This window comes from Thioalkalivibrio sp. ALJ15 (assembly GCF_000383695.1).
Lineage (GTDB): Bacteria > Pseudomonadota > Gammaproteobacteria > Ectothiorhodospirales > Ectothiorhodospiraceae > Thioalkalivibrio.
This window is the reverse complement of the sequence record NZ_KB912058.1, coordinates 340,226-547,002: the sequence shown is the minus strand read 5'-3', so window position 1 is coordinate 547,002 and position 206,777 is coordinate 340,226. Positions and strand designations below refer to the sequence as shown.

General features: G+C 65.6%; 173 protein-coding genes, 3 tRNA genes, 4 pseudogenes and 3 riboswitches. Of the genes and pseudogenes, 58 read left to right on the top strand and 122 right to left on the bottom strand.

The genetic code is table 11. The features are described 5' to 3' along the window. Positions 1-312, top strand: a 312-nt coding sequence (locus G015_RS0109325) for an integrase core domain-containing protein (RefSeq protein ID WP_020146567.1), incomplete at its 5' end; no start/stop codon positions are given. 3 nt (positions 313-315) lie between these two features. Here G015_RS0109325 and G015_RS0109320 read toward each other — a convergent pair. The 31 genes from G015_RS0109320 to G015_RS0109175 form a co-directional block, all read right to left on the bottom strand. Beyond that, on the bottom strand, positions 316-840 hold the full coding sequence (locus G015_RS0109320) for an ATP-binding protein (RefSeq protein ID WP_020146566.1): 525 nt from the start codon (positions 838-840) through the stop codon (positions 316-318). 363 nt (positions 841-1,203) lie between these two features. After that, positions 1,204-2,103: a DUF3800 domain-containing protein gene (locus tag G015_RS0109315; RefSeq protein ID WP_232196821.1), complete on the bottom strand. Its 900-nt coding sequence runs from the start codon at positions 2,101-2,103 to the stop codon at positions 1,204-1,206. Between the two features lie 451 nt (positions 2,104-2,554). After that, complete coding sequence (locus G015_RS0109310) at positions 2,555-3,508, bottom strand: SDR family oxidoreductase (RefSeq protein ID WP_083925125.1); 954 nt, start codon at positions 3,506-3,508, stop codon at positions 2,555-2,557. A gap of 14 nt (positions 3,509-3,522) precedes the next feature. Next, on the bottom strand, positions 3,523-4,359 hold the full coding sequence (locus tag G015_RS0109305; protein ID WP_020146562.1) for a glycosyltransferase family 2 protein: 837 nt from the start codon (positions 4,357-4,359) through the stop codon (positions 3,523-3,525). Between the two features lie 184 nt (positions 4,360-4,543). Beyond that, a complete protein-coding gene (gene wecB, locus G015_RS0109295) occupies positions 4,544-5,611 on the bottom strand; it encodes a non-hydrolyzing UDP-N-acetylglucosamine 2-epimerase (protein WP_020146560.1) in 1,068 nt (355 codons plus the stop codon). A 312-nt stretch (positions 5,612-5,923) separates the two neighbouring features. Next, entirely contained in the window at positions 5,924-6,421 is a 498-nt protein-coding gene (locus G015_RS0109290; protein WP_020146559.1) for an NUDIX hydrolase, read from the bottom strand. After that, entirely contained in the window at positions 6,418-7,380 is a 963-nt protein-coding gene (locus G015_RS0109285) for a hypothetical protein (protein ID WP_028490913.1), read from the bottom strand. The genes G015_RS0109290 and G015_RS0109285 overlap by 4 nt, the downstream gene beginning before the upstream one ends. Before the next feature lie 7 nt (positions 7,381-7,387). Then, positions 7,388-8,473 (bottom strand): glycosyltransferase family 4 protein, encoded by a 1,086-nt coding sequence (locus tag G015_RS0109280; protein ID WP_369773941.1) that lies wholly within the window; start codon positions 8,471-8,473, stop codon positions 7,388-7,390. Between the two features lie 80 nt (positions 8,474-8,553). Beyond that, positions 8,554-10,035, bottom strand: coding sequence for a hypothetical protein (locus tag G015_RS14235; RefSeq protein WP_156824691.1), 1,482 nt, complete (start codon positions 10,033-10,035; stop codon positions 8,554-8,556). A gap of 161 nt (positions 10,036-10,196) precedes the next feature. Continuing rightward, a complete protein-coding gene (locus tag G015_RS0109270; RefSeq protein WP_020146555.1) occupies positions 10,197-11,345 on the bottom strand; it encodes a glycosyltransferase in 1,149 nt (382 codons plus the stop codon). Further along, on the bottom strand, positions 11,338-12,768 hold the full coding sequence (locus G015_RS0109265) for a hypothetical protein (RefSeq protein ID WP_020146554.1): 1,431 nt from the start codon (positions 12,766-12,768) through the stop codon (positions 11,338-11,340). Before G015_RS0109265 ends, G015_RS0109270 begins: the two co-directional genes overlap by 8 nt. A 6-nt stretch (positions 12,769-12,774) precedes the next feature. Further along, on the bottom strand, positions 12,775-14,178 hold the full coding sequence (locus tag G015_RS0109260; RefSeq protein WP_020146553.1) for a polysaccharide deacetylase family protein: 1,404 nt from the start codon (positions 14,176-14,178) through the stop codon (positions 12,775-12,777). Further along, on the bottom strand, positions 14,162-16,165 hold the full coding sequence (locus G015_RS0109255) for an acyltransferase family protein (protein WP_020146552.1): 2,004 nt from the start codon (positions 16,163-16,165) through the stop codon (positions 14,162-14,164). The genes G015_RS0109260 and G015_RS0109255 overlap by 17 nt, the downstream gene beginning before the upstream one ends. After that, positions 16,162-17,406, bottom strand: a complete 1,245-nt coding sequence (locus tag G015_RS0109250; protein WP_232196820.1) for an ATP-grasp domain-containing protein — start codon at positions 17,404-17,406, stop codon at positions 16,162-16,164. The genes G015_RS0109255 and G015_RS0109250 overlap by 4 nt, the downstream gene beginning before the upstream one ends. 4 nt (positions 17,407-17,410) lie before the next feature. Next, positions 17,411-18,367 (bottom strand): sulfotransferase, encoded by a 957-nt coding sequence (locus G015_RS14050; protein WP_083925123.1) that lies wholly within the window; start codon positions 18,365-18,367, stop codon positions 17,411-17,413. A gap of 724 nt (positions 18,368-19,091) precedes the next feature. Then, positions 19,092-20,543: a lipopolysaccharide biosynthesis protein gene (locus G015_RS0109245; protein WP_020146550.1), complete on the bottom strand. Its 1,452-nt coding sequence runs from the start codon at positions 20,541-20,543 to the stop codon at positions 19,092-19,094. Between the two features lie 235 nt (positions 20,544-20,778). Next, positions 20,779-21,288 carry a hypothetical protein gene (locus G015_RS0109240; RefSeq protein WP_020146549.1) on the bottom strand — a complete coding sequence of 170 codons (510 nt, stop codon included), beginning with the start codon at positions 21,286-21,288 and terminating at the stop codon, positions 20,779-20,781. After that, on the bottom strand, positions 21,285-21,824 hold the full coding sequence (locus tag G015_RS0109235; protein ID WP_020146548.1) for a type II TA system antitoxin MqsA family protein: 540 nt from the start codon (positions 21,822-21,824) through the stop codon (positions 21,285-21,287). The genes G015_RS0109240 and G015_RS0109235 overlap by 4 nt, the downstream gene beginning before the upstream one ends. Before the next feature lie 5 nt (positions 21,825-21,829). Continuing rightward, complete coding sequence (locus G015_RS0109230) at positions 21,830-22,141, bottom strand: DUF4258 domain-containing protein (protein ID WP_232196819.1); 312 nt, start codon at positions 22,139-22,141, stop codon at positions 21,830-21,832. A 53-nt stretch (positions 22,142-22,194) separates the two neighbouring features. Then, positions 22,195-23,766, bottom strand: a complete 1,572-nt coding sequence (locus G015_RS0109225; protein WP_083925122.1) for a DegT/DnrJ/EryC1/StrS aminotransferase family protein — start codon at positions 23,764-23,766, stop codon at positions 22,195-22,197. After that, positions 23,759-24,079 (bottom strand): hypothetical protein, encoded by a 321-nt coding sequence (locus G015_RS0109220; protein WP_020146545.1) that lies wholly within the window; start codon positions 24,077-24,079, stop codon positions 23,759-23,761. Before G015_RS0109220 ends, G015_RS0109225 begins: the two co-directional genes overlap by 8 nt. A 27-nt stretch (positions 24,080-24,106) precedes the next feature. Further along, a complete protein-coding gene (locus G015_RS0109215; RefSeq protein ID WP_020146544.1) occupies positions 24,107-24,682 on the bottom strand; it encodes an acyltransferase in 576 nt (191 codons plus the stop codon). A gap of 68 nt (positions 24,683-24,750) precedes the next feature. After that, the gene (locus G015_RS0109210) at positions 24,751-25,140 is read right to left on the bottom strand and encodes a GxxExxY protein (RefSeq protein ID WP_020146543.1); all 390 of its coding nucleotides are present in this window, start codon (positions 25,138-25,140) and stop codon (positions 24,751-24,753) included. A 44-nt stretch (positions 25,141-25,184) separates the two neighbouring features. Next, positions 25,185-26,237, bottom strand: a complete 1,053-nt coding sequence (locus tag G015_RS0109205) for a Gfo/Idh/MocA family protein (RefSeq protein WP_020146542.1) — start codon at positions 26,235-26,237, stop codon at positions 25,185-25,187. 19 nt (positions 26,238-26,256) lie between these two features. After that, the gene (tviB, locus tag G015_RS0109200; RefSeq protein ID WP_020146541.1) at positions 26,257-27,546 is read right to left on the bottom strand and encodes a Vi polysaccharide biosynthesis UDP-N-acetylglucosamine C-6 dehydrogenase TviB; all 1,290 of its coding nucleotides are present in this window, start codon (positions 27,544-27,546) and stop codon (positions 26,257-26,259) included. Next, positions 27,533-28,015: a hypothetical protein gene (locus tag G015_RS0109195; RefSeq protein WP_020146540.1), complete on the bottom strand. Its 483-nt coding sequence runs from the start codon at positions 28,013-28,015 to the stop codon at positions 27,533-27,535. Before G015_RS0109195 ends, tviB begins: the two co-directional genes overlap by 14 nt. 446 nt (positions 28,016-28,461) lie before the next feature. After that, entirely contained in the window at positions 28,462-28,653 is a 192-nt protein-coding gene (locus tag G015_RS13655; RefSeq protein WP_020146539.1) for a DUF2283 domain-containing protein, read from the bottom strand. Between the two features lie 2 nt (positions 28,654-28,655). After that, complete coding sequence (locus G015_RS0109190; protein WP_020146538.1) at positions 28,656-28,910, bottom strand: DUF4258 domain-containing protein; 255 nt, start codon at positions 28,908-28,910, stop codon at positions 28,656-28,658. A 57-nt stretch (positions 28,911-28,967) separates the two neighbouring features. Next, a complete protein-coding gene (locus G015_RS0109185) occupies positions 28,968-30,683 on the bottom strand; it encodes a bifunctional sulfate adenylyltransferase/adenylylsulfate kinase (protein ID WP_020146537.1) in 1,716 nt (571 codons plus the stop codon). Positions 30,684-30,816: 133 nt separating this feature from the next. Further along, positions 30,817-31,230, bottom strand: a complete 414-nt coding sequence (locus G015_RS0109180; RefSeq protein WP_020146536.1) for a PIN domain-containing protein — start codon at positions 31,228-31,230, stop codon at positions 30,817-30,819. After that, positions 31,230-31,505, bottom strand: coding sequence for a type II toxin-antitoxin system Phd/YefM family antitoxin (locus G015_RS0109175; protein WP_020146535.1), 276 nt, complete (start codon positions 31,503-31,505; stop codon positions 31,230-31,232). The genes G015_RS0109180 and G015_RS0109175 overlap by 1 nt, the downstream gene beginning before the upstream one ends. 378 nt (positions 31,506-31,883) lie before the next feature. On the opposite strand from G015_RS0109175, the gene G015_RS0109170 reads away from it, so the two are divergent. Then, positions 31,884-32,981: a Wzz/FepE/Etk N-terminal domain-containing protein gene (locus tag G015_RS0109170; protein ID WP_020146534.1), complete on the top strand. Its 1,098-nt coding sequence runs from the start codon at positions 31,884-31,886 to the stop codon at positions 32,979-32,981. Positions 32,982-33,308: 327 nt separating this feature from the next. Here G015_RS0109170 and G015_RS0109165 read toward each other — a convergent pair whose 3' ends face one another. The 7 genes from G015_RS0109165 to smc form a co-directional block, all read right to left on the bottom strand. Next, positions 33,309-34,475: a nucleotide sugar dehydrogenase gene (locus G015_RS0109165; RefSeq protein WP_020146533.1), complete on the bottom strand. Its 1,167-nt coding sequence runs from the start codon at positions 34,473-34,475 to the stop codon at positions 33,309-33,311. Positions 34,476-34,781: 306 nt separating this feature from the next. After that, positions 34,782-35,114 (bottom strand): MarR family EPS-associated transcriptional regulator, encoded by a 333-nt coding sequence (locus G015_RS0109160; RefSeq protein WP_018994130.1) that lies wholly within the window; start codon positions 35,112-35,114, stop codon positions 34,782-34,784. 117 nt (positions 35,115-35,231) lie between these two features. Beyond that, on the bottom strand, positions 35,232-37,148 hold the full coding sequence (locus G015_RS0109155; protein ID WP_020146532.1) for a nucleoside-diphosphate sugar epimerase/dehydratase: 1,917 nt from the start codon (positions 37,146-37,148) through the stop codon (positions 35,232-35,234). Positions 37,149-37,456: 308 nt separating this feature from the next. After that, on the bottom strand, positions 37,457-37,909 hold the full coding sequence (locus G015_RS0109150) for a transposase (protein WP_018994132.1): 453 nt from the start codon (positions 37,907-37,909) through the stop codon (positions 37,457-37,459). 197 nt (positions 37,910-38,106) lie between these two features. Further along, positions 38,107-40,191, bottom strand: coding sequence for an NAD-dependent DNA ligase LigA (gene ligA, locus G015_RS0109145; RefSeq protein ID WP_020146531.1), 2,085 nt, complete (start codon positions 40,189-40,191; stop codon positions 38,107-38,109). Continuing rightward, positions 40,188-41,381 (bottom strand): cell division protein ZipA C-terminal FtsZ-binding domain-containing protein, encoded by a 1,194-nt coding sequence (locus G015_RS0109140; protein WP_020146530.1) that lies wholly within the window; start codon positions 41,379-41,381, stop codon positions 40,188-40,190. Before G015_RS0109140 ends, ligA begins: the two co-directional genes overlap by 4 nt. 66 nt (positions 41,382-41,447) lie before the next feature. Continuing rightward, positions 41,448-44,942, bottom strand: coding sequence for a chromosome segregation protein SMC (gene smc / locus G015_RS0109135; protein WP_020146529.1), 3,495 nt, complete (start codon positions 44,940-44,942; stop codon positions 41,448-41,450). Between the two features lie 114 nt (positions 44,943-45,056). Here smc and queF point away from each other — a divergent pair, with 114 nt between their 5' ends. The 4 genes from queF (at position 45,057) to cysZ (ending at position 48,114) form a co-directional block, all read left to right on the top strand. Then, positions 45,057-45,479 (top strand): preQ(1) synthase, encoded by a 423-nt coding sequence (gene queF, locus G015_RS0109130; RefSeq protein WP_018174047.1) that lies wholly within the window; start codon positions 45,057-45,059, stop codon positions 45,477-45,479. A gap of 9 nt (positions 45,480-45,488) precedes the next feature. Further along, entirely contained in the window at positions 45,489-46,787 is a 1,299-nt protein-coding gene (locus G015_RS0109125) for an FGGY-family carbohydrate kinase (protein WP_020146528.1), read from the top strand. Positions 46,788-47,173: 386 nt separating this feature from the next. Beyond that, positions 47,174-47,383: a DUF3185 family protein gene (locus G015_RS0109120; protein ID WP_018138546.1), complete on the top strand. Its 210-nt coding sequence runs from the start codon at positions 47,174-47,176 to the stop codon at positions 47,381-47,383. Between the two features lie 56 nt (positions 47,384-47,439). Continuing rightward, on the top strand, positions 47,440-48,114 hold the full coding sequence (cysZ, locus tag G015_RS0109115; protein WP_081601202.1) for a sulfate transporter CysZ: 675 nt from the start codon (positions 47,440-47,442) through the stop codon (positions 48,112-48,114). A gap of 16 nt (positions 48,115-48,130) precedes the next feature. On the opposite strand, the gene G015_RS0109110 is transcribed toward cysZ, so the two are convergent. Continuing rightward, positions 48,131-50,356 carry a TRIC cation channel family protein gene (locus G015_RS0109110; protein WP_020146527.1) on the bottom strand — a complete coding sequence of 742 codons (2,226 nt, stop codon included), beginning with the start codon at positions 50,354-50,356 and terminating at the stop codon, positions 48,131-48,133. A gap of 245 nt (positions 50,357-50,601) precedes the next feature. On the opposite strand from G015_RS0109110, the gene G015_RS0109105 reads away from it, so the two are divergent. Both G015_RS0109105 and G015_RS0109100 read left to right on the top strand, forming a co-directional pair. Next, on the top strand, positions 50,602-51,561 hold the full coding sequence (locus G015_RS0109105; protein WP_020146526.1) for an ABC transporter substrate-binding protein: 960 nt from the start codon (positions 50,602-50,604) through the stop codon (positions 51,559-51,561). Beyond that, positions 51,558-53,507: a SpoIIE family protein phosphatase gene (locus G015_RS0109100; RefSeq protein WP_012982962.1), complete on the top strand. Its 1,950-nt coding sequence runs from the start codon at positions 51,558-51,560 to the stop codon at positions 53,505-53,507. Before G015_RS0109105 ends, G015_RS0109100 begins: the two co-directional genes overlap by 4 nt. Positions 53,508-53,571: 64 nt before the next feature. On the opposite strand, the gene G015_RS0109095 is transcribed toward G015_RS0109100, so the two are convergent. The 3 genes from G015_RS0109095 to G015_RS0109085 all read right to left on the bottom strand — a co-directional run bounded on the left by G015_RS0109095 (position 53,572) and on the right by G015_RS0109085 (position 56,566). Then, a complete protein-coding gene (locus G015_RS0109095) occupies positions 53,572-55,671 on the bottom strand; it encodes a DUF1631 family protein (RefSeq protein WP_012982963.1) in 2,100 nt (699 codons plus the stop codon). A gap of 133 nt (positions 55,672-55,804) precedes the next feature. Then, the gene (locus G015_RS0109090) at positions 55,805-56,128 is read right to left on the bottom strand and encodes a non-heme iron oxygenase ferredoxin subunit (RefSeq protein ID WP_012982964.1); all 324 of its coding nucleotides are present in this window, start codon (positions 56,126-56,128) and stop codon (positions 55,805-55,807) included. 72 nt (positions 56,129-56,200) lie between these two features. Then, positions 56,201-56,566 carry a hypothetical protein gene (locus G015_RS0109085; RefSeq protein ID WP_012982965.1) on the bottom strand — a complete coding sequence of 122 codons (366 nt, stop codon included), beginning with the start codon at positions 56,564-56,566 and terminating at the stop codon, positions 56,201-56,203. A 98-nt stretch (positions 56,567-56,664) separates the two neighbouring features. Here G015_RS0109085 and G015_RS0109080 point away from each other — a divergent pair, with 98 nt between their 5' ends. Beyond that, positions 56,665-57,213, top strand: a complete 549-nt coding sequence (locus G015_RS0109080; protein WP_012982966.1) for a pyridoxamine 5'-phosphate oxidase family protein — start codon at positions 56,665-56,667, stop codon at positions 57,211-57,213. Positions 57,214-57,222: 9 nt separating this feature from the next. Here the strand turns inward: G015_RS0109080 and G015_RS0109075 are convergent, their stop codons facing one another. Continuing rightward, positions 57,223-57,678, bottom strand: coding sequence for a YaiI/YqxD family protein (locus tag G015_RS0109075; RefSeq protein WP_012982967.1), 456 nt, complete (start codon positions 57,676-57,678; stop codon positions 57,223-57,225). 153 nt (positions 57,679-57,831) lie between these two features. On the opposite strand from G015_RS0109075, the gene G015_RS14035 reads away from it, so the two are divergent. After that, a complete protein-coding gene (locus G015_RS14035) occupies positions 57,832-58,008 on the top strand; it encodes a PLDc N-terminal domain-containing protein (protein ID WP_012982968.1) in 177 nt (58 codons plus the stop codon). Here the strand turns inward: G015_RS14035 and G015_RS0109070 are convergent. Then, positions 57,934-59,493: a MinD/ParA family protein gene (locus G015_RS0109070; RefSeq protein ID WP_012982969.1), complete on the bottom strand. Its 1,560-nt coding sequence runs from the start codon at positions 59,491-59,493 to the stop codon at positions 57,934-57,936. The genes G015_RS14035 and G015_RS0109070 overlap by 75 nt on opposite strands. A 190-nt stretch (positions 59,494-59,683) precedes the next feature. On the opposite strand from G015_RS0109070, the gene G015_RS0109065 reads away from it, so the two are divergent. Continuing rightward, complete coding sequence (locus tag G015_RS0109065; protein WP_012982970.1) at positions 59,684-61,795, top strand: HDOD domain-containing protein; 2,112 nt, start codon at positions 59,684-59,686, stop codon at positions 61,793-61,795. Between the two features lie 37 nt (positions 61,796-61,832). Beyond that, on the top strand, positions 61,833-63,953 hold the full coding sequence (locus G015_RS0109060; protein ID WP_012982971.1) for an EAL domain-containing protein: 2,121 nt from the start codon (positions 61,833-61,835) through the stop codon (positions 63,951-63,953). Positions 63,954-63,989: 36 nt separating this feature from the next. Here G015_RS0109060 and G015_RS0109055 read toward each other — a convergent pair whose 3' ends face one another. From G015_RS0109055 to G015_RS0108995, 13 genes are all read right to left on the bottom strand, one after another. Continuing rightward, positions 63,990-66,518: an EAL domain-containing protein gene (locus tag G015_RS0109055; protein WP_012982972.1), complete on the bottom strand. Its 2,529-nt coding sequence runs from the start codon at positions 66,516-66,518 to the stop codon at positions 63,990-63,992. Between the two features lie 133 nt (positions 66,519-66,651). After that, the gene (locus G015_RS0109050; protein ID WP_012982973.1) at positions 66,652-67,782 is read right to left on the bottom strand and encodes a glycerate kinase; all 1,131 of its coding nucleotides are present in this window, start codon (positions 67,780-67,782) and stop codon (positions 66,652-66,654) included. A 13-nt stretch (positions 67,783-67,795) separates the two neighbouring features. Further along, a complete protein-coding gene (locus tag G015_RS0109045) occupies positions 67,796-69,157 on the bottom strand; it encodes a GntP family permease (RefSeq protein ID WP_018138533.1) in 1,362 nt (453 codons plus the stop codon). 158 nt (positions 69,158-69,315) lie between these two features. Continuing rightward, positions 69,316-69,389, bottom strand: a tRNA-Cys gene (locus tag G015_RS0109040). A gap of 98 nt (positions 69,390-69,487) precedes the next feature. Next, positions 69,488-69,563 (bottom strand) — tRNA-Gly (locus G015_RS0109035). 74 nt (positions 69,564-69,637) lie between these two features. After that, complete coding sequence (gene pgsA / locus G015_RS0109030) at positions 69,638-70,189, bottom strand: CDP-diacylglycerol--glycerol-3-phosphate 3-phosphatidyltransferase (protein ID WP_018138532.1); 552 nt, start codon at positions 70,187-70,189, stop codon at positions 69,638-69,640. A 7-nt stretch (positions 70,190-70,196) separates the two neighbouring features. Then, positions 70,197-72,026 (bottom strand): excinuclease ABC subunit UvrC, encoded by a 1,830-nt coding sequence (gene uvrC / locus G015_RS0109025; protein WP_020146525.1) that lies wholly within the window; start codon positions 72,024-72,026, stop codon positions 70,197-70,199. 162 nt (positions 72,027-72,188) lie between these two features. After that, complete coding sequence (locus tag G015_RS0109020; protein ID WP_020146524.1) at positions 72,189-72,827, bottom strand: uracil-DNA glycosylase; 639 nt, start codon at positions 72,825-72,827, stop codon at positions 72,189-72,191. Beyond that, entirely contained in the window at positions 72,817-73,293 is a 477-nt protein-coding gene (locus tag G015_RS0109015) for a CYTH domain-containing protein (protein ID WP_018138529.1), read from the bottom strand. Before G015_RS0109015 ends, G015_RS0109020 begins: the two co-directional genes overlap by 11 nt. A gap of 104 nt (positions 73,294-73,397) precedes the next feature. Continuing rightward, the gene (locus G015_RS0109010; RefSeq protein ID WP_018138528.1) at positions 73,398-74,360 is read right to left on the bottom strand and encodes a beta-ketoacyl-ACP synthase III; all 963 of its coding nucleotides are present in this window, start codon (positions 74,358-74,360) and stop codon (positions 73,398-73,400) included. Then, a complete protein-coding gene (gene plsX, locus G015_RS0109005; protein WP_018138527.1) occupies positions 74,357-75,385 on the bottom strand; it encodes a phosphate acyltransferase PlsX in 1,029 nt (342 codons plus the stop codon). The genes G015_RS0109010 and plsX overlap by 4 nt, the downstream gene beginning before the upstream one ends. Positions 75,386-75,484: 99 nt before the next feature. Next, positions 75,485-75,682 (bottom strand): 50S ribosomal protein L32, encoded by a 198-nt coding sequence (gene rpmF, locus G015_RS0109000; protein ID WP_012982981.1) that lies wholly within the window; start codon positions 75,680-75,682, stop codon positions 75,485-75,487. 106 nt (positions 75,683-75,788) lie between these two features. Next, a complete protein-coding gene (locus G015_RS0108995; RefSeq protein WP_026278827.1) occupies positions 75,789-76,310 on the bottom strand; it encodes a DUF177 domain-containing protein in 522 nt (173 codons plus the stop codon). 131 nt (positions 76,311-76,441) lie between these two features. Here G015_RS0108995 and G015_RS0108990 point away from each other — a divergent pair, with 131 nt between their 5' ends. From G015_RS0108990 to G015_RS0108980, 3 genes are read left to right on the top strand one after another with little or no spacing between them, the layout of a single operon-like run. After that, positions 76,442-77,860, top strand: a complete 1,419-nt coding sequence (locus G015_RS0108990) for an acetyl-CoA carboxylase biotin carboxylase subunit (protein ID WP_020146523.1) — start codon at positions 76,442-76,444, stop codon at positions 77,858-77,860. A gap of 34 nt (positions 77,861-77,894) precedes the next feature. Further along, entirely contained in the window at positions 77,895-79,727 is a 1,833-nt protein-coding gene (gene oadA / locus G015_RS0108985) for a sodium-extruding oxaloacetate decarboxylase subunit alpha (protein ID WP_020146522.1), read from the top strand. 5 nt (positions 79,728-79,732) lie between these two features. Then, the gene (locus tag G015_RS0108980) at positions 79,733-80,326 is read left to right on the top strand and encodes a nucleoside triphosphate pyrophosphatase (RefSeq protein WP_020146521.1); all 594 of its coding nucleotides are present in this window, start codon (positions 79,733-79,735) and stop codon (positions 80,324-80,326) included. Here G015_RS0108980 and G015_RS0108975 read toward each other — a convergent pair whose 3' ends face one another. The 10 genes from G015_RS0108975 to G015_RS0108930 all read right to left on the bottom strand — a co-directional run bounded on the left by G015_RS0108975 (position 80,327) and on the right by G015_RS0108930 (position 89,301). Further along, entirely contained in the window at positions 80,327-80,701 is a 375-nt protein-coding gene (locus tag G015_RS0108975) for a metalloregulator ArsR/SmtB family transcription factor (RefSeq protein WP_018138522.1), read from the bottom strand. A 541-nt stretch (positions 80,702-81,242) separates the two neighbouring features. After that, positions 81,243-81,333 (bottom strand) — tRNA-Ser (locus tag G015_RS0108970). Between the two features lie 84 nt (positions 81,334-81,417). After that, positions 81,418-81,666 carry a carbon storage regulator CsrA gene (gene csrA / locus G015_RS0108965; protein ID WP_012982990.1) on the bottom strand — a complete coding sequence of 83 codons (249 nt, stop codon included), beginning with the start codon at positions 81,664-81,666 and terminating at the stop codon, positions 81,418-81,420. Between the two features lie 68 nt (positions 81,667-81,734). Then, positions 81,735-82,979, bottom strand: a complete 1,245-nt coding sequence (locus G015_RS0108960; RefSeq protein ID WP_018138521.1) for an aspartate kinase — start codon at positions 82,977-82,979, stop codon at positions 81,735-81,737. Between the two features lie 151 nt (positions 82,980-83,130). Then, positions 83,131-85,740: an alanine--tRNA ligase gene (alaS, locus tag G015_RS0108955; RefSeq protein ID WP_018995168.1), complete on the bottom strand. Its 2,610-nt coding sequence runs from the start codon at positions 85,738-85,740 to the stop codon at positions 83,131-83,133. 390 nt (positions 85,741-86,130) lie between these two features. Then, complete coding sequence (locus G015_RS0108950; RefSeq protein WP_018138519.1) at positions 86,131-86,421, bottom strand: GIY-YIG nuclease family protein; 291 nt, start codon at positions 86,419-86,421, stop codon at positions 86,131-86,133. Positions 86,422-86,800: 379 nt separating this feature from the next. Beyond that, positions 86,801-87,289, bottom strand: coding sequence for a regulatory protein RecX (locus G015_RS0108945; protein ID WP_018862893.1), 489 nt, complete (start codon positions 87,287-87,289; stop codon positions 86,801-86,803). Beyond that, positions 87,264-88,310 carry a recombinase RecA gene (gene recA / locus G015_RS0108940; RefSeq protein ID WP_020146520.1) on the bottom strand — a complete coding sequence of 349 codons (1,047 nt, stop codon included), beginning with the start codon at positions 88,308-88,310 and terminating at the stop codon, positions 87,264-87,266. The genes G015_RS0108945 and recA overlap by 26 nt, the downstream gene beginning before the upstream one ends. A gap of 153 nt (positions 88,311-88,463) precedes the next feature. Continuing rightward, positions 88,464-88,994, bottom strand: coding sequence for a CinA family protein (locus G015_RS0108935; RefSeq protein ID WP_018648953.1), 531 nt, complete (start codon positions 88,992-88,994; stop codon positions 88,464-88,466). 7 nt (positions 88,995-89,001) lie between these two features. Then, entirely contained in the window at positions 89,002-89,301 is a 300-nt protein-coding gene (locus tag G015_RS0108930) for a PilZ domain-containing protein (protein WP_018138515.1), read from the bottom strand. A 389-nt stretch (positions 89,302-89,690) separates the two neighbouring features. Here G015_RS0108930 and mutS point away from each other — a divergent pair, with 389 nt between their 5' ends. Next, entirely contained in the window at positions 89,691-92,333 is a 2,643-nt protein-coding gene (gene mutS / locus G015_RS0108925) for a DNA mismatch repair protein MutS (protein ID WP_018648954.1), read from the top strand. Positions 92,334-92,345: 12 nt separating this feature from the next. On the opposite strand, the gene G015_RS0108920 is transcribed toward mutS, so the two are convergent. The 6 genes from G015_RS0108920 to recC form a co-directional block, all read right to left on the bottom strand. Further along, positions 92,346-93,818 (bottom strand): efflux transporter outer membrane subunit, encoded by a 1,473-nt coding sequence (locus G015_RS0108920; RefSeq protein WP_018138513.1) that lies wholly within the window; start codon positions 93,816-93,818, stop codon positions 92,346-92,348. 7 nt (positions 93,819-93,825) lie between these two features. Next, a complete protein-coding gene (locus G015_RS0108915) occupies positions 93,826-96,972 on the bottom strand; it encodes an efflux RND transporter permease subunit (protein WP_020146519.1) in 3,147 nt (1,048 codons plus the stop codon). Further along, the gene (locus G015_RS0108910; protein ID WP_020146518.1) at positions 96,972-98,276 is read right to left on the bottom strand and encodes an efflux RND transporter periplasmic adaptor subunit; all 1,305 of its coding nucleotides are present in this window, start codon (positions 98,274-98,276) and stop codon (positions 96,972-96,974) included. The genes G015_RS0108915 and G015_RS0108910 overlap by 1 nt, the downstream gene beginning before the upstream one ends. A gap of 227 nt (positions 98,277-98,503) precedes the next feature. Further along, positions 98,504-100,543: an exodeoxyribonuclease V subunit alpha gene (gene recD / locus G015_RS0108905; protein ID WP_020146517.1), complete on the bottom strand. Its 2,040-nt coding sequence runs from the start codon at positions 100,541-100,543 to the stop codon at positions 98,504-98,506. Next, positions 100,540-104,274, bottom strand: a complete 3,735-nt coding sequence (gene recB / locus G015_RS0108900; RefSeq protein WP_020146516.1) for an exodeoxyribonuclease V subunit beta — start codon at positions 104,272-104,274, stop codon at positions 100,540-100,542. The genes recD and recB overlap by 4 nt, the downstream gene beginning before the upstream one ends. Further along, positions 104,271-107,792, bottom strand: a complete 3,522-nt coding sequence (gene recC / locus G015_RS0108895) for an exodeoxyribonuclease V subunit gamma (RefSeq protein ID WP_028490909.1) — start codon at positions 107,790-107,792, stop codon at positions 104,271-104,273. Before recC ends, recB begins: the two co-directional genes overlap by 4 nt. A gap of 146 nt (positions 107,793-107,938) precedes the next feature. Here recC and G015_RS0108890 point away from each other — a divergent pair, with 146 nt between their 5' ends. The 7 genes from G015_RS0108890 (at position 107,939) to G015_RS14230 (ending at position 114,263) form a co-directional block, all read left to right on the top strand. Continuing rightward, on the top strand, positions 107,939-109,192 hold the full coding sequence (locus G015_RS0108890; protein WP_020146514.1) for a NupC/NupG family nucleoside CNT transporter: 1,254 nt from the start codon (positions 107,939-107,941) through the stop codon (positions 109,190-109,192). A gap of 260 nt (positions 109,193-109,452) precedes the next feature. Further along, positions 109,453-110,211 (top strand): molybdate ABC transporter substrate-binding protein, encoded by a 759-nt coding sequence (gene modA / locus G015_RS0108885; RefSeq protein WP_020146513.1) that lies wholly within the window; start codon positions 109,453-109,455, stop codon positions 110,209-110,211. A 3-nt stretch (positions 110,212-110,214) separates the two neighbouring features. Next, on the top strand, positions 110,215-110,907 hold the full coding sequence (gene modB / locus G015_RS0108880) for a molybdate ABC transporter permease subunit (protein ID WP_018174002.1): 693 nt from the start codon (positions 110,215-110,217) through the stop codon (positions 110,905-110,907). Further along, complete coding sequence (gene modC / locus G015_RS0108875; protein ID WP_020146512.1) at positions 110,904-112,010, top strand: molybdenum ABC transporter ATP-binding protein; 1,107 nt, start codon at positions 110,904-110,906, stop codon at positions 112,008-112,010. The genes modB and modC overlap by 4 nt, the downstream gene beginning before the upstream one ends. A gap of 291 nt (positions 112,011-112,301) precedes the next feature. After that, positions 112,302-113,045, top strand: a complete 744-nt coding sequence (locus tag G015_RS0108870; protein WP_020146511.1) for a hypothetical protein — start codon at positions 112,302-112,304, stop codon at positions 113,043-113,045. A gap of 81 nt (positions 113,046-113,126) precedes the next feature. Beyond that, a complete protein-coding gene (locus G015_RS13650; RefSeq protein ID WP_020146510.1) occupies positions 113,127-113,714 on the top strand; it encodes a hypothetical protein in 588 nt (195 codons plus the stop codon). A gap of 99 nt (positions 113,715-113,813) precedes the next feature. After that, on the top strand, positions 113,814-114,263 hold the full coding sequence (locus tag G015_RS14230) for a hypothetical protein (protein ID WP_156824690.1): 450 nt from the start codon (positions 113,814-113,816) through the stop codon (positions 114,261-114,263). A gap of 654 nt (positions 114,264-114,917) precedes the next feature. Here the strand turns inward: G015_RS14230 and G015_RS0108855 are convergent. Both G015_RS0108855 and G015_RS0108850 read right to left on the bottom strand, forming a co-directional pair. After that, positions 114,918-116,213 carry an NAD(P)/FAD-dependent oxidoreductase gene (locus G015_RS0108855; RefSeq protein ID WP_020146509.1) on the bottom strand — a complete coding sequence of 432 codons (1,296 nt, stop codon included), beginning with the start codon at positions 116,211-116,213 and terminating at the stop codon, positions 114,918-114,920. An 18-nt stretch (positions 116,214-116,231) separates the two neighbouring features. Next, entirely contained in the window at positions 116,232-116,546 is a 315-nt protein-coding gene (locus G015_RS0108850; RefSeq protein ID WP_020146508.1) for a c-type cytochrome, read from the bottom strand. Positions 116,547-116,903: 357 nt separating this feature from the next. Between G015_RS0108850 and G015_RS0108845 the strand changes: the two genes are divergently transcribed. Next, positions 116,904-117,398, top strand: coding sequence for a GFA family protein (locus tag G015_RS0108845; protein WP_020146507.1), 495 nt, complete (start codon positions 116,904-116,906; stop codon positions 117,396-117,398). 97 nt (positions 117,399-117,495) lie between these two features. Next, positions 117,496-117,726: pseudogene (locus G015_RS0108840) on the top strand (HigA family addiction module antitoxin); the annotation flags it as partial. Positions 117,727-117,819: 93 nt separating this feature from the next. On the opposite strand, the gene G015_RS0108835 reads toward G015_RS0108840, so the two are convergent. Together G015_RS0108835 and mltF are read right to left on the bottom strand one after the other, a co-directional pair. Beyond that, positions 117,820-118,329, bottom strand: coding sequence for a DsbC family protein (locus G015_RS0108835; protein ID WP_019025087.1), 510 nt, complete (start codon positions 118,327-118,329; stop codon positions 117,820-117,822). Positions 118,330-119,170: 841 nt separating this feature from the next. After that, on the bottom strand, positions 119,171-120,631 hold the full coding sequence (gene mltF, locus G015_RS0108825) for a membrane-bound lytic murein transglycosylase MltF (RefSeq protein ID WP_020146504.1): 1,461 nt from the start codon (positions 120,629-120,631) through the stop codon (positions 119,171-119,173). 367 nt (positions 120,632-120,998) lie between these two features. Between mltF and pyk the strand changes: the two genes are divergently transcribed. The 5 genes from pyk (at position 120,999) to G015_RS0108800 (ending at position 127,314) form a co-directional block, all read left to right on the top strand. Then, positions 120,999-122,456: a pyruvate kinase gene (gene pyk, locus G015_RS0108820; protein ID WP_020146503.1), complete on the top strand. Its 1,458-nt coding sequence runs from the start codon at positions 120,999-121,001 to the stop codon at positions 122,454-122,456. A 716-nt stretch (positions 122,457-123,172) separates the two neighbouring features. Next, positions 123,173-124,264 carry a tetratricopeptide repeat protein gene (locus G015_RS0108815; RefSeq protein ID WP_020146502.1) on the top strand — a complete coding sequence of 364 codons (1,092 nt, stop codon included), beginning with the start codon at positions 123,173-123,175 and terminating at the stop codon, positions 124,262-124,264. A gap of 564 nt (positions 124,265-124,828) precedes the next feature. Then, positions 124,829-125,308, top strand: coding sequence for a cupin domain-containing protein (locus tag G015_RS0108810; RefSeq protein WP_018994176.1), 480 nt, complete (start codon positions 124,829-124,831; stop codon positions 125,306-125,308). A 263-nt stretch (positions 125,309-125,571) separates the two neighbouring features. After that, positions 125,572-126,006: a DsrE family protein gene (locus G015_RS0108805; protein WP_018137879.1), complete on the top strand. Its 435-nt coding sequence runs from the start codon at positions 125,572-125,574 to the stop codon at positions 126,004-126,006. A 267-nt stretch (positions 126,007-126,273) separates the two neighbouring features. Next, positions 126,274-127,314 (top strand): diguanylate cyclase, encoded by a 1,041-nt coding sequence (locus G015_RS0108800; protein WP_018174830.1) that lies wholly within the window; start codon positions 126,274-126,276, stop codon positions 127,312-127,314. 223 nt (positions 127,315-127,537) lie between these two features. Here the strand turns inward: G015_RS0108800 and G015_RS0108795 are convergent, their stop codons facing one another. Both G015_RS0108795 and G015_RS0108790 read right to left on the bottom strand, forming a co-directional pair. Further along, positions 127,538-129,655: a S9 family peptidase gene (locus tag G015_RS0108795; RefSeq protein WP_020146501.1), complete on the bottom strand. Its 2,118-nt coding sequence runs from the start codon at positions 129,653-129,655 to the stop codon at positions 127,538-127,540. A 110-nt stretch (positions 129,656-129,765) separates the two neighbouring features. After that, positions 129,766-130,173 (bottom strand): rhodanese-like domain-containing protein, encoded by a 408-nt coding sequence (locus G015_RS0108790; RefSeq protein ID WP_018137876.1) that lies wholly within the window; start codon positions 130,171-130,173, stop codon positions 129,766-129,768. A gap of 237 nt (positions 130,174-130,410) precedes the next feature. On the opposite strand from G015_RS0108790, the gene G015_RS0108785 reads away from it, so the two are divergent. Both G015_RS0108785 and G015_RS0108780 read left to right on the top strand, forming a co-directional pair. Further along, positions 130,411-130,824: a GreA/GreB family elongation factor gene (locus G015_RS0108785; protein ID WP_020146500.1), complete on the top strand. Its 414-nt coding sequence runs from the start codon at positions 130,411-130,413 to the stop codon at positions 130,822-130,824. Between the two features lie 147 nt (positions 130,825-130,971). After that, entirely contained in the window at positions 130,972-131,241 is a 270-nt protein-coding gene (locus tag G015_RS0108780) for a hypothetical protein (RefSeq protein ID WP_020146499.1), read from the top strand. Between the two features lie 14 nt (positions 131,242-131,255). Here the strand turns inward: G015_RS0108780 and G015_RS0108775 are convergent, their stop codons facing one another. Continuing rightward, a complete protein-coding gene (locus tag G015_RS0108775; RefSeq protein WP_020146498.1) occupies positions 131,256-131,873 on the bottom strand; it encodes a class I SAM-dependent methyltransferase in 618 nt (205 codons plus the stop codon). Between the two features lie 126 nt (positions 131,874-131,999). On the opposite strand from G015_RS0108775, the gene G015_RS0108770 reads away from it, so the two are divergent. Beyond that, positions 132,000-132,314 carry a DUF3817 domain-containing protein gene (locus G015_RS0108770; protein ID WP_020146497.1) on the top strand — a complete coding sequence of 105 codons (315 nt, stop codon included), beginning with the start codon at positions 132,000-132,002 and terminating at the stop codon, positions 132,312-132,314. A gap of 52 nt (positions 132,315-132,366) precedes the next feature. Here G015_RS0108770 and G015_RS0108765 read toward each other — a convergent pair whose 3' ends face one another. Both G015_RS0108765 and G015_RS0108760 read right to left on the bottom strand, forming a co-directional pair. Further along, positions 132,367-133,485, bottom strand: coding sequence for a cytochrome-c peroxidase (locus G015_RS0108765; RefSeq protein WP_020146496.1), 1,119 nt, complete (start codon positions 133,483-133,485; stop codon positions 132,367-132,369). Between the two features lie 477 nt (positions 133,486-133,962). Beyond that, on the bottom strand, positions 133,963-135,294 hold the full coding sequence (locus G015_RS0108760; protein ID WP_020146495.1) for an ethylbenzene dehydrogenase-related protein: 1,332 nt from the start codon (positions 135,292-135,294) through the stop codon (positions 133,963-133,965). Between the two features lie 229 nt (positions 135,295-135,523). Between G015_RS0108760 and G015_RS0108755 the strand changes: the two genes are divergently transcribed. Both G015_RS0108755 and G015_RS0108750 read left to right on the top strand, forming a co-directional pair. Next, positions 135,524-135,889 (top strand): rhodanese-like domain-containing protein, encoded by a 366-nt coding sequence (locus G015_RS0108755; protein ID WP_020146494.1) that lies wholly within the window; start codon positions 135,524-135,526, stop codon positions 135,887-135,889. A gap of 158 nt (positions 135,890-136,047) precedes the next feature. Further along, positions 136,048-136,395, top strand: coding sequence for an antibiotic biosynthesis monooxygenase (locus G015_RS0108750; protein WP_020146493.1), 348 nt, complete (start codon positions 136,048-136,050; stop codon positions 136,393-136,395). A gap of 62 nt (positions 136,396-136,457) precedes the next feature. On the opposite strand, the gene G015_RS0108745 is transcribed toward G015_RS0108750, so the two are convergent. Next, positions 136,458-137,918: a plastocyanin/azurin family copper-binding protein gene (locus G015_RS0108745; RefSeq protein WP_020146492.1), complete on the bottom strand. Its 1,461-nt coding sequence runs from the start codon at positions 137,916-137,918 to the stop codon at positions 136,458-136,460. A gap of 239 nt (positions 137,919-138,157) precedes the next feature. Here G015_RS0108745 and mscL point away from each other — a divergent pair, with 239 nt between their 5' ends. Continuing rightward, the gene (mscL, locus tag G015_RS0108740; RefSeq protein WP_018137870.1) at positions 138,158-138,559 is read left to right on the top strand and encodes a large-conductance mechanosensitive channel protein MscL; all 402 of its coding nucleotides are present in this window, start codon (positions 138,158-138,160) and stop codon (positions 138,557-138,559) included. Between the two features lie 31 nt (positions 138,560-138,590). Here the strand turns inward: mscL and G015_RS0108735 are convergent, their stop codons facing one another. Then, positions 138,591-139,907: a rhodanese-like domain-containing protein gene (locus G015_RS0108735; RefSeq protein WP_020146491.1), complete on the bottom strand. Its 1,317-nt coding sequence runs from the start codon at positions 139,905-139,907 to the stop codon at positions 138,591-138,593. Between the two features lie 117 nt (positions 139,908-140,024). On the opposite strand from G015_RS0108735, the gene G015_RS0108730 reads away from it, so the two are divergent. Next, positions 140,025-140,375 (top strand): hypothetical protein, encoded by a 351-nt coding sequence (locus tag G015_RS0108730; RefSeq protein ID WP_018994182.1) that lies wholly within the window; start codon positions 140,025-140,027, stop codon positions 140,373-140,375. A 32-nt stretch (positions 140,376-140,407) separates the two neighbouring features. Here G015_RS0108730 and G015_RS0108725 read toward each other — a convergent pair whose 3' ends face one another. Continuing rightward, positions 140,408-140,980: an NUDIX hydrolase gene (locus G015_RS0108725; protein WP_018174822.1), complete on the bottom strand. Its 573-nt coding sequence runs from the start codon at positions 140,978-140,980 to the stop codon at positions 140,408-140,410. 1 nt (position 140,981) lies between these two features. Beyond that, positions 140,982-141,596 carry a microcompartments protein gene (locus G015_RS0108720; protein WP_012983033.1) on the bottom strand — a complete coding sequence of 205 codons (615 nt, stop codon included), beginning with the start codon at positions 141,594-141,596 and terminating at the stop codon, positions 140,982-140,984. Between the two features lie 294 nt (positions 141,597-141,890). Here G015_RS0108720 and G015_RS0108715 point away from each other — a divergent pair, with 294 nt between their 5' ends. Beyond that, positions 141,891-142,520 carry an alternative oxidase gene (locus G015_RS0108715; RefSeq protein ID WP_020146490.1) on the top strand — a complete coding sequence of 210 codons (630 nt, stop codon included), beginning with the start codon at positions 141,891-141,893 and terminating at the stop codon, positions 142,518-142,520. 89 nt (positions 142,521-142,609) lie between these two features. Here the strand turns inward: G015_RS0108715 and G015_RS0108710 are convergent, their stop codons facing one another. From G015_RS0108710 to G015_RS0108700, 3 genes are all read right to left on the bottom strand, one after another. Beyond that, on the bottom strand, positions 142,610-143,110 hold the full coding sequence (locus tag G015_RS0108710; protein WP_018137863.1) for a DsrE family protein: 501 nt from the start codon (positions 143,108-143,110) through the stop codon (positions 142,610-142,612). 71 nt (positions 143,111-143,181) lie between these two features. Then, positions 143,182-143,670, bottom strand: coding sequence for a DsrE family protein (locus G015_RS0108705; RefSeq protein WP_018137862.1), 489 nt, complete (start codon positions 143,668-143,670; stop codon positions 143,182-143,184). Positions 143,671-143,681: 11 nt separating this feature from the next. Next, the gene (locus G015_RS0108700) at positions 143,682-144,305 is read right to left on the bottom strand and encodes a TetR/AcrR family transcriptional regulator (protein ID WP_018174819.1); all 624 of its coding nucleotides are present in this window, start codon (positions 144,303-144,305) and stop codon (positions 143,682-143,684) included. Positions 144,306-144,491: 186 nt separating this feature from the next. Here G015_RS0108700 and G015_RS0108695 point away from each other — a divergent pair, with 186 nt between their 5' ends. After that, entirely contained in the window at positions 144,492-145,901 is a 1,410-nt protein-coding gene (locus tag G015_RS0108695; RefSeq protein WP_018137860.1) for a diguanylate cyclase, read from the top strand. Between the two features lie 89 nt (positions 145,902-145,990). Continuing rightward, positions 145,991-146,108: riboswitch (yybP-ykoY riboswitch) on the top strand. A 117-nt stretch (positions 146,109-146,225) separates the two neighbouring features. Next, positions 146,226-146,861, top strand: coding sequence for a TMEM165/GDT1 family protein (locus G015_RS0108690; protein ID WP_018137859.1), 636 nt, complete (start codon positions 146,226-146,228; stop codon positions 146,859-146,861). Positions 146,862-146,925: 64 nt separating this feature from the next. Here the strand turns inward: G015_RS0108690 and G015_RS0108685 are convergent, their stop codons facing one another. Continuing rightward, positions 146,926-148,098: a TlpA disulfide reductase family protein gene (locus G015_RS0108685; RefSeq protein WP_020146489.1), complete on the bottom strand. Its 1,173-nt coding sequence runs from the start codon at positions 148,096-148,098 to the stop codon at positions 146,926-146,928. Between the two features lie 355 nt (positions 148,099-148,453). Here G015_RS0108685 and G015_RS0108680 point away from each other — a divergent pair, with 355 nt between their 5' ends. The 4 genes from G015_RS0108680 (at position 148,454) to G015_RS0108665 (ending at position 154,689) form a co-directional block, all read left to right on the top strand. Further along, positions 148,454-150,475 (top strand): site-specific recombinase, encoded by a 2,022-nt coding sequence (locus G015_RS0108680; protein WP_020146488.1) that lies wholly within the window; start codon positions 148,454-148,456, stop codon positions 150,473-150,475. Positions 150,476-150,482: 7 nt separating this feature from the next. After that, on the top strand, positions 150,483-151,499 hold the full coding sequence (locus tag G015_RS0108675; RefSeq protein WP_020146487.1) for an alpha/beta fold hydrolase: 1,017 nt from the start codon (positions 150,483-150,485) through the stop codon (positions 151,497-151,499). A 133-nt stretch (positions 151,500-151,632) separates the two neighbouring features. Next, on the top strand, positions 151,633-154,233 hold the full coding sequence (locus G015_RS0108670) for a bifunctional diguanylate cyclase/phosphodiesterase (protein WP_020146486.1): 2,601 nt from the start codon (positions 151,633-151,635) through the stop codon (positions 154,231-154,233). Positions 154,234-154,311: 78 nt separating this feature from the next. Next, positions 154,312-154,689, top strand: a complete 378-nt coding sequence (locus tag G015_RS0108665) for a YajD family HNH nuclease (RefSeq protein WP_020146485.1) — start codon at positions 154,312-154,314, stop codon at positions 154,687-154,689. Positions 154,690-154,720: 31 nt separating this feature from the next. On the opposite strand, the gene G015_RS0108660 is transcribed toward G015_RS0108665, so the two are convergent. Continuing rightward, a complete protein-coding gene (locus G015_RS0108660; RefSeq protein WP_020146484.1) occupies positions 154,721-155,302 on the bottom strand; it encodes a GNAT family N-acetyltransferase in 582 nt (193 codons plus the stop codon). 212 nt (positions 155,303-155,514) lie between these two features. Between G015_RS0108660 and G015_RS0108655 the strand changes: the two genes are divergently transcribed. After that, a complete protein-coding gene (locus G015_RS0108655; RefSeq protein ID WP_018137852.1) occupies positions 155,515-155,964 on the top strand; it encodes a host attachment protein in 450 nt (149 codons plus the stop codon). 63 nt (positions 155,965-156,027) lie between these two features. Here the strand turns inward: G015_RS0108655 and G015_RS0108650 are convergent, their stop codons facing one another. The 3 genes from G015_RS0108650 to G015_RS0108640 form a co-directional block, all read right to left on the bottom strand. Further along, positions 156,028-156,735 (bottom strand): 2-keto-4-pentenoate hydratase, encoded by a 708-nt coding sequence (locus G015_RS0108650; RefSeq protein ID WP_020146483.1) that lies wholly within the window; start codon positions 156,733-156,735, stop codon positions 156,028-156,030. A 215-nt stretch (positions 156,736-156,950) separates the two neighbouring features. Next, positions 156,951-157,601, bottom strand: coding sequence for a histidine phosphatase family protein (locus G015_RS0108645; RefSeq protein ID WP_018137850.1), 651 nt, complete (start codon positions 157,599-157,601; stop codon positions 156,951-156,953). A 91-nt stretch (positions 157,602-157,692) separates the two neighbouring features. Next, on the bottom strand, positions 157,693-158,286 hold the full coding sequence (locus G015_RS0108640; RefSeq protein ID WP_018137849.1) for a histidine phosphatase family protein: 594 nt from the start codon (positions 158,284-158,286) through the stop codon (positions 157,693-157,695). Between the two features lie 143 nt (positions 158,287-158,429). Between G015_RS0108640 and G015_RS0108635 the strand changes: the two genes are divergently transcribed. After that, positions 158,430-159,278, top strand: coding sequence for a proteasome-type protease (locus G015_RS0108635; protein ID WP_018137848.1), 849 nt, complete (start codon positions 158,430-158,432; stop codon positions 159,276-159,278). Between the two features lie 97 nt (positions 159,279-159,375). On the opposite strand, the gene G015_RS0108630 is transcribed toward G015_RS0108635, so the two are convergent. Continuing rightward, a complete protein-coding gene (locus G015_RS0108630) occupies positions 159,376-160,323 on the bottom strand; it encodes an alpha-E domain-containing protein (protein WP_020146482.1) in 948 nt (315 codons plus the stop codon). A 1-nt stretch (position 160,324) separates the two neighbouring features. Beyond that, positions 160,325-161,773, bottom strand: a complete 1,449-nt coding sequence (locus G015_RS0108625; protein WP_012983050.1) for a circularly permuted type 2 ATP-grasp protein — start codon at positions 161,771-161,773, stop codon at positions 160,325-160,327. 122 nt (positions 161,774-161,895) lie between these two features. Here G015_RS0108625 and G015_RS0108620 point away from each other — a divergent pair, with 122 nt between their 5' ends. Beyond that, positions 161,896-162,180 carry a hypothetical protein gene (locus tag G015_RS0108620; protein ID WP_012983051.1) on the top strand — a complete coding sequence of 95 codons (285 nt, stop codon included), beginning with the start codon at positions 161,896-161,898 and terminating at the stop codon, positions 162,178-162,180. 103 nt (positions 162,181-162,283) lie between these two features. On the opposite strand, the gene G015_RS0108615 is transcribed toward G015_RS0108620, so the two are convergent. From G015_RS0108615 to msrP, 6 genes are all read right to left on the bottom strand, one after another. Then, on the bottom strand, positions 162,284-162,829 hold the full coding sequence (locus G015_RS0108615; protein WP_012983052.1) for a phosphatidylglycerophosphatase A: 546 nt from the start codon (positions 162,827-162,829) through the stop codon (positions 162,284-162,286). A gap of 40 nt (positions 162,830-162,869) precedes the next feature. After that, positions 162,870-163,844, bottom strand: a complete 975-nt coding sequence (gene thiL / locus G015_RS0108610) for a thiamine-phosphate kinase (RefSeq protein WP_012983053.1) — start codon at positions 163,842-163,844, stop codon at positions 162,870-162,872. A 22-nt stretch (positions 163,845-163,866) separates the two neighbouring features. Next, a complete protein-coding gene (gene nusB / locus G015_RS0108605) occupies positions 163,867-164,430 on the bottom strand; it encodes a transcription antitermination factor NusB (RefSeq protein WP_012983054.1) in 564 nt (187 codons plus the stop codon). A 266-nt stretch (positions 164,431-164,696) separates the two neighbouring features. After that, a complete protein-coding gene (ribE, locus tag G015_RS0108600; RefSeq protein WP_012983055.1) occupies positions 164,697-165,182 on the bottom strand; it encodes a 6,7-dimethyl-8-ribityllumazine synthase in 486 nt (161 codons plus the stop codon). A 97-nt stretch (positions 165,183-165,279) separates the two neighbouring features. After that, complete coding sequence (locus G015_RS0108595; RefSeq protein WP_020146480.1) at positions 165,280-165,873, bottom strand: sulfite oxidase heme-binding subunit YedZ; 594 nt, start codon at positions 165,871-165,873, stop codon at positions 165,280-165,282. 64 nt (positions 165,874-165,937) lie between these two features. Continuing rightward, positions 165,938-166,909, bottom strand: coding sequence for a protein-methionine-sulfoxide reductase catalytic subunit MsrP (msrP, locus tag G015_RS0108590; RefSeq protein WP_012983057.1), 972 nt, complete (start codon positions 166,907-166,909; stop codon positions 165,938-165,940). Positions 166,910-167,198: 289 nt separating this feature from the next. Here msrP and G015_RS0108585 point away from each other — a divergent pair, with 289 nt between their 5' ends. After that, on the top strand, positions 167,199-167,399 hold the full coding sequence (locus G015_RS0108585) for a PA3496 family putative envelope integrity protein (protein WP_012983058.1): 201 nt from the start codon (positions 167,199-167,201) through the stop codon (positions 167,397-167,399). Between the two features lie 126 nt (positions 167,400-167,525). Here the strand turns inward: G015_RS0108585 and G015_RS0108580 are convergent, their stop codons facing one another. The 4 genes from G015_RS0108580 to G015_RS0108565 form a co-directional block, all read right to left on the bottom strand. Then, a complete protein-coding gene (locus G015_RS0108580) occupies positions 167,526-168,080 on the bottom strand; it encodes a transposase (RefSeq protein ID WP_012983059.1) in 555 nt (184 codons plus the stop codon). Positions 168,081-168,238: 158 nt separating this feature from the next. Continuing rightward, a complete protein-coding gene (locus tag G015_RS0108575; RefSeq protein WP_020146479.1) occupies positions 168,239-169,384 on the bottom strand; it encodes a lipocalin-like domain-containing protein in 1,146 nt (381 codons plus the stop codon). Between the two features lie 140 nt (positions 169,385-169,524). Then, positions 169,525-172,065, bottom strand: a complete 2,541-nt coding sequence (locus G015_RS0108570) for an FtsX-like permease family protein (RefSeq protein ID WP_012983061.1) — start codon at positions 172,063-172,065, stop codon at positions 169,525-169,527. Next, positions 172,062-172,790, bottom strand: a complete 729-nt coding sequence (locus G015_RS0108565; protein WP_012983062.1) for an ABC transporter ATP-binding protein — start codon at positions 172,788-172,790, stop codon at positions 172,062-172,064. Before G015_RS0108565 ends, G015_RS0108570 begins: the two co-directional genes overlap by 4 nt. A 424-nt stretch (positions 172,791-173,214) precedes the next feature. On the opposite strand from G015_RS0108565, the gene mgtE (G015_RS0108560) reads away from it, so the two are divergent. The 5 genes and pseudogenes from mgtE (G015_RS0108560) (at position 173,215) to G015_RS13640 (ending at position 178,727) form a co-directional block, all read left to right on the top strand. Continuing rightward, positions 173,215-174,573, top strand: coding sequence for a magnesium transporter (mgtE, locus tag G015_RS0108560; protein WP_012983063.1), 1,359 nt, complete (start codon positions 173,215-173,217; stop codon positions 174,571-174,573). Positions 174,574-174,584: 11 nt separating this feature from the next. Further along, positions 174,585-175,943 (top strand): magnesium transporter, encoded by a 1,359-nt coding sequence (gene mgtE, locus G015_RS0108555; protein ID WP_012983064.1) that lies wholly within the window; start codon positions 174,585-174,587, stop codon positions 175,941-175,943. 702 nt (positions 175,944-176,645) lie between these two features. Next, positions 176,646-176,925 (top strand): annotated as a pseudogene (locus G015_RS13645) (BrnT family toxin). Next, positions 176,900-177,205 (top strand): BrnA antitoxin family protein, encoded by a 306-nt coding sequence (locus G015_RS14015; RefSeq protein WP_012983065.1) that lies wholly within the window; start codon positions 176,900-176,902, stop codon positions 177,203-177,205. Before G015_RS13645 ends, G015_RS14015 begins: the two are co-directional and overlap by 26 nt. A 534-nt stretch (positions 177,206-177,739) precedes the next feature. After that, positions 177,740-178,727, top strand: a pseudogene (locus tag G015_RS13640) (transposase). 542 nt (positions 178,728-179,269) lie between these two features. On the opposite strand, the gene G015_RS0108540 reads toward G015_RS13640, so the two are convergent. Further along, positions 179,270-179,869, bottom strand: coding sequence for a bifunctional 2-polyprenyl-6-hydroxyphenol methylase/3-demethylubiquinol 3-O-methyltransferase UbiG (locus G015_RS0108540; protein WP_012983066.1), 600 nt, complete (start codon positions 179,867-179,869; stop codon positions 179,270-179,272). Positions 179,870-180,127: 258 nt separating this feature from the next. Here G015_RS0108540 and G015_RS0108535 point away from each other — a divergent pair, with 258 nt between their 5' ends. Next, the gene (locus G015_RS0108535; protein WP_018137932.1) at positions 180,128-180,970 is read left to right on the top strand and encodes an ion transporter; all 843 of its coding nucleotides are present in this window, start codon (positions 180,128-180,130) and stop codon (positions 180,968-180,970) included. Positions 180,971-181,055: 85 nt separating this feature from the next. Here G015_RS0108535 and G015_RS0108530 read toward each other — a convergent pair whose 3' ends face one another. Further along, entirely contained in the window at positions 181,056-182,741 is a 1,686-nt protein-coding gene (locus tag G015_RS0108530) for a 2-isopropylmalate synthase (protein ID WP_028490907.1), read from the bottom strand. Between the two features lie 162 nt (positions 182,742-182,903). Here G015_RS0108530 and G015_RS0108525 point away from each other — a divergent pair, with 162 nt between their 5' ends. Continuing rightward, positions 182,904-183,395, top strand: a complete 492-nt coding sequence (locus G015_RS0108525; protein WP_018137934.1) for an Lrp/AsnC family transcriptional regulator — start codon at positions 182,904-182,906, stop codon at positions 183,393-183,395. A 52-nt stretch (positions 183,396-183,447) separates the two neighbouring features. Here G015_RS0108525 and znuB read toward each other — a convergent pair whose 3' ends face one another. Both znuB and znuC read right to left on the bottom strand, forming a co-directional pair. Next, positions 183,448-184,269 carry a zinc ABC transporter permease subunit ZnuB gene (gene znuB / locus G015_RS0108520; RefSeq protein WP_012983078.1) on the bottom strand — a complete coding sequence of 274 codons (822 nt, stop codon included), beginning with the start codon at positions 184,267-184,269 and terminating at the stop codon, positions 183,448-183,450. After that, positions 184,266-185,096, bottom strand: a complete 831-nt coding sequence (gene znuC, locus G015_RS0108515; RefSeq protein ID WP_012983079.1) for a zinc ABC transporter ATP-binding protein ZnuC — start codon at positions 185,094-185,096, stop codon at positions 184,266-184,268. Before znuC ends, znuB begins: the two co-directional genes overlap by 4 nt. Before the next feature lie 78 nt (positions 185,097-185,174). Here znuC and G015_RS0108510 point away from each other — a divergent pair, with 78 nt between their 5' ends. Next, positions 185,175-186,284, top strand: a complete 1,110-nt coding sequence (locus tag G015_RS0108510; protein WP_012983080.1) for a zinc ABC transporter substrate-binding protein ZnuA — start codon at positions 185,175-185,177, stop codon at positions 186,282-186,284. Between the two features lie 73 nt (positions 186,285-186,357). Here G015_RS0108510 and G015_RS0108500 read toward each other — a convergent pair. The 8 genes and pseudogenes from G015_RS0108500 to G015_RS0108465 all read right to left on the bottom strand — a co-directional run bounded on the left by G015_RS0108500 (position 186,358) and on the right by G015_RS0108465 (position 199,193). Further along, positions 186,358-189,904: pseudogene (locus G015_RS0108500) on the bottom strand (PAS domain S-box protein). Between the two features lie 40 nt (positions 189,905-189,944). Next, positions 189,945-192,320: a PAS domain S-box protein gene (locus G015_RS0108495; protein ID WP_012983082.1), complete on the bottom strand. Its 2,376-nt coding sequence runs from the start codon at positions 192,318-192,320 to the stop codon at positions 189,945-189,947. Positions 192,321-192,536: 216 nt separating this feature from the next. Beyond that, entirely contained in the window at positions 192,537-194,048 is a 1,512-nt protein-coding gene (gene gcvPB, locus G015_RS0108490) for an aminomethyl-transferring glycine dehydrogenase subunit GcvPB (RefSeq protein WP_012983083.1), read from the bottom strand. 76 nt (positions 194,049-194,124) lie between these two features. After that, entirely contained in the window at positions 194,125-194,652 is a 528-nt protein-coding gene (gene tpx / locus G015_RS0108485; RefSeq protein WP_012983084.1) for a thiol peroxidase, read from the bottom strand. Between the two features lie 50 nt (positions 194,653-194,702). Then, the gene (gene gcvPA / locus G015_RS0108480) at positions 194,703-196,061 is read right to left on the bottom strand and encodes an aminomethyl-transferring glycine dehydrogenase subunit GcvPA (protein ID WP_012983085.1); all 1,359 of its coding nucleotides are present in this window, start codon (positions 196,059-196,061) and stop codon (positions 194,703-194,705) included. Positions 196,062-196,179: 118 nt separating this feature from the next. Beyond that, positions 196,180-196,572 (bottom strand): glycine cleavage system protein GcvH, encoded by a 393-nt coding sequence (gene gcvH / locus G015_RS0108475; RefSeq protein WP_012983086.1) that lies wholly within the window; start codon positions 196,570-196,572, stop codon positions 196,180-196,182. 74 nt (positions 196,573-196,646) lie between these two features. Beyond that, on the bottom strand, positions 196,647-197,744 hold the full coding sequence (gene gcvT, locus G015_RS0108470) for a glycine cleavage system aminomethyltransferase GcvT (RefSeq protein ID WP_012983087.1): 1,098 nt from the start codon (positions 197,742-197,744) through the stop codon (positions 196,647-196,649). 122 nt (positions 197,745-197,866) lie between these two features. Continuing rightward, positions 197,867-197,976: riboswitch (glycine riboswitch) on the bottom strand. 1 nt (position 197,977) lies between these two features. After that, a riboswitch (glycine riboswitch) is annotated at positions 197,978-198,079 on the bottom strand. Positions 198,080-198,263: 184 nt separating this feature from the next. Then, positions 198,264-199,193, bottom strand: coding sequence for a ZIP family metal transporter (locus G015_RS0108465; protein WP_012983088.1), 930 nt, complete (start codon positions 199,191-199,193; stop codon positions 198,264-198,266). Between the two features lie 167 nt (positions 199,194-199,360). Here G015_RS0108465 and G015_RS0108460 point away from each other — a divergent pair, with 167 nt between their 5' ends. Both G015_RS0108460 and nadC read left to right on the top strand, forming a co-directional pair. Then, positions 199,361-200,752, top strand: coding sequence for a sodium:alanine symporter family protein (locus G015_RS0108460; RefSeq protein ID WP_018174794.1), 1,392 nt, complete (start codon positions 199,361-199,363; stop codon positions 200,750-200,752). Then, the gene (gene nadC, locus G015_RS0108455; protein WP_020146476.1) at positions 200,742-201,644 is read left to right on the top strand and encodes a carboxylating nicotinate-nucleotide diphosphorylase; all 903 of its coding nucleotides are present in this window, start codon (positions 200,742-200,744) and stop codon (positions 201,642-201,644) included. Before G015_RS0108460 ends, nadC begins: the two co-directional genes overlap by 11 nt. 903 nt (positions 201,645-202,547) lie before the next feature. Here nadC and scpB read toward each other — a convergent pair. Genes scpB through G015_RS0108435 form a run of 4 tightly spaced genes read right to left on the bottom strand, consistent with a single transcriptional unit; the run spans position 202,548 to position 206,747 of the window. Further along, positions 202,548-203,234: an SMC-Scp complex subunit ScpB gene (gene scpB, locus G015_RS0108450; protein ID WP_012983091.1), complete on the bottom strand. Its 687-nt coding sequence runs from the start codon at positions 203,232-203,234 to the stop codon at positions 202,548-202,550. Continuing rightward, positions 203,231-204,088, bottom strand: a complete 858-nt coding sequence (locus G015_RS0108445; RefSeq protein ID WP_012983092.1) for a ScpA family protein — start codon at positions 204,086-204,088, stop codon at positions 203,231-203,233. Before G015_RS0108445 ends, scpB begins: the two co-directional genes overlap by 4 nt. 32 nt (positions 204,089-204,120) lie before the next feature. Then, positions 204,121-205,341 carry a tryptophan--tRNA ligase gene (locus tag G015_RS0108440; RefSeq protein ID WP_018174099.1) on the bottom strand — a complete coding sequence of 407 codons (1,221 nt, stop codon included), beginning with the start codon at positions 205,339-205,341 and terminating at the stop codon, positions 204,121-204,123. A 44-nt stretch (positions 205,342-205,385) separates the two neighbouring features. Continuing rightward, a complete protein-coding gene (locus tag G015_RS0108435) occupies positions 205,386-206,747 on the bottom strand; it encodes a DUF945 family protein (RefSeq protein ID WP_020146475.1) in 1,362 nt (453 codons plus the stop codon). Positions 206,748-206,777 lie beyond the last annotated feature (30 nt).

Genomic DNA, 206,777 nt, shown 5'->3' with positions numbered 1-206,777 from the left:
CAGGGCTGTCAGTACACCAGCGACGCCTGGCGGCGTCTGCTGGTGCAGCACGGCGCCCGGGCCAGCATGAGCCGGCGGGGTAACTGCTGGGACAATGCGGTGGCCGAACGCTTCTTCCTAAACCTGAAGATGGAGCGCGTCTGGCGACGGGACTATGCCAATCACGGCGAGGCCACCCGGGACATCACCGACTACATCGTCGGCTTCTACAACGAGCGCCGAAGGCACTCGACCCTGGGCTACCTGTCGCCCAACGCCTACGAGCGAAAATGGACAGCCGAAACACCGATCGAGGTGTCCGAAATCACTTGACCACTACACATGCGCGCGCAGAATCTCCAGCACCGAGCCGATATCCAGATGTCCCAGCTCGAGCGTATCCGTAGCCCGGTTGAACAGCGGCGCCCGCCGATCATCCAGCAGCGCTGTCATCTCCGCATGCAGCGACCCCAGCACAATCAATCCGCCAGGAACCTGCCCCGCCCGGGCGCTCAGCCGGTCCACCTCCGCCTGCAGGAGCGAGCAGAAGTCGAACAGCGGCTTGCGATGGAAGTACTGGAACTCATCCAGCGCTACCACATACCCCGACTCCGCCAGACTCGCGATCAAGCGGGCCAGCTCGCCCAGGCTATGGACACGCTCCTCCAGCCCGAACGTCTCCAGGTAGCCGTTGCAAGCCGCCACCACCCCCGCTGGGTCCGAATCCGGAATCTGGATGTACAGCGTCTTCGAGACACCCGCCGCCTGCAGCGCCTGCTGAATCAAGGTCGTCTTGCCAATCCGGCGCCGCCCCGAAATCTGCAGAAAAAACCAGCGCCTCCGGGACAGAATCTCCTGCACTGGCCCAGCTCCGTCTGCCGACCGTAAAACGCCCACTCCCCGGATCCCGCCACACAGACACCTTAAGGTAAAAGTTATTACCTTAACCTACGCCGATCCTTTAGCCTCATCAACACAGTCACTTACGCGCCACCCCATCACACAGTTTAGTCCACCAGCAGGAGGCCAGCCCCTGGCCGATTGGATGTTGGACAGGCCCCATCGGCCAGAGGGCTGGCCTCCTACACCGACTGCCACCCCCTGTGGGAGCGGGCTCGCCCGCGAAGCCCCCGCCAAAGCCCCGACCAGACTTGTCATCGCCACCAGACTCATCCAAAATAATCAGTGGAGGCTTTGTTGGCGGCGACGCTGGCATTGCCTTTTTTATTGCCCGCTTATTGAATCGCGTTCTTCTCGCGGCCGCAGATCGTCGATGACCGCGAAACTCCACAGCGGGTAGCGCTGATCACCGTCTTCGCGCAGGGTTCTGAACCGCAAGTCACAAACCCTCTCCGCCAGCCCCGACAATTCGCTCCGTGCCGAACGCGCCATGGTACCGACGCGAACACCCCAGGCCACCAGGTACCCCACAATGTCCGCCAACTGAACCGCTGTCGTCAGATGGCTGTGAACAAAAAACGGCTCTGGTATCACTCGGGCCGCACGCATCCGCCCCTTGGCAGTCTCCCGGAAATACTGAGCCATTTGCCCTAGCAGGATATGGGCCTGCACCTTCTCGAGCTCATCGAACACCACCACACCCATCGCGCTCTCGGCCTGCTCTTCAAGAAAGTGGTAGTAGCGCTCGAACAGGTAAGCGTAATCTTTGCGCAGAAGCTGCCCCTCCGGCCGAGGAGCCTCGCAATCCACGATGCTCGCAAACGTACGCACGCGGTAACGCGCACAAATCTCCAGCAAGTGCCCCACGAAGGCGATCTTCGCCTGAGCCAAGGCCGTAAGCTCTTCCTTGGTGGGACCGGTTGCACCGGCATCCTCACGACGCTGCCTCGCCCCCTTTTCAAGACACGCACGCGCCAATGCGGCCCTTCGCTCCGGCGGGATCGATTCCATCTGTCCCGCCAAGCGGAACGTCTTTCGCTTCAGCAGTTTCTTGCCCTTGAGCTCCAGCTCATCCGGCGAGATCCGCTGCCCGAAGAAAGTCCTTTCCGCATCCTGTACTTCACAGACCAGGTTCCAGAGATCCCGATCCTCCACACACACGCCGGCCAACACTTCATATGGAGAATGCCTGCGGTCCTGGCCGCTTTCATCCATGAACAGCATAAAGCTCACGCCGCGTACCTCCTCTGTAACGGGGTCAGGTATCCATTCCTGCCCGCCTTGAGACCAACAATCCCCCGTGAATCTCCAGGTGAGCATCCATCACTTTGTCGATCGCGAACTCCCGCCCCGCCAGCGCCCGCCCGGCACGCCCCACGGCCTGTCACCATTCCGGGTCTTCCACAAGCGCCTGCACCGCCGCGGCCACAAACTCCTCCACACTCTTGTGCCTCAACGAACGCATTGCGACCACCACGATCGCCCCCCAATCTGCAACGACACACAAGGAGCGCAGCCCCCTGCGCGATCAACCTGTAGGAGGCCAGCCCCCTGGCCGATTGGATGTTGGACAGGCCCCAATCGGCCAGAGGGCTAGCCTCCTACGCCGAGTGCTACCCCCTGTGGGAGCGGGCTCGCCCGCGAAGCCCCCGCCAAAGCCGTACAACCACCAAACCTACCCAACCAACGACACAACCGCCCGCCTTAACCCCTCATCCACACTCACCGGAGGCTCCCACCCCAGCGTCTCCCGCGTATGCGAAATATCCACCTGCAACGAATCCAGCAACCGCCGCGCCATCTCCCCACGCCCCACCGCACGCGCCCCGGCACGCAACAGCACTGGCGGCACCGGCACCAACCGCGCCCGCCGCCCCATCGCCGCCGCCACCCGGCGCAACAGATCGGTGGTAGAAAGATCCTCCCCATCCCCCGCCAGAAACACCCGATTCGCCGCCGCCGGATGCTCCAGGCACGTCACCAGCAGATCCACCAGGTTATCCAGCCCCACCAGCGAACGCCGATTGTCCACCGCCCCCAGCGGCAGCGGCACTCCCCGCGCTATCCACTGCAGCATCCGTGCGAAATTCCCGCCAACACCCGGCCCGTACACCAGGGGCGGCCGCACCACCACAATCTCCATCCCCGTCTCACGGCCCAGTGCGAACAACCCCGCTTCCGCCTCCGCTTTGGAAACGCCGTACGGATCAACCGGCGCCGGCGCATCCGATGCGGAAAACACACTGCCGGACGCAGTCTGCTCGCCATTCACCTTGATGGAGCTGACGAACACAAACCGCCGCACACCCGCCTGCGCCGCCTGCCGCGCCAGCGCCAGCGTGCCCTCCACATTGTCGCGTCGATACTCCGCAAGAGGATCGGCCGCGTCCTCGTCCATCACATGCACGCGGGCCGCCGCATGCACCACGGCCTCTACGCCCTGCAGCGCGCCACTCCAGTCCGCTTCCGGCTCAAGCGACGGCGTCACCGCCAGCTCCGCACCCGCCGGCACCGAGACACTGCGCCGACACCCCGCGACGGGGACCCGACGGCCGTCCGCCGCCAGCCTTTGCACCACGGCACCGCCCACGAAGCCCGTCGCTCCTGTTACCAGAACCCGACCTACCATCACTCAAAATCCCGTCATTGCGAGGGCCCGCAGGGCCTGTGGCAATCCCCAGCCGCAGCCCCATCAACCGAATGTAGCCACCCCAGCCGGCGTGCTAACCCAGGCAACCGGTGCCGAACCGCCGCTCGCCCAGTCTGATGCGCAAAGAACCATGCACTACGCGCCAGAGAAAGCCCCTCAACTTCCCGATACATGCGCCATGTATACAGCGATGTGGAAGCCTTGTTGGACGAAATGGAACCAGACCGTACTCGATAGATACCCAATACCTCGTTCAGCCCCATCGCCGTCTCGCCATCGCGCAACAAGTCCAACCACAGGGCATAATCCTGCCGCCGGCGGATCAACGGCATATACCGCTTACCAAATACCTTCGTGTCATACATGGCCGTCAAACACCCAACGTAGCAGGTCTTCAGAAGTTCTCGATAATGCAATCGGTCAGGGACTCCCACTGGCGAGAGATACCGCCCATTCTCGTCAACCCGCTCATAGGCCCCATACGAGAATGCCGCCCCCGCCTCTCGCATAAATGCCAGCTGCCGAACCAGCTTGTGGGGCAACCACAAGTCATCCCCATCCAGAAACGCGATGTACTGACCACGCGCGGCCTCAATAGCAGTATTGCGAGCTACCGCGGCTCCTTCATTACGCTCAAGCCGGAACACCCTTATCCGCTCGTCATCGGCCGCCAGCGCCTCGACGATCTCAGCCGAATCGTCCTCGGAAGCGTCGTCCACAACAAGGAGTTCCCAATCGCCCCACGTCTGCGCCTGGACAGAGGTGATCGTCTCTCGAATAAACGCCGCCCCGTTGTGCACAGGCGTCACAACCGACACCACCGGCGTCATTCGAATACCTCCGCTAGAAGGGACATCCGCCGAGCCATGTCGTACGAACGCGCGCCACCCGCCATCCTGGGGGTATTGAAATACTGATGCAGATAGGTGATTCGCATTCGTGGGTCTGTTCCTTTCACTGTTGGCATGCGGGACCACCGCTCGCCCTGTGCCCGGCTTTAACCTGTGCCCGGCCTTAAGCGGTGCGGGTGTCGCGCAATGCCCGTGCGATGTGCTCCGCGGCCTGGCCGTCGCCATAGGGACGCCCCTCCTGTCCGGAAGTCCCCACTGCTTCACGGATCACGACGGCGATATCGACCTGGGTCGGCGGTGCCAGCCGATTCCAGCCCAGGTCGACCAGTTCGGTCCATTCGGTTTCGTCGCGCAAGGTAACGCAGGGGACGCCATGGAAATAGGCCTCCTTCTGCACGCCTCCGGAGTCCGTGGCTACCAGGGCCGCGTGGCGCTCCAGAGCCACCATGTCGAGGTAGCCCACGGGGTCGACGGCACGCACGCCCGACAGGGCAAGCCCATGACGTTCCAGCGCCGCGCGCGTCCTCGGGTGCAGCGGCAGGATCACCGGGCGCTCGCTCGCCACGGCCTCCAGCCCCTCCACAATCGCGCGCAGGCGGGCCGGGGCATCCGTGTTGTCGGCGCGATGGATGGTCGCGAGGATGTAGGTACCCGCCTCAAGGTCATGCTGTGCCAGTACCGCGCTGCGTTCAGCCGCGCGGTCGGCGTAGTACAGGGCCGCGTCGAACATCACGTCCCCCACCTGAACGATGCGCTCATCGGGGATGCCCTCCTCGCGCAGCCGCCGGGTGGCCCCATCGGTCGGAGTCAGCAGCAGATCGGAGAGGTGGTCGGTGACGATCCGGTTCTGCTCCTCCGGCATGCGGCGGTTGAACGAGCGCAGGCCCGCCTCGACATGGGCCACCGGGATATGCAGCTTGCTCGCAGCCAGCGCACCTGCCAAAGTCGAATTGGTGTCGCCATAGACCAGCACCCAATCCGGCGCCTCTGCCTCCATAAGCGGCTCCAACGCCTGCAGCATGGCCCCGGTCATCACGCCATGGCCACCTCCGGAAACGCCGAGATGGTGGGCGGGCTTGGGGATGCCCAGCTCCTCGAAGAAAACATCGGACATCCCCGCGTCGAAGTGCTGCCCGGTATGCACGATCTGCTCGCGCAGTCCGGCCGCCGCCAGCGCGCGCGACACCGGCGCGGCCTTGATGAACTGGGGGCGTGCCCCGACGATGGTCATTATCTCAGTCATGAATCATTCACTTATTGGATTGATGGGAGCCACGGACGAACACGGAAAGACATGGACAGGGCAATAGCGTGAAAACACGTACCCTTGCCAGTCTTGTCTCCCCTCCTACATTCCGTGCCCTTCCGTGTTGTTCCGTGGCTCCCGATGCTTTAGCCACGGAAAAACACGGAAGAACACGGACGGTGTGTTGGGCATGAACACGGCCGTTTTGGTCAGCCCCCTACCACAACATGCCGTATTGCTTCGTGGGTTCTGTGGCTTTAAGTCGGGCGCACCTGCCCCCAGACAGCCGGAGACGCCTCAGCTCAACAGCCCCCTGGCCCGAGCAACCGCAAGAGCCGAAAGCGTAAACCCGTCCTCCAGCACACCTCCGCTCACCACGGCATCGAGTTCCCCCAGCGGCACGACACGATAGGGCCGTTGATCGCCCTGACCCGGACAGAATTCGGCCGCATCCGGCACCCGTGCGACAAACAGCGCCACTCGGGAATCCAGGATCGCGGTGTTCGGACGCACATAGCCCAGATGCTGAATATCCTCCGGTCGCAGCCCGAAACCGGTCTCCTCACGCAGCTCCCGCAGGGCACACTGCAGTGCGTTTTCGCCCGGCTCACCGTACCCCCGCGGAATCTCCAATGTTGGCGTTGCGCCCTGAGCCGGGCGCGTCTGTTCGAGCAGCAAAACACCACCCCGCCACAACGGGAGTACCGCCGCCGCGTTTTCGGCCATCGGCTCTTCCACCCAGTGGTACTGCCCCTCGCGGCGCACGCGAAACCAGGGGTTCCAGTACTCGATCATGCCTTGCGCTCCACGCCCATGGCGGCTTCCAGCCGGGGGTACAGCCCGAACCAGTTCCGCCGAGTAGCCACCGCACCCCCACGCTTCACCGCCTGATCCCCCAGATAATCCAGGGCACGATCGGTCAACCACCTGGCGATTTCACCCGACCCCGCAGAGGCCACGAACTCGAACATGCGCACGGGATAGCGCACCCATCCGATCTCCTTTCGCAGCGCGCGAATCGACACGGCCGGCTCCAGCAAGGCCCCGGGTATGCGCTGCAGCCCCTGCATCCGGTCCATTACAAACGCCTCGCCGGACTCCAGAAACAAGCCGTTGTAGGCCGCGTCCACCACCTCCAGCTTGAACCGCTCACCCGCCTCGGCCGGCAGCGACCTCTCCACGTGTGCGTACCAGGCCGATCGTGACCCGCAGCCCTCACCGCCCGCTCGAAACCCGGCCCACGCCCCGTCGTCGTCCCCGTCATCGCCATCGAAATACCGCCTGGCCTCCTCACCCGCCAGTCGCGCATTGATGGCCTGTGTCAGACTGTCCGCCCGCAGCGGAACATCCCGCCACTCCACCTCGTACTCCCGCAGCGTACGGTCCAGGCGCTCCATCTCGCGATAGATCGCCTCGCGTCGTTCCGCACCAAGCTCCGCCTTGCGCGGCCGGCCCGGAAACCGGGAAAACAGATAGTCATCCGGCAAGTCCCGGAAATAATCCACCAGCGAGCAATCCACCCCCAGACCACGCCCGCGAACCGAAACCTGCCCGAGCCCTTCCTCGCGTAGATACTTGCCCACCATCCGTCCCCGCAGGAACTCGGCAACCCCCGGCGTATCCATCAGCATGTTCGGCGAAAGCACCAGACCCTGAGAGAACACGACGCCCAGCATCAGCCGCTGCCGGACCTCCGCGGCCCCCAGACCACGAACGGAATCGCAGTTCGCCAGAAACAGCTTGTCCCGGAACAACAAGGCCCTACCCCGCCCGACGGCCACTCATGAGCTGTTCGTATAGCGCAAGCAGCTTGTCCGCCTCGGGCGCCCAGTTGTACTGGCGCTCCACGGCGTCGCGGCCGCGGCGGCCCATGGCCTCGGCCTCATCGGGATGGGCCAGCAGCCAGGCCATGGCTTCGGCGATGGCATCCGGGTCCTGCGGATCCACCAGCAGGCCACAGCCGGCCCCATCGACGATCCCGCGCCATAGAGGAAAGTCGGAGGCGATCACCGGCAGGCCGGCCGCCATGTATTCAAACAGCTTGTTCGGTTGAGCATCCAGATGATTCGGCGCGGGATGGAACAACACCAGTCCCGCCCGGACATTGCCCAGGATCGCGGCGACCTGCGGTCGTGAGGCCCAGCCGTGGAACTCCACCCGCTGCCAACCACCTAGCGCGGCCAGCTCATCCCCATGGCCGGCGGGCGAGAAGCCACCGGCCAGTTGCAGCCGGCACTCGGGCTCGTCCACCCGTCCGATGGCCTCCACCATCTCCCGCGACCCGCGAATACCCGTAATGCCGCCCACATAGGCGAAGTGCGGCGGCCGCTGCGCATACGGTACCGGGTCCGGCGCCACCAACTCGGCCAGGATGGGAAAGTTCTGCACCGTCACGGTCTTGTGCGCCGGAAAGCGCCGCGCAATCGTCGGCGTCGCCGCCACGATGCCATCAAACGCGCGCCCGGCCAGCCACTCAAAGCCCGCCGCCGCCGAAGCCACCGGCCGCCGCAACCAGACGGGAATCCAGTGCTTGCCCAGAATCTGGCGCGGCACATCCTCGTGCACGTCATACACCACTTTGATACCCGAGAGCTTCAGCGCCAGCCCCACCGGAATAAGCTCCGGATCATGAAAGTGCGCCACCCGCGGCCGCCCCGCACGTACCGCACGGTACATCCGCCACGCACCAAACAACATGCGCCGCACCCGTCCGTGGGACGGTGGACCGGTATCCACGACCTCGACACCCGAGATCTCGTCGCGCTCGGGCCCCTGGCCGTCCTGTACGTACAGGAATACCTCCGCTCCACTGCCCACGGCAAGCGAGGCGGATTCCTTTACCCTGATGCGCGTATCAGCTCGTACGTGTACTGTCGTAGAGAGAATTATCAAAATCTGTCAGCCTTAAGTCGGACATCAAAAAGAATTTAGTGATGAAGCTTTCTGCGAAGCAGGTTGCCATAAAATTTTAAAAGAGAAGCCGCTGCGAACAGGACTGATGACGAGCGCAAATATGAACTCTTCGCCTTAATCGGAAAACTATGGAGAAAATCTGAATCTAGCTCTCTCACTATCTCTCGATGCAACAACCCCTTAACCCTCAACTCTCGCGGAATAGCGCAAAAACTCTTTATCAAATTTGTGCAGTTAAACAAATTAAGGGATAGAACCCCCGCCCTTCTATAAAAATTACCCGAAAGGGCGCCCCACTTTCCGCAGCGCACTTCCCAAGAATAAAAGTCGGAAATAGAGCCAGCTGAGTTTTCGAGTGACTCCAAGTATCTCTTTTCAAACCCCAACCCCGCACGACTGCAATAATGATTTTTTGCTCTTAAGATACGAGGGCCAAATAAGTTATTTTCGATGCACCCCCCTACTGAGCTCTTGCCAATTTGCCCAATAACGTTGCCATTTGGAACAGCCACCCCGCGGCCATATGTCTCGACAATTTTACATAGGTTTTTGATTGCGTGAGAATTTTTTGGATAATTTATTTCTCTGTCCCATTTATTTTCGTATACGTCTACTCGGCAACCCGCCCGCATCGAAATCATAGAATGAGACAGACCGAATTTTTCACTTACCTCAACGGGAATAACTACGTCTTTTGAATGATCGCCCAAGCGTTCATGCTTAAAGGTGAACACCTCATCCGTGTACCCAGAAGATAAAAAGGCAGACAATACAACGCGGCTGTCTAACCCTCCTGTCAAGGGACACCGCACAGAATACATCGAGCTAAAATAATCGGCAGCCTTCCTTATTATCGCAGCAGCATCTTTTGCCACAGACTCCAACGATTTATTTCGATCCTCTTCAATGTTTATGTCTCTTCGCACAGCATAGCCTCCAAACAACTTCAAATAGTGATTTGGGAGCAACACCCTAACCCCAGGGGTTGGACATAGATCATACGGGAGAACCTGCCCAGGAGAAGAAGAATTTAATATCCTTCTTATAATGGTGGACTCATTGCCATCGGACCCAATCGGATCAATCTGTGTTTCTATCGATGAAGCAAGGACGTCCGCTGTGTGAACTGGGTAATACACAGGAACGCTTGATGTTGCATCTGGAAAAACATAAACCCTGCCACGATCGTTCAACACCGCGACAAAATGCCCCAACATGCCATCAATGATTGCCCCGGCGCGCTCGATAAAATCCTTTTCTATCGCATGCTGAGCGCCTTCCTCGAACTCATATATCGACCTGCCATCAGAGAGGACGAAGTCACCGATTATGATTAATTCTGCACGGCCAATTAAAATCCTCTTAACTGGAGCATACGAGGAGAGTTTTAGATAGTAGCCGCCAAGATTGATTGTCTCAGACAGTTCCATCAAGTCGATTGGAGTCTTGGCCAAAATAAAATCATAAGCAAATTGATGGATGCTCTGCATAATCATATTCTTATATTCTGGAGGAGAACCACTAAAAACTGGTCGACTCAGGGTCCGAAACATCTGTAAGCGATTAATCAAGCTCAGATGCGCGGTCTTTCGAGTAAAGCATTAGAGGGTAATTTTGGGGAACCACTATTAGCAAATCGAATCGCCCAAAACACACATCACGTACTCACACTCAGTAATTTCCTATAGACACTAATGAGTGTGTTTTCCTCTGTCTGCCACCGTAGGTCCGCTACACGCTCGGGCAATTTCTTCCGCACCACTCGTCCCTCCTCGGAGCTCAGGCTGGCCAAACGCTCCGCGATCGAATCGGCTGTTGGCGACACCACCCAGCCCGCTTGGCGCTCCCGTACTATTGCCGCCTGATCCGGCAGATCAGAAACCACTACGGGAATACCGGCCAAAAGACTCTCGAACAGCTTGTTCGGCAGGCAGTAGCGATGGTTCAGACACGTATCCTCGTACAGACTGACACCAACATCCGCGCCAGCCACATGAGCCAATACCTCCGCCGGCGGGACAGGCTCGCGGTGATGAACCCGTGCGCAACGTTGCTCGGCTTCCTTGACCCGCGCGGCCAGCGGTCCCGCGCCCATGAACAGGATGTGGTGCGGCACTTCAGGGCGCTGGAATGCGTCAAGCGTCGCCTCGATGCCCCGCCCCTCGCTCAACCCGCCAAGGTGAAGGAAGAGTAAGGCGTTTTTGGGGACTGAAAACTGCTCTCGCAGGGGTACGATATTCGTCAACGAATCAGGCACTTTCGGAATATTGCGCACCAAGTGGATCGATTTTTTCGGATACCGTTTCTGATACCAGTCCTTGATAGAAGGACTCACGGTAATCATTGCATCGACACGAGGCATGAGGAACCGTTCGGCGCGTCGAGCCATTTTCTGGCGCAAACCACCATTGCCCACTGTTTCAGTCTGAAGTTCGTGGGCATCATAGATCAGCTTCGCGCCGGTGAGCCTTTTGAGTAATACACCGATAGAAAGCGGCCAGAGATTGTGGCAATGGATAACCCGGAGGGACTGGCGCCGATAGCGGCTCACGAGCCGGGCGTACCACTCCGCATACTTTACGGACTGGCTAAGCAGATCCTTCGGCAAAGGGCGGCTGGTTAGCCGCACACGGTGGATCGTACGCCCGTCGAGATCCTCGGCTTCGGCGAAGCCGGCTTCGTGGAAACCCGCGATTTCCAGCTTGTCGAAAAGACCGGACTCCCCTACGGCGCAGGTTTCCTTGAGGACTCGGGAGTCGTGGCTGACCGGGTTGCGGACGATGTGCAGGCAGGTGGCGTCATGCATAGTGGGGTGTACTCCTAACAGGTTCTGTTTTATAGCGCCCGCAAGCCTTGAAGCCAAAGGGTCTCGATATGAAACCGAGGGCAAACCAGAGCACTACCCATGAAACCCCGGTGGCCAGATTGGCGAAAAGGAACAGGTATAGAAGAATCAGGATCGAATAGATGGCAATAACACTAGAGCGGAAAGCCATCGCGCCTCCAGTAGGCCGCGCGCGGGATTCGCGGTGAAGTTGGGCGAACACCATCAGATACAGGACGAGGACCAACATTAGCCCGACCAAGCCGAGATTCGCCATGACATAAGGCAAGAAGCTATGCAGCGTGCTACCCGCATTGCCCGTCGTCAGATATGCCACGTTCATATTGCCGAACCACGGTGCGTAAGAAAGTTGCGCCACGCCATGCTCCAGCATGATATCCAAGCGCGACATTAATGAGGTCGCAGAGCCCGAACCGAAGCCAAGCACCCGCAGCCCTCGAACGTCGAGCTCTGTTACAACCACCAGCACGCCAAGCGCAACGGCCGTCACGACCCCGGCCGCAACAAGCCCGCCACCAAACCGCACGAGAAGCCGTCTCGACCACGGCAATGCGAGCTGGCCATGGATATACGCACGAAGCAGCCGCCTTCTTGGCGCCACTAGCGCCGTCGCGAGCGTGATCAGTGAAACGCCAGCGATCACCGCCGTGGCTGAATTGGAACCCATAACCTGACTCATCGCGAGCGATAGAAGGGTCCCACTCAGATAGAACACCCACCAGGACAGTTCCAATCCCCTACGCAAACACGAACCCAGCTCGACCAGGGCGCGCAGTACGAAGAGAAAGGAAAACACGATAAACGTGATCGAAAGGAAGTTACCGGGCCGCTGGTACCCGCCTTCGATTCCTGTCAGCAAAAACAACCTTGTGTGTAGACGCCCCGCAAACTCGACCGCCACCCACACCAGAAGAATGGCTACAAACGCCAGCAGCAGCACAACCATCCACCGAGCCTTATCCGCAACCAGTAAGCGCTGATAGCTTTCTCGAAGCGCAGCCCCCATTAGGTAAAACAGCAGCATGCCCCCGGTGGTGGCGATCGTAATCGCCTTGAGTCGTTCAACATCCCCAACGTCTGCCCACACTCGGAGTGCAACCCAAGCCACGAGAGCGAAGAACACAACCAGGTGCAGACGAAAATACACCTGGTTCCGCATCCATAGCTTGGCGACAATGGCGGCGGACAGCGTCACATACACGGCCAAGACAGGAAGGCCTACACCGCCCGCACCGATGTTGACGATATTGAGCGTCAGATAAAGAAACAGGACCGCCACATGAAAAAACACAAGAGCAAGCATCAGGCTGCTGCTTGTCGCGTCATTGTTGCCACGCAGGGCGCCAGCCCGATCCAAAGCGGTGTTTGAGGCATTCAGCACCATAAATCGCTAGGCTCTCCGCGCGTCAAGAAGATCTTGGTAAAACAAAGGATCGCTGGAATGCTGGAAGAACGAGTTATGCCAAAGCAGGACGAACTCCCCCCCAAAACGGTGGCACAACTCTTTATAACGATTCATTGCTGTGAGCGTGTCAGCGGTGTACTCAGAACCGCCATATAAGGCCGAAAGGACGGAGCATTCCATAAGCACGAGGGGGCGTTCCCGAAGTGATAGCGAGTGCCGCCCGAGTAGATCGAACAAAGCGTATGACTGGCTCGTTCCACAGCGGAACCCGGCCTGATCGGCAAACGAAAGCGTCGTATCGTAGCGGAAGCCCGCTGCGGATACATGACGGCTGGTCTGCGCACTGTCCCAGCGTAGATAGTGCTGGCGAATACCCACGCCATCCTGCACGCACCCTTCCTCATCCATGATTTGCCGCAGCCGCTCGGCCTCCTTCGCCATCTGATCAGCATCACGATATGTCCCGTAGCTGCCGTGCAGACCGATCTCGTGTCCTCGCGTGTGAATCCGGCGTATCAGTTCGCGGATACGCGGTTCATCAATGGAATAGTGGCCATCCATGCTCGGGACGCTTTTGTCGACCAAAAAGTAGAACGCCATGCGGTTACCAGCCGCCTCGTTCACATCCATCATCCAGTCGAAGGTATCGAACGGGTCATGCCGGTAGTCACCACGGCGGGTTGCGAGGGTGTTGCGCAGGGTACGGATGGCCTCGGGTACGCTGCGGCGCTTGAGGACATCGCCCCCCATCTTGCGCACTGTCGCGGCCATGGACTTAGTATAAGCCGCATACGGGTTGTCTACGTCGCAGGTAACAAAGGTGCACGGCTCACGCTGCTTCCGCTCCAACTGCGGCCACAGTCGCTGCATCGCCGCCCAGAGGATCTCCACGTACTCGTCCACGATAGGCCGTTCCAGAAAACCTTCCTGATACGCCAGCGAGGCCCAGGCTGGGAAGCGGTCGTGTTCGTCGCGGTCGTTCACCACCAGCTCTTCGTAGCGGGTGAGCATGAAGAAGGCGGAGCCGAAAATGTCGATTGGCAGACGAACCTCGTCCGGCATTGGCGTGACCCGCTCGGCCGAGTCGCCATAGATAACCGGTATGACGCGCTCCACCAGCGTGATGTCCTCTCCCAACTCCGCCGTGTCCCACTGATTGAGGGGTCGTGGAGGCAGGGAAGCAGGTTGAAGCCAATCGGGTTCCTGGGTTGATAGCAGCACATCGGGCAATCGGATTTCACCCGGCTGGCCCTCCAAGGTGATGCGAGTGTCCACCCGGTCCGCCGGCACCCGGCGCCAGGGCAAGCCGAGGAATTCGCCCAGCACCACGCCCAAGATGTAATCCCGCTCCGGCGCCCGAGTATCCGGAGTTTCAACGATCAGTGTCATGGGACTCTTCTGGTTGCACTGCCTCGCGCAGCAGCGGCACGAGGGCTCGGTTGCCGCGCTCGGACAGGTGATGTTCGTCGTAGTACAGAGGCAGACCGTCGCGTGTGCCGTAGCAGTAGCCGCCCTCGCACAGGGCGGGTTCGGGGTCCAGCAGGTGGACATTGTCGCATTGCCGCTCGGCGGTCCGCAGCGCCTCGGTGACCAGGGCATGGCGCGTCTCGTAGTCCTCCCGCGGCAGGCGCACGTCGAAGTCGAAGCCGGCGCGCAGCAGCGTCTGGCGGGCGTACCAGCGGGGCACGTCCACCATCATCTCCGGCGTTGGGCGCAGCCAGTATACCGGCCGACCCTCGCCCAGGCGGCAGGCCGAGTCGATAACTTCCTGGCGAAACTCCGCCAGAAACGCCGCATCGGGCTCCTGCACAGGTCGCTCGCCAAAGTAGACGGTGGGGATACCATATCGCGGCTCATGGGGAATGTGGCTGCCAAAGGCGGCGCTGCTCAGTCGGTTGCCCACTACGACCGGCACATCAGGAGGCAATTCCGCCAGGCGTTGCTCCACAAAGCGATTGAACTCGGCGCACTCCAGATCTTCCCTGGGCTTGCGGGCGCCGAACAGTGTCTGGCAACTGGTGTAAGTCGCCTGAATAATGCCCGCATCCGGGGTGTCGCTCACCGCCTCCAGCACCGCCGTGGCGATCGCCGATGCGTGGCTGTCACCAATCACTACCGCGCGCGGGGTCTCGCCCCCCAGATGGCACCAGGGAAAGGCATCCCAGCCGGGTCGGCCATGGCATTCGTCCCGGTGCGGGTTGGTGTTCTGCGCCTCGGCCATGATCGCGTCAAACCGGGGTGGCATTCGGTCGTCCACGCCGTCCGCGCTCTTTACCCACAGCGCAAAGGCCATCAGCAGTACGACCGGCACCACCAGCGCTGCCACCGCTACGCCATGCCCCGCATGGGTCAGCCAGCGTCGGCTGGGCTGCTCCACCAGCCGGTACGACAGTGCCGCCAACACCAGCGACACGCCCATGCCCAGCGCCACCGCCCAGGGCAGCCCACGCCAGTCCAAGAACACCAGCGCCACGAACACCGGCCAGTGCCAGAGATACAGCGAGTACGATACTTGCCCCAACCACTGCACCGGCACCGGCGTGGCCCAACCGGGTGTGTGGCGCATGGCCAACAGGATCAGCGCCGTGCCCACCACCGGCAGCAGCGCCGCCGCGCCCGGCCATGGCGTGTTCGCATCGAACACCACCAGCGCCGCCACGATCAGCCCCAGCCCGGCAAGCTCCAGCCCGCGACGCAACCGATCCGACCCGCTTAGCTGATCGCCGAGCAGATACACCAGCACCCCGGCCAGCAGCTCCCAGGCGCGCGTCGGCAACAGATAAAACGCCGCGGAGGGCGAACGCCCCGTCAGCCAGACCGACAGCCCCAGCGACACCACAAACGCCACCAGCACCGCCGCCGTCAACCATCCCCGGCTCCGGCGCCACCACCACACCAGCAGAAATCCGATGGGCAGCAACAGGTAGAACTGCCACTCCACCGACAGCGACCACGTATGTAGCAGCCACTTCTCGTGGGACGCCACATCAAAATAACCAGCCTCCTCCCAGAACCGATGGTTGGAGGCGAAGCCCAGCGCGTAGCGCGCATGGTTGGCAAGCTGTTCGTAATCCGCTGGCGACAGGGTCCACCACCCCGCCACCAGCAGCACTGCCACCAGCACCACCAGCGCCGGCACAATCCGCCGCGCTCGCGCTAGATAGAAGGACCACAGAATACCCCCCCCCGAAACAGGGTTATTCTCCAGCCCCCGCATCAGGATCGCCGCCATCAAAAAGCCGGAGATCACAAAGAAGATGTCCACTCCCAGATACCCGGCATCGAAACCCGGCACCTGAAAGTGAAACAGCACCACCGCGACCACCGCGATGGCGCGCAGGCCGTTGATGTCGTGGCGGAAGGGCCCTGGGCTCAAAATCGCTGGCCTTTCAGCACCCGCCGGGCGCGGCCCGCAAACTGTTTGGCGGCCTGCACCAGAGCGAACACAGCGATTGCCGGGTCGTCCTTGGCAAACTCCGCAAACACGCCCCGCTTGCCGCGAAACGTCGCCCACCATTGGCGCGGTGACAACACCCAGTCCCGCGCATCACTAAATCGATACCACAACAACGTGTTCTGCAGATCGGCCAGCATCTTCGCGTAATAGACGGTTTCGCCGTCCGCACAACCTAGCGCCACCTCTCCGACAGGTTCCTTGGACTGTATCCCTTGATACGCCAGCCAGGGGAGGTCCACCCCGGCTGGTAGACTCACTCCTATCCACCCCCAGCTTCGCGGGTTGATCTCGATAAGCTTACGCGCACCTGACTCTTGATCGATCATGACATCGAACTCAGCCAAGCCTGTGTACCGCGCACGCCCACAGGCTTCCTTAGCCATATCAATCGCCCATTCCGGTGGAGGTGCACTGAAACCTGTTACGCAATCACCAAACCCTGGTGGAAACCCACGCACCTTCCATCCGTAAACTAAACCCTCTACGTCACCGTCGCTCGCGTACACACCAATAGAATGCATTGCGCTCGACCGGCCTCTCACGATCTCCTGCCCAAACACCGGAACCCCAACCCGGGCTGCCTCGGCAAGCAGCTCGACCAATTCCTCCCGATCACCGCAGGTGCGAAACCGCAGGGCATCCGCCGCGCGCGCCCATTGACGCCCTTCCTCGCCCTGCCCCGGCTTTCTTCTCGCATTGGCCTTGATGGCAAGCGGAAACGGCAGCGCCGTGCTCGGATCCTCCAGTTCACTACGGGACCATACACGGGGAACGGCCAAGTCCTGCTCCATCGCCCACCGCCCAAACCGTTCCTTGTCCAGAAACAATTCCACCACCGCCCGATCCGCCACTACCAGATCGAACATGTCCTCAAGCTCTTCCCGATTGCGGGCGACAGACTCCGCCCAGTGATCGTTCGTCGGAAACAATACCGGCCGACCACCCGCTTTCGTACCCAATTCCTTCAGCTTGTCGACAAATCCCCGCTCATCAACCAAGGGGTCCGGCACATTCAGGTACCGCGCATACCGCGAGCGCGTCCCAATACCTCGCTTCGCATCCAATGCATATACTGGAATCCCACGCCGACCCAGCGACTGGATAACCGATAGCCCGTTGTAGTCGCAGTTAAAAACAAATGCACATTCCAAGTCTTTCACCAACTCACGCCCCCTCCCGAGAACCTACCCCACCAGACGTCGACTCACTTTCCGAGCTCACTATCTCCGACCATATCCTATTACCTAATTCACCCAGATCCGGGCCTGGCGAACAGTTGAACCCAACCGGCAGACGATTACTCAATTGCAAATCCGCATTCGACCAATCGTTGTACATTGCCGCAATATTATCAACAACACCATACGGCCCACCACAAAGATCTTCATACCGAACATGACAAAACCGACGATCATCTATGGACTGACAAAATCTCGCCACCTCCCCCCGAACATCCCGAATGTACCTCACTACATCCTTGACCCCATCTTCCACTTCGTGAAGATGGTAGCCGCTTGGCGAACGCGAAATTCCGAAGTCCAAACTCCCTTTGAGATCCAGGCGGCCCTTAGCGATGGAACGCGCCAACGGGAACGTATCACGATCCGTAAACACAAAGAACGCACTCGGCAAAGCCTGATTAAGTGCTTCCAAGTGAGCCACGAACCCCGGCCACTTCAGCGCCAACGGCCTCCCCAGCTGCGCTTCAAGCCCCCACAATACGCGCCGAAATTCCAAACTTCGCTGTTCCTCGAGAAGAACACCTGGACAGTTAACGTCAAACCACCGACCCCATATCGAGTGACATTGTGAAAGGCCCGCTGCCCCCTCTTCTTTACCATATTGACTGCAATATTCCACATTTTCGCGCTTCCTAACAAACCACCTGTATGCAAGCGCCCCTAAAACAGGGGCACCAGGAAAGCTGTCCAAGAATCTTGGTGTATACGACACGCCCAAACCAGAAGCTAAACTCTGATAAAGCAACGTGGTACCGGAACGAGCGGGACCCGTAACAATGATTGGAACAGGATGACATCCTCCCGCTTCACAAAAATATCGGTCGACCCAAGAAAGGCGATCCGAAATACGCGCCATCGCCGCCCTGCCAATGTGTTTCATTCCAAACCACTCCAATACAACCGATTGTCAGTTAACGTATGGCCCACGAGCATTCCCCGGAAACGAGCGGGACAAGAACCCATATGGACCCGGTCAGTCCATTCGAACCCACTTCCGTTCGCGGAACGGACCCACATACCAGACGCCCTTGTGGGGCCCATTTTTCACAACCGACAAGACGTTCCGGCCGCATATTTTGATCAGAATATTCCTTGTTTCGGTCTTGAAACGGCTACGTTGGGCTCGGATTGACGGTAGTCGGTGCGACTCGACCACTGCAGAAACCAGGCCGCATCGTGGGTCCAGCACGGCCATACGGAAGCGTGCATGCTGAAGCCATGAACCCAAACCAAACCCGCGGAACTCGGGGTCTACGTACAGCCCAACGAGTCTGCATTCGCCCTGCGCCATCGGCAGGTTGTCGTACCAGATACCCGCCGTGTCCGCACACATCAATGTGGCTGCACCGACGCGTCTCTTTGATTCTCGCTCCTCCACGGTGAGACACGTCATCCTCACACCAGGAATCTCTTTTTCTGTGATCACGCGAGGCAACCATTCTCGAAGATTATTTCTAGACCGTTCCGAACCCAGTACGTGCTCACTCAGGACGAACCCGGATACCGGAGCAGGATCCACCGGTTTTCTATCCGTTACGTAGCCATAAAACACAATCCTCGAGCGAAACCATTTCCTCTCGCGCCAATTAGACTTAAACGGGCCGTCATCTTTCATGCTGAGCCCCGACTGTGCGCTGCAAAATCCAGAGACGATACACAAGGATGGCTATACTTCCAACGATGGCGAACATCGTCAGACTGAGAACATCATCTGCCCATGAAATTACCAAAATTGGGCTAATCACAATAAATGCCCATCCCATCGCGGACGCCTGGTTAGTTAACAGCTCCACTAATGGCTGATTTGTCACCCAATGCGCCCACGAAAGAAATATGCCCCGTGCGATAAAAGTACCCAACGAGAATAGGATAACCGCTAATATTATATCGCCAAGAAGAGCGCCGACTACCAAGCCGGATAGCCGCATAACCAGAAGAAGAGACTGAAAGAACAGTGCATGAGCTTGCTTTTCAAGTACCGTTGTTAGTGTGGTGATCGGCGAGGTGATAAAATTAATGTAGATCATAGGTGCAAGCCACTGCGCATAAACACCCGCCTCGCGCCAACTTTCTCCGAATATGCCGGAAAAAAGGCTGGGTGCAAACAAGGAAAACAGAACGATGGGAGGGAGAGCAATTTGGGACAACGTCGCGGTGATGCGTGAAACTGCGGTCCCAAGCTGATCGTTACGGTGGTTGTCCGGCGCATCGCCAAAGAAGACGTCTGCGACGGCTTTTCCAATCAGTTGAGCTGGCATGGCCAGCACCCGGTGGGCGAGCATATACAAGCCGGCCACCGCCGGGCTGAAAAGGGCCGCGAATAGTAGTGGTGGCGTTTCTGTTCCCAGCGTATTGAATCCGCCGGCCCATGTTGAATAGATTGGAAATCGCCGGTAGCGTTTAGCAGCCCACATTACGTCACGGCCGCGCACCTCTCCGAGTAGGTGGCGTTTCGGTCTCACAACCAGGCGATACAAGGTGGCGATGCCAGCCGCCTGCCCCATAATCCGGCCTATCAACAACGCTACCGGCCCGAGCGCGAAGCCACCGATCTGTACCGCAGTCATCACGATGGACTGGGTGAGCTTGGTCCGGGCAATCGGCCCATACGCCCTTCGCCGAATGGCCCAGTAACTCAGAACCTGATAGACACCAAGGAGAAACAAACCCAATGGCAAGAGCCATAGGTAGGGAGCCAACTGGGGCACATTCAGTAGATGGCTGACTGGTTCGCCGAAGAACAACACCACCAAGGCGCTCAGACCAGCCATGCCGACGACCACCAGAACGCTCAGAATGGCGACCCGCGCCGCGTCGGCATCGTCTTCCGGTAGCGGGATGGCTAGCTGGTAACGCAAGCTGGCAATCACACCCAAGATCCCTAGCAGCGACGCGAATACCGCGAAAAGCCCAAAGTCCTCCGGGCTGTACAGCCGCGTGAGGATGGGCGATGCGGCGACAACGATAATCTGCCCGGCCGCCGTTCCGCCGGCGAGGACAGAGACACTGCGAGCGAAGCGGTTCTTCGGCAGGAGGCGCTTGATGCGTTCCTTCATCGCGCGACTACGCGGCCGCCGCTGGCCACAGAACCACACGGGACGGGCTTATGGTGTTCAAGACGATACGGCATGTGAGTTGTGGGTTCGGCCCTGTTTGTATGGATTGGGAGCATTGCGGTTGAAAGCCGTATCGGCGACGGACAGACACGGATCAACACAGACAAGGGTGATGCACGGGCAGTCGATCGGCTTGTGTCACATTGAAATCTGCTGATCTGCGTGCATCCACCGATTACCGATTGTCTTTCTGGTGGATGCTCGGCGGCGTGGCGGGGAGCAGTACACGCCCCGTGTGCGTTTGTGCCGTGACGATATCGGCCATGTGGCGCATCTGTAACCACACCTGTGGCACGACAACCTGATGGATGAACTGCTGGCGTTCCGCCTCCGGCGGAAGCTGGGCATCTTGCCCAAGTGTGTACTCCGCCCGGTAGATCAGGCGTGCATGGAACACGATCAGGTCATCGTCGGCCGACGCCGAGGTCTTTGCATCCGGGTGCAGGCCTCTCAGGTCGAGCTCCAGACGCACATGAATCAGCGGGCCCTCATTCTCGCCCCCGACGGCCATTCGCCCGGTGCTCTCATCGCTCGAATGCAGGCGGCTGTTCAGTATGCCGGGACGATCTCCCGGCATGGAGGCCGGGCCGCGTTCGTAGTCGATGCCATCCAGATAGGCATCGAGGAGTTGCGCATGAGTGGCCCACTCAGGTAGGGATGGGTGTTTCTGCGCCGCCCTGGTCATCGGGCCATCACCCAGGCGGCGTCGATGCCGCCAAAGCGGTGGTGAGTTTCGATCCAGTATTCGCCATCGGGACCGGTGGCGAGATCGATCTGCACCCGATCAATCCCGTCATGCGGCAGGTTCTGCATCAGGTGGTCGATGTCGCGCCAGGCGTAGCCGAGTGCCCCCAGGGTCCAGGTCCGTATCAGCCGGTCGGCCATCTGCTGCACGGACACATGCCCCTGCTCCCAGCGCGACACGGTCACCGGGCTCACCCCGATGCGCCGGGCCAACTCGTTCGCGGTCAGATTCAGTTCTCGCCGCAACAGCGCAAACTCGGCCCCCGTGAGGGTGCGGTTGAGGGCGCAGAGCCGGTCCCGGATCTGGCGAGCCACCTGGACATAACGCGGGATGTGGATGGCCTCGTCACCGCACTCGCGGCAACGCGTGCGCGGCGTGTTGAGAAACACGACGGAGTGCACGCCGAACTCTTCGGCGCGATGCGTAATGCAGTCGTGCTCGAGTTGGGTGGATCCGCAGATGATGCACTGGTCCATGCTGTTCACTCCGAACACGTAACGGTCACGATGACCAGGGTGTCGTGGTTGGGGATAGCCGTGACGACAGCCGTTCTCCCCCACTCGTCGACGAAGGCGACGCGGTACCGCCAGGTACCATTCTCATGCCGGGCTTCATCTACATGGCCTTCTCGCAGCACGTGGTCCACCCAGTCGGCATGGATCTGCCGCTCGCGCATTCTCTGGCGGGCGTGACCGCTGAAGGTGCGCGAGACTTGTGGATCCCGCGCCATTTCGTGAATCCGGCGCGTGGCCTGCTCCGCTGTGAGTGGATGATCGATGCCGTCCCTGGACATTCAGAAATTAACACAGTGTTAAGTTTGTTTCAGATGCCACGCGTACCATGTCCTTAACCAGCCAGCAGTGCGCGAGCAACCGCTTGCTGCTCGGCTTCGGTGATGTACGGGTGCATGGGCAGGCTGATGACCTGCTGGCTGGCCTGCTCGGCGTTCGGGAAGTCCTCGGGGGTATAGCCCAGCTCGGCGAAAGCCGGCTGGCGGTAGAGCGGAACCGGATAATGGATGGCGCTGGGGATGCCCCCCTCTTTCAGGCGCGCCTGCACCGCTTCGCGGTCCCCTGCGCGGATGGTGTACTGCGCGTACACGCTGGTGTTGCCGGCCGCTACATGGGGTGCGGCGATATCGCTCAGCTCCCCGGCATTCAGCAGTGCGGTGTAGCGTTCGCCCGCCTGGCGACGCAGTTCCACCTCCTCGGGGAAGATGTCCAGCTTGGCCAGCACGATGGCGGCCTGCAGGGTGTCCATGCGCCCATTCACGCCGATGACCGGGTGGTGATAGCGCCGGTCCTGACCGTGTACACGGATTTCGCGCATGGCCTTGGCCAGTTCGTCGTCGTCGGTGAACAGCGCGCCGCCGTCACCGTAGCCACCCAGCGGCTTGCTGGGGAAGAAGCTGGTGGAGCCGATGGTGGAGAGCGCGCAGCTCTTGCGGCCGTTGTACGTGGCCCCGAAGGACTGGGCGGCGTCCTCGATGACGGGCAGGCCGTGCTTTTCGGCAATGGCGTTGATGGCGTCGAAGTCCGCTGGCTGGCCGTACAAGCTGACCGGCATGATGGCTTTCGTTCTCGCGGTGATGGCGGCCTCGATCCGGCTCGGGTCGATGTTGTAGGTGGCCGGGTCAATATCGACGAACACCGGCTTCGCCCCCAGCAGGGCAATCATCTCGCCGGTGGCAATGAACGTGAACGGGGTGGTGATGACCTCGTCACCCGCGCCGATGCCCAGCGCCATCATGGCGATCAGGAGGCTGTCGGTACCGCTGCTGACGGTGATGCAGTGCTTGCTGTCGGTGTAGGCGGCGAGGCGTTCTTCCAGTTCGCCGACCTCGGGGCCCATGATGTACTGGCCGTGGCGCAGGACGCTTTCGACGCGGCGTTCGATTTCCGGACGGATCCGCCGCTGCTGGGCGGCCAGGTCGATGAAGGGGATTGCTGTCTGTTCCGTGCCGGCCCCGCGTTGCAGTCGGGCCAGTGCCTCGCTCGGTTGCAGCGTCTCGCATTCGCCAAGCGTGTCGAAGGTCGCGTCCAGTGTGACAATGGCCACTTCACCGCCGCGCAGGCTGCGTGCCCCGGCGGCGATCTGGGCATCCTCGAAATCATGCGCGTCGGCGTAGAGTTCGGCCTGTTCGTGCCCGCACAGGCTCAGCACCGCGACTTGTGCCAGCAGTTGCTGCATGAGTTGCTGCACCGTGGAGCGGGCGGTCTCGGGCTCCACTCCCAGCTCCTGCAGGCGCCGCACGGCGACAAATTCCAGGGTGCTGAGGGCGCTGGCCCCAACCCAGAGCATGCTGCCCGCTTCCACCGCCTCTTCGAGGAGCCGCGCCGTGGGGTTGTTTTCCACGTCCGCGTCCAGCCACATGTCGAGGATAGCGCTGACGTCGAGGATCCAGTGCCGATCAGCCACGGTGCTTGTCCTCCCAGGCTTGCGCCCGGCGCTCGCGGATTTCGCTCTTGCTCAGCGCGCGGTTCTCTGCCGATTGCAGGGCCTCCCGGATGGGGGCCTGGGTCGACTGAAGCCGGGCAATGAAATTGGCGCTCTTCGCGGTTCCGCTGTGGCCCGCGAGGGGGGGCTGTCCGCCGGTGGTGGCGCCTTCTTCCTCAGGTTCGATTTCTTCATCGGGCACCGTGACCTGAACGCGCACCCGCGGATGGCGGAGCTTGAGCGGACGGGCAAACTGCAGGTGGCCTTTGTCGTCGAGTGTGGCTTCGATTTTCATGATTTCACCTCGGAATGCTGGGGCAGCTCACTCTCTGCCAAGCGTTGTGCCACGGAGGACATAGAGGGTACCCGTGGCGGGGCACTGCGCTGTGGCATCGCCCTCCAGCGGCAGGTCGAGCTGTTCGCCGTGTTCGCTCATCCAGCCGATCTGTTTGGCCGGCACGCCGACCATCAGGGCGTAGGGCTTGACGTCCTTGTTGACCACCGCGCCGGCACCGATGAAGGCGTGCTCGCCCACGGTGACACCGCAGATGATGGTGCAGTTGGCACCGAGGGTGGCGCCACGCTTGACCAGGGTGGTGCGGTATTCATCCTTGCGCGGGATGGCGGAACGCGGGTTGTAGACGTTGGTGAAGACCATGCTCGGGCCGCAGAAGACGTCGTCTTCCAGGGTGACGTCGTCGTAGACCGAGACGTTGTTCTGTACCTTCACGTTATTGCCGATCACCACGCGGTTGCCGACAAAGACGTTCTGGCCGAATGAGCAGCGCTCGCCGATGCGGGCGCCGGCACAGATGTGCACCCAGTGCCAGATGCGGCTGCCCTCGCCAATGGTCGCGCCATCATCAACGATGGCCGTTTCGTGTACTTGGTAATTCATGGTCTTGTGTTTTCTCGCCAAGTCGCGGAGGCGCCAAGGTGGTGAAGCTCTTGTGCCAATCGTACCTCTCACGGTGTGCCTGCTGAGTTGATGATCCGGATCAGACCGTGCTTGAGCATGGGGGCACCGAAGTTGATGAGCAGACCCAGGCGGCTGTTCGACAACTTCAGGTACGTCAGCAACTGCTTTTTGTGAACAGGCTGCACTTGTTCTACGGATTTGAGCTCTACGATCACTTTCCCGTCCACGATCAGGTCAGCACGAAAGGCATCGCGAATATTCAGGCCCTCGTAATCGATGCTAATGGGCACCTGCACATCCACTTGGCACCCCCGTGCCCTTAGCTCGTACGTGAGGATCGATTCGTACACCGACTCGAGCAATCCCGGCCCCGTCTGCACATGGACCTTGTAAGCCGCATCAACAATCTCTCTGGCGATCCTGTTTTCCTCTTCCATTCCTCATCCTTGAGGGGACTCAACTTAGCGCCTTTGCGTGAGGATCAATACTCCAGCGGCAGGGAGACGGTTTTGCCGTCGCGGGCGGAGAGGTAGGCGGCGATCAGCAGCTCCAGGGAGCGCAGGCCTTCGCGGCCGTCGGTTTCGGCCTCGGCCTCGCCGCGCAGGGCATCGACCACGTTCTTGTAATAAAGCGGATGGCCGAAGCCGTAGACGGAGGTGGTCTCGTAGTTGGCCTGGAGCACGTCTTCGTCGTAGTCGCGCTCGTCCGCGAAGTCCCAGTGCTGGATCTCGTTGACGGCAACGCCACCGACGCGGACGCTGCCCTTCTCGCCCAGGATGGTGATGGAGCCCTCGTAGTTCTTCGGCCAGGTCAGCATGGTGACGTTCATGGAGCCGAGGGCGCCGTTGCGCCAGCGGATGTTGAGGACGCCGCTGTCTTCCACTTCGATGTCACGCGCCAGGGCGCCGGTCATCGCCTGAACGTCGGCCACCGGGCCGATGAGCCAGTCGATGAGGTCGACGTAATGGGAGGCCTGGTTCATGAAGGCGCCGCCATCGAGCTCCCAGGTGCCGCGCCATTTGGCCGAGTCGTAGTATTCCTGCGGGCGCGTCCAGAAGACGTTGATGGTGACCATGTGGATGCGGCCGAAGCGCTTCTCCTCCACCGCGCGCTTGAGCAGTTGCAACGTGGTGTTGCGGCGGTTCTGCTTGACCACAAACAGGCGCACCCCGGCCTTGTCACATGCCTTGACCATACGCAAGCCATCACTCCAGCGGGTGGCCATGGGCTTTTCGGTCATGACGTTGACACCGTAGCTGGCAGCGAGCTCGGCCTGATCCGGATGGAGGCCGCTGGGCGTGCAGATGCAGACGAGGTCGAGATCCTCCTTCTGCAGCATCTCTTCCATGTGGATGTAGCCAGGGACGCCATACTGACTTGTATGGGCCTCAAGGGTGCTGCTGTCGATGTCGCAGACGGCGCCCAGTTCCATGTCGTCGTGGTGCACTTCAAGGGCGCCGAAGTGGTTCTTCGAGATGCGACCGCAGCCGACGACGCCGACGCGAATCTTGCGATTGTGGATGGTGGGGAACATCGTCTTCCTTTTTTGTCGTTTACAGGCGCAGGTCGACCTGATCGGGAGGCAGCAGACCCTTGATGTCGTAGAGCACGTGGGTGGCGCGGCCGTAATCGCGCAGGGCCGTAGCGCCCTGCTCCGCGAACTCGCGGTGGCCGACGGCCAGGAGCACGGCATCATACTGGCCGTTACCCGGGCGCTCGGTCAGCTCAATGCCGTACTCGTCGTGCGCCTCTTCCGGATCGGCCCACGGGTCGTGGACGTCGATGGTCATGCTGTAGTCGCACAGCTGACTGATAATGTCGACCACACGGGTGTTGCGCAGATCGGGGCAGTTTTCCTTGAAGGTGAGCCCAAGGATCAGGACGCGACTGCCGTCGACCTGAATGCGCCGCTTGAGCATGGTCTTGACCAGTTCGCCGGCGACGTAGGCACCCATGCCGTCGTTGATGCGCCGGCCGGCGAGGATCATCTCCGGGTGGTAGCCAATCTGCTGCGCCTTATGCGTCAGATAGTAGGGATCGACGCCGATGCAGTGGCCACCGACCAGGCCCGGCTTGAAGGGCAGGAAATTCCATTTGGTGCCGGCGGCGGCGAGGACTTCGTGGGTGTCGATGCCGAGGCGGTTGAAGATCAGTGCCAGTTCGTTGATCAGGGCGATGTTGACGTCCCGCTGGGTGTTTTCGATGACCTTGGCGGCTTCGGCGACGCGGATGCTGCTGGCCTTGTGGGTGCCGGCGGTGATGATCGCAGCGTAGAGGGCATCGACACGCTCGGCGATGTCCGGTGTGGAGCCACTGGTGACCTTGACGATGTCGGTGACGCGGTGGGCCTTGTCGCCGGGGTTGACGCGCTCGGGGCTATAGCCGACGTAGAAGCCGTTGCGATCTGCGTTGTAGCGCAGGCCGGATGCGGCTTCGAGCACCGGAACGCAGACTTCTTCGGTGGCGCCGGGATAGACGGTCGATTCATAGATGACCAGGTCGCCCGGTTTGAGGGCTCGGCCCACTGTTTCGCTCGCACGGATGAGCGGGGTGAGATCAGGCTGGCGGGCGCTGTCTATCGGTGTCGGCACGGTCACGATGAAGGTAGTCGCCGCCGTCAGGTCTGCCGGGTCCGTAGTAACCGTGAGGTGGGTGGCCGCGGCCAGTTCGTCGTCTTCGACCTCGCGGGTGGTGTCGTGGCCATCGCGCAGTTGGTCGACGCGTTTTGCGTTGACGTCAAAGCCGATCACCGGGCGCTGCTGGGCAAACGCTACGGCCAGCGGCAGGCCGACGTAGCCAAGTCCGATGATGGCAAGGGGTTCGGATGAGTTAACGGCAGTCATTCACTCGCTCTTGCGGTTGTGTCGTCAGGGTCGGATCCGGGCACCTGCCCGCTTCCTGAAACAAAGTTGGCCGACCAGGCCGAAAAGCAGCCAAAGGGCCAGTGCCACCGGAACCCCTCAGCAGTCGATCGTCGAAGCGATGCCACCGCGCCACCACAAAGCGGTTCATCGCGTAGTGCGTGAGCGAGCGGAAGAAGGCGGAGAACCGGATGAGCCCAAAGGCGGCCGCGCCCAGCGCGAGGATGAAGGCATCCACCGAGGTGAAGCCGAGGCCTTCGTAGACGGTGTTGAGCACCGGGTTGGTCTGCACCACTTCGGGGTTGCCCAGCACGCTCAGGAACGGCATGACCGAGGCGACGCCGGCGGTTTCCAGCACGGCCATGACGATGACCATGCCGAGAACGAGGCTGCCGCGGCGTTTTTCCTTGGGGGTTAGGAGGGCCAGGGCTTTGCGGTAGGTGCTGAACATTGCTGGGTACTGGATTCCGGGTGCTGGTTCTGGAGGGGGCAGCGCGTGCGAGAGGGGGTATGGCTCGCCTGGGTTTTCGCGTGCGAGCACGCTCCTACAGGGGTGTGTTCAGCGGTTGAACGCAGATTGGACCATGGTTGGGGGGTTGGGCTCAAGGTTTGGGGGGTGGCTCGGGCACCAGAAAGCACGCTGACCGGCCGCAGGTAACGATGAAGAGCCCAGTGCTCTGGTCAGATGGATTCGGGTTGTGCCCCATCGCGCAGGGGGTCGCGCTTCTGTGATGGCGGTTCTTTGCCGTATGAGCGTGTCTGTAGGCGAAGCCTCTGCCGGCGTCCGACGCGGGCAGGGGCTTCGCGGCCAAGGCCGCTCCCACAGGGGGGCTAGCATTGGGTAGGGGACGCCAGGCCTCCTACAGGTGGGGTTGAGACCTCTGGGTGTGGCGGGAATCAAGCGGCCCGGGATCGCAGGAGCGGCCAGGCACCCTGTTTGGATGCTTCAAGGATCACGACTTCGACGATCGTTCCGTCTTCTGCGTAGCTCACGTGCGTATTCCAGTCCTGTGAGCATTCCCGCGTAATCGGCTTTTCCGAGAGGTGGAGTACGAGAATGTCGTCCCCTTCGTCATAAGTAGTGCGCATTGTCACTCTCCCCAGTCAAAGTGGTGCATAACGGTTTTGACCACCAACTGCTCCTCAAGGATCACGGCTGCACAGATAAGATTATCGGACCGCCCCTCGAAGTGTTTCGCCACCCAAAGCCGTATCTCGTCCTTGTAACGCAAGTCGCCGCGCTCAATCAATTCAAACAGTTCGTGTTCAGAGATACCGCGCTGCTTCATGCGCTCTTGTGCGTGGCGAGTGATCGCTACCTGCCGTTCAAATCTCTGGGAATGCATTCCATTGCGTTCCATAAAATCTTCCGTAGAGGAGGCTAGCCTCTGGCCGATTGTGCGTTAAGGGTTGCGGATGAAGCCCATGGCTTCGAGTTTGAGGAGGATGCGATGGGCGGCTTCGTCCGGGGTCATCTCGCGGGTGTCGAGGCGCAGTTCGGGATTTTGTGGTTCCTGGTAGGGGTCGTCGATGCCGGTGAATTCCTTGATGAGGCCGGCGCGGGCCTTGGCGTAGAGGCCCTTGCGGTCGCGGGCCTCGCAGGTTTCCAGCGGTGTGGCGACGTGGACCTCGATAAAGCCCCCTACCCGCTCGATGCGTTCGCGCACGCGGCGGCGCATGTCGGTGTACGGCGCGATGGGGGCGCAGATGGCGCAACCGCCATTCTTGGTGATCTCGCTGGCGACATAGCCAATGCGCTGGACGTTGATGTCGCGGTGCTCCCTGGAGAAGCCGAGCTCGCTGGAGAGCTCCTTGCGCACGATATCGCCATCCAGCAGCGTGACGGCGCGCCCGCCCAGCTCCATCAGCTTGACCCGCAGGGCATTGGCCATGGTGGACTTGCCGGAACCGGACAGGCCGGTAAAGAACACGGTGAAACCCTGGCGGTCGCGCGGCGGGAAGCTGCGGCGGAGCTCCTGCACCACTTCTGGATAGGAGAACCACTCGGGGATCTCCAGGCCTTCGCGCAGGCGGCGGCGGAATTCCGAGCTGGGGAGGCTGAGGGTGTGTTCGCCCTCGCGCACTTCATCTGCTGGAACAAAGTCCGCCCGGTCCTGCACGTAGGTCATGGCCTGGAACGGGACCATCTCGATGCCGATCTCTGCGGCATGGCGCTGGATCAGTTCCTGTGCCTCATAGGGGCCGTAGAAGGCCTGTTCGTCCGGGCCTGCGTCGGGGCTGGCATGGTCGCGGCCGACAATCAGGTGCGTGCAGCCGTAGTTGCGGCGGATGATCGCGTGCCACAGGGCCTCGCGCGGGCCGGCCATGCGCATCGCCAGCGGCAGAAGGCTCAGCTGGGTGGTCTGCTCCGGTGCCTGGCGCAGCACATGCTCGTAGCAGCGCACGCGGGCGTAATGATCCACGTCGCCCGGGGCGGTCACGCCCACGACCGGATGGATCAGCAGGTTGGCCTCGGTCTGGCGCACGGCGCGGCGGGTGAGCTCCACCTGGGCGCGGTGCATGGGGTTGCGCGTCTGGAAGGCGACCACGCGGTTCCAGCCAAGCTTCTGGAAGTACTCGCGCAGCTCTCTCGGGCTGTAGCGGTAATTGCGAAAGTCGTGGTGGACCGGGGCCTCGAGGCCGTGCAGCGTGCCGCCCAGATAGACGGGGCCCGTGCGATGCAACAGCTCGTTGACGCCCGGGTGCGCGGTATCGGTGATGCCGAACACCTGTTCCGCCTCGCGCGTGCGATCGGGCGTCCAGCGATGCTCCACGTCCATCACCGCGATGAGCATCCCCTCGGCATCGCGCAACGCGATGCGGCTGCCCTCCTCCACCTGCGCGGCGAAGGCTTCGGTCACGTCCAGCGTGATCGGCATCGGCCACAGCGTGCCGTCGGCCAGGCGCATGTTCTCGAGCACGCCTTCGTAATCCGCCGGGCCCATGAAGCCCGTCAGCGGGGAGAAGCCCCCATTCAGCAGTAGCTCCGCATCACACTGCTGGCGCAAGGTCAGGTCCCAGGAGGGCATATCCCGCGCCGCTTCTTTCAGGTCGCGCGCAGTCGCCTCATCCACATACCGCTCGCAGAGCGTGCCGCCATACGGCGTAATCAATTCCATTCCGTCATCCGTTCTCGTATTGCATTCTGTAAGAAGCCAGCCCTCTGGCCGATTGGGGTCTGGATACGCCCCATCGCGCAGGGGCTGCACTCCTACCGTTCCGGCCAGATGACGCCGTGCGGGAGTTTCCGGGTCACCCTGGAATGCGGTGCACGCGCAGGCCCGGTACCTTTTCAAAGTCGCCATCGCCCGTCACGAATGCGCCTTCCGGGTCGGCCGCGAGCAGGGACGCGGCCTGGATAGCGTCAGGTGTTCGCAGGCCATGGTGCGCACGCAGTTTTGTTGCCTCGTCCAGAACGGCCGTATCCAGCGCGATGACCGACAACCCCGGGTCGCCGAAAAACACATCTAGCTGTTCAAGAACCCGGGTGTTCGATTCGCGTAGCGGGCGTACGCGGCATTCCAGACGACTCAAGGCGGATACCGCCAGCGCCGGAGGGCCGTCGCTCTGCTCCAGATTTCTGAGCACCTGTCGGACCGACTCTCGGGTACGGGTATCACCCTCCAGGAGGTAGATGATGGCACTGGCATCCAGAAACGCCAGCATCAATCGGACCAGCCTTCGCGCTCCGCTTGCAGTTCGCGGTCCAGATCCGCCCGGCTTCGGGGTGCGGCCGGCGATGCATCGTCTTCCAGCAATCGGTGCCACAACCGTCCCCTGGCCTCGGCGCCCTCGGCCAAACGCTGGTACGACTCCTCGCTCAGGATCACGTAACGCGGACGATTGCGCTGGATCACGTGCACCGGCCCCTTCTTTAGCGCCCGATCCACTGCGCTAATGCCGCGCCGCTTGATCTCCTGCGCCGAAATCACGTTCTCCATACACCCTCCGGTACCTCTTTCGGTACCGATTATAGTACCCAGGCAGGAGGCCAGGCCTCTGGCCGATTACGCCGCGGAAAGCCCATACAACGCGCGTTAGCGGAGCAGAAGCTCCTGACGCGTCCGGCACCTGTAGGAGCCGCCTCGGCGGCGAAGCCCCTGCCAAGATCCGACGCGGGCATGAGCGTTCGCCTGCAAGCAGGCTCCAACAGGATGCTCATGGGAGGCTGCGAATTTGACCACGCACGCGCAGGATGGGCAAACGCGGGGGCCGACAGACTTCTGCGACGGAACTAACGGCCGCATCGCTTCCTGGTTCCCTTTGTTCGGCGAAACCCGGAAAATGCGTGCGCTTGAACAATGACTCGAGACCACCCGATGCCCCCGAACGACGACAAATCCAGCCCATCCGCGTCTCCCAGAGAACGCGACGAGAGACTCTCTGGTCCCTACGACGACGAGATCAGCCTGGTCGACTTGTGGAAGGTGCTGGAGCAGCGCAAGTGGTGGTTGTTCGGGATTGCGTTCGCCGTACTGCTGGCAGGCGTGGTGTATGCACTGATGCAGACTCCGCGCTATGCGTTCGACACACACATTACCCTGCCATCGGATCTCGAGGGTAAGCCCTTGGTGGACGTGGCGACCCTGCGCGAAGAGACGGAACTCCAGTTGGTTGGCACGGCCATCGCAGAGTTAGTCGGCGAACACGACGTACGCGGGCTTTCGGCCACGCTGGAGCGACTGGGCAAAATGCCCGTGGTGAAACTCTCGACGCTGGCTCCAAAAGAACGAGCCTCGTCGGTGGAGGCATTGCACGCCCGAGTTACGGACGCCCTGTACGCACGGGCCGCGGAACGTATTGCTGTGACACGGCAGGCACTCGAAGGCGAATGGATGGCACTGCAACGGCAGCACCAGTTCCGTCAGGCAACGCTTGATCACAAGGAGCAGGAGTTCGGCCTGGCGCTGGACTCCGCGGAGCGCCAACTGGAGCGCCTTGCGGCACGCGAGGAGTTGCTGGGCGAACAACTGTCGGAAGTGCAATTGCTTCTTGACGACCTGGCCGGTCTCGGTGGTGACTTGTCGGCCAACGCCCGTGTCGAGCAGCAGACCACCCGCTCAAGCCTGATGGAGCGGGCACATCGCCTGCGAGAGGAGATTGAGGTCAGCATTCCCGCCGCACGGGAAGCACTACAACAGGAGGCGGAGCGCAAGACCATGGCGCTGCAGGAACTGCCCTTCGCTCGCACACTGGATCGAGACTGGTTCGAGTATGCGCGGCTGCAACATGAACCTGTAATTGAGCGCCACGCCAATCCGGAAATCGGCGAGATCGCCGTGATGTCGGCCTCCCCGGCTGAGGACCGCCGCGGCCTGATCATTGCACTTTCTGTAGTGCTGGGACTCATGTTGGGTGTGTTTGTGGCGTTCTTCAGGGAGTTCCTGGCGAACGTACGGGCCGCGGAGAACAGTTAGAAGCTCGCACCGCTTATTCGGCCCAAGCCGCACCACCCTCCCCTGTCACCCCGGAAACCGCATAGCGGTTATCCGGGGTCTTTAATGTTGGGGGCGCCGCATCACCGGAGATCCCGGCTCTTCGCTGCGCTACGGCCGGGATGACGGGGTGTATGGGGGCGGCGGCCGAGATGGCGGTACGCCTCCGATGGATTGATGGATCCATTGGAGGGTGAATCGGGCGCGGTTTTGTGGGAGCGTGCTTGCACGCGAAGGGGTGCCAAGGGATAGCTTTGGCGGGGGCTTCGCGAGCAAGCTCGCTCCCACAGGTTGTTGGCTGGGTTCTGGTTAGTCGCTGTTGAAGAGGTCGCGGGTGTAGATTTTGTCGGTCTGGTCGCGGATGTCGTCGGTGATGCGGTTGGCGACGATGACGTCGGCGATGCGCTTGAACTCGTCGAGGTCGCGGATCACACGAGAGCGGTAGAAGTCGTCGTCCGGAAGTTCCGGCTCGTAGACGACGACCTCGATGCCCTTGGCCTTGATGCGCTTCATCACGCCCTGGATGGCGGAGGCACGGAAGTTGTCGGAGCCGCTCTTCATCACCAGACGGTAGATCCCGACAACCCTGGGGTTACGCCGAATGACAGCGTCGGCCACGAAATCCTTGCGCGTGCGGTTGGCATCCACGATGGCGCCGATGATGTTATTGGGGATCTCGTCGTAGTTGGCCAGCAACTGCTTGGTGTCCTTCGGCAGGCAGTAGCCGCCATAGCCGAAGGATGGGTTGTTGTAGTGGCTGCCGATGCGCGGGTCGAGGCATACGCCGTCGATGATCTGGCGAGTGTCCAGGCCATGGGTCTCGGCGTAGGTGTCCAGCTCGTTGAAATACGCCACCCGCATGGCCAGATAGGTGTTGGCGAACAGCTTGATCGCCTCGGCCTCGGTGGAGTTGGTAAACAGCATCGGGATGTCGTCGTCGATCGCACCCTCGGCCAGCAGGTTGGCGAAGGTCTCGGCGCGCTCGGACTGTTCCCCGACGATGATGCGGGACGGGTGCAGGTTGTCGTACAGCGCCCGGCCTTCGCGCAGGAACTCCGGCGAGAAGAGAATGTTGTCGCTCTCCATCTGCGCCTTGATCTCGCGCGTGTAGCCGACCGGCACGGTGGACTTGATCACCATGGTGGCGTGCGGGTTGATCGCCAGCACGTCGCGAATCACGGATTCGACCGTGTTGGTGTTGAAGTAGTTGGTCTGCGGGTCGTAGTCCGTGGGCGTGGCGACGATGATGAAGTCCGCCCCCTCGTAGGCCTGCTGCTTGTCAAGCGTGGCGGTCAGGTTGAGCGGCCGGTTCTGCAGGAAGTCCTGGATCTCGGCGTCGATGATCGGCGATTCCTTGCGGTTGATCTGCTCGACCTTCTCGGGCACCACGTCCAGCGCCACCACCTCGTGGTGCTGTGCCAACAACACCGCGTTGGAAAGGCCTACATAGCCGGTACCGGCGACTGCGATCTTCATCCCGAATTCCTTGTCGTTCCCGTTTTTTGATGTGCGCATTGGTTGCGGTTAGCCACCTTTTGCGGCTGTCCAGTACCGTATCGGCGAGGGTCCGCCCTCTGGCCCCGAAACCGTAGGAGGCCAGCCCCTGGCCGATGGGGCCTTTCCAACACCCCATCGCGCAGGGGGCTGCGCTCCTACAGCGACAGCCCGATGGCTGGCCGGGCTTCGCCCCAACCGACTCGCTGGGTTAGCGCGCGCAGAATACCGGCGCCTGGCGATGGCGTGTCGTGCACGGTGCGCGTTCCATAAAGGGCTATCGTGGCTTCAGTCACGTTCCTGGCGCCGCACCTCGGCCCGCAGCTGTTCGATCTCGGCCATCAAGGCCTCATGCTCCGCGCGTTTGCGCTGCAGGAAGTAGTACGCCAGTCGCGCCTTCTCACTCACGCCGCTCGGGGTGAGCTTGTAGAGATATCCGCGCTTGTTGCCGCTGCGCGTGAAATTCTGCGCCTTGACCCAGCCACGCGCGAGCAATGCCCGCAGGGCATGGTTCGTACCGCCGATGGAGACCCCCAGCTCGCGCGCCAGCGCGCGCTGCGAGCGCGTGGGGTCTTCCTCCAGCAAACGCAGGAGTTTGAATTGGAGTTCGTCGGAAGGCATGGAGTCGCGGTTTCAGCAGCGCGAAAGGCCGCTTGGCTCTGGCTGTTCATTCAATGAACGGCGATTGCAGCACGGGACCCTGTCTGCTGCAAGCCTCCATGCCACGGAGTAATACGGTCATTCCGATGATGACGCCACTTGGCCGTACGTCTGCGGGGCGTGATCCGCCGGCGCGTACTCATGTACGACACTGCGCAGTGCGCGGCAGGCCAGGTCCACTTCCATTTCGCGGTCCGCGCGATCGAGCTGTACGAGCGCAGCACGCACATCCTCGGGAGCCACGCAGTCCTCACGGGCACGCATGATTCGAGGATGCACCGTGGCTTCCACGTTATCCCCGATCAGCAGTTCCTCGTAGAGCTTCTCGCCCGGACGCAATCCGGTGAAGACGATCTCGATGCCGTCTTCGGGGTAGCCGTCTTCCTTCACCTGGCGCCCGTGCAGCCGGATCATTCGGCGCGCGAGGTCGACGATGCGCACGGGCTCGCCCATGTCCAGCACGTAGACCTCACCGCCTTCGGCCATCGCCCCGGCCTGAATCACAAGCTCGGCTGCCTCCGGGATGGACATGAAGTAGCGCGTGATCTCGGGATGGGTAACGGTGACCGGCCCACCATCGCGAATCTGCTGGTGGAACAGCGGCACCACCGAGCCGGAGGAGCCCAGGACGTTACCAAAGCGCACCATGCTGAAGATGGTCCCGCGCTTCTCGCGGGCGCGGTCCTGCAGGACCATCTCGGCCATGCGCTTGGTCGCGCCCATTACGTTCGTAGGCCTGACGGCCTTGTCGGTGGAGATCAGGATGAAGCGCTCGACCCCGGCCTTGAGGGCGGCATCCGCGAGAATGGCCGTACCGAATACGTTGTTCCGCACGCCTTCGATCAGATTGGCTTCCACGATCGGCACGTGCTTGTAGGCGGCAGCGTGATAAAGCGTCTGTACGCCAAACTCCTGCAACACCGCCGCCACCCGGCGCGGATTGGCAACAGACCCAAGAACTGCGTGAATCACCGGCATCCGGCCGGTTGGCACCGATCGCTCCTGCAACTCGCGCTCGATGCTGTAGAGGGCGAACTCGTTGCGCTCGTAGAGTATCAGCGCGGCGGGCTCCTCCAGCACAATACGCCGGCACAATTCGGAGCCGATGGAGCCGCCGGCCCCCGTAACCATAACCACGCGACCGCGAATGCTGCGCTGCAGCAACTCGGGCTCCGGCGGGACCGGATCACGCCCGAGAAGGTCCGCCACATCGATGTCTTCCAGCTGTTCCAGGCTGGCCTGCCCAGAGACGACCGCCTCCATCGACGGCACGGACTGGACATAGAGCGGCAGATGCTCAAGCTGCTCCAGGATGTGTCGGCGTTTATTGCGGCTAGCCGAGGGGAGCGCCAGCAGCAGACGCCCCACACCGAATCGATTCACCAGCTTCGGCAGGTAATCCGGAGAATGAACCGGCACACCGTCGATCGAACTCCCCTGCAGGGCCCGGTCTTCGTCCACGAACGCGACGATGCGGAAACGACCACCGGCCTTAAGCGCGGAGAGGAGCTGGACCCCCGTCTCGCCCGCGCCATAGACGACCACGGGTTCTGCGCCCGACACGGCATCCACAACCGAGCGATACCAGGCCCGAACCAGGAAGCGGCTACCAGCCACATAGAGAAACGCCACGATGGCGAAATTGATCGGAACCGATCGAGGAAAACCCTCCAGCTGGACGACCGCCACGGCTGCCCAGATCAGCATCGCCAGGATCACCACCCCGGAGCTGACCGCCCAGATGGCGCGCGAGCCCATAAACCGCACCACCGCGCGGTACAGACCCAGACGGGTAAACAGCGGGATTCCCACGATGACGATCAATGGGAACAGCCACCAGGTCTGCTGCATGATCGGCGGGAAGGGTTCCGCCAGGCGAATCATGAATCCGGACCACAGGGCGAGCGGCAGCATGACCACATCCGCGGCGATCATCAGCCAGCGCTTCTTGCCGCGCGGCAGTCTCAGCAGACGTTCCAGCCCACGATTCAGCATGGTGTGTTGTGCGCGTCCGGCATCCTGATCCTGACCTAAAACCCTATATACAAAACTCAGCCCGACCACACTACATCAAGTGCCGGTCCCTGGCGCCCGCCGCACCCCATCGCGGCGCACGAAGCATAAGCAACCCCTGATGAAAATGCACTTCTGGCGATGGGCTGATCTCTTGGAGCTGTGTGTTGCCATTGTTCGCGCTGGCAGGGCTTCGCGGGCAAGCCCGCTCCCACACCCACTCGAGCCGCCCAGGATGGGCCGAGCTGTGGGAGCGGCCTTGGCCGCGAAGCCCTTTTGGAGCCGGAACCCTACAACCAAATCGCATCCCACAGCGGATAGTGGCGCAGGTTGCTCACGAGCCCCGCCCGCAGAGGATTGGCCACCACATAACGAGCCACGGCCTGGAGGTCCTCCTCCCGGCGCAAAGCGCGGTCATGGAAACCCGGCTGCCAAACCCGGCACGGCCGGCCACGCAACTCCCCGATTCGGCGAGTCGTGGAACCCTTCACCTTCTGCACAACGCGGGAGAGATCTCCAGCTTCGAGTTGCATCAGCCAGTGCATATGGTCCGGCATGACCACGAAGCAGAGCGTATTTGCTTCGCCTTCCAGCTCACGCATCGCATGGACGCAACAGCGCCCATGCTCAAACCGCGAAAACCAGGCCTCCCGGTCGGCGCAAACCGCCGTGACCAGGTAAACCCTTCCGTGCTCGCTGACCCGCCCAAACCGCAGCCGGTGGGATCGTGCCTTCCGTGGCATTCGAACCTCCCGTGATTGTTACAGCTATACCCTTTCCACTGCCCGAAACTTGTGTGGGAGCGGCCTTGGCCGCGAAGCCCCTGCCAGAGCCGACCCGGGGCAGGGGCTTCGCGGGCAAGCCCGCTCCCACAAAACCAGCCCCACAAGACCAATCCCACCAAGCCACTTCCTCCAACCCGATCCCACGGGAGGTCTTGTCAGGAGAGGAGCTGGGCGAGGTCGTCGGGGCCGAGGATGGGGATGTCGAGGGATTCGGCTTTGGTGACCTTGGAGCCGGGGTCGGCGCCGGCGATGACGGCGGTGGTCTTTTTGGAGACGGAGCCGGTGACTTTGGCGCCGCGGGCCTCGAGGGCGGCCTTGGCTTCTTCGCGGGTCATGGTGTCGAAGCTGCCGGTCAGGACGTAGGTGTTGCCGGCCAGCGGGGCCGCGTCGCTCGACTCTGCCGCTTGCGGCCGGGGCGGATCGGGCCAGTGGACGCCGGCGTCGCGCAGCGCCTGGATCACGTCGCGGTTGTGGGGTTCGGCAAAGAAGTTGGCGATGTGTTCGGCCACGATGGGGCCGACGTCCGGGACCTCCTGCAGCGCCTCGGCGTCGGCCTGCATCAGCGCGTCCAGGTCGCCGTAGTGCGTGGCCAGGTTGCGGGCGGTGACCTCGCCCACCTCGCGGATGCCGAGAGCAAAGATGAACCGCGCCAGCGTCGTCTCGCGCGCCTGTTCCAGGGCGTTGACGAGGTTCTCGGCAAGCTTGGGGCCGACCCGCTCCAGGGCCTCCAGGCGCTCGGCGTCCAGCGCGAACAGGTCGGCCGGGCTTTGCACGATACCGCCATCGGCGAGCTGCTCGATCAGTTTCTCGCCGAAGCCCTCGATGTCCATCGCCCGGCGCGAGACGAAGTGCTTCAGCGCCTCGCGGCGCTGCGCGGGGCAGACAAGCCCACCGGTGCAGCGCGCGACGGCCTCGCCCTCCGGGCGTTCGATGTGCGAATCGCACTCCGGGCAGCGGGCCGGCATCTCGATCGCGCGGGTGTCCTGCGGGCGCTCGCCGCCGGCGCGGCCGACCACTTCAGGAATTACGTCGCCCGCGCGGCGCACGATTACGCGGTCGCCGATACGGATGTCCTTGCGCGCGATCTCGTCCATGTTGTGCAGCGTGGCATTGCTGACCATGACCCCGCCGACCAGTACCGGCTCCAGCCGCGCGACCGGGGTCAGCGCCCCGGTGCGGCCCACGCGGAAGTCGACGGCGCGCAGGTTCGTCGTCTGCTCCTCGGCCGGGAACTTGTGGGCAATGGCCCAGCGCGGCGCGCGCGAGACGAAGCCCAGGTGCTGCTGGTCCTCCAGCGAGTCGACCTTGTAGACGATGCCGTCGATCTCGTAGTCCAGCTCGCGACGACGCTCGGCCAGGCGCTCGTAGTAGGCGAGACAACCCTCCACCCCTTCCAGCACCGCGCGCTCGGGGCAGACCGGAAAGCCCAGCTGGTGCAGCCAGTCCAGCGTGCCGGACTGGGTGTCCGGCAGCTTGCCGCCCTCGACATGCCCGACGGAGTAGGCAAAAAAGCTCAAGGGGCGCCGCGCCGTCACCTTCGGGTCCAGCTGGCGCAGGCTGCCGGCGGCGGCATTGCGCGGGTTCATGAAGCCGCGCTGGCCATCGGCCTCCAGCCCCTGGTTCAGGCGCTCGAAATCCGAGCGGCGCATGAACACCTCGCCGCGCACCTCCAGCACGGCCGGCGCATCGTCGGTATAGCGGTCCCCCAGGTGCAGGGGGATCGGGCGTACGGTGCGGACATTGCCGGTCACGTCCTCGCCGGTCTCGCCGTCGCCGCGCGTCGCGGCTTGCACCAGGCGGCCGTTCTCGTAGATCAGGCTGATCGCCAGGCCGTCCAGCTTGGGCTCGGCCATGTAGGCGACCGCCTGCTCAACGCGGTCGGGCTCGCCAGTCTGTTTGGTCAGGCGCTCACGCACGCGGCGGTCGAAGTCGCGGATCTCGTCGGGTTCGAAGCCGTTGGCCAGGGACAGCATCGGCAGCCGATGCCGCACCGTGTCGAAACCGGCGGCGGGGGCACCGCCGACACGCTGGGTGGGCGAATCCGGGGAGACGAGTTCAGGGTGTTCGGCCTCGAGCTGTTCGAGTTCGCGCATCAGCGTGTCGAACTCGGCGTCGGAGACCTCCGGGTCGTCGAGAACGTAGTAGCGGTAGTTGTGGTGCTCGATCTGGCGCCGCAGCTGCTCGATCCGTGCGCCCGCCTCCCCCGCCGCGCCCTCGCGGGACGCGGAGGGCGAACTCACCGCGCCCTCCGCCGCCGCAGCAGGTCCGGACGGTGGCGCATCAGCCACTCGTTCAGATCCTCGCGCATGTAGGCGAGCGTCTGGTTGGTGGCAGTGGACTGCTGGGCATCAAGGATGGAACCGCCGAGATCCCGCGCCAGGCCGTGCGCATTCTCCAGCAGTGCCTCGAACGCGCGTTGCGGATCGGCGCTGTTGTGCACCTGCACGAACAACGTGATGCCAGGGGTCATCGTGTCCGTCAGATCCTGTTCGCGCAGCGTGCCCGGCGGCACCATGTTCGCGGCGGAGAACAGGGCCTGGCGGCCGTCGATCTCGGCATCGTGGTAGTGGTAGATGTCCATCGCGCCCGGCTTGAGGCCCGCGCGCTGCAGCGCAGCCCCCAGGGCGACGCCGGTAAACGGCCGGTTGCGCGGCGCGACCACATGCAGCAGCAGGATCTTTTCGTCCGACCCCGGGCCACCGCGCAGCGGGTTGCGCCCCACCACACGCGGTTCGGACACAAACTCGCCCAGGGTCTCCATGTCGGGCGCCGGCTCCTCGATCAGCTCGGGGTCGACCTCGTGATCCGGGTGCAGTTGTTCGCCGAGCGTCTCTTCCGCACGCGGGCGGCGCAGGCGCGTCCCGCGCAGCGCGGCGATCCCGGAGCGCATACGGCCACTCAACTGGTCCATCACGCCCTTCGCGGTTTCCGCGGCGCTCGACCTGGCTCGGCGTCGCGGCGCATCCTCCGGGTCCGGCTCGAAGGCGCCATGGGGCGGCGGCGGAACCGGCTCTTCGTCGTTGTCCAGGACGCCGTAGATATCCTGCGCTCGGTCGGCATGGCGCTCACCCGGCGCCAGGGGCTCGCCGTCGTCCGCCGAGGTCACGCCCAGGTGCGGCTCCGCGCGGTCGTGCTGGGGAATGCGCACGTCGTCGAAGTCTTCATCGGGATCGGCAGTATCGGCGTCCCGCGTGTACTCGCGCGAGGTCTCCAGGGGATCGGCCCAGCCCGCCTCGGCCCCAAGGCTGTCGGAATCGCCCTCGCGTCTGCGCGGCGCGGGGTCGTCCTGGGCGCGAATGTGCACCGCGTCGTCACTCCAGTCGGTGGCGTCATCATCCAGATCCTGCGCGCGATCGCGCGTGCGCAGGCGATGGGCCATCCAGATACCGGCGACCAGCACGATCCCCAGGATCACCAGACTGATGCGCATCCAATCCACTCAATACCTCGTCTTTCCGGTTGTACGACCGCGCCCCAACCCGTGGGATCGCAGGGATCAGGCCTCGGCCAGTTCGACGGCCTCGTCGATATCCACGCTCACCAGGCGCGAGACGCCCGGTTCGTGCATGGTAACGCCGATCAGCTGTTCCGCCATCGCCATCGTGGCCTTGTTATGGGTGATAAAAATAAACTGGATCTGCTCGGACATGTCCTCCAGCAGCTCGCAGAAACGCCCGACGTTGGCCTCGTCGAGCGGCGCATCCACCTCGTCCAGCATGCAGAAGGGTGCCGGATTCAACTCAAAGATAGCGAACACGAGCGCCGATGCTGTGAGCGCCTTCTCGCCTCCGGACATTAGATGGATGGTGGACAGGCGCTTGCCCGGCGGGCGGGCCATGATGTTCACGCCGGTATCCAGCAGGTCGTCACCGGTCATCTCCAGGCGCGCCTCGCCGCCGCCGAACAGGCGCTGGAACTTCTGCCCCAGCCCGGCGTTCACCTGGTCGAAGGTCTGCTTGAACAGCTGACGCGTCTCGCGGTCGATGCGGTGCATCGCCGCCTCCAGCGTCTCCAGCGCCTCGATCAGATCGGCATGCTGCTCCTCGAGGTAGCGTGAACGCTCCTCCAGGCTGCGCGCCTCGTCGATCGCCGCCAGGTTGATCGGCCCCAGGCGGTCGATCTTGCGGTCGAGTTCCGCGATCGCCTGCTCCCAGGCCGGTACCGTCGCATCCCCCGCGAGCCCCTCCGCCAGCGGGCCGGCCTCGAATCCCGACTCCTGGAACTGGCTCTTCAGCTGTTCGATCTGCACCGAGCGCTCGCGCTGATCCAGGCGCAGCTCCTCGCAGGTGGAGCGCTGCGCCTCGACCCGGCTGTCCAGTTCGCTGGCCTGCGTGGCCAGTTCCCGCAGCCGCGCATCGCAGGCCTCGAGATCCGCGCGCGCCCGGGTCAGGCGTTCTTCCGCCTGCTGGCGCTGCTCCGCGGCGGCCTGCAGATCCCCACGCCACTGCTCCAGCGGCCCCTCGCGCCCGGCCAGGCCCTGCTGCAGCTTTTCCAGGCGCTCGCGATCCTCCGCGCGCTGGCGTTCCAGGCGCTCGCGTTCGCTTTGCTCGCGCTCCAGCCGGTGGCGCGCCTCCTGCTCCGCCATGCGTGAACGCCCGGCAACATCGCGCGCCTCGCGGACCGCATCGCGGGCCTGACTGTGGGCGTCGCGCGCGGCCTCCAGTCGACTCTCCAGTGTGCCGCGGTCGGCCTCCAGTGTTTCCAGCGTGGCGAGGGCCTGGTTGCGTTCCTGCTGCGCGGTCTCCAATTGCTCCCGGGCGCGAGCTGTTTCTTCTTCCAGTTCGCCCGCCTCGCGGTCGATCCGCGCCTGCTGCTGTTCCAGCTGCCGGGCCTGATCGCGCAGGCGCTGGATGCGCCGGTCGCGTTCGTCGATCTCGCCCTGCTGTTCGCGCAGCTGGGCATCCAGCCGGTCGCGCTCGGCCTGCGCGGCATCGATGGCCTCGCCCCGTTCCGCCAGGGTCGCCTGGTGCTGCTCGACCTGCCCCTGCAGCTGCTCTTCCTGCTCGCGCAGCTCGCGCGCCAGGCGCACCCGCGCGACCGCGCCGGAGGCCCCACCTTCCAGGGTGCGATGCGCGACCCACCCCGGCCCCATCCAGGTGCCATCGGGCGTGATCACGCTCTCGTCCGGTGCGAGGTTCGCAACGCGGCCCCGGGCCTCGCCGAGATCCTGCGCGCAGTGGATGCGTGACAGCCACTGCGTCACCGCCGCGGAGCCGCGCACGCGGCCGGCGAGCGAGTCGTCCGAGGTCGCCGCGGCGGCATCCGCCTGCGTACTCACCAGGCGCAGCGCGGCATCCGGCCAGTCCTGCGTGGCCTCGGGCGCGTCCAGCACGGCGGCCTCCAGCCAGGCCCCCAGCACCAGCTCCACGGCCGTATCCCAGCCGTCGTCGACCTCCAGCTGCTGCACCAGGGGCCGCGAGAGGTCCAGCCCCTGTTCGCGTGCCCAGGCCTCACGGCGCTCGCGTGTCTGCGCCGGGTCGTCCTCGCCGGCGAAGTGTTCCAGCCCCGCCAGACGCCCCGCGACCTCGCGCGCCTCGCGCTCGGCCTGGTGCAGGGCGTCGCGGGCCTCGCGGCGGGCCTCGGTGAGCTGGTTCAGTTGTTCCTGCTGCTGCTCGTGCTGCTGGCGCAGCTGCTCCAGGCGCTCGGCCAGGGCATCGCGTTCGCCCTGCATCCGTTCGGCCTCCTCGCCCGGATGGGTCTGCGGCAGGGCCGCGCGCTCGGCGTCGAGGCGTTCGCGGCGCTGCTCCAGCCGCGCGAGCTGGTGTTCGGCGTGATCCATGCGCGAACGCGCGAGCTGCGCATTCTGGCGCGGCTCGGCCAGGGCGCGTTCCCACTCGGACTGGGCCTCGCGAGCGGCCTGAAACTCGTTTTCGGCCTGCTCCGCTGCGGCCTCCAGGCGTTCGCGCTCGGCCTCGGCGGCCTCCGCCTCCTGCTGGCGCTGGTCGCGTTCGCGTTCGGCCTGGGCAATGCGCTGTTCCAGCGCCGCGAACGCCTCGCCGGCCGTCTGCAGGCGCTCTTCCAGCTGCCGCAGTTCCGCGCGCTCGCGGGCCAGTTCGTCCTCCGCATGGCGGATCGACTGCTCCAGGCGCGAGACCTCGGCGGCGCGGTCGTAGTAGGCGGACTGCGCCTCGGTAGTGGCCGCCTCCAGGTCCACGCGCGTCTGGCGCTGCTGTTCGGTCTCGGTGCGCACCTTTTGCGCCTCCGCCTGGGTGCCCGCCAGTTCGGTCTCGGCCGCCTGCAGGCGCTGTCGGCTCCCTTCCAGTTCCTGTTCCTGCGCACGCAGACGCAGCAGGATCGCCTCGGCGCGTTTCTGGCGCCGCTCGGCGGCGAGGGTCTGATACTTCTCGGCGGTGGCGGCCTGGCGATTGAGGCGTTCGGCCTGCTTGGCGACCTCGTCGCGCACGTCGTCCAGGCGCTCCAGGTTCTCGCGGGTGTGGCGCACGCGGTTCTCGGTCTCGCGCCGGCGCTCCTTGTACTTGGAGATGCCGGCGGCCTCCTCGAGATAGACGCGCAGTTCCTCGGGGCGGGCATCGATCAGGCGCGCGATCATGCCCTGCTCGATGATCGCGTAGCTGCGCGGGCCGAGGCCAGTGCCCAGGAACAGGTCCACCACGTCGCGCTTGCGCGCGCGCTGGCCGTTGAGGAAGTACTTGGACTGGCCATCGCGCGTCAGCGCGCGGCGCACGGCGATCTCGCCGTAGGCGCTGTACTCGCCGCCCAGGCGACCGTCGGAGTTGTCGAAGATCAGCTCGATCGAGGCCTGCCCGACCGGCTTGCGGCTGGAGGAGCCGTTGAAGATCACGTCCTCGCTGGAGTCGCCGCGCAGGTGCTTGGCCGAGGACTCGCCCATCACCCAGCGCACGGCGTCGATGGTGTTCGACTTGCCACAGCCGTTCGGCCCGACGATGCCCACCCGGTTTCCGGGCAGCACCAGCGTCGTCGGGTCGACGAAGGACTTGAAGCCGGCCAGCTTGATTCGGGCGAGTCGCACGTTCGGCGTAATCCGCGGTCAGGACACTCGGGGGTAGAATGGTACACGCTTGTGCCGGTAACGTTCGCGTGCAAGCACGCTCCCACATGAATGGACCCGCAACGAGAAACCGACATGCCCAGCCAGCCGAGCAAGACCCTGGAGACCTTCGACAACCCGGCGCCGGAGAACGACTTCGCGATCTATATCCGCATCCCGGAGTTCACCTGCCTGTGCCCGGCCACCGGTCAGCCCGACTTCGCGGAGCTGCACCTGGAGTACGTGGCCGACCACAAGTGCGTGGAACTGAAGTCGCTGAAGAACTACATGTGGTCGTTCCGTGATGAAGGCGCCTTCCACGAGGCGGTGACCAACCAGATCCTGGCGGATCTGGTCGCGGCCACCGAGCCACGTTTCATGCGCCTGACCTCGTACTTCAACGTGCGTGGCGGCATCTATACCTCGGTCGTGGCCGAACACCGCCAGCCCGGCTGGACCCCGCCGGAGCGGGTCACGCTCCCGCCGCCGGGGCGCAGCCCACTGCATTCGGGCCTGTAGCCGACTCCAATGCACGCGATCGGCCTTGACCTGGGCACCTCCGGCATCCGCCTGGCACTGGTGGATCCGGACGGCGAGCGGGTGTACTCGGCCGCGCGGGATCTGCCGGAGTCGGAGACGGACGGAGACGGCATCGCGGAACAGGACCCCGCCCAGTGGTGGACCCTGGTACGCGAACTGCTGCGTGAGGCCGCCGAGCACCTGAAGGGCGAACCCGTCGCGATCGCGGTGGACGGCACCTCCGCCACGCTGTTGTTCCTGGATGCCGATGGCCGGCCGGTACGGCCGGCCATGATGTACAACGACGCCCGCGCCACCGACATGACCGCGATCCTCGCCGGGGTCGCGCCCAGCGGGTCGGCGGTGCACAGCCCCAGCTCCTCGGCCGCGAAGCTGCTGTGGGTGCGCCGCCACGAGAGCCTCTCTGGGGTGCGGCGCGTGCTGCATCAGGCCGACTGGATCGCCGGGCGGCTGCGCGGGCGCTTTGACGTGATGGACGAGAACAATGCGCTGAAGCTTGGCTACGACGCCCTCTGGCAGGGCTGGCCGGACTGGCTGGAGGACATCCTGACCACGGATGCCAACCTGCTGCCCGAGGTCGTGCCGGCGGGAACCAACCTGGGGCCGATTGCCCCGGAGATGGCACAGCACCTGGGGCTGAACCCCGCCTCGCGGGTGATCGCCGGGACCACCGACAGTATCGCCGGCTTTCTCGCCTCCGGGGTTGAAGACGACCGCACCGGGGTCACCAGCCTGGGTTCGACCATGGTGATCAAGCAGCTCTCGTCGGAGCCCGTGTTTGCGCCCGAGCTGGGGATCTACAGCCATCACCTGTTCGGCCAGTGGCTGGTCGGCGGCGCCTCCAACAGCGGCGGCGCGGTACTGCGCCAGCACTTCGACGACACCACGCTGAAGCGGCTGAGCGAGCAGATGGCCCCGGATACGGACACGGGCCTCGATTACCTGCCCCTGCCCCGACGGGGCGAGCGCTTTCCGGTCAGCGATCCGGAACTGGAGCCACGCCTGACGCCGCGCCCGGATGACGACGCGCGCTTTCTCCAAGGACTGTTCGAAGGCATCGCGCGCATCGAGCGTGATGGCTACCGGCGCCTGACGGAGCTTGGGGCACCGCGCGTGGAGCGCGTGATCACGCTCGGTGGCGGTGCCGCGAACCCCACGTGGACGCGCATCCGCGAGCGCATCCTGGAGATCCCGGTGACGGGCGCGGACAACGACGACGCCGCACACGGCGCCGCACGGCTGGCGCGCATCGGCATGGGACTGGAGGCCTTCTCGCCTTCTCGCTGAAGCCAACGGCGATCGGCCAGAGGGCTGGCCTCCTACGCATGACACACCCCTGTAGGAGCGCAGCCCCCTGCGCGATGCGACGCCGGACACGCCCCATCGGCCAGAGGGCTGGCCTCCTAAGCAAGATACACCCCTGTAGGAGCGCAGCCCACTGCGCGATACGACTCCAGACACGCCCCATCGGCCAGAGGGCTGGCCTCCTACGCAAGACACCCCCTGTAGGAGCGCAGCCCACTGCGCGATACGACTCCAGACACGCCCCATCGGCCAGGGGGCTGGCCTCCTACGCAACCGGGGAGACTCGCGTTTCTCTGGATACGTCACCGCCAGCGCCGGTGATCGGTGCTACATTCAGGCAAAGAACCACAACAAGAAAGGACGTAGACATGCACTGGAGCCGTATTCTCGGAATCGCCCTGCTGGTGGGTGGCGTCATCCTGCTGGTGATGGGCTACAACGCGACCGAAAGCCTGGGTGAAGAGCTGCACGAGACCTTCACCGGACGCTACACGGACGACACTCGCATGTACCTGATCGGTGGCGGCATCATGGCCGCAGTGGGTCTGGTCCTGACGTTGTTCGGGGCCCGCCGCTGAACCAGCGGACAAGACCCCTCTCGCCGCTTTACGCGTTCCTCGCCCCGTTCCGGGGCCTGACACGCGTTCACGAGCCCGCCCTGCGCGGGCTCGTGATCATTCCGCTGATCATCAATGTCCTGCTGGTGGGTGCGCTGGTCGCAGCCGCGGCGGTGGGCTTTGACGCCCTGCTCGCCGCCTGGCTGCCGCAGACCCTGGACTGGCTGGCCTGGCTGCTGTGGCCGCTGTTCGCCTTGTTCCTGCTGCTGGTGGTCGGGATATCCGCCGTGGCCCTGGCCGCGATCGTGGCCAGCCCCTTCTCCGGGCCGCTGGCCTACCGCACGGCCGAAGGCCTGGGCCATCCGCCGCTGGCCGCGCCGCGCTCGCTGACCGCGGAGTCCGTACACGCGCTGGCCACCGCGGCGCGCAAGCTCGGGTATTACGCCCTGCTACTGATCCCGGTGCTGATCATCACCTTCGTTCCGGGGCTCAACCTGCTCGCACCCGCTGCCTGGTTCCTCTATGGCAGCTGGGTCCTGGCGGTGGAGTTCATGGAGGTCCCGCTAGCCAACGACGGCCTGGCATTCGATACGGTGCGCCGGCGCCTGCGCGAACGCCGCCTGCAGACCCTCGCATTCGGCGCCGGGACGACGCTGCTGGCGATGGTACCCCTGGTGAACCTGCTGCTGGTGCCCGCCGCAGTGATCGGCGCCACACACCTGCGCACACGGCAGTTGGCCGCAACCCCATAGACCACCGACCAGGCAATCATTCGGCGCGCAGGAAACGCCGCTGCAGTGCACGCCGATCCCCCTGAACCGGGCTCAACGTCGGTTCCAGCCGCCGCTCCGCGTACTCCGCCAGCATCCAGAGCATGCGCTCCACGCGGTGGGTGCGCTGCAGCACGCGGTCCAGTGCACCCCCGGGCTGGAAATGATCGGGGTCGAGGTAGCGGGCGCGCAGGGCATCGAAGCGGCTGCGCTGATTGGCCGTCATGTCGCGCAGCCAGGCCAGGTCGTCGGGGTCCGTGGAACTCGCGGCCATGGTCGTGGCATCCAGCAATCCCCGCAGGGCCTCAAGAACGCGGCCTTCCAGGGCCCACGCCACCTCGTCGGCTGCGGTCTCCATATCCGTCACAGTCGCGCGCAGGTAGTCATACAGCTGCTGCTCCAGGCGCGCGACCAGCCGGAAGCGGTCACGCAGGGCCTCGTGCCGGCGCGCGGCGGCCTCCAGCAGGGGCTCGCCCGCCAGCCGGTCCAGTTCGGCGAACACCGGCTGCAGCAGGTATTCGAAGTCCTTGTGCAGGCGTTCCAGCTCCCCGGGGCCGGCCGGGCGGGCCCGCCCCTCGGCATCCTCGGTGAGGTAGCGGGTCAGACTGGACCAGGCCTGCGGCTCGCGACGCGCCAGTGTCTCCAGACGCCGTTCCGGCAGGGTATGCGGATCCCCCATCTGCAACGGGTTGGGCCGCCCCCAGTAGAGAACCCCGAGGCGTGCCAGGAACAGCAGCACGATCACCGCATGCGTGGCGATCAGGATGAATCCGAGGCTCAGCTCGACCGGGGGCCAGAGCAGGATCAGCGAATAGAGAATGCCGCCCAGGACCGAGATCTCGGCGAAGGAGTCGCGCTTGAGCATGTCGATGTTGAAGTCCGAGCGGACCACATCGCGCATGATCACGCCGAACGAGGCGGTCACCACGGCCATCACCGGGCCCCAGAGCCACAACGGGCTGGCCTGCGACTCGACCGCCACCCCGACGCCGATCACGGTGAACGAGGCCACGGCCCAGGCATCCAGACCTCGCTGCAGATTGCCCACCACGCGCCCGCCGAGCCCCTTCTGCTGCCGCGCCAGGAGTTCCTGGACGACATGCCAGCGCACCAGCACATGGTCATGCAGCTTGTACAGCACGAAGCCGACCCCCACGACCACGATCGGGACCAGCAGGAACTCCGGCGTCTCGAAGATGAAGATCGGGTCGCGGCCCAGCAGCAGATCGCGCAGCACGCCGCCACCGATGGCCGGCAGCGAGGCCAGGACCAGGGCACCGAACAGGTTGTAGCGTTCGCGCCGGGCGAGGATCAGCCCGGAGGCGGAGAACGCGAGAATCCCCAGCAGGGTGAGCGTATTGAACCAGGTCTCGCTGGTAGCCATCGAGAGAAACGCGGGCAGCACATGCTCGACTTCCAGCGCGGCCATCCGGCGGCTGTCCTCCAGGGCCTGCAACTGCGCGTTGAAGTTCTCGACGAAGGACTCGGGAACGGTGGCACGGGAGAACATCACCCGCACGCCGACGGTCCCCAGGTCCAGCGGATACGTCTGGATCTCGCGGGCGCGACCCGTCCGCGCCAGCAGCAGGTCCACGATCACGGGGTCCGCGACAAAGCCGTCGATCCGACCCTCGATCAGCGCCTGGATATGGGCCTCGTCACCGGCCGCGGGATACAGGCGCGCGGCCTCCCCCGGATCCGCGACCAGGTCAGCCAGCTCGCTGGAGGCGTAGGCATAACCCGTGGTCACTCCCAGCCGGAAGTCTCCGTCGCGAACCGTCTGGACCAGGGCGGCGCGGTCCTCGAATGAATATTCACCGCGCTCGCCGGCGCGCACATAGAGGGCGTTACGTTCCTGACGGTAGGGCTGCGAGTAATGCGCATAGTCGAGGCGACCGGAATCAAAATAGCTGCCGATGACGAAGTCGATCGCGCCGTGGCGCAGTGCGGCGAGCTGGTCGTTCCAGGAAAGCGGCGTGAACTCGGCGCCATGCCCGACACCGGCCAGCGCCTCCTGCGCGACCCGCACGTCGAGCCCGGCCGGGGATGCCCGGGATGCGCTGTCGGAACCGGCCTGATACGGGGGACGTTCGAACCAGCCAGAGCGCAACGTTTCGGGCGCCGATTGCTGCGCGATCGGGATCGGGGTGCCGATATCGGCCGCGGACGGGGGCGAGGACGCACCGGCCGTGAACGGCGCGAGGATGGCCAGCGCCAACCCCACCCACAGCCCCCCCAGCCAACGCGCAACCCGCGAACGTCGGCCCCGCGGCCGCTCCCAACCGCTTCTCTGGCGCCACCGCGACGCCCGAATAACGCCCGCCTGACGGCTAGCGCGCGACTGGATGCGCCCGCAGGAACACCTCGGTATGCTGTCGCCGTCTAAGATCCCCCACGGCCGACTCCCTCCCCATGGACGCTGCATACGCACGATTCCCCAATTCTGCGGCCCATGGCCTGGGTACCGCCTTGCACCGCGTACTGGCCCTGGCGGCTGTCCTGCTCCTTTGCGCCAGCACCGCGCTGGCCGACACGCAGACCCTGCGCTTTCAGCCGCACTGGGTCCCCCAGGCGCAGTTCGCCGGCTTTTACCTGGCCAAGGAGATGGGGTGGTACCAGGACGCCGGACTGGAGCTGGAAATACTCCCGCACGGCGCGGAGCACCCCGCCCCCGCGACGCTGGCCCGCCAGGAGGCCGATGTGGCTTTGCTCTACCTCACCCAGGCCCTGGAATTGCGTGAACAGGGCGTGGACGTGGTCAACGTAGCACAACTGATCCAGGACTCCTCTCTAGTGCTGGTATCGCTGGCGGAGTCCGGGATCCTGGTGCCCGAAGACCTGGACGGGCAGCGCGTCTCGCGCTGGGCCAGCTTCAGCCTTCAGCCGGAGGCGTTGTTCCGCACCTACGGGGTGCACCCCGACACGGTCGACCAGGGGGCGACGATGGCCGCATTGCGCACCGGTGCGGTCGCGGCCGCCACCGCCACGCGCTACAACGAACTGGTCGAGCTGTATCTCAGCGGTCTGGATCCGGACGAGATCGAGGTGATGCCGCTAGAGGATCACGGCGTGGGCCTGGCCGAGGACGGGATCTATGTCCTGGAGTCGACATTGCGCGAACGCCCCGAAGCCGTCCGCACGTTCGTCGAGGTCTCACTGCGGGGCTGGGAGTACGCGTTTGCCCATCCGGACGCCGCAGTGGACGCGGTGATGGATCGCGTCATCCAGGCCGGCGAGCCGACCAATCGGGCGCACCAGCGTCTGATGCTGGAGGCGCTGCGCCCGCTGTATCTGGAAGACGAGGCGCTCCGCGGTCCGCACCTGGATCGGCAGGACTACCAGCTGGCCGTCAGTCTGATGCGCAACCTGGGGCACCTGGAATGGGAGCCGGTGCCGTACGAACAGTTTCACCAGGACGTGACGCAATGAACGGCCGCAAGAGCCTCGCCGTCCGCCTCGCCCTGGTCACCCTGCTGACGACCGGGTCGATCTTCTTCATCTCCTCCGGCGCGCTGTACCTGATGGTGCGCGATATCATGCTGGAGCACGCCGAGGACCAGGCGCGCGAGCTGACCCACGCGACGGCCAACCGCATCCGCTCGTCACTGAACGAGGTGGCCGGGTCGGCACAAGGCCTCGCCAGCGCCCTGAATTCGGGACAGATTCGACCCGACGGCCTGTTTCCCGTGCTGGACAACGTGACGCTCCAGTCGGACGCGGTCCAGGGCGCCGCCGTGACCTACGAGCCCTATGCCGCCGACCCCGACGAGCGCTACTACGGCCCATTCTCCTACGAGACGCTCAACGGCATCGCGCGCATGCACCTGGGCGGCGACGACTTCGACTACTTTACCCGGGACTGGTACCAGATCCCGGCACTCACGCGCAGCGGCTTCTGGACCGAGCCCTTTCCATCGGCCGCCGACCCCAACCGCCTGATCACCACCTACTCGCGCCCGTTCTTCGACCCCGACGACGCCGAGGCACTGCGCGGGATCGTGACCATGGACATCGAACTGCCGGCCCTGACCGCGCGCGTGGACGAGGTGGAGATCTTCGACAGCGGCTTTGCGTTTCTGGTCAGCCCGCGTACGCGCTTTATCACCTATCCACAGCGCGACTGGATCATGCGCGAGAGCCTGTTCAGCCTGGCCGAAACCCTGGGCGAGCCGGAACTGCGCGAACTCGGACGGCGCATCCAGCAAACCGACGAAGGCTTCTCCCGCGTGCCGGAGGCCCTGCTGGAGGAACCCGCCCGGCTCTATCACGTGCGCCTGCCCGAGGCGAACTGGGCGGTGGGCGTGATCATCCCCGAGCGCGAACTGTTCGGGGATATCCTGCGGGTGATGCACTGGGTGCTGATCATCGCCGCGATCGGCTTCTTCATCCTGCTCGGCACCATCATCGGTATCTCGCGCGGCATCACCCGCCCGCTGAAGGGCCTGGCGAGCAGCGCCGGCGAGATCGCCCGCGGCAATCTGGACCGCCCGCTGCCGCCGATCCGCACCGGCGACGAGGTGGGCCAGCTCGCCCATTCGCTGGACGAGATGCGCCTGTCGCTGAAGGACTACATCAACGACCTGACCGCGACCACCGCCGCCAAGGAGCGCATGGAGAGCGAGCTGAAGATCGCGCGCAACATCCAGATGAGCTTCCTGCCCAAGCGACTGGACCTGTCCGACCTGGATGTGGGTATCGACCTCGCGGCCCGCCTGATCCCGGCCAAGGAGGTCGGCGGTGATCTCTACGACTTCTTCCCCCTGCGCGAGCACAACGCCCTGTTCTTCGCGGTCGGCGATGTCTCCGACAAGGGCGTTCCCGCCGCGCTGTTCATGGCCGTGACCAAGACCCTGGTCAAGGGTATCGCCGAGCAGGACCCGCGCGACCCGGGCGAGATCCTGACCCGAGTCAACAACGAGCTGTGCCTGAACAACGACAACGGCATGTTCGTGACCTACCTGTGCGGGGTGCTGGACCTGGGCACCGGCGAGGTCCGCTTTGCCAACGCCGGCCACAACCCGCCGTTGATCCACCGCGCCGATGGCACCTACGACTGGCTGAAGCTGCCGCCTGGGCTGGTGCTGGGGGCGATGGAAGACATGGAGTACCCGGTGCAGACCGTCCGCCTGGCGCCCGGTGATGCGTTGCTGCTGTATACCGACGGGGTGACCGAGGCAGCGGACGGGGAGCAGAAGCTGTATGACGAGGATCGGCTGTTCGCCTTGTACGGGGAGATCGCATCCCAGCCAGCACGACAGCAAGTCGACGCGGTGCTGGAGTCCGTCGAGCGTTTCGCGGATGGTGCTACACAGGCGGATGACATTACCGTGCTGGCGCTGCGTTACTGCCCGGGGGATGGGGAATGCGCCAGATGAAGGCGTGGACCGAGGCTTCGCGGGCGAGCCCGCTCCCACAACCCGCCCGAAGGCCCTGCTGGCGCTAGCGGATCATCGCGTCGAGGGGGTTGTCTCGGGGTAGCGCGCGCATGCGGCCCTCGCGCATCTCGTGGGCCACACCCTGCAGGCTGTGGCGACGGCTGGTCACGCCATCCAGCGACAGGAACAGGAAGCGGCGCGTGGCCTCCCCGCGCCAGACCAGCGCCATGCGCTGGGTCTCGCCGGTCGCCTTGTCGATGAACTCGAACCAGTCCCCGACCTGTACCCGCGAGGCCTCGAAAACATAGGGGTCGTCCTGGTCTGCCAGCAGGTCCGGATCGTCGTCCTCGAAGCGTATGGAACGCCGGGCCCGGATGCGCTCCTGCGGGTCGAAACGGGGCTCGTCCCCGGAGGCCCGGATCCGCTGCAGGTGGGCCTGCCCCAGGTGCTGCACCACGGCCTTCACGCGCTCCTCGGAGACCCCGGCCTCGCGCGCGGTCGCCACAATGCGCTGCACCATCGGGTTGACCTCCTTCGGGGTCGCGCGGTTGCAGATGGCCTTGGCCACGTCCTTGACCACCTGGTCCAGCCGTTCGGCCGAGTCACCATCGGCGGCCAGCAGGTCTTCCCAGGCCTCGGCGATCTGCTCAGCCGAACGTTCCGGCAGCTCCGCGCCGGTCTCCAGCACGCAGATGGTCAGGCTGCGCCGCGCGCGCGCCGCGCGCTCCTCCTGGCGCAGTGGATCGATATGGGGATCCTGCAGCTCCTGCCAGCGCGCATCCTCTTCCTCGATCGCCGCCAGCCAGTCGTCCACCAGGGCCTGCGCGGCATCACGGTCCATGCTGTCGGCTTCGTGGCGCAGCCGATTGACCGACTGCTGGATATGCTGCAGATAGGCCTCGATGGCATCGTTGCCCTCGGCCTGGTCATCCGGGCTGACGCGCACGCCGGTATTGATCAGGCTGCCGATCCACAGGCGTAACGGGTGCGAGCGATCGCGGAAGAACGAGAGATCGCGGATGACCACGCGCGCCAGCGAGAACTGCATGTCGGCAATGGCCGCACGCACACGCGAGTTGAACCCGACCTGCCGGAAGATGTGATCAAACATCCCCTGCAAGAGATCAAGGATGAATGGCGTCAAGGACTCGCGCGAGAATTCCGCGGATTCCGGGTCCGCCCGCTCACCGCCTGCGCCCCCGGCCCCGCTCCCATCGGCCACGCCGGCCGCATGCGGCGAACTGGCGGGCAACCCCTGGGCCTGCACCAGGGCGCGTGCCCACTGTGCCCAGGCGGTGGGGTCGGCATCCGGCGGGGGCATTTCGTGTTTCCCGGCGGAGCCCGCAGCGCCCAACCCGAGCGCCGCCGGGTCTCCGCCGGCGGTTGATTCGGAGGCGGATCGCGGCGGGCTGCCCGCGGTGTAATGGGCCCAGCTCGCGCGTTGCTGGGGCACGCTTTCGGACTCGTGCGCCTCCGGACTACGAGGCGGCTCGGTCACCAGCCCGCACTCGTCAATTGTCTCCACCACGAAGGCCAGCATCGGGGCGCCTGTGCGCCCCATGCACTTCACGTAGGCCCGCATCAGGTCCAGGGTCATGGCCGTGCGGCCGAACTGCCGTTCGGCGGCCTCGATCACCCGTTCGTACCAGTGCAGCGGAGACCAGGGCGCCCAGCCCGGGTGCTCGAAGCGGTGCTCCTCGCGCGCGGCCTGCTGGAACATGTAGTAGGAGTAGCGGTTGTGCTCGCGGATCACGCCCTCGAGCTTGTGCCGCAGGGAGCGCCGGGTGGACTGGTAGTCGTCGAGCACTTGCAGCCCGGAATCACCACCCGCATAGCGCGTGCCGGAGAAATCGTATTCGGGCGGATAGGTGGTGGTGCGCAGGTCGCGGTTCAGTGCCTCCTCGAACTCACGCCGCAGGACGTACTGATAGCCATGCAACTGGTTGGCCCATTCGACCGCATCACTTTCCTGGTCGCCCCAGACGCGTCCGGCGCTCCATTCGGTCGCGACCCACTCCATGCATTGATCCAGGTGATCGACCACGCGCGGGGCGACACCGGCGGCCAGCTCGGAACGCTGTGCCTCGGACAGCCCCGACAGACCGCTCCAGATCGCCGTGTCGTCCTGGTAGTTTCCCTGTTCTCTGGAGTCCTTTCCCGCCATGCGCCCTGCCTTCGCGACCGGCCGCGGCGCGGCCGTTAGCCCAGTGTTAATCGGCCAGTGTACAGGTCAGAAAGCGGCAAAACAGCCACAAGTTGCTATTTTGCACCGTAGCGCGGGAGGTTAACTGGAGAGCTTAGTCGTCCAGCGGCTCGGAACCCACCTGAACCATGCCGCCATGCACGCGAGTCGGGAAACGGGTCAGCGGGTCCTCCGCCGGGGGCTCCATCACCTCGCCGGTGCGCAGGCAGAACTGGGCCTCGTGCAATGGGCAGGTGATACAGTCATCGTCGAGCTCGCCATCGGCGATGGGCACTTCTTCGTGCGTGCAGAGGTTTTCGACCGCGAAGAACTCGCCGTCGAGGTTGAAGATCGCAACCTCGGTTCCCGCCGTGTCTACCAGACGATGTTCACCGTCCGCGATACTGTCGACCGGTGCCACGTCGATCCACTCGCTCATCTCTCCTCCAGGGCCTTGTGGTTGGGCTTCAACTTGCCGCCCAGCGAATCTCCATCTTGGGAAACACTGTCCCTAAGGCGTCGCATCCAGGGCTGCCGTTGCGGCCGGGTCGATCTCGATCAGGCGGCCTTCTTCCGGGTGGTAGCTGAAGCGCCCGACCACGCGGATATGTTCCCCCAGCCGATCCGATACCTCGTCGTGAGGCTCGACCGCCACGCGGTTCACATCCTCGTCTTCCAGCCAGTAGTGGTAGCGTTCGGGGTCCTCGTCAAAGCGCTTGACCACACCCTCGGTCTGCACCAGCTCACCGTTGAATTCGCCCGCCGCACCCGCCAACTGGGCCAGCGTTACCTCGGACACACGCTCACCACCCCCGCAGGCGGCAAGCCCCACCACCAGGATGGGCGTCAGGAGCAGGGGGCGCAGCGAATGTCTCATGTGAATCTCCGGGCCGAAGCAACGTTGTAGTACGCTCGCGAGGGTACCGAAACATGCCTTCAACGTCTCGATTCACCCCAATCAAGCCGGTAATGCCAATGGCCAAGACCTTCCCTGCCCTCGACGAACGACTCACGGGCTTCATCCTCGAACAGCCGGTTTATTTCGTGGGCTCCGCCCCGCTCGCGGCCGACGGCCACGTGAACCTGTCTCCCAAGGGGCTGGACACCCTGCGCGTCCTGGGTCCTCGCCGCGCGGCCTATCTCGACCTGACCGGCTCCGGCAACGAGACCTCCGCCCATCTCGCGGAGAACGGCCGCATCACGCTGATGTTCTGCGCCTTTTCCGGAAAACCGAAGATTCTCCGGCTATACGGCCGCGGGCGGACCGTGCTCCCGACCGATGGCGACTGGGAATCCCTGTACAGCGCGTTCCCTGCTCATCCAGGAATGCGGCAGATCATCGACATCGAGATCCACCGCATTCAGACCTCCTGTGGCTTCGGTGTACCCGAAGGCGAACTCCAGCCACGCCCCACCCTGACCGAGTGGAGCGAACGCAAGGGCCCCGAGGGCCTGGAACGCTACTGGGAGGAAAAGAATGCGGTCAGCATCGACGACCTGCCGACCCCACTTGGGAAACGCTGAACGAGCCGCCTACCGGGTTTTTGCCTGACGGGTCAGCAAGCGGTCGAGCTGGTTGGCGAAGGCCTGGCGATCGGCCTGGCTGAAGGCGGCGGGACCGCCCGTATCCACGCCGCTGGAGCGCAGGGTCTCCATGAAGTCGCGCATGCTGAGGCGCTCGCGGATCGTCCCCTCGGTATACAGCTCGCCGCGCGGATTCAGGGCCTGGGCGCCCTTGGCAATGGCCTCGGCCGCCAGCGGGATGTCGGCGGTGATCACCAGGTCCCCCGACTCCAGCCGCCGCACGATCTCGTTGTCGGCCACGTCGAAGCCGGCACCCACCTGAATGGCATCGATCCATTTCGACGGTGGGGTGCGCAGCGGCTGATTGGCCACCAGGGTCAGCGGCACCTGAGTGCGGTTGGCCGCCCGGAAAAGAATCTCCTTGATCACCGCGGGACAGGCGTCCGCGTCTACCCATATCTTCATGCTCACCGATCGTCGATTCGAGAGAAGTTCCGCAGCATAGCCGGTTCGGCGAAGCGCAACACACTCCACCGCTTTTCGATTGGCCCTGCCCCCGGCCGCATGCCATGGTGCTACGCTCAACGGACACGGCACTCGCGCCGACAAGGAGCCCCCATGGGTATCGAAGTCACCGGAATTCTCGGTCTGATCTGGCTGATCATCGTGATCTGGGCCATCGTCCGCACCGCGCAAAGCCCGGCTGGGCCGATGGTCAAGCTACTGTGGATTCTGATCCTGCTGTTCCTGCCAGTGGCGGGGCTGATCGCCTGGCTCCTCCTCGGGCCCAAGTAGCCCGGAAGACGGATCGGTCGAATCATCGCCGTTCGGGTTGCCGATGGGCGGGGACGGGGCTACACCGTCCCCGCGCCGTTCGAGCTGCTCGATCAGTAGCTGTCCCTCGTCGCGGGAATCGCGCAACCACTGCAACAGGTCCTGCTGCGAGCCGAACACCGCCACATCCACCCGGTGTATGGCATCGGGTTTCGGGATCGGCGTTGGGCGCTCGCTCGCCGCCAGCGGGCCGTAGCGGCCAAAGTCGGGCGTCACCACGTTTTCGGGCGGCTCCGGGCAAGCGGCATCCTCTCCGCGGGTTGCCTGTTCCAGACGCACGCCGATGCGCTCGAGTACGTCTTCGGAGGTCTCAGGGTGCTCGAGCAGCCATTCGATCAGCGCCTCCGGATCCACCGCGGGGATGCCAAAGCGATCGCGATAATCGGCCTCCAGCGTCTGGATCCACTCGGCCAGCGCGCAGGGCTCGTCGACCGCGCTCGCCAGGGCACGGAACTCCCGCCGCAGGGCCTCGAACCGCTTCTTCACCTCACTGCCGGACTCCGGTGCCGGGACTTCCACATCCGGAGTGCCACCCCGTTCGGCAAGCAGCCGCTCCGACGGGGTGTCATCCGCCCCGGCGTCAACCGCCACTGGCTCGCTCGATGCGGGTTTGCGCAATAGATGCCGGAACCAGAAACGGCTGAACGAGGCCTGGCTCGAGGGGTCCCAGGAGAGATCGTTCAAGGCCTGTGCCAGCCGCTGAAACGGACGTACTGACGGATCATGCTCCGAGAACATCGCTACGGGGTGCTGCAGGGTCACCGCCGCACGCAGGCTCTCGTCGCGCTGAATGAACCCGAGAAAGCCCACCGAGATCTTCAGATACTTCTCCACCGCACCACTGAAGCGCTGATACACCGCCCGCGCCTCACTGATGTCGGCCACCATGTTCACGACCACCTGACAGGTGAGCGGATATCGCCGTAGCGCGACCTTCAGCAACGAAAAGGCATCGGTGAGCGAGGTCGGCTCCGGCGTAATGACCAGCAGCACTTGATGTCCGGCGGCGACGAAATCCAGGGTGGTATCGCCAATCCCCGCAGCGGTATCCAGGATCAGGTCATCGAAATGCTGCTCGATCCGCGCCAGCTCGGTCACCAGCCGCCGCTGTCGGGCCGCCGACAACTCCACGCAATCGCGGATACCCGAGGCCCCCGGGATGACTTTCAGGCCATGGGGGCCCTCGAGAAGGACATCCTCGACCGGACACTCCCCCGTCAGGACCTCGGCCAGCCCCTTTTGCGGGTGCAGCCCCAGCAGGATGTTCACGTTGGCAAGCCCCGTGTCGGCATCCAGGATGCAGACCCGGCGCCCCGCCCGGGCCAGGGTAATCCCGAGGTTGACCGCGATACTGGACTTGCCCACCCCGCCCTTGCCGCTGGTCACTGTCAGGACACGCGGCTGAGCTGACTGGACGCGAGCCGTGCCAGACTGCCTGTCGATCATGGGCTTCAAAGCTTCCTGCCTCCGAAGTGGCCTCACGGGATAGGCCTCACGCACGCCTAACGTCTCGTCTACTGGAATCGCTGGCGCAACGCAAGTCCCAGCAGTATAGTCGGGAACCAGGGCGAGAAGCCGCGACGCAGCAACGGATCGGGGCAATACAAGGGCACCCTCTCGGGTCCCGGGGAGAAGCATGGCCACGGCGCATACGGCAACCGAAACCATCCCCAGCCTGCCACAGGCCCTGACGTCCGTTCTCGATGCGGGCCAGGCGGCGGAGGCCGATTTCGAGGCCCTCAGCCGTGCCATTCTGCGCGACACCGGCATGACCACACGCCTCCTCGCGGCAGCCAACTCCCCGTTCTATTACCGCGGCTCGCCGTGTCGCACCATCGATAGAGCCCTTTTCAGCCTGGGGCTGGACACCGTGCGCAGCCTCGCCCTGACCGCCGCGATCCAGCAGCTTTTCGGCCGCTACCAGCCCAAGCGCACCAGCACGCTTCGGACCATCTGGCGCCGTGCGCTGACCACCGCCATGCTCGGCCAGGTCCTCGCCTCCCTGACACGCCACCCACGGCCCGAAGAGGCGTATCTGTCAGGGCTTCTGGTTGATCTCGGCAAGCTGATGCGACTGGCGTCCGACGAAGCGCGCTACTGGCCGCTGCTCGAGGCCAGCAGCGACCACCGCGAACTGGTCTCCCGTGAACAGGCGACCTACGGTCAACACCATGCAGAACTGGCCGCCGAACACCTGGACCAATGGGGCCTGGACGGCTTCGTCACCGATGCGGTGCGTTTCCACCTCGAACCCACGGCACAAGTGCGCGATGCACACCACCTAGTGAAGATTGTCCATCTCGCCAGCCGACTTGGCGACGAACCACCCGACGCCATCGGCGACCCGGCCCTGGCAGCCGCCCACGACCTGTTTGGGCTCAATGACGGCCTGACCCGGGAACTGCGCAACCGCATCGAAGACGATGTCACCCGGGTTGCCGGTTCCCTGGGTATTGAGCTGGACGCGGGAGCCGAAACCGCGAATATCGAGGCACATCACCCCGATCAGGCGGCGCGCGAGGCGCTGGGGATGCGTGTCCGCGACCTCACCGAGCTGGAGCGGCTGTCCGGCGAGCTTCGCGCCTCGCGGACCCCCCGAGAACATTGTCTGGCCGCCCAGCGAACGCTGTTTCTCACCCTGGGTGTCGAACACAGCCTGATGTTCCTGACAGACGCGGACGGTGCATCGGTCTCCGCCTGGCTCGGCGAGGAAGACGAGCCCGACTTCACCCTGCCCCTGCTGCCGGGACGGAGCCTTGTGACCGACACCCTGCTGGACCGCGAGATGCGCCAGCACAAACCCGATGGCGAGACACCTACACCGGTCATCGACCAGCAGTTGTTCCGGCTCTGCGGTGCCGAGGTGATCTGGGCATTCCCTCTGCTGGCGGATGCCAACTCCTCGCCCGCAGGGGTGCTGATCCTGGGACTGGACCGAGAACGTGCCCAGACCCTGGAACCCCGAACCGGATTTGTCCGGGCCCTGGCGCGAGAGATTGCACGCGTGCTGTGCACCTCGCAGTCCGACCCGCCCGAGCAAGCGCACACCGACGATACGACGCAAGAGCGAATCCGCGAGACGCTGCACGAGGCGGGCAACCCCCTCAGCATCATCCAGAATTATCTGGGTGTGTTGAACACAAAGCTGGGCGATGAGCACGAGGCCAGCCAGGAACTGGCCCTGATCAAGGAGGAGATTGATCGCGTCGGCCGCATCCTGCTGCGTCTAAAGGAACCCGACCAGGCAGTGGACGGGCCGCCATCCTCGCTTAATCGGCTGGTCCAGGACGTGGCCGACATCGTGGACCGCTCTCTTTGCCACACGCGGGGCATCCGCCTGGAACTGGATCTGGCACCCGGCGATCCGCCCTTGTCTGTCTCCAGCGACCATGTGCGCCAGATTCTGACGAACCTGCTCAAAAACGCCGCCGAGGCCCTGCAGCCGGGGGGCGTCATTCGGCTGCAGACCCGCGACCCCGAGAGCTTCAATGGGACCAGCGTGGTGGCACTGGTGGTCGCCGACGACGGCCCCGGGCTTCCACCGGAGGTCCGCGCGGCCCATTATCGCCCGGTAGAATCCGCCAAGGGCGGGGGGCACGCCGGGCTAGGCCTGAGTATTGTCCGCCGCCTGGCGGACGAGATCGGCGCTCACATCCAGTGCGACAGCGACCGCGAAGGAACGCGGTTCGAGATTCGGCTCCCCCATCGCGAGGCCGAAACCGGAGCCCTCGGGGCGGGACAGGGATAGCCCCCGCGATGATGCGAGACCACGGCGGGAGCCGCACATGAACGAACCCGGCACACCACAGACCCCTCGCATCCTCGTCGTCGACGACGACCCGCGCCTTCTGGAAAGCGTGCGCCAGCTGCTGGAACTGCAAACGTTCAACGTGGAAACCGCGCCGGGCGGCGGCAGCGCCATCGAGGCCCTGCGGCGGGATCCGCCCGATCTCCTGCTGCTCGATCTGTGCATGCCGGAACTGGGGGGGCGTGATGTCCTGCGCTTCATCCAGGCCGCCGGGCTCGCGGTCCCTGTGGTGGTCATCAGCGGCAACACCTCGGTGGACGATGTCGCCGGCGCCCTGCGCGACGGGGCCTCCGACTACCTGAAAAAGCCCTACCAGCCCGACGAGCTGCTGGCGACCGTCCGCAATGCCCTGCACAAAAAAGACCTGGAAGACGCCAACCGCCACATGCGGGCACGCCTGGAGCGTTCCGAGCGCCTGCACCGGCTGATCGTCAACAACTCGCCGGACATCGTGTTCATCCTGGACCGCGACGGTCGGTTTCGTTTCGTGAATTCGCGCGTCCACGAGTTGCTCGGCTATTCCCGTCAGGACCTGCTGGACACCCGTGTCCTGGATCTGGTCGAAACCGACGACCACGAGAAGGCGGAGTACTTCTTCGAGCAGGCCGGGCGCAGCCATGCCCACATCCGCTCCGTGGAGCTCGCGCTCAAGCCGCGGGAGATGGCCCGCACCCGGCGCTATTTCGAGGTCGCGGTCTGGCCGACAGCGGCCAGCGACGATACAGGCGAGACCCTGGTCTACGGGACTGCCCGCGACATCACCGACCGCAAAGAGTCAGAAGCCTTCATCAACTTTCAGGCCTACCACGACCTGCTTACGCGCCTGCCCAATCGTGCCCTGTTCCGCGACCGGGTCGATGTGGCCATCGCCCAGGCACAGCGCCAGGGTCACCCCCTGGCCGTGATGTTCATCGACCTCAACCGCTTCAAGGTCATCAACGATTCGCTGGGGCACACCATCGGCGACCGCCTGCTGCAGGCCGTCGCCCAGCGCCTGCTGGGCTGCATTCGCAAAGGGGATACGCTGTCGCGCTTCGGCGGCGACGAATTTACCCTGCTGCTCCCTCAGATCAGCCGCCAGGAGGCCGCGGTTGATGTAGCCGAAAAGATCCTCGAAAGCCTCAATGAACCGTTCCACCTGGGGGGCGACCACGAGTTGTATGTCGGGGCCAGCATCGGGATCGCGATCTACCCCGAGGGGGGCGACACGCTCGAGACCCTGATCCGGCATGCCGACATCGCGATGTACCGGGAAAAGAACACGGGCAAGAATGGCATCCGCCTGTTCGCACCGGAGATGCACGGCAACACGCCACACCGCCTGCAATTGGAGCAGGACCTGCGCAAGGCCCTGGAGCGCGAAGAGTTCCACATCCTCTACCAGCCGCAGGTCGATGGCGAGACAGGACAGCTCCTGGGCGTCGAGGCGTTGGTTCGCTGGAATCACCCCGATCGCGGCATGCTGGGCCCAGCCGAATTCATCCCGGTCGCCGAAGACACACGTCTGATCGTCGACCTCGATCGCGCGACCCTGCGCAACGCCCTCGGCGACATACGCAAAGCCCATCAACACGTACCCAACCTGCGCCTGGCGGTGAACCTGTCACCGGTGCTGATCGAGCGCGACGACTTTGTCGACGGCGTGCTGGGATTGCTGGTCGAGACCGGCTTCCCCGCAGAACTGCTGGAGATCGAGATCACCGAAAGCCTGTTGATGAGCGACACCCACGATACCGTGGCCAAACTCAACCGCCTGTGCGAAGCCGGCGTCCAGGTGGCGGTGGATGACTTCGGCACCGGTTATTCGTCGCTGAGCTATCTGCAGAAGCTGCCGGTCCACACCCTGAAGATTGATCGCAGCTTCACCCTCACCATCTGTACTGACGGGGAGGCCTGTATCGTTAACGCGATCGTATCGATGGCGCGCGGCCTGCAGATGAACATCGTCGCGGAGGGCGTGGAGACCGCAGCCCAGCAGGAGTATCTGCGCCGCCTTGGCTGCCCGATGATGCAGGGCTTCCTGTTCGGGCACCCCTCCCCCCTCGCGGACCTGCTACAGGCGGAATCCGACTTCGGGCGTCGAACTGCCCGATCCTGAATCCGGTTTACGGTCCCGTCCCGCCCTCGCAGCAGACTATGCGCCAATGCCTTGCAAGGCATTATCGGCCGGGGCCGGGCGGCCCAGCAGGTAGCCCTGCCCGAAACGGCAGCCCTCGCGTAGCAGGAACGCTTGCTGGCCCGCCTCTTCCACACCCTCGGCAATCAGGTCCAGCCCCAGTGCGTCGGCCAGGGCAATGATGGCGCGGATAATCGATTCGTTGTTGCGCGAGTGCCCGATATCGCGGACCAGTGACTGGTCGATCTTCAGCCGCCGCAGCGGCAAGCGACGCAGATGCGCCAGGTTGGAATAGCCCGCACCGAAGTCATCCATGGCCAGCGTCACGCCGAGCGTTTCCAGGCGGTGCAGCACGGCCAGCGCCCGCTCTGGCTGCTCCATCATCATGGTCTCGGTCAGTTCCAGCTCCAGCCGGTCGGGCTCCAGACCGTGGTGCTCCAGGATCTCCTGGATCGCCGCCACCAGAGTTTCGTCATGCAGCTCGCGCGCGGACAGGTTCACGGCCACGGTCGGCACGCCTCGGCCGTCCTGGTCCCAATGCGCCAGCTGGGCACAGGCCGCGTTCAACACCCAGCGATCAATGGCCTGGATCATCCCGGTTTCTTCCGCCAGCGGGATAAACTCCGCGGGGGACACCATTCCGCGAACGGGATGACGCCAGCGCACCAGCGCCTCCATCCCCACCAGCCGGCCCGACTGCATCTCCAGCTGCGGCTGAAAGTAGAGCAGCAGCTCGTCGTTGGCGATGGCGCTACGCAGGTCGTTTTCCAGGAACAGACGATGTTCCGTCTGCGCCCCCATTCCGGGCTCGTAGACATGCCAGGTGTCCCCGCCAACGCTGCGCGAGGCCGCCATTGCGAGTTCCGCGGCGGTCAACAATTCGTCACGCGTGTTGCCATGTTCGGGGAACGTCGCCAGCCCGACGCTCGCCGTGGTGACCAGCGCACGCCCACCGATAGCGCAGGGTTCGCGCAAGGTTTCCAGCAGCTGCTCGAGGAAGGCCTCGGCGCCGCCATCCATCGGCGGGTTTTCGATAATCAGGCAGAACTCGTCTGCTCCTACGCGAGACACCGTATCCTGCGGCCCCAGTAACCCCCCAAGCCGTTCCGCCAAACCTTCCAGCACGCGGTCGCCCGCCGATGTTCCCAGGGTCTCGTTGACATTGCGGAAGCGATCCAGGTCGATCAGCACCACCCAGCGCGCAAGACCATCGGCCATCGCGCGTTCCAGGGTGTGTCCCAGCCGGTCGTGCAACAGCACGCGGTTCGGGAGGCCGGTACGCGCGTCGTAATGGGCCATCTGCCGCAGCGCTTCTTTCTGCTCCATGCTGGCGGTGAGATCCGTCCAGCTGCCGACCACCTCGGCCCCGCGCTGTCCCTGATTGCCGCCGGGAATGATCCGCATCTCGTCGCGAATATGGCGCAGCTTGCCCCAGCCATCGAACAGGCGCAGTTCACGGACCATGTGGCGTTCCTCCTGCAAACGCCGGTTCTCGCGCATGGCCGTGGCCCGGTCCTCCGGATGGACTTGCTGCTCCCACCAGCCCGGCTGCAGCGCCACCCTGGAATTGAATCCAAACAGCCGCGCGAAGTTGCCACTCACCCAAAGCGGCTTGAAATCCAGCGCATTGAGTTGATAGAGCACGACCGGTCCACTCTCGAGCAGGTGTTCGAGACGCTGATTGGCCTCGCGCAGGGCACGTGTCTGCGCGCGCACGGTGCGTCGCAACCAGACCGCCATCAGCCCCAGGACGAGTGCGATCACGGCGGCGGACGCCAGCGCCGACCAGGCCCACGTCGGGATTTCCCCCTCCCCGAGGGGTGGTTCCAGTGCCTGCTCCATCGCGTGCTGATAGGGCGACCCCGCGTCGCCCTTCCAGCGCTGGAGGTAGGCGTCGATAACCTCCAGTCGGTCATCCTGCCGCCCAGGAGCAGCGGCGTAGTAAAGACCGACCTGGTCGAAGGTGACGGGGGTTTCCACCAGCATATGCTGGCGTGCATGACGCCGCGCATAGAAGTTGTTTGTGATGGCCACGTCGGCATCGCCCGACGCGACAGCAGCCAGCACGGATTCCATGTCGCCACGGGTCACAAGGGTCCAGTCCAGGCCGGTGTCCAGTGCGTACTCGCGCAGGTAGTCGTATTGAATCGATCCATCGAGCACCGCAAGGCGGAGGCCTTCCAGCGCTTCGATGCGATCCAGCCCCGAATCGATCGGCGCCAGCACCTGGCTCCATGCCTGAGCCACCGGGATCGAGTGAAACGCGAGGCTCTCGCGCCGCTCCGGCGTCAGCGCGACATCCGGCATCAGGTCGATCTCGCCCGCCTCCAGGGCCTCCAGACAGGCCGACCACTCGCACGAGACATACTCCAGCCGCCAGTGCTCGCGTCGCGCGATGGCGTCCAGCAACTCGACGAACACGCCCCCTGCCGCCCCATCGTCACCCGTGCCGACCTTGGGCACGTTCTCGTACAGCCCTATGCGCAGGGGATCATCCGCGCCGGCCCCGGCGGGCAGGCACAGGGACACCGCCAGCAGGACAGGCATGACCGCACGGCGCCATCGCGTCCATTTGCTCCTGGTTCTGGGTTTCCAATCAGGCACGACGCGCCCCTGTGCGTTCGGTACCGCATAGTGCCATGGATGGCCAGGCCACGGACCGCCCGTTGTTATCCGTTCGTTAGACCGATCGCGCCCCTCGCGCCTCCACCAGTGCGCGCGTACGCTCCATGATCCAGCGCCCGGGCTCGCCCATCGCCTGCTCCAGCGTGATCGTGCCATCACAAAGGGCGCGCGCGTCGGCGAGCCCCACCGCCTCGAGTTCCTCCGGGGTAGCATCGATCGAACCGGCCACGGCGACGACCGGCACACAGCAGCGCCGTGCCCGCCGAACCACCTCGGCCACGACCTTGCCATGCGCGGTCTGGCCGTCGACCTGCCCCTCGCCCGTGATCACCAGATCGCTCCCGGCGATCGCCGCATCGAGATCGATCAGATCCGCCAGGTACACCGCCCCCATGCGTGACTGCCCGCGCAGGACACAGGCCAGTGCAAAGCCCAGTCCGCCGGCAGCCCCCGCCCCGGGCATGGCGCCCGGGCGGCGCAACTCCCCCGCCTCGTCAATCGCGCGTTCCAGCCGCTCCATGTAGGCATCCATGCGTGGCACGTCTTTCGTGGCCAGGCCCTTTTGCGGGCCGAACACCGCCGCAGCACCCCGGTTGCCCGTCAACGGGTTGTCGACATCGTTCAGCACCGTGATGCGGAGTCCCGCAAGCCGTGGCTCCAGACCAGAGAAATCGGCACTTTCCAGGTGCTCCAGCCGGTCCGGGACAGGATCCAGCTCGGCCCCTTCTCGGTCCCGAAAGCGGACCCCCAGTGCGTGCAGCATCCCGGCACCGCCATCCACCGTGCCGCTGCCCCCGAGGCCGATCAGCACATGCCGGGCACCGGCATCCAGGGCGGCAAGGATCAGGTGCCCCACGCCGCGGGTATCGAGCCTCCACGGATCGCGCTCGGCCTCGGGCACCAGGCCCAGCCCACAGGCCGAGGCGACATCAATCACCGCGCGTCGGGTGACGGCATCGCACCCCCAGCCCGCCGAGACATGCTGCCCACGCGGATCACGGACATCGGACAAATGCCAGGCCCAACCCATGGTATGGCTGACCAGTTCCGCCGTCCCTTCTCCCCCATCCGCCATCGGCAACGCCCGGATGCGGGTGGATGGACTCGCGGCATGTACACCGCGAGCCATCGCCTGGGCCACGTCTGCCGCATCCAGACTGCCCTTGAAGCTGTCCGGACACAGCACGACCCGCCTCAGCTCAGACAAAGACGAGCCCCAGCAGGTAGATCACGATCATCGCGCTCACACCCTGCAACAGCGTGGCGGTCGTATAGGCCTTGTAGGCGGTCGACACCTTCATGCGGCTGAACTGGGTCACCACCCAGAAGAAGCTGTCGTTCGCGTGGGAGACAGTCATAGCGCCGGCACCGACCGCCATCACCGCCAGCACCATGCCCATGTCGGAGTCCAGGCCCAGCGAGGGCAGCAGTGGTGCCACCATGCTCGAGGCGGCCACCAGCGCAACCGTCGACGAACCCTGGGCCGACTTCAGCGCAGCCGCGAGCAGGAACGGCACCAACAGCCCCAGTCCAAGACCGGTCAGCATGTCGCCGAGCTGGTCACCAATCGGGGTCTCCTGCAGCACGGAGCCAAACGCGCCGCCGGCCCCAGTGATCAGCAGGATCGGCGCCGCGAGCAGGACCGCATCGACCGTCATCTGGTGGAAACGCCCGCGCTTGTCACCACCCTTGACCAGCAGCAGGGCGAACACCACGCCAATCGCCAAGGCGACCACCGGCTGGCCGAGGAAGATCAGCCCCTCCGCGAACATGCCGGGATCGGCATCGCGCGTGGCCAGCGACGCGATCGAACCGATGGAGATCAGTACAATCGGCGCCAGGATCGGCATGAATGCCGCCAGGGTGGACGGGCGATGGGCCAGATCGGGCTCCGGCTTCTTCACCTCCTGGCCAGTCGCCTCCTCGATCGGGTCCGGCTCGAGCAGTTCGTCGTCGTTCGCGTGGGTATAGCGGCTCGCCCAGAGCCAGCCCACTGCCGCCGCCACGGCGGCCACCAACAGGCCGAACAGGATCACCAGCCCTAGCGCATCGGCGATGCCGATGTTGCTGGCCGCGGCGATCGGGCCCGGGGTCGGCGGGACGAAGTTGTGCGTGGCGAACAGACCCGTCGCCAGTGCCACACTCATCGCCACCAGGGACACGCCCGCCTTCTTCGCCAGCGCGTTCTTCAGGGAGTTCAGGATTACGTAGCCGGAGTCGCAGAACACCGGGATGGACACGATGTAGCCGATGATCGTGGCCGTAAGGTTCGGGAATCGATCCGACAGCGCCCGGATGATCGCCTCCGCCATCACGATCGCCGCCCCGGTGCGATCCAGGATCACCCCGATGATCGTACCCAGCGCGATCACGATCCCGATATAGCCGAGCGTACCGCCGAAGCCATCGTTGATGACGCTGATCGCCTCTTTCGGGGCAATACCCCCGATCAGTGCCATCACGAAGGCCGCCAGCAACAGGGCAAGGAAGGGGTGGACTCGCAGCTTCACGGTGGCAAACACCAGTGCCGCCACGACGATAATAAGGCCAACAATCAGCATCTTGCGTCCCCGTCTTGTTGTGGTTATCGAGTTAAGAGCATAGACCCTGTAACCCTTATTGGGACGAGAATTTCCATACTGATTTCGATCCGCGCTGGCACGCCATACCGACAAAAGAAAAGGCCGCCCGAAGGCGGCCCTGGCGCGAAGCGCGATGATGGAGGCTGGGGTCGGAATCGAACCGGCGTACACGGATTTGCAGTCCGCTGCATAACCACTCTGCCACCCAGCCTGTATCGGGTGGGTCCCGGTCCGCATGATGCCCGCGTGATGCGACAGGCGGCGGCCGAAACAGAAAACCCCGGCCGAACCGGGGTTTCAGGAATCTGTTGGAGCGGGAAACGAGATTCGAACTCGCGACCCCAACCTTGGCAAGGTTGTGCTCTACCAGCTGAGCTATTCCCGCTCTTCGTTAACGGCGCGTATTCTACCGCACCGGGGGCGAACGTCAATACCCCGCCAGCGTTTCCGTGCGGCCGATCAGCGTCCGCGCGCAGCCGCCAGCATGTACTGCACCATCGAAACCAGCGTCAGGATGGCCGCCAGATACAGCAGCCATTCACCGATCGCGAAAATCGGCAGCCCGGCGACCGGCTCCGCCCACAGCAGGAGGAAGATCGCCACCATCTGGGCGGTGGTCTTGACCTTGCCGACCCAGGATACGGCCACCTTCGCGCTGGCGCCGACCTCGGCCATCCATTCGCGCAAGGCCGAGATCGCGATCTCGCGCCCGATAATGACGACCGCCGCCAGCGCCAGGCCCACGCCCGGGTTGTGATCCACGACCAGGACCAGCGCGGCGGCCACGATCAACTTGTCCGCCACCGGGTCGAGGAACGCACCGAAGCGGCTGGTCACCTCCCAGCGCCGGGCCAGGTAGCCGTCCGCCCAGTCGGTGATCGCGGCGAGCGCAAAGACGATCGCCGCGACGATGCCGGCCGTGGGCATCGGCAGCGCGTAGAACACGACGATCAGCAGCGGGATCATGACGATCCGCGACCAGGTCAGCCAGTTGGGGAGTTCACGGATCATCTGCTGGTCAGCCCTCGTGAAACTGGTCGTAAATCGCCTGCGCGAGCCGCCGGTGGATGCCCGGCACCTTGGTCAGCTCGTCGACGCCGGCCCGGGCCACTCCGCGCAGCCCCCCGAAGTGGCGCAGCAACGCGCTGCGGCGCTTCGGCCCCAGCCCCGGGATCGACTCCAGGGTCGATTCCTTGCGCGCCTTGGCACGGCGCGCACGGTGCCCAGTGATCGCGAATCGGTGCGCCTCGTCGCGAATCTGCTGGATCAGGTGCAGCGCACCCGAGTGCGCGGGGAGTATAGAGGGGGCCTCCACCCCGCTCAATATCAGAGTTTCCATACCCGGCCGGCGTTCCTCGCCCTTGGCGACGCCGATCACGCGGATGTGATCCAGCCCGAGGTCCGCGAGCACATTGAGCGCCTGCGTAACCTGCCCCTTTCCACCATCGATGAACAGGATGTCCGGCTCCTGCCCTTCCCCCTTCTTCAGCCGCGCGAAGCGCCGGCTCAGGGCCTGATGCATCGCGGCGTAATCGTCGCCGGGCTCGATGCCGTCGATGTTGAACCGCCGGTAGTCGGACTTGATCGGCCCCTCGGGCCCGAACACCACACAAGAAGCGACCGTGCGCTCGCCGCCGGTGTGCGAGATGTCGAAGCACTCCATGCGCTTCGGGGGATTCTCCAGATTCAGTTCGGCGGTGAGGGCGTCCCGGCGCGCGGTCTGTCCGGCCTGACTGGCAATGCGGGTCTTCAGCGCCAGTTCGGCATTGCGCCGCGCCATATCCAGCCAGCGCGCGCGATCCCCGCGCAGCGACCAGGCGACCTGGACCTTGCGGCCCCCGCGGCGCTCCATCAGGAAGGCCTCCAGCGCCGGCGCGCCTTCCGGCTCGTGCGACAGCAGCACGCGCGCCGGCGGTTCGCGTTCGGCGTAGTACTGCGCCAGCACCGCCGCCATGATCTCCCCGGTGTCAGTGGCCTCCGGCACGTTCGGGAACAGCTCGCGGTTGCCCAGGTTCTGTCCGCCGCGCACGAAGAAGATCTCCACAGCCACCGCGCCCGCCTCCTGCGCCAGCGCAATCACGTCGGCATCGCCCTCGCCGCCGGAGACAAACTGCTGCTCGGAGATCTGGCGCAGCCGCGCGATCTGGTCCCGCAGCCGGGCCGCATGCTCGAAGTCGAGGCGCTCGGAGGCCGCCTCCATGCGCTGCACCAGATCGGCGATCACCACCTCGCTCTTGCCCTGCAGGAACTGCACGGAAGACTCGACGTCGCGGGCATACTCCTCGGGCGTGATGTAGCCCACGCAGGGCGCCGTACAGCGCCCGATCTGATACTGCAGGCAGGGCCGGGAGCGGTGCGCGAACACGCTGTCCTCGCACTGACGCACCTGAAACAGCTTCTGCAGCAGCGCCAGGCTCTCGCGCACCGCCCCGGCCGACGGGTACGGACCGAAATAGCGCACTCCCTTCTTTTTCGCGCCCCGGTGAAAACCCAGACGCGGGTACTCCTGACCGGACACGAAGATGTAGGGGTAACTCTTGTCGTCGCGCAGCAGCACGTTGTAGCGCGGCCGGTGGCGCTTGATCAGGTTGGCCTCGAGCAGCAGGGCCTCGGCCTCGGTGTGCGTGACCGCGACGCGGATGTCCGCGATCTGGCGCACCATCGACCGGATCCGCGGCCCGCGATCATCCGCACCGCGAAAGTAGCTGGCCACACGGCTCCTGAGATTGCGCGCCTTGCCGACGTACAGCACGCCGCCGCTGGCATCCAGCATCTGATAGACGCCGGGCGACTGCGTCAGCGTCTTCAGGAAGGCCTTGGAATCGAAACTGGTGTCGGGGGCACTCATGACAGCTTCAGGATACCGGAACGGCCAAGGGAGTCGGCCAAACCTGCAGGGCAACTGGGCGTGAGAGATGTCAGCAGAGGGCGTTCAATGCCCTTCGCACGTTGGTACCTCGACACCTTTGGGCCCCACGCCATCGCGAGCAGCCGGACCAAACAGGCTTTTCTACTCGAGGTGGGTACGGATGCGGGCGAAGAGTTCGCCGAACATGGCCGGGGTGAGGCGGCGGGTCTGGGTGTTGTAGCGGGAGCAGTGGTAGGAGTCGATCAGCCGCATGCCATCCAGGTCATGCTCGGCACCGTGGGCAAAGCGCAGGCTGGACAGCGGCAGACCCCGGGCCCGCAGCACGGCGTCATGGGCGATCTTGCCCAGCGCCAGGATCACCCGGGGCTGCATCGCATCCATCTCCGCGGCCAGGAAACCGTTGCAGGTACGGATTTCCTCGGTGGTGGGCTTGTTCTGCGGCGGCAGGCACTTGACCGCATTGGTGATGCGGCAGTCCAGCAGTTGCAGCCCGTCGTCCGCGCTCACGCTCTCGGGGCCGGTCGCAAAGCCGTACTGGTGCAGGGTCTCGTAGAGCAGCACCCCGGCGTAGTCCCCGGTGAAGGGCCGCCCCGTCGCGTTGGCCCCGTGCATCCCCGGGGCGAGACCAACGATCAGCAGCCGCGCGTCCAGCGGCCCAAACGAGGGCACCGGAGCGGCATGGTAGTCCGCGTGCTTCACCCGCACGTCTTCCAGAAAACCGGCCAGGCGCGGACAGCGCCGGCAGTCCGGATCGAACACGGGAAAGGAATCAGCTTGCATCGGGCCAGTCGCGGTAGGGGTTCCGGGCCAGCTCGGTGTTGTAGTAGCGCGGGTCGTGCGAGACCTCCTCGCCCAGCCACTCGGGGCGCGGGAAGTCGGCATCGCTCGCGGGCAATTCCAGCTCGGCGACGATCAGGCCGGCATTGGCGCCCTCGAACACGTCGATCTCGTATTCCCAGCCGTCCACATCCACCCAGTAGCGCGTCTTCTCGACCTGCGGACCCGCGAGGGTGTCGAGAAGGCGATGGGCCTCTTCGACCGGGATCGCGTACTGGTACTCGTCGCGCTCGACCCCCAGGGTCGCGCTCTTGATGTTCAGGTTCGCGCCCTCCTCGTCCACGCGCACGCGGATCGAGGCGCGATCATTGCCGCACAGATAGCCCTGGCGCATGCGCTGCGAGCGCACCACGGCCTCGCGCCAGGTATCACTGGCCAGCAGAAACTTGCGTTCGATCTCGCGACCCATGTCGTCGACTCCCGTCTTTCGGCGAACCGCTTCGTATCAGTCTTTGGCAGGGGCTTCGCCTGCAAGCAGGCTCCCACAGGAATGGAATCGCGAAGCGGCGCGCGCTACATCCGGATCAGCGCGGAGCCCCAGGTAAAGCCGCCGCCAAAGGCCTCAGTCAGGATCAGGTCGCCCTTCTTGATACGCCCGTCGCGCACGGCGGTATCCAGCGCCAGCGGAATCGACGCGGCGGAGGTGTTGCCATGCCGGTCGACCGTGACCACGACGTTATCCATGGACATGTTCAGCTTCTTGGCCGTGGCCTGGATGATGCGGATGTTGGCCTGGTGCGGGACCAGCCAGTCCAGCTCGGACTTCTCGATCCCGTTGTATTCCAGTGTCTCGTCGACGATCTGGTCCAGGGTGTTGACCGCGACCCGGAAGACCGCGCGGCCTTCCATGCGGATAAACTCGAGATCCGGGTTGTCGCCGGGCTGCGAGACCCCGCCCGGGACCTCCAGCAGGCCCTTGTGGTGGCCATCCGCGTGCAGGTGGGTGGAGATGATGCCCGGGTCCGGCGAGCGCGACAGCACCACCGCGCCCGCGCCATCGCCCCACAGGATACAGTTGCCGCGGTCGGTGTAGTCGGTGATGCGCGAGAGCGTCTCGGCCCCGACGACCAGCACATGCCGGATCTCGTCGCTCTGCATGAAGCGATCGGCCGTGGCGAGTGCGTAGACAAAACCGGAACACACTGCCTGCACGTCGAATGCCGGACAGCCGCCGATCCCCAGCTTCGCCTGCAGGATGCAGGCGGTACTGGGGAAAATCTGGTCCGGGGTCGTGGTGGCGACGATGATCAGGTCCAGGTCGGCAGGGCGGATGCCCGCGGCATCCAGCGCGCGCTCGGCGGCCTTCAGCGCCAGGTCGGAGGTCACCTGGTTTTCGGCCACGATGTGGCGCTCGCGAATCCCGGTGCGCTCCTGAATCCACGCATCCGAGGTATCCACCATGGCCTCGAGATCGGCGTTGGTCAGGATCCTCTCGGGCAGGTAGCTCCCGGTCCCGCTGATGCGTGCATGCTTCACTGCGCGTGCTCCTGCCCCAGTAGCTGACCCAGCTGCTTGTCGATGCGGCTGGAGATGTTCGCCTCCGCCTCGACCCGGGCGATGCGGATCGCGTATTCGAATGCCAGCGCATCGGCACTGCCGTGGCTCTTGATCACCACGCCCTGCAACCCCAGCAGCGAGGCCCCGTTATAGCGTCGGTGGTCAAAGCGGTGGCGCAACCGGCGCAGCACGGGCAGGGCAAACAGTCCGGCCAGACGCGAGTACAGCGAGGCACGGAATTCGGCCTTCATGTTCGTCGAGATCATCTTGGCCACGCCCTCGCTGACCTTCAGCGCGACGTTGCCGACAAAGCCGTCGCAGACGACCACGTCGACATCACTGCAGTAGACGTCGTTGCCCTCGACGAAGCCGACATAGTTCAGACTGGATTCCTCCAGCATGCGCCCGGCCTCGCGTACCCGATCGTTACCCTTGATGGCCTCCGACCCGATATTGAGCAGTCCCACCTTGGGGGCCTCGAGCCCGTCCACCGCATTCGCCAGCACCGAGCCCATCACCGCGAACTGGTACAGGTGTGCCGCCTCGACGTCCACGTTGGCGCCAAGATCCAGCATGTGGGTATGGCCGTAAAGCGACGGCAGCGCGGTCGCGATCGCCGGACGATCGATCCCCGGCAGGGTCTTCAGCACATAGCGCGCAGTGGCCATCAGCCCGCCGGTGTTACCGGCGGACACACAGGCCTGGGCCGTGCCTTTCTTGACCTGATCGATGGCGACCCGCATCGAGGAATCGCGCTTGGTGCGCAGGGCGACAGCCGGCGACTCCTCCATGCCGACTACCTGGCTGGCATGCACGATTTCCACACGCTCGCGCTCGGCAGGCGTCCAGTCGGCAAGACCGGATTCGATTGTCGCCTCGTCCCCCACCAGCAGCAGGCGGAAGTCGTCCGCCACCTTCAGCGAACGGCGGGCGGCCGGCAACACCACGGGGGCCCCATGGTCGCCACCCATCACGTCCAGGGCGATGGTGAATTCTCGGCTCATGCGCGCGCCCGCGAGACACCCAACGACCGGGCCCGATTAAACGCGGAAAGGCCACGGTGCAGCCGCAGCCGTGGCCCCAGCAAGGTCATCACGCCGAGCTTAGTCTTCGTCGTCTTCGACTTCGACGTCCTGCTGGATCACCTGACGACCACGGTAGAACCCGTCCGGGGTCACGTGATGCCGGCGATGGACCTCTCCGGTGGTCGGATCGGTGGACAGGGTCGCGCCCTTCAGCCCGTCGTGGGAACGGCGCATATCGCGCTTGGAACGGGTCTTGCGGCGTTGTTGCACAGCCATGATGAATCTCCAGATTAATCAAATCCCGCCTGTGCGGGGTTAGCCCGAATCAAAAACGGGCGCAAGTATAGCGTTTCGAGCCGGGCGGCGCCCTGCTCCGCCCGGCCTACCGATCCTCGCCGTCGCTCGAGCTGCCCTTTAGCTGCTCGAGCACCGCAAACGGGTTGTCCTCGCGCTGCCCGGGAACAAACTCGGGTTCCACTGCGGGCTCGCAGTCCACGTGGCGCGGCACCAGCGGCCAGGCCAGCAGCACCTCGTCCTCGGCCCAGACCGCCGGGTGCAGCCGTCCGTCGTCCTCGAGTTCGAGGATGTCCTCGTCCGCGCCCAGGCCTTCTACGGAGCCGCCCGCCGGCAGGATCACCGCATCGGTCTCCAGCCGGAATTCCCAGGCCATCGGCTGCAGGCAGCGCTGGCAGGTCTGCCAGAGCTCGCCGGTGATCACACCGGCCAGCCGCACCTCGTCCAGCGCACCGCGCTCCAGCCCGAAACGGACATGGACTCGCAGCGGGTGCTCGGCCAGCGCCTCGTCCCGCAGGCGCGGCAGGTCCTCCGCAGACAAATCGCCTTCGAATTCCTGGTGCCGGGCCCGTGGCTGCCACGGGTCGAGAGATACGGGAATACGACTCATAGAACACTCAAATACAAGGGCGCGGAATATACGCGCGAGAGGGCCGTTCTGTCAAAGCGAAACAGAAACTTGCAGGCCTTCGACTGCATGCCGATACTCGGGCTTTCACTGACCTTCCCAAGGCCTTCCGTTTGATCCGCAAGCTGCTCATAGCCAACCGGGGCGAGATCGCCGTACGCCTGATCCGGGCCTGCGCGGAGATGGGGATTACCTCGGTCGCGGTGCATACCGACGCCGACCGCCACGCCCTGCACGTTAAAAAGGCGGACGAGGCCTACGCGATCGGCCCCGACAGCATGGGTGGCTACCTGAGCATCCACCGGCTGCTCAGTGTGGCCCGGGCGGCCGGATGCGACGCCGTACACCCGGGATACGGCTTTCTCTCGGAGAACGCGGATTTCGCCGCGGCCTGCGACGCGCGCGGGCTCACCTGGGTCGGCCCGGACGCCAGCGTCATCCGCCGCATGGGCGACAAGGTGGCCGCGCGAAAGGCAATGATCGAGGCCGGGGTCCCGGTCACCCCAGGGTCGGAGGGCAACCTGGAAACCCTGGAGACCGCACTGGAGACCGCCGAGGCTATCGGCTATCCGGTGATGCTCAAAGCGACCAGTGGCGGCGGCGGACGTGGCATTCGCCTGTGCGACGACGCGGACGCCCTGCGGCGCAACTTCGACCGCGTGCGTTCGGAGGCGACCCGTGCGTTCGGCAGCACCGAGATCTTCCTGGAAAAGGCCGTGGTCAACCCGCGCCACATCGAGGTACAGATCCTCGCGGATACGCAGGGCAATGCCGTGCACCTGTACGAGCGCGACTGCTCCGTGCAGCGGCGCCACCAGAAACTGGTGGAGATCGCCCCCTCGCCGCAGTTGAGCGAGGCCCAGCGCGAGCACCTGGGCACACTGGCCGTTACCGCCGCCCAGGCCGTCGGCTACCAGAACGCCGGTACCGTCGAGTTCCTGATGGACGGCGATGACACGTTTTATTTCATGGAGATGAATACGCGCCTGCAGGTCGAGCATCCGGTGACCGAGATGATCACCGGCGTGGACATCGTGCAGGAGCAGTTGCGCATCGCCAGTGGCGAACCCCTGCGTTACAACCAGTCGCAGATCACCCGGCGCGGCTTCGCTATGGAATTTCGCATCAACGCGGAAGACCCAACCAACGACTTCCTGCCGAGCTTTGGTCGCATCACGCGCTACTTTGCCCCGGGTGGGCCGGGCGTGCGCACCGACGGCGCGATCTACACCGGCTACGAGATCCCGCCCCACTACGATTCGATGTGCGCCAAGCTGATCTGCTGGGCGCTGGAGTGGGACGACCTGCTGGCGCGCAGCAACCGGGCCCTGCGCGACATGGGCGTGTTCGGGGTCAAGACCACCATCCCGTATCACCTGGCGATCGTGAACCACCCGGATTTTCGCCGCGCGGATTTCAATACCGGCTTCATCGCCGAGCACCCAGAACTGACCGAGCTACCGGCCAAGCGCTCCGACCGCCAGCTGGCCGTCGCAATCGCCGCCGCAATCGCCGCCCACCACGGGCTTTAGGGAAACACTGCCCCGCCCGAACACCGGACTAGCCATGGATCGAGTTCACATTACGGATGTCACCCTGCGCGACGGCCACCAGAGCCTGATCGCCACGCGCATGCGCACCGAGGACATGCTGCCGATCTGCGAGCAGATGGACGCGATCGGCTTTCACTCCCTCGAGGCCTGGGGCGGGGCCACGTTCGACGCCTGCGTGCGCTTTCTCAAGGAAGACCCGTGGGAGCGCCTGCACCAGCTCAAGGCCGCGCTGCCCAACACCCCGCTGCAAATGCTCCTGCGCGGGCAGAACCTGCTCGGCTACCGCCACTATGCCGATGATGTCGTGCGCGCCTTCGTCGAGCGGTCCGTGGCCGGTGGCATCGACATCATCCGCATCTTCGACGCGATGAACGATGCCCGGAACCTGCGCACCGCGATCGAGGCCACCCGCGAGGCAGGCGGCCATGCCCAGGGCACGCTGTGCTACACCACCGGACCGGTACACTCCGCCGCCCAATTCGTCGCCCTCGCCCGCGAGCTGGTGGACATGGGGGCACAGAGCATCGCGATCAAGGACATGGCCGGGCTGCTGACCCCGACGGCCACCCGCGAACTGGTAACCGAGCTGGTCGACGCACTGGATGTCCCGATCCACCTGCATGCGCATGCCACCTCGGGTCTGTCCGAGCTGTGCCACTGGCAGGCGATCGAGGCGGGCTGCCGCCACATCGAGACCGCGATCTCCGCCTTCGCCGGGGGCACCAGCCACCCCCCCACGGAGAGCCTGGTCGCGGCCTTGTCCGGCACCGGGCACGACACCGGCCTGGACCTCGTGGCCCTGCAGAAGATCGGGCTGTATTTCCACCAGGTGCGCAAGAAGTACCAGCGCTTCGAGAGCGAATACACCGGCGTCGACACCCGGGTGCAGGTGAACCAGGTCCCGGGCGGGATGATCTCCAACCTCGCCAATCAACTGCGCGACCAGAACGCGCTGGATCGCTTTGATGCCGTGCTGGAGGAGATCCCGCGCGTACGCGAGGACCTCGGCTACCCGCCCCTGGTCACGCCGACCTCGCAGATCGTCGGCACCCAGGCGGTGATGAACGTCCTCGCCGGGGAGCGCTACAAGACCATCACCAACGAGGTGAAGCAGTACCTGACCGGGCACTACGGCCGCGCGCCGGGGCCGATCAACCGCGTGATCCAGCGCAAGGCGATCGGCAACGCCGAGGTCATCGACGTGCGCCCGGCGGACCTGCTGAAGCCGGAGATGGACCACCTGACCCGGGAGATCGGGGACCTCGCGCAGGGGCCGGAGGACGTACTGACCTTCGCGCTGTTTCCCGAGGTGGGACGTTCCTTCCTCGAGCAGCGCCGCGACGGGACACTGGAACCGGAACCATTGAACCTGCCCGAGAACACCCAGGCGGGCTGCCCGGCGCCGGTCGAGTTCAACGTCACTTTCCACGGGGAGTCGTACCATATCCGCGTGAATGGCAGCGGCCACCACCGCGAGGACACGCGGCCGATGTACGTCACCATCGACGGCATGCCGGAAGAGGTCCTGATCGAGACGCTCGACACCATCGACACCGCCGGCGGCGGTAGCGGTGGCGCCGAGTCGCCGCGCACGGGCAAGAAATCCCGCCGCGCCACCCGCCCGGGGGATGTCACCACGTCCATGCCGGGCACGATCATCGACGTCCTGGTGGCCGAGGGCGACACCGTGGAGGCCGGCCAGCCGGTGCTGGTGCTCGAGGCGATGAAGATGGAGTCCGAGATCGCCGCGCCCATCGCCGGCACCGTGCGCGCGGTAAACGTGGCCAAGGGTGCGGCCGCCAACCCGGACGATGCCCTGATCGAGATCGACAGCCCGGATGCGTAAGCCCCATGCGTGAAATCGTCCTCGCCTCGACCTCGCCCTATCGCGCCCAGCTGTTGCAGCGGCTGCATCTGCCGTTCGCGACGGCGGCCCCGCAGGTCGACGAGACGCGGCTCCCGGACGAAGACGCGGCGGCCCTCGTGCAGCGCCTCGCCGAGGCCAAGGCCCGAGCAGTCGCTGGCACCCACCCGGGCGCATTGATCATTGGTTCCGACCAGAGCGCCAGCCATCAGGGCCACATCCTCGGCAAGCCGGGCAATCCCGAGCGCGCCCGCGAACAGCTGGCCTCGCTGTCCGGCGGCACGGTCACCTTTCACACCGGGCTGTGCCTGCTGGATGCCTCCAGCGGCGAGGCGCAGGTAGAGGACGTGGAATACGTCGTCAGCTTCCGCCGGCTGTCGGACGCCGAGATTCGGGCCTATGTCGCGCTGGACAATCCCGTGGACTGCGCCGGCAGTTTCAAGTCGGAAGGCCTGGGGGTCAGCCTGTTCGAGCGCATGGAGGGTTCGGACCCTACCGCCCTGGTGGGTCTTCCGCTGATCCGCCTGTGTCAGTGGTTGCGGGAAGCCGGCATTGCCATGCCTCCCACCGAAGTACGCTGATCAGGCCTCCGACGAGCGCCGGGAAACCGGGAGCCCCAGATCGGCATCACGCCACATTGTCTGCAGGCGCGCATGATCCTCGCGCAGCGTGCCATTGACGCGCGAAGCCTCGGCCGTCGACGCCAGCACCTCGCGGGCCCACTCCGGCAGTTGCGGATGCAGCCGATAGTAGATCCAGTTGCTTTCGCGCCGGGTCGTCACCACGTCCTGCTGGCGCAGCGCGGCCAGATGACGCGAGACCTTCGGCTGCGAGATCTCCAGCGCAGTCATCAGCTCGCATACACAGAGCTCGCGCTCCATGTGAATCAGCAGCAACGAACGCAAGCGGGTGTCGTCCGCCAGCAGGCTGAACAGGACAGTGGGGGTCAGAGACATAGGAAATCCGCTTTGGCCGATCCGGCCTTTATAAGTCGACCATTTCGCACAAGATTAGCACGCTCGGGAGCGTGGAACCCCCAATGCGTGCAGGCATTCAGCAAAACCGTCAGCGATGGGCTTGGCGGTACACGCTGTCACTGAGCCCGGGAAACGCCTTCCAGCGCGCCGACTATCGCCATACCGCCCCTTAGAACCCCCAACCAATACACCTCGCCCTTCGGGCCGTCACCTGCGGTGACGTTCGGGTACCGCTGCGCCTCACCCGTCGAACCACCTTTTCTGTATCTCGGGTCCGAATCCCGAACCCTCGGGGACCAGACGTGCGAAAGGGGCCACTCGGGCCCCTTTCTGGATCTGGCGGAGAGTGAGGATTACTCGGCGCGACGCGCGCCTCGCCCTTCGGGCCGTCGCCTGCGGCGACGTTCGGGTGCCGCTACGCGTCACCCGTCGAACCATCATTTTCGATATCTCGGGTTCGAATCCCGATACCTCGGGGGCCAGACGTGCGAAAGGGGCCACTCGGGCCCCTTTCTGGATCTGGCGGAGAGTGAGGGATTCGAACCCTCGATGGGCTTTTGACCCATACTCCCTTAGCAGGGGAGCGCCTTCGACCACTCGGCCAACTCTCCGGAATGCGCGGCACAGGATACGGACTTGTGCCCATAAAGAAAAGGCCCGGCGGCCACTGGGGCCGCCGGGCCTGGCAACCTCTGTCAGTCGTCGCGCGAGGAAGCGGCCACGCTCCCCCCCGGGGCGGACCCACCGCCGGACGAACCCTGATCGTCGCCCGCTACGTTGGATTCGCGCTGGATGCGCTGGAAAATCTCCTCGCGGTGGACAGCAACGTCCTGAGGCGCGTTGATCCCGATACGAACCTGATTGCCCTTGACCCCCAGGACGGTGACGGAAACGTCCTCGCCGATCATGAGGGTCTCGCCCACACGTCGAGTCAAAATGAGCATGCTCTTCTCCGCAGTGCCTGTGTCGGACGCAGTCGGTCGTCCGGTAACCGTTTTACGGTCTGTCATCCTTAACCGTCCTCCTGTTGACCGACAGGTTCCTGCTCAAGTTCAAAGGCATCATGCAGAGCGCGTACTGCAAGTTCGAGGTACTTCTCATCCACGACCACCGAGATCTTGATCTCGGAGGTCGAAATCATCCGAATGTTGATCGTCTCACGCGAGAGCGCCTCAAACATCTTGCTGGCAATCCCCGCGTGCGAGCGCATACCGACGCCGACCACCGAGATCTTCACGATGTGGGTGTCCCCGGAGACCTCACGCGCACTCAGCGCCCTGCAGGCATCCTGCAGAATCGCCAGCGCCTTGTCGTAGTCGTTGCGATGAACCGTAAAGGTGAAGTCGGTGGTCTGATCCGCGCCCACGTTCTGCACGATCATGTCCACCTCGATGTTGGCGTCCGCGATCGGGCCGAGGATGCGATGCGCGACCCCCGGTTGATCGGGGACGCCCTGAACCGTCAGCTGGGCCTCGTTCTGATTGAACGCGATACCCGCAACCAGCGCCTGTTCCACCTGCGCATCCTCCTCCGTGGTAATCAGGGTCCCCGGTCCTTCCTCGAACGAGGACAGCACTCTGAGAGGGACGTTGTACTTGCCCGCAAATTCCACCGCGCGGATCTGCAGCACCTTGGACCCGAGGCTCGCCATCTCCAGCATCTCCTCGAAGGTGATGCTGTGCAGGCGTCGCGCATTCGGCACCAGGCGCGGGTCGGTGGTGTACACACCATCGACATCCGTATAGATCCGGCACTCGTCGGCCTTCAGCGCGGCCGCGAGCGCGACCGCCGTGGTATCCGATCCGCCGCGGCCCAGCGTGGTGATCGCGCCGTGCTCGTCCACGCCCTGGAAACCGGCCACAACGACGATACGGCCGGCCTCCAGATCCGCGCGCACACGGGCATCGTCAATACTGCGGATACGCGCCTTGTTATGCGCGCTGTCGGTGCGAATCGTGACCTGGGCGCCGGTATAGGATCGCGCCGGGCAACCATGCGCCTCCAGCGCCATCGACAGGAGGGCAATCGTCACCTGCTCGCCGGTGGATAGGAGTACATCCAGCTCGCGGCCATCGGCCCGCGGGTTCAGCGCATGCGCGAGCCCCAGCAGACGATCCGTCTCGCCACTCATCGCGGAGACGACGATCACCACCTGGTGGCCCTCCTCGCGCAGCTTCAGCGCCCGCTCCGCGACCGCCTGGATGCGCTCGGTGGTGCCCACCGAGGTGCCCCCGAATTTCAGTACCAGCAACGCCATTGCACGATTCCATTCACCGCCACCCGGAAAGGCGGCGCATTAAACATCATTCAGTTCTTCATTGCGAGCACCCACGGGCACGCGCGTAAAGCGCCCCGAGGGTGGCGGACAGACATCCCCGCGGCGCTGGCCCCGCGGTGACGGATGGTCTTCAGGCGCGCTCGCGTACCCAGTCGGCGACCGAGGCCAGCGCGGCCTCAAGCTTGTCCGGGCTTTGGCCGCCGGCCATCGCCATGTCCGGGCGGCCACCGCCCTTGCCGTCCACCTGCGCGGCCACATGACCGACCAGATCGCCGGCCTTGAACTGGCCGGTCTCGGCCTTGGTGACGCCGGCCACCAGGCTGACCTTGCCCTCGCCGGTCGCGGTACCCAGGACCACCACCGCCTTGCCGAGTTTCTGCTTGAGTTGGTCGACCATGTCGCGCAGGGCCTTGGGCTCCACGCCCTCGACCTTCGCGGCCAGCACCTGCACGCCGCCGACCTCCTGCGCCTGCGAGGCCAGATCGCTGCCGGCCTGGCTGGCCAGCTTGCCCTTGAGCTGTTCGATCTGCTTTTCCAGTTCGCGCGAGCGCTCCTGCAGCTGAGCGACCTTATCGGCCGCCTCGCCACGCCCGGCGCGCAGGCGGTCGGCGATCGCATCCAGATACCCGAGCTGCTGGTCGACCCAGCGCAGCGCGACCTGGCCGGCGACCGCCTCGATGCGGCGGATACCGGCGGCCACCCCGCCCTCGGAGGTGATGCGGAACAACCCGATGTCCCCGGTGCGGTCCACATGCGTGCCGCCGCACAACTCCACGGAGGTGCCGATCTTCAGCACCCGGACCTGATCGCCGTACTTCTCGCCGAACAGCGCGACCGCGCCGGACTCCATCGCCGACTCGATGTCCATCACGCGGGTATCGGTGGCGTCGTTGGCCAGGATCTCCGAGTTCACCTGGGCCTCGATGGAGCGCAGCTGCTCGTCGGTCAGCGGCTCCATGTGGGTGAAGTCGAAGCGCAGCCGATCGGGGTCCACCAGCGAGCCCTTCTGCTGGACGTGGTCGCCCAGCTGGTCGCGCAAGGCCTTGTGCAGCAGGTGGGTCGCCGAGTGATGGCGGCGAATGTTCTCGCGACGCGGGCCTTCGACTGCGGCCTGCAGCGTCTGCTCGACCTCCAGCGTGCCGGCACGCACCTGGCCCACGTGGATATGTGCCGCGCCCTGCTTGCGGGTGTCGGCGACCTGGAAGCGCACGCCGGAGCCACTGAGCGTGCCGACATCGCCCACCTGGCCGCCGGACTCGCCGTAGAACGGCGTGCGGTCCAGTACCACCAGGCCTTCGGCGCCGACCTCGAGTCGTTCGACCGGCTCGCCGTTCTGGTACAGCGCGACCACGCGACCCTCGTCGTCGACGGTCTCGTAGCCGGAGAATGTGGTTTCGACGTCGACTTGCGGCAGGCCGCCGTCGTCCATGGAGAAGTGACTGGCCGCGCGGGCGCGGGCGCGCTGATCCGCCATCGCGGACTCGAAGCCCGCCATGTCCAGCTCCAGACCGCGCTCGCGGGCGATGTCACCGGTCAGATCCACCGGGAAGCCGTAGGTGTCATACAGCAGGAAGATGGTCTCGCCCGGGATCACCGTGCCCTTCAGGTCACGCAGATCGTCTTCCAGGATCTTCATGCCCTTGTCGAGCGTCTCCAGGAACTTGCGCTCTTCCTTCTCCAGCACCTGCTCGACCCGGGCCTGTGCCTCTGCCAGCTCCGGGAAGGCCTCGCCCATCGCGCGCACCAAATCGCCGACCATCTGGTAGAGGAAGGCGTCCTGCGCGCCCATCTTGAACCCGTGGCGTGCGGCGCGGCGGATGATGCGGCGCAACACGTAGCCGCGGCCCTCGTTCGACGGCAACACGCCGTCGGTGATCAGGAAGGCGATAGAACGGATGTGGTCGGCGATCACGCGCAGCGAGGCGGAGTCCTGCTCCTTTGCCCCGGTCACGCGCGCGGCGGCCGCGATCAGGTCCTGGAACAGGTCGATCTCGTAGTTGGAGTGCACGCCCTGCAGCACGGCGGCCAAGCGCTCGAGGCCCATGCCGGTATCGACGGACGGGCGCGGCAGCGGGTTCAGCGTGCCGTCCGCGTCGCGGTCGTACTGCATGAACACGAGATTCCAGATCTCGATATAGCGGTCGCCGTCCTCGTCCGGGGAACCGGGCGGGCCGCCCTCGACCTCCGGGCCGTGGTCATAGAAGACCTCGGTGCAGGGGCCACAGGGGCCGGTGTCGCCCATCTGCCAGAAGTTGTCGGAACCGCCGCCTGGCTTGTCGCCGATGCGCACGATGCGCTCGGCTGGAACCTGGATCTCGTTCGCCCAGACGTTGTAGGCGTCGTCGTCGGTCTCGTAGACCGTGACCCACAGCTTTTCCGGCGGCAGACCGATGGTCTCGGTCAAGAACTGCCAGGCGTAGTGGATGGCATCGCGCTTGAAGTAGTCGCCGAAGCTGAAGTTGCCCAGCATCTCGAAGAAGGTGTGATGCCGCGCGGTATAGCCGACGTTTTCCAAGTCGTTGTGCTTGCCGCCAGCGCGCACGCAGCGCTGGCTGGACACCGCGCGGTTGTACGAACGCTTCTCGCGGCCGAGGAACACATCCTTGAACTGCACCATCCCCGCGTTGGTGAACAGCAGCGTGGGATCGTTGCCCGGTACCAGCGGGCTGGAAGACACGATCGTATGACCATGCCCTTCAAAGAATTCGAGGAAACTCCGGCGAATGTCGGCGCTTTTCATGCGGTTCCGATTGAATATGGGGTCAAAACCGGAATCCTATCACGCAAGCCCCCAACCCGCGTATTGCCGCCCCCGCCTTCGGGCCATGTTGCCTATCATGGCGAGGCTACGAAGAGGGCGTGGCAATCGGCTGGGCCTGGCCAGAATCGGGATCAGGTGGTTCCGTAGAGCGATTGCTTCGCTGCGCTCGCAATGACGGGACAATGACGACGTCATTGCGAGGAGCAACGCGACGAAGCAATCGGCATCCACGGCCACCTGATCCAAGCGCCGAGTGACCCACCAACGACTGCCACGGTCCCTCCAACGCCTCGCAATGACGCACCATGATCGCGGTCATTGCGAGGAGCCCGGCGACGAAGCAATCGGCAAGCACCTCCCCAGCCGCGTTCAACCCACAATGTCGTCGAACAAATCCCGCCACCCGGGATTCACCTGCTCGATCAGCGCAACCTTCCTGCGCCGCGGACCCGCCTTCAACTGCTTTTCGCGTTCGATCGCGGATTCCATCTCCACGCATTGCTCGAACCAGACGAGCCGATGCAGACCGTAGCGGCTGGTGAACCCGGATACCTCTCCCGAACGATGCTGCCAGACCCGCTGCACAAGGTTACTGGTCACACCCACGTAGAGGGTCCCGTCACGACGGTTGCTCATCATGTAGACACAGGGTTGTTTCATCGCTCCCTCCGTGGGCGACTGCACATTGGTACTCAGCGGCCGAGAATCCTTTCGGCCATTCACCACCGGTGACACTCGCGTGTCCTCGATACCAGCACGTCATTGCGATGGCCTGAAGGGGCAGTGGCAACCGCTGGTGGATCACTCGGCGTCTGGGCCGGGTGGTTCTGGACACAGATTGCTTCGTCGCAGGGCTCCTCGCAATGACGGGGTCAGAAATACGTCATTGCGAGGCCCCGAAGGGGCCGTGGCAATCGGCTGGGTCGGCACAGACCCTGAAACTGGTGGTTGCGCCCAGAGATTGCTTCGTCGCGTTGCTCCTCGCAATGACGTTCCTCCAAACCCGTCATTGCGAGGAGCAACGCGACGAAGCAATCGGTCAGGAACCACCAGCGTCGTCTTTCCAGGCGGCGAGGGCCTGGTGGGCGACACCGCCGGGAAAACCGCGCCCGGCGAGGTGGCGCAGGTAGCGGGCCTCGTCCTCGCGGGTCTCGGGGGGGTGGCGGAAGTGGCGTTCGAGCTGGCCGCGGGCCTGGTCGGTCCAGTCGACCTCCAGGGCATCGATGGCGGCATTGACGGTGTCGCTGCCGATGCCGTTATGGGCGAGTTCGGCACGGATGCGCTGCTCGCCGTAGCCCTGCTCGGTGCGGTGGCGGGCGATGAAGTCCGCGTAGCGGGTGTCGCTCAGGTAATCGAGCTCGCGCGCACGCTCAAGCGCGGCATCCACCGCGTCGCGCTCGAACCCGCGCTCGGCCAGCTTGCGCGCGAGCTCCAGCGCGGAGTGCTCGCGCCGCACCAGCAGCCGGAGCCCGGCCTCCAGTGCGGCGTCCGGATCAGCCGGGTCAGCCCTGCTCCTCGACCGGGGCATCGGCCGGCTCGTCCTCCACCGCAGCCTTGTTTCGCTTCGGCAGCAGGCGTTCGCGCAGGGTTTTTTCGACTTCCTCGGCGATATGCGGGTTGTCCTTCAGGTACTGACGGGCGTTTTCCTTGCCCTGGCCGATGCGCTCGCCGTTGTAGCTGTACCAGGCGCCGGCCTTGTCGATCAGGCCTTCCTTCACACCCATCTCGATAATCTCGCCGACCCGCGAGATACCCTCGCCGTAGAGGATCTCGAAGTAGGCCTCGCGGAACGGGGGTGCCATCTTGTTCTTCACGACCTTCACGCGGGTCTCGTTGCCGATCACCTCGTCGCCCTTCTTGATCGCGCCGATGCGGCGGATATCCATGCGCACGGAGGAGTAGAACTTGAGCGCGTTGCCGCCGGTGGTGGTCTCGGGGCTGCCGAACATCACGCCGATCTTCATGCGGATCTGGTTGATGAAGATGACCAGGGTGTTCGACCGCTTGATGTTGGCGGTCAGCTTGCGCAGCGCCTGCGACATCAGGCGTGCCTGCAGGCCGACGTGGGAGTCGCCCATCTCGCCCTCGATCTCCGCCTTGGGCGTCAGCGCGGCCACGGAGTCGACGATCACCACATCCACCGCGCCGGAGCGCACCAGCATGTCGGCGATCTCCAGCGCCTGCTCGCCAGTATCCGGCTGCGAGACCAGCAGGTCGTCGACGTTCACGCCCAGCTTCTCGGCGTAGGTCGGGTCCAGCGCGTGCTCGGCGTCCACGAACGCGGCGGTGCCGCCCAGCTTCTGCGCCTCGGCCACCACCTGCAGGGTCAGGGTCGTCTTGCCCGAAGACTCCGGCCCGTAGATCTCGACTACGCGCCCGCGCGGCACGCCGCCAATGCCCAGCGCGATGTCCAGCGCCAGGGAGCCCGTGGACACGGCCGGCACATCCACCGCCTGCTGATCGCCCATGCGCATCACCGCGCCCTTGCCGAATTGGCGTTCGATCTGCCCCAGTGCGGCGGTCAGGGCCTTCTTGCGATTCTCGTCCACGGTATGCCTCCCGATACTTGCAGCGATGGTTTCCGATCCGTTGCGGGGCGGATACGGGGCCGCAGTATCCCACAGGGCGGGGAGCGACCCAACCCGGGTTCACGGCTCGAAGGGGATCACCGGGGCGCGATGCCCCGGGGAATGGTCGACGCGTCAGGCCGCCTCGTGCGCCAGCAACGCACTGAGCGCGTGCAGCATCGCCTGCAGGCGTACATCGTGGCGCTCGCCATCGAAATGTTGGGTCTCGACGCGCGCGTCCCGCCCGCGCTCCTGCCAGCCGAAGCAGACCGTACCCACCGGCTTGTCCGCGCTGCCGCCACCGGGCCCGGCGATGCCGGTCACCGACAGCGCCAGGTCGGCATCGCAGTGGGCAAGCCCGCCCTCGACCATCGCGCGCGCCACGGCCTCGCTGACCGCGCCATGCTGCTCGATCAGTTCGGCCGGCACCCCGACCATCCGCGTCTTGGCCGCGTTGGAGTACGCCACCCAGCCGCACTCGAACCAGCCCGAGCTGCCCGGGACATCGGTAATCGCCTGGGCAATCCCGCCGCCGGTACAGGACTCGATGGTGCACAGCTTGCGTTCGCTGGCGAGCAGCCGCTCGCCCAGGTCGTAGACCAGCGCCGAGAGCCCGGCCAGATCAGCCTCGCGCGGGCTTGCAATCAGAGTCGATTCCGCTTCCATGTCCGGATCATCCCTCGCTGTCAAAGGCTATGGCCACACGCCAGATCACCCGCTCTTCGCCCAGGGGCTCGCTGCGCACCACCTGGCCGGCCCGCTCCAGGGAGGGCAGTCGCCCGTCCGGGCTGTTGACCGCGATGCTCACACGCTCGCCCGCCTGCGGTGCATGCGGCCAGCGAAAGGCACAGCCGCTGGCCGAAAGGTCCTCCAGCCGCACCTCGTCCGCCGCACCAGTCGCCATCCAGGTCACTCGTGCGGGGGTGTCGACCTGCATGCGCCGGAAGCCCCGGCGGTCATCTTCTCCCAGCATGCGCATCCTCCATGACTCCACCCGAGTGTGGCACATCACGTCTCGTGATGGTGCACCTGCCACACGGGCCCGCGCATCCGTATACTGCACGGCAGGGAAACACTGATTAATGTACACGCTCGCGTTGGTACCCCAGGTTTTCCGAGACAAGGCGCGTCGTGCAGCGGGTAGTGGTTCTACCCGCAAGCGGCGCAACGCAGAATCGGGGAACCTGGGGTGCCAACCCCAAGGGGCTCGGCCGCTTTTGCGTGGGAACGGCGTTGCGGTTCCCTTGTGCAGAATGACTGCACGGCAGTCACCGCGCCTTGTTCGCACGCAAAAGCGACTCGAGCGCGAACGTGTACATTAATCAGTGTTTCCCCAAGCCCGGATCGACCGCAGCCGAACCGATGAGCACCGCCGAGCCCCTCTCCGCCCATACCCCGATGATGCAGCAGTACCTGGCCATCAAGGCCGAGTACCCGGATACGTTGCTGCTCTACCGCATGGGGGATTTCTACGAGCTGTTCTACGACGACGCCGAGCGCGCCGCGGGGCTGCTCGACATTACCCTGACCCGGCGCGGCGAATCAGCCGGGGCGCCGATCCCGATGGCCGGGATCCCCGTGCACACGCTGGAGAGCTACCTGGCCCGCCTGCTGAAGATGGGCGAGAGCGTGGCGATCTGCGAGCAGACCGGTGCGGTGGGCGCGCAAAAGGGCCCGGTCAAGCGCGAAGTCGTGCGCATCGTGACTCCGGGCACGGTTACCGAGGAGGCCCTGCTGGATGCCCGCCAGGTGAACCGCCTGGTCGCCGTCTGCCCGGCCGCCTCCGCCGCCGTAAAGGGCCGCAAGACCGGCTACGGCATCGCCAGCCTGGAGTTCGCCAGCGGCCAGTTCCGCGTACTGGAGGTCGGCGACGAAACCGAGCTGGCCGCCGAACTGGCGCGGCTCGACCCGGTGGAGCTGCTGATGCCGGATCAGGCGGGCGCGATCCCGGGCACCGAGTCCTTCGCCCCCCAGCGCCACGCCGACTGGCATTTCGACGCCGTGTCCGCCCATCGCCTGCTGATCACCCATTTCGGCACCCGCGACCTGTCCGGCTTTGGCTGCGAGGGGCTGGACCTGGGCATCGCTGCCGCCGGGGCCCTGCTCGCCTACGTGCAGAACCGCCATCGCGGCGATCTCGCCCACATCACCAGCCTGGCGCACGAGCAGCGCAGCCAGATGCTGGTGTTGGACCCGGCCACCCGCCGCAATCTGGAACTCACGCGCACCCTGACGGGCGAACGCCGCGGCTCCCTGCTCGCCCTGCTGGACACGACCCAGTCCGCGATGGGCGCCCGCCGCCTGATGCAGTGGCTGCACCAGCCACTGCGCGAGCGCGCGATCATCCGCGAGCGCCAGACCGCGATCACCGCCCTGCTGGAGCAGGAGGCCGTCACCCCGATCCGCGACGCCCTGGCCGGCAGCGCCGACAGCGAGCGCATCCTCTCGCGCATCGTGCTGGGCAGCGCGCGCCCGCGCGACCTGACCGCCCTGCTCGCCAGCCTGGAGCGCCTGCCGGCCCTGCACACCGCCCTGGCGCCGCTGGCCGATGCCGCCGAGCGCCTGTCCGCGCTGCATGCCGCGCTCGCGCCGGAGGATGAGCTGACCGCGCGGCTCGCCGCAGCCCTGGTGGAGGAACCACCGCTGCGGGTGACCGACGGTGGCATGATCCGCGCGGGCTACGACCCCGAGCTGGATCGCCTGCGCGCGCTGGAAAGCGACGGCGACACCTTCCTGCGCGAGATCGAGGCCCGCGAGCGCGAGGCCACCGGCATCCCCACGCTGAAGGTCGCCTACAACCGCGTGCACGGGTACTACATCGAGGTCTCGCGCAGCCGCTCGGCCGAGCTCCCCGGCCGCTTCATGCGCCGCCAGACGCTGAAGAACACCGAGCGCTACACCACCGAGGAACTCAAGCGCTTCGAGGACGAGATCCTCTCCGCCCGCGAGCAGGCCATGCTCCGCGAGCGCGCGCTGTTCGACGACCTGATCGCCGACCTGCAGGCGCGTGCCCCGCGCCTGCGCACCATTGCGGACGCCGTGGCCGAACTGGACGTGCTCGCCTGCCTGGCCGAGCGTGCGGCCCGCCTCGACTGGCACTGCCCGGAGCTGGTCGGCGAACCCGGCATCCAGATCGAGCAGGGCCGGCATCCGGTGGTCGAGTCCGGGCTCGACACCCCGTTCGTCGCCAACGACACCGAGCTGGACCCGGAAACGCGCCGCCTGCTCGTGATCACCGGCCCCAACATGGGCGGCAAGTCCACCTACATGCGCCAGACGGCGCTGATCGTGCTGCTCGCCTGCATGGGCAGCTTCGTGCCGGCCGCGCGTGCGCAGATCGGCCCCGTGGACCGCATCTTCACCCGCATCGGCGCCTCCGACGACCTGACCTCCGGACGCTCGACCTTCATGGTGGAGATGACCGAGGCCGCGAACATCCTGCACAACGCGGGCCCCGAGAGCCTGGTGCTGATGGACGAGATCGGCCGCGGCACCAGCACCTTCGACGGGCTGGCGCTTGCCCTGGCCTGCGCCGAGCGCCTGACGCGCCACAACCGCGCGCTGACCCTGTTCGCCACGCATTACTTCGAACTGACCGCGCTGGCCGAGCGCGAGCCGGCCGTGGCCAACGTGCACACGGACGCCATGGAGCACGAACACAGCATCGTGTTCCTGCACCAGGTCCGTGAGGGTCCGGCGAATCAGAGTTACGGGTTGCAGGTCGCGCAGCTGGCCGGCGTCCCGGCCGACGTACTCAAGCTCGCGCGGGAACACCTGCGCGAACTGGAGGATCGGGCGGCCGCGACGGACTCGCCGCAACTGGGGCTGTTCGCCGCCGCCCCGGACACCGCGACCGCGGCCCCCGAGTCGGTTGCCGAAGACTGGCCCTCGGAAGAACGAGCCCTGAAGGCCCTGTTCGACACCCTGGAGCCGGACGAGATGAGCCCGCGCGAGGCCCTGGACGCCCTCTACCGCATGAAGGATGCCCTGCGCGATCGGCAATAGGCGTCCTGGCGGTCAGTCTTCCGAATCGGCCGGAACGATGATTTGTTCCTCGGCCTCCGCCTCGGCGACATCCGGATCGCCGTCCTCCAGCACATCATGCGGAATGGCGGCGCTATCCCAGCCACCGCCCAGGGCGCGGAACAGTGTCGCGGTGGCCGCCAGGCGATCGCGCGAGGCCTCGGTCAGCGTCAGGCGCGCATCCAGCAGGGCCCGCCGCGCATCCAGCACCTCCAGATACCCCACGAACCCGCCCAGATAGCGGCGCTCCGCGAGATCCAGGACCTCGACCCGCGCCCCGACCTCGCGCTGGCGCACCTCCACCCGTTCGTGCGCTGCATTCAGCACGCTCCAGGTGTTGGCGACCTCCTCCAGGGCCTCCTGAATCGCCGCGCGGTATTCCAGCTCGGCGATATCGCGCTCGGCCTCCACGCCTTCAATGGTGGCGCGCCGACGGCCGAAATCGAGAATCGGCACCGTGGACTCCGCCAGGAACTCCCAGAAGAACGAATCACTGGAGGAAAACTGACTGACCCGGCTGACCTCCTGCCCAAACAGCGCGGCCAGGTTCAGGCTGGGCAGCCATTCCGCGCGGGCCACACCGATATCGGCATTGGCCGCAATCAAGCTGGCTTCCGCCGCGCGGATATCCGGCCGGCGGATCATCAGGTCCGACGGCACCGAGTGCGGAAGCCCGGAGATCGTATCCGGCAGATCCTCCAGACCCTCGTCACCGAGCCCTTCCAGGCCCTCGACCACGGCCTCGGTATCCCCCACCAGGACTGCCAGCGCCCGGCGCTGCTGGGCGGCATCGGCGCGCAGGTCGGGCAGGCCCGCGCGGCTGGTCTCCAGCTCGGCCTGAGCCTGGCGCACGGTCAGATCCGTCGTGGCACCGCTCTCGAGGCGCGAGCGCTCCAGCTCCAGGGCCTCGATCTGGGACAGGATCGTCGCCTCGGTGGTCTCGATCTGCTCCTGCGTGGCGCGATAATCGAAATAGGTGCTGACCACATCGCTCACGACCGCCAAACGGGTGGCATCACGGGTAAACGCGGTGTTCAGCAGCTGCGCGCGGGCCGCTTCTTCCGAACGCGACAGCCGGCCCCAGAGATCGACCTCGTAGCTTAGCAGGGCCCCAATCGTCATCTCGGTCTCCGGGTCGGCATCCCCCGCGGGGTAGTCGCGCTCGACCGACGCCATGCCTTCCAGTTGGGGAAACTGCTCGGCACGGCTCAGGCCCAGCACCGCGCGTGCCTGTACCACCCGCGCCGCGGCGATCTCGGCATCCACGTTGTTCTCCAGCGCCTCGCGCACCAGACGATCCAGCAGCGGGTCCTCGAACATCTCCCACCAGAACTCGGCATCGGCGTAGTCGGCATCCATCTGGTCACCGATCTCCTCCGGCCACTCGTCCGGGAGCGTGACCTCCGGGCGCTCGTAATCCGGCCCGACTGCACAGCCCGCTAGCAGCGCGGCCGCAGAAACCCCCAACAACGTCCTACGCATGCGTTCCGGCCTCCTTCGAGTCGTCCGTGTCGCGCGGGCGCTTGTGCAGGCGCTCCAGGCCACTGGAAATGACGAAATAGAACAGGGGTACGAACAGCAGCGCGAGGAAGGTCGCGCTCAGCATGCCGCCGATGATGCCGATACCGATCGCGTGCTGGCTGTTCGCCCCCGCCCCGGAGGCCAGCGCCAGCGGCACCGCGCCAAGGATGAACGACATCGCCGTCATCATGATCGGCCGGAAACGCAGCCGGGCCGCCTCCACCGAGGCATCGAACAGGCTCAGTCCCTCTTCGCGCTTGTTCTGCGCAAACTCGACGATCAGGATCGCGTTCTTGGCCGCCAGCGAGATCAGCACCAGCAGGCCGATCTGGAAGTAGATCCCGTTCTCCTGCCCGGTCAGCCAGATCGCCACCAGGGCCCCGAAGACCGCAAAGGGCACGGCCATCAAGACCGCCAGCGGCAGGCTCCACCGCTCGTACTGTGCGGCCAGGATCAACACCACGAAGACCACGCCCAGCACGAAGGCCAGCACCGAGGTCCCGGCCGCCTGCTGCTCCAGATATTCCGCGCCAGTCCAGCTCAGCAGGTAGTCGTCCGACAGGGTCTCGTCGACCACCTCCTCCAGCGCCTGTATCGCATCGCCCGAGCTGTAGCCGGGTCCCGGATCGCCCATGATCCGCGCGGCCGGGAACACGTTGAAGCGCTCCACCTCGTCCGGCCCCTGTACCCGCTCGACCGACACCAGGCTGGACAGCGGCACCAGGTCGCCGGCATCCGAGCGCACAAAGATGCGGTCCAGGTCATCCGGGCTCCGGCGATAATCGGCCTCGGCCTGCATCTGCACCTGCATCACCCGGCCGAACAGCGAGAAGTCGTTGATGTAGACCGCACCAAAGGTGCTCTGCATCGCATCGAACACGTCTCCGAGTGGCACTCCGGCCGCAAAGGCGCGTTCGCGATCCACATCGGCGTCGTAACGCGGCACCTCGACATTAAGCGAGGTACGCACATCCGCCAGCTCCGGGCGCTCCGCGGCTGCCTCAATGATCTCTTCGGCCCGCGCCCGCATGGTCTCCGAGTCATCCCCGACCCGGCTTTGCAGGTAGGCCTCGAATCCGCCGGTAGTGGAGATCCCGGAAATCGGCGGCGGATTGAACGCGCGGATCGTCGCCTCCGGCTGGCGCTCGCCATCGGCGACCAGACGGTCGATCACCGCATCGCTGCTCTGATCATCGCCGCGACGCTCGGACCAGTCATTGAGCGTCACATAGGCCGCACCGGCATAGGTCTTCATGCCGTCCGACAGCAGGTCCATCCCGGAGAAGGCCACGACATCCGCGGTGTCGTCGTACTCCAGTGCCTCCTCGCCCAGGCGATCCATCACGCCACGGGTACGCTGCAGCGAGGCCGCAGCGGGCAGTTCGGCGGCCGCGAACACATAGCCCTGGTCCTCCTGCGGCACCAGCCCGCCCGGCACGATCCGGAACAGCACCACGATCGCCACCAGCAGCAGCGCGAACAGCCCCATGCCCACAAAATTGCGTCTCAGCAGGAAGCGCACCCCCACCATGTAGGCGGCGGTGAAGCGGTCGAACGCGCTGTTGAACCAGCGAAACGGAAGGGCCGGGCGGCGTGGCTTGTCGGACAACAGCCGCGCGCACATCGCCGGGCTCAAAGTCAGCGCGACGATCCCCGAGATCCCCACCGATACCGCGATGGTGATCGCGAACTGCTGGTACATCTGCCCGCTGAATCCGCCGATAAAGGCCACCGGCACGAACACCGCGATGGTGACCAGCGTCATCGCGATAATCGGCGTGGCCACCTCGTCCACGGTCTGATAGGCCGCATCGACCGCCTTCATCCCCTGCTCGCGCATCAGCCGCTCGGTGTTCTCGAGCACAATGATCGCGTTATCCACCACGATCCCGATCGCCAGCACCAGCCCGAACAGCGTGAGCATGTTCGCGGAGAAGCCGAGCACGTACATTCCAGCCAGCGTCCCGATCAGCGACACCGGTACCGCGATAATCGGGACGGCCGTGGCCCGGAACGTCTGCAGGAACAGATACACCACCGCGACCACCAGGATCAGCGCCTGCACCAGGGTCAGCAGTACGCGCTGCACCGACTGGTCGATGAATATCGTGGTATCGAACGGGATCGAGTACTCCAGCGAATCCGGGAAACGCGGCTCCAGCTCTTCCAGGATCTCGCGCACCCCGCGCGCCGTCTCCAGCGCGTTGGCCCCGGGCTCCAGGTAGATCCCCACCGGCACCGTGGACTGGCCGTTGTGCTTGGCCTCGAAGTTGTAGAAGTGCGCGCCCAGCTCCACGCGCGCCACATCCCCTAGCCGCAACGCGGAGCCGTCCGGTGCACTGCGCAGGATCACCTGCTCGAACTCCTCCTCCTCGGAGAACCGTTCGGGGGTCGTCACCGCGTAGGTAAAGTCGATCGCGTTGTCCATCGGCTCGGCCCCGAACTGGCCGGCCGCGTACTGCTCGTTCTGCTCCTGGATCGCGGAACGGATGTCACTGGCGGTCAGGTCGTACTCCGCCATCTGGTCCGGCTGCAGCCAGATCCGCATCGAATAGATCTGTGCGCCAAAGAAGGTCTGGTCGCCAACCCCCGGCGCGCGCCGCAGCTCGGCATAGACATTGCGCCAGACGTAGTCACTGATAAAGCGGTTGTCGAGGCTGCCGTCCGACGAGGTGAACGTGATCATCTGCAGCATCGACGGGGCACGTTTCTCCACCGCGATCCCGGCGCCGGTCACCGTCTCCGGCAGGCGCCCCATCGCGCCCTCGACTTCGTTACTGACGTTGATCGCGGCGATGTCGGGGTCGGTCCCCACCTCGAAGGTGACGATCAGCTCCATGTCGCCATCATCGGTGGACTTCGAGCGCATGTACGCCATGTTGTCCACGCCATCGACCGTCGCCTCGATCGGGGCGGCCACCGTCTCCGCCACCGCCTCGGCGCTCGCGCCCGGATAACTGGCGGTCACGATCACCTTCGGCGGCAGGATGTCCGGATACTGATCCACCGGCAGCAGCAGGGCCGAAGACAGCCCGGCCAGCACGAACAGGATCGAGATGACCGAGGCCAGTACCGGCCGGCCGATGAAGAAGCGCAGCATTAGTCGGACGCCTCGTCGGCGTCGGAATCATCCAGACCCGGCTCGGCGCCATTGCCCAGCCCATCCAGGATGTCCTCGACCGCATCGGCCTCGGTCTCCGGATCCATCACCTCATCCAGCAGATCCGGCGCCACCTCCGGCAGCACGCCCGGCGACACGGGTTCTTCCGTCTCGCGCGGGGCGTCCCGGGGATCGATCCGTTCGCCCTCCTCGACGCCCTCAACGCCCCGGACCACAATCCGGTCACCATCGCTCAGCCCGGCGGTGACCAGAAAGTCCTCGTCGAGGTCCATGCCAACCTGGATCGGCCGCACATGCGGGATGTCATCGGCGTCGACGACATACACCGCGGCCCCGTCAGAGCCCTCGATGACCGCGGCATGCGGCACGCGCATGCCATGCCCCGCCATCAGCCCGCTCAGGGTCACGCGCACGAACTGCCCCGGCAGCAACTGGACCTCGCGGTTGGGGAACAGCGCGCGTACCTCGACCATGCCCGTGGCCTCGTCCACCGCGGCCTCGGTCACGTCGATCTGCCCCTGATGCGGGTACAACGAGCCATCCGGCAGGGTCAGCACTACGGTCAGGCCAACGCCGGAACGGATCTGCGGCCCATAGGCCGTCAGATGGCCCTCGGGGATCGCGAAGTCGGTACGGATGGGGTCGAGTTGGGTCACGGTGGTCAGCAGGTCACCCGCCTGCAACAGGCTGCCTTCCGGGCGCTCCTCCAGCCCCGCAACCCCTTCCAGCGGCGCCGTCACGGAGGTGTAGTCCAGATCCAGCTGGGCCTCCGCCAGCGCCGCCTCGGCCTCAGCGACCGCGGCGTCACCCAGCTCCAGTTGCGAGCGGGCCTCATCGCGCTCACGGCCACTGGCGGCGTTGTCCTCGTACAGGTCCAGCACGCGCTCCCACTCGCGCTCGGCCTGGCGCTTCTCGGCCTCGGCGCGTTCAAGGCTGGCCTGCGCGCTGCGCACCTGGACGGCATAGGGCGAGGGGTCGATGCGGAACAGCTCGGTACCGCGCTCCACCATCTCGCCCTCTTCGTAGCGCCGGCTCTCCAGCACGCCCGCGACCCGCGCGCGCACCTCCACCTCGCGCGGGCTGCGGGTGCGCGCCGTATAGGTTCGGGAGATCGAGACCAGTTCGCTCTCCATCTCCCGTACCGGCACCTCGACCGCCTCGGGTTCAGCATCGTCTTCGTCGTCGGATTCCGCCGCGCAACCGGGCAGGACAAGGGCCAGCAAAAGGGCCAGTAGAGGAATGCTCAGGGCCGAAAGGGGGGCGGCCAGTCGCAGGTGGTGCATGAATGCTTCTCCCGCTGATCCGGGCGCGCCCGGAGTCCACCCCCGTCAGGGGCGCAAAACTGTGATTTCCGTCACGCCAAAAAGTCGCAGTCGTCGAAAATATGGGCCGGCATACGATCGTTACCCGGCCGAAACGGCGCCATGACGGTGCTTGGAACCACGGTAGCGTGCCCCGATGTCGCACGTAAACAACCCTTGTTATTGCGCACCCACTCCAGAAAGGGCCGCTACAGCCAGGTCAGCAAGCCGCCACTGCGCCGGGTCGGTTGCCGGCTCGCCTGCTGCAGCACCCCCGCCTGTGGCTCGAACAGGCTCAGCCAGCCGCTCGCGCGCGTGATCGCGGTGTAGGCCAGCTCGCGCGTCAGCAGCGGGCTCTCCGGCGGGGGCAGCAGGAAGGCCACATGCTCGAACTCCGAGCCCTGGGACTTGTGCACCGTCAGCGCGAACGCCGTCTCCACGGACTCCAGGCGCTGCGGGATCATCCAGCGCACATGCCCGTCCGCCGCGACAAAGGCGACCCGCAGGGCGGTTTCCGCCGCATCGTCCGCGCCCGGTTCGGCATCACCCCGGGCCAGCCAGGCGGGCACGCGCAGGGTCACGCCGATGTCGCCGTTGATCAGTCCCAGCGCGTAGTCGTTGCGCGTGACGATCACCGGGCGCCCCTCGTACCAGACGCCCTCCGCCTGCAATACACCCCTCGCCGTCAGCGCCCCGGCAACGCGGCGGTTCATCCGGTCCACACCCCAGGGCCCCTCGCGCACGGCGCACAGCAACTGGAAGCGCCCGTGTTCGCGCAGCGTGCCGCGCGCCCATTCCTCCCACGTGCCGCGCGCATCGCGGGATGCCGGGCGTCCGGCCGTCAAATGCTCCAGATAGCGGACGACCCCGAACGGTGCCGCCTCGGCATGCCCGGCCCCGTCCAGCACGCGCCGCAGCAGGGCCGGATCGTCCGGGCCCTGCAGCACCGCCGCGTGTACATCCTCGCCCGGGTGGCCCGCCACCTCGGCCGTGCCGTCGTTCACCGCCGCGGCCAGACGACCGATCCCGCTGTCCGCGCCGAATCGCCGGCTGCGGCGCAGCATCGCCACGTGCTGGTCCAGTGCCCGCCCGTCCTCGTCGACGTAGCCGGCCGGCAGCGCCAGCCCGGCTACCTCGCGCAGCCAGGCGACCGTCTGCGGTGTGTATTGCCCGCCGTCCGCCCGCGCGCACAGCTCGCCCAGCACCGCCCCGGCCTCTACCGAGGCGAGCTGGTCGCGATCCCCCAGCAACACCAGCCGCGCATGCGCCGGCACCGCGGCCATCAGGCTGGCCATCAGCTCCAGATCCACCATCGAGGCCTCGTCCACCACCAGCACATCCACCGGCAGCGGATTGCGCGCATCGTGGCGGAAGCGCCGGGTATCCGGTCGCGCGCCCAGCAGGCGGTGGAGCGTAACCACCTCGCGCGGGATCGCGGCGCGCAGGCGCTCACCACCGGGGAAGCGTTCCAGCCCCAGCGCATCCACCGCCCCCGCGACCGAGGCATTCAGCCGCGCGGCGGCCTTGCCGGTCGGCGCCGCCAGGCGGATGCGCAGCGGCTCGCCCTCCCCCTGCAGGCCCTGCAACAGCGCGAGCAGTTGCAACACCGTGTAGGTCTTGCCGGTACCCGGCCCGCCGGTGATCACGCTGAACGCGGACCCGGCCGCCAGTACGCAGGCCAGACGCTGCCAGTCCGGTTCGCCGTCGCCCTCCTCGGCCGGACCGAACAGCCGATCGAGCCAGGTGCGCAGCGCATCCGTATCCAGCCCGTCGCGCCAGGCGGGCTGCTCGCGCAGGCGTCCGGCCACCGCCTCCCCGATCCGGCGTTCGGCCTCGCGGTAGCGGCGCAGGTACAGCCGGTCCTGTGCCCGCACGAGGGGGGTCCCCGTGTCCGCGTCGACGCCGCAGATTCGATGGCCTTCCAGCGCGGTGTCGAGTGCCGCGCGGTCCAGGCCGCGCAGGACATCCGAGGGCCGTGGCAATCCCCGCTCCGCGCCCTCCGGCGGTAGCGACAGCATCCGGTCCGGGGCCTCCAGCAGGCCGTCGAGGTCCAGGCAGACATGCCCGCGCCCGGCCTGGTGGCTGGTCAGCGCCGCCAGCAGCAGCATCAGCGGCGGTGCGGCGGGCACCTGTTCGCGCAGAAAACGCACCAGCACGCGGTCGACGCCGCGCACCCACCCCGCGTGCTCCCACTCCCCGAGCAGATCCAGCAGCGCCCCGGTGTCCTGCAATGCGCGGTCGGCCGTCATGCCCGCGCCTCCCGCGGCCGGTCCGGCCCCTCGGCGAACCAGTCGTCCAGTTGTTCGATCAGCGCCCGTGGCGGGCAGTCGTGGAACACGCCGCGCCCCGGCGCATCGATCCCGCGCAGGAACAGGTACACCCCGCCCCCCATGTGGCGGTCGTAGTCGTATCCCGGCATCCGCGCCTGCAACTGGCGATGCAGGGCCAGCGTGTAGATCACCAGCTGCAGGTCGTAGCGGTGTTCCAGCACGGCGTCGCGCAGGCGCTCGGGCACATAGGCCTCGGGGCCGGGCCCCAGCCAGTTGGACTTGTAGTCGGCGACGTAATAGCGGCCCTCGTGCTCGAAGACGAGATCGACGAAGCCCTTGAGCATCCCGTTCAGCAGCCGGTCGCCCGCCGGCGGCCGGGGCTGTCCGGGCAGCAACTGCTCGCGCACGGCGGCATCCAGCCGGCGGCTCTGCAGCCAGCGCGTCTCGAACAGGAACTCGAGCTCCGGCTGATACACGCCCAGTCCGTCCAGGCGGAACACGCCACCGGAGGCCAGCGCGTACTCGGCCGTAATCAGCCGCCGCATCCAGTCCTGCACGACGGGGGTCCAGTCGCCCCAGTCGCGTTGTTCGCAGCGCTTTTGCACCTCGTCGTCCAGCCGGGCGCGATCGGCGACGACCGCCGACCAGCCCTGCTCGGCCGCCCACTCCAGCAGGCCGTGCAGGAAGGTCCCCGGGGCTGGCCCGCGCGGGAAGTCGTGCAGCCCTCCAGCCACCGGTACCTCGGGCAGCGGCAGCGCCCGCGTCGGGTCGTGCCCGGCCTGGGACCCGGCCCCGGAGCCGACTGCGCTCTCGCGCAGCATGTCCTCCAGCGCGGAATCGGGCGCCACCGGGTCGGCGACCAGCGGCGCCGGCGCATCGGCCTCGTCCGGGTGCGCAATCGCGCTGTAGCTGGCCACCCACCAGGGCTCGCGTACCGGACGCGTCGGGGTACGCGCCCGCCCGGGGGCGGCCGTGTGCTGTGCCAGCCGCACGCCCGCGCCCGTGATCTCGGGCAGGGGTTCGATCGCAATCGCCGCCTCGTCGCCACGGGCCGCCTGCAGCCGGTCCTCCAGCTCGCCGTTCGGCATCGGCTCCGGGCCACTCAGCAGATAGCCGACCGCACTGCGATGCAGCTCGTTCTCCTTGCTTCGCCCCGACACGATCGGCACCAGCCCCATCCAGCAGGCGTGGCGCGCACGGGTCATGCCCACATACAGCAGGCGCAGGTCCTCGGCCAGGCGCTCGCGATCGGCGCGCTCCTGGGCGCGTGTATCCATACGAAAGATCCAGCGCGGCCTGCCGCCCGGCGGGCGATCGATACGCGGCACATCCTTCTTCGGGTCGACCGCGCGAAACGCGCAGACAAACGGCAGGAACACCAGCGGGTACTCCAGCCCTTTGGACTTGTGCAGCGTGACCACCTTGACCAGGTCCTCATCACTCTCCAGGCGCAGCACCTGCTCCTCCGCGGTCGCGCGCTCGCCCTCGCGGTGCTCCACCAGGTGCCGAATCAGGGCCTGCTCGCCATCCAGCTCGGCGGCCGCGCGCTGCAGGAGTTCGCTCAGGTGCAGCAGGTTGGTCAGCGCGCGCTCGCCATCGGCACTGGCCAGCAGCCGGCGCGGCACGTCGAAGTCGTGCAGCAGGCGGCGCAGCATCGGCAGCACACCGCGCGTCTGCCACAGGCGGCGATACTCGCGGAACTGCTCGACCCGGTGCTCCCAGCGCAGTTCGTCGGTGGTCAGCCGGTGCAAGTCGGCCAGCGACTGCCCCAGTGTCGGGGTCGCCAGCGCCGCGCGCAGCAGGCGCTCGCTGGTCGGCTCGGCACAGGCCCGCAGCCAGCGCAGCAGGTCGCCCGCCTCCGGGGTCACGAACACCGATTCGCCCTCGGACAGGTACACGCTGCGCACCCCCCGCGCGCGCAGCGCCTCCTGCATGATGCGGGCCTCCACCTTGCTGCGCACCAGCACGGCGATATCCCGCGGACGCACCGGCCGCAGCGCGTCTGAATCCCGAAAGCCGCAGGTCCCGTCCGTCCCGCCAGTGAGCAGGCGCACCATCTGCTCGGCCGCGGCCGTGGCCATCTGTTCGCGATAGACACCGGTGCCGACCGGTGTGCCCGGGTCCATGCACCACAGGGTCAGCGCCGTCACCTCGGCGCCGTCCTGTTCCAGGCGCTCGCCGCGATCCTGGGCATCCACCGCGTGGAACGGCAGCTCGCCGTCATCGCCCTGGCCAAACAGGAACGCCCCCTCCGACCAGCCGTCGGCATGGGCAAACAGGCGGTTCACCGCGCCGACCAGGCGCGCGGTCGAGCGGAAGTTGCGCGGCAGCGTGTAGTGACGCCCGGCGGTCGCGCGACGCGCCTTCAGGTAGCTGTGGATGTCCGCGCCGCGAAAGCCGTAGATCGCCTGCTTCGGATCGCCGATCAGCAGCAGGCCCTGCTCGGACGGGTTGTCCTCGATGCGGTAGACGCGTTCGAGGATGCGGTACTGCACCGGGTCGGTGTCCTGGAATTCGTCCACCAGGGCGACCGGGAACTGGCGCCGCAGGGTCTCGGCCAGCACCTCGCCGCCGGGACCCTCCAGGGCATCGCGCAGGCGCAGCAGCAGGTCGTTGAACCCCATCTGCACCCGCACGCGCTGGGCCTGGCGGAACTGGAGATCGATCTCCACCGCCGCCGCCTGCAGCAGGCGTTCGCTGTCGTCCGCGCAGACCTCGGCGGCGGCATTGAGCGCGGTAAACGCCGGGTGCAGGTCGTCCGGCAGGGACTTGCCCTTCTTCAGCCGCTCGGCCATCCCCGCCGCGCACATGCGCTCCAGCACAGGCGTCGTGCCGACCTTGTCCGGCAGCAGTGCGGCCGGGTCCTCGGCCCAGGCGCGCATCACTTCGATCAACTCGTCCGGCTTCTGGTACTTCGTGCCGAGCAGCACGTTCGCCAGCAACTCGCGGAACTGTCGCTCCACCTCGGCGGCATCCTCGCGCCAGACGGCCTTCAGCTCGGCCAGGCGTGCGAGGCGCGTGGCCAGCTCCGCATACAGCCCGTCCGGCGTGCGGTAGGGCTCCAGCCCCGCCGTGTCTGTCAGATGGCCGAGAAGCGGCCGCACCCGGGCCTGCAGTTCGTCGGGTCCTTCGCCAAAGGCCTGGCGCAGCAGCTTCAGGTGATCCGCCGGCTGCGGGTAGACAAAGCGGCGCCAGTAGTCGCGTGCCGCCTCGGCCTGCAGCTCGCTCTGGTCCGCCTCCAGGCGCTGGTTGAACAGGCTTCCGCTGTCGAACGCATGCTCGCGCAGCATGCGATAGCACCACGAGTGGATGGTCGAGACCGCCGCCTCGTCCATCCACTCGGCGGCCAGCTCCAGCCGCCGCGCGGCCCCGGCGCGTGCGGCCGGATCCGGGTAGGCGTCCAGCAGCGCCGGCCACAACGCCTCGTGGGCCGGGGCCGGTTCGCCGCGCAGGATGCGCGCCCCGCGCGCCAGCACCGCGCGGATGCGCTCGCGCAGCTCGCGGGTGGCCGCCTCGGTAAAGGTCATCACCAGGATCTGCGGCGGGGTCAGCTCGCAGGTACCCTCCGGCAGCTCGCCGTGGCCCAGCACCAGCCGCAGATACAGCGCGGCGATGGTGTAGGTCTTGCCGGTGCCGGCACTGGCCTCGATCAGGCGGCTGCCGTGCAGCGGCAGTTCCATCAGCTCCAGCGGCTGCGCGCCTGCACTCATTCCATCTCCTCCCCGGCGGCCAGCGCCTCGAACAGCGGCCGGTACAGCCGGTCGCGCCAGTGCCCGAACGCCGGATCCTGCAGCAGCGCCTCCGGGTCCGGCCAGGCACGCGCCAGGGCCGGGCTGCGCGCCCATTCACCGGGGCTGAAGTCGTCCCCGACCAGCACCTTGCGCGCCCGCGCCAGTGGGTCGGGGTCGTCCTTCGCCTCGGCCTGCAGCCAGGCGAAGGCAGTGGCGCAGGCCACCGGCAGCGGCCGCTCCAGCCCGGCCACCCAGCCCTCGACCAGGGCCCCGAGGTGCTCGCGGGCCTGCTCCGGCCCCACGCCCGGCAGGCGCATCCCGGTATCCAGCCCGATCACCTCGGTCGCGACCCGGCCGCCTGCGCCCGTGCCCTGGTTCGCCAGCAGGTGTTCGAGCCAGGGCTTGGCCACCTTGTCCACGCGCCAGTCCTTTTTCTGTTTCAGCCGGCTCACGGTGTAGTCCAGCAGCACGGCCTGCCCGGCCCCGCCGCGCAGGGGCGGGGCGGCACCCTCCAGCATCCAGCCACCCTGCCCCAGACGCACGGCGGGCGATGGCGGCAGCCGTTCCGGCCAGGCGGCCAGGCGCAGGCCGATGCGCTCCAGCAGACGTGCGGCCTCGGCGATCATCGCCTCGCGTTCCAGCTCGCCAGCCGCGCCGAGCGGCAGCGCACCGGCGCGTTGCAGCCGCGCGGCCTCGGCCTCCAGCACCGGGCCCCAGGCCTCGGGGTCCTCGCCGTGGTCCAGCGCGGCCGCGACCAGGGCCTCGCGCACCTGCCACTGTTCCAGCCCGGCCAGGGTGAACGGCTCCAGGTCCTCGCTCGGGGCCTCCTCGCGATCGAACACCACGCCCAGCCGGTGGCGGAAGAACGCCTCCGCCGGGTCGCGCAGGAAGCGCATCAGCGTATCCGGGCCCAGCACGCGTTCGTCGTCGGCTTCGTCCGGCGGCGGCAGTTCGAGCGCGTCCGGCGCCGGGGTCTCGTCGGCGTGGTGGACCGCCTCCCACTCGCGCGCGTAGGTGTAGTGCCGGGCGTGTGCCGGGTCGGGCGGGAAGTTGGCCGGCGAGAACGGCTGCAGGGTGTGCACGGTGGTCAGGTGGTCCAGTAGCGGCTCCTTCCGGGCCTGCCCGTCGACCTCCTCCGCGCCCTGGAGCCGCCAGCCGGCGGCCAGGTGATCGCGCAACTGCGCGACCAGCACCGAGGGCGGCTGCGACTCGTTGTCGCGCGCGCTGTGGCCGACCCAGCTGACATGCAGCTGTCGCCGCGCGGACAGCAATGCCTCCAGGAACAAGTAGCGATCGTCCTCGCGCCGCGAGCGATCGCCGGGGCGGTAGTCGCGGCGCATCAGGTCGAAGTCCACCGGCGTCGGGCTGCGCGGATAGTCGCCGTCGTTCATGCCCAGCAGGCAGACGATGCGAAACGGGATCGCGCGCATCGGCATCAGCGTGCCGAAATTGACCGAACCGGCCAGGAAGCGCTGGCCCAGTCCGCTGTCCTCCTGGCTGGCCAGCCACTGCTCGCGCACGACGCCCAGCGGCAGGGGGTCGTCCAGTTCCGCCTCTGCGCAGTCGGCCTGCCACTGGTCCAGCGCCTCGCGCAGGCGCCCCAGCGTGAACAGCTCGGCATCGGTCTCGCCGGCGAAGAAGGTATCCAGCAGCTCGCGCAGCCGGGTGTTCCATTCGCCGGGGGTATGGGCGTGGCGCAGCCAGCCCCAGGCCTCCGCCAGCGCGGTGATCAGGTCATCCATCGGGCCCAGCAGCACGGCATCCAGCCCGCCGATCTCGTCGAACGGCTCCAGCCCCTGCCAGGCCCCGCCCCCCCCGGACGCATAGCCCAGCAGCATCCGCCGCAGGCCGAAGCGCCAGGTGTTCTGCTCCAGCCCCTCCGGCAGCCCGAGCCCGGCGCGCTGCTCGGCATCCAGCCCCCAGCGCACGCCCGACTCCTCGGCCCAGCGGTGCAGCGTGGTCAGGTCTTCTTCCGCGATCCCGAATTGCCGGCGCAGCGCGGGCACATCCAGCAGGTCCAGCACCTCGGCCACGCCCATCCGGCTCTCCGGCAGCGACAGCAGGCGTTCCAGCGCGATCAGCACCGGGTCGCGCCCGCGCGGCCCCTGGTCGGACAGGGTGTAGGGGATGTAGCGCGGGTCGTCCGGCGGCAGCTGGCCGAACACGGCCTCGATATGCGGGGCGTAGGCGTCGATGTCCGGCACCATCACGATCACGTCGCGCGGGCGCAGGTTCGGGTCGGCGTCGAAGTGCGCGAGCAGCCGGTCGTGCAGGATCTCCACCTCGCGCAGCGGGCCATGGGCGACATGGAACTGGATGGAGTCGTCGTCCGGCGCCACCGCCGGCCAGGCCTCGCGGGTCTCGCCCAGCGGGCGCAGCTCGCGGATGTCCTCCTGCAACTGGTGCAGCAGGCAGTCGCCGCCGTGCGGCTCGAAGTAGTCGACCCGCTTCCAGGCGAGGGTCTGCAGCACGGCGTCGTAGGCGGTGGGGTCGTCGTGTTCGTCCAGCAGGCCGATGTAGTCGCGGCCCTGCTTGCCCCAGGCGGCCAGCAGCGGGTGCGCGTGCTGGTGCAGCTCGGCGTCGTCCAGCACGCTGGGCATGCCGGCCTTGCGCGCCTGGCGCTGGCGCGTCGCGCGCAGCAGGTCCTTGTCGGCGACGATATCGGCCCAGTAGTGCTCGCAGGGGTTGTGCACGCAGACGAGGATCTGGCACACGCCGGCCAGCCCCTCCAGCGCCTCCAGGATCTGCCCGGGCATGGAGGAGATGCCGAACACGATCAGCCGCCGCGGCAGCCCCGGCGGGCGCTCGCTCAGGCCCTGCACGACCTCGCGGTAGCGGGCATGGACCGTGGCCCGGCTGGTGTCGGCCGCGCCCTCGCCGATGTCCTCGCGCAGCAGGCGCCACAGCGCGGCCTGCCAGCGGTCGTCCTCTCCCAGCGGGGTCTCGCGGCCACGCGCGTCGCGCAGGACATCGCGCCCGGCGGCCCAGGAGGTCAGCCAGTCGGCCCGGTAGACCTGATACTGGTCGAACAGGTCGGCCAGGCGCTCGGCGAGCTGGTGGCGCTTGCGCAGATCGCCGCCGTCGCGCGGGTCGTCATCGGCGAGAAAGCGCGCCAGCGGGGCGAACTCGGGGCGCGTCAGACACTCCGGCAGCAGACGCATCAGGCGCCAGATCAGCGGGCGCTTGGCATACGGGGATTCCAGCGGCACGGCCTCGAGCCCGAGCACCGCGCGATAGGCCGACCAGACAAAGCGCGAAGGCAACTGCATGTCCAGCGCGGCGGCGATGCCACAGCCGGGCGGGTCGGCATCCGGGTGCGCGGCCAGGGCGTAGCGCAGCCACTGCGCCATGCCGTTGCTCTGCACCAGCAGGGTCTCGTTCTCCAGCGGGCCGAGCGGCGCACGCTGCATCCAATCGACCACCAGGGCACGCAGCGACTCCAGATGGTTGCCGTGCAGCACCACCATCCCTGGCTCTAGCTCGCCGGACTGCGTCACCCCTGCTCCTTGTGCCCCATGTGAGCGCCGTGTAATGGGCCTACCCTACCAATGTGCACGCCCCTGCGCCCGCCCCCATTGGCATCCGAGCCAAAGCCGGTATCCTGTGCGGTTTTTGAACGCCGTCACAGAATAAAGGAAGGCGCATGCTCGCACTGCAAGCCGGGCTGGGACTGCTCGTATTCGTGGCCATCGCCTGGCTGCTGAGCGAACACAAGACACGCTTCCCCTGGCGCGAGGTGCTCGCCGGGCTGGCGCTGCAGTTCGGTATTGCCGTACTGCTGTTGAGCGTCCCCGGCGCACAGCATGCGTTCCTGTGGCTGAACCAGGTCGTGATCGCGCTAACCGATGCCACCCAGGCCGGCACCTCATTCGTGTTCGGCTATATCGGCGGGGACGACCCGCCGTTCGCGGTCGACGACCCGGCCAACAACTTCATCCTCGCGTTCCAGGCGCTGCCGCTGGTGCTGGTGCTCTCGGCCCTGTCGGCGTTGCTGTTCTACTGGCGCGTGCTGCCGGTGCTGATCCGCGGGGCCTCGCTGGTGCTGCAGCGGGCGTTCGGCATTGGCGGTGCCCTGGGCGTGGGCACGGCGTCGAACGTGTTCCTCTCCATGGTCGAATCGCCGCTGGTAATCCGCCCGTATCTGCGCCAGATGAACCGCAGCGAGCTGTTCGCGCTGATGAGCGTGGGCATGGCGACGCTCGCCGGCACGATGCTGGTGCTGTACTCGACCATCATCGGCACGGTGCTGGACGATGCGCTGGGCCACCTGATCGTCGCCTCGCTGATCAGCCTGCCGGCCGCGCTGCTGATCGCCACCGTGATGATCCCGCCGACCGCGCCCTCCACCGCCGGCGATCTGCTCCCCGAGACCGAGGGCGCGACCAGCGCCATGGACGCGATTACCCGCGGCACCCTGCGCGGGCTGGAACTGCTGCTGCAGATCATCGCGCTGCTGATCGTGGTGATCGCCCTGGTCGCGCTGGTCAACGTGATGCTGGGTGCGCTGCCCGAGGTCGCCGGGGCCACGCTGAGTCTGGAGCGCATCCTGGGCTGGCTCTTCGCCCCGCTGGCCTGGCTGATGGGCATCCCCTGGGCCGAGGCCACCACCGCCGGCTCGCTGCTGGGGGTCAAGACCATCCTCAACGAGATGGTCGCCTTCCTGCAGATGGCGGAGCTGGGGGACGATGCGCTGTCCGCGCGCAGCGAGCTGATCCTGATCTATGCGCTGAGCGGCTTCGCCAACCTGGGCAGCCTCGGCATCCTGATCGGCGGCCTCGGCGCGCTGGTGCCGGAGCGGCGCAGCGAGATCGTGAGCCTGGGCATCCGCGCCATCGTCGCCGGCACGCTGGCCACGCTGATGACCGGCGCCGTGGTCGGCATCGTGCATATCGCCTGACACGCGGCAGGGTCTGCCAAACGGTTGGCAGCCGGAGGCCGTTCCGGTGTAGGCTTCTGCCTGTCGATATGCAAACTGAAATATAACGAACAGCATATCCCCAGCCTCACCGTCACTGCGAGGAGCACCGCGACGAAGCACAAAAGCAGCGAAGCTGCGTTGAACGGCCGAAGGCCGGCCCGAAGGGCGAGCGCAGCGAGTAATCGCGACTGGAACCACCCGAACCCACCTGGACCCAACCACCGGGAAGCCCCCACAGCATGCACCTGCGCGCCCTCCTCCTGACCCTCGTCCTGCTGCTGCCCGGCCTGGCGCATGCCTCCGGCCCGCTGACCATCGCCGCTGCCTCCGACCTGCGCTTCGCCCTGGACGAAATCGTGGAGGCCTACCGCGAGGCCTATCCGGACGACCGCGTGCGCGTGACCTACGGCTCCTCCGGCCGCATGACCACGCAGATCCTGAACGGCGCGCCCTACGACATCTTCTTCTCCGCCGACATCGCCTACCCGAAGCGGCTCCACGCGGAGGGTGCCGCCGTCACCGAGCCGTCCGTCTACGCAATCGGCCGCATCGTGCTGTGGAGCAACCGCATGGATGCCTCCGAGCTGACGCTGGAGGACCTGACGCGCGACGACATCCGCCGCGTGGCCATCGCCTCGCCCACGCACGCCCCCTACGGCGTGCGCGCGAAGGAGGCGCTGCAGGCCGCCGGCGTCTGGGACGCGCTGCAGCCGAAGATCGTCAACGGCGACAACATCGCCCAGACCGCACGCATGGTGCAGGCCGGCGGCGCGGACATCGGCATCATCGCGCTGTCGCTCGCGGAGTTCCCCGATCTCGCCGAGCACCCGCACTACCTGATCGACGACGCGCTGCACGAACCCCTGACCCAGGGCTTCGTGATCACCCGCCGCGGCGCGGACAAGGACACCGCGCACCGCTTCGCCGGGTTCATGGGCCGCGACACCGCCCGCGAGATCATGCAGCGCTACGGCTTCGAGATGCCCGGGGGCGAATAACGGATGTTCGACCTGAGCCCCACGGACTGGATGGCGATCGAGGTCACCCTCAAGCTCGCGCTCTACACCACGCTGATCCTGCTGGTGATCGCCACGCCGATCGCCTGGTGGCTGGCCAACGGGCGCGGCTCGCCCGGCGTGCGCACCGCGGTGCAGGCCCTCGTCGCCCTGCCGCTGGTGCTGCCGCCCACCGTGCTCGGCTTCTACCTGCTGGTGCTGCTCGGCCCGGCCGGGCCGGTCGGCAGCACGCTGGAGAGCTGGGGCCTGAACCACCTGGCCTTCACCTTTCAGGGCATCCTGATCGGCTCGGTGATCTACTCCCTGCCGTTCGCGGTGCAGCCGCTGCAACAGGCCTTCGCCAACCTCGGCCGCCGCCCGGTGGAGATCGCTGGCTCGCTGGGCGCCGGGCGCATCGACCGCTTCGTCACCGTGATCCTGCCGATGACCCGCGGCGGCTTCATCGTCGCCGCCACGCTCGCCTTCGCCCACACCCTCGGCGAGTTCGGCGTGATCCTGATGCTGGGCGGCGCGATCCCCGGCGAGACCCAGGTGCTGTCCATCCTGATCTACGACCACGCCGAGGCGATGGACTTCGACTCCGCCCACCGCCTGTCCTTCGGGCTGCTGATCTTTGCCTTCGCCGTGCTGTTCATCGTCTACGCGATCAACCGCCGCTTCGACACGGTGCGCCTGTGACCCGGCCCGAGCCCGACACGCTGCGCATCAAAGCCCGGCTGGAACGCCCCGGCTTCGCGCTGGACGTGGACACCGCCTTCCCGCTGGAGGGCGTCACCGCCCTGTTCGGCCGCTCCGGCTGCGGCAAGACCACGCTGTTGCGCATCATCGCCGGCCTGGAACACCCGCCCGGCGGCGAGGTGCACTTTCGCGATACCGCCTGGCAGTCCGGCAAGACCTTCGTCCCGCTGCACCGCCGCCGCGTCGGCCTCGTGTTCCAGGAATCCACCCTGCTGCCGCACCTGTCCGTGCGCGGCAACCTGCTCTACGGCTACAAGCGCACACCAGAGCCCCTGCGCCGCCTGCACCTCGACGAGGTCGCCCGCCTGCTCGGCATCGACGACCTACTGGAACGCCGCGCCGACCAGCTCTCAGGCGGCCAGCGCCAGCGCGTCGCCCTCGGCCGCGCCCTGCTCACCAGCCCGGACCTGCTCCTGCTCGACGAACCCCTGAACGCCCTGGACACCCAGACCAAGCGCGAGATCATGCCCTTCCTCGCCCGCCTGTCCGAGGAGACCGGTATCCCCAGCCTGCTGGTCACCCACGCCCCGGACGAAGTCGAACGCCTCGCAACCCGCGTCGCCTTCATGCACGACGGCCAGCTCGAACGCCTGGAACCCCTGCGCGAGGCGCTGGCCCGCGCCGACTCCCCCCTGTTCCGCGACGAAGGCGCCGTCTCCGTCCTCCAAGGCGAACTGGGCCCAGCCGACCCCCATGGCCTCCACCCCTTCGGCCCCCCCGAGGCCCGCTACCGTGTACCGTCCACTCCGGGCACCGCCAACGGCGCCGGCCGCCCGGCCCGTCTGCGCATCGACGCCCGCGACGTCTCCATCGCCCTATCGCCGCCCCAGGACGTCTCGATCCTCAACATCATCCCCGTCACCATCGAGTCGCTGGATGAGGCGCCCGGGCACCACGGACCCGCACGGGTCCTTGCCGTGTGCCGGCAGGACGATGGGCAGACTTTGATGGCGGAGTTGACGCAGTTATCTACCGGGCGGCTGGGCCTCCAGCGGGGCACGCGTGCCCATGCGCTCGTCAAGGCTGTAGCCTTTCTCGACTGAGCGGCTCCAACGTACGCCGGGATTCGGACCACCCACGTGCCTGTTCGCAAACCCACACCGCCCGTGCCAGAATCCAGCTAACTGCCATGCAGGACGGCGTCCACACAACCTACCGTCTCCCGCAACCTGTCTACGCCGCTACATATCCAGGATCCATCGTCCCCCATGAATCATAACCCGGTGAATACACGCCCATTCTTGCCGCGCCCTCACCCGGGATATCTAGCGCGCACGTTCAACCATTACCCGTGCGCGCTATCTAATCACTGTTGGACAACGGAGTAGGTTAAGTTGCACGTAGCACTTTTTCTGTCAGCCCTCCTGCTTCTCGCCGTCGGTTCCTACCTTGCATTCCTCGCCAACGTCGCCGGTGCGAGCGTGACGTACGGGGCTGCAGTTTTCTGCCTAATATTTGTTTTCCTGCGGGATTTCAAGAGTTTCAAGGGCTTCGGACTGGAGGCGGAACTGCTTGAGCGCAAGATAGAGGAGGCCGACAAGACGCTGGATCAACTGAGGGCTATAACCGTTCCTATCGCAGAAATGCTCTTCTCCAATGTCGCCCGCGCCAACCGCATAGGTGGGCAGATGCCCAGGCGGCAGCGGCATGAACTTATGGAGCGGATACAGTCAGAGCTTCGCACTTGCGGAGTTCGACCTGAGCAGATTGAAAAGGCGAAGGTAGATTGGCATCGCTTCAACCTGATTGACCTTTCCCGACCGGTACTTAAGCCCCTAGAGGAAGCGGTCGAGGCCTTCATGGGGAGCGAGCTTCAGAAGGTGGGAGCGAATGAGCACACCTCACCTGGGATTGCGCTAGGCGAAGCATATCGAGAGAAGGTGCGAGGTCTGAGAGGCAAGTCATCAGATCCGTCACTCCCTAACCTCGTAGAAGAGTTCATCGATTCTGCCATTTTCCTTGATGATGATGCTAAGCGCCGTGTTCGCGAGGAAGTAGAGGGGCCGGCACGAGAACTGAGGCACTACCATACGCATCGAGACTTTCTGGATCGAGAAAAGTGGTTTGCTAATGGATGAACGGGAAACCGTCCAACATGACGCTGCAGCCGACGGCTCCGCCGCGGCTGAGCTTCGCGTTAGGCATTAGAAGGATTAGGCATGGGGATCCAGTCAGGTAGAGTCTTTCTTCATTGGAACTACTACATTGCGCTTGAGCAGGATCTGGCCAAGCTATCGCGCTATATAGAGTTCGCAGAGGGAAATTTTTCAACATATTCAATCGAGCTTGCACATCTTCTGTTGGCCGCTTCGTCCGAAGTGGATGTTGTCATGAAGGAACTATGCCGTATTCTGAGCCCCGATGACCAACGAAAGAATATTGGCGATTACAAACGAATCGTTGAGAAAGAGCTTCCCGTTCTGATTGACGAAAAGTGCTATGTGCACCGTTTTAACCTAACTCTTGAGCCTTGGTCGAATTGGTCGGGATCGTGGCACCCAGCGTGGTGGCGAAGCTATAACAAGGTGAAACACCATCGCGCAGAAAAGTATAACGAAGCTAACTTGAAGAATGCCCTGAATGCTATGGCAGGGCTTCATGCTCTCGTTGTGCATTACTACGCGACTTATTTAAAGGATGAGCAGGGCGTTACCGATATACGCAGGGTTACGGATCAACTTCAGCCAGAACCCGAGTTAATAAAGCTAGACGAGAATTACTACACCCATGTGCTCGCTCTCAATTAGTCGCTGCTTCTCGTCTTGCCTAACCAAAGCGTCACCGCGGACCGGCTTTTCCGCTCGCGCTCCAAATCCGGCCGTTCACGCTAAGCGCTGGATATCAATGTGAACTTTCCAAATTGGCTAAAGCTTATCTGGTGGGGTATCGCCCTTATCGGCGCTCTCGCATTCCTGCTATTTCGCCTCAGCGATATTCTGGTTGGACAGGCCCAGTTCGCAGATGTCATTGTCTTTCTCGTTTTCATTGGCCTCTGGATACTTCCTCTGGTGGCGGAAGTGAACATACTGGGAATTCATCTCAAGAATGAAATAGAGGAAATCAAGCGAGAGGTCGCTTTGGTTAGAAATTCCGTAGAAGTTCGGAACTCATTCAACCCACAAGTCATTGTTCCACCTCCGCCTTCTGAAGACGAACTCCCCGATTTAAGAGAAGAGGTAAGAACCGCTGTATCACAAGCTTTTCGCGAAGGGGAACCACCGCTACCTCCAGCCCAGGGGGAAACCTATCTGCGAATGAGGACGCACATTTTCTATTTGGCGTCCGTTACAACCTAGAGGTTCAGATTCGTAGAATTTATGACGCCAACATTAATGATCCAAGGCAAAGATATACATCAGTTATCGCCTATCTGAAATGGTTGGTGAGATCTGAGGTGATCTCGCCTAACCTAGCTCACGCCGTACGTGAAGTCTATTCCGTTTGTTCTGCTGCCATTCACGGAGAGGATGTTTCAGACAATCAGGTTCAGTTTGTAAGAGATGTGGCTCCGGAATTGTTGGCAGCTCTAGAGGCGGTGCGTTGATACCCTGCTGGCCCGGAAATGGGGACATATATATTTTCTAAGGTCCGACGCAACAGCTGACGCCGAAGAAGAGGAAAAATGGGGACAGATTTAGTTTTTCGCGTCCGACGGGGCGGCGCGATGGGTATTGGGGGTCAGACCTTGCCTTTTGCCCCTGTCGTGGCGGGGGGGCAAAAGGCAAGGTCTGAACATCCCTCTCGGATTTTCAAGGCTTGGGCGTCTCGCATGTGGGGCGGCGGTGGTACTCCCGTCCTTGACGGAGCATCGTCCAGATCATTCCGGAAAAGTGGGGACTGATTTATTTTCTCACGCCCCGAATAGAGGACACCCACTTTCTGCGGACCTGCCCGGAAACGAACTCGGCGCCCGAAGGCGCCGATCGAAGTGGCTGGGAGAGTGCCGGGGCCTAGCCCCAGATGTCCTGAGTGATGCCGGCGTACCAGGCGCGGGTGTGTTCGGCCTCCTGGCGGCGGAAGGTTGAAGACTGGCCGAGGGGACTGACGCCACCGGAGCCTTCTACCGCTGCCTGGGCGCCGTTTTGGTACTGGTACACGGCGGCGATGCTGACGCCGTAGTCCGGGGTGATCAGGCCGTAGCAGGTGCTGGCCGACGAAGGGTCAAGGGGCTCCTGGCCCGATAGCTCGCGCAGGATGGCGGCTGCGACGATCTTGCCCTGGTTGTTGGCCGCGTGGCCGGACTTGGGCATGGCACCTGCAACGCTGGCATCCCCGATCACGTAGATGTTGTCGTCCATGACGGACTTGAAGGTCCGCTGATCGACCGGGGCCCAGCCTTCTTCGTTCGTCAGGCCGGCATCGTGGGCGATCTGGCCGGCGCGCTGTGCGGGGACGAAGTTCATCACGTCCGCACGGACACGTTCCTGACCACCATCCGCATGGGCAGTCTTGCCGCTGACGTCGATCTCCTCGACGCGGCCGCCGTTGTGGCCGCCACGCCATTCGATCATGTCTCCGTAGTGCTCGGCCCATCCCTCCTCGAACAGGCCCTGCTTGGCGAAGTTCTCCTTGGGGTCGAGGACGATGACCTTGGAGCGAGGTTTGTGGGTCTTCAGGTAGTACGCCACCATCGAGACGCGCTCGTATGGCCCCGGCGGGCAGCGGTACGGGTTGGGCGGGGCGACCATGACATAGACCCCGCCGTTGGGCATGGCCTGTAGCTGCGCGCGCAGCAGCTCGGTTTGCGACCCGGCCTTCCAGGCGTGCGGGATCGTCTCCGCATCGGCCTCTTCGATGCCGGGCATGTCCTCGTACTTGAAGTCGATGCCCGGCGACATGACCAGCTTGTCGTACTGCAGGCTGTCGCCGCTTTCGAGCCGGACCGTGCGGCTGTCGGCGTCCACGCCAATGACCTTGTCCTGTATGACATCGACACCATCGCGATCGCGCAGGTTGTCGTAGCCGTGCGTGATCGCCTCGATGCTCTCGAAGCCGCCAAGCACCCAGTTACTGCCGTAGCAGGTGACGTAGGTGGCGTTGGGTTCGATCAGCGTGACGGCCATGTCCGGCGAGAGTTGTTTCAGGTAGCGCGCCGCGGTGGCACCGCCGGTGCCGCCCCCGACCACGACTACATGGGCCTTGCCAGCGCTATGCGCAGCAAGAGGGGTTAAACCGATGCCGGTCAGGGCGGCCGCGCTGGTGATCCCGAAGGCCTTGAGGAAGTGACGTCGCGTAAAGTTATGCATTGTTGTTATCCCCCGTGATCAGAAGCGCGCGAAGTAGACCGACATCGCTTCGATCTCCTCGTCGGTGTAGCCCTTGGCGTGACGATCCATGATGGTCGCGTCACGCTCGCCATCGCGGAATGCGCGCATCTGGCTCTGGATGACACCCGCCGAGACACGGCCGAGATCCGGAACACCTTTTTCGGCTGCGGCCGCGTTATGACAGGCCATGCAGGAAGCGGCCATCAACTGGCCACGGGTAATTTCGTCATTGTCGGCGATAGCCTGGGATGCGGTGCCGGCCATCGCCAGCGAGGCGACAAGCCCCGCCGCGAACAAGCGTGAGTGCTTCATGCGAACGAACTCCTGACGGTTGGGGTTCATGGTTCCCCGGCATTCAGCCGGCCCACTCAACCCCACTGCAGAAAGCGCGCCAAGAGCCCCGCCGCCCCTTGCTACGGCCGTTTTCGGTAGATACAGGCCAGAGCCGTCGGGGTAGCGAACGGACAATTCAGCACTTTGTCGGCCAAAGTGACCGGTTTGGCCGCTTTGTCAGCACAGGACAAACGAGGGACGGCCCTTGCATCTGATCCGAGCGCATGGCGCCAGACCCGGTTGGTAACGGCCAACGAACCGCTCCATGGGCTTTCTATTGGGTGTCATGAGCCTGCACTAGACTCACAGTAGCCCCCCACATCGGGAGAAGAGGACATGCTGCTCGAAGGGTCCTGTCACTGCGGCGCGGTGCGCTTTCGCGTGGAATCGCCGCATCCGTATCCCTACCAGCGCTGCTACTGCTCGATATGCCGCAAGACGGCTGGGGGTGGCGGCTATGCCATCAACCTGAGCGGACGCGCCGAGACGCTGGAGGTCGAGGGTGCCGAGCACACAGGTATCTATCATGCAGTGATCGACGGCGATCCGAGCGTCGGCGAACGCCACTTCTGCCGCCACTGCGCCAGCGCCCTCTGGGTCTATGATCCGCGCTGGCCCGCCCTCGTCCACCCCTTTGCCTCCGCCATCGACAGCGAACTGCCGACCCCGCCCGAGCACGTCCATATCCTGCTCGACAGCAAGGCCAACTGGGTGGAGGTGGAGGCAGACGACACCAGTCAATGCTTCTCCGGTTTCCCGGAGGAGAGCATCGCCGAGTGGCACCAGCGGCTGGGGCTAGAGATGAACAACGAGAGCAATAATGAAAACTGAAGCGGCTAGGCTGTATCGGACATTACTGCTCAGCGGCAGGACACCCATCTTCCTTCGCGCTTAACACGACTGCCGTAGGCTTCGAGGATTACCACTGATGACCATGCACAACCCTCCGCATCCGGGCGCGTTCATTCGCGAGGTCTATCTGGCACCGTTTGGCCTGAGTGCCCGCCAACTGGCCAGCAAGCTCGATGTCTCGCCTTCCACCCTGGGGCGCGTCCTGCAGGGACGCAGCGGGGTGAGTCCCGAGATGGCACTGCGTCTGTCCAAAACGCTCGGCCGATCGCCGGAAAGCTGGCTGGCCATGCAGGATCAGCACGACCTCTAAGTAGGAACAAGAGGACACCCATCTTCTCGATGCGGTGGCTACTCGTTGTTCAAGGTCAAGATGAGGACACCCACCTTCTTGAGACGCTGCTTACCGGGCCGCCTCGGCTTCCAGCATATCCACGAGTTCGGCGGCGGAGACAAGGCCGTACCTGATCCGGCCCTGGGGGGTGATGATGGTGGGGGTGCCCCGGAACCGCTGCTCCCGGGCGATGGCCAGATGGTCGGCCACGGGATGCGGGCAGTCTTCCGCCTTTATGGTCTCGCCCAGCTTGGCCCGGGTGATGGCATCCTGCCGGTCGTCGCTGCACCACACCGCCTCCATCTGCTCGAAGGCGTTGCCGATGACGGGGAACGCCGCATAGCGAATGCGGATGTCCCATAAGAGGTAGTCGTCGATTTGCTGATGGAACTCGCGGCAATAAGGGCAGTTGACGTCGGTAAAGACCGTCACGGTGTACTGGGCATCGTCCGGCTCAAAGACGATGAGCTCGTCCTCGTCCAGGCCTTCCACCAGTTGCACGATCTCGGCCTCCCGTTCCCCGGCGGCCGCGTTGCCGCTCAGGCCGAACACGAGAAGCGCCACGGCCACCAGAACCATGGGGCATGCGCAGACCCTGTTCCGTATCACGTCCACCGTCCTTCCGGCTTGATGCGCTGACAGCCGGTGTTTGTCGGCCTGCCGGATCCCCTGCCCCGATACTTATACCGATGGACCATTGCGAGAAATCCGGGTTCCGCCTGACCGGAAGGCGAAAACCAGCGGGAAACGGGCTCGGACCTCGATAGCATCATTTTAATGCCCGTTAGGGCGAGGCACCGGGGGGGCGTGGCAATCTCCGAACGCAACTCCTGACGTTTGCCTCTGCCAGTGGTGGATAGAGAGGACACCCAGTTTTTTCTGGCCATCATGGCGAGGTCCCGCAGGGGCCGTGGCCATCTCCGAACGCTACCTCTCGCGTCCGCCCTGGCCAGCGCTGGGGACAAACCCTCGGAGATCGCCACGGCGCTGCGCGCCTCGCGATGACGGTGTTTGGTTGCGAAGACGGGTTGAGAAGGCGACGAAAAAGAGGACACCCACCTGGTTGAGGTTTGCCCGCTTCGCTAGACTTAGCTGCTGCCCGCCTGGGCGCAGACGCTGGAAGAAGTGATGGATAGAGAGGACACCCAGTTTTTTCTGGCCGTCATGGCGAGGTCCCGCAGGGACCGTGGCCATCTCCGAACGCTACCTCCCGCGTCCGCCCTGGCCAGCGCTGGGGACACACCCTCGGAGATCGCCACGGCGCTGCGCGCCTCGCGATGACGGTGTTTGGTTGCGAAGACGGGTTGAGAAGGCGACGAAAAAGAGGACACCCACCTGGTTGAGGTTTGCCCGCTTCGCTAGACGTAGCTGCTGCCCGCCTGGGCGCAGACGCTGGAAGAAGAATTGACCGGCGGCCCGCTCAGTCCGACAGCAGCCGCGAGAAGATGGACGGCGCCGGCCCGTCCACGGCGACCTCGTCCCCCACGAAGGCGGGCCGGATCACGGCACGGTAGTTGCGGATGCGCTGCACGTAGTACACCGGCTGGTAACCGCGCGCGTAGCCGAACCGCAGATCGCGGTAATAGCGTTCCTCGGTCAGCAGCGGCAGCACCTCGCGCATGTCCGCCCAGCGGTCTGGGTCGCGATCCAGTTCTCTCGCCAGGCGCCGTGCATCCAGCAGGTGCCCGCGGCCGATGTTGTAGGCCGCCAGCGCGAGATACGTACGGTCCGGTTCCGGGATGTCCTCGTCCAGGCGCTCGTGCATCTGGTGCAGGTAGCGCGCGCCACCGCGAATGCTCTGCTCCGGATCCAGGCGATCCTCGATCCCCAGCTCCTGCGCGGTGCGCTGGGTCAACATCATCATCCCGCGCACCCCGGTGGGACTGCGCGCCTGCGGATCCCAGTGCGACTCCTGGTAGGCCAGCGCGGCCAGCAGGTCGGCTGGCAGTTCGTACTCGTCAGCGGCCTCCTCGAACACCGGGCGGAAATCCGGCAGCCGCTGGTCGATGCGCCGGGTCAGCGCACGCAGGTCCACGAAGTCGAATTCCGGGACGTAGGCATAGTACTGCTCGTCCACCCGGGCACGCACCTGCGTCCCCTCGTCGGTGTCCATCCACGCACCCGCCTGCGCCGCAAGTTCCTCGAAATCGGGGTGCAGATACCAGCCGATCGCGCGTTCATCACTCACGTCGAAGGCCACTTCCAGGTGCGGGAAGATCCGCTGGTTGAGGTCGACGATATGCGAGTCGGCCACTGTACAGTCGAGTTCGCCCTCTTCCACGGCCGCCAACAGCCGCTCGGTGCCCTCCGGCTCGGCGCGATGGGCCACCGGCTCGTCCAGCGCCTGCAGGGTTTCGACGTAGGCGCTGCCGGCGCTGACTGCCAGCTCCAGCCCGTCCAGATCGGCGGCCGACTCCGGCAGCGAGCCGCGATCGCGGTGACACACGACCTGCTCGGTCACCTCGGTATGCTGCGGCCCGCGGAGGAAATCCGCATCGCGCGATTCCAGATGCGTGAGACCGGCCGCCGCCATATGGACCTCGCCGGAGGCCAGGGTCTTCAGCACCTCGCCCACCGAGTCCACCACCTTCCATTGGACCTCCCAGCCACGCGCGGCTGCGAAGGCTTCCACCAGGTCGTGTTCCGGGCCTGCGGTCTCGGTGTGGCGGTCGTAGAACCAGGCGGTGGGGGCATTGCGGGTCACCACCACCAGTTCACCGGTGCCCTCCGGATGTTCCAGCGACGAGCCCGACACCCCCGGCACTTCCGACTGCCCATCCCCGGGACCACAGGCCATCAGCACGACCGCCGACGCGGTCACCAGACCTGAACGCCGCCAGCGACGCGGATGCAGCAAATGGATGTACGAATCAGTGGACATGAGATCCCTCCCCGAGCGGCGTCTCCTGACAGCCGGCTGGCCCGAACGGCCCGAAAGCTACCCTAGACCTTCGGTAGATGCGGTCCGCCCCACAACCAACCCCGATTTCATGAGGGTTGTGACGCGGAACCCCGCCGCGCCCCCTAGGGGTATCTACCAGGCAAACACCGACCGCCCGCAGGGAGATATTCGATGCAAGAAGTAGAGAAGGAAGAAGAGGACACCCACCCTCTTGATGCTGCAGCTACTCGTCGTTCAGCGCCAGTTGTCCCCCCAACTGACGGCGGACGAACCAGAAAGCCCAGCGGCGACAGGCTGGCGCGGACGGTTTACCCTCAAGGGGCATTGATCGAGTAAGGGCCTGCCCATGCCGTTTCCCGCACAGAAGACAAAGATAGTGGCCACCATCGGGCCGGCGTCCGACTCCCCGGACACGCTGCGGCGGATGATGCAGGCCGGGCTCAATGTGACACGGCTGAACTTCTCGCACGGCGATGCCGCCTACCACACCGACCTAATCGGCCGTATCCGCGAGGCGGCGCAGGAGACCGGCACCCGCGTCGCAATACTCGGCGACCTGCCGGGGCCGAAGATGCGGATCGGCGAGCTGGCCGAGGAGCCGATCGAACTGGAGCCCGGCGCGACGATCACGCTGACCACGGAGGACTGCGTCGGCGATGCTTCTCGTGTCAGCGTGTCGTTCTCCGAGCTGCCGGAGGCGGTACAGCCCGGTGATGCGCTGTTTCTGAATGACGGCTACATCGAGCTGGAGGTGGTGTCGGTCGAGGGCCACGACGTCACCTGCCGCGTGCAGACTGGCGGGGAACTGCGCTCGCGCAAGGGCCTGAACCTGCCGGGCATCGATCTCGGCATCCGCGCCTTTACCCTGGACGACCACGACTGGCTGCGGTTTGCGGCGGAACACGGCGTGGATGCCGTCAGCCAGAGCTTCGTGGTCGACGGCGACGACATTTTGGCCGTGCGCAAGGCGGCGGAGGCGCTGGGTTACAGCCCCTTCATCATCGCCAAGATCGAGCGGGCTGCGGCACTGGAGCAGCTCGACGGCATCCTGGAGGCTGCGGACGGCATCATGGTGGCGCGCGGGGATTTGGGGGTGGAGATCCCGATCGCGAGCATCGCCCGCGCCCAGCGCCGCATCACCCGGCGCGCCAACCAGCACAACCGTCCGGTGATCACCGCCACCCAGATGCTGGAGTCCATGGTCACCTCACGCCGGCCCACGCGCGCCGAGGCCACCGACGTGGCGAATGCCATCCTCGGCGGTACGGACTGCGTAATGCTCTCCGGCGAATCGGCCATGGGGCGTTATCCGGTGGAATCAGTGGCGATGCTGGCCGCTATCGCCCGCTCGATCGAACCGGAGCGTGACAGCGGCATGGCCCCGGATAGTCCAGACGAGCCCGAAGAAGCCGGGCACGATCGCGCGGTCGACCTGATCGCGCGCAGCGTATTCCACACCGCGCAACGGCGCCTGCCGCGCGTCACCCTGGCGCCCACGCTCAGTGGCGCGACCGCCCGGCGCATCGCGCGCCTGCGCCTGCCCTGCTGGGTCGCCGCCTTCACCCCGGATCCGGAAACCGCCCAGAACCTGCAGTTCTCCTACGGCGTCCAGCCGGTGGCAGTCGCCGAGGACCGCAGCGACTGGAACGACTTTGCGCGCCAGTGGCTCGCCGAGAACGCCATCCACGACGGTCTCGCCCTCCTCGTTCAGGGCCCCTCGGGCCCCAACCCCACCGGCAATCATCGCCTGGAGCTGCTCGAACTCGACAGCCCCCGCCAGGGACACGCACCAGGGCATACCTGAGCAAAGGTCAACAAGAACACATCCTTCTTCCCTGCCGCGTCATGGCGAGGTCCCGCAGGGGCCGTGGCCATCTCCGAATCCAACCCCAGACGTCCGCCTCGATCAGCGCCGGGGACATCCACAGAGATCGCCACGGCGCTGCGCGCCTCGCGATGACGGTGTTTGCTTCTCCGTCGTGATGAAACCTCAAAGGGGCGACGAAGACGAGGACACCCACCTTCTCTGCCGCGTCATGGCGAGGGCCCGCAGGGGCCGTGGCCATCTCCGAATCCAACCCAGACGTCCGCCTCGATCAGCGCCGAGGACATCCACAGAGATCGCCACGGCGCTGCGCGCCTCGCGATGACGGTGTTTGCTTCTCCGTGTGGTGAAACCTCAAAGGGGCGACGAAGACGAGTGACGAAGACGAGGACACCCACCTTCTCTGCCGCGTCATGGCGAGGTCCCGCAGGGGCCGTGGCCATCTCCGCATGCAGCCCCAAACGTCCGCCTCGATCAGCGCCGAGGACATCCACAGAGATCGCCACGGCGCTGCGCGCCTCGCGATGACGGTGTTTGCTTCTCCGTGTGGTGAAACCTCACGGGGGCGACGAAGACGAGGACACCCATCGTGTCCGCTCCGCAACGGGGTGGTCAGCGCCCGGGGTTGCTTGCGGCCGAGTGCCCAGGCTGTATGCTCGGGCGCTCCGCAAACACTGCCAGCGAGAACCACCACCATGGGTACGCCTGCCGACTCCCCGGACCACGAACCGCCCGAAGGCCCGAACCAAGCCGATCAGGACGGCTTTGCCGCGTTTGAACGCGGCGACTATCGGACCGCCGGGGAACTGTGGGCGGCCAGCGCCGAGGCCGGCTCGGCCTGGGCCCAGTTAGGCATGGGGATTCTGTATGCCGACGGCCTGGGGCTGGAGGCCGATGCCGAGCGTGCGCGCGGGTACTGGGAACAGGCCGCGGAGCAGGGGCTGAGCGATGCCAGCTTCAACCTCGGCGTGATGGCGGAGAAGGCCGACCCCGCCGATGCCGACGCGGCCCGACACTGGTACCGCCATGCGGCCGAGGCGGGTCACGTCGTGGCGCAGAACAACCTGGCCGTGCTGCTGCAGAACGCGGGCGACGAGGCCGCCGCCACCGAAGCCGTCCAGTGGTGGAAACGCTCTGCGGAGCACGGCGACCCCGACGCCCTGAACAGTCTCGGTGTCGCGCACCAGCAAGGCAGCGGATGCGCGCGCGATCGGGCCGCGGCAGCCGAGTACTACGCCCAGGCCGCCGAGGCGGGACACCGCGACGCGGCCTTCAACCTCGCCCTGGCCCTGGAACAGGGCGACGGTGTAGCAACCGACATGACCGGCGCCGCCCACTGGTATCGGCAAGCCGCCGAGGCCGGGGACCCGGACGCCGCAGCCCGCCTGGGCAACCTCTGCCGCGACGGCAACGGCACGCAGGAAGACCTGGCGGCGGCGGCCCACTGGTATCGCGCCGCGGCCGAAGCCGGCCATCCCCTGGCTCAGGCGAATCTGGGCGTCCTCCTGGAACGGGGGCTAGGGGTGGCTCAGGACGAGGCGGCCGCGGCCGCCTGGTACCTGGCCTCGGCGCGGCAGGGGCTGGCCCCGGCGCAGTACAACATGGGCATCGTGCTCGCCGAGGGCCGTGGCGTGGAGGCCGACCTGCCCGGTGCCTGGGTCTGGTTCGCGCGCGCAGCCGATCAGGGCCACAAGCCGGCCGCGGAAGCCCGCGACTACGTCCACCAGCAGCTCACCCCGGAGCAACGCAGCGAGGCCGAGGCGCGCAAGGCCGAGACCTCCCGCTAGACCACCAGCGCGGCAACCAAAGGGCAGCAAGCCCAATCCCCGCCTCGTCATGGCGAGGCCCGGAGGGGCCGTGGCCATCTCCAAACGCAACCCCGGACCTCCGCCTCGATCAGCGGCCGGGCATCCCGTCAGCGATCGCCACGGCGCAGCGCGCCTCGCGATGACGGAGCCGGCCCGAGAAAGCAGAGGCCAACCAGCTCGGCCCCCGCCTCGTCATGGCGAGGCCCCGGAGGGGCCGTGGCCATCTCCAAACGCAACCCCGGACGTCCGCCTCGATCAGCGGCCAGGCATCCCGTCAGCGATCGCCACGGCGCAGCTCGCCTCGCGATGAAGGAGCCGGCCCGTGAAGGCGACCGCCACCCTCGGCCGACGCGGCGCGGCGCGACGCGGTAACCGCAACATCCGCTCCCCCGCCGCAAGATTGTGGAAGCGACCCCGACCGGCCCAAGCCAGAATCCTGGATACAGGCCGCGCACACCAATCTCTGTGGCGGGGCCGCCATGCCAAAGCCAAGGTCACGCCCGGCCCGCGGCCGCGCAAGCCATGGACCACAGGAGGTGCATCATGTACGACCACTCGACCCGGCCCGCGGGAGCGCTTCGCCACCTGGCCACGGCTGCCGCCGCGCTCGCCCTGGCCGCCCCCTTGGCGAGCCTGGGGGCCGACGACGGCCAGGCCTTCATCTGGGATCCGGACTCCCCCGACCTCGAATGGAACCCCTGCCCGGCGTTTATGCCCGACGACTGCCGCCTGGCCGTCCTCCAGGGCGACCCGGCCGAACCCAACGCCGATGTGTTCTTCCTGCTGCCGGGCAACAGCACCGCGCCCCACCACTGGCACACCAGCGCCGAACGCATGGTGCTCGTTCAGGGCGAGATGCAGGTGGATTACGACGACCAGGAGCCGGTTGTACTCCGACCGGGGACCTACGCCTACGGCCCGCCGCGCCTGGCGCACACCACCCACTGCATCTCGGACGAGGACTGCATCCTGTTCATCGCGTTCGAAGACCCGGTGGATGCGCACGAGACCCACGACCACTAAGCCTGCCGCCCTCAACGGTTGTTGCCGGATGCGGTGCCCCCGCACCCGGCTCCTCCACCCGGATGGTGCAGCCGGTTGCTGAAGCAGAGGACCTTCGCATTTTCGAGAACTGCGAAGGGACACCCACTTTCGAAAAGTGCGTAGGGAAACCAATTTCGAAGGTGCGTGCTTTGTATGGCCCCAGCCTTGCGAGTAGCCCTTGCCCTATCCATTAGCATGTGCTTATCTTGTGATTCGCTCATACGAAGACCGAAGGAGATTCTATGCGAACCCTCAAGACGCTCGCCGCTTCCGCCGTTCTCGCCATTGCCGGTGCCAGTGGTGCAGCTCAGGCTGCCGAACCCAACAAGCTGTTCGTAAGCCTGACCTCGGCCGACGACCACACCCAGTTCATGTCCATGGTGCTGGCGAACCAGACCATGAGTCAGGGTCAGGAGATCCGCGTGCTGCTGTGCGGCCCGGCCGCTACCATGGCCACCGAAGACTTCGACGGCCCGACCATGGAGCCCGCCGGTCGCAACGCCCAGCAGCTGCTGATGAACCTCATCAACAACGGTGCCAAGGTGGAAACCTGCGCGATCTTCCTGCCCAACACTGACTACACCGAGGCGGACCTGCTGGACGGCATCACCCCCGCCGATCCGGAAGAAGTCGGCGCCTACATGGCCGACCCGAGCGTGCGCTTCTTCTCCAACTGATCCCCCGCGCAGGATCACGTCAGGGCCCTCTTCGGAGGGCCCTGTTGTTTTCGACTCCAAACCTGGCGAGCAACCGGCTGGGCATTACGGCCCTCCACTTCGGGTCCCTTCTCGGCGTCTGCGGAATGGATCCATCTGCGTAACCCGGTGAAACGAGCCCGGCAGGGAAATCCCAGCATCACATAGCTCGAGCTTGTCTTTTCGCTGGTACCCTGAAAGCATCTGCGAAGAACCACACAGCGCCTTCGCCGCCACGAGAACAATGCCATGAACAGCGGTCGAGACCTGCTGGACGGACTAGCCCAACTGACGGGCATACGTGATGCCCAGCGACTGGAACACAGTCTGCTCAAGACCCTGGACGACATCTACGAGTCCGCCTGCACCCGGACCATCCGGTTCGATGCCGAAGGCCGCCCCCGGAGCCTGCATTTCTACGATCGCAAGCGCGACGCGGTGATGAGCGTGCCCTTCGACCCCGAACATCCCTTTGTGCCCGCGGGGCTGCTGGATCAGGCACTGGCCAGCGGACACTGGGTCGCGGATCAGGACGAAGCGGGTCGCGCGATATCGATCTTCCCGATGTCGGGACTCAAAGAATTCAGCATCTGCCTGGTATTCGCCTTTGACCGGCACCTGGGCAGCAAGCGAGTGGACCAGCGCCTAGTGGAAAGCTTTCTCCTGGTCTATCGCAATTTCGTCAATCTGATTGATGATGCCCAGACCGACGCGCTCACCGGGCTGCTCAACCGCAAGACCTTCGATGACAATTTCCATGATCTGACAACGCTCGAGCGGATCAGCCCGATGCCGGGATTGCCGGAAGACCGCCGCCAGCTGCAAGAGCCGGGGCAGACCGGCGTCTGGCTGGGCGTGATCGACGCCGACGACTTCAAGAAGATCAACGACGGTTTCGGCCATGTGTATGGCGATGAAGTGCTGATCCTGCTCGCGCGCCTGTTGAAACAAAGCTTCCGCGAGAACGACCTGGTCTACCGCTTCGGCGGCGAGGAATTCGTGGTACTGGCCGAGTTCGCCGACGCCAGCCAGGCCATTGCCACCTTTGACCGGCTGCGCCGCGCTGTAGCCGAGTACCCACTACCACGGGTAGGGCGGCTCACCACCAGTATCGGCGTGACGCGGCTGGCGCCCTACAAGACCGCCAGCGCGGCACTCGACGAGGCCGACCAGGCCCTGTACCACGCCAAGGCGCACGGCAAGAACCGAGTCTGCCTGTATGACCGGCTGGTCGAGGAAGGTGCAATCAAGCCCACGCCAATCGAGGCGGGCGAGATCGAACTGTTCTGACCCCGCAGCCGTGCGGGACACTGCACGGCCTGCCGGAATACTGGGCGACCTACAGCGCCCGTGGACAGCGGGGAAGTCGAGCGCCGCCTGGCCGCGCTGGCGCATAACGTAGTCGCGCACAACCTCCTCTGAATGCAGCTTGAGCTTGCCGACCCACAGCGCATCGCTGTTTCACCTTCACCGAAGCTGCACGCATCCTCCTCGGGCAGGGCGCGCTAGACCCTTACGGAACCTCCACCTCGTCGACGTCCTGGCGCAGCAGGTCCAGGCGCTCCTGCACGGCCTCGGGGTAGTCCGCCTGATGGCGGCCGCCCAGGTGTTCGGCCAGGAAGGTTTCCAGCCCGGCGAAGAAGGCGAGCCGGTTGGTCTGGTCGACCAGGCCGTGGCCCTCGTCCGGGGCCAACAGGTATTCGACCGGGTGCCCGGCCTCGCGCAGCGCCGCGACGATCTGGTCGGACTCCTGCTGCTTCACGCGCGGGTCATTCGCGCCCTGCCCGACCATCAGCGGGGCCTGGATGTTCTCGACGTGGAACAGCGGCGACTGCGCCTTGAGGCGCTCGCGGTCTTCGGGGTCTTCCGGATCGCCGACGCGGCCGTGCATGCGGCGGATGCCGGCCTCCCAATACGGCGGGATGGACTCCATCAGCGTGATCAGGTTGGACGGCCCGACCATGGAGATGCCGGCGGCGTACAGCTCGGGCGTCCAGGTGAGCCCGGCCAGGGCCGAGTAGCCCCCATAGGAGGCCCCGAAGATCGCGACCCGGTCGGGATCGGCGATGCCCTGGTCGATCAGGTATTTCACGCCGTCGGTGACGTCGTGCTGCATCACGCCCGTGCCCCACTCCTGGTTGCCGGCGTTGAGGAATTCCTTGCCGAAACCGGAGGAGCCACGGAAGTTGGGCTGAAATACCGCATAGCCGCGGTTGGCGAGGAACTGCACGGTGCCGCTGTAGCCCCAGGTATCGCGAATCCACGGGCCGCCGTGCGGCATCACCACCAGCGGCAGGCCTTCCGGCTCCACGCCATGTGGCAGCGTCAGGTAGCCGGGGATCTCCTGGCCGTCGCGCGCGGTGTAGCGGATCGGCTCCATCGGCGCGAGGTGCTCGCGCGGCAGATCCGGGCGCCCCTCGTACAGTAGTTCGATCTCGCGCGCCTCGACGTTCGCGAGATACACGCTGCCCGGGTCGGTGTCCCGGATGACCCCGACCGTCCAGAGGGACTCGTCACGGGTGCGCGAGGTGATCTCCAGCTCGCCCTCGCCCAGCTCTTCGCGCAGCCACTCCAGGCGCGACTCGAAGTCCTCGTCATGGGCATAGATGCGCTGGCGATCCCCGGTGTACACGGTGGCCAGTAGGCGATGGTCCCGGTCGGAGAACTTCGCGCCACCGAGGTCGACTTCGCCCTCCGGGTCGCGGTGCACCAGCTCTTCTTTGCCGGTGGCCGGGTCAAACAGGACCAGCTCGACCAGATCGCGGTCGTCCCCCGCGTTGGTGCGCATATAGAGCCGCTCGCCGTCGGGGTGGAAGTTGGCGATGGAGCAGGTCTCGCCGAACGCGCAGGTGTAGATGGACTCGAACTCGTCCTGCGACTTCACGCGCAGGATCTCGGTGCCCGCGTCGTCCGTGGTGCGCACCGCCTTGCGCAGTTCGCCTTCGTGGAAGCCCCAGCCCTCGATCTCGGCGGTGTTCTTCGCCACAAGCGTCTTCTCGCCGGTCTCCAGCGATACGCGATAGACATCGTGCAGGCGCGGGTCGCGTTCGTTCAGCCCGACGAAGATGTACTCCGGGGTCGAGCGCGGGACATGCTGCACCCGCGCCTGCACGCCATCACCCCCGGCGAGCCGGCGCGACTCGGGGATGCCATCCTGCCCGGCGGCGTCCTCCAGCGCGATCACGCGCAGTTCCAGGTTCTCGTCGCCGTCGCGATCGCGCACGAAAATCAGGTGCCGCCCGTCGCGCGACCAGAAAAAGCCCATGATGGAACGCGGCTCCTCGGTCAGCGGACGCGCCGACTCCAGGGGCTCGCCCCGCTCCATCAGGTGCAGGTTCATCGCACCCTCGTGGGCGCTCACCAGTGCCACGTAGTCGCCATCCGGCGAGATGCGCCCGGCGGCATGCTGCGGATCGCGGAAGAACTGCTCCAGCTCGAGCAGCGGCGGCGCCTCGCCCTCGGCCCACGGGCCTTCGTTACCCTCCACGAGTTCGGCCTCGACCTCGGTCTCGGCAGCGCCAACGGCCGGTACGGCGAACAACGCCAGCGACACGCTCAACGCGATGGCCGCAGGCGACCTGCGCCGCTTCGTGATCCAGTGATTCGCCAACCGCTCACCCGTGGACTGCATGCCTGTCTCCCGTTACGTGCTGCACCAGCGACAGCCACGCACGCCCACGGGTTCCCGACAAGGCCCGGAATCGCCGGACAGTCAACGAATCGCCAAAATACGACAGGCCCCTAGTCCTTCCAGCCGCGAAAGCCCTCACGTACCGAGAGACAGCGTGCATAGCCCAGCTCCCGCAGCAGTTCGGCGGCGCGCAGGCTGCGCCGACCGCTGTTGCACAGGCACAGCAGGATCTGATCCTGCGTCACGTGGTAGCGATTGATCAGCGAGAGGAAGTGCTGAAAGTCGCGATCATCCGGCTCGTCCGCGTCCAGCAGTTCCTGCTCCTCCTCCGAGATCTCGCGCCCCAGCAGCTGTTTCAGCCGGAACAGCGGCACCGACACCGCGCCTTCCACCTCACCCTCCAGCTCCAGCTCGAAGGGCTGGCGGATATCCAGCAACACGGCCAGGCCGATATCGACCAGTTCGCGCGCCGAACTGACGCTGATTTCCAGTTGCGGGTCGTTCGTCTCGTTCGCCATGAAGGCTCCTTTGCACTCGGGATCGAAAAAATCGGGATTAGGCACACTAAAAATGCCACGATTCACATGGATTTGCCTTTTTCGGGGTGCCTGGGTAGCATCCTTATTTCTTTAATTCTAACAGACACTTATCAAACGATGGAGCTCACGATGACGGGAACCCTCACTTAGGCCGGGCGCCGAATGTTCCGCGCCCGGCCCATGCCTTCTTCTAACACCTGAACAGGAGATGCGACCGTGGCGCGCAAGAATTCGTCTTACCTTCGTCAAGCCTACGATTCCCAGGTCAATCGCTGGGTCCGCCAGGACTACTGGGGCGCGATTGGCACACCAGTCGACCTGGCCTCGCTACTCGAGAAGATCGAGAGCGAGACATCCCATACGGACACAGCTCCCCAGTGCGGGAAAGTCATCCAGGCTGGCTGCTGCGTCCGGTTACTGGACCTGCAGACCGAGGAAACCTATCTGGTCGAGCTTTGCGAGCCGGAGCATGCCCAGCCCGAGCGCGGCAAGATATCGATCCTGTCCCCTCTGGGCTCGCGTCTGCTGGGGCTGCGCAAGAACTCGCTGGCCGAGATCACGCTGCTCCGTAGCCGACTGCGATTCCTGGTGATCGAGATACTGGCACCGGGGCACAATCCCGACCAATAATCCATACATGCCTGCCGGAGGTTCACGCCCCGGCAGGCAGAATACCGTGTCCGTGTGCTGCCTCTTCATCTTCGCGAGAGGCTTTGGGCACAATCATTCCATAGCGGGGCCGCCACCAATTCCTTGCACCCTGCCCGAGGAGGATGCGTGAGGCTTTGGTCGAAGTGGAAAAAAGGCGGTGCGCTGCTGGCCGACGTGTTCAAGCGCAACGGGATCGACCCTACGGCCGCCGCTGCCCAGGAGGTGTTCAGCAAGATCCTGAACGAGGCCGAGGCGGCAGCCGATACACGCCTGAAGAACGAGCCGGCCGACGGAAGCCTCTCGCCCGACGAGCACAACACACGCTGGGAGGCGCTGTTCTTCGAGGAAATCCGCGCCCGGGCGAAGGCCCATGCCGCGAAGGTCAAGGGCCGCTGACCGAGGTGCCAGGCTCAGCCGTTCCGACGGAACACGCACCAGGTATACGGCTGCTCGGTACCGCCCGGAGTGACATGAACCTCGCGCCGTGACTGCACCAGCGCAAACTCCGAGCCAAACACGTCCTGCAGGGTCTCCGGCGAATGCCGCTGGACCGGCAGTCCTGAACACTGTTTCGGACCGTCCAGCGCGAAGGCCCCGATCACCACATGCCCGCCCGGGCGCAGGGCATGCTGCACCTGACGCACGTAGGCAGCGCGCTGATCCGCTCCGGTCAGGAAATGAAACACCGCACGATCGTGCCAGACATCGAAGATGTCCTGCGGGAACGCGATTTCGAGCACATCCGCTTCCAGCCAGGTGACGGCGCTGGCGCGCTCCCCGATCCGCTCCCGCGCCTTTCGCAGGGCCGCTGCGGACAGATCGAGTACCGTGAGGTTGTGATAACCCTCCGTCAGCAACTCATCCACCAGGACGGATGCACCCCCGCCGATATCGACGATGGCGGCTTCGGCACTCGGAGCCACCTCCCGAATCAAAGCCCTTGATGTACGGGCCTCGGACTCGTACCAGCCCACCGCCTCGGTATCACGCGTCTGGTAGACCTGTTCCCAGTGCTGCTTGTTGCTCATATGCGCTCCCAGGGAAACCCTGATTAATGGCCACGGCGGACGCTGATTGCGCCAGCCCGTTGACGAGTGCCGTGGATCGCCTGTGCTACCCTTCGCCACGTTTTCCGTGTAGCCGGTCCGCAGTCCATGAAATTTTTCCGCCTGATCAGCGTTCTCGAGGGGTTGTCGCTCATCACCCTGCTGTTTGTCGCGATGCCGCTGCGCACCTATGCGGATATGCCGCTGGCCGTCACCTATGCCGGCTGGGTGCACGGCATCCTGTTCATCATCTACGGTGCGACCTCGCTGATCGCCAGTCACTTGAGCGGCTGGTCGGTGTGGAAGTGGCTTCTGGTCCTGCTCCTCGGCGTCGTGCCGTTTGGCTTCCTCTACGTGGACCGCATGATCCGCCACGAGGCTTCCTCCAGCGGTGAGGCCGGGGCCACCCAAAGCGCAAACTGAAAACGGCCACCCCAAGGGTGGCCGCCAGTTGCAGGCCGTACCACGAGGCCCGTTAGTCGCTCTTGGCGAGCTCGTCGCTACCTTCGCGTTCCTTCAGTGCATCCTTGACCCCTTCCGGAAGGTCAAACGGAACCCCCTCGGGCGGACGGAAGTTCACCGGGATGTCCCCGGTCAGGGATTCCATGAAGGCCACCATGCTCTCGACCTCGTCATCGCTGAGTTCCTGCCCAAGCTGGATCAGCGCCATGATGCGGGTTGCGTCCTCCAGCGTCTCGACACTGCCGTCGTGGAAGTACGGGCCGGTGTTGGCGATGTTGCGCAGGATCGGCACGCGGAAGAAGTACTGATCGCTTTCGTCCCCGGTTGCAGCCATCAGCCCTTCGTCGATGTCGTCCGGATGGGTGCCGGTATGTTCCCAGTAATCCTCGACCACCCCGAAGCGCTGGAACTGCTCGCCACCGGCCAGCGGGCCACCATGACAACCGGCACAACCGGCATCCATGAAGTTGCGCAGACCACGCAGCTGGATTTCGCTCAGGACGTCGTCTTCGCCATCCAGGAAGTCATCGAAGGGTGCCGGATTGCGCAGCGTAGCCTGATAGGCCTGCAGTGCGAGGCCATAGTTTTCCGGGTTCACGGCGTCATCGTCGTCGGGGAAGGCCTCCTCAAATTTCTCGGCATACCCGAATTCTTCGAGCAGCGGCAGGATGTCTTCCTGCTCGTCAAAGCCCATCGAACCGGTAATCGAACCCTGAGCCTGCTCGGCGCCCGTCTCGCGGTCGCCCAGCCAGCGGTTGGCCTTGGTGTCCATGGAGAAGAACACGGTCTGCGAATGACGCCCGGTCTCGTTACCGCGAGCATCAATGGACAGGCGGCGCAGGTCGGAACCCCAATTCTCCTGGTAATGGCAACTGGCGCAGGCGGTCATGCCGTCCCGCGACAGGCGCTGGTCCCAGAACAGGTGCTCGCCGAGGACGGCCTTGGGATCGTTGCGTTCCTCGAAGTTGGAAGGCGTGACCGCGCCAAACATCACCCGCGCGCGATCGCGAAGCTCCTCGGCATCCTCGCTATCGGCCTGAGCCGAGGAGAAACCAATGCTGGCGACCGCCAGCACGGTGCTGGCCAGCAGTGAGTGGACCAATGGACGGGACTGGAAGCGGAACGGTTTCATACTGAACCTCCTGTGGAGCAGACGCGGTTCTGCGGGTCCGCGTCTCTGGATGGGCCGAACACCGGAGCTGCGAGGGTGGCGTTCGGCGGCAAGGACAAGGCTTTTGGGCCTGGGGACAGGCTACCGAACCACCTCAGTCATCCATTGATGCAGATCATATTCAGCTTCGATCCGGGGGAACGGGTCTTTCGCCGCCTGGTCTTGCCGGCTCCGAAATGGCGTTTCAGCACCAGGATCCGGGATAGCCGCTGCACGGTTTCCAGGATTGTCTGTTGAAGATGTGGGATAACAAAAGTTGTGACCCAGCGTGGGACACCGGTGGCGGGAGCCGGTTTTGCCAACCCGGGAGACACGAGCTTAAACCTTGTGCCTTTGCGTGCATGGCATCGCAAGAGGGCATCGCGCGCCCCCGGCAGCCGCGAGTGGCGACACCAGGCGCGCTCCGGTTTGAGCGCGCCTGGTGCCGATCAGCGCGACTCAGTCCGCGTCGCGCAGGAGCTGCTGCTCCATGTCGACAATGAAGCCCGGCAGGGTGTCCAGGTCGTGCTGATCACGCACACCCTCCTCGCCCTCACGCACCAGCTCGCGGCCAGGATGGTTGTCGCTGTGCAGGAACTGATAGGTGATCTGCCCGGGGTAGAACACCTCGACCTCGGTCCATTCCAGATCGGCGTCGCCCAGATCCCCATCGACGCGCCGGGCCACGATGTCGGCCTCCCCGTCTTCCAGCCCCAGGGTCATCGGCAGCGAGACCAGGTGCCAGCGCGCGCCCGCGGCACTGTGAACCGCGAAGGCCACGTTGTAGGACGCTCCGTGTTCCAGGGTCTTGCTGTCACGGTCATTGGGTGCCTCGAGCGAACGGGTCAGCGCAATCCGCCAGGCGCCGTCTTCGTAGCTACCATCGGCACGGATCGCGCCGCGACTGCCGCTCGGCTCTTGCAGGAACCGCTGCGGGATCACGTCGCCTTCCTGCCAGTCGTGGTCCGGATCGAAGGCGACCGCATTGCCCTCGTGGATGTAATAGAAATCGTCCTGCCCGTACTCGCGGGCGATCAGCGCTTCCCACTCCAGGGCGGGGGCTCCGACCTTCTCCGGATCAAACATCCAGGCGGGTTGATCGGCATCGTCGTCCCAGTTGGTCGTGAACATGCTGGTGCCCTCGGACGACAGGCGGTAGTGCAGCACGTAATTGTTGTCCGCATAACCCATCGGATGGCTGCGGTGCGCGCGCCACTGCCACAGGTCGAGGAAGACGCCATCGGACTGCAGCTGATCCACGGCGTCATCATCGAGAATCTGACCCCAGGAGGTCTCTTCCGGGTCGTCCGTAACACGAGTCTGCGGGAGATACTTGCGGACATCGCTGCGCCCGAGCTCGCCACCCAGCTTGGGATGCTCGCGAACCGCATCCGCGTCCACCTCGGAGGTCAGGCTGCGCATGCCGTCATGCGCGGTCATCCACCCGCCCATGCGGTCGAAGCCTTCCACCTTGCCGTCGTCCAGCATCATGGAGATACGGTCCTCGTACAGGCCGTGCTCGTCCGGCCCCGGGCCGCCGGATCCGTAGCGCACCCACTCGCCATCCTCGTAGCGCCAGACCTGGTGATACCAGCTGGGGGTATCCGTCTCGTACTCGTAGTGGATGCGGAAGTCGTCGTCGTTGTAGACCGCGGCAACCCGCAGGACCGCGCGGGCATCCTCTTCGGCGGGAATAAAGACATTACGATCCGTGTCCACGACACGAGGTTCGGCCAGCGCCAGGGCCGGGCAGGCGCCCGCGACCGCAAGCGCCATCAGTGTTTTTTTCATGTGCTTCTCCCTATATGCGGTTTCAAGTATGTGTTGAAACCCTTACGACCGTGAGGGACTTGACAGGTTCCTGCCGGATGCCCCGGCATGGGCTCTGGCCAGAGGCACTACAACGCTGTCCGACCCACAGCCGTGTTGTTCGGCACCTTGGTTTGCTGCCATCGAAGGTCCCGGCAGCGATCGATCGGGCACGCAGACTCACGACGCAACATCACCCAAGGAGACCGGGATGGATCACCACGACGAAGAGTTTCTCCGGCGCGCGCAGGCCGCGCGAGAGCGCATCAATGAAATTGAACCGAAACAGGTCGATGCCCACCTGGCATCAGGCGCCATCGCCATTGACGTGCGCGAGCCCGAGGAATACCAGAAAGGCAGTCTCCCGAACGCCCGGAACGTTGCGCTGGATTCGATCACCCGCCAGATCGAGGGAGTGGTTCCCGACAAGGACGCGCCCATGGTGTGCTTCTGCAATGGCGGCAACCGCGGGGCATTGGCAGCGGCCCAGCTGGTGGATCTGGGCTATACCAATGTCCAGTCCATCGCGGGCGGGCTGCGCGCCTGCCAGGAGCCGGACGACACCCCGGAAAGGTGATCATGCCCCCTGATCAGCACGAAGACCGCACTGACTTGCGACCAGGCCCCGTTGACAGCCGGGCATGCGCGCGAGCATCAGGGGCCGGCCGAAGCTTCCACATCACGATCGCGCGCGTGGTTTAATCGGCCCCTCGTCTTTCGGATAGCGAAGCCGCCATGATTGCCGTGATCTTTGAAGTGGAACCGCATGCCGAGCGCAAGCAGGACTACCTGGACGCGGCCGCGCGCCTGCGCGAGCACCTGAAGGACGTAGACGGCTTTATCTCCATCGAACGTTTCGAGAGCCTGAGCCAGCCGGGCAAGGTGCTGTCGCTGTCGTTCTGGCGCGACGAGGACGCGGTGCGCCAGTGGCGCAACCTTGAGGCGCACCGTCAGGTGCAGGCGGCCGGGCGCGGCGGCATCTTTGTCGACTATCGCCTGCGCGTGGCCGAGGTCGTGCGCGACTACGGCATGCACGACCGCGACCAGGCGCCATCCGACTCCCGCGCCGCCCACGGCTCCTGAAACCTGCCTGCGGCGGGCGATCACCGCCGCCTGTTTCGGATGGTGCCCCGCTCGGGCCGAAGTCAGTCGCTGTCGCGCACGATGATGCGGCCCTGCATGTAGGGGTGCGGGGCGCAGATGTAGTCGTAGGTGCCCGGCTCGGTCAGGGTGACGCTGTCGCTCTCGGCGTGTGCCAGCAACTCAGTGGCGAACGACTGCGGACCGCTCAGGGCCACCGCGTTGTGCGCACCGGAGGTCTCGCCGTGTCCGTAGGTGAAGACATCCTCGTTAACCCAGGTGATCTTGGTGCCGGGCGCCACCTCGACGATCTTCGGGTAGAAGGCATTGCCCTTCATCTCGATCACGACTTCCTCGATATCCGAGCTGAACCGAACCGGCCGATCGGCCCGCGCGGGTACCGGGTTGGCATCGGCGTCCGGGATGCCGAATGGCGAAAGAATTCGCCGCGCTTCGCCAATCCGCTCTTCCAGTTCCGCCGGCTCGTAGCTCGGGCCCTCGGCCAGGATCTCGGAAGGCGTATCGGCGTCCGCACGGGCATCCAGCAGCCCAATGGCACCGCGACTGGTGCCCCCCACGCCATGATCCAGCATGGTGTAGACGCCCTCCTCCGGCGGTATCCGGAACTCGATCACCCAGGAGTCCGAGGGACCCGCGGTGACCGTCTGCCCGCCGGGCCACATGGCCTCGGGGTGGCCCTGCCAGTACACGTAGTCCCAGACGATGCCGACGATATGGAAGGTCGAGAGCAGGTTGGGCCCCACGTTCAGGAAGTACATGCGCACGTAATCACCGGGGCGCACCGGGATGGGGTTTTCCACGTAGCGGAACAGCTCGCCATTGAAGGCGGTGTAGCTGGGATCCCCTTCCACCGCCTCCTTGCCGCTGGCGTACAGCTCGTGCTGCAGCATGTAGAGCTTCAGATCGGGTTCCTGGCCCAGGTCCTCTTCCAGCTGGTACGGCTTGTCGCGCGGCTCGACCACCATCATCCCGTACTGGCCGAACATCACGTGCATGGGGATCGCATGGCCGCCCGGCGCACAGTGATACATGAAGACCCCCGGCGTGGTGGCGCGGAAGGTGATCGACTTGGTCTGCCCGGGCATGATGGAACCGACATGCTTGGAGGTCTGGGTGTAGGCGGCATGGAACGACGCCCCATGCATCACCGCCCCGCTATTGGTGATCTCCATGCGCACGATGTCGCCCTCGGTCACGCGCAGGGTCGGGCCCGGCAATTGGCCGTCGATCAGAAAGCCGTCGTAGACCACGCCCTGCCCGATCGGCACCTGGCCCTCGTTGAGGTCGATCCGGAGCACGTGGTCCGGTTCGACATCCTGCGAGGCGTACCCGGTCGGCCGCGTCTCCAGCCCCTCGTCGCGCTCGATGATCTCGATGAAGTCGCTGTCACCGAACAGCTCGCTGAAATCCGGCCCCGGCGACGCCTGCGCCGCGGAGGCCAGCCACCAGAACAGTCCAATCACGCACCAGACCACGAGGTGCATACCCCGGTGGTGGTAACCCATGGTCGAAGATGCTGCTTCTGTGTGTTTCATGGCGCTTTCCCCCGGGCCGCGTGCACGGCACCCCATACAAACCTGTATTGCCTATATACCTATTTCTAGACGCACGGAACGAAGTTGCGCAAGTCACGCGCCCATGGGGCTACCGATAATTGCCTTGAATACGGCCCGTCACCGCCCATGGAAACGGCCTTAGCGCTGGCCTATAGGAACTTCTTTACCTCCGGGAAAGGAGAACGGTCATGGGCATCGTCGAGGAGTTCAAACAGTTTGTAGCGCGCGGCAATGTCATCGACATGGCCGTAGGCGTGATCGTGGGGCTGGCATTCGGGCAGATCGTGTCGTCGCTGGTGTCGGACGTGCTGATGCCGCCCATCGGCCTGCTGGTCGGCGGGGTCGATTTCTCGGAGCTGATGATCGTGCTGCGCGAGGCGGAGAACGGCGTCGCCGCGGTGACGATCAATTACGGCATCTTCATCAAGCGCGTGGTGGATTTTCTGATCATCGCGATGGTGGTGTTCGCCGCGATCAAGATGATTGGCCGGCTGCAGCGCAAAAAAGATGCCGCGCCCGCCGAGCCGCCCGCCCCCAGCAACGAGGAAAAGCTGCTCGCGGAGATCCGCGACCTGCTGAAGTCGAAGTAGCGGCGAGGGAGGCCCCCGCCGCCAGTTGGCATCAGAAGTCCTCGAACTCCATGGTGCGGAAGACGCGGCCGGCGTTTTGCCGGTGGAGCTCGTCGTAGGTGTCCAGGTGGCGGTAGGCCGACTGATCGATGTTGTAGGCGTCGTTCAGCGTGCCACCGGTATCGAGAATCTCCTGCACCTCCTCGCGCAGGAAGACGAGGTAGTCGCGGGTGTACTTGCGCAGCTGCTCGAAGTCGGTCACCGGACCGCCGTGGCCGGGGATGATGTAGTCGGCCTCGATCGCCTCCAGCTTGTCCCAGGTCTCGATCCAGCCGGCGGTGTCGGTGTACTCGAAGATCGGCAGCATGCGCTCGTGGAAGGCGAGGTCGCCGGTGATCAGCGTCTTGCGTTCCGGGGCCCACAGGGCGATGTCCCCCGGGGCATGCGCGGGACCGAGGTAGAGCACCTCGATAATCTCGCCCCCCATGTCCAGCTCGACGCGGTCCTCGAAGATCTTGTCCGGCGTGCCAAGCTCGGTCAGGAACGCCTTGTCACGGGTGCGGTTCGGCGCGCCCTGCAGGCTGCGCTGGCCGTTCTGCTCGATCTCGCGCGCGGCGTCCTCATGCGCGATGACGGTGGCGCCCTGCTCCTGCCAGTAGGTCATGCCGAGCATCGCATGTCCCTGGGCGTTTTCCAGCACCACGTACTTCACCGGCTGGTCCGTGCGCTTCTTGATCTCCTCGTGCAGGGACTGAGCCAGCAGATAGTTGTCGCCGGCGTTCATCACCACCACGCCATCGTCGGTGATGATGAACGACAGGTTGTTGTTATGGCCCGAATTCTCGTAGGTCGAGGGCTGCGTGGCACCGATCGCGGACCACACGCCATCGGTCACCTCCTGGGGCATAGCGTAGAGGAAGGAATCCAGCGCCTTGTCGAGCACGTACAGCGGCAGCTCGGCCTCCTTCCACTCGGGGAAGCCGCCGGCGTAGTTGTGCACGTTGGTATACCCCATGCGCTCGAGCGTCTGCGCTGCGAGCGCGGAGCGGCGGTTCTCGTCGCTGTAGACGACGATCGCCGTGCCCTTGTCAGACACCGCACCCGGGATGCGAAACTCCAGCTCGCCCCGCGGGATGTTGAGCGTGAGGTGCGAGCGGATCTGCCCGCCGCCCAGCTCGATCTCCTGGTGCGAGCGCACGTCGATCAGGACATGGTCCGGCTCGTTCGCGATCAGCTCGCGCAGGCCCTCCTGGTCGATATCGGTGACCTCGGACCGGGCATCCTCGACCAGGGAATCCGCGGTGATCTCGTCCCCCTGCGCGACGGTTGCCGCCGCGAACAGGGCCAAAGCCAGCCATGATGTACGCATCGGGGTGTCCTGTTGTTGCCGGATGTGATTCCCTGAACATAGACAGCCACGGCGCGAGCTTCCATAACAGCGCCCGGCAACGGAACGCCCAGCCCAAGGGGTACAGGAGAAACCACCATGACAGACGCCGCCGAGCTGGCGCGACTCAAGGAACGGATCGATCAACTGGCCGGGATGGCCGCCGATGAACATGCGGCTGCGGCACGCACGCTCGCCGACGAGCTGAAGGGAGAGCTGGCGGCACGGTCAAGTGGCGATAAACCCGCCTCGGGAACCAGCCAGGCGGACCATTCAGGGGAGTTGCGGGCACCCCGGGAGACGAATCTGAGATGCCCGCGCTGCACGCTGCATTCGTTCAACTTCCAGCCCGGCTCGATGCGCACACGCGATGACGGCGCGGGCTACGAGGCGCGCTTTCACTGCATGAGCTGCGGCTTCGAGGACTACGCGCCGGTCAAGCCCCGCTGAGGGAAACGCTGAGCGGGCCTGGGGCCGCGTGATCAGCGTGGATGCGTGTGCAGCCAGGTGCGCAGGCGGCGGGTCTTCTCGACCATGCGCCAGAGGGAACGGCTGTTGTTGTAGCGCGAGACGTGCTGCAGCGGTACCCAGAGGATGTCGTGCGATTCGTGGCTGCCGGGGACCGGAAGGCGGTCGTCGATCTCCAGCAGAAAACGCACGTCAATGTGCTCGTGCATCGGGAAGTGCGGGCTCGCCGGGATCGTGTGGATGTCGAGGTCGAAGACGTCCTCGGCCACCAGGTGGATATGTTCCCGCGCCAGGCCCGTTTCCTCGTGGATCTCGCGCAGGGCGACCTGCAGGATGTCCGACTGGCCATCGGCATGCCCGCCCGGCTGGAACCACCGGTGGTGCTTGCCATGCAGCAGGAGCAGCGCGCGCTCGCGATCCGGGCTGACCACCCAGGCCGAGCCGGTCACGTGCGCCGGCAGGAGATCGCAGTGGAAGCAGTCCGGATGGGCCTGCACGAAGTCCAGTGCGCGGCGCACAAAGCCGGCTTCCTCGATGAACGGGGTCTGGTGATGGGCGAGCAGCTCGAGCAGTTGCGCGCGATGCATCTTATGTTCCGGCGGGGTTGTGCAGGGCGTGGATCGCCGCCCGCGCCGCCTCGTCGATGTCCGCCTCGGAGCCGGCCAGCGTCAGGCGGCCAAACGCGCCCACCGCGCGCACGTCGATCAGCGAGACATGGGAGGCCTTCAGCGCCTGATTGGCCGCATAGATGATGTAGCCGGCCGGCTCCGCCTCGAGGATGAACATGCTCTGGTCGGGCAGGATCATGTTGCCGCGCCGGTTCTGGCGGTTGATCAGCACCGTGTGATCCGGCGTCATGCCGCGGATCGTCTCCTGCCACGGGATACGGCAGGGCTGGCGTTCGGACTGATCCGCGCCCAGGCGCTGCAACAGCACACGACCGGCCTCCTGCACATCGCTCTGGTCGCGATGGTGGATCACCATGGAACCGAACTCGCGCTCCACCACCTGCTGCGCGAGGTGCACCCGGGTGGCCTTCAGCGCGACGTCCGTCAGCCGGTGCACGGCCATGCCCGGCGACACCTCCACCCACAGGCACGCGTCCCCCGGCACGGGCAGAAAGCCCTGGGAGACGGTGGCCATGTATTCCGCCAGCTGAGGCTGGAGGGAATCCATGTAGACGTAGGTGCGCAGTTTGATCATCGATTCGCTCAGGGCCGGGGCAACGCCCCGTTAGCCCCCGCGCGGCGCGGCCCGGGCCCGCGCGGGAATCCGCACACACGAATTTGAGCCGCCAGAAAACCGCCGGCTTGTTCGCGCACACGGGAGATATAGAGGGGCGTATTGTGAACGCAGCGGCCCCGAACCTCAACGCCAGACGCTCCTGCGCTGCGCGAAACGGCGCATTTTTGTGACACGGCGGAACGACAGTGAGGGTGGCTGACTCTACTCTCGAGACAGGACATCCATGGTTTTGCGCCCTGCCCGGGAGCCTGTATGAGCATCAACCAGGAAACGGACCTGAGTCGCCATCACGAACCGCGCGATTTCTCCGACCGTGTCGCACGCGCCTTCACATCGCTGATGCGCCTGTTCGCCGACACCTTCTTTGCCCGCCGCTACGGGCACCGCGCCGTGGTGCTGGAAACCGTCGCGGGGGTCCCCGGCATGGTCGGCGCCACACTGCAGCATCTGCGCTCGCTGCGCCGCATGGAGGACGACCACGGCTGGATCCGCACGCTGATGGACGAGGCCGAGAACGAGCGGATGCACCTGCTCACCTTCATCGAGATCGCCTCGCCCAACTGGCTGGAGCGGCTCCTGATCATCCTGGCGCAGGGGTTCTTCTACACGCTGTATTTCCTGATTTACGTGGTCTCCTCGCGCACCGCGCACCGGATCGTCGGCTACTTCGAGGAGGAGGCCGTGATCAGCTATACCGATTACCTGGAGGAAGTGGAGACCGGTGCGATCGAGAACATCCCGGCACCGGATCGCGCCATCCAGTACTGGGACCTGCCGGAGGGCGCACGCCTGTCCGATGTTATTCGCGCCGTACGCGAAGACGAGGCCGGCCATCGCGACGTCAACCACGGCTTCGCCGACCTGCTCGACAAGAATACTTGAGACAGGCATGCCGAGGCATGGGCACAAAAAAGGCCGTCACATCCCTGTGACGGCCGGAAAAGGGACCGTGTGAGAGGTCCCGGAGGTGCTCAGTAGACCGGAACCAGCGCGTAGCCCTGATTCTGGTAGCCCATCACGGCGATGAAGCCGCTGCGGACCGGCTTGATCGCATCGAGGACCTTGTCGTTGTCCACCCCATAGGCACGCGTGGCCGCGGCACAGACCTCCATGCGCACGCCCAGCTCGTCCAGGCGTTCGACGGCCTTCGCGATCTCCTCCAGCGTGTCGCCGTGGTCCATCGCGATCTCGGGCTCGGGGTCGGTGGTGATGAACTTGACCGCCTCGGCGATGAACACCATGCGCAGGTCCGGTTCCACGCCTTCCTTCACCAGATTCTCGTGATTGGTGGCGATGCCACGGAGGTAGGCGAGCATCACGTCGGGGTCGGACTTGCGCATGTCGTAGACCGCGCGCATGGTCTCGATGCCCTGGGTGGCCTCGCGGTTGTCCAGGCCTTCTGCATTCGCCTTCGAGATCAACCCGAGAGGCAGCAAGGCGGCCAGCAGCAGGATCAGGATTCGGTTTCGCATGAGCTATGTCTCCTTTGGGGTTGGGGCCCGCTTGTCTTGTTTTCGGGCCCGGTGTGGCCGCATTAGGCGGCTCAGTAGATCGGGATCACTGCGTAGCCCTGGGCCTGGTAGCCGGTCAGCGAGACGAAGGTGTTGCGCACCGGCTCGATGCCCGGCAGCAGTTCGCCGTGATCCACCCCGAACAGGCGGGTGGCAACGGCGCACGACTCCATCCGCACGCCCTTCTCCTTCAGCGCGGCAATGTGTTCCTCGATCGCATCCAGATGGTCGAACTCGGTCAGCTCGAAGCGCTCGCGATCCTCGCTGACCATCGTCACCGCCCGACCACGAAAGGCGAGGATCATGTCCGGCTCGACGCCCTGATCGGTCAGGTCGTTGAAGGTCTCGCGGATTACCATCAGATACAGCGCAAGCAGCTCTGGGTCATTGTTGTTCAGGTCAAACACGACCCGGCCCTGGTCGACACCCTCCAGGGCCCGGGTATCCGTCGGTTCCGCATGCGCGGACAGTGACACCACGGACAGCGTCAAGATCAGGGAAAGAACAGCCAGCATTTTCATTCTTCGGTCTCCTAGGTGGGGTGGTTTGTGGCCGCAGGCGGATCACTCGCAATCGCCCGCCAGGCCGCGTCCTGCATCGACGCGAGGTAGCACGACAGGGGCTCTTCGAGGACGCCGTCCAGATGAAGGTGGAGCAGGCGGATCGCCCCGCCAAACGCCACGGTGGCAGCGACCGGGACTTCGATAGGGCGAACCTCGCCGGAGGCAATGCCCTGCTCGATGCACTCGCGCATCCGCAGGAAGGGCCGCGACGAACAAACGGGCGGCTCGTTTGGCAGAAACTCCCGATGGCGCGCCTCGAGCACGAAGCGCATGGTTCGGGGATCGTCGGTCGCCGCCCGAAACATGAAGGCGATGATGCCGTCGCAGCGCGCGCGGCACGTCCGCTGCTGCTCCATCACCTCGCGCAGCCCGCTATCCATCCGCTCCAGCAGGTCGTCGTACAGGGCCTTGGCCAGCGACTCCTTGTTGCCGAAGTGGTGGTAGATCGAGCCGATCGAGACCCCGGCCTCGCGCCGAATGTCGTGAATCGAGGTGTTGAAATACCCGGCCGTGCCGAACAGCTCCAGCGCCGTTTCCAGCACACGCTGGCGCAGCGCATCCCCGCGCAGATTCTCCTGTACCGCAGCCGACATGTCGCACCCTAGAACGAACGTTCGTTCTACCCTATGACAGAAACACGGCGATTGCCATCCCCAACGCGGCACGCGCGAAAACGTGTCGCTTCTGCCAACATCAGGGCTCAGGGGGAATCAATGACCGATTCAGATAATCCGCACACCCAGGCCATGACGCCTGGATCCGGCCGACGCCAATGGCTTGTGTGGCTGGCGATCGGGCTTGTGGCCACCATTGCCTATGTGGCCATGCCTTACGGCCACACTGCCGCGGCCTTGTATGTAGCGGCAAGCCTTGGCGCCGCCGCCGTGGTTGCGGCCTCGCTGTTTCGTGACCGGGGCCCCTGGTGCCGTTCGGCCTGGATCCTGATCGCGACCGCCCTGCTCCTCGGAGGTACCGGGCACCTGATCTGGTATGTCCTGGATCTGCAGGGCCTTGAGCCGTTTCCGGCGGCGCCGGACTTCCTGTACCTGGCGGTGTATCCGCTATTCATTGTCGCCCTGTGGCGACTGGGCGGCCCCACGGACCGGCACGATGGTGCCCTGGGCGACGCCCTGATCGTCGGCATCTCCGCGGCGGTGCTCGCCTGGGCGCTGCTGATCCAGCCCTATGTGTACGATCCGGAACTGACCAGCCTCCAGCTGCTGGTGTCGGCCGGCTACCCAGTGTTCGACCTGATGCTGCTGCCACTGGTACTGCGCCTGGTGTTTCGCTACAACACGCACATTGATGGCCAGCTGTTGCTGCTGCTCGGCGTTCTGGCCTATCTGAGCGCCGACCTGCTCTACGCCCATGGGAACTCCACCGGCTGGTATCAGCCCGGCGGACTGACCGATGCCGGCTGGCTGATCGCCTATACCCTGTTCGCCGCAGCCGCCTGGCACCCCTCGACCCAGGTAAATCCGGAGGACCGCACCGGCAGCCATGAGCTCTCCCGCCGCAGGCTCTACATCCTGGGTTCTGCGGCGGTACTGGTGCCGGGGATCATCCTGTTCACCGCCGGGGTGGATACCGACACGGTGCGCGTCGCCGCCGGTGCCTCCATCCTGATCTTCCTGCTGGTTCTGGTTCGCATGAGCGGCCTGATCCGGGAGACCCAACGCCAGGCCCAGGCGCTGGAGCAACTCTCGCGCACCGATCCTCTCACCGGCGCGGCGAACCGCCGACAGCTGGAAACCGTTCTCGAGGAAGAACTTGCGCGTGCCCGGCGTCTGGACACACCGCTCACCCTAGCCTTCATCGATCTGGATTACTTCAAGCAGTACAACGACCAGCACGGCCACGCGCAGGGTGATCGCCTGTTGCGCGACCTGGTCGCCGCCTGGCATCAGGAACTGCGCCCCAGCGACACGGTCGCCCGCTACGGGGGCGAGGAGTTTGTGGTGGTGCTCCCTCACACCGGTCCGGATCAGGCGCGCACGGTCATCGAGCGCCTCCGTCAGCGCACCCCGAACCAGCAGACCTGCTCCGCTGGTATCGCCTTCGCCGAGCCGATGGAAACAGCGGAAGGCCTGCTCCGGCGCGCGGACCGGGCCTTGTACCGGGCCAAGGACGAGGGCCGCAACCAGTCGCGGTTCGCCACGCCGGACGACGCTGCGCCGGCCCCATCCTGAACGTCGCCCGCCGCGCCAATCCCGCAAGGGCAACGTCCGCCAAGAACACGATAGACAGACCCTAAACGCATTGGTTATAGTTCGCGCACCCTCAGGGGAGTAGTCGCTCCGGCAGCGCCGGAGGCATGCGTCAACATCCTTGGCCCTCGGGCCATGGCGTATGCAGCCCGTCCGAAGGCGCCCCGGTGCGCCTCCGACAAGCGGCCTGACGAGACCTGTGGCATCGATATCCGCCTCGCGTGATCGCGAGGACAGCCCGTGGGCGGGCGGCGGATGGCGATGTCACCGGCTCTGCGTTGCGCCGCCCGCCCCGGAATTGCATTCATGGAACTCTTTCTGCTGTCCATCGTGGCCGTGGCCATCGCGGAGATCGGCGACCGCTCGATGTTCCTGGCGGCCGTGTTCGGCATGCGCTGCCGCAGTGCCTGGGCCGTATTCTGGGGTATGGCCACCGGCCTCTTCCTGAACCAGTTGTTGTCCGCCGTGGTCGGGATCTGGCTGTTCGCGGTGATTGCCACCGACTGGCACCTGTGGGTGGTCGGCGCGGCCTTCCTGATCATGGCGATCTGGGTCCTGTTCCCGGAGGACGAGGAAGACGAGCAGGCGCCCAAGGCGCGCAGCGCCTTCTTCGCCGCCGCGGTCGCCTTCTTCCTGTTCGAGATGCTGGACAAGACCCAGCTGGCGGTCGTCACCCTGGCCGGGGCCTCCGGCGCCCTGCTGCCCGTCGTACTGGGCGCCACCGTGGGCATTCTGCTGATCACCACCCCGGCCCTGATCCTGGGCAAGCGCTTTGCCGCGCGCATCCCCGCCGCGCCGATGCGCTTTGTCGCCTCCGGCATGTTCCTGCTGATCGGTCTGTGGACCTGGGCCGAGGCCGGTAACTGGATCCCCGATCTTGGCCTTCCGGACCTCTCGGGCTTCCTGATGCAGGCGGTCGAGAACCACCAGCAGGGGCAATAACGCAAGGCTGCGCTCGCGGGAGGCCGAAATCTCCTGATCCCGCGGGTGCGCTCCGTTCGCCGCGTTATTGCATCAACTCGCGTACCGTGTCGATGACCTCCGGATCATCCCACTCAATGGCGCTGTTAACCGAATAGCGGATGCGCCCCTCGCGGTCGAGGATGAACGAGCTGGGGAAGGCGAATACCCGCCAGCCCGCCGCCACCCGGCCGTCGAAATCCATCAGCACCGGAAAGTCGACCTGCACCTCGTCCATGAACTCGGCGATGTGTTCCGCGCTTTCCTGGTAGTTGACCGAGACGATCTCGAAGCCCTCGCCCAGCTTCTCCGCCATGCGGTTCATCGACGGGATCTCGTGTACGCAGGGCGGACACCAGGTCGCCCAGAAGTTCAGCAGGATCACGTCCCCGGCATAGTCGCTCAGGGACTGCTCGTCCCCCAGGTGATCCGTCAGCGTGAAGTCCTCCATCGGCGGGGTGTGATCGCGTTCCACCAGACCGCGGTGGGCCTCCACGGTCGACTCGCGCTCCGGGAGCGGACTTGCCGCGAGCGGGCGCGGCATGGTCGCCAGCAGGTTGCCCGCCCGACGTAGCTGACGCGCCAGCTGATCGGTAGCGGCGCGCTCCTCGGCACTGGGGTCGCCGCGACGCAGGTAGTAGAAGTCGCGCACCTCGGGGACCATCTGCACGAACACCGGGCTGCCGCCCCCGCGCAGGGCGCCGAGGATCTCGTCGAGATACCAGCGATAGACCCCCAGTTCCGGCTGCAGGATGAAGACCGGCAGGTTGGTGGCACGTGCCACGTCCACGTACTCGGCCGGCGCCCCGGCCACGGGTGTGTCGACCATCAAGTTGGGGAAGCCCAGCGTCGCGCCTATCAGGTAGGCGCTGCCGGGTTCGCCGAGCTGCCAGTGGCGCATGCCGCGCAGCGCGACGATCGACGGGCGTCCGGAGGCCACCACCATCACCTCCTTGCCCGTCTCGTGGTGCGCCTCCCGGATCAGTGCGGCCACGCCCTCACCATCCAGGCTGCGCATGCTCTCATTGGTACGGGGCAGGAAATACGCGTCCAGCAGGTCAACCATCCACACCTCGATACCCGAGGCGACCAGTTCGCGCGCCAGCCGATCATGGTTCTCGTGTTGCCCTGCCTGAGGCAGCAGCCACAGATACAGACGCTGGCCCTCGGCCGGATACAACGTCACGTCGAAGGCGGCGCCGGAGTCGTCCGTGACCACCCGTGATTCGGGGTCGGCCTGGGCGGCTGCCGACCCCATAAGCAACAACCAGCAGACCCATACCCAGAGGCTCGCACTCCGGAACCCACCCATCCTGCTTACTGTTGCCTTCATGCAGCCACTGCCCTCATCAACAGCACCGGCCGAGCCGGCACCTGCTATGTTCAATATATCGCGCGCGTCGACCCGCATTGCCGCAACGGGAGGTGCGCATGCGCCGAGATCGGCCCTTGCTACACGGGATTTGTTCGTTTCTCGTATTCGGCCTGACCACGGTTCCGGGCGAACCCGGGGGCCGCTGACCGGGCACCGGCTGTCCGTATAATGGGGACATTCCGATTGCGCAGGGAGCGTTATGCAGACCCCGGACGATGCCGCACAGTTGCTCGACGCCCTGCAGGATGACAGTCAGTGCGATCTCGCCGAGACCCTGCGCCGCATCGTGGACTGGCTGCGCCCGGACAACCCCCGCAACATCGCGCCGGTCATTGCCCGGATCGAGAGCCTGACGCTGGCGCTCCAGGAACAGCCCATGGTTCGCGAACGCCTGCGCGAACGTCTGGAGACCGGCCTGGAGGACGCCCGTCACCTGACGCTGTACACCGGCGTGGGGCTGTTCTCCCGCAAGGGCTTCTTCCGCGAGGCCGCGGAACTCCTGTACGAGCGCATCAATCCGCACCCGATGGACCGCGCGGATCTTCGGGACGTGCTCTACCACGTCTTCCACAACCCCGATGACGCGATCTGGGTATCGGCGCTGCCGGACGATGCCTGGTCCCGGCTGCTCGGGGCGCTGGGCTGCCTGTCCGGCGAACACCCCGGCGTGCTGGACCGCGCCCGCAGCGAGACGCTCTACGCCCTGGAGATGCTCTCGATCTGGATCGCCGCCGAGGAACTGGAACCGGAGCTGCTGCGGCTGGATCCGTCGATTGCCGAGCGCAATTCCGCCTTCGTCGCGCAGGAGCGCGAGATCTCCGCCTATGTGCGCGACTACCGTGCCTGGCTGCAGGACCCCGGCCACGAGCGCATGGACGACGCCCATGCCCGCGTGCTGCTGGAACAGTGCGGGGATCAGATCCTGCGCCTGCGCCGGCGGGCGATCACGCATGGCAGCAGCCTGTCACTGACCCATCTGCTGGAGCGCCTGGACCAGACGCTGTCGCGCATCCACAAGCTGCTGGACCTGCTCGAGCCGCGCGAGGAGGCACACACACGCACCACCGCGGTGGGCGTGTTCCGCGAGCTGGTCACGGCCAGTGCCCGCCGCCACGGGCTGCGCGCGCTGTGGCAGGACAACATCCGGCTGGTCTCGCGCAGCATCACGCAGCATGTCTCCGACACCGGCGAGCACTACATCACCCGTGATCGCGGCGAGTACCTGACGATGCTGCGCTCGGGCGCCGGTGCGGGCCTGATCATCGCCTTCATGGCGCTGATCAAGATCCAGGTGGAATCCCTGGGCCTGTCCGAGGGCTGGAACGCCTTGTGGGTCAGCCTGAACTACGGTCTGGGCTTTGTGCTGATCCACATCCTGCACTTCACCGTGGCGACAAAGCAGCCGGCGATGACCGCCGCGCGCCTCGCGGCCGCGATCGAGGAGAACGAACGCGGCACGGCCGACGCCTCGAAGCTTGCAGAGCTGCTGGTACGGGTGGGCCGCTCTCAGTTCGCGGCCGTGTTGGGCAATGTCGGCGTGGCACTCCCCACGGCCCTACTGATCGGAATCTTCGCGGCCTGGGGTTTCGGCACACCGATCCTGTCGGGCACCGAGACGGATTACCTGCTGGACGGCCTGCGCCCGATCCTGGGCCTGGCGCTGTTTTTCGCGGCCATCGCCGGGGTCTGGCTGTTCGTCTCTGGCCTGATCGCCGGGTTCTTCGACAACCGCTGCGCCTATCTCGACCTGCCCGGGCGCCTGCGCGAGCACCCGCTGCTGCAGCGGCTGCTGCCAACCACCACCCGTCACCGTCTCGCCGACTGGGTCGGATACAACTACGGCGCGGTGCTGGGCAATTTCCTGTTCGGCATGCTGCTCGGCATGACCGGCTTTGTCGGCTACCTGCTGAACCTGCCGCTGGACATCCAGCATGTGGCCTTCGCCTCCGCCAACCTCGGCTACGTGACCGCCAGCGAGTCGATCGGCGTGTTCACCTTCCTGCTGTTCCTGGTGTTCGTGCTGCTGATCGGCGCGGTGAACCTGTGGGTCAGCTTCGGCCTGGCCCTGTACGTCGCCCTGCGTGCCCGCGGCGTCCGCATCGGGGCCTTCGACCGCGTGCTGAAGGCCTACGGCCGACACCTGCGCCGACACCCGACGCAATTCCTGCTCCCACCACGAGGTTGCGAGGCACAGGAAGGTGACGAGGCGCCGCCCAGGTGAAGCCGGCATGATGCGCGTCTGGTGGGTCGTCCTCGCCGCCTTCTGGCTGGCCTCCTGTGCCGGCAGTCCGCCGCAGCCGGCCGTGGACGATGCCCCGGATGAACGCCCGGACGCCGAGGTGCTGGAAGCCGCGGACGGGACCCGCCTCTCGCTACACCGCTGGGGACCGGAAGAGCCCCGCCGGGTCGCCCTGGCCCTGCACGGCTTCAACGACCACGGCGGCAGCATGGCGGCCCTGGGCGAGGCCCTTGCCGAGCACGAGATCGCCGTCTACGCGTTTGATCAGCGCGGCTTTGGCGCCAACCGCGATATCGGCCGCTGGGCGGGCTATCAGACGATGGCCGAGGACGCACGCACCGGGCTGCGCATCCTCGCCGAGCGCTATCCCGACAACCCGCCCTACCTGATCGGCAAGAGCATGGGCGGCGCCGTGGCCCTGGTGGCCGCCACCGGCGAAGACCCTCCGCCCATGCGCGGGACGGCGCTGATCAGCCCGGCCGTCTGGAGCCGCGATCAAATGCCCTGGTACCAGCGCTTCGGCCTCTGGGTTGGCGCCCGCATTGCCCCCGGCATGCGCCTGACCGGCGAGATGGCGGCGGAATTCGATATCCGGCCCACCGACGACCCGGCGGTCCTGGAGCAGATGCGCGATGATCCGCTGGTCCTGCGCGATGCCCGCATCGACGCCCTGGACGGACTGACCACGCTGATGGGCCGCGCGCTGAGTGCCGGAGATGCTCTCCCCGCCCCAAGCCTGCTGCTCTACGGCGCGAAAGACGACCTCGTGCCACCCGGGCCTACGGCGGTGCTGGCCGAACACCTGGCCGCGACCGGCGACCCCGGCCACCGCATGGTGCTCTATCCCGAGGGCTACCACATGCTCACGCGCTACACCCGTTCCGCGGACACCTTTGGCGATCTCGTTGCCTGGATGCTGGACCCCGAGCCCAACCTTCCCTCCGGCCACGAACGCGCGCCCGAGACCATGGTGCAGAACCTGCAAGAACTCGACACGCAACGCTGATTCGCGCCGACCGGCCCACGCCGGCGAAAGGGCCACAAAAGTTGCATCGCTTGCGCATGTGATCCAGATCAAGATCCCGGGGCATGAGGTATCTAATACTCAGAGGCCTTTTGCCTGGACCCGCGAGGTCTTCATGTCCGCTGAACGCCCCGCATCCCCGCGCCGGGCCCTGCGACTGCGGCTGTTCATCGTCGCCGCGATCATGGGCGTGGCCCTGCTCGTGTTCCTGACAGTCCATATCACCTCCACGCTGATCTACGAACGGACGATGGCGCGCCAGGCAGAACAGACGGCCAGCGGCATCGCCCACCAGACCTTCGCCTCGATGTTCCAGATCATGCGCGAGGGCTGGACTCGCGAGCAGCTGGAGGCGTTCTCGGCGGGGATCGAGGAATCGCTGGCGGATACGCCGCTGCAGCTGGATTTCTATCGCGGCGAGAAGGTCTCGGCACTGTACGGCGACGTGGATCAGCCCGCGTGGCACGAGCGCATCGAGCATGCGTTCGAGACCGGCGCCATCGAAAGCCGCCAGGACAACGGCGAGCTGCGCTACACCTTCCCTCTGCGCGCCCGCAACGAATGCCTCGCCTGTCATGGCAACGCGTCCAGCGGCGATGTGCTCGGGGTGATGGAGGTGCGCCAGGACCTGGGCACGGCCATCAGCGAGGCGCGTAACCAGCAGGTCTGGACCTTCCTCGGGACCGGGCTGGGCACGCTCTTGCTGGGCTCCCTGATCGCAGCCTGGGCAACGGCGCCCATCACCCGCTCGGTGCGCCGTTTCCAGGACCAGGTAACCCGCGTCAATGCGATCAAGGACCTCAACCACGTCGAGACGCAGGCGATCGACACCGGGTTCGTGGAGCTCAACCAGGTGGTCGACCAGGTGGATGACCTGGTGCGCAAGCTGCGCGCGGTCGCGGTGGACAAGGACATCCTCGAGTTCGAATTGAAGCTACTGGACAAGTTCATCATCACCTCGGACGTGGTGCGGGACTGGCGCGAATACATCGGCGTACTGCTGACCGAGATCAACACGATCATCGACGCCTACACCCTGTTCACCCTGTTCAAGGCCAACGACGACGTCTACGAGCTGGAGATCTTCTGGCGCGCGGAGCCCACGGAGGCCACCCGGCGCACTGTGGAACGCCTGGCCACGCATCGCATCCGGGCGTCCGAGGAGTTCGTGCGGGACGCCAATATCAGCGTGCGGCACAACATCGCCGATGCCTCCAGTCATCTGCCGGAACTCTCGCCCCGCCAGATCGAGCTGGCGACCAAGTCGCTGGTGCTGGATACCCCGCGCATTGGCGGGGTGGTCGGCATCGGCGTGCAGTCCGATCTGGTGCGCGACCCGGTCCGTCACGTGGTAATCGAAAGCATCCTGTCGACCCTGCTGAACCTGGTCGGCTCGGTGAAGGCGATCTACAAGTACACGCAGGACCTCGAGTACTACGCGACGCGTGACCCGCTGACCAATCTTTACAACCAGCGGGTGTTCTGGGAGCTGTTCAACTACGAGATCAAGCGCGCCGAGGGGCATGGCTATTCCTTTGCGGTGATGGTCGTGGATCTGGACAACTTCAAGACCATCAACGACCGCTACGGCCATGCCTTTGGGGACCGCTTCCTGCAGGCCTATGCGGAGACGATCCAGGGCGCGATCCGCAACGAGGACATCCTGGCGCGCTACGGCGGCGACGAGTTCGCCCTGATCCTCCCCGAGACCGACCAGCACTCCGCCTGGCAGCTGGCCGCGCACATGGCCGAGGCCACCGATGGCCTGTCGCTCCCGGCCCCGGACGGCTCGCGGGTCAAGGCCACCACCTGCATTGGCATCGCCGCCTATCCGCGCCACGGCAAGGACACGCGCGACCTGTTCCTGGTGGCCGACAACATGATGTACAAGGCCAAGCGCGAGGGGAAAAACGCGGTCTGCGTGCCGAGTGACGAAGAAGTGGCCGCAGTGTTCCGCGAGGCGGGCGAGACCGGCATCATGATCATGGAGGCGCTGGAGGACCGCCGCATCGTCCCCTACTTCCAGCCGATCATGGACACCGCCACCGGCGAGGCCCATATCCACGAGCTGCTGATGCGCATCCGTGTGGGCGACGAGTTGATCCCGGCGGGCCAGTTCGTCGAGGTCGCCGAGACCATGGGGGTGATGCACCAGCTCGACTACGTGCTGATCGAGCAGGCCTTTATCGAGGTCAGCCGCTCCGGCTACTCGGGGCTGTTGTTCATCAACCTCTCGCCGCGCGCCCTGATCATCGGCGAGTTCATCGGCAAGGTCCGCCAGCTCGCGCTCGACCACGGCATCGACCCGTCCAAGGTGGTGTTCGAGATCACCGAGCGCGACACGGTGAAGAACATGGCCGTGCTGGAACAGTTCGTACTCGACCTGAAGCAGCAGGGCTTCCAGTTCGCGGTCGACGACTTCGGCTCGGGCTTCTCCTCGTTCCACTACCTCAAGCGCTTCCCGATCGACTTCGTGAAGATCGAGGGCGACTTTGTGCGCAACATGGTCCACGACACGCGCGACCAGGCATTTGTCCGCTCGATCGCGGCGCTGGCGCGCGACCTGAACGTGCGCACCATCGCCGAGTACGTGGAGGACGCCGAGATCCTGGAAGCGGTCAAGTCCATCGGCATCCACTACGCCCAGGGCTTTCATGTTGGCCACCCCGGCCCCGGACCGCTGCCCGGTCCCGGGAATGGCGAGACCCGCCACTGAACGGCCTCGCCTGACGGGCCACGCTGTTTTATCGTGGGATACCGCTACGCTGTGGCTGACAAAGCGGCCGGAGGCACGATGGGACAAAAGGGCAAGGGGTCTTCCGAACGGCTGGACGCGCTGGTCGCGCAAAGCCATCAATCCAGGACCGAACGCGAGCGGGGCTATCGCGAGCAGGCGCTGAAGATGTACCCGTGGGTCTGCGGGCGCTGCGGGCGCGAGTTCACGCGCGTCAACCTGCAGGAACTGACGGTGCACCACCGCGACCACAACCACGACAACAACCCCCCCGATGGCAGCAACTGGGAGCTGCTGTGCCTGTACTGCCACGACAACGAACACCAGCGCTATACCGACGCGACCCCAGGGAGCGGCAAGAGCGCCGAAACCACGGCGACCCATAACCCCTTTGCCGGGCTCGCCGATCTGCTGAACCGGGACGAAGACTCGAAGTAAGGCCTGCGGGGCAGGCGTCCCGAGGACTTGCTTACAGTGACCGCCACCAGAACTGGAGCGGCTTCCAGGTCTCCCCGTCCTCGCCCAGATCCGGCCAGTGGTAGTGGCACACGAGCCCGTCGGCGGGCTCGTAGCCGCGCTTGCGCCAGAAACCATCCAGCGGGCGATAGCCCGCCGGGCGTGCCGGATGATCGTCCGGGCGGATGACCGCGCAGAAGGTCGCCTGCGTATAGCCCGACTCGCGCGCTGCGGCCTCGCGGGCATCAAAGAAGCGATGGCCGGCCCCCTGTCCCCGATAAGGCCGCTGCAGGACCGACTCCGCGAGATAGAAATACCGCTCGGGGTCCAGTCCGTTCTGAGCGAAAGGGGCCTGAAAATCGGCGTCGGCCGCCGCCAGCGGCAGCGAGGTCGACGCCCCCACGAGTTCTCCTCTATCCCAGGCGAGCACCACCGCGCTTTGCGGACAGCGGACATAGTCGGCCAGGTAGTCCCGCTCGTACTCGACGGAGCCTTCGTACAGGTAGGGCCACTCGCGAAAGATCTCGATACGCAGGCGCGCGATGGCCTCCAGGTGCGGCTCAAGGCCCGTGCCACGTTCCACCGTGAAATTCACTCCCGCCTCCTTTATTGATTCGTCCTGTGACACAGATCAAAGGGGCCGATTCGATGCCCCTGGAACCAGGAAACTCAGCCACAACGATCTACACTCAAGAAGAAAGGATGCAACATCCCGCGCGGACCCGATCGCAGTACCGGGCCCGCTCGTGGATCGCGCGTTCATTTCGCCCTTCGGGGCATTCACGCCTGTCCAACAGGAGGCACTGTATGGATACCGTATGGATCGTTGTGGCCGATGCCGCCCGCGCGCGCATCCTCAGTTGTGAAGGTCGTGCCTGCCAGGGTCTGCACGAAATCGAAACCCTGACGCACACCGAGTCCCGCGTACATCCCCGGGATCTGGTCACGGACCGCCCCGGCCGCAGCTGGAGCAGCGCCGGAGGTGACGGCCGCCACGCCATGCAGGAGACCACCGACCCAAGTGTCAATGAACGCAACCGTTTCGCCCGCGAAGTCGCCGACCGTCTCAGGGGGGGCTATCACAGCGGCAGCTATCAGCGGCTGGTCATCCTTGCCGCGCCACAATTCCTGGGGGCCCTGCGCGAACTGCTGGACCCGCAGGTCGCGCAGATCGTAACCGCCCAGATTGCCAAGAACGTTTCCAAGATCCAGGACCCGGCCGCCCTGCGCAGTCACCTGCCGGACTTCCTCTACTAAGCCACTGACCTTGCTCGACAAGGGCCCGCCCAGCGCGGGCCCCTTTTTTGATCGGGCCCGTTTTTACTCGAACCGCACTTCGACTTCCGGGGCCTGGCCCGGAACCAGGCCCTCGTAACGCACCCGGAAGGCGTCGTGTTCATCCACCGAAAACAAGGGCCCGAAACTCCCCAGGCTCAGCAGTTCGCCGGCCTCGAGGGTCTCGCCGCGGGCCGCCAGTTCATCGACCAGCCAGAGTACGGCGTCCAGTGGGTGTCCGAGGATGGCGCTACCCGGATACTCGCCCAGCACCTCGCCATCCTCGTCCTCGATGACCACCGTCATCGCAGCCAGCGTCTCACCCATCTCCGGGTTCACGGGCAACGGCTCGCCCAGGACACCTCCCCGAGCGCCCACGTTGATCGCGGTAATGCTCCGGGCATCCAGGGTGGAGGGGTCCGCGACCATCAGATCCACGAGCTCAATGAATGGCAGCACCCAGTCGATGGCCGCGAGCACCTCGGCATGGTCCGATGCCTGCATGATGGCCGGGTCCGCCACGCGCACGGCCAGATCGGCCTCGACCATGGGGCGCGCGCCGAAATCCCGTTCGACCGGAACCTCCGACGGCCAGATCATCCCGACCAGCATGGGGCCCGCCACCGGGGCATCGGCGCCGAAGCGCTCTTGCATGCTCTCGGAGGTCAGACCGACCTTCCACCCCACATGCGGCCCCACCGCCGCATCCAGATCCGCCACCAAGGCGCCCTGAATGCACAGGGCATCGGCCATGTCCTCCGGTTGGACCCGAGCTACGGGCTCCCGATCCAGCCAGGCGGCTGCGAGAGCCTCGCCCTCATGGGCACTGCCCTCCGGGCAGGCCGCGAATGCGGGACCCGCGATCCATAACCCGAGCAACAGCCCTGGCAGACCAACACCCCTGCAAGGACGCATGCGGATTCTCCCCAAAACGGCCATTGTACCCGGGGACCGCCCAGGTGACGTCGCTAGCGCGGATCGGATGCCTCGCGTTCGGGAGTCCCGGGGACGGGTGCGATACGGTCGGCATCGGGCTCGGGGAAGTCACTCGGGGCGAGCACCCCGAGGAGCTTGGGGCCGTCGTGTGCGGGCACGAAGATCGCCAGTTCGGCCTCCTGGATTTCCAGATCCACCGCCTGGCGCAGGTTCAGGTCGTGGCCCACGACCACGATGTTGGAAGACGGATCCTCCGGGGGCGTATGGAGGTGGCGCGCAAGGCCATCGATCAGATGGGCACGGCGGTCCTCGTCCCGCACCCAGGGGAGATTGAAGAGGTCATAGCGGATCTCGTATTCCTCGAAGGCCAGCGAGGCGGTCTCCCAGTTTCGGCAGAAGGGACTGGTCAACACTTGCTCGACCGGGATCTCCAGCGCGCGGAAGCCGTCACCCACCCGCCGCGAGTGATTGCGCCCAAGGGTGCTGAGATTGCGCTGCCCCGCGCAGTCATCCATGTCGCTGATGTCGTAGTCATCGTGCGAGCGGTCGGTCTCCGCATGGCGCCAGAAGACGACCAGCCCGCCGCCCTGCAGGCGTTCGATCAATTGTTCCGCACTCAGCTCATCAGCCCCAAGCCCCAAGGGGACGAGGCCGATCAGCAGCGCCCCAAAGAACCCGAACATCCGCCTCGCCATCGCCTCTGCTCCCCATGCTTCGTCTATCCAATACTTAATGCGTAGACGAAATATCGAGGGCGCGCCCGGGCGGACCGGCTCAGAAGTCGTCGGGCGTCAGCACCCCCAATAGCCGCGGGCGTTCCTCTCCGGGTTCGAACACCGCGATCTCGCCCTCGTCGATCTGCACCCGGGCCGCCCGCTGCAGGTTGATATTGTGCCCCACGATTACGACGTTCTGGTCGGCATCTTCGGGGGGTGTATTCAGATAACGCTGCAAGGCGCGAACCAGCTCGTCCTGACGCCCGCGATCGCGTACCGGCGGCACGTTGAACAGATCCTCGCGGATCTCGTAGGCGCCCTCGCCAAAAGCGATCCGGGCGCTATCCACGTTGCGGCAGAACGCCGAACTCAGGATCGACTCGACCGGAATGGCGTGACGCTCGAAACCCTCGCCTACCTTGCGCGCCTCGTCCTTGCCCTGATCATTGAGGTTGCGCTGCAGCTCGCAGCGGGACATGTCCGACAGGTCGCGGTCACGCTGGCTGCGGTCGGTCGCCGCGTGGCGCCAGTAGATCACCAGCCCACCCTCCTGCATGCGCTCGATCAGCGCCTCGGGAGCCAACTCGGCATCGGCGTGGCCCACCGCCGGTACGAGAAGAGTCGCAATCAGAATAAAAGCCATGCGCCACATGCGTTATGCCCTCACGTTTCCCACCCGACATCCAGTCGGTTCAGACCAACCGTACCACCCGAGGTTCGCCATACCCGATCGTTGACGCCCCCCCATCTCGGCCCTAGTATTCCGTTCTCCCCAGCCCGGAATCCCGCTCCCGCATGACCTACTGTGTCGCCATCGATCTGGACGACGGCCTCGTGTTCGCCTCCGACTCGCGTACCAATGCCGGTGTCGACCAGGTCAGCACCTACAGCAAGATGCACACCTTCGAGGTCGAGGGTCAGCGCATGTTTGTCGTGCTGACCGCCGGCAACCTGGCCACCACGCAGGCCGTGGTGCACCGGCTCAAGCGCGACATGGAGGACAACGCCGAGGAGAGCCTGGCGACCGTGGAGCGCATGTCGGACGCCGCCGAGTACCTGGGGCGCCTGAATCGCGAGGAGACCGAGAAACACTCGGAGGCCCTGTCCCGTTCCGGCATGCAGGCCGAGGCAACGATGATCATCGGCGGCCAGATCGGGGAGGCCCCCCCTGGCGTCTACCTGATCTACCCCCAGGGTAACTACATCACCACGTCGCAGCAGACGCGGTTCCTGCAGATCGGCGAGAGCAAGTACGGCAAACCGATCCTGGATCGCATCATCGAGCACGACACTGGGCTCGGCGATGCGGCCCGCTGTGCGCTGGTGTCGATCGATTCCACCATCCGCTCCAACCTGACCGTCGGGCCGCCGATCGAGGTCCTCGTCTACGAGCGCGGCACCCTCGACTTCGACCACTACCTGTGCATGGAGGCCGACGACGAATACCTGCGTTCCCTCACTCAGGCCTGGGACGAAAACATCAAGCGGGCCTTTACCGACCTCCCCCGCTTCGACTGGGAAGGCACGCACGGGCGCAAGCAGCGCGGGACGCGGGTCAGCCGTGGATCCAGCAAAACCACCGGCGGCAGCAAGGCCGGCACCACCAAGGCAAGCACCAGCAAGCCCAAAAAGCCCCGCCGCTGACCACGGCGCCGTAGGAGCCGGCTTGCCGGCGAAGCCCCTGCCCGTGCCGAACGCTGGCAGGGGCGTTCGCTTGCAAGCAAGCTCCCAGAGGGGCGGGTTACGCGGCTTGTGCAGGGGCGGCCAGGAACCAGGTCTCGGCATTGGCGCCGTGGATATCCGCGATGTCCTGCTGCAGGCGGTCGACAAAGTCGTGCAGACCGTCTTCGGCCAGCAGTTCGTCCACGTTGGCGTTCATTGCATGGCGCCGGGCCTGGATGACCAGCCGTAGTGGAACTTCGTTGTTCGGCAGGCTTTCCAGCGCATCCTGCACCTGCGTCAGGGCGTGGGTGACCGAACGCGGAAAGGCGCTGTCCTGCAACAGAAAGCGCACGACATCCACGCCATTGATCCGCCGCTTCACGTGCTGGCGGTACATCTGAAAGCCACTCTCGGAACGCAGGATGCTGGTCCACAGCAGGCCCTCATAGGGCTCCGGGTCGTCGTGGTCCTTCTTCAGGAGCTTCAGCGCGCCGACATCCACCTGACGCGTGCCCATGTCCGCGCGTTCCAGATTGCGCCCGAGGCGGATGAAGTCATAGGCGGCGTCGTGACTCATCGTCCCCGCCAGCAGCCCGGTCAGGGTCTGGCAGCGCTGAACGATGCTCGACAGGAATTCGAAGCGACCGCGCTTACCGATGCCCTGGTCGATCTCGTCACGCGCAAACAGGTAGAGCTCGTTCATCACCTCCCAGGCCTCGGATGGCACCAGGTCCCGGGTGGTCCGCACGTTCTCGCGCGCCGAGCGCAGGGAGTTGAGCACCGAGCTGGGGTTGTCGGCATCGGCCAGCAGGAACTTCACGCAATTGCGCTCGTCCTCGCGCTGGTAGTGGTTGTCGAACAGCTCGTCGTTCCCGGTCACCTCGACCAGGCCCTTCCAGGAGAGCTGTACCGACTTCGGCATGTCCAGCGCCAGCAGATGGAAGGCCGTGACCATGCGCGCGGTGTTCTCCGCCCGCTCGACATAACGCGCCATCCAGTACACGCGTTCCGCGACTCTCGAGAGCATCTTAGTTCTCCTCGTCCACGATCCAGGTGTCTTTACTGCCCCCGCCCTGCGAGGAATTCACCACCAATGAGCCCTTGCGCATCGCCACGCGGGTCAGCCCGCCCGCGGTCACGTCCGTGCGCACGCCCTGCAGGATGAAGGGCCGCAGATCCAGGTGGCGCGGCTCGATATCGTCGCCGCACAGCGTCGGCGCGACGGACAGGTCCAGGGTTGGCTGCGCGATGTAGTTGCGCGGGTCCTTCTGGATCAGCTGGGCGAACTCCGCGCGCTGCTTCTTGGTGGCGTGCGGGCCGACCAGCATCCCGTAGCCCCCGGACTCGTTGGCCGGCTTCACCACCAGCTCGTCCAGGTGATCGAGCACGTACTCGCGGTCCTTGTCGTCCACGCACAGGTAGGTCGGCACATTGGGCAGGATCGGCTCCTCGTCGAGGTAGTAGCGGATCACCTCGGGTACAAAGGCGTACATCACCTTGTCGTCGGCGACCCCGGCCCCGGGGGCATTGGCGAGCCCGACATTGCCCTTGCGCCAGGCGCGCATCAGGCCGGGCACGCCGAGCATCGAGTCCGGATTGAACACCTCCGGATCGATGAACTCGTCGTCGATCCGGCGGTAGATCACGTCCACCCGTTCCAGACCGTCGATGGTGCGCATGTACACGCAGTCGTCATCACCGACCACCAGGTCCGCGCCCTCGACCAGTTCGGCCCCCATGCGCTGGGCCAGGAACGAGTGCTCGAAATAGGCCGAGTTGTAGATCCCCGGGGTCAGTACCGCGATCTCCGGGTAGTCCTGTGGGCGGGGCGAGATCGAGGCCAGCATGTCGAACAGCTGGGTCGGGTACTCGTCCACCGGGAGGATGCTCGAGTTCTCGAACAGCTCCGGGAACACGCGCTTGGTCACCTGCCGATTTTCCAGCATGTAGGAGACGCCAGAGGGCACACGCAGGTTGTCCTCCAGCACGTAGAAGTCGCCCTTGCCGTCGCGTACCAGGTCGGTGCCGCAGATGTGCGCCCAGACGCCGTGCGGTGGGGTGATCCCCACGCACTGCTCGCGGAAGTTCTTCGACTGTTTCAGTACGTAGCGCGGGATGATCTTGTCTTTGAAGATCTGCTGCTTGTTGTAGATATCGTTGATGAACATGTTGAGCGCCGTCAGGCGCTGCTCCAGCCCCTCCGACACCCGCTCCCATTCGGCTTTGGTGATCACCCGCGGGATGATGTCGAACGGCCAGGCGCGGTCGATGTTCTCGCCTTCGGTGTAGACCGTGAAGCTGATACCCATTTCCAGGATCGCGCTGTCGGCCGCGGCCTTGCGGCTCTGGATCTCGGCGTCGTCCAGGCTGCTGAGGTAATCGGTCAGGGGTTTCGCCGGCTTGCGCGGCTTGCCAGGCTTGGCAATCAGTTCATCAAAGAAGGGCTTGGGGTCGTATTGCTTCCAGTCAATCGCCATACGTCGGGTCCTCTGACGCGGGGAACGGTTTGCACTACAGTAGCGCCTTTTCCGGCACCACGGGCAATAGCCGAAATGGGGTGGTGTACGTTTTTCGTCCCCCTGACCCGCCAGAGGTTCCCATGAGCGACACCCTCGAACAGCGCCTGATCGCGCTCTACGAGCATCCGAAGATCCAGGGCTGCAACTGGCAGCCGCGTCTTTTCTGGTATCCGGCCACCGATGGCGGACCCTATGGAGAGCTACGCGTGGACGGCCGCGAGCTGGAGGTGTTTCTTGCCACGATTCTGGGCGAGGCGTCGACCGAACGCGCCGGTCTGGACACGGAACAGGGGGGCCGCGGGACCTTCATCGCGGCCAATGCGCGGCGCCATGAACTGCCTCTTTTCACCCGGAATCAGGGATGATGGGATTCGCGTTGCTCATCCCATCCTACGGCGCGCCACCAACCTCGTAGGATGGGATGAGCAACGCGAATCCCATCAAAGGGCTTTATCAACCGAAAGCCGGCTACTGCACGAAGAACTGCTGGAACAGCGCCGCGAGAATCACCAGCGCAAACCCGGCGTAGAGCCCCGCGACCACGTCATCCATCATGATCCCGTGCCCGTCCTTCCACTTGGCGTCAAAGTAGTTGGCCGGCCACGGCTTGAGGATGTCGAACAGCCGGAACAGCAGGAAGCCGATCACGATCCAGACGAGCCCCGCAGGTGCGAACGCCAGGGTAATCAGCATGCCCGCCCATTCGTCCCAGACGATCCCGGGATGGTCGTGCACGCCCAGACGGCGTGCGCTCTCCCCGCAGATGTGGAACCCGGCCATCACCACGAGCACGGTGACGGCCAGATAGGCCCACTCCGGGAAGTTCATGATCGCGAAGTAGAGCACCAGCGCCCCGAGCGATCCGGTGGTCCCCGGTGCCCAGCGCGACAGGCCACTCCCGAACCCGAAGGCCAGCAGGTGGATCGGATCAGTGAACACCGTCTTCGCCGACGGCATCTTCGGCTTTGCGCTTTGGGCGGGCGCCGCACCGGCGCCGGTCTTCTTCCTGGCCATGACGTCCCTTGGCTTTGTTCTTTTGTTTTTGTGTTTCTGGCTAGCCCGCGAAATGATCGTGGCCCCGGCGCGCGACGTCCAGCCGCGCGCCATGGGCGTCCACCACCTCGATATCGCTGCCGCTGGTGAACTCGCCGATCACGGTCAGCGAGGTGCGCACGCTCAGGCTCAGCAGCTCCAGCGGCTCGGTGGGCGGTAAGGCAAACAGCAGTTCGTAGTCCTCGCCACCGGCGAGCACACAATCGCGAACCATTTCCTCGGGCTGCCCTTCCAGCAACGGATCGACCGGCAGCTGCGACCAGTCGACCCGGGCACCGCAGCCGCATGCCGCGGCCAGATGGCCGAGGTCCGCCAACAGCCCGTCCGAGATATCGATGACGGCGCGCGCCCGATTGCGCAAACCACGTCCCAGTGCCAGGCGCGCACTCGGCCAGAACAGGCGGGCGCAGTCCGGGGACTCCTCGTCCGGTGGCCGGCCCTGCGCCCGGCGCTGCTTCTCAAAGGCGAGGCCCGCGGCCGCCCCGCCCAGTGCGCCGCTGACTACCAGGCGGTCACCGGGGCGGGCACCGGCGCGCCGCAGGGCCTGCCCGGCCGGGACCTGACCCAGCACAGTCACGCTGATTGCCCCGGGGCCACGCGTCGTATCGCCACCGACCAGCGGAACCGAGGCCTGTTCGGCCAATGCCAGAAAGCCGCGGCTGAAGGCCGCCAGCCAGTCATGGTCGACGGAAGGCAGGGTCAGGGACAGGACCGCCCCAAGCGGATCGGCCCCCATCGCAGCAAGATCGCTCAGGTTGGCGGCCAGGGCCTTGTGCCCCAGGCTGGCCGGCGGGTGGTCGGGGAAGTAGTGCGTCCCCTCGACCATCGTATCCACGCTGACGACCAGCTCGTGGCCGGCCTGCACCCCAAGCAGCGCGGCGTCATCGCCAATGCCCAGGCGCACGTCCGGGCTGGTCCCGGCAGGTTCGGCAAAGTAGCGCCGGATCAGATCGAATTCGGAGTCGGGACCGGTCATGGCGAGAGGCGGCCCATCGGAATCAGCGTTGAACGGAACGCTCGGGGCCGCGCAGGTCGGCAGAGAGCCGATCCAGCACCCCGTTGATGTAGCGGTGCGACTGCTCGGCGCCGAAACGCTTGGCCAGGTCCACCGCCTCGTTGATCACTACGCGATAGGGCACATCGATGCGCTCGGCGAGCTCCCACTGGCCGAGCCACAGCAGGGCCCGCTCGACCGGGTCGAGCTGATCCAGCGGACGGCCCAGGTACGGCTCCATACGGGCATCCAGGGCCTCGCGGTTGCGTGTCACACCGATCAGGATCTCGCGGAAGTATTCGGCGTCGGCCTTGGCGTGTTCCTCGTCGTCGCGAAACTCGGCCAGGATGTCCTTGGGCTCGGCCGCCGTCATCTGCCAGGAATACAGGGCCTGCATGGCACGGCGGCGCGCAACCGAGCGTGCGTGGCGGGCACGCTGCTCGGGCGTACTGTGCGGGCGTTTGCCCCGCCCGCCCTGGCGCGGCTTCTTGCCCGCGGGCTGCGAAGGGTTATGGGATTCACTCACGGCGTGTACGGCACCCACCCGCTTAGGGAAACACTGATCCATGGACACGCTCGCGCTCGAGTCGCTTTTGCGTGCGAACAAGGCGCGGCGACTGCCGTGCAGTCATTCTGCACAAGGGAGCCGCAACGCTGTGCGCGCGCCCGTTTTTGATAACAACGGGCGGCCGAGCCCCTTCGGGGTTGGCACCCCAGGTTCCCCGATCCTGCGTTGCGGCACTTGCCGGTAGAGCCACTACCGGCTGCGCACCGCGCCTTGTCTCGGAAAACCTGGGGTGTCAACGCGAGTGTGTACATGGATCAGTGTTTCCCTTAGGAGTCGGCGCGCAGCTTGCACATCAGGCTGACCATCTCGATCGCGCCCATTGCGGCATCCGCGCCCTTGTTGCCGGCCTTGGTGCCGGCGCGTTCGATCGCCTGCTCGATCGAGTCGGTCGTCAGCACGCCGAAGCTGATCGGCAGGTCCTCGGTCATCTGCACCTGGGCCAGGCCCTTGGCGGCCTCGCCCGCGACATAGTCAAAGTGCGGGGTCGAGCCCCGGATCACGCAGCCCAGCGCGATCACCGCGTCATAACGGCCGGAGCGCGCCATCGCCTGCGCCGCCAGCGGCAGCTCGTAGGCGCCGGGCACGCGTGCGATGGTCAGGTTCTTCTCGGCGACGCCGTGGCGCTTCAGGGTGTCGACCGCGCCTTCCAGCAGGCGCTCGACGATCAGGCTGTTGAAGCGCGCCAGCAACAGGCCGTAGCGATGGTTGGCGGCATCCGTGAACTCGCCTTCCAGGGTCTCGATCTCGTGCATGATGTGGTTCCGGTCGGAATGGGGCGGACACGCGGCCCGCAAATCCTGCGTAGTGTAGCATCGCGGCGCGCCTAGGGAGACGCTTATGGACAGGGCCTCAGGAAGCGGTGGCGGCCCTGCGTGCCCGCACCCTTCGCGCCGAGATCCAGGAATGGACCGCCCGCCAGCCGAGCAGGAAGGCCAGGATCGCGGCGTACAGCGCGACCTCGCCATAGTCCGCCCGCGCCAGCCAGAGAAAATGCAGGATCGCCAGCACCCCGGCCACGTACACCCCGCGGTGCAGCCAGACCCATTTCTTGCGGAGCCAGCGCTGTGCCCCGTCGGTGGAGGTTACCGCCAGGGCGAGCAGGATCACCCAGGCGGCAAAGCCGACCATCACAAACGGCCGCTCGGTCAGGTCGTAGAGCACCAGCTCCCAGTCGAAGAACAGGTCCAGCCCCAGCCAGGTCAGGGCATGCGCGGTGACATAGCCGAACGCCACCAGCCCCAGCATCCGGCGCAGCCGGGTAATCCAGGCCAGCCCCGTCATCTGCCGCAGCGGGGTCACGGCCAGCGCGATCAGCAGCGCGATCATCGCGTGGGTGCCGGAGAGCGCCAGCAGCTGCTCGATGGGGTTCGCTCCCAGCCCGCCGAACCATCCGAGCGCGCGCAGGCCAATCCAGACCGCGGGCACGAGCGAGAGCAGCAGCACGCCCGTCCAGACGCCTCGCGGGGGCTGCCCTCTGCGGCGTTGAGTCGTCGCCACGCCGAACCCGTCAGAAATACTCGGTCAGGTCCATCCCCTCGTACATCGAGGCGACTTCATCCCCATACCCGTTGAACATCTCCGTGCGCCGACGGCGAAACTCGCCAATGCGCCGCTCGGTGCGCTGCGACCAGCGCGGGTGATCCACGTCCGGGTTCACGTTGCTGTAGAAGCCGTATTCATCGGGCTGCGCCTGATTCCACAGGGTCGGCGGCTCGTCCTCGACGAAGCGGATGTGCTTGATGGACTTGATGCTCTTGAAACCATACTTCCAGGGCACGACCAGACGGATCGGCGCCCCGTTCTGGTTCGGCAGCACCTCGTCGTACAGCCCTACGGCGAGGATCGTCAGCGGGTGCATCGCCTCGTCCATGCGCAGGCCCTCGGTATAAGGCCACTGCAGCCCGCCACTGCCGCGGCGTCGGCGCTGGCCGCGCAGGTTGTCCGGGTCGTAAATACTCTCGAAGGCCACATAGCGGGCATCGCCCCGGGGCTCGGCCTTGTCGATGATGCGGTTCAGCTCGAAGCCGATCCACGGGATCACCATCGACCAGCCCTCGACGCAGCGCATGCGGTAGATCCGCTCCTCCAGCGACCAGGGACTGATGAAGTCCTCCACCGCGTACTCACCCGGATTGTCGCACAGCCCGTCCACCTTGATGGTCCAGGGATCCGTCTTCAGCTGGTCGGCATAGGTCTTGGGATCGCCCTTGCCCGGCCCCATCTCGAAGAAGTTGTTGTAGCTGGTGATCTCCTCGTACGGCGTCTTCGACTCGTCGGTGGAGTAATCACTGGGCTCGAAGTCGAGCTCAAAGCCGCGCAAAGCAGCCGTCGCCGGGACCGCCATGCCCAGCCCGCTCAGGGCCAGACCGGCACCCAGCCCAACACCCGCGCGCAGGAATTCCCGCCGTCGCTGGTAGATTGCCTTCGGGGTAATTTCGCTGCGGGCGGGATCGGAACGCCGCCGCGTACGAATCAGCATGAACAACCTCGCATCTCGACCATTCGGGACCAACCGGACCGCCAGTCCATTCCCTGCAGGGCGGCACCGCAGGTGCCTGTCCAAGTGTCTCCTTCGGGATGGACCGGTAACCCGTCGCCAAGTTCGAAAACCCTGGCACTTTTGCCGCTGTCATGCTCCGACTGTGGACAATAAGGAAACGCGACAAGGCATAAGAATTTTCTGCTTGCGCGCGGCCGCCGCCGCTATATAAGGCTTTCCTGATGCCGCAGTACCGGGGTGGCCCGGCCGGCATACCTGGAGACCCCGCATGGACCTCAATCTCGATACCGGTTTCGACAGCACCGAAGACCTCACCGGCCTGTTCGAGAACCCGCTCGTCAACGACCGCGGCCCGAGCAAACACGCCGCCCGCCGTGCCCTCGAACGCATGATGGAAGAACGCGCCCTGCGCGCCCACCTGCAGGACGACTTCGACCTCGACCACGCCAGCGACCCACTGGACTGGTAGCCAAAAGAAGGGTGGCCCATATGGGCCACCCTGCGTTTATCAACGATGCGTTTCGCGGGGCTCAACGCATCCTACGAGGGGCGGCAGGGGTAGCCTCGTAGGATGCGATGAGCAAAGCGAATCGCATCAATCCCTGAATCTCCAATCCCTCTCCCCCAAAGGCCAATCCTCCATCTCGGGCACCCCGCCCCAGTCCGCCGGATACACCCCGGCCCGCACGAACCGGTGGAAGCTGGAATATGGCCAATCCGCCACGGCCCGAACCCAGCCGTGCTTGACCGGGTTGTAATGGATGTAATCGACGTGCCGCGCCCAATCCCGCTCGTCACGTATGCAACGTTCCCAGAACCGGCGCTGCCAGATGCCGCGCTCGCCTCGCTGAGCCCGGCTGTATGTTCGGGTTTCGATCGGCGCAATCGAACGCGAAAAGCGTGCCTTGATCAGTCGCCATCTCCGACTGAAATCGGTATCGCCCTCCGGCAACCGCCAGATGCAGTGCAGGTGCTCGGGCAGCACCACCATTGCGTCTATGACGAACGGGTGCCGTCGCCGTACCTCGCGAAATGCGTCCCTCAGGGCATCAATATGATCGGTCAGCAGGGTGGTGTTGCGACGCCAGGCGGCGTTCACGGTAAAAAAATACGTGCCGCCGGGCACGTATACGCGGCGATAGTCCGTCATCCATAGCCCCCTTCCCTGGGTTCATGGTCTTCAACGTTGTTGCGGAATGATGCGATTCGCTTCGCTCATCACATCCTACAGCTATCCCCTCCCCTTCGTAGGATGCGTTGAGCCCCGCGAAACGCATCAACGCAGGATGTGCCGCCCAAGCCCCCCGCCTACTCGTCGTCGTAGCCGGTCAGCTCCACGAAGCCGCGCCCAACGGGTTGCCCTTCGCTATCCAGGATGTCCACCGCGCCTTCCCAGTAGCGGATTACGGTATCCATCTCCTGGTCGTCGCGGATCGCACGCACGGTGAACTTGCGCGGGGCCGAGCCGTCCGGCGGCGCGATGCGCATCGCCCATTCCACTGGGTAGCGGTTGCCGGAGGGCTGCGTGGCCCAGCGCCGGGGCTCAAGTTCGACCTGGTCGGGTTCCAGCAATCGGTCGTCGGCATCCGCCGGCATCCAGCGGCCCTTGGACAGCGGGTGCGGCTCGCCGTCTTCCTTGCGCAGCTGGTAGTACATGACGTCCAGCCCGTCGTCGAACTGCAGCGCGAACCAGTCCCAGCCCACCTGATCCTCGGACAGCGCACTGGTGCTCCACTCGCGGTCCATCCAGGCCTGACCGGTGACCGCCAGGGGCCCGCGCTCCGCCCGCTCGACCTCACCGCTCACTTTGAGGCGGGGCATGGAGTAGTAATAGGAGGCATTGCCAGGCTCCGGACCCTTCTGGCTGAGCCCCGCCTCGCCCTGGAGCACCGGGCCGCGCAGGGGCTCCAGTTCCAGCGCCAGCCGGTAGTCGTCCACGCTGAAGTCCAGCGTCCAGCGGTCCCGGTCCAGATCCGCCAGCTGCCAGTCCTCGGCCCAGACCCGGCCGACCGGCTCCGTTGCCCCGGCCAGCCCCGCCCCGTCGCGCACGAAGCGCTCCTCGGAGGCGTGGTACCCGGCCTCGCGGTCGACCACCGCCGTATGCGCCATCCAGATATCCGGGCTGGCCCACGCCGAATCGTGCCAGTTGGCGTCCCCCGACAACTCCGGCGCCAGCCCGACGCGGAAGAAGGTGATGTGAAAGCCCAGCCGTTCGCCCTCCGGCCCATCGAGGTTGCCGGTCACATACCACCACTCGTTGCGAAACCCCGGGTGCGGCCCGTGGTCCCGCGGAAACTCGAATACCCGCGGCGCATCCGCGCGCCGGAACCCCTCCGTCTCCTCCCCGCCCAGGGCCTCGCCCACCCGCAGCCCCGACACCTCGGCCTCTCGCGCATCCGGCGGCTCCGCCCCGCCACAGGCCGCCAGCAATACCACGAGCCCAACCAGCACCAACAGGCGCAGTGCCTGGCATAAGAGCACCTGTGGGAGCGGGCTTGCCCGCGAAAGGACCTTGCCAGGGCCTGACGCGGGCAGGGGCTTCGCGGGCAAGCCCGCTCCCACAATGCCCACTCCCACAGCCTTCAACCCAACCATCACGGCACCTCCCGCAAAGCGGGCACCAGCCGCATGCGCGCCATGCGCCAGGCCGGGATCAGCGCCGCCAGCAGCGCCGCACCCACGCCCAGGGCAACGGTCTCGGCAATCTCGCGACCAGGCCAGCGCAGGTCCATGCCCCAGCCGAACGCCTCGCGGTTGATCACCTCGATCAGCAGCCAGCCCATGCCAAGACCCAGTGGTATCGCGGCCAGCGCGGCGAAAGCACCCAGCACCGCGCCCTGAAACACCACCAGTCCGCGCACCCCGCCGGGCAGAAGGCCCAGGCTGCGCAGCGTGGCGAATTCACGCGCGCGTTCCATCTGCAGGGCCATCAGCGCCCCGAGGATCGCGATGAACGCGACCAGCAGCGTGATCACCCGCAGCAGATGCGTGATCGCAAAGGTACGGTCGAAGATCGCCATCGACTCCTGCTCGATATCGCCGGGGCGCGTGACCATGGCCGCCATCTCGCGCTCGGCCAGCCAAGTCTCCAAGCGCTCGATCACCGCGTCGGCATCCGCGCCCTCGGGCAGGCGCAGTCCAAACGACCCCACCTCCTCGGCGCCGGGCGTGCCCGCGTAGAACCGGTCGCCCAGCATCAGCACCGTGCCCTGCGGACTGCCGTAATCGCGATACACGCCCGCCACCTCGAACACCCGCCGCCCCTCATCCACGCGGATCTCCAGCCGGTCGCCCACACCCACGTCGTGATGGGCCGCAAAGGGCTCGGTGACCAGTACCGCATCGGTCTCTCGCAGGCGCCGGTCGAGTGCTTCGCCCGTGGCCTCGGCCTCCAGCAGCGGCAGGTACTCCAGCCAGACCGGGTGCGGCTCGACCACGTAGAGATCGATCATCCCGACATCGCTCGGCGTGTCCTGGCTGGAGCCGGTGCTGACCGACTCCGCCTCCGCGATCCGGGCGAGCGTCTCCCCCCAGTCCGCGGGGAGGCGCGCCCCACTGCGCGCCGCGGCCGGCGCCACCGGCACCACGTACACATCCGAGGTAAGCGCCTGCCCCAGCCACTGCTCCACGCTGTCGCGGAAGCTCCCGACCATCACCGACACGCTGATCGCGGCCGCCAGGGCCAGCGTCAGCGCGGAGGTCGCCGGTGCGCTGCGCGACAGGCTCCGCTCGAGACTGCGCACCCCGATGCGCGGGAGCGTCTGCCCGCGACCGAGCCGCGCCAGACCGCGCAGGACTCCGGCCAGCACCAGCGGGAGCAGCAGCACAAAGCCAGTGATCAGCAGGAACAGCGCGACAAAGCTGCCCACCAGCCCTCCGGCCCCGAGCAGCAGCATCACGCCACCCGCCGCGAGCAGAACGACCGCCGCCACGGCCAGCCCGCGCAGGCCCCGGCGCGCCCGGCGTTCCAGCCGCCCGCGTCCAAGGCTGCCGGGGCTGGCCGCCCGTGCCGCCTCCCAGGCCGGGGCCAGCGCCGCCAGCAGCGACAGCCCTACCCCCAGCGCGATTACCACCAGCAGCGCCAGCGGGCGCGGCGTCACCTCCGTCACCGCCACCACAAAGAAATGATCCGTCACCGTCTGCGCGACCTGGCCGACCAGCACCTGCGCCAGACCGATCCCGACCAGCACCCCCAGCAGCGTGCCGATCACACCGACCAGCAAGGCCTCCAGCATCACCACGCCGAACAGCGCCCGCCGACCGGCCCCCACCAGGCGCAGACTCGCCAGCACCTCGCGTCGGCGCAGCACCGCAAAGGTCTGGGTGTTGTAGATCAGGAAGGCTGCAATCAGCAGCGCCAGCAGGCTCATCGCCGTCAGGTTGATGCGGAAGGCCTGCGCCAGCTCGCGCGAGGCCTGGTCGCGCGCCGCCACTGGCACGAGTTCCAGACCATTCGGCAATCGCTCCGCGAAGGCGCCGATGTCGGCGTCATCGAGGCGTACGTCGACACGATCGAGCCGTCCCGGCCGGCCGAGCAACGTCTGTGCGGTGGCGATATCCGTGACCCACAGCGAGCCACCCTCGTCGTCTGACTCGGCCGCCGGTTCGTCACGCTCCGCCTCGCGTTCGAGCAGCGTGACCTCGAAGCGCCCGGCGGCGGTCTCGAGCGCCAGGCGGTCCTCATGCGCCATCCCGGAGCCCAACCACCAGCCACTCGGCGGCAGGATCGTGCCCGGCTCGGTCACCAGCCGCTGCACCGGGGCATCCCCGATATCCGAGGCCGCCCCGCGGAACGGGCCCTCGGCCAGCGGATCGACGCCCAGCACATAGATCGTGCGCCCGTCCGGCAGCCGCGCGGGTCCCTCCACGATCGGCGCGGTATCGCGCCAGCCGGCCAGCCGCAGATCACGGTAATGTGTCTCGTCGAAACCCCGGGCCGGCCCCAGAATCTGGTGCGTGGCCGTGCCCGCCACCTCGTCCATCGAACGGTCGAACGCGCGCTGCGCCGACTGGTTGGCCAGATCCACCGCCAGCACCACGGCCACGGCGATCACCACGCCCACCAGCGTCAGCAGCCGCTGCAGCGGGCGCCTGCGCCAGTCGCGCAGCCAGGCCTTTACCAGCAGCGAGCTCACGTCGCCGAGGCTTCCGCGGCGAGATCCTGCAGGTGGCCGTCCTGCATGCGCAGCACCCGGTCCAGACGCCCGGCCAGGTCATCGCTATGCGTAACCAGCAACAGCGCGCAGCCGGTCGCGCGCACCTGTTCCAGCAGCAGGCCGAACACCGCCTCGCCGGTGCGCGAGTCGAGGTTGCCGGTCGGCTCGTCGGCCAGGATCAGCGCCGGCCGGTGCACCAGCGCCCGTGCGATCGCCACGCGCTGCTGCTCGCCGCCGGATAGCTGCTCCGGTTCGCGCCCGCCCTTGTCCGCGAGCCCCACGGCTGCCAGCTGCGCCGCAGCCCGCTCACGGCGCTGAGCGGCATCCAGATCCGTCGCCAGCTCCAGCGGCAGCATCACGTTCTCCAGCGCCGTGAGCGTCGGGATCAGATGAAACGACTGAAACACGATCCCAACCTGCGCTCGGCGCAGCCGCGTACGCGCCGCCTCGTCCAGCCCCGCCAGCGCCTGACCGGCCAGTTCCACCGTGCCGGTGTCGGCCGGCTCCAGCCCGGCCGCCAGGTGCAACAGCGTGGATTTGCCGGTGCCACTCTCGCCGACGATCGCCACGCGCTCGCCGGGTGCCAGCGCCAGCTCCACGTCATGCAGCACGCGACCCTCGCCGGGGTAGCCGAAGGCCACTCCACTCATGGCGAGCACCGGGCTGCCGAGCGGTCGCTGGGGATGCATCGTCTGATCCTGCATCGGGTTTTCCTTGTCGATTACCACTGGTTGCCGGAAGAGCCACCGCACTTCCCACTCAAGGGGCGTTCACACCACCGTAACCACGGCCGTTCATGGTGTCTGCACAGACCCCTGACGGGAGAGGAATGTTTCAAAACAGCCCCCAAGCGGTTGATTGCGGCCCGACATCCGTTAGAATAAGTCGCATCTCCACACACGGGAACGCGCCTTGAAACGCCGATCACGCAGTCGATCTATCTGCGCCTCGCGGTAAGCGCCTCCTTCCCGAACCGGACGCTTCCCGCTGGGCCTCTAAGTACTAGAGTGCCGGGAGCGGCCGGGCCCCAGCCCGATCCCGACCGGACCAAGACACCTCATCCATGCGGCGCCTTGTGAGGCTGTGTATTCAGCCCCCTGGCCCGCGGATGACAGCCGGGAGTAGGGCATGGATTTGCATCTGGAACAATCCATCATCGAGCTGAAGGAGCTGCTGCGTCTGGACGACCGCGACGGCATCCAGGAACTGCTCGACTACACGCGTGTGCAGGACATCGCGCATGCGCTGATGGAGCTGAACGACGACGACCTGTGCGCGGTGTTCAACCTGCTGGAGCCCGGGCGCAAGGCGGATGTCTTCTCCTACCTCGACACCCCGCACCAGATCCGGCTGCTCGAGGCCTCGCCGAAGGACGACGCCCGCTTCATCCTCTCCGAGATGGAGGCCGACGACCTCACCGGCCTGCTCCAGACCCTGGATCCGGAGACTCTGCGTAGCTACCTGCGGTTGCTGCCGTTTCGCGCCATCCGCCGCGCCCTCAAGCAGCTCAACTACCCGGAGGACTCCGCCGGTCGCGTGATGTCCCCGGACGTCGTCGCGGTAGACCCCGACTGGACGCTCAAGCGCGCGCTGGCCTTCATCCGCCGCAACGCGGACGAACACTCGAACAACGTGATCTTCGTGGTCGATCAGGACCGCGTACTGCTCGCCGCAGTGCCGATCCGGCACTTCCTGCGCGCCTCGGCAGACAGCCCGGTGCGCGAACTGCTGGGCGAATCCGATCCGATCACCATCGGGGTATCCGAGTCGGCCGTGGAGGCCGCCCGCAAGATCCAGCACTACGACCTGGAAACCCTGCCTGTGGTCGGCGAGACCGGCGAGCTACTGGGGGTGATCACGGTCGACGACGTGATGGACGTGCTAGAAGCCGAATCCACCGAGGACTTCCACAAGATCGGGGCGGTCGGCACCCTCCCGCTCTCGCCACAGGATGCGAGCCCGTTCCTTTTGTACCGCAAGCGCGTGGGCTGGCTGATCGGTCTGGTCGCGTTCAACACCATCGGCGCGCTGATGATCTCGCAGTACGAGGAGGCCATCGAGGCGCTGGTGGTACTGGTCTTCTTCCTGCCGCTGATTATCGACTCCGGCGGCAACGCGGGTGCCCAGAGCGCCACGCTGATGGTGCGCGCCCTGGCCACCGGCGAGGTCACGTCCAAGGACTGGCTGCGGTTGTGGGGCAAGGAGCTCGGCGTGGCCGTCGGGATCGGCGTGACCATGGGTCTGGCCGTATCCGTACTCGGGCTGTGGCGCGGAGGGGCCGACATCGCCCTGCTGGTCGCGATCGCGATGACGCTGATCGTCGCGTTCGCCAGCATGGTCGGCATGCTGCTGCCGTTCATCCTCAGCCGCCTGAAGCTGGACCCGGCCACCGCCAGCGTGCCACTGATCACCGCGATCGCCGACCTCGGCGGCATCATGATCTATTTCTCCCTGGCCGTGGCAATGCTCGGCCTGGCGACTCCGTAGGGGACTGACCGATGAGCCCGACCGACGACGACATCCAGACCCTGCCGCAGACGCTCAAGACCGCGCTGGACCAGCCCACGGAAGACTCGCTCCAGGGGCTTTGCGACGCCCATGCAGGCGCCGACCTGTCGGACGCGCTGGAGGCCCTGCCGGAAGACCGCATGCTGGACTTCTTCCGGCGTCTCGACGTGTCCTGCACCGCCGATGTCTACGCGCACCTGGAGCCCGACCACCAGACGCGCGTGCTGCACGCGCTCGACGAAGACCATGCCAGCCGGCTGATGTCAGCGCTGTCCTACGACGATGCCGCCTCGGTCCTGGAAGGCCTGCACGACGACCACGCCGAATCCCTGCTCGAGACCATGCCGGACGACGACCAGGAGGCGCTGGAGACTCTGCTCGGCTTCCCGGAAGAAAGCGCCGGGCGCCTGATGACGCCCGAGTACGCCACCGTGCAGCCGGACTGGTCCGTGGGCGAGGCAATGGACCACCTGCGCGAACACCACGAACTGGCGGAGACCCTCAACACCATCTTCGTGACCACGCCGGAGGGCGAACTGCTGGGCTGGGTGCGCCTGAAGGAACTGCTGCTGTCGCGCCCCACCACCAGCGTGCGCGAGCGCATGCACACCGATGTCGTCAGCATCGCGGCCGAGGAAGACCGCGAAGAGGCGGCCCACCGCATCGGGCATTACGACCTCGACGTCCTCCCCGTGGTCGACGACAACGGCCACCTGCTCGGCATCATCACCGTCGACGACGTGATGGACGTGCTGCGCGCGGAAACCACCGAGGACTTCCACCGCATGGCGGCGGTCGGCGACATGGTGCTCTCCCTGCGCGACGCCAGCATGAGCCTGCTGTACCGCAAGCGCATCGGCTGGCTGCTGATCCTGGTCGCGGTCAATATCTTCGCCGGCATCGCCATCGGCTACTACGAGGCCGCGATCGAAGCCGTCGTCGCGCTGGTCTTCTTCCTGCCCATGGTCATCGCCTCCGGCGGCAACGCCGGGGCCCAGGCCGCCACACTGGTCGTGCGATCACTGGCGGTGAACGACATACAACTACGGGACTGGTGGCGCCTCGGCGGCAAGGAAGTGCTGGTCGCTACCGCGCTGGGCGTCACCCTCGCCGCTGCCATCTGGGTCTCCGGCAACTGGCTGGGCACCGTCGAGGTCGCCAACGCGATCGCCCTGGGCATGTTCTTCGTGATCGTCTTCGGCTCGCTGTTCGGCATGCTCCTGCCGTTCGCCCTGACCCGCTTCGGCATCGACCCGGCCGTGGCCAGCGCCCCGCTGATCACCTCCGTAATCGACATCGTCGGCATCCTCATCTACTTCGGCGTCGCCGTCGCCATGCTCGGCCTCTGACACCCAACGGATACGCTCATCGGCCCCCGTAGGATGCCGATGAGCGCAGCGAATCGAATCAGGATTACCCCCGCCGCGGGAATGGTGCGTTTCGCCCGGCTCAACGCACCCTACAAATCGGTTAGCAGCCGCGAGGGCAACACCACGCCCCCACCCCGTCATGGCGAGGCCCCGCAGGGGCCGTGGCCATCTCCGAACGGAACCCCGGCCCCAGTCATCCCGTCCGCAGCGAAGCGAAGAGCCGGGATCTCCGCCCCCAGCCAAAGCCCAGGGGCGACCCAGCCAACACAACAGCGCGCAAACCCCCAACACTGACAATGTGCGTCAGTTCACATGACAACAATGGTCACATGCGCCCTGTAACCATTTGTGGGACACCCACTTTCTTCCAACATTGGCGCACCGGGGACATTCGCACCTGCGGGACACCCACTTTGCAAGGAGAAACTGTGGCGGCCATCTGTGGGACACCCACTTTCTTCCCAGTTGTCATAAGCCCGATTCGCCGACACCAGCGACACAACTAACTGGCGGCAGACTCCACACTCCCACTCCGCTCTTTCCCCCCAGGGCCACTAGCCTTCCGCCGGTGTGTTCGCCGTGGCGTGTTATGCCTTGCCAGACGACCGGGATAGCCCGAGGGTCCGCGGCTAATCCACCTCGCCAAATGCACTCGCAAGTTAATGTACATACAATAATTTGATAGGGATCGAGTTTGACGCAGACAAGGACGCTGCGAACCTGGCGAAACACGGGGGTCTCACTCGGCGATGCCCTCGGGCTCGAATGGGATACGCTCCTGGCCATGGAAGACCGACGGAAAAGCTACGGCGAACGGCGAACGTTCGGGTACGCCTTGATGGGCGAACGCTTGTATTGCGTCGTATTCACCGATCGATCATCCGTGCGGCGGATCATCAGCCTGCGCAAAGCCAACAACCCGGAGATTGTGCGTTATGTCGAAATCACTAACGCTACGTAGCGGTCGCCGGGTCGTCTTGAACGACGCCGACGAAGAGTCGTCCATTCAGGCCGGAATCGATGCGGACCCAGAGACCCGGGAACCTTCCGAAGACGAGACGAAAGCCCTGCGACGCGTGGGGCGCCCGCCTCTACCTGTAACTAAAGAGCGCATCACGATCCGTCTGTCGCCCGACGTCGTGGAGGCATTCCGCGCTACAGGAAAGGGCTGGCAAACGCGAATGGACTCGGCTTTGAAGGACTGGCTCAAGGACCATAGCCCGACGTCTAATAGTCGTTAGTGCCCGGCTGCGGCTCCGGCCGCGGTATCGTATGACCAACTGACATCGCGGTGGCATCTGCGGCACACCCACTTTCCTCCCCACGCTACACGGCCCCTCGGTCAGGCCCCGGATAACCGCTGCGCGCTTTCCGGGATGGCTACTGGATGCAGCGCCTTCAGGAAATGATCAGAGACGATCGCACGCGGGGCACCGAGACTACGACGACACCGCTTTGCGGCGCTCCCAGGGGCTCCAGGCTTGTGACCTGATATTGCCGGGGCACAGAACGCAAAAGGGCCGCCCGTGGATTCCCTTCCCGGACGACCCTTTAGGGGCTTCCTTGCCCCAGGGCACAATCTAGCACGAGCCTCGTGGATTTCCAGCTGCACACCGAAGAGGCCGCCGAACGGTCGTTTTTGCGCCATAGGCGGTACTTTTGGATGGAATAAACTTCGGCATTGTAGGACACCCACTTTCTCAAGACAGGCCCTTGCTATCGCGGCTGATCGCATCTAGGTTCTGAATCGTCCGATTCCATGGAAGGAGTCCACGATGACCCAACCCCGCTCGTCCCTCGTGTCCGTCGAGGACACGCCCTGGTACCACGTCGTCTCACGCTGCGTTCGGCGCGCCTTTCTCTGCGGCGAGGATCGCGTGTCCGGACACAACTTCGAGCATCGCCGCGAATGGATCGAGACGCGGATCCTGGAGCTGGCCGCGATCTTCGCCATCGATGTGGCTGCCTATGCCGTGATGAGCAATCACTACCATGTGGTGGTACGGCTGGACCCTGAACGCGCAGCCTCACTGGACACCGAGTCCGTCCTGCTTCGCTGGACGCGGCTGTTCTCGGGCCCCGAATTGGTTAGGCAGTATCTGTCTCCACGTCGGAAAGCGATGTGCGACGCACAGTTACGCCGGGTCGAGGCGTACGCCCAAACGTATCGGAACCGGCTGGCAGATCTGTCGTGGTTCATGCGTGTGCTGAATGAATCCATCGCACGACAGGCCAATGAGGAGGAAGGCGTCAAGGGACGATTCTGGGAGGGGCGCTTCAAGAGTCAGGCCCTGCTGGATGACGCAGCCGTGCTGGCGGCCATGAGCTACGTGGACTTGAATCCGGTCCGTGCCGGGATGGCCGAAGCCTTGCACGAGTGTGATCACACTTCGCTGAAACGGCGTATCCGCCCGGAGGCCGAGGATGATTCGGCGTGCGCCACTGATGCCATTTGATGCAAGCGGCCAGTTCGAACCGGCGATCCCATTTGCGTTCGAGGATTACCTGGAGATGACGGACACATTGGGGCGCTGCGTACATCCGACGAAACGAGGATCCATTCCCGCGCACCGCCCTCGCCTGCTCGACCAGCTGGGCATGGATGCCGAAGCCTTCATCCGGCAATCCAGCCATCTATTGCGCGCGTTCGGCTCGGCCATTGGCGCACCGGAGCAGTTGGTGAGCCTCGCCGAACGTCGGCAGTGCCGCTACCTCCGAGGAATCTCCATGGCGCGGGCGCTGTTCGCCCGCCCTGCTGCTTGAACCCGAGCGCAGGACGTCGACTTGGCATGGATGAATTTCGGTTGTTTGGGCCGCTCGCGGCCGGTTCGATCCACGTTGTTCCGCGGCACTGTTGGCGAGTTAGGCCTTAGTGGGGCTCACCTGGGCCCCCAAAAGAAAGAGCCACCCGGGCTTCCGTTCCTGGGCGGCTCTAGCGAAGGCATCCCTGCCTTCGGGGTTGAAAGTAGCACATCGTTTGCCAATTTCTAGATGTATTTCCCGCTTTTCGTCGAACGGCCCTATGCGCCGACTGAGCGGTACTTCCTCTAACAGAGCAACGATTGTTTTATCTTTCGATTGCAGGCTGAACACCAGGCAATGCGCTTAGCCTAGCTCTGCTGAAGAATCAGGGGAGAGTGCGGCGACGGACATGGCAGCGACGTCCCTGGCGCATTGCCCCGGAAGCCGTTGCCCCCGAGATGTGGATAGACACTAAACCGGAGTCACCGTCACTGAAAGGGCGTCAGCAGTTGCACAGGGACTTTGCGGGGCACCCAACCCAAGGCCCAGGCCTCCGCGGTGGATCAACCCGGCTCGGCGGGCTTGCATGCGTGAATCTGCACGACAGCACCACGGCCCGTATGAAAAACACCTTCAACCACGTCACGCTCGACCTCGACCGCATGAATGAACTCAAGGCCGGTCAGTTCATCACGCAGCTCTGGCAGATTCATCATGAGCGCCTCGGTAGGCGGTCCCCCGGTTCCCAGGGCCAGTTGCGCCGGCGTATACCCCTCCAGAATGAAACGCCCGCCAGGCCTCAAGCCAGCGACCGCCTCCCGATGTAGCCGACGCCGAGTATCGGGCGGCAGATGGCAGAAAATCGAGACGACAAGGTCCCAACGGTTCGGCTGGATACTGTAGTCGGTCAGATCCGCGACTTCCGTCCGGATCGCGACATGACGTTGCGTCGCAAGACGCTCGGCCTTCTCCAGACCTACTGACGAACTATCCACCGCCAGCACATCGAACCCACGTTCGGCCAGAAAGACCGCGTTTCGTCCCTCACCTTCGGCCAGGCAAAGAGCTTTCCCAGGCGGAACCCCCGAGATCTGCTCGGCCAGGAAATCGTTCGGCCGAGTACCGTAGACATACTCATCCGTGGCGTACCGTTCATCCCACATCAATCGACTCCACCCGTTGGTTCCTTGCCCTCAAGTATGTGCAGGACACCCACTTTGTGGGCACCCACTTTGTGGGCGAGCACCTGCCCTGCGCAGTTAAGGGACACCCACTTTGTGGGTGGGTTCGCGGCTGCCAGCCAATTGCCGGAAAGCGGAGTTTCGCCTACTCTTGCACGCCTTTCCGGACTGGTCCACGGCGAGCCCGCCGCGCCGCCGAAATGTCGAACCACCAGCGAACCACCAGAGCCCAGAACCGCCATGAGCGCACCGACCTCGCTACGCCAGCGCCTCGAGCATTTTATCGAAGCCCGTCTCACCCAGCGCGCAATCATCGCGCTGATCCTGCTGAACGCCGTGACGCTGGGGTTGGAGACGTCCGATACCGTAATGGGCTGGATGGGCCCGGTGATCCTCACGGCAGACGCCGTCATCCTGTCGATCTTTACGGCCGAGGTACTGGCCAAGCTGTTTGTCTATCGCCTGAGTTTCTGGCGCAACCCCTGGAATGTCTTCGACTTCTTCGTGGTGGGGATCGCACTCATCCCGGCCTCCGGACCGTTCTCGGTATTGCGCGTGCTGCGACTGCTGCGCCTGGTATCGATGGTGCCCAAACTGCGCTTTATCGTGGAGGCGCTCCTGCGGGCCATCCCCGGGATCGTGTCGATCATGGGCCTGCTGGTGCTGATCTTCTACGTGTTCGCGATCATCGCGACCGGGCTGTTCAGCGACTCGTTCCCGCAAAAATTCGGGACGCTCGGGGCCTCGATGTACAGCCTGTTCCAGGTAATGACACTGGAAGGCTGGTCCGAAGACATCGCACGCCCGGTGATGGAGATCTACCCCTGGGCCTGGGCGTTCTTTGTGCCATTCATCCTGATCGCCACGTTCACCGTGCTGAACCTGTTCATCGCGATCATCGTGGACGCGATGCAGCGCATGCATGATCGCGCAATCGAGATCGAGCAGCAGATGATCCATGACAGCGTGCACGAGGAGAACAAGGCGCTGCACTCGGAGATCCACGAGCTGCAGCAGGAGACGGTCAAGCTTCAGGAACGCCTCATCCGCATGCAGAGCATGCTGGAGAAGCGGGTGAAGTGACGGCCTGACGGGGAGGGTGACGCATGCGAGATTCGCGTGCGAGCACGCTCCCACAGGGGGGATATGCCCCCCGGGTCCCATGAGATCAGGCGCTGGCGGCGGCCGGCTCGGCGGCGCGTTCGCCCAGGCGGCGGCCAGTGGCGTTGAGTACGGCCTGCAGCGTAGCGGCGGTCGTGTCCTCGCCCAGCGCGACACCGACGGAGCGCTCGCCGTCGACTTGCACGTCCACCGCGGCCATGGCGCGCGCCTCGGTGCCCGACTCCATCGCGTGCTCGTCAAAGTGGCTCACCTTGACCTCGACTCCCCGGTCGGCCTTCATCGCGGCGGTCAGGGCCTCGACCGCGCCGTGGCCCTCGCCCTTCAGGCGCGACTCGCGCCCGGGTGGGCCCATGGTCGCGTCCAGCCGCACCACCGGGCCTTCCTTCTCGATCTCGTAGCGCACCAGATCCCAGCCGGCGACCGGCGTCAGGTAATGCTGCTCGAACAGCTCGTGGATACGCTTCGAGGAGACCTCGATCTGCGAGGTCTCGGCATCCTTCTGCACGATGCGGGCGAACTCGATCGCCAGCCAGCGCGGCAGTTCGATGCCGTAGTCGCGCTCCAGGACATGCGCCACGCCGCCCTTGCCGGACTGGCTGTTGATGCGCACGACCTCCTCGTAGCGCCGGCCCAGATCGCTCGGGTCGATCGGCAGGTAGGGCACGTTCCAGTGGCCGCCCTTCTCCTTGTAGTGCGCCAGGCCCTTGCGGATCGCATCCTGATGGCTGCCGGAGAACGCGGTGTACACCAGCTCGCCCGCCCACGGGTGACGCGGGTGGATCGGCATATCAGTGCACTCCTTGTACACGTCCATCAGCCGTTCCATGTCGGACAGGTCGATGGTCGGGTCAATCCCCTGCGAATACAGGTTCATCCCGACGGTGACCAGGTCCATGTTGCCGGTGCGCTCGCCGTTGCCGAACAGCGTGCCCTCCAGGCGGTCGGCCCCGGCCAGCAGGCCCAGCTCGGCCGCGGCCACGCCGGTACCGCGGTCATTGTGCGTATGCAGCGACACGCAGAAGTGCTCGCGATACTGCACGTGGTCGCAGAACCACTCGACCTGGTCGGCAAAGACGTTGGGCGTGGCCGACTCGACCGTGGCCGGCAGGTTGATCACGACCTTCTGGCCCTGGTCCGGGCGCCAGATCGCGTTCACCGCATCCACGACCTCGACCGCGTAGTCCAGCTCGGTGGTAGAGAAGCTCTCCGGCGAATACTGGAAGATCCAGTCCGTCTGCGGATACTTCGCCGCGTAGTCGCGCACCCAGCGCGCACCGTTCTCGGCGATGCCACGGATGCCGGCACGGTCCATGCGGAAGACCTGCTCGCGCTGCGCCGGGTTGGTGGAGTTGTACACGTGCACCACCGCGCGCGGCGCGCCCTCCAGCGCGGCGAAGGTCTTCTGGATCAGATCCTCGCGCGCCTGCGTCAGCACCTGCACGTACACGCCCTCGGGGATCCGGTCCTCCTCGATCAGACGGCGGGTGAAGTCGTAGTCGATCTGCGAGGCGGAGGGGAAGCCGATCTCGATCTCGGTCAGACCGATATCCACCAGCACCTCGAAGAAGCGCATCTTCTGCTCGACGCTCATCGGGTGCACCAGCGCCTGGTTGCCGTCGCGCAGGTCCACCGCGCAGAAACGCGGCGCAACCGTGGTGCGCTGCGCCGGCCAGCGGCGGTCCGCCTTGTCGATCGGCGGGAACGGGGCGTACTTGGTGTGATCGAAGGCCATCTTCATTCTCTCCTGGGGCCGCGGCATTCCGTCGCGGCGATTGGTCCACTTGCACATTATCCTAACGAATTTGCGCGGACAGAACCTTGCTTTTTTCGCATATAGCGGGAGGTAAGAGGCTTTTTATTGCTTTAAATGACCTATCTGGCGCAATATTCCACCATGGAACCGCAACCGCACAAGCTCGACCGCTTTGACCGTCACATCCTGGAGATCCTGCAGGAGGACGCCAGCCTGTCGAACCAGGCCCTCGCCGAGCGCGTGGGGCTGAGCCCCTCGCCCTGCCTGCGGCGCGTTCGGGCACTCGAGCAGGCCGGGATCCTGATCCGGCGCGTGGCCCTGCTCGACCGGCGCGCCCTGGGGCTGGAACTGACCGCGCTGATCCACATCGGCATGGACCGCCACACCCCGGAGCGCTTCGCACGCTTCGAGGAGGCGATCGCCAGCTACCCCGAGGTGCAGCACCTGTATCTGATCACCGGGCAATCGGCGGACTACATGCTGCAGGTCGTCGTGCCGGACATGGATGCCTATCAGGACTTCCTGCTGCGGCGGGTGACCCGGCTGGAGGGGGTGGATTCGGTGCACTCGAGCTTCGTCCTGCGCCGGGTGGTGGACCGCACCTCGCTGCCGCTGGACTACATCCGCGACTGACGGCGGGCCGCGAACCTCCCTCCGAAACGGCTCCGATGGCTCAGCGCTTCCCTCAGCGCCCGCCGAACTGGGGCAGCAGACGCGCGGGCAGCAGGTGAATGAGGATGAAGCCCAGCATCGCAGCGACGACGATCGTCGGCCCGGTCGGGGTGTCGTACTGGAACGAACCCCAGACGCCGACGAGCACCGCCAGCATGCCGATCACACCGGCCAGGAACGCCATTTGCTCCGGCGTCGACGCGAAGCGCCGGGCACTCGCGGCCGGAATGATCATCAACGCCGTAATCAGCAAGACGCCGACCACCTGCATCGCGGCCGCGATCACCAGCGCGATCAGCAGCATCAGCCCCAGGCGCACGGCCAGCACCGGCACACCCTCGACCCGCGCCAGTTCCTCGTGCACCGTCAGCGCCAGCAGCGGTCGCCAGAGCAGCACCAGCAGCAACAGCGCAATGCCGCCGCCTATGGCAATCGCCAGCAGGTCATTCGTCCCCACCGCGAGGATGTCGCCGAACAGATAGGCCATCAGATCCACCCGCAGGCCCTCGATAAAGGTGACCGCCACAATCCCCAGCGACAGCGCGCTGTGCGCCAGGATCCCCAACAAGGTATCGGAAGCCAGCTCCTGACGGCGCTGCAGGATCACCAGCAGCACGGCGATCGCGACACAGACGATGGTCACCATCAGGTTGAGATTCGTCCCCAGCAGGAACCCGAGCGCCACCCCCAGCAGGGCGGAATGCGAGATCGTGTCGCCGAAATAGGCCATACGCCGCCAGACTACGAAGGCACCCAGCGGACCGGCCACGGCCGCCACCATCAGCCCTGCCAGCACCGCGCGGAACAGGAAGTCATCCAGCCAGGCTTCGATCATCGTTTCGGCGTTCCCTGTCCGTGATGGTGGGCGTGGCCACAGCCGTGCGACCCGCCCGTTCCGTTGTCGTCCAGATCATGCACCTCGCCGTGCAGGTCGTGGACATGGTTGTGGTCATGTTTGTAGATACCGATGCCCTGCACATCGGCGGTGGGGAACAGGCGCTGGTACTCCGGGTGGCGCGAGACCTCCTCCGGCCGGCCGGTGCAGCAGACATGCTGGTTCAGGCAGATCACGGCATCCGCCCCCGCCATGACCAGATGCAGGTCATGCGAGACCATCAGCACCCCGCAGCCCGTCTCGCGCCGAATGTCATCGATCAGGCGAAAGACCTCGCCCTGCCCGACGATATCCACGCCCTGCGCCGGCTCGTCCAGCACCAGCAGATTGGGCCGGTTGAGCAGCGCCCGCGCCAGCAGCACTCGCTGCATCTCGCCCCCGGACAGGGATTGCACCGGCTTGTCCAGCAGGTGCGGGACACCCACCCTTTCCAGGTGCGCCAGCAGCTCGGCCCTCGGCGCGCGCTGGCGCAGCGTCAGAAACCGCCGCACCGACAACGGCAGCACCGGTTCGATCTGCAGGCGCTGCGGCATGTAGCCGATGCGCAGCCCGCGCCGGCGCTTCACCTGCCCCCGCGTCGGCTGCCACAAGCCCAGCAACACCCGCAACAATGAAGTCTTGCCCGCGCCGTTGGGGCCGATCACCACCGCGACCTCGGCCGGCGGGATCTGCACCGAGACCCGGTCGAGAATCAGCTTGCCCCCCCGCTCCAGGGAGATATCACGGGCGTCCAGCAGCGGGCTGTGGTCCGATTCCGGTGCGGACATGGTGGCAGGGCTTCCCTTGTTCATGTTGATATACTATAACGTTCTCTAATTCCGATCCGACACCCTGGAGACCCTGCCATGCACTCGCGCCCGCGCCACCCCTTCGGGATTTCGCTGACGGTCAGCCTGCTGGCCATCCTGGGCCTCCTGCTCCCGGGCATGGCCGCCGCGGACAAGCCGCGCATCGTCGCGACCATTCTACCGATTCACAGCATCGTCGCCGCCCTGGGCGAGGACGCCTTCGACGTGGAACTGCTGGTCCCCGCCACGGCTTCGCCGCACGGATATTCCATGCGGCCATCCGAGGCGCGCCGTCTGCAGAACGCGGACATGGTGGTCTGGGTCGGCCCGGACCTCGAGACCTTTCTGGAGCGCCCGCTCCGCCGTGCCGGCGACCGCGAGATTATCAGCCTGATGGACGACCTCGACCTGGACTTGAAGCCCACGCGCGAAGGGGGCGTCTGGGAGCATCACCACGACCACGGGGACGATGATCACGGCCACGGCGACCATGACCACGATCACAACGGCCATGGCCACAGCCACGACGACGGGCACTCCGACGACAATCACAGCCACAACGGCCATGGCCACAACGGCCATGACCACAACCATGATCACGGCCACCACGACGAGGCCCATGGACACGACCATGATCACCATCACGGCGACTACGATGCCCACATCTGGCTCTCGCCAGCGGTGGTGCGCGCGATCACCGAGCAGCTCGCCGACAAGCTGATGCAATGGGATCCGGAACGCGCCGAAATCGTGGAGGCCAACCGTGACGCCCTGCTCGAACGGATCAACGATCTGGACGGACGCCTGGCGGAACAGCTCGAGCCGGTACGGGACCAGGCCTTTATCGTGTTCCACGACGCCTACCAGTACTTCGAGCAGCACTACGGTCTGAACTCCGCCGGCTCGATCAGCATCGATCCCTCGCGCAGCCCGGGGCCGCGGCGCATCAGCGAACTGCGCGAGCGTGTCGCCGACGGCGACGTGGTCTGCCTGTTCACCGAGCCGCAATTCCGTCCGGCCCTGGCCGAGACCGTGGCCGAGGGAACCGATACACGGCTCGGCGTGCTGGATCCTGTCGGTGCCGAACTGGAGCCCGGGCCGGATGCCTGGTTCGAGTTGATGCAGAACATGGCGGACGGCTTTGCCGGCTGCCTGGGTAAGGAATAGCCCGCGGGACAAGCCAAGGCGGTGCGTTTCGCTGCGCTCAACGCACCCTACGCGGTTGTTTAAACGCCGGGGCTCATCCAATCGCTTCGGCCGAGGCGGCCACGGCTACACGGTTGCGGCCCTCGCCCTTGGCGCGATAAAGCGCCTCGTCGACCCGACGCAACAACCCTGTACGTGGCTCGCCCGCGCAGAAGGCCGCCACACCGAGGCTGATCGTTACCCGGCCGGCCTCCGGGAAATCATGCCCCTCCACCCGCGCCCGCATGGTCTCCGCGACCCGCGCGGCATCCGCCTCTTGGGTACCCGGCAGCAGGACCATGAACTCCTCGCCGCCCCAGCGCCCGAGAACGTCGGCATCGCGCAGACGTTCCGCGATCACGCGGGTCACCTCCTGCAGCACGACATCCCCCGCCGCATGGCCAAAGGTGTCGTTGACCCGCTTGAAGTGATCGAGATCGAACATCACCAGGGCAAAAGGCGCCCCGTAGCGGTCGGCACGCGCCAACTCGCGATTGAGCAGCGTTTCGAAGTAGTGGCGGTTGGCCACACCGGTCAGGCGATCGTAATAGGCCTGACGCTTCAGCTCCGCATTGGCGCGCTGTAGCTCCAGCTCCACCTGCTTGAGGTCGGTGATATCCACCGCGGTTCCCGCCACTCGGCTCACTCGCCCGTCCTCGTCCGGCACCTGGTAACGATGCACGTGTAGCCAGCGTTCAGCACCATCCGGTCGGCGCAAGCGGAAGGTATCCTCGACATGAGCCCCCTTCATGGGGTCGTTCAGGAACTGACGCTCCACGCGCTCGCGGTCTTCCGGGTGCACGGCCTCCAGCATCGAACGCGGATCGCGATAGAGGCGGTCACGGCTTTGCCCCCAGATCCGCTCGAAGGCCGGATTCACGTACAGGATCCCTGTCTTCGTCCTGTAGCCAGAACACCTCGTTCACGCTGCCCGCCAGCTGGCGGAAGCGCGCCTCGCTCTCGCGCAGGGCCTCTTCTACTGCCTTGCGCTGCGAGAGGTCGCGCAGGATGGTCGACACCTGCCGGATCTCGCCCTGGTCGTCGCGGCGAACAATAATCACCTGTGAAGCCGGGATCTCCCTGCCCTGTCCGTCCAGTATCGCCGTCTCGCCTTCCCAGACCCCGTCGCGCATCGCAATCGGAGCGGCCTCGTTCACGATGCGCTCGGCCGCCCAAGGTGGATGGAACCGCTGGACGGCACTCTCGACCGAGCGGGTTTCGGGCGGCAGCCCCCAGGTATTCCAGCCGTTCTCGGGGGTCCACGGTTCGCCCGTCATGGGCGGCAGACCAAACAGGCGGCGACCGGCGGCGTTCAGGAACTGCATGTCGCCAGCGGGCCCATGCATGGCGACCACGTCGGGCGTATGTTCCAGGATCCCGACCAGACGGCGCTGGTTTTCCTCCAGGGCGCGCCGCTCGGTCACGTCCTGCACAGTTCCCATCAGACGACGTGGCTTGCCGTTGTCATCGCCCTCGACCGTACCGCGCGCATGGACCACTCGTTCCTGCCCATCGGGGCGCAGGATCCGAAAATGAATATCGTAATCGCCGCTCTCCAGTGCTGCCCCTACTGTCTTTGCCACATCGCGCCGGTCCTCGGGATGCACGGCATGCAGAAACCCCGCGTAGTTGGCTTCCTGCTCACCCCGCCTGAGGCCGAAGATGCGATAGACCTCGTCCGACCAGCGGGTGCGGTCCTCGTGGATCTCCCAGACCCAGCTGCCCACGTGCGCGATGCGCTGCGCAGCGGCCAGTTCCCGGCCCCGCTCGCGCAGGGCATCTTCCATCGCCACCTGCTCGGTAATGTCGATCATCACACCGTGCCAGACGATGCCTCCATCGGCACGTGCCTCGGGCGTCGCACGACCCTCGACCCAGATCGTTCCGCGCAGCGGGTGGCGAACGCGGAAGCGAACCCGCCAGGGTTCCATGGACCGCGCCGATTCCTCGATGCTGGCCTGGATGCGAGGCCGGTCATCCGCGTGTACCGTTGCAAAGGCCGCGTCCGCGCTGTCCTGAACCAGCCCCGGGCTGAGCCCGAACACGCGCCGTATCCCATCACTGACGAACGGAAACGCGTGCCGCCCATCCGGATACAGGTGGTACTGGTAGATCGCCCCGGGCAGATGGGCGGTGGCCTTGGTCAGTTGAACCTCCCTTTCCGTCCGTGCGGTCTGGTCCTGGAACGACACCACCACACCATCGACCCGACCGGCCGCATCAAACGTCGGCGCCGCAAAGACGCTCACCGGAAAATGGGAGCCATCGGTCCGCACAAAATAGTCGTCCCAGGGTTCATCCGACTGGCCAGCCTCCAGGACCCGCAGGATCGGGCAGGCTTCTTTGGGATAGGGCTCCCCGCCCACCAACGAGTGATGGTTGGTTGAATGGGCGTCGCGCCCGAGTGCCTCGGCTTCGCTTTTGAAACCCAACAGACGGCAGGCCGCCGGGTTGAGAAAGGTGTAGCGGCCGTAACGGTCCAGTCCGAAGACACCTTCCGCCAGACTCGCCAGAAGGTGGTTCTGAAAAGCCTCGGCCGCGCGCACCTCGGTGACGTCCTCGATCACGCCATCGAACACGGGCTCGCCGTCCTCGTCATGGCTGCGATACGCGGTCACGCGCGCCCGAAAGGCCCGACCACGCAGTGTCTGCAGGTCCAGTTCGCGCCCGACCACGCGACCGTGCATCTCCAGATCGCGGCTGAATGCCTCGCGCGCGCCCGGATCGCGATACAGGTCTTGCACCGGGGTTGCGCGCAGCTGTGCCTCGGACTCGGCCTCAAACAGCGCCACCATCGCCGGATTGAGCCAGACAAGGCGGCCTTCCGGCCCGGGCGTGTTGCGGTAGACGCCCACCGGAAGACGCCGGAACACGCCCCCGTAGAACTCCAGCTCGCGCTCGTAGCGCCGGGCCTCGGAGACATCGTGAACAATCGAATACAGGTAGGTGGTTCCGTCCAGCACCACCGGGCCGGAGTACACCTCGACCTCGCGGATCTCGCCCCCCTGGATGCGATGGCGGAACCGGAAATACCGGCGTTCCTCGCTCCTGGCACGCTGCATCTCGACCCGCACGTCTTCCGCCGACAGCGTGTTGATGTCGTGGATATACATGCCCTTGAGGGTGTCGGCCGAATAGCCGTAGAAGCTCACCGCGGCGGGGTTGGCATCGACAATCCGGCCATCCGCCGGGTTGATCAGCAGCTTCGGTGCGGTATTGGCGGTAAACGTCTGCTCGTAGACCTGGGCTGCAGAATCGCCTCCGGGCCTGCGCTGAACGGTCACGACGCGCCCATCGTCATCCGGCACCAGCGTCAACGTACAGGAGAGCGAGGCCCCTTCCGGTGCAGCCGGCGCGAGCATGTCCACGCTCAGGGTCACCTCGGATGTGGCCGAACGCTGCAACGCGTCCGCCAGCGATGGCCGCTGTTCGGGCGCGATGCAGTCCACCAGTGCACTGCCCTGCAGATCAGCCGGCGAGCACTCGAGCCACTCAGCCAGGCGGGCATTGACCGTGCAGATGGCACCGGCCGCGTCGAGGCGGGCCAGGCCTACTGCAATGTGCTCGCATTGAATGGGGTCGGCGCCTTCCGTGCTCGCCATTCAGCTCACTCTGCCCGGAGCCCGGGGTCCAATGAAGTAGTCAATCATCCAGCCGCACGACCCGATTGCGCCCGCCCTTCTTGGCCACGTACATGGCCTCGTCCGCTCGCTTCACCCAGTCCCTGATCGACTCACCGGGGCGGCACTCCGCAACCCCCAGACTAATCGTCACAAGGCCCACACAGGGGAATGCCGTAGCAGTGACCTGCTCGCGCAGCTGTTCGGCCACATGCTGGCCACGCTCCGCGTCCGTTCCGGGCAGCAGGACCACAAACTCCTCGCCACCCCAGCGTCCCAGTACATCCGCCTCGCGCAGACGACCCTTCAGGGCATGCACCAGGAAGCGCAGGACCTCGTCGCCCACCTCGTGGCCGAACGTATCGTTGATACGCTTGAAGTGGTCGATATCCAGCAGCAGTAGCGAGCAGGGATGCGCGTAACGCTGCGCACGGCGCGCCTCCTGATCCAGGAGCGTCTCGAAGTAGCCACGGTTGGCGGCATCGGTCAGCGGGTCGTAGAAAGCCTGGTGCTCCAGGGCGGCCTCGAGTTCTTTCTGCCGCGTGATGTCGTGGAACATCGCGATGTAGTACTCGATCTCGCCCTGATCGTCGTGGATCGCGGTAACGACCTCGTGCAGGGGGAAGATCTCGCCATTCTTGCGGCGATTCCAGATCTCGCCCTGCCAGTGGCCCGTCTCGCGCACCGTGCGGAACATCTCCTGGTAGAAGTCGCGATCCTGGCGCCCGGAATTCAGGATGCGCGGATTTGCCCCCACGGCCTCCTCTTCGGTATATCCCGTGAGCTGCGTGAACGTTGCGTTCACACGCTGGATGGTGCCCTCAACGTCCGTGATGAAGATGGCCTGGCTGGACTCGAAGGTCGCGGCCAGCAGACGCTGCTCCTGTTCGAGGTGATACTGCTCGGTAATATCCTGCACCGTGCCGACCATGCGCGCGGGCGTGCCGCAGGGGCTGAGCTCCACGGAGGCTAGCTCGCGCACCACGCGCTCTGTACCGTCCGGCCGCAGGATGCGGTGGGTCACATCGAACTGCTCCAGACCAGCCAGGGCTCGGTCTACCGCCGCCTGTACGCGTTCACGGTCCCCCGGGTGGACCGCCTGCATGAACGCCCCATGCGTGCCCTCCCAGCGGGATCGTTCCATCCCGAAGATGCGATAGACCTCGTCCGACCAGCGAATCTCGTGCTTCTGGAAATCACTGATCCAGTTGCCGACATGCGCGATGCTTTGTGCCAGGGCCAGTTCCTGCTCACTTCGGTGCAGAGCATGCTCGGCGCGCACCCGCTGCGTGATGTCCAGGATCACGCCGTGCCAGAGCACACTCCCGTCGTCCAGAGCCTCCGGACTCGCGTGGCCCTCCAGCCAGGTCTCGCCGCGTTCGGGACTCATCACGCGATAGCGCTGCAACCAGGGTTCCAGCGATCGCATCGACGCTTCGATGCTCGCGCGGATGCGTTCCACGTCCTCCGGGTGGATCACGCGGAACACCGCCTCGGCATCGCGCATCGCCTCCTCGGGTGCAATCCCGAATATATCGGTCATCCCCTCGCTAGCGTATGGGTAGCAGCCACGCCCGTCGGGGTGCTGGCGGTACTGGTAAATCACGCCGGGCAGGTTGCGGGCGATCTTTTCCAGGTGTCGCTCGGTCTCGACGCGCGCGCCGATATCCTGAAAAGCACCCACCAGTTCGGTCACCGCACCGGTTGCATCACGAATGGCGGTGATCTGGTCCTCCAGCCACTGCCAGTGGCCGTTGGGCATCCGCTGGCGGTAGTTCAGGCGGCAGAACCCTTGGGCCCCGTCGGACAGCCAGCGCCGCACCTGACAGACGCAGCGGCCATAGTCCTCCGGGGCGATGTGGGTTGTCAGCCAGTCCGGATTCGAGCTGATCTGCTCCGGGGCCCAACCGGTCACCGAGACCGAGTTGCGGCTGAGCCAGGTCATGGTGCCGAGGTTGTCCGGATGCATGGTGTAGATCACCGCGGGGCTGGCATGCAACAGGCTGTCCATGCGCTGCTCGGCCTGCTTGCGCGTACCGATATCGGCAACAGCCGCCAGTAGCGCCTCCGGGCTATCAATCGTCGCGGGGATACGGCTGATACTGATCTCGACCCAGCGGGCAAGGCCTGTGGCGTCCACCAGGCGAACCTCGACCTGGCAGTTGGGGCAGCCACCGTCAAGCAGACCGCGGCGTCGCGCCTCGCAGGGCTCGACATCCTCGGGGAGCAGGCGCTCGCGCAACCATCCCCCGACCAGATCCCCAGGGTCGCAGGCCAGCATCTCCCCCAGACGCGGGTTCGCGCGCAGGATGCGCCCCTCCGTGTCCATCTCGGCCAGCCCAACCGGGGCATGCTCGAACAGCGCGGCGTAGCCGTGGGCCGCACAAATCTCCGTCATTCCTAGTCCTTGCCCGTCTCGAAAAGGCCTGCCTGGCCTTTCCTCCCCCTGGCGGGAGTATCCACGGACCCGTTAATGGATCCTTATAGTCGGTCTAAACCCTACCACAGGGGTCGGACTTTTTCGTATACCCCCGCAAGAATCGAGAAGTACAGGACGCAAAAAAAAGCCCCCGGGAAACCGGGGGCCCTGACAGCACAACCGAACGTGACCGGATTAGCCGCTGGTGCCCGTACGCGGGGCCGGCTCGCCTTCATCCGTACTCGGCTCCTGGTACACCACGTCCAGCGCCTTGGCCGCGGCCACCTCGTTGAAGCGGCGGTTGGGCAGGTTGTGCGGCGACGCCTTGATGGTGTCGATGTCGCGGCCGGCCTCTTCCAGAATCGCAACCATCGCCTCGACGAAGCCGTCCAGCGTCTCCTTCGACTCGGTCTCGGTCGGCTCGACCAGCAGGCACTCCGGCACCAGCAGCGGGAAGTAGGTGGTCGGCGCATGGTAGCCGTGGTCCAGCAGGCGCTTGGCGACATCCCCCGCAGTCAAGCCCAGTTCCTTCGCCTGCTTCTTCAGCGTAACGATGAACTCGTGGGTCGCACGGCGCTCGGGATAAGCCAGGTCGAACCCGGCGCTCTCCAGTTCGCGCGCCAGGTAGTTGGCGTTCAGTGTGGCGAACTCGGACACGCGCTGCATGCCCTCGCGCCCCAGCATGCGCATGTAGACATAGGCGCGCAGCAGCACCCCGGCGTTGCCGGCAAACGCGGACAGGCGGCCGATGGTCTCGGGATAGTCCGTCTCGGTGGCAAAACGGTAGCCACCCTCGCCGTTCTCGATCACGTGCGGCACCGGCAGGTACGGCAGCAGGCGCTCGCCGACACCGACCGCACCGGAACCCGGACCGCCCCCGCCATGCGGCGTGGAGAAGGTCTTGTGCAGGTTCATGTGGATCACGTCGAACCCCATGTCGCCCGGGCGCACCTTGCCGAGGATCGCGTTCAGGTTGGCGCCGTCGTAGTACAGCAGGCCGCCGGCGTCGTGCACGATCTTCGCGATCTCGGAGATACGACGCTCGAACACGCCCACGGTGGACGGGTTGGTCAGCATGATCCCGGCGGTCTGCGGCCCAACGGCCTCCTTCAGCGCCTCGAGGTTCACGTCGCCGCTTGCGTCGGTGGGGATCTCGCGTACCTCGTAGCCGCACATGATTGCGGTGGCCGGATTGGTGCCGTGCGCGGCGTCCGGGACGATGATCTCGCGGCGTTCGCTGTCGCCGCGCGCATCGTGATAGGCGCGGATCATCGCCACCCCGGTGTACTCGCCCTGCGCACCGGCCATCGGCGCCAGCGACACGGCCTTCATGCCGGTCACGTCCTTCAGCATCTCCTGCAGCTCGAACATGGTGTGCAGGAAGCCCTGGCTGTGGCTGGCCGGGGCATGTGGGTGCCGGTTCAGGAAGCCGGGCAGCATGGCCAGGCTGTTACAGGCGCGCGGGTTGTACTTCATCGTGCACGAGCCCAGCGGGTAGAACTCGGTATCGATGGAGAAGTTCTTTTGCGACAACCGCGTGTAGTGACGCACCACATCCAGCTCCGAGGCCGCAGGCAGGCCAGGGGCCGATTTGCGCTGCAGGTTCGCGGGGATGGCGGTCGTGGCATGCGCGCGCGGCGCCTGGGCCACGGCCGAGCGACCGGCACGCGAACGTTCGAAGATCAGATGGTTTTCCGTGGTGTTCATAGCGGTTTCTCGCTTCAGGAATTCGTGGAAGGCGCCGGGGCCTGGTCACCCGGGCCCGGCGCCTGCAGCCCGTCGTTTATTGCGTCGGGCTCAGATCGGCCCGGTCGTCCAGGGCCTTGAAGATGGCGTCGTAGTCCGGCTCCTCGCCGATCTCGGAGACCAGCTCCGCGTGCATCACCAGATTGTCGGTATCCAGCAGCACGACACCGCGGGCGGTGATGCCCTCCAGCGGACCGTCCTGGATCAGCACGCCGTAGTCCTTGGCGAAGTTGCGATCGCGCATCATCGACAGCACGGTCACACGCTCAAGGTTCTCGGCGGCGCAGAAGCGGCCCATCGCGAACGGCAGGTCGGCGGAGACCACCAGGATCTCCAGATCCGGGCGCTGCTTGACCATGTCCTCGAACTTCTTGGTGGACTCGGCACAGACCGGGGTGTCCAGACTGGGCACGATCGAGATCAGCTTGCGCTTGTCGCCAAAGTGGGCGAGCGAGACGTCCTCGAGGTCCTTGGTCGTCAGCTTGAAATCCGGGGCCGGCGAGCCGACGTGCGGCAGGTCGCCGTTGGTATGGATCGGATTACCCTTCAGTTTGACTTCGGCCATGGCGTGCCTCCTCAGGCTTGTGGTGTATGGCGCGTCGGGTGCGGCCCGCGTCAGGCGGCCTTCGCCTGCTCGCAGGTCGTCACATACTGCTCCAGATCGGCATCCGTCTTGGTCTCGGTCGCGCAGGCCAGCACGCAGCCGTCGAGCTGGGCATAGTCGCGGCCCAGCTGGTATCCGGCCAGCACGCCGGCATCGGCCATCGCCTGCACGCGGCCCGCGGCGTCCCCGCCGAAGTCCAGCGCGACCTCGTGGAAGTACTCGCCGGTAAAGCGCGGCTTGATGCCCTTGGCCGCCAGCTTCTCCACCAGCGCGTGGGTGTTGGCGTAGCAGGCCTCGGCCACGCGGGTCAGACCCTCGTCACCCAGCATGGACATGTGGATCGTCGCGGCGGTGACCACCAGGCCCTGGTTGGTGCAGATGTTCGAGGTCGCCTTGGAGCGGCGGATGTGCTGCTCGCGGGCCTGCAGTGTCAGCACGTAGCCCGGCTTGCCGTCGGCATCCTCGGCGCGGCCGACGATACGCCCCGGCATCTGCCGGATGTGCTTCTTGCGCGTGGTCATGAAGCCGAAGTACGGCCCGCCGGAGGACAGCGGGGCACCCAGCGGCTGGCCCTCGCCCACCACGATATCGACGCCGTTCTCGCCCCACTCACCCGGCGGCTTCAGCAGCGCCAGCGAGACCGGGTTGACCACGGCGATCACCGGGACCTCGCGCTGCTCGGCCCAGCCGGTGAGCGCGTCGACATCTTCCAGGATGCCGAAGAAGTTCGGCTGGCTGATGATCATCGCGGTCACGTCGTCGTCCGCGAACGGCGCCAGCGCATCGACCGGCGTCTGGCCAGAGGTCTCGTCGAACGGGATCTCGACCAGCTCGATGCCCTGGTTACCGATCAGGGTGTGGATCACGCGGCGATAATCCGGATGCAGCGCGCCTGGCACGAGGATCTTCTTGCTCTTCGAGCGGCGGTTCACGCGCACGGCCATCAGCACGGCCTCGGCCAGCGCGGAGGCGCCGTCGTACAGCGAGGCGTTGGAGGCCTCCATACCGGTCAGACGGCTGATCATGGTCTGGTATTCGTAGATCAGCTGCAGCGTGCCCTGGCTGGCCTCCGCCTGGTACGGCGTGTAGGCACTGTAGAACTCGCCACGCGTGGCGATCTGCCACACGGCCGCCGGGATATGGTGCTCGTAGGCCCCGGCGCCGATGAAATTGGACGCCATGCCGTCCCGCGCCGCACGCTCCTGCATCAGACGCGAGATCGCCATCTCGTTCAGTCCCTCGGGGACCTTTTCGAGCGCCGGCGCGCGCAGTTCTTTCGGGATCTCGTCGAACAGATCCTCGATGGAATCGGCGCCGATGCGGTCGAGCATCGAGCGGATGTCTTCTTCGGTATGCGGGATAAAGGGCATGTCGTACTCGCTTTCGCTACTGCGAAGTTCGGATCGGGCCCCGGGCCGGATGCCCGGGGCGCCTTCTCGTTCCTGCCGGGCCGGCTCCGTCAGGAACCGCCCCGTGGGGAACGTCGGATCAGGACTCGGCCTCGACGTGCGCCGCGTAGGCGTCGGCGTCCATCAGGGCGTCGAGCTGGCTCGCGTCGGAGGGCTTCATCTTGAACAGCCAGCCCTCGTCGAACGGCGACTCGTTGACCTTTTCGGGGCTGTCGGCCAGCTCTTCGTTGGCCTCGGTCACCTCGCCGGACAGCGGGGCATACACATCCGAGGCGGCCTTGACCGACTCGACCGTCGCGCAGGCGGAGCCGGCCTCGACCGAGCTGCCCGCCTCCGGGGCCTCCACGAACACCAGATCGCCCAGCAGTTCCTGCGCGTGATCGGTAATGCCGATGGTCACGCTGCCGTCAGCCTCCTGGCGCACCCACTCGTGGCTCTTGGTGTACTTCAGATCCTTCGGTGCTTCGCTCATGACGTCTTCCTTTTTCGTTTGGATCCCGCCTGCGCAGTGTAGTCTGTGGCAAGCGGCATGAGGCAATAAAATCGCTAGCGATTCAGTTCGATCTGTGGCTCGCCGTTACGCACGAATACGGGCTTGACCACCCGCACCGGCAGCATGCGCCCGCGGATGTCGGCCTGCAGTTCCTCGGCATCCACCGCGGCCGGGATGCGCGCAAACGCAACCGACACGCCGAGGCTCGGCGAGAAGCTGCCGGAGGTCACCACGCCGTCGCCGGCCGCGGTCTCGATACGGGTGCCGCCGCGCAGCACGCCGCGACCCTCGAGCACCAGCCCGACCATGCGCTCCGGCACACCCTCGGCCTTCCACTGTTCGATGGCCTTGCGGCCGATGAAGTCGCGCTCGGCGTCCTTCAGGGCGATGGTCCAGCCGAGATTCGCGGTCAGCGGATTGGTCTGGTCGTCCATATCCGTGCCGTAGAGGTTCATGCCGGCCTCCAGGCGCAGCGTGTCGCGCGCACCCAGGCCGATCGGGTTCACACCGGCGTCCTTCAGCTGTTCCCAGAAGCCGTCGGCCTCAGCTTCCGGCAGCATCACCTCGAAGCCGTCCTCGCCGGTGTAGCCGGTGCGGGCAACGAACCAGGAGTCGTTCCAGACGGCGGAGAACGGCTTGAGATCGCCGGCCGAGCGCAGGTCTTCCGGCAGCAGCGGCAGCGTCTTCTCCACCGCCTGCGGGCCCTGGATCGCGATCAGCGCGAACTCCGGGCGCGGCTCGACGTTCGCGTCGAAGCCCTTTACCACCTGCTGCATGTGGGCGATATCGCCCTCGGCGGTCGCGGCATTGACTACGGCGCGGTAGCTGTCGCCCCCGGTCCAGTAGATGATCAGGTCGTCGATCACGCCACCGGCCTCGTTCAGCATGCAGCTGTACAGGGCGCGACCCTCGGTCTTCAGCTTGGCGACGTCATTGGCCAGCAGGTAGCGCAGAAAGGCCTGCGCCTGCGGGCCGTGGATATCGACGACCTGCATGTGCGAGACATCGAACATACCGGCCCCGGCGCGCACCATCTTGTGCTCCTCCATCTGGGAGCCGTAGTGCAGCGGCATCTCCCAGCCGGCGAAGTCGACCAGCTTGGCCCCGGCGCGCTGGTGCGCGGCGTGAAGCGGCGTTTTCTTCAAAGTCATCTTGTGTCGCCTTGCATCCGTGTTCGTGAGACGGGCCGCCTCCCGGCCCGACGCGGCCCCTGCCATACACGCGGCGCGTACGCGGGGCATAAAAAAAGGGCGGCCAGCAGGGTCTACCTGCCAGCCGCCCCTCTGTCCTGAAACCTGAGAGTTTGCGCCGTGCCAGCGATTACTCGCTGCAGGGCCGCCCCCTTCGGTGGGCCGTCGCCGGCCGCTCTCCAGAGTGTGTCTTCTGCACCGTTCCGGTCCGGTAGCCTGAGCGATTCCGGGCGGATGTTGCGCCTTCGGCGTCTGCCAATCGACTTGCGATCGCAGATCTCTTCCAGAACGGTGTGCGGGCAATGTCGGGCACCCGCAGACGAAACTAATTGTACACCCAAATACCTCCTTCGCGAAAGCCCGGACGGGTGGCGGCGACTTTTCGGCGGCGGGCTTGCAGCCCCACTTCACCCCAAGCCGAACCTCAGGGGCGCTGCCACTACACGCCGCGCAAGAACAGTACCGGAGCCCGCGCCAGCGCTACAGCGCCAGGTCGATCGCCAGAAGCGCGACGAAGCCGACCAGCACGCCGACGGTCGCCTGGGCCTCGTGCCCCTTGCGGTGCGATTCGGGGATGATTTCGTGGCTGATCACGAACAGCATCGCCCCCGCGGCGAAGGCCAGGCCCCAGGGCAGCAAGAATTCCATCAGCGTGATCGCGCCGGCCCCGATCAACCCGCCGATCGGCTGCACCAGGCCGGTCAGCAGGGTTACGCCGAACGCGGCCCACTTGCTGTAGCCCAGCGAGAGGAGCGCAATCGCCACCACCAGCCCTTCCGGGATGTTCTGCAGACCGATCGCGATCGCCAGGGTGATGCCATCGCTGACATCGTCGCCGCCGAAGCCGACCCCGACGGCCAGACCCTCCGGCAGGTTGTGCAGGGCGATCGCAAAGATGAACAGCCACACCCGCCGGATCTTCGCGGGATCGGCCCCGCTTTGGGGGCCGATGTGAAAGTGCTCGTGCGGGACCAGCTTGTGCAGCGCCAGCAGGGCCCCGCCGCCGAGGGCCATGCCTACCGACAACACCAGGATCGCCATGCCGACCCCGCCGTACTGAACCTCGGCGTGCTCCACCGATGGCAGCACCAGTTCGAAGGCTGTGGCCGAGAGCATGACCCCGGCCCCGAAGCCCATCATCGCGTCCTCGACCGACTGGCTGATACGCCGCAGGAAAAAGATCGGAATCGCGCCCACGGCGGTCATCAGACCGGCAACAAAGCTCGCCAGCAGACCGATCTGCAGGGTGCTCATGTCCGCGATACGACCTTCCAGCGTCGGCCAGATCACGCTGACCAGCCAGATGAACGCCGCCAATACGATCAGTGACCCGACCAGAAAAACCCGCGGGACGGGCTTGGCCGAACCCTCGGTGTCCTGGTCAATCTGCTCCTGTCGATCCTGCGTCATAGTCATTCCCTGAGACCCATTCCCTTTGCTGTTGAGAAGGCGGGATTTCAACCCGGTTCCCGCCTGTTTTCTATTGCGGTGTTCGAGATTGCCTATCGTCAACGCGGAAAAGGCGCGGTACATTCGCCCGGAGCGCCCCCTGCATGCCCGGCAAAAGGACCTTCGCAATGCTCGAGACCCTCGACCAGTTCCTCGGTGATACCGCCAGCCTCCTGTGGGGCAACCCGATCACGCTGATCCTGCTGCTGGGTACGGGACTCTACCTGACCATCCGCCTGGGACTGGTGCAGGTCGTCGCCTTCCGCCAGGGCTGGCGCGCGCTGCGCGGCACCGACGGGCGTGCCGGTGGCGCTGGCCAGATCTCGCCATTCCAGGCCCTGTCCACGGCCCTGTCCGGCACCATCGGAACCGGGAATATCGCCGGCGTCGCCACGGCCATTGCCCTCGGCGGCCCCGGGGCCCTCTTCTGGATGTGGGTAACCGCCTTCTTCGGCATGGCCACCAAGTTTGCCGAGACAACCCTCGCCGTGCGCTACCGCGAAGTGGGACCGGACGGCACCATCGCCGGTGGCCCGATGTTCACCCTGCTGCACGGCCTGAACATGAAGAAGATGGCGATCCTGTTCGCCGCCTTCACCCTGATCGCCTCGTTCGGCATCGGCAACATGGTGCAGGCGAACTCTGTAGTCGATGGCCTGACCTTCATGGTCCCGAACCTGCGCGCCGATGACGACATCATGGGCTGGATGGCGCTGATCATCGGCCTGACCATGGCCGTGCTCGTCGCCCTGGTAATCATTGGCGGGGTCAAGCGCATTGCGATGATCGCCTCCGCCATCGTGCCGTTCATGGCCGTGGTGTACATGATCGGCGCGTTCATCGTGATCGTCGCCAATATCGAGGCCGTGCCGGCCGCGGTGGCCACCATCCTGAACCTGGCGCTGAACCCCTGGGCGGCCGGCGGCGGCGCGATCGGTCTGGCCATCCAGTACGGCGTCGCACGCGGCATGTTCTCGAACGAAGCGGGCCTGGGCTCCTCGGCCATGGCTCACGCCGCGGCCAAGAACGGCGATCCGCCGCGCGAAGGCTCGGTGGCCATGCTCGAGCCGTTCATCGATACCATCGTCGTCTGTACCCTGACCGGCTTGGCGATCGTGGTCACCGGCGCCTACATCGACCGCGCCGACGACGTGGTCGGCGCCTCGCTGACCGCCACCGCGTTCAGCACCACGCTCGGTCCGTTCGGCGCGATGGTGGTCGGCTTCAGCCTGATGCTGTTCGCCTTCTCCACGATGATCGCCTGGTCCTACTATGGCGACCGCTCGGCCTACTTCCTGTTCGGCGATCGTGCGGTGATGCCCTATCGCATCGCGTTCGTGATCCTGATCGTCATCGGGGCCACCATCCCGCTGGGCATGGTCTGGAACTTCTCCGACATCGCCAACATCCTGATGGCCGCACCCAACCTGATCGCGCTGATCCTGCTGGCCGGGCTGGTGAAGAAGCTTCGCGACGATTATGTTTCCGGACGCCCGATGCCCGATCGCCATGACGGCTGAGCAGCAGCGCGCCCCGCATGACCCGTTCGCCCAGGGCCCGGCACGGCCAGACGGGGCCATGCTGGTGCGCGAGGTCGAGATGGCGCTGGCCGAGGACCTGGGGCCCAATGCCCTGGCCGGCGACATCACCGCGGCACTGGTACCGGAGGATCGCGCCGCGCGCGCCACCCTGCTGCTGAAAGAGCCCGGCGTGCTGTGTGGCCAGGCGTGGTTCGACCGCGTTTTTGCGAGCCTCGCACCCGAGATCCGTATCGACTGGCAGGTAGCCGAGGGCGCCGTGCTGGAACCCGAGGGCGCACAGCCCGTCGCCACGCTCGAGGGCCCGGCCCGCGCCGTACTGGCCGCCGAGCGCGCCGCGCTCAACCTGCTTCAGACGCTGTCCGGAACCGCCACCGAGACCGCCCGCTGGGTCGCCCGCCTGGGCGACGCCCACAGCCGCATCCTCGACACCCGCAAGACACTTCCGGGCCTGCGTCACGGGCAGAAATACGCCGTGCGCATCGGCGGCGGCTACAACCATCGCCTCGGGCTGTGGGATGCCGTGCTGATTAAGGAAAACCACATCGCCGCCTGTGGCTCCATCGCGGCTGCCGTCGAGCGCGCCCGCGCGCTCGGGGCCGGGCGCTGGGTGGAAGTGGAAACCGAGAACCTGGACGAGGTCAATCAGGCCTTGGCCGCGGGCGCCGACGTGATCATGCTGGACGAACTCTCGCGGGACGACCTCGCCACCGCCGTTCAGCGCATCCGGGGGCGGGCCATCTCCGAGGCCTCGGGCGGGGTCACGCCGGACAGCCTCGCCGAGATCGCGGCCACCGGCGTCGACTACATCTCGGTCGGCGCCTTGACCAAGCACGTCCGCGCCATCGACTTCTCCCTGCGCCTCGACTCGTAACCGCTTCACGCCAAGCCACGCTGCGAGGCTTTATCAAGCGGTCTGCGTTCGTTCCGGCTGGGCCTGGTTCGACCTCTGGAGTTTACGGTGGCTTCGTCCGGCCGCCTGCCTGCGCTGACTCGGCAGCGCGCCCCGAGGTACTTTCTTGCTTGCCCAAGAAAGTACCCAAAGAAGGGCACCCGGATTCCGCCCGGGGACCTTGCTCCAGGGCCCTCGGGCCGGCGGCGCTGAAACTCGCTACGCTACGCTCCGCTCAGACAGTCAGCGCCTCTTTTCCGTCCCGAGGACCCTTCCGCAAGGGGCTTCATACGGGGGATGAAGGTCAAGACAACAGCCGCTCTGACGTTCGCGCCAATGGATTGAGGCTGGGCATTCGGACATCTTGGCACGTGCGGCCTTCGGCCCTGGCGTGCCGCGCCCGCCAGCGGGCGCCAAGACCCATCGTAGGATGTGATGAGCGCAGCGAATCGCATCAGGGTTGCCCCAACGTCGGAACGGTGCGTTTCGCTGCGCTCAACCGCACCCTACGGCGTACGGAATAGGCAGAAGCGCTGGGATACCGTCGGTTTTGACTTTCCCTCCCGATATGAGCCCCTTGTGGAGGGCGTGACAGGCCGGAGAAAAGGCGCTGACTGTCTGAGCGAAGCCAAAGGCGTAGCGAGTTTCAGCGCCGCCGGCCTGGCGCGCCCGGAGCAAGGTTCCTGGGCGAATCCCGGGCGTGTTTCTTGGTTACTTCTTTGCACGAGCAAAGAAGTAACTCGCGGCGCGCTGGCGAAACAGCGCATGGCAGGCGGCAAGACGAAGCCACCGTAAACACCGGATGCCGAACCAGGCCCAGCCTCAACGACCGCAGCTAGTCGAGCACGGCACATCAAGACCAGGGTCCGACAGAACGAGCGTGGGCTAGCGGGTGTCGTCGTCGGATTCGGGGGCGGGCTCGAGGCGGAGCTGGCCATTGGCGTCGTCCTCGGGCGGTGCCAGGGTGAAGCCCGCGTCGGAGGCGACGTCCGCCAGGTCGCGGATCGCGTCCAGCGGCGGCAGCTCCTCCAGCCGCTTCAGGCCCAGGTCGTCGAGGAACGTCCGCGTCGTCGCATACAGCGCAGGCCGACCGGGCACCTCCTTGTGCCCTACCACGCGTACCCATTCGCGCTCCTGCAGGGTACGCATGATGCCGGAGCTGACTGCCACGCCGCGTACCGCCTCGATCTCGGCGCGCGTCACCGGCTGGCGATAGGCAATGATCGCGAGCGTCTCCAGCAGCGCGCGGGACAGCCGCGCGGGGCGTTCGGGCTGCGCCGCCTGGACCGTGGCCGAGAAGCGGGCCCGCACCCGGAAGCGGTAGCCGCCAGCGGTGCGCACCAGTTCGATGGCGCGATCCGCATAGCGCTCCTGCAGCCGGCCAATCGCCTGGTCCAGTGTCGGCTGATCGATCTCGCCAAGGTCCTCGCAGGCGGCCTTCAGGTCGCGCGGCGCGACCGGCTCGGCGGCGGCAAAGAGGACCGCCTCGATCGCGAGTTCGATGGCCCCGAGCGTGTCGGTGTCGATCTCGGTGGCGGCTTGCGGGGCCTCAGGGCTGGTGACGTCGTTCATGCATCCTCCGTGTCCGGCCGGCCACCCCGACGGCGCAGGCGAATCGGGCTGTAGGGTTCGCTCTGGCCCCACTCCACCAGGCCGGACTTGGTCAGCTCCAGCACGGCGAGAAACGAAACCACCACGCCCTGGCGCCCTTCAGAGGCGAGCAGGAGCGTGACGAAGTCGGTAAAGCGCTCCGGGTGCAGGACCTCGAGGATACTGCTCATGCGCTCGCGCACCGACAACTGCTCGGTGGAGATGTGATGGTGTGCGGAGAGGCTGGCCCGATGCATCACGGCGGCCAGGGCCTCCATCAACTCGTCCATCGTGGGGGCCGGGGGTGGCGGCCCCTCCAGTGCCTCGACGCTGGCAGCGGCGGCGTACACGTCGCGGTCCATGCGCGGGATCTCGTCCAGCCGTTCGGCCGCGGTCTTGAACTGTTCGTATTCCTGCAGCTGCCGGATCAGCGCCATGCGCGGATCCGTGTCCTCGTCCGCGTCAGCCTGCACCGGGCGCGGGAGCAGCATGCGCGACTTGATCTCGGCAAGCAGCGCCGCCATCACCAGATACTCGCCGGCCAGCTCCAGGCGCAGCGCGCGCATGACCTCGATATACGCCATGTACTGACGGGTGATCTCGGCGATCGGGATGGCAAGGATGTCGAGGTTCTGCCGGCGGATCAGGTACAGCAACAGGTCCAACGGTCCCTCGAACGATTCGAGGAAGACCTCCAGCGCATCCGGGGGGATATACAGATCGGCCGGCAGCTCGGCCACCGGCTCGCCATGCACGCGATAGACAAACTCGCCTTCCGCTCCGGTCTCGACCGTCGCGGAGTTCTCCAGGTCCGTCAGCTCATCGCGCGGGTCCATGGCTCATCTCGGTGGGAGCTTCCCGAATGGGGTCATCGCAGGTAATCCAGGCCCATCACGCGGCGTACCTCTTCCAGGGTCTCGCGCGCCTCTTCGCGCGCGGCCTCGGAGCCCTCGACGATGATCGAGCGCACCAGGGCCGGGTCCTCGGCATACTCCTTGGCGCGCTGCTGGATCGGCTCCAGTTCCGCCTGCACCTCTTCGATCAGCGGGCGCTTGCAGTCGATGCAGCCGATCCCGGCCGAGGTGCAGCCCTCGTGCAGCTCGGCACGGCTGGCCTCGTCGGTATAGACCAGGTGCAGGTCCCAGACCGGACACTTCTCCGGCGTGCCGGGATCAGTACGGCGCACGCGCGCCGGGTCGGTCGGCATGGTGCGGATCAGTTTTTCCACCTCGGCCGGCTCGGTGCGCAGGCTGATGGTGTTGCCATAGCTCTTGGACATCTTGCGCCCGTCCAGCCCCGGCATCTTCGCAGTGGGCGTGAGCTTGGCCTGGGGCTCCGGCAGGATGATCTTGCCACCACCTTCAAGGTAGCCGAACAGGCGTTCACGATCCCCCAGCGAGATGTTCTGCTGCGACTCGAGCATGGCCCGGGCCACTTCCAGCGCCTCGTCCTCGCCGTGCTCCTGGAAACGCTTGCGCAGGTCGCGGTAACGCTTGGCGGCCTTTTTGCCCATCTTGTCGACCGCGGCCTCGGCCTTCTCCGCAAACCCCGGCTCGCGGCCATAGAGATGGTTGAAGCGGCGCGCGATCTCGCGCGTGACTTCCAGATGCGATACCTGATCCTCGCCAACCGGGACCATGCCGGCGCGGTAGGCGAGCACATCCGCGCTCTGCAGCACGGGGTACCCCAGAAAGCCGTAGGTCGCCAGATCCTTCTCGCGCAGCTGTTCCTGCTGGTCCTTGTACGTGGGCACGCGCTCCAGCCAGCCGAGCGGGGTAATCATCGACAGCAGCAGGTGCAGCTCCGCATGCTCCGGCACGCGCGACTGCACGAACAGCGTGGCGGAGCCGGGACTCACCCCGGCCGCCAGCCAGTCGATCACCATCTCGGTGACATGCTGTTGCAGATCACCCGGGTCTTCGTAGTGCGTGGTCAGCGCGTGCCAGTCGGCGACGAAGAAGAAGCACTCGTAGTTGTGCTGCAGCTCGATCCAGTTTTTCAGGACGCCGTGATAATGGCCCAGATGCAGGTGCCCGGTCGGGCGCATGCCCGAGATCACGCGCTGGTTCGTTCCCTGGTTGCTGGTCACGAGTGGTTCCTTCTCCGTTATTCGTGGGGTTCGTTGGGCACGATTCAGAACATACCGCCCGACAAGGCAAACAGCATGCCCAACAGGGCCGCCGTACGATCGCGTTCGTTCACGTACACCCGACCGTCTTCCATATTCAGGTGCCCGCGCCAGAGCTCGGCATCGGCGTCGCGCTGCAGCCAGCCCTGCGCCGCCAGGGCATGGAGACGCTCGTCCAGCTCCGCGTCGGGATAGGCCGCGTCGAATTCGCGGACCCATTCCAGCCCGAGCCGCAGCTCGCTGTCCAGTACCAGGGTCTCCAGTGGCCGGGTGCGGAAGCCGCGCGCATCACCGCGCAGGCCCAGTTCGGTCTCCAGGGCCACCTGATGCGCGGGGGATTCATTGAACGAGGCCTTCAGCTCGACCGCCGGCCGATGCTCGATCATGCGTTCGATCGCATCGGTGATCACCGACCCGCCGAGCGCCAGACGCTGCCCGCGTTCGAGGTCACGCTCCTGCAACACCTCCAGGTCCTGGATCATCTGCAGCAGTGCCGGGCGATCCCAGCGCAGCATCGCAAACTGGAGATCGACAGTCTCGAGTTCCAGCACGTCGGCGTCCGCCTCGCGCAGGCGGACCTCGTCGATCTCCAGGCGCAGGCGGCTGTCCAGGCGATCGTTATTGGTCTTCTGGAAGGCATTCACCCGCGGCCGGGTCAGCTCCATCTCGCCCTGCTCGTCGCGAAAGCGCAGCTGCGCGGCCGCCAGGCCGCCCTCGTAATCGGGCAGGCGGCCGTAGATGCCATCCTCGTCTGGTTCAAACACGGTCGCAAAACGGCCCTGCTCCACTCGCAGGTCCGCCTCGTCGTCATGCAGACGCAGTGCGGGCAGGTCCAGGCTCAGCAGCAGCTGCTCCGCCGACCAGGCAAAGCGCCCCTGGCCCGCATCCAGCTCGAGCCACAACGGCCCTTCGCCATCAACACGGTCGGCCACATCCGGGACCTCCATCAGGTCCAGCGTCAGGGGCTCGAACTGCACACGCGTAGTCAGACGACCACCCATGCCGGCGTGCGTCTGCACGACCAGATCGAGCTCGTGCAGCAGATGGGCCGCGAGCGAGCCCTCCGGGGCCTCGAGGGCACCCAGGTCCACGTTCGATTCGCCGCGGGCGCCGAGCACGCCGTGGCGTACCCGATGTTCCAGCGGAATGACCAGTTCGGTCTCGCCGTCATTGAGCGTCAGCTCGCTGCGAGCGGTCGCGGTGCGATAGCTGCGCCGGTATTCGACCATCTCGTGGCGCAGATCCACCTCGCCGATGCGTGCCTGCTGGGCCTCGGTCACGTTGCGCTCGACCTGCCCACCGACAAACACCGGCCAGGCGGCGACCACGATCAGCAACACCAGTACCAGCACGATCCATTTACGCATCACGCATCTCCCCGGGCCTCCATGCCCCTG

Bases quoted from the DNA above. Each gene is read 5' to 3' on its own strand.
- G015_RS0109315 (WP_232196821.1), bottom strand. From the start codon at position 2,103: ATGCTGTTCATGGATGAAAGCGGCCAGGACCGCAGGCATTCTCCATAT.
- G015_RS0109310 (WP_083925125.1), bottom strand. From the start codon at position 3,508: ATGGTAGGTCGGGTTCTGGTAACAGGAGCGACGGGCTTCGTGGGCGGT.
- G015_RS0109305 (WP_020146562.1), bottom strand. From the start codon at position 4,359: ATGACGCCGGTGGTGTCGGTTGTGACGCCTGTGCACAACGGGGCGGCG.
- wecB (WP_020146560.1), bottom strand. From the start codon at position 5,611: ATGACCATCGTCGGGGCACGCCCCCAGTTCATCAAGGCCGCGCCGGTG.
- G015_RS0109290 (WP_020146559.1), bottom strand. From the start codon at position 6,421: ATGATCGAGTACTGGAACCCCTGGTTTCGCGTGCGCCGCGAGGGGCAG.
- G015_RS14235 (WP_156824691.1), bottom strand. From the start codon at position 10,035: ATGATTATGCAGAGCATCCATCAATTTGCTTATGATTTTATTTTGGCC.
- G015_RS0109270 (WP_020146555.1), bottom strand. From the start codon at position 11,345: ATGCATGACGCCACCTGCCTGCACATCGTCCGCAACCCGGTCAGCCAC.
- G015_RS0109265 (WP_020146554.1), bottom strand. From the start codon at position 12,768: ATGGTGCTGAATGCCTCAAACACCGCTTTGGATCGGGCTGGCGCCCTG.
- G015_RS0109260 (WP_020146553.1), bottom strand. From the start codon at position 14,178: ATGACACTGATCGTTGAAACTCCGGATACTCGGGCGCCGGAGCGGGAT.
- G015_RS14050 (WP_083925123.1), bottom strand. From the start codon at position 18,367: ATGAAACACATTGGCAGGGCGGCGATGGCGCGTATTTCGGATCGCCTT.
- G015_RS0109245 (WP_020146550.1), bottom strand. From the start codon at position 20,543: ATGAAGGAACGCATCAAGCGCCTCCTGCCGAAGAACCGCTTCGCTCGC.
- G015_RS0109240 (WP_020146549.1), bottom strand. From the start codon at position 21,288: ATGACCAGGGCGGCGCAGAAACACCCATCCCTACCTGAGTGGGCCACT.
- G015_RS0109235 (WP_020146548.1), bottom strand. From the start codon at position 21,824: ATGGACCAGTGCATCATCTGCGGATCCACCCAACTCGAGCACGACTGC.
- G015_RS0109230 (WP_232196819.1), bottom strand. From the start codon at position 22,141: ATGTCCAGGGACGGCATCGATCATCCACTCACAGCGGAGCAGGCCACG.
- G015_RS0109220 (WP_020146545.1), bottom strand. From the start codon at position 24,079: ATGAAAATCGAAGCCACACTCGACGACAAAGGCCACCTGCAGTTTGCC.
- G015_RS0109215 (WP_020146544.1), bottom strand. From the start codon at position 24,682: ATGAATTACCAAGTACACGAAACGGCCATCGTTGATGATGGCGCGACC.
- G015_RS0109210 (WP_020146543.1), bottom strand. From the start codon at position 25,140: ATGGAAGAGGAAAACAGGATCGCCAGAGAGATTGTTGATGCGGCTTAC.
- G015_RS0109205 (WP_020146542.1), bottom strand. From the start codon at position 26,237: ATGTTCCCCACCATCCACAATCGCAAGATTCGCGTCGGCGTCGTCGGC.
- tviB (WP_020146541.1), bottom strand. From the start codon at position 27,546: ATGACTGCCGTTAACTCATCCGAACCCCTTGCCATCATCGGACTTGGC.
- G015_RS0109195 (WP_020146540.1), bottom strand. From the start codon at position 28,015: ATGTTCAGCACCTACCGCAAAGCCCTGGCCCTCCTAACCCCCAAGGAA.
- G015_RS13655 (WP_020146539.1), bottom strand. From the start codon at position 28,653: ATGCGCACTACTTATGACGAAGGGGACGACATTCTCGTACTCCACCTC.
- G015_RS0109190 (WP_020146538.1), bottom strand. From the start codon at position 28,910: ATGCATTCCCAGAGATTTGAACGGCAGGTAGCGATCACTCGCCACGCA.
- G015_RS0109185 (WP_020146537.1), bottom strand. From the start codon at position 30,683: ATGGAATTGATTACGCCGTATGGCGGCACGCTCTGCGAGCGGTATGTG.
- G015_RS0109180 (WP_020146536.1), bottom strand. From the start codon at position 31,230: ATGCTGGCGTTTCTGGATGCCAGTGCCATCATCTACCTCCTGGAGGGT.
- G015_RS0109175 (WP_020146535.1), bottom strand. From the start codon at position 31,505: ATGGAGAACGTGATTTCGGCGCAGGAGATCAAGCGGCGCGGCATTAGC.
- G015_RS0109170 (WP_020146534.1), top strand. From the start codon at position 31,884: ATGCCCCCGAACGACGACAAATCCAGCCCATCCGCGTCTCCCAGAGAA.
- G015_RS0109165 (WP_020146533.1), bottom strand. From the start codon at position 34,475: ATGAAGATCGCAGTCGCCGGTACCGGCTATGTAGGCCTTTCCAACGCG.
- G015_RS0109160 (WP_018994130.1), bottom strand. From the start codon at position 35,114: ATGCCTTCCGACGAACTCCAATTCAAACTCCTGCGTTTGCTGGAGGAA.
- G015_RS0109155 (WP_020146532.1), bottom strand. From the start codon at position 37,148: ATGCTGAATCGTGGGCTGGAACGTCTGCTGAGACTGCCGCGCGGCAAG.
- G015_RS0109150 (WP_018994132.1), bottom strand. From the start codon at position 37,909: ATGCCACGGAAGGCACGATCCCACCGGCTGCGGTTTGGGCGGGTCAGC.
- G015_RS0109140 (WP_020146530.1), bottom strand. From the start codon at position 41,381: ATGCGCATCAGTCTGGTGATCCTGGGGATCGTGCTGGTCGCCGGTATC.
- queF (WP_018174047.1), top strand. From the start codon at position 45,057: ATGCCCAGCCAGCCGAGCAAGACCCTGGAGACCTTCGACAACCCGGCG.
- G015_RS0109125 (WP_020146528.1), top strand. From the start codon at position 45,489: ATGCACGCGATCGGCCTTGACCTGGGCACCTCCGGCATCCGCCTGGCA.
- G015_RS0109120 (WP_018138546.1), top strand. From the start codon at position 47,174: ATGCACTGGAGCCGTATTCTCGGAATCGCCCTGCTGGTGGGTGGCGTC.
- G015_RS0109100 (WP_012982962.1), top strand. From the start codon at position 51,558: ATGAACGGCCGCAAGAGCCTCGCCGTCCGCCTCGCCCTGGTCACCCTG.
- G015_RS0109095 (WP_012982963.1), bottom strand. From the start codon at position 55,671: ATGGCGGGAAAGGACTCCAGAGAACAGGGAAACTACCAGGACGACACG.
- G015_RS0109090 (WP_012982964.1), bottom strand. From the start codon at position 56,128: ATGAGCGAGTGGATCGACGTGGCACCGGTCGACAGTATCGCGGACGGT.
- G015_RS0109085 (WP_012982965.1), bottom strand. From the start codon at position 56,566: ATGAGACATTCGCTGCGCCCCCTGCTCCTGACGCCCATCCTGGTGGTG.
- G015_RS0109080 (WP_012982966.1), top strand. From the start codon at position 56,665: ATGGCCAAGACCTTCCCTGCCCTCGACGAACGACTCACGGGCTTCATC.
- G015_RS0109075 (WP_012982967.1), bottom strand. From the start codon at position 57,678: ATGAAGATATGGGTAGACGCGGACGCCTGTCCCGCGGTGATCAAGGAG.
- G015_RS14035 (WP_012982968.1), top strand. From the start codon at position 57,832: ATGGGTATCGAAGTCACCGGAATTCTCGGTCTGATCTGGCTGATCATC.
- G015_RS0109070 (WP_012982969.1), bottom strand. From the start codon at position 59,493: ATGATCGACAGGCAGTCTGGCACGGCTCGCGTCCAGTCAGCTCAGCCG.
- G015_RS0109065 (WP_012982970.1), top strand. From the start codon at position 59,684: ATGGCCACGGCGCATACGGCAACCGAAACCATCCCCAGCCTGCCACAG.
- G015_RS0109060 (WP_012982971.1), top strand. From the start codon at position 61,833: ATGAACGAACCCGGCACACCACAGACCCCTCGCATCCTCGTCGTCGAC.
- G015_RS0109055 (WP_012982972.1), bottom strand. From the start codon at position 66,518: ATGCCTGTCCTGCTGGCGGTGTCCCTGTGCCTGCCCGCCGGGGCCGGC.
- G015_RS0109045 (WP_018138533.1), bottom strand. From the start codon at position 69,157: ATGCTGATTGTTGGCCTTATTATCGTCGTGGCGGCACTGGTGTTTGCC.
- pgsA (WP_018138532.1), bottom strand. From the start codon at position 70,189: ATGATCCGTGAACTCCCCAACTGGCTGACCTGGTCGCGGATCGTCATG.
- uvrC (WP_020146525.1), bottom strand. From the start codon at position 72,026: ATGAGTGCCCCCGACACCAGTTTCGATTCCAAGGCCTTCCTGAAGACG.
- G015_RS0109020 (WP_020146524.1), bottom strand. From the start codon at position 72,827: ATGCAAGCTGATTCCTTTCCCGTGTTCGATCCGGACTGCCGGCGCTGT.
- G015_RS0109015 (WP_018138529.1), bottom strand. From the start codon at position 73,293: ATGGGTCGCGAGATCGAACGCAAGTTTCTGCTGGCCAGTGATACCTGG.
- plsX (WP_018138527.1), bottom strand. From the start codon at position 75,385: ATGAGCCGAGAATTCACCATCGCCCTGGACGTGATGGGTGGCGACCAT.
- rpmF (WP_012982981.1), bottom strand. From the start codon at position 75,682: ATGGCTGTGCAACAACGCCGCAAGACCCGTTCCAAGCGCGATATGCGC.
- G015_RS0108995 (WP_026278827.1), bottom strand. From the start codon at position 76,310: ATGAGTCGTATTCCCGTATCTCTCGACCCGTGGCAGCCACGGGCCCGG.
- oadA (WP_020146522.1), top strand. From the start codon at position 77,895: ATGGATCGAGTTCACATTACGGATGTCACCCTGCGCGACGGCCACCAG.
- G015_RS0108980 (WP_020146521.1), top strand. From the start codon at position 79,733: ATGCGTGAAATCGTCCTCGCCTCGACCTCGCCCTATCGCGCCCAGCTG.
- G015_RS0108975 (WP_018138522.1), bottom strand. From the start codon at position 80,701: ATGTCTCTGACCCCCACTGTCCTGTTCAGCCTGCTGGCGGACGACACC.
- csrA (WP_012982990.1), bottom strand. From the start codon at position 81,666: ATGCTCATTTTGACTCGACGTGTGGGCGAGACCCTCATGATCGGCGAG.
- G015_RS0108960 (WP_018138521.1), bottom strand. From the start codon at position 82,979: ATGGCGTTGCTGGTACTGAAATTCGGGGGCACCTCGGTGGGCACCACC.
- alaS (WP_018995168.1), bottom strand. From the start codon at position 85,740: ATGAAAAGCGCCGACATTCGCCGGAGTTTCCTCGAATTCTTTGAAGGG.
- G015_RS0108950 (WP_018138519.1), bottom strand. From the start codon at position 86,421: ATGAAACAACCCTGTGTCTACATGATGAGCAACCGTCGTGACGGGACC.
- G015_RS0108945 (WP_018862893.1), bottom strand. From the start codon at position 87,289: ATGCCCCGGTCGAGGAGCAGGGCTGACCCGGCTGATCCGGACGCCGCA.
- G015_RS0108935 (WP_018648953.1), bottom strand. From the start codon at position 88,994: ATGGAAGCGGAATCGACTCTGATTGCAAGCCCGCGCGAGGCTGATCTG.
- G015_RS0108930 (WP_018138515.1), bottom strand. From the start codon at position 89,301: ATGCTGGGAGAAGATGACCGCCGGGGCTTCCGGCGCATGCAGGTCGAC.
- mutS (WP_018648954.1), top strand. From the start codon at position 89,691: ATGAGCACCGCCGAGCCCCTCTCCGCCCATACCCCGATGATGCAGCAG.
- G015_RS0108915 (WP_020146519.1), bottom strand. From the start codon at position 96,972: ATGCTGCGCTTCTTCATCGGCCGGCCGGTACTGGCCTCGGTCATCTCG.
- G015_RS0108910 (WP_020146518.1), bottom strand. From the start codon at position 98,276: ATGCACCACCTGCGACTGGCCGCCCCCCTTTCGGCCCTGAGCATTCCT.
- recD (WP_020146517.1), bottom strand. From the start codon at position 100,543: ATGACGGCCGACCGCGCATTGCAGGACACCGGGGCGCTGCTGGATCTG.
- recB (WP_020146516.1), bottom strand. From the start codon at position 104,274: ATGAGTGCAGGCGCGCAGCCGCTGGAGCTGATGGAACTGCCGCTGCAC.
- G015_RS0108890 (WP_020146514.1), top strand. From the start codon at position 107,939: ATGCTCGCACTGCAAGCCGGGCTGGGACTGCTCGTATTCGTGGCCATC.
- modA (WP_020146513.1), top strand. From the start codon at position 109,453: ATGCACCTGCGCGCCCTCCTCCTGACCCTCGTCCTGCTGCTGCCCGGC.
- modB (WP_018174002.1), top strand. From the start codon at position 110,215: ATGTTCGACCTGAGCCCCACGGACTGGATGGCGATCGAGGTCACCCTC.
- G015_RS13650 (WP_020146510.1), top strand. From the start codon at position 113,127: ATGGGGATCCAGTCAGGTAGAGTCTTTCTTCATTGGAACTACTACATT.
- G015_RS0108855 (WP_020146509.1), bottom strand. From the start codon at position 116,213: ATGCATAACTTTACGCGACGTCACTTCCTCAAGGCCTTCGGGATCACC.
- G015_RS0108850 (WP_020146508.1), bottom strand. From the start codon at position 116,546: ATGAAGCACTCACGCTTGTTCGCGGCGGGGCTTGTCGCCTCGCTGGCG.
- G015_RS0108845 (WP_020146507.1), top strand. From the start codon at position 116,904: ATGCTGCTCGAAGGGTCCTGTCACTGCGGCGCGGTGCGCTTTCGCGTG.
- G015_RS0108835 (WP_019025087.1), bottom strand. From the start codon at position 118,329: ATGGTTCTGGTGGCCGTGGCGCTTCTCGTGTTCGGCCTGAGCGGCAAC.
- mltF (WP_020146504.1), bottom strand. From the start codon at position 120,631: ATGTCCACTGATTCGTACATCCATTTGCTGCATCCGCGTCGCTGGCGG.
- pyk (WP_020146503.1), top strand. From the start codon at position 120,999: ATGCCGTTTCCCGCACAGAAGACAAAGATAGTGGCCACCATCGGGCCG.
- G015_RS0108815 (WP_020146502.1), top strand. From the start codon at position 123,173: ATGGGTACGCCTGCCGACTCCCCGGACCACGAACCGCCCGAAGGCCCG.
- G015_RS0108810 (WP_018994176.1), top strand. From the start codon at position 124,829: ATGTACGACCACTCGACCCGGCCCGCGGGAGCGCTTCGCCACCTGGCC.
- G015_RS0108805 (WP_018137879.1), top strand. From the start codon at position 125,572: ATGCGAACCCTCAAGACGCTCGCCGCTTCCGCCGTTCTCGCCATTGCC.
- G015_RS0108800 (WP_018174830.1), top strand. From the start codon at position 126,274: ATGAACAGCGGTCGAGACCTGCTGGACGGACTAGCCCAACTGACGGGC.
- G015_RS0108795 (WP_020146501.1), bottom strand. From the start codon at position 129,655: ATGCAGTCCACGGGTGAGCGGTTGGCGAATCACTGGATCACGAAGCGG.
- G015_RS0108790 (WP_018137876.1), bottom strand. From the start codon at position 130,173: ATGGCGAACGAGACGAACGACCCGCAACTGGAAATCAGCGTCAGTTCG.
- G015_RS0108775 (WP_020146498.1), bottom strand. From the start codon at position 131,873: ATGAGCAACAAGCAGCACTGGGAACAGGTCTACCAGACGCGTGATACC.
- G015_RS0108770 (WP_020146497.1), top strand. From the start codon at position 132,000: ATGAAATTTTTCCGCCTGATCAGCGTTCTCGAGGGGTTGTCGCTCATC.
- G015_RS0108765 (WP_020146496.1), bottom strand. From the start codon at position 133,485: ATGAAACCGTTCCGCTTCCAGTCCCGTCCATTGGTCCACTCACTGCTG.
- G015_RS0108760 (WP_020146495.1), bottom strand. From the start codon at position 135,294: ATGAAAAAAACACTGATGGCGCTTGCGGTCGCGGGCGCCTGCCCGGCC.
- G015_RS0108755 (WP_020146494.1), top strand. From the start codon at position 135,524: ATGGATCACCACGACGAAGAGTTTCTCCGGCGCGCGCAGGCCGCGCGA.
- G015_RS0108750 (WP_020146493.1), top strand. From the start codon at position 136,048: ATGATTGCCGTGATCTTTGAAGTGGAACCGCATGCCGAGCGCAAGCAG.
- G015_RS0108745 (WP_020146492.1), bottom strand. From the start codon at position 137,918: ATGGGTTACCACCACCGGGGTATGCACCTCGTGGTCTGGTGCGTGATT.
- mscL (WP_018137870.1), top strand. From the start codon at position 138,158: ATGGGCATCGTCGAGGAGTTCAAACAGTTTGTAGCGCGCGGCAATGTC.
- G015_RS0108735 (WP_020146491.1), bottom strand. From the start codon at position 139,907: ATGCGTACATCATGGCTGGCTTTGGCCCTGTTCGCGGCGGCAACCGTC.
- G015_RS0108730 (WP_018994182.1), top strand. From the start codon at position 140,025: ATGACAGACGCCGCCGAGCTGGCGCGACTCAAGGAACGGATCGATCAA.
- G015_RS0108725 (WP_018174822.1), bottom strand. From the start codon at position 140,980: ATGCATCGCGCGCAACTGCTCGAGCTGCTCGCCCATCACCAGACCCCG.
- G015_RS0108720 (WP_012983033.1), bottom strand. From the start codon at position 141,596: ATGATCAAACTGCGCACCTACGTCTACATGGATTCCCTCCAGCCTCAG.
- G015_RS0108715 (WP_020146490.1), top strand. From the start codon at position 141,891: ATGAGCATCAACCAGGAAACGGACCTGAGTCGCCATCACGAACCGCGC.
- G015_RS0108710 (WP_018137863.1), bottom strand. From the start codon at position 143,110: ATGCGAAACCGAATCCTGATCCTGCTGCTGGCCGCCTTGCTGCCTCTC.
- G015_RS0108705 (WP_018137862.1), bottom strand. From the start codon at position 143,670: ATGAAAATGCTGGCTGTTCTTTCCCTGATCTTGACGCTGTCCGTGGTG.
- G015_RS0108700 (WP_018174819.1), bottom strand. From the start codon at position 144,305: ATGTCGGCTGCGGTACAGGAGAATCTGCGCGGGGATGCGCTGCGCCAG.
- G015_RS0108690 (WP_018137859.1), top strand. From the start codon at position 146,226: ATGGAACTCTTTCTGCTGTCCATCGTGGCCGTGGCCATCGCGGAGATC.
- G015_RS0108680 (WP_020146488.1), top strand. From the start codon at position 148,454: ATGCAGACCCCGGACGATGCCGCACAGTTGCTCGACGCCCTGCAGGAT.
- G015_RS0108675 (WP_020146487.1), top strand. From the start codon at position 150,483: ATGATGCGCGTCTGGTGGGTCGTCCTCGCCGCCTTCTGGCTGGCCTCC.
- G015_RS0108670 (WP_020146486.1), top strand. From the start codon at position 151,633: ATGTCCGCTGAACGCCCCGCATCCCCGCGCCGGGCCCTGCGACTGCGG.
- G015_RS0108665 (WP_020146485.1), top strand. From the start codon at position 154,312: ATGGGACAAAAGGGCAAGGGGTCTTCCGAACGGCTGGACGCGCTGGTC.
- G015_RS0108655 (WP_018137852.1), top strand. From the start codon at position 155,515: ATGGATACCGTATGGATCGTTGTGGCCGATGCCGCCCGCGCGCGCATC.
- G015_RS0108650 (WP_020146483.1), bottom strand. From the start codon at position 156,735: ATGGCCGATGCCCTGTGCATTCAGGGCGCCTTGGTGGCGGATCTGGAT.
- G015_RS0108645 (WP_018137850.1), bottom strand. From the start codon at position 157,601: ATGTTCGGGTTCTTTGGGGCGCTGCTGATCGGCCTCGTCCCCTTGGGG.
- G015_RS0108640 (WP_018137849.1), bottom strand. From the start codon at position 158,286: ATGTGGCGCATGGCTTTTATTCTGATTGCGACTCTTCTCGTACCGGCG.
- G015_RS0108635 (WP_018137848.1), top strand. From the start codon at position 158,430: ATGACCTACTGTGTCGCCATCGATCTGGACGACGGCCTCGTGTTCGCC.
- G015_RS0108630 (WP_020146482.1), bottom strand. From the start codon at position 160,323: ATGCTCTCGAGAGTCGCGGAACGCGTGTACTGGATGGCGCGTTATGTC.
- G015_RS0108625 (WP_012983050.1), bottom strand. From the start codon at position 161,773: ATGGCGATTGACTGGAAGCAATACGACCCCAAGCCCTTCTTTGATGAA.
- G015_RS0108620 (WP_012983051.1), top strand. From the start codon at position 161,896: ATGAGCGACACCCTCGAACAGCGCCTGATCGCGCTCTACGAGCATCCG.
- G015_RS0108615 (WP_012983052.1), bottom strand. From the start codon at position 162,829: ATGGCCAGGAAGAAGACCGGCGCCGGTGCGGCGCCCGCCCAAAGCGCA.
- thiL (WP_012983053.1), bottom strand. From the start codon at position 163,844: ATGACCGGTCCCGACTCCGAATTCGATCTGATCCGGCGCTACTTTGCC.
- nusB (WP_012983054.1), bottom strand. From the start codon at position 164,430: ATGGATCAGTGTTTCCCTAAGCGGGTGGGTGCCGTACACGCCGTGAGT.
- ribE (WP_012983055.1), bottom strand. From the start codon at position 165,182: ATGCACGAGATCGAGACCCTGGAAGGCGAGTTCACGGATGCCGCCAAC.
- msrP (WP_012983057.1), bottom strand. From the start codon at position 166,909: ATGCTGATTCGTACGCGGCGGCGTTCCGATCCCGCCCGCAGCGAAATT.
- G015_RS0108585 (WP_012983058.1), top strand. From the start codon at position 167,199: ATGGACCTCAATCTCGATACCGGTTTCGACAGCACCGAAGACCTCACC.
- G015_RS0108580 (WP_012983059.1), bottom strand. From the start codon at position 168,080: ATGACGGACTATCGCCGCGTATACGTGCCCGGCGGCACGTATTTTTTT.
- G015_RS0108565 (WP_012983062.1), bottom strand. From the start codon at position 172,790: ATGCAGGATCAGACGATGCATCCCCAGCGACCGCTCGGCAGCCCGGTG.
- mgtE (WP_012983063.1), top strand. From the start codon at position 173,215: ATGGATTTGCATCTGGAACAATCCATCATCGAGCTGAAGGAGCTGCTG.
- mgtE (WP_012983064.1), top strand. From the start codon at position 174,585: ATGAGCCCGACCGACGACGACATCCAGACCCTGCCGCAGACGCTCAAG.
- G015_RS14015 (WP_012983065.1), top strand. From the start codon at position 176,900: ATGTCGAAATCACTAACGCTACGTAGCGGTCGCCGGGTCGTCTTGAAC.
- G015_RS0108540 (WP_012983066.1), bottom strand. From the start codon at position 179,869: ATGTGGGATGAACGGTACGCCACGGATGAGTATGTCTACGGTACTCGG.
- G015_RS0108535 (WP_018137932.1), top strand. From the start codon at position 180,128: ATGAGCGCACCGACCTCGCTACGCCAGCGCCTCGAGCATTTTATCGAA.
- G015_RS0108530 (WP_028490907.1), bottom strand. From the start codon at position 182,741: ATGGCCTTCGATCACACCAAGTACGCCCCGTTCCCGCCGATCGACAAG.
- G015_RS0108525 (WP_018137934.1), top strand. From the start codon at position 182,904: ATGGAACCGCAACCGCACAAGCTCGACCGCTTTGACCGTCACATCCTG.
- znuB (WP_012983078.1), bottom strand. From the start codon at position 184,269: ATGATCGAAGCCTGGCTGGATGACTTCCTGTTCCGCGCGGTGCTGGCA.
- znuC (WP_012983079.1), bottom strand. From the start codon at position 185,096: ATGTCCGCACCGGAATCGGACCACAGCCCGCTGCTGGACGCCCGTGAT.
- G015_RS0108510 (WP_012983080.1), top strand. From the start codon at position 185,175: ATGCACTCGCGCCCGCGCCACCCCTTCGGGATTTCGCTGACGGTCAGC.
- G015_RS0108495 (WP_012983082.1), bottom strand. From the start codon at position 192,320: ATGACGGAGATTTGTGCGGCCCACGGCTACGCCGCGCTGTTCGAGCAT.
- gcvPB (WP_012983083.1), bottom strand. From the start codon at position 194,048: ATGAACACCACGGAAAACCATCTGATCTTCGAACGTTCGCGTGCCGGT.
- tpx (WP_012983084.1), bottom strand. From the start codon at position 194,652: ATGGCCGAAGTCAAACTGAAGGGTAATCCGATCCATACCAACGGCGAC.
- gcvPA (WP_012983085.1), bottom strand. From the start codon at position 196,061: ATGCCCTTTATCCCGCATACCGAAGAAGACATCCGCTCGATGCTCGAC.
- gcvH (WP_012983086.1), bottom strand. From the start codon at position 196,572: ATGAGCGAAGCACCGAAGGATCTGAAGTACACCAAGAGCCACGAGTGG.
- gcvT (WP_012983087.1), bottom strand. From the start codon at position 197,744: ATGACTTTGAAGAAAACGCCGCTTCACGCCGCGCACCAGCGCGCCGGG.
- G015_RS0108465 (WP_012983088.1), bottom strand. From the start codon at position 199,193: ATGACGCAGGATCGACAGGAGCAGATTGACCAGGACACCGAGGGTTCG.
- G015_RS0108460 (WP_018174794.1), top strand. From the start codon at position 199,361: ATGCTCGAGACCCTCGACCAGTTCCTCGGTGATACCGCCAGCCTCCTG.
- nadC (WP_020146476.1), top strand. From the start codon at position 200,742: ATGACGGCTGAGCAGCAGCGCGCCCCGCATGACCCGTTCGCCCAGGGC.
- scpB (WP_012983091.1), bottom strand. From the start codon at position 203,234: ATGAACGACGTCACCAGCCCTGAGGCCCCGCAAGCCGCCACCGAGATC.
- G015_RS0108445 (WP_012983092.1), bottom strand. From the start codon at position 204,088: ATGGACCCGCGCGATGAGCTGACGGACCTGGAGAACTCCGCGACGGTC.
- G015_RS0108435 (WP_020146475.1), bottom strand. From the start codon at position 206,747: ATGCGTAAATGGATCGTGCTGGTACTGGTGTTGCTGATCGTGGTCGCC.